Raw genomic sequence first — 230686 nt, forward strand, 5'->3', positions numbered from 1 at the left:
ATAGTGATTGATGAATTCTCCATGGTCGATACATGGCTTGCATACCAGCTCTTCCGTGCCATTCCAAGTCATATGCAAGTATTAATAGTCGGGGATGAAGATCAGCTCCCATCTGTTGGTCCAGGTCAAGTATTGTCTGATTTGCTCACAAGTGGTGCTATCCCTTCAATACAGTTAAAAGAAGTTTACCGTCAAAAAGAAGGATCAAAAATTATTCAGCTTGCCCATGAAATAAAAAACAGCCAAGTTAAAGAGGATACACTGATCAAAGCAAATGATTTTAATTTTTTCCAATGCAAAGAGTATCAAGTTGTTGATATCGTAAAACAGATTGTTAAGAAGGCATATGAAAAAGGTGTTGATCCTAAACAAGTCCAAGTATTGGCACCAATGTACCGGTCGAAGGCAGGGATTCACAAATTAAATGAAGAACTGCAAGCCATTCTTAATCCGAACTCAAATGGTGTCAGAGAAATGCGCTTTGGTGAAACAATTTACCGTAAAGGAGATAAAGTTATTCAGCTGGTGAACCAGGCGGAAGATGGAGTTTATAATGGAGATATCGGAGAAGTTGTTGCCATTTTTGAAAAAGATGAAAATGAAGATCAGGAAGAACAGCTTGTTGTCACATTTGACGAGCGGGAAGTTGCTTACAACAAACCAGACCTGATTAATCTCATGCATGCATATTGTACGTCGATCCATAAATCACAGGGCAGTGAGTTCCAAATTGTGATTATGCCAGTAATACAAGGCTATAATCGGATGTTAAGAAAGAATTTAATCTATACAGGAATCACACGAGCCAAACAATCGTTAATTATTTGCGGTGATAAAGAGGCATTTTTGCGTGGGGTGATGACAGAGGATACGAACAAGCGTTATACGTCCTTGGTAAGTTATTTACATGAACTTTTTGGCTTGGATGAAAAGGAAGCAAGTGAAATGACAGCAGATGAGAAGCTGCTTGCAGTAGAAGTAGGACAAGAAGAATTCTCTCCTTATGATTTTATGGAAAAAGCACATCTATCGTAATAGGTGTGTTTTTTGTTTGCAGTGAAACCAGTCTGTAAAAAATCCGAACAAAAACAGTATAATTCTCAGCCGTTTGGTAATACTGACGGAAAAACGCTAAAGTGAGGGAAGTTCTTGTGATTTGTCCAAACTGTCGGAGTAAAGATATTGGTATCATTGGGTCGAACCAATATTATTGCTGGAATTGTTATATTGAACTATCCATCCATAATAACATCTTGCATTTACATGAAGTAGAGTTAGATGGTTCACTCAGTTCATTGAATGATTTGTTCCCAGAAGAAGAACGAAAGTTGGAAAGATCTTAACATGGCAGATCAAACAAAAAAAATCAGAATCGTTCTACAGCTCATTATCCTCTGTTTGACTGTCTTATTTTTATATTTAGTGATTATATTATTTCCATTCTATAAAAATATATTAATCATTATCTTTCAAATCCTTTTGCCATTTCTAATCGCAGGATTAATTGCTTATTTGCTGCATCCGGTTGTTGAGTGGATACATGAAAAGAAAATTCCAAGGCCAGTTGCCATTTTATCGATTTATTTACTATTTTTTTTGCTTGCAGGATTAGGTATATATTATTCTTTTCCGATGATGATCAAGCAAATTCAGGAGTTCCAAACAAATATACCCAACCTTGTTGATGCCTATCGTTTATTTATCTTTGACTTATATGATCAGACCTCTTTTTTGCCAGAAGGGTTTCATGATCGGATGGATGCTTTTCTGAATGAAATGGAAACAGACTTAGCTGATCGAATTACAGCCTTAATGAAAAATATTACAGTATTGTTCGATATGTTTGTTATGCTTGCTGTTATTCCTATCTTGACTTTTTATTTTTTAAAAGATTATGAAAAATTACAACAAAGCATCCTGAGAATCATCCCGGCAAAATACCAAGCTTTTACTAAAAATCTAGCAGATAAGATGGAGGACAGCTTCGGTCAATATATACGGGGGCAGATCCTTGTCTGCTTTCTGGTTGGTCTGTTAAGTTTTTTCCTGTTAAAATGGATTGGGATGAAATATGCTTTGTTATTGGCGGTTATTATTGGGCTCACGAATTTCATCCCATATTTCGGCCCGATTATTGGGGCCGTTCCAGCACTTTTAATTGCTTTTACAGTTTCCCCGAATATGGTCTGGTATGTACTTCTCATCGTTATGGTGGTGCAATTAGCGGAAGGAAATTTATTATCCCCGTTTATTGTCGGAAAAAGTATGCACATTCACCCAGTCTATTTGATTTTGACATTGTTTATTGCAGCCAAAATTGCCGGAGTTGTTGGGATGATATTAGCAATTCCTTTGCTGGCAGTAGGTCGTGTGGCAGTCCCGTTAATTATCAAACAGGTAAAAGAAATTGACAGATAGGCAAAAGTTTTCTATAATATGCTAGCGAAGGCCTATGTGAATGTTGCAGGCCGATTGTTATGCTTATAATGAATAAACATAAATAGTGTATAAAACGCTGAAGAACATGAGTAGATGGCTACCGTTTGAAGAGAGGAATTTCCTGAGGCTGAAAGAAATTCTAAATGCAATGGTCATTGAAGCTAGTTCGAAGTGCAGCTAATACCTGCCGTCACACGTCCACGTTACGGACATTAAGTTGATAGCATTGATTGCTATAATTAGGGTGGTACCGCGGAAATGATACTCTCGTCCCTGCATATTGCAGGGATGGGAGTTTTTTATTAATTAAAAATAATGGAGGCTTTTAACATGAAAAATCTTACATCAGCACAAGTGCGTCAGATGTTTCTCGATTTCTTTAAAGAAAAAGGTCATGCAGTGGAGCCAAGTGCTTCCTTAGTGCCGAATGAGGATCCGACCCTTTTATGGATTAACAGTGGTGTTGCTACATTAAAGAAATATTTTGATGGACGAGTGGTTCCAGCTAATCCGCGCATAACCAATGCGCAAAAATCGATTCGGACAAATGATATTACAAATGTCGGGTATACAGCCCGTCACCATACTTTTTTCGAAATGCTGGGAAATTTCTCGATTGGTGATTATTTTAAAGAAGAAGCGATCGATTTCGCCTGGGAGTTCCTGACAGGGGAGAAATGGATTGGATTTGATCCAGAGAAATTATCTGTAACGGTTCACCCTGAAGATGAAGAAGCATACAAATTATGGAGTGAAAAAATCGGTTTGCCCGAAGAACGCATTATCCGTATCGAAGAAAACTTCTGGGATATTGGCGAGGGACCTAGTGGACCGAATACAGAGATTTTCTATGATCGCGGCGAAAGTTATGGTAATGATCCGGAAGATCCAGAACTATATCCTGGCGGGGAAAATGAACGCTATTTAGAAATTTGGAATTTAGTATTCTCTCAATTTAATCATAATCCCGACGATACCTATACACCACTGCCAAAGAAAAACATTGATACAGGTATGGGATTGGAACGACTGGTAAGTGTGATCCAGGGGACAAAAACAAACTTTGAAACAGACTTATTTTTACCGATTATTCAAGCAACAGAAAAATTCGCCAATACGACATACCATACATCCGTGTCAGCAGACGTATCTTTTAAAGTAATTGCTGACCATATTCGAACAGTAACATTTGCTGTAAGTGATGGAGCATTGCCATCAAATGAGGGGCGCGGCTATGTATTACGTCGCCTGTTGCGCCGAGCGGTAAGATATGCGAAACAAATTGGTATCGAGAAACCATTTATGTACGAGCTTGTACCGACAGTTGCAGCAATCATGGAAGCATTTTATCCTGAAGTAAAGCAAAAACAGGAATTTATTCAAAATGTAATCAAAACAGAAGAAGAAAGATTTCATGAAACATTGCAAGAAGGTTTACAGATTTTAAATTCTGTGGTGGAAAAAGAAAAAGCAAATGGAAGCACCATCTTCCCGGGGGAGGAAGTGTTCCGTTTATATGACACGTATGGCTTCCCAAAAGAATTAACCGAAGAATATGTGGCAGAAGCTGGCTTTACAATTGATGAAGCAGGTTTTGAAACGGAAATGGAAAAACAGCGGGACCGTGCCCGTAATGCGAGACAAAAAGTTGATTCCATGCAGATCCAGGATGGAGTTTTAGCAAGTATTACAGAGGAAAGCCAATTCGTTGGATATGACCAATTAGCTGTGACAACGACAATCAGCACGATTGTTATTGATAAAACAACGGCAGATACGGTTACAGAAGGCCAAGAGGCATACGTGATATTAAAAGAAACACCTTTTTATGCCGAAAGTGGCGGGCAAATTGCTGATAGAGGTTTGATTCAATCAGATAATGGACAAGCTGAAGTAATAGATGTCCAGAAAGCACCAAATGGGCAGAACTTGCACAAAATCGTTGTTAAACAAGGATCATTGGCAAAAGGTGAACAAATTACCGCAAATGTTGATCAAGCATCCCGCCAGTATATTGTGAAGAACCATACGGCAACACACTTATTGCATCAGGCATTAAAAGATGTGTTGGGAACACATGTCAACCAGGCTGGTTCATTGGTTGCTGCAGAGAGACTGCGATTTGACTTTTCTCATTTTGGTGCAGTGACAGAAGAGGAAATAGCCCAAATCGAACAGAGAGTAAATGAAAAAATCTGGGCATCAATCCCTGTGGACATAGCGAATAAAAAATTGGCGGAAGCAAAAGAAATGGGTGCAATGGCACTGTTTGGCGAGAAATATGGCGATGTTGTACGTGTTGTGCAAATTGGTGATTACAGTTTAGAACTTTGCGGCGGCTGCCATGTTCGTAATTCAGCAGAGATTGGTTTGTTTAAGATTGTCTCAGAATCAGGTATTGGAGCTGGTACAAGACGGATCGAAGCAGTGACAGCAAAAGGTGCCTACCAGTATGTTAAGGATAAGCATCATCAGCTTAAACTAGCTGCACAATCTTTAAAAACAAAAGAAGATTCAGTAAATGACCGTATTGATGCAATATTTGGCGAGATGAAAGATCAACAACGAGAAATTGATTCTCTCAGAAGCAAGATTTCTCAATTAGAGGCATCTTCCATTTTAGATGATGTGAAAGAGATCAATGGGATCAATGTGTTAGCAAAACAAGTGGATGTTTCTGATATGAATCAATTACGTCAAATGGTAGATGATATGAAACAAAAGCTCGGATCTGCCATTATTTTATTAGCTGCCGTTCAAAATGGTAAGGTACAACTCGCATCAGGTGTAACAAAAGACTTAGTCAAAGAATATCATGCTGGAAATCTAATTAAAGAGACGGCTAAAATCTGCGGAGGCGGCGGAGGCGGTCGTCCAGATATGGCCCAAGCAGGTGGAAAAGATCCAAGCAAATTACAGGAAGCATTGGACTATGTAGAAAAATATGCGCAAAAACAAGGTTAATCTTGGAATTTTCGAAGGATAAGCTGTATAATGGGTAGATAAAGTAAGTCTCCCATCAGTGGGTGCTTACAGACGGTTACGATTAGCCGTGATAAAATGATGTTTGTGAAAAGCAGTTGTTTGCTGTAAATTTTCATAATCGCGTTATAGCAATTTAATGGGGGTGCTTCCATGGATGGAATGGATAAAACAATGAAGTTTAATTTAGCTGATGAGCCTGTTGAAAAGGATGTAAGTGAAGTTTTATTACTCGTACACGAAGCACTGGAAGAGAAAGGTTATCATCCGATTAATCAGATTGTTGGCTATTTATTATCAGGTGATCCAGCATATATTCCCCGTCATAAGGATGCACGAAATTTAATAAGGAGAATTGAGCGTGATGAGATTATTGAGGAGTTAGTTCAATATTACATCCGCATGAATAAACATAATGAATAAAGTATTAGGACTCGATGTTGGCTCAAAAACGATCGGAATTGCCGTGAGTGATGGTCTTGGCTGGACAGCACAAGGGCTCACCACACTATACTGGGAAGAGCCGAATTACGATTCAGTTAAGAGAGATTTCCAACAATTAATTGATGAGTATGATGTGAACAAGGTTGTGATCGGATTACCGAAGAATATGAATGGAACGATTGGTCCACGAGGAGAAGCCTCACAGCAATTTGCTGAATTCATAAAAGGAACATTTTCTATTGATGTTGTGTTATGGGATGAAAGATTAACGACAATGGCAGCAGAGAAAGTGTTACTCGAAGCGGATATGAGCCGTAAAAAACGAAAAAAAGTAATCGACAAAATGGCTGCTGTGATGATATTACAAGGATATTTGGATAGTATATAATCAAGGGAGGTTTTTACCGTGGCATTAGAAGAAAAAGAACGAATTATTATCCCTGATGAAAACGGGGAAGAACATTTATTTGAAGTATTATTTACATTTGATGTGGATGAAACAGAACAATCTTATGTAGCTGTAGTACCTGCAGAACAAAAAGATGATGAAGAAGTAGAAGTGTTTGCATTCCGCTATGAAGAAAAAGACAATGATGACGACCTTGCCCTTTTCCAAATTGAGTCAGAAGAAGAGTGGGAAATGGTTGAAGAGGTCTTAAATACCATTGCTGATAACGAAGACTTAGCTGAATAAATAACACCAACAACCCGCTTTCCTAATGAAAGCGGGTTGTTATTTTTTTGAACATGACACTAATACTGTTGGATTTTCAGCGTATGCTGGCCCTTTAGGAGTCTCGTGATTTTTCGTGGATTGCTAAGGGAACCATAGTATGAAAATAAGTCGACACCAACTGACCCATTAGTACTTCCTAAAATATACCGAGGAAATATTACAATTAAAAGACAATTTATGGCTAATCTTCCTTCCTGTGTTTCCCTCTGACGAAAATTGTAGTATAATATATCGGGTGAAAGGGGGATACCTGATGAGTAAGGGTACCGACGATTCAAACAATAAAGAGAAAAAGAAACCAACATATAAAGAGATCGCTCAAGAGCGAGGGAGAGAGGCAAGTATTGCGAGAAAAATATTTTTCTTTATTTTTATTGTATTAATTGCTTTTATCATAATAGGAGGATATTCCGCCTATAAATATGTTGCTAATGGTGTCGCACCAGTTGACCCGGATAGTGAGGAAGAGATTGAGATCAATATCCCGCTAGGTTCCAGTACATCAGATATTGCCGCAATTCTTGAGGAAGAAGGATTAATACATAACAGCCTCATTTACCGGTTTTATGTCAAATTCAATAATGCAGCAGATTTCCAAGCGGGTGATTATACACTTTCTCCTTCAATGACATTGGCTGAAATAACAGCAGAATTAGAAACAGGTGCTGTCTATCAAGAAGCTGTATTAAGAGTCACTGTACCAGAAGGCCGTAATATAGAAGAAATTGCCACCATTTTTGAAGAGAATGCCGGAGTCAATCGTGAAGAATTTTTAGAAAAAATGAATGATCAGGAATATATAAAAGAGTTAATGGAAAAATATCCTGACATTTTAACAGAAGAAATCTTAGCGGAAGATATCCGATACCCGCTAGAGGGCTATTTATTCCCGGCAACCTATGAATTCTATGAAGAAGATCCTAGCATTGATAAGATTGTTACAAACATGCTGAACAAGTCACAGGACATTCTGTTTATATACATTGATCAGATGGAGGCAATGGAACAATTTACTGTACATGATATTGTAACATTTGCATCATTAGTGGAAGAAGAAGCACCTTCTGTTGAAGATCGGAAACGTATTGCCGGAGTGTTCTATAACCGAATGGCACAAGATATGATGCTCCAAACAGATCCGACGGTTATTTATGCACATGGTGAGCATATATCACGACTTACATATGCTGATTATGAGATTGAATCACCATATAATACGTATCACGTAATGGGTCTGCCGATTGGACCAATTGCTAATTTCGGGGAAAGTTCCCTGCAAGCAGTGTTAGAACCAGAACAATCCAATTATTTATATTTCTTAGCAGATGCTGAGGGAAATGTGCATTATTCTGAAACATATGAACAACACCAAGCTTATGAGCAGCAATATATCCACACACAAGAATAATAAATGGACAAGCAGGGGTTAAAAAGACGCCCTGCTTTTCCCATGTAAAGCAGCAGTACTCTTAATTGGTTTCATATCTTCACAGTGAAAAGAGGGGCAATAATTGATAGATCCGAATATAATATCATATTTAGAGAAACTTAATCAAAATAAGGAAACATGGGTAAAAGAATTAGAGGAAGAGGCGGAGCAACACGCTGTTCCTGTAATGGATAAGGTCGGAATCGCCTTTTTATTACAAATGATCCGAATCAAGCGACCGAGCAAAATTCTTGAAATAGGTACAGCTATCGGGTATTCTTCCTTAAGAATGGCTGATACATATAAGGAAACGAGTATCGTAACAATCGAACGGGATCCGGAAATGTATGAACGTGCATCCCGTAATATAGTAAAAAACCAAAAGGAAGCTCAAATCGATGTTTTATTTGGTGATGCATTACAATTAGAAGAACAAGTCAGCCAGAAAGCGCCTTATGATATGATCTTCATCGATGCAGCAAAAGGCCAGTATCAGAAATTCTTTATGATGTATGAGAAAATGTTAAGTCAGAACGGGATCATTATAACAGACAATGTGTTATTCCGCGGACTTGTAGCAAACCATACAGAAACAACGAAGCGAATGCAAAAATTAGCTCAAAAAATTGATCGATACAATCAATGGTTAGTAAGCCATAACCGTTATCATACTACCATTATTCCAGTGGGCGACGGGGTAGCAATAAGTGTACCGATTGAGCATGAAGAGGTGTCAAGCAAAAATGAATAAGCAGAAGCCAGTCATCATTGGAGTTGCAGGAGGATCCGGTTCGGGAAAAACTTCTGTAACAAGACAGATACAAAACCGTTTTACAGACCAGTCTGTTTTAGTAATCGAGCAGGATTATTACTATAAAGATCAGTCAGAAATGCCGATGGAGGAAAGGTTAAAAACAAATTATGACCATCCCCTGGCTTTTGATAATGATTTATTAATTGAACATATTGAAGCATTGTTGGACCATAACCCTGTAAATAAACCAGTATATGATTATACATTGCATACAAGATCGCAGGATGTTATTCCGATCGAGCCAAAGGATGTTATTATCATTGAAGGGATATTAATATTGGATGACCCGAGGTTAACAGAGTTAATGGACATTAAGGTGTTTGTAGATACAGATGCTGACCTTCGAATTATCCGGAGATTGCTCCGCGACATTAAAGAACGAGGCAGATCGATTGATTCCGTTATCAATCAATACATTCAAACAGTTAGACCGGCACATTTGCAATTCATTGAACCTTCCAAACGTTATGCAGATGTTATAATTCCCGAAGGTGGTCAGAATACTGTTGCGATAGACTTATTAGCAACAAAGATAGAAAAAATCCTTCATGAAGGCAATGGGAATGTTTAAAGCGTAAATTAGGTAATAGAAACAGATAGAAAACTATTGAAAAAAACGATAAAATCTGCCATAGTAATGGTTAGTAAAATATTTTATAGCAAGTTTCAATGATTCCATTATTCAATAAACCAAGCTATAAATATTAGGGATATTTAACAGATTGATTCATAAAATGAAACAACAAACATGAACAATCAATCGGCACAATGTATATAGAAGGAGTGTAGGACATGCCAGAAGAAAAAAGTTATTATATGACGGATGAAGGTAAAGAAAAATTAGAACAAGAATTACAATATTTAAAAACAGAAAGACGACAGGAAGTCGTAGAACGCATTAAGATCGCGAGAGGTTTTGGTGATTTATCTGAGAACTCAGAATATGATGCTGCTAAGGATGAGCAGGCATTTGTTGAATCACGAATTGCTCAGATTGAAAATATGATTCGTAATGCGGTTATTATTGAAAACGATACAGATAATCCTGACATCGTAGCATTAGGTAAAACAATCACATTTCAGGAACTGCCTGAAGGTGAAGAAGAAAGCTATACAATTGTCGGCAGTGCGGAAGCTGACCCTTTTGAAGGGAAGATATCAAACGACTCTCCAATCGCAAAAAGCCTGCTAGGGCACTCTGTCGGCGAAGAGTTAACAGTTCCAACACCAGCTGGGGATATGGCAGTAAAAATATTAAAAGTAGAATAGATGGAAAAAAGGATGTCTATATCAATAGGCATCCTTTTTAAACAGATTATGTACATCTAACATTATGCATTTAATTTTTCACATAAATGATCGGGTTTTAATTTCTCTTCTATAAATTTTTCTTTTTGTTTTTCTAAAATTAGTGCAAAGAGAATATCTTCTGTAATGGAGTGAAATTGTAATGTACCATCAAAACAATGAATATAAAGTGTTAATTTCTCTTTGTCATAGCTAATTGATTCAAAGGAGTTCAATTGCCACAATTCACGATTAAAAGTAGCGGTTCTCAACAATATTCACACTCCTAACTATTTATAGAAAAATCTATTGGTTATATTCCATATATATGTTCAAAATCCTGCAAATATGACAAAAAAAGAAAAAAAGCGTAATAGAAATTTAACATTTTTCTATAGATTGTTTTTTGCTATGGCGATATATAATTTAGTATAATAGAGTTCCGGGAGGGTGAAGAACATGACTGATGATTATGGAAAAGGAACAAGACAAAATCGTTTTAGTAAAAAAAGAAAAAACACAAAAGCTCTGACGATACTATACATATTAGGCGTTGTGCTCTTAGTTTTGCTTGTTGCGATGATATTCTTTGGCGGAAATGATGAGGCAACACCAGATGATCAAACAATGAATAACGAAGAAGGAAATGTGAATGAAGAGGAAAATCAAGTGATATTTGAAAGAGATCTCTCCGAGGATGCGGAAAAGGATAATGAAGCCAGCAATGAAGAGGGTATAAGGGTAGAAGAAACGGAAGAGGAAGAAAGCCAGTCGTCAGAAAACAACGAAGAAACAGATACAAATGGTGCAGAAACGTATGAAGTAGAAGCAACTGATGAGAATGTAAAAAGAGCCTATGAAGGGAATTGGCAACCCGTTGGTACAGAACAGGAAGGGCCTCATACAACCAATTATGATAATGGCTCTATCGATAGACAAGAAATGAGTCGAGCTGTAGAAGCAGCTACAGGTATACCTGTTAAAGAACAAACAACATGGTGGGCTGGCAGGGCAGGAGACCAAGCAGTGGAAATTACCGTATCTCCGAAATCAAATGAAGGAGAAATTTATCGGGTCCATCTAGCATGGGTAGACCAGCAAGGGTGGCAGCCTACATTAGTGGAAGAGCTGATCGAGAAAGATATAGAATAAGGAGGAACAGCAATGATCGGTATAATCGGAGCAATGGATGAAGAAGTAGAATTACTGAAAAACAAGATGGATATTAAGGAACATACAATTATCGCAAAAAGTGATTTTTTTGTTGGTGAATTAGAAGGAAAAGAAGTGGTTCTTCTTAAATCCGGAATCGGGAAAGTTAATGCGGCTATTGCTGCAACGATTCTTTTTGAGAAATTCGAGCCGGAATATGTAATTAACACAGGTTCAGCAGGTGGGTTCCACAGTGATTTAGAAGTGGGTGATCTGGTTATTTCTTCTGAAGTTGTCCACCATGATGTGGATGTGACAGCTTTCAATTATGAATATGGACAAGTGCCAGGTTTGCCGGCAACCTTTTCAGCAGATCCGGTATTGGCAGAAAAAGCGATGGATGCTGCAAAGCAATTAACTGACGTTAAAGCAATGAAAGGGCTCATTTCCACTGGGGATTCTTTTATGCAAGATGAGGGGAAGATTGCATTCGTTCGCGAGAAATTCCCGGATTTAATAGCAGCAGAGATGGAAGCAGCAGCAATTGCTCAAGTTTGTCATCAGTTTGAAACACCCTTTGTAGTGATTCGTGCCCTTTCAGATATCGCTGGGAAAGAGTCCTCCGTATCATTTGATGCATTTTTAACAAAAGCTGCTGAGAATGCCGCTAATTTGATTATGAATGTTATTAAAAGTGCTAACTAAGTATCTCTTAAAAACAAGCAGCTGGCATGCAACCAGCTGCTTTTCAGTTTATTTCTTTAACTCATTTCGATAGTATTCATGAAAGACTTTCATTAATGCCCGTTTTTCTATCCGTGATACATAACTTCTTGAGATATTTAGTTTTTTAGCAATTTCTCTTTGCGTCAATTCATCTTTATTTCCAAGCCCAAATCTGGCGATAAGTACCTCCTTTTCGCGATTGTCTAATACACGTAAGTATTTTTGAATCTTTTCTAATTCCATATGGAGTTGGATGGCTTCTGTAATATCATCATTTTCAGCTTCTAATATGTCGATTAAACTAATTTCGTTCCCTTCTTTATCCTGGCCAATTGGGTCTTGAAGTGAGACATCTTTTTTTGTTTTTTTAATTGCACGTAAATGCATCAGAATTTCGTTCTCAATGCATCTTGCTGCATATGTGGCTAGTTTGGTCCCTTTATCACTGGAATAGCTCTCAATCCCTTTAATTAAGCCTATTGTTCCGATCGAAATAAGATCTTCCACATCTTCCCCAGTGTTTTCGAATTTTTTCACAATATGTGCGACCAGACGCAGGTTATGTTCAATTAATTTGTTTCTGGCATATTCATCACCATCTGCCATTTTTTCGATCATTCTGGCTTCTTCATCTGGTGGAAGTGGTTGAGGGAAGGTATTGTTTTTTACATACGCAACAAAAAATAAAGCTTCTTTAACCAATGTCATTAAACTAAGCAGGATTGACAATCTCACACCTCCTAACTAGAGTAGGTATTCGCCCATATTTCATCATATGTAGATAATTTGTCCATTGTGTCAGAAATATCGAAAAAGAGATTGTCCAGTGAAAAGAAGTTATATAAGTATAAATTATAAAATGTATGCGTTATCAGTATAATGTCCATTATTATTATAGAGAGTGCTATACTGCCGCTAGGGAAAGCGAAGGTTATTTACTGACTCTACTAAGGAAAAGTACATTCTCTGTCTTATTTTCGCTAAATTATATGTAAGCACAAAAAAACCCTCACTATTATTAGTGAAGGTAGCTTTGTTTATGAGCCTTTATTTTTAAAATCAGCATATTCATCTCGTGTTTCGCCAGTTTTCGACCATGGCTCGACTCCGGAAGTATGGGCGGCTCGGCCGATCATATGTGCCGAAACTGGTGCTGTTAATAATACGAAAATGATCCCCAGGATAAGCTTACCACTGACAATTCCGTGTTCTGCATATAAAAAGATAAACGCACCAATCAGTATGCCTGAAATACCAAGTGTCGCAGCTTTGGTAGATGCGTGTAACCTTGTGTAGACATCAGGAAACCGGATAACACCGATTGTTGCTGAAATGATAAAAAATGTTCCGAAGATAAGTAACAATATGACGATAATATCAGATATTACTTCAATCACGTTTCCTGTCAATGATAACACCCTTTTCTAAATATTTTGCCAATGCAATGGTCCCGATAAATAATAGAATACCGATTAGTAAAATGACATCATTTAAACGAGTTGTCGTAATCCATATTGCTACAAGTCCAGCCATTGCCATAAGGTTAATGCCAATCGCATCAAGAGCAATTGCACGATCAGGATTAGTAGGTCCTTTTACAACACGATAGAGCAGTATAGTTATTGATATGGTAATAACAACCATACAAATAACTGTAAGAACCTCGATCACTTCTTTCAAGAATGGGGAAAGTTCGCTCATCTCGTCACCTCCATAATCGCCTTCTCGAATGAATCTTTAATTGCATGGATTGCTTCCTCTTTATCATCGATATCCATTGCATGAATGTAAATCACTTCATTATCATCCGATATCGCGACAGATAACGTTCCAGGTGTTAAGGAAATGAGCGATGTTAACATGGTAATTTCCCAATTGCTCCGTAAATCTGTTGGCATTGCGAAAATTCCGGGATTATAATCACGACCAGGTTTATATACCCATTTCACAATTTCGATATTCGACAAAAGAAGTTCCTTGGTGAAAAGGAAAACGAGTATCAGGACTTTCCATACCCGGTACAAGTAAAAGGCATCTGGTATAAACCGGCCTAAAAGAAACAGCAGTAAAGCACCGATAATAAACCCTGTCAGAAACGAAGGGAAGTGGTAGCTTTCGCTCAAAAACATCCACATTATTGCAATAATAAAGTTTAAAATAATCTGAAGAGGCATAGTGGTTTACTCCTTTAATACAGATTGAATATATATTTCCGGATCTAATAAGTAGCTTCCGATTGATTCAATGGCTGGATAGAACCATTCAGCTCCAACCCCAAGTAAAACATTGAAGAAAAGCAAGAAGGCAATTGGAACAATAAAACCTCTGGCTTTCTTCCGGTCAGGTACAATCGACTCATCTTTCTCGCCCCAGAATCCTCTGATAAAGATTCGCATAACAGAGTATAGGATAAGCAAACTTGCGCCTAAACCAATGATGGCAATCGCGATTTCTCCTTGTTCAAACGCACCCTCAATCAGAAGTAATTTACCAATAAAACCACTAAATGGAGGTATACCTGCTAAAACAAAGGCAGACAGGAAGAAAAGCCATCCTAACAGTGGATAATGATGGATCAGCCCTCTGATTTTCCTGAGGTCGCTTGTGCCTGTTAAATAGACAACAGCGCCTACTAACAGAAATAAGGCAGATTTGATGATCATATCCTGGATTAAGTAGTAAATTGAGCCACTTAGACCATTTTCGTTCAATAGCGCAATTCCCATAAGCATAAAGCCAATGGCAGGAATAATATTATAAGCAATAATCATTTTGATATTGTTTGTTGATAAGGCACCGATCGCTCCAAAAATTATCGTGAATCCAGCAATCCATAGAAAGAAATCAAACACCATTTGGTCATGGAAAAAGATTAAAGAAAACACACGCAAAATGGAGTAGATACCTACTTTTGTTAATAATGCACCAAACAGTGCTGACACTACCGGGTTTGGTACAACATAAGGTTTAGGCAGCCAATAGTACAGCGGAAATAGGGCAGCTTTTGTACCAAAAACAAAAAACAGCAAAATTCCAATACCAGTAAGAATGCCAGTTTGGCCTTCTTCTGCAACTCTTTGTGAAATCTGCGCCATATTCACTGTCCCAACGACAGAGTAAAGAAAAGCAATGGTTGTTACAAAAAGCATGGAAGAAAACAAATTAATTAAAACATATTTAATGGACTCACGGAGCTGAACTCTGTTCCCGCCGAGCACAATTAATCCATATGATGCCATTAACAATACTTCGAAAAATACGAACAGGTTAAACAAGTCACCTGTTGTAAAGGCGCCTGAAACACCTGTGATTAAAAGTAAGAAAAACGTATAGAAATAAAATTCTTCTTGTTTTTCACTTAACGACTTTGGTGCATAGAGCGCACATGCAAATGCCACAATATTCGTTGTTAAAACAAGTGAGGTGGACAACATATCAGCAACCAGAACGATTCCGAAAGGGGCTGACCAATCACCGGATTCAAGAACTACTGTACCATTTTGATTGACATACCAAAGTAAAAACGACACGACGATAAGATTGATTGCCAAGACCACCTGGGTGAATATTCTTACAATCGGTAACTTTTTATGAAAGAATATTGCAAGTATACCAGCCACAAGTGGTATAACAATCGGTAATACTGCTAAATTACTAATCATTTTCGCTTCCCCTCAATTTTTCCATATTATCTGTCCCATTCTCTTTTGATGCACGGTAAGCTAGTACCAATAGTAGACTAGTTACACCGAAACTAATAACTATTGATGTTAAAATTAATGCCTGTGGCAATGGGTCGGTATAGTCTTCAATCGAATAATCTAAGATTGGTGGAGCTCCTCGTTTTAATTCTCCCATTGTTAAGATAAATAAGTGAGCACCATGGGAAATCAGTGCGGTACCAATGATGATTCGTAACAATTGCTTTTGCAGCAAGTTATAAACACCTGTTGTAAAAAGAACGCCTGCAAGAATAGACATAATGATTTCCATTTATTTTGCCCCCTTCTTGTCGCGTAATTTAATCATTCCGACGATAGCTAATGCTGCAATTCCCAGTACAACAATTTCAAACAATGTATCAAGCCCTCGCATATCGACCAGAATTACGTTAACGACATTATCACCGCCACCAATATCGTGTGATGTTTCAATAAAATAACCGGAAATGGTATCGAATAATTTGGTACTGTGTGCAGAGATTGCTACAACTGTCATCAATAATCCGAAACCAACAGAGATAATAAGATTTGTCGTTTTCTCAAAAACCGTATCTGTCCGTTCGCGCAAATTTGGTAAATGATAAAAACATAGTAAGAACAATCCAACAGTGATTGTCTCCACAACTAATTGTGTTAACGCTAAGTCTGGTGCACGGTATACGATGAAGAGCAAGGATAATCCGTAACCAACCACACCCAGAATGATAATAGATCCGATCTTGTTTCTCGTAAATATCGTCGCAATTGCCGCCACAGCCATCACAACAGCAATTAATACTTCGTGGACAGTAATCTCCGCTAAGTTACTTGTATCCCACGCAAAACCGCCCGTAAGGCCGATAAATGTGAAGGTACAAATAAGAATTGCCCCTAAGATAAGGATCATATATCTCCTTAATGAGCCATTCATATAGCTGTTGGTAATTCGCGCAGACGTTTTTTCCAATTGATCAACAATAAAATTATAGACTTTATTGAAGCTTAACTTACCTGGCAGGAAGTGATATATCCCACTCCACGATTTCCGTACCACTGCTAAAAGAGCCCCAATTACCACAACTGCAAGTGACATAAACAGCGGCGTTATCCAGCCATGCCAATAGTGAATATGTTTTTCGATTGGCGCACCGTAAATCGATTCAGCAGCATGGGCAATAAGTGAACCATTAAACGTCTCTGGCGTAATTCCAATAATGATCACACCTAATACTAAAATGATCGGTGGGACAAGCATGCCAATTGGCGCTTCATGCGGTTTCTTCGGCAATTGCTCCAATTTCTTTTTCCCCATAAATGTTCCAAAAACTAAATACATCGAATAAACAAATGTAAATATACTACCGAAAACAGCTAAATAAGGAATAGCTGTACGTAACAGTTCAGCAATCAACAAGGAGGATTCTTCTAAGTGAATACTTGCATCAAAGAACATTTCCTTACTGTAAAAGCCGTTTAAGAATGGAAATGGAACACCTGCCATGGAGAAGGTGCCAAAAAATGCGAGTGTGGCAGAGACCGGCATTAATGTAGCTAATCCGCCTAATTTACGAATATCTCTTGTACCTGATTCATGATCCACAATCCCTGCAACCATGAAAAGACTTCCTTTAAATGTCGCATGGTTCAAAATATGAAAAACAGCAGCAAATATCGCTGTACTTGTACCAAACCCAAGCATTGCCATAATCATACCTAACTGGCTTATCGTAGAGAAAGCAAGAATCCCTTTTAAATCTGTCTGGCGAACAGCCATGTATGATCCCCATACAAGTGTTAAAATTCCAATTCCGCTGACTAAAATGAAGAACCATTCACTTTGAGAGAAGATTGGTGTAAAGCGTGCCACAAGAAAGATCCCTGCTTTAACCATTGTCGCAGAGTGTAAGTATGCACTGACAGGTGTTGGTGCTTCCATTGCGTCAGGCAGCCAAATATGGAATGGGAACTGGGCAGATTTAGTAAATGCACCTAAAAGAATAAAACCTAGAATCAATCCAAAATAGTCATGTGATAAAATCACATCTGCTTGTGCAATCATTGCTTGAATACTGGTTGTTTCCGTAATGATTGATAACAGAATAAACCCGCCAAGCATGCTTAACCCACCGAATACAGTGATAAGCATCGACTTCATTGCACCATATCGTGAACGTTCCTTATAATTCCAATAACCGATTAACAGGAATGAAGAAATGGAGGTTAATTCCCAGAAAGAATAGAGAACAAAAACGTTGTCTGATAGTACAACCCCGAACATCGCTGTCATAAAAAGGAGCAAATATACGTAAAACTGGTCCAGTCGTTCTGTTGTGTGCAGATAAAAAATCGAATAGAAAGCAACTAAAGACCCTATCCCACTGATTAACAGGACAAATAATAAGCTTAAACCATCAAGGTAAAAATCAAATCCAATATTCAGTGACGGGATCCAATTATAATTTTGTGTGACTGGTTCAAAATCCTTTCCAACAAAGGAAACAAAGTAAATAAAAATGGCTAGTGGTGCTAGTAAAACAAAATAGCCTGTATGTATTTTTTCCTTCCATTTGCTAAAGTATGGAATAAAGATCGCCAGTATCGCTGGCAAAAACACGGCAAATAACATCTAGTGATGATCCCCCTTATGTATCTTTTTATTAGTAAAAACGTGCTTTCTTTTATTTTAATCTATAAATATGCAGAAACACAAGAGCAGAGCACCCTTCAAATAGCTTGTCCCGCATTCTTAGCCGAGAAATATCCTATTTAAAATAAACGGAAAAAAAATTTTTCGCTGATTGGGTTCCCAGTTGGATGCTAAATGACAGAATCTACTAGATCTAAGTACAATCACAATCAAAACGAAGGAGTGGAGCCAGGGTTCACGGAATATGAGGAGGGAGTGTTCGGGTTTTCGATTAGTATGACCCAGGAATTAGTAGAAAATACTGAAAAGTACAGAATTCGCGCAAAGAGTAGTTAACGAACAGCAGGCAAGTGCCGACATTCAAAAAGAAAGATATATCATGAAAAAAAACAGATAGAAAGGGGCACTTTCTATCTGCGCTATTATTATTAATTCGTATAATGTAAATAGTCCAGTAATGATCTTCTTTTCATTTCTTCTTCCATTAATCGAATAAATTCATAACTTAATTGAAGTTCATTCGCCTTTCTATACGACTCAATAAGTAACTCATCCGATAAATTTTCCAATGCTTGTCCCTCCGATTAATAGGGTATTTGAATCCAAAATAGTTCTCTCTATATATCGTTTACGGCAATAACCTTTGCCAAGTTCCATCCAATTATTTCTTTACCGTTACTTTAGCATGAAATAGTTGAGCGAACAAGTGTTAAGTTATCTACAGTTACTTGTTCATAAGTTGTGGACAATATGGTGATAAACAGGGGTATATCCTGCTTTTTGTCTGTGGAAGATGTGCATAAAGTTATCCACAAGAAAGAGGGTGTTAAATATTGTCGAACGATTTTACAATATGGCATGATATATTTCTCAATTAACTGCATATTTTGGTATGTTTTCATTCTTTTATATGGAGCAAATTAGTATATTGGAGGGGCATTATCTTTTTATAAAGGAAGATTTCTCTTTTTTTTAGTGGAAGAATTACTGAAAATTGTTTATCATAGGTAAAGGCTTAAGTTTCTAACGGAAAATAACTAATAGAGGTGGACAACCATTGCTGAAAAAATTTTTACCGAACGAACATGTTAAGTCTGTATTGGATATTACGCCAGCGAAGTTGAAAGAGATGGGAATAAAAGGTGTGATTACAGATCTTGACAATACATTAGTTGCATGGAACGTGAAGGATGCAACACCAGAAATTATTAATTGGTTTAAAGAAATGAAAAAATATGAGATAAAAGTGACGATTATTTCAAATAATGATCAAGAGCGTGTTAGTGTTTTTTCAGAGCCATTAGAGGCACCATATGTTTATAGTGCACGGAAACCATTAATTCATGCATTTAAGCGTGCTGCCAAGGAAATGAATTTAGCTAAAGAAGATATAGTCGTGATTGGCGACCAGTTAATGACAGACGTGCTTGGCGGCAATTTTGCAGGTTTTCATACAATACTTGTTGTACCAATAGTGAAAACGGACGGAAAAATAACCAGGCTAAACCGGATGATGGAGCGGCGAATTTTGAATTGGATGCGGAAAAAAGGCATGATAACATGGGAGGATTAAATATGGAGATCGTTCATTGTGAAGGCTGTGGTGTACCATTACAGTCAGAAGATAAAACAAAAGCAGGGTTTTTACCAAAAAGTGCATGGGATAATGAGCAAGTAATCTGCCAACGCTGTTTTCGGTTAAAACATTATAATGAAGTACAAGATGTAGAATATACGGATGATGACTATTTACGAATGATCCATCAGATTAGTGATACAAACAGTCTTGTTATTAAAATCGTTGATATCTTCGATTTTAATGGCAGTTTTATTAGCGGATTACAAAGACTAACAGGGAATAACCCGATTATTTTAATTGGAAACAAAGTTGACTTATTACCGAAATCGACCAATCGCAATAAATTAATTCATTGGATGAAGAAAACAGCAAGTGATTATGGATTGAAAGTACAGGATGTTTTCCTCATCTCCGCCGCTAAAGGACAGGGTTTTGAAGAGGTCGAACAAGCGATGGAAGAGATGCGGGGAGAAAAAGATGTATATGTTGTTGGTTGTACGAATGTAGGAAAATCAACCTTCATTAACCAGCTGATCAACCGTTCCAGCGGGATAAATGATGCAATCACGACATCTTATTTCCCTGGTACAACACTAGGGTTTATCCAAATTCCATTAGATGATAAGACATCATTATTTGACACGCCAGGTGTTGTTAATCGATCACAAATCGTTCACTATGTGACAGATAAAGATTTAAAGGAAATTACACCAAAAAAAGAAATCAAGCCAAAGATTTATCAACTTCAGGATAAACAAACGTTATTTCTCGGCGGATTTGCCAGATTTGATTTTGAAAAAGGGATGAAACAATCATTCGTTTGTTATTTCTCTAACCAATTAATGATTCACCGGACGAAGCTGGAGCAAGCCGATGAGTTTTATGAGAAACATGTTGGTGAATTATTGCAGCCGCCAAGCAAAGAAACGTTAGAAAAACTGCCGGCATTAACAAAACAAACATTTAAAATAGGTCATGAGAAAACAGACATTGTCATTCCAGGTTTAGGATGGATCACTGTACCAGAAGGTGGAATAACGGTAACAATGCATGCACCAAAGGGTATTCACCTATCGATCCGTCAAGCTTTAATTTAGTAGAAAAAATAGCGGGGGAGAAGTATATGACGTTAAAGCTAGGATTAATCGGCCACCCAATCGGCCATTCATTATCTCCATGGATTCATGCAAAATTTATTGATTTAGCTGGCCTAACTGGGGAATATAAGTTATATGAAGGGGACCATACCAAACTGCCTGAAGTAATTCAGAATTTGAAACAATCCGGTGTGGATGGTTTTAACATTACTGTACCTTATAAACAAGTAATTGTTGATTATTTAGATAATTTAGATAGGGATGCAGAGATTTTAGGTGCCGTAAATACGGTGGTGAATGAAAATGGAAAATGGAAAGGATACAGTACCGATGGGGAAGGGTATGTTCGTTCATTAATGGACCCATATCCTGATCTTTTAAACAACGGTACATCTGTGTTATTATTAGGTGCTGGTGGTGCAGCGAGAGGTATCTACCGGGCGATCGTACAAAAAGGTGTAAAAAACATTGATATAGCCAATCGCTCTTTAGATAAAGCAGAAGCACTTTTACCTTTAAGAACAGGATCAGCCAAATCGAAAGTAATGTCCTTTCAAGAGGCAGAACAATACCTTCATGAATATGATTTAATTATCCAGACAACATCTGTCGGCATGAAGCCAAATGTGGAAGACCAGATTATTCAATTAGATAATATTCGACAAAACGCTGTAGTTAGTGATATTGTATATCAGCCAATAACAACAAAATTATTACAAAATGCAAAAGAGCATGGTGCATTGATTCATCATGGACATGCCATGCTTTTATATCAAGCTCAATTAGCATTTGAAAAATGGACAGGAAAGCATCTGGACATTGCCCATATGGTAGACGAGCTGGAAGAGAAACTAAGAGGTGAATAAATTGCAATTAACAGGAAAACAGAAACGTTTTTTACGTTCAAAAGCACATCATTTGAACCCGATTTTTCAAGTAGGGAAAGATGGTGTGAATGATAATATGATCAAACAAGTAGCAGAAGCACTAGAACGACGAGAACTGATTAAAGTATCCATCCTGCAAAACTGTTTAGAAGAAAAAGATGAAGTAGCAGAGGAGTTATCAGAAGGAACTGGTGCAACAGTTGTTCAAATCATCGGAAATACGATTGTATTATATAAAGAATCAGAGGAACATAAAGAGATTAAATTGCCATAAAGAAGGTGGAAACAGTGCGTAAGATTGGTTTATTTGGTGGAACGTTCGATCCGCCTCATTATGGGCACTTAATCATGGCAGAACAGGTATATGAATCATTACAATTAGACGAGGTCTGGTTTATCCCGACAAATCATCCGCCACACAAAGAGGATGCAAAGTCTAATGGTATTCTGAGAAAAGAGATGATAGAAGCAGCGATTCAAGGGCATCCTGCCTTTCGAGTGAATGGGATTGAATTAAATCGCACAGGTAAATCCTATACAATCGATACGATTCGGGATTTGCAAAGGGAATATCCTGACACTGCTTTTTATTTTATTATTGGTGGTGATATGGTCGAATATTTGCCAAAATGGCACCAGATTGACGAGTTAAATGAAATAGTACAATTTGTTGGTGTGAACAGGCCAGGCCATTCCATGGAAACGGCATATAATATAGAAGAAGTAGAAATGCCATTAATCAATATATCCTCAACAATGATTCGAGATCGGGTAGCGAATGACCGGTCGATTCGATATTTAACAACACCAGAAGTGAAAGTAATTATTGAAAAATCGAAGTTATATCAAAGGTGATTCCAATCATAAATATAGAATAACCTGTCTGTTAAAGATAATGTCAGTGAGGGAATAAAATTGGAACGAGAAAAAGCTTTAGCCATTGTAGAAAAACAGTTGAAGAAAAAGCGCTATGAGCATACTGTCAGAGTGATGGAAACTGCGATTGCATTAGCGGAACATTATTCAGCTAATGTGAAAAAAGCAGAGCAAGCAGCCATTTTTCATGATTATGCAAAATATCGAGACATCAAAGAAATGCGACGCTGGGTAATCGAAGAGAAATTACCGCAGGATTTACTGGAATATGGAGATGAATTGCTGCATGGGCCTGTTGGCTCCGTGATGGTGGAACGGGAAGTCGGGATAAAAGATCCGGAAGTCCAAAGCGCAATTTATTACCATACAACAGGGAAAAGCTATATGTCTTTATTAGATAAAATAATTTTTATTGCCGATTATATTGAGCCAGGACGTTCTTTTTTAGGAGTTGACGAAGTACGGGCGATCGTTTATGAAGATATTGACCAGGCTTGCTGGATGGCAGCACGTAACACGGTCCAATTTCTGATGGAGCATGAACAACCAGTTTATCCAGATACCTTTCATTTATATAATGAAGGTTTAATGATTAAAAAATAGGGAGGAAACTTAATGGATAGTAAGCAATTAGTGGATATAGTAGCAAAAGCGTGTGATGACAAGCGAGCAGATGGGATTGTCGTTCTGGATATGAAGGATGTATCCTTAATGGCCGATTATTTTCTTATCTGTGATGCATCCAACGAAAGACAGGTACAAGCCATCGCTCGTGAAGTAAAAGATGTGGCGGAAGAACAAGAAATCCATGTGAAGCGGATGGAAGGTTTTGACCAGGCGAGATGGGTCTTAGTTGATCTTGGTTATGTTGTGTGCCATGTCTTTCACCGTGATGAACGTGTTTATTATAATTTAGAGAAATTATGGGGAGATGCTCCTCAGCTTGAAGTGAAATTATAAGATGGCCTATTCGAAACTGGCTTATGTATATGATGTACTCATGGATGATGCCCCATATGATCAATGGCAGGAATTTGTCACTAAAAAGATCGAGAGGTATCATCCGCATGCACAGCGGTTGCTTGATCTTGGCTGTGGAACAGGTGAGATGAGCATTCGCTTTGCAAAAAGCGGCATGGATGTCACAGGTGTCGATTATTCTGAGGATATGTTAGCATATGCCCAAGCAGAAACAATCGAACAAAAGCAGAAAGTCACCTATTTACAACAAGACATTCGTGCATTGGAAGGTCTAACGGATTTTGATGTGATTATCAGTCTTTGTGATGTGATTAACTATGTGACAGAAGAAAATGATCTGGAAAAAGTGTTCCAACACGTTGCTGATGGACTTGCCAGTGGTGGGATCTTTATTTTCGATATTCATAGTATCAAACATTTTCGGGAAAATATGGCGGATCAAACATTTGCAGAAATTTATGAAGATGTATCCTATGTCTGGTTTTGTGAAAAAGGCGAGCAGAACGGTGAACTTTTACATGATTTGACCTTTTTTATTCAGCAGGAGGAAGGAAATCTTTATGAACGGTTTGATGAAACCCATCACCAGCGTACATTTCCTGTTGATTTTTATCGAGGCCTGATCGAGAAAACTGGTATGAGTGTACTCGATGTGTGCAGTGACTTTTCTTTGAAGACTAGTAAGGATCCAGAACAAGCGAACCGTATATTTTTTGTTTGTCAGAAGTAATGCGCCCTTGTTCAAAGAAGCATAAAATAAAATAGTTTCTCTATTCAAAAGCACCCTTTTTTATATGAAGGATGCTTTTGTTTTTGTCTCATACTAACAAATATTTACAATAAAGATTTAACTTATTTTAATAAAAATTTATTGTAAAACGATAAAATTTATGATAAATTCTAATAGATATAATATTTGTGAGGTGTAAATAAATGAAACCTGAGACATTGTTTCTCAAAATAGCTGTATTTCTTATGGCAGTTCCGGTACTTGCATTATGTATTTTTGTCATACCAGGATTAACGGTAGGGGTAGGAGAATTTATACCTGAATTTTCTTTTTGGGTTCAAGTTGCTTCCATCGGCATCTATCTATCAGCAATATTATATTTCCTAGTATTGTACCAATCTTTAAAACTTCTCCGCTATATTGATAAGAACAAAGCCTTCTCGAAGTTGTCTGTAACAGCATTGAAATATATCAAATACTATGCCGCAACGATCAGTATGTTATTTTTGCTGGCAATGCCGCTCGTATATATTGTTGCAGAAAAAGACGATGCACCTGGTCTGATCATCATCGGAATGGTGATAGCATTAGCTCCAATGGTTGTTGCAGTTTTTGCTGCGGTGCTTCAGAAGCTATTGAAAAATGCAATGGAAATCAAAACAGAAAATGACTTAACGGTATAAGGCAGTAATGACCATCATCATCCATATTGACGTTATGCTGGCGAAGAGAAAAATGAGTGTTACGGAATTATCGCAAAAGATTGGAATCACCATATCGTAACTTTCGATATTGAAAAATGGGAAGGCGAAAGCTATCAGGATTTCCACATTAGAGGGAATTTGTGAAGCATTAGAATGCCAGCCTGGAGAGGTTTTAGAATATATGAAAGAGGAGTAATTCACCTCTTAAAGATACGAAGGCTAAAAAGGAATTGGGTCAGCCCAATTCCTTTTTATATTATTCAAATAACCACTTGAATATATCGGGAAGCATAGTATACTATAATCAAATATATGTTTGAATGTTATGCTGAAGAGGTTATAATTGTTTAAACAATGGGGGAGTAAACCATGTATGATTCCATTATAATTGGATGTGGCCAAGCTGGACTTGCTATTGCCTATTACTTAAAAAAGGCGAATCAAAACTTTTTACTAATAGATAAAAGAAGCGAAATAGGGGAAACATGGAAAGAGAGATACGATTCTTTAACGTTATTTACCCCTCGACTATACAACTCATTGCCTGGATTACCTTTTAGTGGGGAAAAACATGGTTTTCCTGATAAAATTGAGGTGGCGGATTATCTTAAAAAATATGCAGAGATGTTTGAATTTCCCATCCATTTAAAAGAAGAAGTGATACATGTCAAAAAAACAAATGATAGTTACCTAATAATGACGAGGAAGGGAGAATACAAGGCCAAGCATGTGATTGTTGCAACAGGACCTTTCCAAACACCGAATATTCCCTCCATTGCAAACGAGTTATCAAACAGTATTTATCAAATCCATTCCTCACAATATAAAAATCCGAGCCAGTTAGTAAATGGCGGTGTATTAGTTGTAGGCGGAGGAAACAGCGGGGCACAGATAGCCGTTGAATTGTCCAAAAAAAAGGATACTTATTTAGCTGTCAGCAGGAAACTTAGTTCCTTCCCGCTAATAATAGGGAAGAAAAGTACTTTCTGGTGGTTTAAAAAGCTGGGAATTTTAAGTACAGACAGTCATTCCTTCCTTGGCAAGATCATTCAAAAAAAGGGAGACTTTATATTTGGTTCGGAATTAAAGAATGCAGTGAGGAGAAATGAAGTAAAAGTGAAGAAAAGGGTTATCGCTGCAAAGGAGAACGAGTTAATATTTGCGGATGATACAACCCTCCAAGTGAACAATATCATATGGGCAACAGGTTTTAAGACAGAACTTCCCTGGCTAAAAATAGATGGGGTTTTCGATCATAATGGGAATATACGGCATGATAGAGGGGTAGCAAATATGGAGGGGTTATATTTTATAGGTTTGCCTTGGCAATCCCGACGTGGTTCAGCGTTATTGCAAGGAGTTGGCTATGATGCAAAATATATTGCTGAAATCATTAACGGAAAGTTCAGCAGATCGGCAGACTGACTCGATAAGCCTCTCTTTATTTTTTTCATCGGACAAGCTACACTTATATAGAGAGAGCAGGTGATAGGTATGAAATTAAGTGTATTAGATCAAGCACCAATATCAAGAGAAGATAATCCGGTCGAAACCTTACAAAACACATTAAAACTCGCCCAAATTACAGAAAAACTAGGATACCAAAGATACTGGGTTGCTGAACATCACAATACTTCTGGATTGGCAAGTACTTCTCCTGAGATTTTAATGACGAGAATTGCATCCGTCACAGAAAAAATTCGTGTAGGTTCTGGTGGGGTGTTGTTGCCGCAATATAGTCCTTATAAAATAGCCGAAAATTTCAAAACAATGGAAGCATTATTTCCTGATCGAATTGATTTAGGTATTGGAAGATCCCCGGGTGGTGCAGAAATTACACGGCAAGCATTATTAGATGGACAAACGAAATCATTAAGTGAGTTTCCTCGTCAGGTGAGAGACTTGCAGGGATTTTTACATAATTCTTTGGAAAGAGACCATCCTTTTCGATTAGTAAAAGCTGGGCCGAGAATAGAAGCAGCACCGCCCCTCTGGATCCTGGGTTTATCGGAAAGAGGTGCGAGAAATGCGGCAGAGATGGGAGCAGGTTTTGTTTTTGGACATTTTATCAATCCAAAAAATGGAAAGAAAGCACTAGAGGCCTACCATCAGGCGTTTCAACCATCCCCTTCCCTACCACAACCAAGAACGATTGTTTGTATATTCATTATATGTGCAGAAACAGAAGAAGAAGCAGAAGAGCTTGCCATAAGTCAGGATAAATGGCTATTGAATGTTGGGAAAGGCCGGGACACAAAGGTCCCTTCCATTGAGGAGGTAAAAGAAAAAGGCTTTACAGAAGACGAGCGAAAAGAAATAAGCAATAACCGCAAGCGATGCATTGTTGGCACACCGGCTAAGGTCAAGCAGGAATTAGAGCGACTACGTGATAATTATCAGACAGATGAATTTATGGTCATAACGAACATTTACGACTTTCATGCAAAAGTGAGGTCCTACGAGTTAATTAAAGAAGCAGTTTTAGATGGCTGATATAGAATTTTCCATTGGGCTGGCTAACGTATTCACTTATACGTTAGTTTTTTATGTATTAACTGACTGATTTTTATAAAAATGAAAGATAAGAATAGAAAATTTAAGAGAATATAGTTGAAGAAGTTTTGGACGAGTGTGCAAAGGAGACTATTGATCGAGTTAGGTATAAAGGATCAGAATAAGAATTAATTTTGTTTAGGAAGTAGTCGATGCGGGAATGAAAAAATTAACTGGAGTTTACATAAGGAGATGAGGAGGAAAGAAATGAAAGTTTTTGCAAAAGATGCATTAGAAAACAAGCACATTCTCGTAACTGGTGCTACAGGCGGAATAGGCAATGAGACGGCAAAAGTGCTTGCAGGAATGGGTGCTAAATTAACCATCACTGGCCGTAATATGGAGAAACTGAACCAGCTCAAAGTCGAGTTGTATGAAATCACGGATGAAAACAATATATGTGCTGAAAAAGCAGATTTAAACAAAGAGGAAGATCGCGGCAAATTGATTAAGACTGCTGAAGAAAAGTTAGGTTTTATCTCAGGACTTGTGAATATTGCCGGTATTTCCGGCGGATCAACCGTCGAGAAATTAAAGGAAGAAGATATGAAAAAAATAATGGAAGTGAACTATTTTGCAACATTCAGTCTGACACAAGCGATCTATCAAAAAATGATCAAGCGGGAACAGGGCAGCATTGTGAATGTGTCTTCCTTATCTGGATTAAGAGGGACCCACGGAAACAGTGCCTATGCTGCAAGTAAATTTGCGATGACTGGCTGGACGCAATCAATGGCTGTTGAAGCCATTCAACATAATATCCGAGTAAATGCCGTTTGCCCAGGATATGTGAATACCGAAATGGCAAGAAACGGATTTGAAAAGAAGGCGGAAAATAAAAATATTTCATATGAAGAAGCAAAGAAAGAATCTCTAGGCACAATTCCGTCCGGCCGATTAACAGAACCTGTAGAAGTTGCAAACAGCATTGCATTCTTATTAACAGATGCAGCTAAGAATATTGTCGGAGAGTCTTTAAAGATCTCTGGCGGGAACGTGATGAGATAATAAAAATCCTATGGCATCAATTGCTCGTTAGTGCAATTGATGTTTTTTTCTGAAATTGCAGGAGATTTGAAGGGGCAGATTCAAAATATACCAATACTTTTCTTAGGATGTATATATTCTTAGGAGGGATTTTATGGACGTCTTACTCTGGACACTTGTGACATTGATCATAATCTTTATGAACGTGTTTGCAATTAAGTTGCATAAGGATAATTATTCTTTCTCAGGAAAAACCCAACATAATATAAGAGGATTATCTATTTCACAAAAATATTCAACTACCAAAACAAAGATCTTCTCCGCATTTTTTAACATATGTGAAATTTGTAAACAATCGTTAATTTAAAAAATATGTTTACAAACAATGCCACAAGGTTAAAGAGTAAAGTAGATAAATATAAAAGGAGATGAGGAAATGGATAATCTAGGACATAGTTTTAGAGAGATGCTGAATCAGCTTGTTCAAGCAATCCCCAATGTAATCGAAGCACTATTACTATTGATTCTTGCATGGATTGTTGCGGTAGTTGCGAAAAATATTATTGAAAAATTATTGGTTAAGCTTGGTGTCCATCGGGCAATGAGCAGAACGAAATTAATAGAAGATGAAGTGAAAGCAAAGAGTTTTCTGGAATCAATTGCAAAATTTGTCTATTTATTAGTGTTTATTCTATTCCTGCCGGCAATCCTTGATGCATTAAATATGAATTCTGTATCAGGGCCAATTTCCAACATGATGAATAAACTTCTTGGATTTATTCCAAACCTGATCGCAGCTGCTGTTATCTTAATTATCGGCTATGTGATCGCTAAACTGATCAGAGAATTAACCGAACGTTTTCTTGTTACAGTAAATGTAGACAGATGGTATAACAAAGTAAAACCAGCTTCTTCTGCACCTGATTCAACGACAAGGTTATCTTCCATTCTTGCTAATGTATTGTTTATCGTTATTTTAATTCCGGTTATTACAATGGCACTGGAAGCATTAGCAATTCAATCAATTTCAAATCCAATCACACAGGTATTAAACAATGTGCTGCAAATGATTCCAAATGTGTTTATTGCAATTGTTTTAGTAATTGCCGGTTATTATATTGGTAAGATCGTTGGTAATTTATTGTCAGGACTGCTGGAAGGTACTGGCGTAAACTCTATTTTCCAAACATTAGGGCTTGAAAATGCCCGAGCAAAACTGCCATTTAATCTGTCAAAATCAATTGGCATGATTGTTCAAGTGTTGATCATTTTATTCTTCGTTGTGGAAGCATTAAATGTTCTGCAGTTAGATGTATTGAATATGATCGGCGGAGCAATTATCAAATATCTTCCATACCTTGTAAGTGGCCTGCTTATCTTAGGTGGTGGCTTGCTGCTAGCCAATTTCCTTGAAAGCTTTATTAGAAAGTATACAAACAGTGGGATTTCCGCTGCTATTATCAAATATGTGGTTATCGTGTTTGCTGTATTTATGACACTGGATCAACTGCAATTTGCTACATCGATTGTTAACATTGCGTTTATTTTAATCCTTGGCGGGTTGATGGTAGCATTTGCGATTGCATTCGGTATCGGTGGCCGTGATTTTGCACGAGGTCAACTTGCTAAAGCAGAAACAAAAATGAGGAAAGATCACCAGAAGCCAACCATTGATAAACCGGAAGATTTCCAATAATATAATTAGTAGAACAGCATCTTTCTTAAGGTGCTGTTTTCTATTGCTGTGATGAAGAGAATCGATCAACAGCTTTATCATAAAAAAGAAGGGGATATTGAATGAATATTGCCAACATAATTTTTTTAAGTCCAATCAATCAAGAATTAGAAGTTTTACTGGAAAATTACCACATCAATAAGAAGATTCGCTTTTTAACAGAAGAAAATCTTAATGGGGAGGATCTCGAATGGGCAGATGCCCTGGTAACTTTTAAAACAACATCCAATTATGACTACAGCAAGGTAAAGTGGGTTCATTCATTAGGAGCGGGAGTAGACAATTTCACGTTTCATAATGAATGGAAGGATGACGTGATTTTAACAAGAACCATCACTTCCTTTGGTCAAAGAATAAGTGAATATTGCCTTAGCTACATATTAAAAGACATACAGTTTCATGAACAGTTTCAGTACCAGAAGTCTATAAAGCTGTGGAAACCAATAACCCCAAAGATGTTGAATGAGGTATGTGTGCTAATTTATGGAACAGGAGAGATAGGGCAAAAAATAGCGGAAGTGTTAACTGGTTTTGGGGTAAAAGTTTATGGCGTATCAAGGAGCGGTAAACAAAAAGATCATTTTGCAGATATCTTAACAATAGATTCGCATTATTCATTATTAAGCCAAGTGGATTATGTAATCAATACATTGCCATTAACAGAGAAAACAGAAAACTTGTTTCATGCAGGCATCTTCGATCATTATTCTTCTATTGGTTTTATCAATGTTGGCAGGGGAGAATCTGTTAAGGAAAAAGACTTACTGCAAGCAATCACACGTAATCAAGTGAGATTTGCAGTAATTGATGTTTTTGCAAATGAACCACTGCCAGAGGATCATGTTTTTTGGGAGCATCCGAAAATTTTCCTTACTCCACATATCTCTGCAGTAACCACAGCAAAAGAAGCAGCAGAATGCTTTGTCGAAACACTTGAAAATATTGAGAAAAACAAACCGTTACCGAATAGGGTGGATGTTAAGCAAGGTTATTAGTTTTTTATATACGTCATTTCCCTTTTTTGTCTGCTAAAATGTGGGAGAGAAAATAAAAATATATCCTAGAAAAAAATCAGCCTTATTTTAACATAGTAAAGGAAAGCTAGATTAGACTAAAACATTCAGACTAGACAGGAGAGTTTTTATGCCTTATTTGAAAGATCATGTCATCCTTATAACAGGAGCCAACCGGGGACAAGGAAAAGCAATTGCAGAGTATCTGGCAGAACTAGGTGGTGTAGTGATTGTGGGTGCTCGTCACTACAAAAATGCTTTAGAGGCAGCAGAAGAAATCGGGAATAACCGTGCTTATCCAGTTCAGTTGGATGTGACGAAAGAAGCAGAATGGAAAACCGCGGTAGAAGAGATTGTCACTAAATTTGGCAAAATTGATGTTCTAGTAAATAATGCTGGAATTCTGCAACGTAAACCATTCACTGAAATAACGACCGCTGAGTACCTTGAGTTAATTCATGTCAATCAAATCGGGGTGTTTCTAGGAATGCAATCTGTCATCCCGCATATGGAGAAGCAGGGGAAAGGGGCAATTATTAACAATGTATCCATCTCAGCTTTTTCCCCGATTGCACATTCCTCGATATATGCCGCAACAAAAGCGTCTGTCGTGGCGATGTCTAAAGCAGCAGCGGTTGAGCTAGGTCCAAAAGGGATTCGGGTGAATATGATCCATCCGGGAGGGATAGATACGGAAATGGCCACGAATGGTGAGGGTGTTCCGGAATATTATGAGACAGTGCCCTTAAGACGGATTGGAAGACCAATTGAAATTGCTAAGGCTGTTGCATTTCTAGCTTCCGACGACAGTTCGTATTGTACGGGTACAGAATTGGTCGTGGATGGCGGGATGACTCTTGGAAATTCAGAGGAATGAGTGTCTATAGAGAAAGGCATGTTAATGAACAGAACAGTTAAATGAAGCGGTTGTTTAAAAGACAAAAAGTAAGCCTTGAATCAATTGTGTTGATACAAGGCTTACTCTAATTAAAGAGGTTTAACCAACTTTTCTCGCATCCTCATTGGTTTGTTTATCAACTTTTTTCTTTTTCATATTGGTACTAATTTGTCCAATTCCCAGTTCTTTGGCTTCCTGTTGCAAAGATTTGAGTAAACAAAATACCATTACCCCCATTACAATTGAAAAAGGAAGTGCTGCAATGATCATGGTGTTTTGAAGAGCTTGTAACCCCCCGGAATAAAGCAGAACAAGAGCGGTAATAGCAAGAAAAACTCCCCATGTTACCTTGATTTGCTTACTTGGATTTTGGGATCCATTAGTTGTCATCATACCTAAAACAAAGGTACCAGAATCAGCAGATGTAACAAAGAACGTCACAATGATAAGAATGGCTAAGACTGATAACACCATACTAAACGGATAAGTTTCTAAAACACCGAAAAGAGATTCTTCGGCTGATAGTGAAGATATGGACAGCAGTCCGGAAATTTCCGTTGTAATAGCAGCACCACCAAATGTAGTAAACCACAGGAAACCAATCAGTGATGGAACGAGCAGAACGTACACAACAAATTCTCGGATTGTCCTGCCCTTGGATACTCTGGCGATAAAAATACCGACAAATGGAGACCAGGCAATCCACCAGGCCCAATAGAAAATTGTCCATCCATTAATCCAGCTTCGGGATTCTTCATTAAGTGGGGCAATTCGAAAACTCATATTAATGAAATTTTGCATGTAAGATCCAATGGTATCAACATAAAGGTTCAAGGTAAAAAGAGTTGACCCAAAAACAAATACGGCTAAGAAAAGGATGGCTGCAAGCCCCATATTTAGATTACTTAGAATTTTAATACCTTTGCCTAAACCAGTTAACGCAGACACAATAAATAAGACTGTCACAATAAGAACGATAACTGTCTGTGTTGTAATATTGCTTGGCAGGCCAAATAAGTAAGATAGGCCACCATTAATTTGCATGGCACCAAAACCTAGTGTTGTTGCAACCCCGATAACAGTCGAAATAACAGCTATAATGTCAACAATCTTACCAACTGCGCCATCTGCATGCTTCCCAATCAATGGTCTTAAAGTCTTACTAATTAAGGCGCGTTCACCTTTTCTAAAGGTAAAGTAAGCAAGAGTTAATGCGACAGACCCATAGATTGCCCATGCATGGATCCCCCAGTGAAAGAAAGTAAACCTCATTGCATCTTTAACCCCTTGATTGGTACCAAGTTCCCCTGTAGGTGAACTAACCGCATAGTGACTAATCGGTTCGGCTGTACCGTAAAAGATTAAACCAATACCAACACCTGCACTAAAAAGCATAGCGAGCCAGGTTGGTCGAGAAAATTCAGGCTCGTCCTCCTGTTTCCCAAGTTTAATTCGCCCAACAGGGCTTACTAATAAATAAATACAGACGAATACAAACACCGATACTATTCCTAAGTAATACCAACCAAATGTATCAGTAATAAAACCTTGTGTACTGTCTGTAATACTCTCTAAGGATGCAGGCATCGTTATTCCCATAAGAACAAGACTTGCCACGATCACTAATGATGTGTAAAAAACTATTGAAGTATTTTTCATATAAAATAGATAACTCCCCTCTTTGATGTATTCACAGTGGGTTTTCGTTTCACTGGAGAACAGATAGAAAAATGCATAACCAATATAAGAAAGAACTGCTTCTAAAGAGCAATAGTAACTAACCCATAAAATTGCAATAAAATAACACTTTCGCGAAAAAAGTATTAGGAAAACTACCAAATTCTTGTTCATGGATGTAACTAGAGCAACCTGCTAGCTTTGGAACAAGTCTGGTAAATAGCAGGAATAAATACCTTACTGTCGTAATCCGTAACTGAAGTAGACTAAATTTAACCGGGATTTTTGATGTACTTATACAGTTTACCGAACAAAGTCCTATTAAGCACATAGGAAATTCAAGCTTTATTTGAGTTATAGAGCCACTATTCATTCTAAGAGGTATTTCTTCTTATTTATTCTTAATAATACTCAGGATTATGTCGTATATGGCAGGTGTCTGATAATTCAACCGGATAAAAATGGAAAAATAGGGTAATGGCTGGGCGTATTATTAGCGAATGGAATGATATGGAATCAGTGGGGACGAACGATACGTACTCTTGAAAAGCAGGTCAAATTGGTGGTTTACTTGGTGTGTAATTTCTTAGGAGAACATTTTCAATCAGAAATTAAAGAAGATTATATAGTAAAAAAGCAAGCCTTTTATTGTCTTGTTAAACTTTCCTGTTTTTTCTATTATAAGGAAAATTAGGTTAATTGGTCGAATATTATCGAAATATGGATAATTATCTGTTGTTTTGTAAAAGATCATGTTATCATTTTATTAGTACTAATTGCCTAAAACCCCTTCTTCTAAGAGGTGAGGATCCTGCATTACTCTGAATCCTTAGCCATAAGACTAAGGCTTATTTGGCAGGTCCTAAAATTTTTGGTATACATTCTATCAATATGAGGTGTATTAATTGAAATTAAGACTAAAATTAGCAACAAAAATAAATTTAATTGTATTAGGTATTATTCTTATCTTATCTACTGCTATTGGAATTATGGTGAATCGAGAAATTACCAAGGGTGTAGAAGAGTTTGCTGTTGTAAAAGCGAAAGGGGATTTGAGTTTAGCTTACCGGTATGTTGATAACAAATATCCTGGGGATTGGGAGATCAAGGACAACCAGTTGTACAAGGGGACAACAATGATGAATGAGAATTTCGAGGTTGTTGATAAAATCGGTGAAGATACAGGGGATACAGTTACACTCTTTCAAGGCGATACACGCATCACAACAAATGTAATGTTAGATGGAGAACGTGCTATAGGTACTCAAGCTTCACCAGAGGTTATTGAAACAGTTATAAAGAATGGGGAAAGCTTTTATGGTGAGGCTGACGTAGCAGGAAATACCTATCAAACAGCCTATATGCCAATTGAAAATGGCGCTGGAGAAGTAATAGGGATTTTTTATGTTGGCGCATCACAAAAGATTATTAATAGTATTTTATCTTCATTCTTAGTTAAATTTTTAACAGTATTGGCTATTATGGCAGGTGTTTCGGTACTCTTGGTATATTTGTTTACAAGAAGGTTAAGAAAAAGACTGTCAACAATAACAGGGGCAGTTGAATTAGCAGGCGAAGGTGATTTTACAACTGAAATTCTTGATCAAGCAGGAGATGAATTAAGCACCTTGGCTACAAGCTTTAATAAAATGACTATCAATCTTAAATCAATGATGCATGAAGTCATTTCCACTTCTGAATTAGTAGCCTCATCAGCTGAGCAATTAACTGCAAGTGCTGAACAAACCAGTAAAGCTACTGAAACTATTACAGAGTCTATTCAACAAGTTGCAAATGGTGCAGAACATGCAACTAACAACGTTCAAGAGAGTGCGACATCTTTAGAAGAAGTGAATAGTGGTGTACAATCTATTGCAGAAAATGCCACAGCAGTTTCAGATGTTAGTTCACAAGCGACTGAGAAAGCAAAAGAAGGCGGAGTGTTTGTAGACAATACGGTGAAACAAATGAATGAAATTAGTCGTTCTGTTACAGAAAGTGGTAAGGTAATGATCACATTAGAAAAACGATCCCAAGAAATAGGGGAGATTACGAAAGTCATTTCTGATATATCAGAACAAACGAATCTGTTAGCATTAAATGCAGCAATTGAAGCAGCTAGAGCTGGTGAGCATGGGAAGGGATTTGCAGTTGTAGCAGATGAAGTTCGAAAATTAGCTGAGCAGTCCCAATTATCTTCCACACAAATTTCAAATCTTATCAAAGGTATACAAGAGGATATGGTACTTTCCAATCAATCGATGGCAAAGGTGTCAGCAGATGTAAAAGAGGGCTTAAATATTGTAAAACAGACGGAAGGTAACTTTAAAGAAATTTACATCGATATGGAACAGTTATCGGAACAGATAAATGAAATGGCTGCAACAGCTCAGGAAATTTCCGCCAGTACACAGGAGGTTTCTGTAACAGTTACAGATATCACAGAAATTTCTAATGAAACTTCCATGCACTCTCAAAATGTAGCAGCCTCAGCAGAAGAACAGCTTGCTTCAATGGAAGAGATTACAGCTTCAGCAAATTCCTTATCAGATTTAGCTGAGGATTTCCAAAAATTAATTAAAAGATTTAGAGTTTAAAGAACAAATAAATTTTACCAAATAAAAGGCTGATTCTTAGGAAAGAGAACAGGCTTTATACGTAAGAAGAATAACGATAGGAGTGCAGTTTCGATATAAATTAAAATTATTTAAAACTTATACTCATAGATGTAGTCATAAGCCTTATTATATATGGTTTATGGCTATTTATTTTCTGTAAAGATCATAGTAGAACGAACGTAAGATAGCAGGAATATATGGACATGTAACTTAACTTTAAACACAATATTTTTGTGGGAATTAATCCCTTTTATGTGGGTGAGTATGTTAAAGTTAACTAAGATATAAAGGAAGTAACGTGCAGATCGAAATGGGAAAAAGGGAGGGAGAATGTTTGAAATCAAAAAGTCAAAATTTAATCTATCTTCTTTTTATGGATGAAGGGAAGGGGGAAGACTGGAATAGAGGGTCTTCATGGATGAAATTTATCTTTACATTTTTATATGCGCTAATGATTGCTTGTTTTAGTTATTTATTAGATAACGATATAACAACCCCTGTAATTAATTTCGCTGTATCCTTCATTCTTGGATTGCTACTACCATACCGGAGAGGCGCACGTGTATCAAATAATAGTAAAGTTTTCAGCTATATAGTTAATTTCGTTGTATTATTTTTGCTCGGATATTTAATCGTAAAATTCTCAACTGCTAGTATTATTAGTAAAGTTGGAGCCGGATTGATTTTGCTAACATTGGTTTTCCTTGAAAAAATTGAACGGAAGTATTGGATCTCGGTTAACTCGAGCAGTAACGATTTTTAAGCTTATTGCGGTAACTGGGGATTACTATACATTAGGTACCATTGGTGGGTTTTCTTACATATTTATCCATCCCTCACGACACTATTCCCCTTGAAAAGAATGTTGCTAAGTTACTGCGTACCTTAGTAGATAGAGTTTTTCCTCACGCACATATGTTATCTTTTCATTTAAAAGCAACCGAACATAGCAAGCGAAAAGAAATCTTTTTCACAAGGACTATTTATAATAGAGTTAGTTATTATGTTTCATAGTAAATACAAAGCTATTTGTTGGATTTGGAGAAAGGAAGGAAAGAATTTTTAAAAAGGGAGCTGATAATATGGGGAAAGTAATTCTTGATATTTCAATGTCTGTAGATGGTTTTGTTGCAGGACCGAACGATACACCGGAGCAACCACTTGGGAATGGAGGTGGAGCAATCCAGAACTGGTTGTTTAGTGGAGAACAACCAAGTCGATACAATACATTTTTTAAATTATCCGAGACAAATAAGCAAGTTTTTGAGGGCTCTATCCCTTCAACAGGTGCTATGATTGTTGGCAGAAGGACATATGACATTGTGAATGGATGGGGAGGGAGCCACCCAATTGAAGGGGTACCTGTTTTTGTTGTAACCAACAAAGCACCTGAACATTACTTAGAAGAAAAAACGCCTTTTATTTTTGTTAAAGAAGGTGTTATAAGTGCAGTAAATCAAGCGAAAGGCATAGCAGGCGATAAGAATGTAAGTATCGGAACGGCATCTATTGCGAGTCAATGTATTCGAGCAGGACTAATTGATGAAATGCATCTTCATGTTGCACCGGTCTTATTAGGAAAAGGAACCCGCTTGTTTGATCAAATTGGGCCAGAACAATTAAAACTGGAATCAAAACAAGTGATTGATGGGTCGGATGTTGTCCATTTAACATATAAGATATTGTATTAATTTTTTATCCCTGCTTCATTCTTTTGATAAATTGTTCCATTAAAAGCGGCAATGAAACTAATATTGGCGGATCATCTAAGCGAGGCTTATATAATGTTATTTCCAGATGAGGAACAGTTACATGTATGTCGACAATGAATGGTGTATTACTTTTATAACGAAAGGTTTCTTCGGGAAGTAATATATCTGCTGATTTCATCTGCCATGGAACCGATGTTGCTAGAAGATAATAGACACCTGGTTCGACCATGTTAAAAGCAAAATGATCGGAATTGACAAGTAATGTGCCATACAGTGGCAAACTATCCGGTATTGGTTTTGAAAATAATCCAACAAAAATAATTCCTTCAAATGGTTCGGTTGTTTGAATTGTTCCACTTATTTGGTTATATTTTCCATATGGTTTTGTTATTAGATGATGTGTTTGTAATTCTTTTAGCATATTCAAATTATCCTTAACAGATTGAACGGATTTACGAAATCGAGCTGGTGTAACCCCTACCTTTTGGGTGAATTTAGTAGTAAAAGTTCCAAGACTTTGTTGACCAATTTCTAAACCAATATCACGGATCGGTAATTCTGTTTTTAACAGTAAATCCTTTGCGCGTTGGAGACGCAGTGACGAGATAAAGTACTGTGGCGGTAAACCGGTCTGTTCCTTAAATATACGTGAAAAGTGGAAAGGGCTGTAACCGACATAATCAGCTAATTTATTTAAGGAAATTTCATCATATAGGTGTGTTTGAATATAGGATATCGCTTTATATACTTCTGGAAAAACGGCCATATGCTTATCCTCACTTTCTATTCATCAGGCATCTAAAGGAAATATCTAAATACAGATTTACAGTTATTCTAGAAACACGAGTTGTACTAGATTAACCATATCATAGCATTTATTCATAATTTATCCAATATATCTTTCTATCAACTGGATTTTTCTATGAGACCTGGTGCCTTATCGAAAGATGGAGTTGTCCTATTAACAAATCGCCTATTATACGAAAGCACAGAATTCTTTAAAAAGAATTGAAGGAAAAGGAGTTACGCTAATACGAAATAGAGCTTCAGTAGTAATAATAGAAAATAAAAGAGTCGGGCTTATTAAAAGAATGAAAGAGAGTAATATTTATTATGTTTTTCCTGGAGGTGGAATAGAGGATGGTGAGACACCAGAGGACGGTGCGAAAAGAGAAGCATTAGAAGAATTGGGTGTAGAAGTGAAGGTGAATGATTGTATGACAGAGGTTAACTTCAATGGAACTCAATACTTTTTCTTAGCTGATATAATTGATGGGGTATTCGGAACCGGGCAAGGAGAAGAATACATAGACGAAAATAGAGATAGAGGAATATATTTGCCTGTTTGGGTTGATTTAGATAAATTATCATCTATTGATGTAAAACCTAAAGAAGTTGCTATGAAGATACAAGCCTTATTCATCTAAAGCATAGGTTTGTTCAACAGGTTAATTATTTTCAGTTGAAAAATACTGGTTAAGAATACATGGTAATAGAGAAATGATTGTGAATAAAGTACTTGAATTCTTTTAAAAATATGTTGTTAGATTATATGTAGTTATGTTTATAAAATCTCATATTTTAGTCATAGAAAATCAAATCAAATCTAAACAAACATAAAATACAACAAATCAGATTGTTAAATTGCTAATAATTTTCATCAGCTTAGTAGATATTTATGTTAAAATTTTTAGTGAACTGTGGAAAAATTCAATAAAGTTTGTTAATTCTATATATTTAAAGGGGGAGTTTTCTATGACTTTTTGGACTTGGATAGCAATAGCTTTTGCTTTAGTTGGTGGTGTAGTCGCTGCTAATTCTGGAAAGAAGAAAACTGAAAGAAAATATGTTACTGCACTTATTTGGTTTATCTTAGCAGTGATTTTGTTTTTTGTTTGGTGGTTTACACGATAACTTTTGAATGAATGGAGGACCTAGTTTAATAAGAGTCTTTTATTATGCACTATAAACAATTCTCTCTTGCATAATTTGATATCTGACAAGCTGAAATAAGCATTTGCTACTATTTATCAAATGCTACGTATTTCCCTAAGTAGAGTTCACCGGAACAATTGAGGTAGTTGTCCAAATATTGTAGATATAAATATGATTTGGTTGGTCAATCAAGTAATGTGAGGTGATAAAATGGATAAGCAAGATAAACGTCAATTGTTAATTAATGCAGCATACAAGGTTTTTGCGAGAAATGGTTATAAAGATGCTTCGATAAAAGATATCGCAGAATTTGCGAACATTACACCAGGACTCGTTCATTATTATTTTAAGAGTAAAGAAGAGTTGTTTTTCGCAGTGCAAGAAAAAGCACAAAAGGAATATCATTTGCAATATGCTGATAAAGACAAGGATTCGGCATCTCTATTAGATGTTTTAGAAGAGATAAAGACTCGTGCCACAGAGAATCCCGATTGGTACCGCTTACGGTATGAGAGTTATGCACATGGGATAAAGGATGAAGCTTTTCAGGAGAATGTATCAGCTTTTTTGAAAAAGGGGAGAGAAAGCATCGTATGGCCGTTGAATGAAGTTAATTCAAACAAAACGGGAAACAGGGAGTTGGCAGGAATTTTATTAGCTTGTTTTGATGGATTAGCTTTACAAAAGATTGTGGACGATGAATTTGACATGGACAAAGCATATAAAATACTGTGGGAGCTAATTAGTAATTATATAAAGGAATAATTTTTTAAACTAATTTGGTTGGTTGACCAACTTAAAAGAGAGGGGAGTTAAAATGAGAAAGTTTGTGATGGTGGTATTTTTTGGAATAGTCCTTAGCATGCCAATATCTGCCTCTGCTGCAGATACAAAAGTAGATCAAATTGCTGTGTATATGAAAGATGCTTTAGAGAAATATAACATACCTGGGGCGTCATTGGCTGTAGTGAAGAACGATAAAGTTATTTTTCAAGAAAGCTGGGGGGTTCAAAGTAATGGCACTGAAGTGACGGATCATTCCATATTTTTGTTAGGCTCATTAAGTAAACCAATGACAAGTCTAGGGATTATGCGTTTGGCTGAAGAAGGAAAAATGGAATTAGATGCCCAGATTAAAGTGTATGTTCCAGATTTGGTATCAAGACATACAGACTTAGAAGGTGTAACCGTTCGCCAGTTGCTCTCCCATACAAGTGGATTTTCTGGGTATGCTGGCTTAGCGTTAGCGGATCAAAATGTGAGAGGGGAAGATGCCATTCAGAAGGTAGTGGAAGGTGCTGATAATATATCGCTTGCTTATACTCCGGGTGAAAATTATGAATATAGTGCAATGAACTACTTGTTGCTCGGGTACATAATAGAATCAGTATCAAATCAATCTTTTCCAGATTATATGCAAGCAGAAGTTTTTAAAGAGTTAAATATGAAACATACGGTGACTACTTATGAAAAGGCAGTCGAATTAGGCTATCAAAATGGGTTTCAATCTTGGTTTGGAAAGCCAGTAAAGAGTGATGTTATATATGATAATAGTGGTGCTCCTTATGGCTATATGGCGTCCAGTTTGAATGATATGGTCCATTTTGTTGAATTTTTACTAAATAAAGGGGGCGGACTTCTTACGGAAGAAACGTTTGATGAATACACCTCCCCACAGGTGGAGCGTGGAGAGCATTCCTACTATGGGCTGGGCTGGTTTATTTCTACTATAAAAAATGATCCATATTATTTTCATAGCGGATCAACTCCGACCTCTTTATCGCAGTTGTTGGTAGATGAACAGGATGATTTTGGTTTTGTATTGTTGACAAATAAGCATAATATTTCCGAAGTTTTGCACACAACCTACCTCCGCGATGGAATTAAGCAAATCATGGAGGGGGGCGGAATCCCAACGCTTCCAGAACCGAATTACACGATGCAGTGGACCGTTTTGGGAATAAGTGTTGTTATTACATTATTTGCCTTATGGAGCCTATATCAATTAATAAGGAAAAAAGTTGTGCGCCCGAAGTTTTGGGTAGGCTCCGGAATAATTACACTTATAATAGCTGTTACCATTATTCCGGTTTTAACAAATGTATTTCACTCACCTTGGTATACTATTAAAGTGACAGCACCTGATACTTCATTCTTCATTCAATGGGTAGTCGGTGTGCTTATATTGTATGGGATCAGCACATTTTTTATAATTTATCGGAAACAAAGTTCTATAAAGGATCACCGTTTTAAGAATTATTATTTTTACAAACAAAGCGATTGAGTATGTAACTCTTGCTCGCTATAGGTTTGTTACCCGCATTGATTGACACCAGAACAATAGGTATAACGTGCAGGGCATCTAAAAGAGGTGCCTTTTTTGTGTTGGTAGAATATCCCTTTCCTATGCTGGACAAATTACAGCAAGATTTGGAAAGTTTTTTTCCCGCTATGATGTTATTTTTTTAGTATAAACGAAAAACTTATACTTCATAATGTATCTCCTTTCCATTCTAATTTATTGGAAATTCACTGATAATCGCTTAACCCAGATAAGTGAGAAAGTAAAGATTATTTTAAGGAGGTTTATGGATGACCAACAAACACCAAACAGAAGATAATAGATGGAAAGTTACTGGAACGGACCTCATACGATGGTTAGGATTGTTTGCAATAATGGCAGGGATTCTATACATTGGCATTCAGTTTATTCACCCATCAGATAATATTACCTCAGTCAACTCAAGCAAATGGGTTTTGGTTGCGTGTTTGACCATTGCTATGTCCCTTTTCAGCTTGATAGGAATGACAGGGATCTATACAAAACAAGTGAATAAGACCGGTTGGCTTGGTCTAATCGGATATGTAATCTTTAGTCTGTTTTGGTTAGTTTCAATGATTTTCAGTTTCAATGAAGCATTTGTTTTACCATTACTCACAAATGATGCTCCTGAATTTGTGGAGGGGATGTTAGGAATCTTTGGTGGTACTAGAAGTGAGGTTAATCTGGGGATTTTCACAGTATTAGCACCAATAGCAGGATTGTTTTACACGCTTGGCGGTCTCCTGCTTGGTATCGCGACTTTTCGTGCTAGAGTCTTACCACGTTGGGCGGGTTCCCTGCTTTCTTTCGCTGCGGTGATAACCCTCGCTGCTGCAATCATTCCTCACCCGTTTGACCGGTTAATGGCGATACCTATGGGATTAGCTTTCATTTGGTTGGGATATACTGTATGGTCAGACCCAAGGAAAGCACCAAAACGTACCATATCATCACATTAATGAGTTAAGGTGAAAATCAATACGAGGATAGGTGGTGAATTATAGCCGGACAGTCTGAGAACATTGGATAAAGAATGCAGCGTTGGTCTATGTATCGTATTATCCGTTTCATATGAATGAATAAAAAAAATTAGAGGTGGTCAAATGAAAGCAATTGTATACACAAAGTACGGTTCCCCCGAAGTGCTTCAACTGAATGAGGTAGAAAAACCTGTTCCTAAAGAAAAAGAAATACTGGTTAAAGTAAAAGCAACAACTGTAACAGTGGCAGATATTCGTGCTCGGAGTCTTGCAGTTCCTTTCCCTGTTTGGCTGCCTGCCCGAATTGCGTTGGGCTTTAGAAAACCAAAAAAAGATATATTGGGGATGGAGTTAGCTGGAGTAGTAGAATCAGTAGGAAAAGATGTCAAGCGATTTAAGGAAGGTGACCAAATTTTTGCAGCTTCCCTACTCGGTTTTGGGGCATATGCCGAGTATAAGTGCCTGCCTGAAGACGGACCAGTATCTATTAAACCCAGCAATTTATCTTTTGGGGAAGCTGCAGCTATTCCAATAGGTGCGCGTACAGCCTTATTCCATCTTAAAAAAGCTAATATTCAGAGTGGTCAAAAGGTTCTAGTCTATGGCGCTTCGGGAAGTGTAGGGAGCTATGCCGTACAAATTGCCAAGTATCTTGGAGCGATAGTAACAGGAGTATGCAGTACCGCGAATGTAGAATTGGTAAAATCTCTAGGAGCCGATAAGGTAATTGATTACACGTCCGAAGATTTTTCTAGTAAAGGTGAAACTTATGATGTTATCTTCGAAGCAGTAGGCAAGAGTTCGTTTACAGCTTGTATGAAATCACTAAAGCAGGAAGGAACCTATATAAATGTCCCTGTACCGTTACCTGGTGTTAGAATGCTATGGACTAAATTGACAAGCAGCAGGAAATTAATTTTGGGTCAAAACTCACCTGAAAATTCCGAAGCCCTATATTTCCTCAAAGAACTTGTTGAGGCAGGGGAGTTAAAAGTGGCCATTGACAGAACCTATGATTTAGAAGAGATAGTGGAGGCACATAGATATGTCGAGAAAGGACACAAGAAGGGTAATGTCGTCATAAATGTTGAACATACCAACCAATCCTAATAAAAGAACGCCAACTAGGTGAATAACATTGTGAGTTTAGTAGTTTGTGAAGCAATGTACTTAAAGTAATGGGTGTTCCAGCTGAACATGATAATTAGATGATGTTTTTCACAAGAAAACGGACACGACTGTGGAAGAGTGGATTTCTATGATTAGGTTAAAAAGCCATGTTGGGCACCCTTTTATCATCAAAAAGCTGTGGATTCTGATCATCACTGCATTTATCTCACCCTTGTAACCCTTATCCGGCTCTATCCGGTATCTTAGGAACAAGCTATAAAACGCATACCAAACTGCGTAAATTCATTCAAGGAGCTGAATTATGAAAACGAATGTCTACGATGAAGATCAAGCCCCCGAGGTACCTCCGCAAAATGAGATAGGGAAACCAAAGCATCATAAAACAAAAGCGCAGACTAAAGCAGCTTCTTCTATGCGGATCATTGCCACACTGCTCGTGCTGAGTGCCGTTCCGATCGCCGCAGGGGCCTTCCGTATAACCGAGCTTGTGGGCGGTGCGGAAATCACTCCAGCTAACGCCCGGTTCTTTGCTTCACCAGTGCCAGTGGTGTTGCATATTCTAAGTTCCAGCGTTTATGCCATCCTGGGTGCGTTCCAGTTCGCAACAGGTTTCCGGCAGCGCAAGCCCGGCTGGCATCGTGCGGCTGGAAGGCTCCTGATACCATGCGGACTGCTGGTTGGGCTTTCAGCGCTGTGGATGACTCTGTTCTATCCCCAACCAGATGGCACCGGTGAACTGCTTTATGTATTCCGGCTCCTGTTTGGGTTTGCGATGATTGTGTCCATCCTCCTCGGCTTAGCTACGATCCTGCGAGGGGACGTGACCCGGCACCGCGCATGGATGATTAGAGGATATGCGATCGGGCTTGGTGCTAGCACCCAAGTTCTTACCCAATTGGCCGGGGAATTGATCATTGGACCACCGAGTGAGCTCAGTGGTGCGTTATTAATGGGAGCTGGCTGGGTGATCAACCTCACCGTGGCCGAATGGGCTATCCGCAAGCGACCATAATGATGTATCCATTACAAGTGCTTTTTATAGACTAGAGCAGTATCATTTAAGAGCAGTTTTACTATTGGTCTAATTACAACATGATTCAGTCGAACAACAAGGATTTAACAGACTTTTATATTGATTACGAAGGCTTAATAGATATACTTATGAAATTTCATATGATGTGACTAATTTCATTCTTAGTTCCCAAGCTTATACCCCATTCTTTCAGTTGCGATAAAAATAACGATTTTGAAAAATAGGAAAAAACACAACCTGATGTTCCTTTCCATGAAAATGAAGGGAGTGCCGGTTGTGTTAAATATGATATTAGAAGATCCACTCTTTGCAATTAAGTTAAATAATGATGATCCTGTTTAAACCAAAGTGCTTATGGATAGGAAAAAGCTGAGCAGATTCTCACTTAGCTTATTAAACGTAATAATGGCCCTGAAGTATGTTGATTCCTCTCGATCACAAAAGGCAAAGTATTCTTAATAAGCTATTAAGTAAAGACTACTTCAACATCAACTAGAATTTCTATTAATAAATTCTCCTTTATATACCTTTTTGATAGGAGGTTGTTTTACACCATTAATCTTATTAACTATGTGATTCACTAAGTCATTAGACATATCCGGAATATGGTTACTGATAGTGGAAATTTGTGGATTAGTAACTAGTGATATGGGATGATTATCAAAACCAACTATTGAGCAATGTTGAGGTATTTGAATGTTATTACTAACAGCTGATCTTATTAATCCTGCAGCAACGAAGTCACTTCCAGCGATAATACCTTCTATCTTTAAGTTATCTTTAAAAAGACTATTACCTAACATGATTCCATCTTCTATACTTGATATTTCATTAAAAAGTAAGCTTTTGTTGTGCTTTAATCCCTTTTTCGCGTGAGCTAAAATAAATCCCTTCAATCTTGCTTTTTGTAAAGGGGAGGATATATTGTCTGAACAGAAACCTAATTTTGTAATTCCTTTACTTATGAGATGTGATGTTGCTTTCATTGTTACCTCTTCTTCATTTAAACAAAAAACGTCAAAATAGTCCCCACGATAATCTTCATTACAAGCAACGATTATCTTATTTCTTGTATTTTCAGCAATTTCTTCCTCTGATAATGTAGAGGAAGTCAGGATAAGAGCATCGTATTCATATTCACGAAGTTGAGTGTATACCTCTCTCTCTATTTCTTTGTTTAAAAAAGTTTGATGTACGACGGTTTTATATCCACTTTTATAACAATCCGCAGATATGTATTTAACCAATTGACTAAAATAAGGATGATTCAGGTCAGGGATAAGAATAGCTATACACTTAGATTTCTTTTGCCGGAATTGTTTAGCGAGAGAATTTGGAACATAATTATACTCTTGCATAACTTTTATTACTTTGCTTTTTGTTTCAGTCGATACATAAGGATGATTTGAAATCACCCGTGAAACTGTTGATTTTGAAACGCCACTTAGTCGAGCAATATCATATATTGTTACCATTATTCCACCTCTAAAAAAATATTGACATGGGACCAATCCCAACAATTATATTATAACAAAGTAAATTAATGGGGTGGTTACAGTGAATTATAGGATTAATAAATCTTTTTCAACTTATCATAAGGTAAACTATCTAATCTTTTTTGATTTTGATGAAACTTATTTTCCTCATGATTGTACAGATGAATTGTTGAATAAATTATATGAATTGGAAGAGTACCTTAATAATCTAGCTCATAAACGATCTGTAAAAATCGGTTGGGTAACTGGTAGCGACATAAATCAAATTGTTCATAAAATGGAGAGGGCAAATATTTCTTATAGTCCGCATTTTATAGCAAGTAACTTAGGCACGGAAGTATATAATGTAAGAGAAAATGGAGAATTACTAATTAATAAAGTATGGGAAAAGAGATTAAAGAAAGCTAATTTCTCAAACGACAAGGTAAATGAACTTATTAGTGAATTGTTCAATGTATATAAAATAAAACTTGTAGAGCAAACTCAGTTTGGACAAAAACGTTATAAGTTTAACTACTACTATTTTGAAAAGTCCAAGACGCAAAGCCAATACGATTTAAAGATAATCAGCCATTTAGCTAAAATAAATGGTATTGGAATAAATATAAACCGATGCAATCCAAAAGCAGGAGACCCTGAAGATGCATTTGATGTTGATTTTATTCCTCTCAATACAGGAAAAAAAGAAATAGTAAAGTTTATGATTAAATACTATCAAGTTCCTTTTGCTAACACAATTGCTTTTGGCGATAGTGGTAATGATGTAGAGATGCTAAAAACAGTGAAACATGGTTATTTATTAGGGAATGCTACCGAAGAAGCCAAAGGATTATATGATAAAGTAACAATGTATCATTATTCTAGCGGGATACTAGAAGTTCTTAAAAAACTTTTCTAAAGCTTAGTTTGGATAAAACGATGAGTATTTAGCAAACCTCAGCTGAAATCGGACAGGAAATTTTATGGAGTGGTAGGAGTATTACCATTTGCAATGGAAAGTAAAGATGAACAAACAAAAACTTCCAATTTAGTTATCCTGTCTATTATAGTTTATTCTCATTAATTTTTTGAATAAAAGTAGATAGAACCTTGTTTGTTGCTAGATCCCTACGTCTAACAAGATGAGTTTCCATATAACGGTATTCTTCTGACAAATGGATTGAATTATATTCTTGTGTGTCGGATAATACGGAAACCGGGAGAACCGCTGACGCCAACTCAGACTTCACACAATTCAACAGGGTGTCTAAGGTAGTAACTTCAATAAAGTTAGCAGGTTCTTCCCCTTTACTGTCTAACCAATCAACTAACACCTTTCTAAACGGGCATCCCTCTGGAAATACAGCCCATGTCTTGGGGATTTTTTCAGATTTTACGCCTCTTTTGGTAATTAGACTAACAATGTCTTGAATAGTATATTCAACTTCGATTAAATTAGATTTTGTTTGACCAGTTACAAATGCAGCATCAAGCTTGTATTTCTGGACCATCTCTAATAATTTTGTGATGTTCCTGTTATTAACGACAGTGATACATTAGGATGCTGCTTTTGGAATTCAGAAAGTATATTCATAAATTTATTAGAGGCAAGTGTCTCAACAACACCTATAGATAAGGTACCTCCAAAGTTATTTGTTTCCCGAACGACATTGATTGCTTCTTCCGCCCGCTTACTTATCGAAGCTGCATGATCATAAAAAACCATACCTCTTTCAGTTAAGCTAACTCCTTTTGGGTGTCTATTAAATAAAACAACCCCTAGTTCTGCTTCCAGTTTTTTTATTCGATTGGTGACATTCGATTGCACATAGCCTAGCTTGTCTGCTCCCTTGGAAAAGTTACCCTCATCAGCTACAGTGAGAAAAACTTTCAAATCAGTTAACTCCATAATCTTCTCCTTATCATTTTTATTGATGGGTGTATCATTTTTAATCATTTTACTAAATACCTAATCAGATGTAAACTTTTTACTGCAAGGGAATAAAAAAACAGGAGTGAATAATTATGTCTAAATATCCTCATTTATTTTCCAATTTTAAGATTGGGTCTTTGGAGTTATCAAACAGATCGGCAGTATCTCCAATGACTAGAACTAGCGCTCAGCATAACGGATTAGCTAATGAAAGAATGGCCAGATATTATTCCCGTTTTGCAAGAGGTGGATTTTCTCTAATCATAACAGAAGGGACTTATCCAGATTTGACACATGGGCAAGCGTATAAGAATCAGCCTGGAATAGCTACGGATGAACAAGCTGCTGCTTGGAAACGTGTGGTAGATGCTGTTCACAAAGAAGGTGGGAAAATATTATTACAGCTTCAACATGCTGGAGCACTTGTTCAATACAATCACTATACAGACTATTCCATAGCCCCATCTGCTGTAAAGCCAAAAGGAGAAAAACTTAAAGACCATGGGGGCAGTGGCGAATATCCACTGCCGAAAGAAATAAATGAAAAAGAAATAGAAACAGTTATTGAGAGTTTTGCTAATGCTGCATTAAGAGCTAAAAATGTCGGATTTGATGGTATTGAAGTGCATGGAGCCAATGGATATTTATTAGATCAATTCCATACGGACTATACCAACCTTCGTGAAGACGAGTTTGGTGGAACGCCAGAAAATCGTGTCCGGCTTAGTGTTTTAGTGTTAAAAGCTATTCGAAATAAGGTAGGCAACAATTTTGTTGTCGGTATCCGTGTCTCTCAAGGAAAAGTTAATGACTTTCACCATAAATGGAAAGGTGGAGCCGAAGAAGCGAAAGTCATTTTTGAAAACCTAGCTTCAGCTAATCCAGATTATATACACACAACAGAATATCGAGCGAATAAACCAGCGTTTGGAGGAGACCAAAATCATACCCTAGCATATCTTGCAAAAAGTTATGGGAATCTTCCAGTAATAGCTAATGGGCAGTTAGGCAACCCTGAAATAGCTGAACAAATGATCTGTAAAGGAGAGACTGACTTGGTTGCAATAGGGACTAGTGCTCTTGCCAATCATGACTGGCCAAACAAAGTATCAAAAGGCCAACCATTAAATAAGTTCGATCATCGTGTGTTTGATCCAATTGCTGTAATAAGGGATGAAGAGAATTATTAGAAGTTATTAAATGGCACAATCATAAAGTTATTCCCGTTAGTTAGCCGTAATCCTTGAGATAAAGCGATTAGGGCTATTTTTTTTTACTACTTAACAGGAGTAAATATTTCATTACTCTATACAATCAACAATATGACTTCAGACTTGAGGAGAATCACACCTGGAATCTATCCATATTGATGGTCTTCAACAATGTCTTCATTTCAAGTGATGGTAAGTTGAATTAATAGTTACAGAATTGTACGGTCTAATCGAGCATCTAACAGCATTTAAGAAAAACGAATCAATCTGCATATAACAGGTCAGATTGTTGAATGGTTAGTAATTTCTATCTTATTTATTGGATATATATGTTAAAATATGAATTAGATTGTAAAAATATATAATTAAACTGAAGAGTTGAAGGTGAAGTTGGAAGATGAATGGAATAAGGAGGGGGAGGATATGTATCGAAAGATATCGGTATTATTGCTATTTTTATTATTATGTTTAGCAGCTTGCAGCTTAAGGGACTCCAAAACATTTACTTTTTCTGAAGTGTCAGAAAATTGGGCAGCGAATTTAGAAGTTACTCAAACTAATGATAATTATGAAACTCAGAATTTTGTACTTGAGTATAAGGGCGTGATGTGAACTCTGTTGGAGAGATTACTTATAGTGTCGATAGTATTGGAAGCTTTGGCGAAAGTGGTGCCACATTAAATGATAATGGTGTTCTCAAAGAAAGTAATGAATCGAATCCAAAGAATGCAAAAGTTACTAAAAATACGGAAGTTGTAGTAACAGTAAATTGGAATGAAAATTGCGAGACATTTAAACTGGATATGGATATGCTAGTAGAGATTGAACAGGTTATGTAGGATATCTATCTATTTTCGCTCCATAATATTGAACTAACGGGTGGCTTTATCTGAACAAGAAAAGCGAATAATCGTCCAAAAACTCGGTATCAGCAATGTGCGGCGTCCTGCAAATTGCCTGGAGCTAGATTTATATAATAGTGAAATTATTGGTCACAGTGCAAGATCTCAAAAAAAGTGATGCCTTGGTTCAACGTGCCTTTGCATCTGGTCCTTACAGTCTCATCTTATATTGTTTAACATCGATAGCGGCAGTGAGTTTAAAAACCAATCGATTGAACAGGCATTAGAAACGTTGGTATTGAACGAAAAAGGAACACCGTACGACAATGCCATTGCAGAAGCTACATTTAAAAAGTCGTTCGATTTAGTGGTAACACACAAAGTGAGGAGCATTAGCTCCCCACCTAAAATCGACTTATTCTGCTAACAGCTTAGTTTCTAAGTCATCTAGCATAATATTTGCTGCTAATACACCCCCTGCAGTATTCCAAATTGTATCACTAACCTCAAACACATTACCTTTCTTTACGGCTTCTAAGTTTTTCCAAAGGGGATCATTAATCCATTCGTTTTCCACTTGTTGACCTTCACCTTTTTCATTTTCATAAGTAAAGTAAAAAATAACATCTCCGTCCATTTCATTTATTCTCTCTTTAGTAACTCCTTTAGCAGCAAAATCATCAACATTCTGTGCATCAGGTCTTGCAAGCCCGATTTCCTGTAGGATTACCCCTGAGAAAGAATCTTTGTGGTAAATTCGGACATCATCTGGCATGAAACGAACCATAGATATTTCTGTGTTAATTTTATCTCCTAAATTTTCCGTTAAATTTGTTATACGTTTATTATATTCGTCTAGAACTTTCTGCCCTTTTTTTTCTTTACCTACTGCTTTAGCAATTAGTTCAAAGTTTACTTTCCAGTCACCACGCAGAGTTTCTTCGAAAACAGTTGGAGCAATATCACTTAACGCTTGATAATATTCTTCTTGTCTCATTTTATTACCTAGTATTAAATCAGGTTGCAATGCAGCAATTGCTTCAAGATTTATGTCACTTTCTAGACCAACAACCTGTACATCTTCCATTTGTTCAGAAATATGTTCATACCACGGATCACCAGTCCAAGATTGAACTGCACCTACAGGTGTTATACCTAAGGATAATAATGCTTCTGTACCGTGGTTTGTTAAAACAACAATTTTGTCAGGTGTTCCCTTGATTGTTGTACTTCCCATTGAATGCTCTATAGTATAGCTATCAGTAGTATTTTCTTTTACAGTGGCCTGATCATCTGTAGTTCCACATGCGCCAAGTGCTAGAATAACAGCTAATAAAAACATATTAAATATTGACTTTTTTACCATGAAGTAGTTCCCCCTTATGTATGATTGAGAATTGTTATCACGAACAACGATAATGATAATCGTTATCGATTAATGTGTCAATCATTTTTTGAATATTATATTAATGTAATTGAAAATGATTCTCGCACTTATTGACAATGATTCTCAATTATCATAGACTAATAATAGTTTAGTTAATTGAGAGATATGAAAAAAGTACTACTAGAAAGGTTACCTACCATGATAAAAAGTAATATAGGTAAGTTAATAGGATTGATAGTTGGCTTTTTGATTCTTTGCCTGTTAATTTGGGCTAGTGTCGTATTAGGGCTAACCAAAGTTACTACACAAATGGTCATTGATTCTTTTAATCAATTTGATGGATCGAATGAACATATTATTATTCATGATACAAGAATCCCGCGTGCTTTGATAGCTGCAGCGGTAGGAGCTAGTTTGGCAATCGCAGGAACCATTATGCAAGGGTTAACTAATAATCCACTGGCTTCACCAAGTTTGTTTGGGATTAATGCAGGTGCTAGTTTTTTTGTTGTTTTGGGCATAAGTTTCTTTGGTGTTACCTCACTATATAGTTTCACTTGGCTTGCTTTTCTAGGTGCTTTCGCTTCTTCCATCATTGTATATATACTAGGTTCGATGGGGCGAGAAGGTTTAACGCCAATAAAAATAACGCTATCCGGTGCTGCAATGGCTGCCCTTTTTTCATCTTTAACACAAGGAATGCTAACATTAAATGAGCGAGCATTAGATCAGGTGTTATTCTGGTTAGCCGGGTCAGTTCAAGGAAGAAGCATGGATATATTAATTGCTGTTCTACCTTATATTCTAATTGGATGGTTATCTGCTTTAATTATAGGTAAGCAAATGAATGTGTTAACAATGGGGGAAGATGTGGCCAAAGGACTTGGACAAAAAACAATAGTAGTCAAATTATTGGGAGCTATCATTGTTGTATTTCTAGCTGGTAGCTCAGTAGCGGTTGCTGGTCCAATAGGTTTCATTGGGATTGTAATACCCCATATCTCAAGGTGGATAGTTGGCAAAGATTATCGCTGGGTTATTCCTTACAGTGGTTTACTAGGAGCAACTCTTTTATTAATGGCAGATATCGGAGCTAGGTATTTAATCATGCCGGCCGAAGTCCCTGTTGGTGTGATGACAGCATTCATAGGTGTACCCTTCTTTATTTATATAGCAAGGAGGGGAATAAACGAATGAATAAAAATATTCCTATTCGTATCGGAAAGATCTCATTTTTAATAAATAAAAAATCTTTTTTTACTTTAATAACATTAACTTTACTAATTCTTTTATTTATCATCCTAAGTTTGGGTATAGGACAAATGAGGATTTCTCCTATAAATGTTATAAAGGCTATTTTTAGAGCAAGTACTGATATGGAGAACCTTGTCGTTATGTCTTTCCGTATGCCACGTATTCTATTAGCTGTTCTAGCTGGAGCAGGTTTAGCCATGTCAGGTGCTATTTTACAAGGAATTATTCGTAACCCTTTAGCTTCACCGGATATTACTGGTATCACTGGGGGAGCAGCATTTACAACCGTAGCCTTTCTAACTATTTTCAGTGACAGAAGTAATATGTTAACTATTAGTATTCAGTGGTTACCATTAGCCTCTTTTGTCGGTGCAGTTGTAATTGTATTTCTGGTATATATACTGGCTTGGAGAGATGGTGGAATTGCTCCTATAAGATTAGTGTTGATAGGTGTTGGTATTTCTGCAGCTGTTCAGGCATTTACCACAATGATGATGTTATTAGGTCCGATATATACAGCATCAAGAGCAAATATATGGATAACAGGCAGTGTAAACGGAACAAATTGGAATGAAATCATAACAATAGCCCCATGGATAATACTTATTACTGTTATTTTATTTGTTTACTCAAGAAGATTAAATATCCAAGAGTTAGGAGAAGAATTAGCTACTAATGCAGGAGGACTTGTACAAAAAGATCGGTTCATTTTGTTGCTATTGAGTGCAGCACTTGCAGGTGGTGCTGTTGCTTTCGCAGGTGGCATTGGTTTTGTAGGTTTAATGGCACCGCACATTGCTAGGAGACTTGTAGGTTCATTATTTGGTGCGCTCCTGCCAGTATCTGCATTAATTGGTGGGATAATTGTTTTAATTGCTGATATAATTGCCCGAACTGCATTTGCTCCATTAGAAGTGCCAGCAGGTGTATTTACTTCTGCGATAGGTGCACCTTACTTTATCTTTCTTTTATTTAGAAATAGGAATAAGTAGTAGGAGTTTGTTAGTTATCTAGAAAGGGGAATTAGGATGGAAGCAATATCTGCAGAATCTTTAACTTTAGGCTATGGAGAAGATGAAATTATTAAAGAACTAGATTTAACAATTCCAAAAGGGAAAATAACTGTTTTTATAGGAAGTAATGGCTGTGGGAAATCTACTTTACTTCGTTCTTTAGCACGCTTAATGAAACCAAAAAATGGATCGATCATACTTGATGGTAATGATATTGCAAACACCCCAACTAAAAAAATTGCCAGAAACTTAGCCATTCTACCACAATCTCCAGTTTCACCTGAAGGGCTTACTGTACTTCAATTGGTTAAACAAGGGAGATATCCTTATCAATCTTGGTTGCAACAATGGTCTGAAAAAGACGAAGAGGCTGTTACATATGCATTAAGGGTTACAGGAATGGATGAATTCTCTGATCGAAAAGTTGATTCCTTATCTGGTGGTCAAAGGCAACGGGCATGGATTGCTATGACCCTTGCCCAAGACACAAATATCATTTTACTTGATGAACCAACTACTTATTTAGATATGACTCATCAAATAGATATTTTGGATTTGTTATATGATTTAAACCAAACAGAACAGAGAACAATTGTCATGGTTCTTCATGATTTAAACTTGGCTTGTAGATATGCTGATCATATAGTAGCTATTAATAATAAAAAAATTTATAAACAAGGGGATCCGGATTCTATTATAACACCAGACTTAATACATTCTGTATTTGGACTACAGTGCCAAGTAACATGTGATCCGATTTGCGGGTCCCCTTTATGTATACCTTTTAGTAAAGGTCGTCACTTAAATGATGTTAAGCAACAAAGCCTTACAGAACTTACAAACAAACTTTAGGATGGTTGATCACCACCATTAAGAGGGAATTTTACATTTTATACTTTCTTGGGGTGAAATATTTATTAAGCGCTTTTTAGAATTATGCATTCATATACGAGGATTGTTTATAATAAACATTATAGATTGCCCACATTTGATGTACTAGCACAATCCATGTGATCATTAAACTAATTGTAATGGAAAGAAATCTTCAGATAACCTATATATAGGCGGAGTTAAAAATTTGGAGAGGAGATGGTCCATTGGGGAAATTGATAAATATTCGAGAAAATAAACTTTACATTGAGGAACTTGGTAAAGGGAATGGAGAGACACTGTTATACTTGCACGGAGGACCTGGAGCAAGTTGTATAGATTTTTGTTATTATCAAGCAAAGGTCTAATCTCGAAAACTTAGAGTCATTGCCATTGACCAACGCGGAGTGCTTCGTTCAGATGCAATAGATAAAAATAAGGATGTTGGTTTAAAAGATATTATTGCGGACTGCGAAGCGATAAGAATAGAACTAGGTATACAAGAATGGGTGGTTTTAGGTCATTCATTTGGAGGGTATTTAGCAATGAAGTACGCATACGAATATCCCAACTTCGTAAAAAAAGTAATTTATGAAGCTCCTTCATTTGATTTAGGATTATCAGCTAAATCTTTAATTAAGAATGCTATTAGTCTATTGGAAAAAGAAAGCAAGATGAATTATCTAACGGAGTACACCAGATACATGGATGGTTCATCTTCTTCAAAAGAAATATGGAAAGCATTAGGTAATATTTACAAAGAACTTTCAGGAGAAAAAAAGGATAAATTATATTTAAAATCACTGGAACCTTGCGAATTAAATCACATTAGCAAGTTCAGACGTAATGGCTAATTAGAAAGTTAGTAGGTTTCCAGCTTCAATTACTGAGGGCTTTAACTGACCAGAATATCAAATAAAAATCTTAAGGAATTCGATGTGATTGAGAAAAACTGAATTTTATGAGCAGTTGTAGGCAAACTCTTTTCATCAAAAAAGATTCAAAAGAGCTTTTCTCTATGTCTATACCCACTATTTCAAAAAGTACAGCGGGTTAGGATATAGGAATTAATACTAAAGAATAAAAGCAAATTAATATTTATTTTGTTTTTATGGTTTTTCGATAACCTCTTCGTGGTAAATAAATAATAATTGGGCATAAATGGAATTGGGGAGGGACTTAAAATATTACAGATAGTAATTGTAGTTATAGTGACCGTGGCCGGAATTTGGGGATTGGTAGCTAGAGGGAAATGGCTAGAAGACCAATCTAAGAAAGATAAGAAGAAGTGATTATTATCATCTACTATTAATTTGAGAACAGAGGAAATAACAAATTTGAGTTTGACAACGTTCTAACCAAATTTCAGAACGAACAATAAAATAAACTTCTCCCTTTATCCCCCTTACCTAAAATTATCGCAGAACTAAAACAGCTTTGCTTACAGTTTATAGGCTTAAGTGTTTGAGAATAAATCCTTCTATTTTTTTATCTGCATCCTTAGAATTCATGGCATCTGATAACAATAAATAATTCCCCAATAAATTAGCTTTCTGTTGGATTCATTATTCTCATTGCAATGTCATTTCTGTTATACATCCAACCCATTTCCATACAATTAAACTTGGTTATTCGTATGGGTTTTCATTCCAATTTTTAGCCGGATATAATGAAGCTGGAGTACATTTCGTTATTCTCAATATACTGTCTGGCGGAATTGTAAACATAAGCACGGAATTTATACTGAATTTCATCATTTTCTATTTCGCTTTGTATTTTCTATATAAAAAAAGAAATTATGAAGAAATGTTGAAGTAGCCGAAGAAAGAACAATGGGGAAATCTCTTGTTCTTTCTTTTTTTATAGAATCAATTCATTTTTTCTATATGTAAAATTAGACCGATTAAGAATACATATTTACAGGATTTTTAGTACAAACTACTTCCAAATAAAAAAATTCTATATAAATGTATGCGCTTGTATATACAATGATTTATTAAAGGAGGTGTACAAATAATGACACAAAAACCGGTGCACTATGATGGAAGTGGACAAGTAGCAGAAAACGTGGAACCAGCTGTTGGAGAACCATTCGTAGTCACGGATGAAATGAGAGAAAATATTAGCGGTAACCCTTATGAAATAAAATAAACGGAGAAAATAAAAAGGATTTGTATTTTTATGACAAATTCTTTTTGAGTTTTTGATTTGATATTAATTATCTGATTTTTTAACCTATCTCATGTTGAAATTTACAGAAGATATATTTCAAGTATTTTTTTAGTTTTAATTGTAAAACTATACTATTAAATATATATTGAAAGGTGATTAATGATGGCACAAGTATTGTATATAACAGCACACCCGAATGATGACAAGCTTTCGTACAGCATGGCTGCAGCTAAAGCTTTCATCGATACGTATAAAGAAGTAAATCCGAATGATGAAATAGTTCATATCGATCTTTACAAGGAGAACATCCCATACATCGATGCAGATGTTTTTCAAGGGTGGGGGAAACTCCAATCAGGTAAAGGTTTTGAAGAACTAAGTCAAGCTGAACAAGAAAAAGTAGGGCGCTTAAATGAGCTAAGTGATCAATTCATCGAGGCTGACAAATATGTATTTGTAACACCTTTGTGGAACTTCTCATTTCCTCCATTAATGAAGGCATATATAGACTCTGTTGCTGTAGCAGGCAAAGCATTCAAATATACAAAGGAAGGTCCTGTTGGTCTTCTAACTGACAAGAAAGCATTGCATATTCAAGCACGAGGAGGTGTCTACTCCGAAGGCCCAGCTGCTGCAATGGAAATGGGTCATCGATACTTAAATACAGTAATGAGCTTCTTCGGTGTTCCTGCTTTTGACGGATTGTTTATTGAAGGACACGCAGCAATGCCTGATAAAGCAGAAGAAATTAAAGAAAATGGAATCGCACGAGCGAAAGATCTGGCACATACATTCTAAGGATTAAAAGGGGAGTCAACATCCGTTGACTCTTTTTTATTCTTTGATTATCCACTAACCGGTGATTACGAAAGTCGTCATAACAAAAATACACTACTACCCAATACATTTGTAGCGTTTGACGGATTTTAATATAGGCAAAGGTAATAGTAAGACTGGGAAATAGGGATATAGCGTTCTGACAAAGTTAGCTTAAGGTGGTAGGACTTAATAAACGGAATTCCGAAACCCAATAGAAATAAGGAAGTAAGGGAAGAGACACCGAGGCACAAAAAAGATAAAAACTTCGAAGATATAAATAGTCAAAGTCCTGATAGAAAACTAATAATAGAGAAATTGAAATTAGGAGAGTGTATGATGAAGGCAAATTTTGATTTAAGTGGAAAGGTTGCAATAGTTACAGGAGCAGGAAGAGGAATAGGTCGAGCACTTGCGGAAGGATTGGCACATGCCGGGTCAGATGTAGTCCTAATTGCTAGAACGGAAGAACAAGTTAAAAATACTGCAAATGAAATATCCGAGAACACGGGTAGCAAAACGTTAGCATTAGTTTGTGATGTGACTGATGCCGAATCAGTAAGTAAATCCGTAAAGCAAGCGTATGACTACTTTGGACACCTTGATATTTTAGTTAATAATGCCGGAACGAGCGTACGAGAAACAACTTTTGAACTCTCAGAGGAGAATTGGGATAAAGTGATGGATGTGAATTTCAAATCGGTCTTTTTGATGTCAAAAGCTGTTGGAAAACATATGGTAGAACAGAAAGCAGGGAGAATCATAAACGTGGCTTCCGTTGCTTCTTCTTTGTCATTGTCATCAGGAACTCCATATGGTCCTAGTAAAGCAGGGGTTGTTCAATTGACTCGTCAAATGGCAAATGAGTGGGCAACTGAAGGAGTTACGGTCAATGCGATTAGTCCTTGGTTCTTTAAAACGTCATTAAACGCTGCAGCGTTAGAAAACGAAGAATTTCGCACGTTGCTAGAGAATAGAACACCTATGAAACGACTAGGACAATTAGAAGAGTTAATAGCCCCTGTCATTATGTTTAGTTCAGAAAGTGCAAGTTATATAACAGGTCAGAATTTATTTATTGATGGAGGAGTTACCAATTATGCTTTTTAGGAAATTTTGTCCTGAATGAAGCAGGAATTCTTCCCCTTATTTAACTTACAGATTATTCTCATGATTATGCCATTATCCTTGCCATGTATAGGGTAATGGCATGTTTTCATTTGTTTTTGATCTTCTAGAAGGTATTAGTTGTTAAAATAGGATTCCATATAAAAATACAAATCGTAACAATTACTATTTACAAATCGTAATCATTACGATATAATCGTTTTGTATAAAAGGAGGAGAGAAAATGTATAAAAAAGTATTACGAGTTCTATTTTTATTGACATTAATCCTTGTAGTTGCTGCGTGTGATGCGGAAGGAGGGATGAAAAGCGGAGAAGCCAGTGACAATTCTCAGGGATCAACTGAAGATTTAACATTATATACGACAGTATATCCACTTAAGTATTTTGCTGAACAAATTGCTGGGGAGGCAGCTACCGTTGAGTCAGTCTTACCACCCGGTACAGATGCTCATAACTTTGAACCAACATCAAAAGAAATAGTAAGAATTGCTGAAGCAGATGCTTTTATCTATAACGGAGCAGGTTTAGAACCTTACGCAAAACAAATCTCAGATGCTATCCAAACTGAGGATGTAAAAATAGTGGAAGCTTCAGCAGAGATTGATTTTATAGAGCACGTCCACGACCATAGCCATGGAGAAGAGGACAATCACGACCATGAAGAAGGCAGTCATGCCGGACATAATCATGGAGACAAAGATCCGCACGTTTGGTTAGACCCCATTCGCTCGATTCAGCTAGCTGAGAGTATTAAGGATACACTTGTAGAGCTTCAGCCAGATTCAGAAGAGGTATTTAACAAGAACTTTGAAGCGCTTAAAGAAAATCTGGAAGATTTAGATAAAGAGTTTCATGATCAACTTGGGAGTTTACCAGGAAATGAGATTATTGTCTCTCATGCTGCATATGGGTATTGGGAGCAATCCTATGGTATTAAGCAAATCCCTGTTTCAGGTTTAAGTCCAACAAATGAACCCTCACAAAAAGAGTTGCAGAATATCATAGAAATTGCTAAAAACCATGGGTTGAAATATGTTTTGTTTGAACAGAATGTAACACCTAAAGTCGCAGAAGTCGTTAGGAAAGAAATTGATGCAGAAGCATTGCGTATTCACAACTTATCTGTTTTAACCGAAGAAGATATGGAGAACGGTGAGAATTACATAACACTCATGCAATCCAATTTAGATGTATTAACAAAGGCTTTATCTGAATCTCCAGAAGGTTCAGGTGACTCCACAGAGATATCAGAGAGTGAACACGAGCATAATCATCACCATAACCATGCCCATGATGAAGAATCCGAGAAAATTTACCAAGGGTGTTTTGAAGATAGCCAAGTGAAGGATCGCTCACTTTCTGATTGGGAAGGGGACTGGCAATCTGTTTACCCACTGCTTCAAGATGGTACGCTGGATGAGGTTTTTGTTCATAAGGCAGAACATAAAGGAGACAAAACAGCAGAAGAATATAAGAAATATTATGAGAAAGGGTATCAAACAGAGGTGGATCGTATCTTGATCGAAGGGGACACAGTAACATTCTTTAAAAATGGGGAAGAAAATTCCGGGGAATACTCCTATGATGGGTATGAAATTCTTACGTATGACGCGGGGAATAGAGGAGTTAGGTACATTTTCCAGCTGGCAGAAGAAGCAGATGGACTTCCTACGTATATTCAATTTAGTGATCATAGTATCTACCCGACAAAAGCAAGTCATTATCACTTATATTGGGGAGATGATCGGGAGGCTTTACTGGATGAAGTCACTAACTGGCCAACCTACTATCCCGCAGATATGAGTGGGCATGATATAGCTCATGAAATGATGGCGCATTAACAGAAGAAAATGTCAGGATAAAAGTTATAAACTGGTAGTGTTGTTAACGAATAGTTTGTTATATTAAGTGTACAAAGCAGAAGGTCGGTGTGACGATCTTCTGTTTTTATCATTATTTTTGACTAAGCATCTAACTGTTTAGGGGGAATTGCTGAATAACTTATTCCTGTAATGGATATTTATGTTAAAATATAAGTAGTCACTAAACACCAAATTGTTTTAAATGGTGGTCAAGATGCTTGTAGATTCATTTTCACATTGTTCGGAAGTAAGTTTTCCGAAAAAAGGATGTGGATGATCTGTCCAAGCCTCTGGTCCATTTTTTTGAAATGTTATAATTTTTTGTTTCAGTCTCTTTCTATTTCAAAATCTTTTTTACATATAATTAAACTGGTTGGTATAGTAGACATATTGTGGGCTAAAGGTTTGTCATTATAAAAAATTGGTTTTGCACAATTACCTACTAAAAACCATAACCAACCTCTGGGGGGGAAGCTTATCCCATGGCGATATCTTGGAAAGAAGAGCAATGAGCTAACATTTGAGGGACATCCATTTTTCCCCACTTCGATTTTGAATTTATGTGCAAGTCTTCAATACGTCGTAATATTTCCTCAGTAACCGTGGTCTCAAAATTATTATTCATGAGAATGCTCCTTTAGCTTTTGATTTTATCCAACTAAATGTCCTTGATTATTAAATATATAATTCAACGATCAGGTTATTTTATCCTTCTTTAATTAACGATTCGTATAACGAAAGAAGAAGCTTTCGATTTGGCAGTTCCATGCTTATGCATGGAAAGGGAAGTTATTGGAAGAAATGGGGTGGTTTAATGAAAGTAAAAGTGGTTATTATTACTCTTTTTTTTGCGACTATGTTTTTTCTTTTAAAGTTTTATCATGAGAAAATTATTCCCCATACACACTATTTCGAGGTTAGTATTGCTTATTTTACAGTAGTAATTATTGTACTCTTGTTTATTATCACCTTATTCATAAGTAAAGAACATAAGGTTTTATTGAGCATATTTATATCTCTGTTTCTAATTGTACTAATATCTGGAGTGAGCTTTTGGGGAGTCCGTCCTTATAATATTATTTATGAAGAAGTTCCTGAAAGAATTGAATTATTAGAGTCTTATTTAATGAATACTTATCCAGACAGGACATGGGAAATCAAAAGAAGCGAGTCAACTTTCGAAAGTCACTATTTGTTGTTAGTAACATTCGATGATGAACCAGAAACAACATATCGTTACTTAATGAGTGACGATGTAGTAAAAGGAGAAAATGAATTGAAAGATAGTGGTAAAATTCATCCTAACTAATAACATCTAAAAATGTAATCAAAGTTTATTTTTCAAGTAAGGGTCGATTGAATAAGCAGCAGTCACTATTTGGTTGGAAGAGTTGTAGAAGTAGTATGCTAATTTACAGGGGGACATAAATAAAAATTTCGAATTTCTTGGTTTCATGTAGTAAAAAGAGTATATAACTTTAACCGATTTCAGAAGATGAATTAATATAATAAGACCATAATGCGAAAATTGTGGATTGCCTTTGATACCTTAACTGAAACCTATGTTACATTGAATCAAAAAAACAAATTACTTTGTGACAGGAGATAGATGGAGACATTCCCAAAAGTCATAAAGAATATCTACTAGAAAATGGTTGGCATATAAGAACCAAATGTAACACAAGTACCGTGATATTGAATTACTCTCCTGAGCTTAAAAGAACTTTGCAAAGTGGTGGATTAAATTTAGAACGATATAACAAATAGGAAAAGAAATAAAATTAACTACTTATACTTTTAAGGAGAAATAATAAAACGTAGATAAATTATCCGCGACTATTTATGAGATGGATGAAAAATTTGGGTGGTTATGGAGTATTAGAAAACTGGGAACCTGGTATATTTTCTTTTAGTGACAAGCATCATATTTTTTGTTGCAAATGCATCATAAATAGGTTAGGTTAGGTATAGGGTGATTTTGTTGTAAATACAATAAAATTATAAGGAGGTAATTATGAAGGGAATTCTTCGTGAAATTGGAATGATTGCAAGGGCATTAGATTCGATCAGTAATATAGAATTTAAAGAACATGACCTTACAAAAGGGCAGTATCTGTACCTTGTGCGAATATGTGAAAACAAGGGAATCATTCAGGAAAAGTTAGCTGAGATAATAAAAGTAGATCGAACAACCACAGCACGTGCTGTGAAAAAATTAGAGATGAACGGCTTTATTAAAAAAAGAGAAGACCAGCATAATAAAAAAATAAAAAAGCTTTTTCCAACTGAGAAAGGAAAAAAAGTTTATCCTTTTATCATAAGAGAAAATGACCATTCCAATAAAGTGGCATTAGGGGGATTTACTGAAGAAGAAGCCGAGACCATTTTTCACCTTCTCCAAAGAGTGAGGAGAAACATAGAAGTTGATTGGGAATTCGTTAAAAAAGGAAACAAAAGAAATTACTGATGATACAAGGAGCGACAGTACAAATGACCATAAGTATAGAAAAGTGTACCCTTGAAGATTCACGCAAACTTCAAGAAATCGGAAAGGAAACATTTAATGAAACATTTAAGCATCAAAATTTGCAGGAGAATATGAATGCCTATCTAGAAAAGGCATTTAACTTAAGACAATTAGAAAAAGAATTGTCCAATATTTCCTCGCAATTCTTTTTTGTTTATTATAATGATGAAATCGCGGGATATTTGAAAATCAATACCAATGATGCGCAGTCAGAAGAGATGGGGAATGAATCACTAGAAATCGAGAGAATTTATGTTAGGAAAAGGTTTCAAAAACATGGGCTTGGTAAATGTCTATTAAACAAAGCCATAGAAATTGCTGTGGAGCATAATAAAAAGACAATCTGGCTAGGCGTATGGGAAAAAAATGAACATGCTATATCTTTTTACAAAAAAACGGGGTTTGTTCAAACAGGAGCCCACTCTTTTTATATGGGCAATGAAGAACAAACGGACCTTATTATGACCAAATCACTTATATAATAGTTTATAGAGGATAACTGAGTATTTCATACGGCTACCAAATCGGGTTTACTGAGGTCATAAACAATGGTAAGTGAAGATCAATATTTGAAACAATGAGGCAAAGTTTTTCAACTGGTAAATGGAAAGGGAAACGTATGAAAGTTTCGTTTTTATTAAGGACATAAGAAGTTCAAAAATGCGGGATTTGGTACCGAATATATAATACTTCAAGTGATGTAATTCAGTTTGATAATATGGATAACCGTTCAATTCGAGGTACAACAGACTTGAATTTTTATTCAATAGTATTAGAGGTCCCCGAAGAAATTGTTTCTATTCACTTTGGTATCCTATTAACTGGTACAGGTAAAGTGTGGGCAGGTGGGTTTAAGTTTTATGAAGTAGATTTATCTGTTTCATTAACCAATATGCTTGAAGGGAATAGGTTATTAGAGCCGCTGAATTTAAGATTTGATGAAGGCTGAGTATTAATGATATAGTAATTGATTTATAATATAGAATCCATTTTGACAAATCTTTTTTCAAAATGGATTCTTTTATTTACCGTAAATACACGAATTTACAAGGGGGTTCTATCAAACTATTTTCAAGCTAGATCTGTATTCGTTTTATACTCTGTTAGAAGGCACCAGATCCTCCACCACCACCACCACCACCAACTCCGCTTCCACCGCCAGAAACACCACCGTTGCTGGTAGAGGCAGAGACAGTTGAATCGGCTTTGTCAAATCGATTGTTCAGAGTGCTTGCGATCAGCATTAACATGACGAGGTCATTTGTTTGCATGCTTGTATCACTAGTAAAAGAAGGTGGCAACCTCTTGCTTAAGTATTCGCTTTTTTTCTGCATCGACTTGTTGCCAGTACCGATCGCATAGATAAATGCCTGCATTTGTTTATCACTCATCCACTCATTCCACTCTTTTTCACTGATCTGGTCATAATTGGAACTGAATTGTTTCCACTGCTGTCTAATTCTTAGCCCTTCCACCGTTCTAGGTTGATAGATAATCGCAAACAGCATAAGGGCTAAACTTAAAACAATGGAGAAAGACATCCACATGAAAAGAGAATGAACACCAAGAATTATACTAAAGGGAATTAGAAAAAGGGCAGCTGCAGCTGTTGTCCAGCGTAAGCCTTTTTGTTTATCGACCAAGTCGTGGTCCACCGTTTCATCTTTTACAGCTTGGACCCATTTGAGAAAATCACTTTGGTAGGTCGAATGATTCTTATCGACTTTAAAATAAGCATCCAGATCTGTTAAGGAGAACACACCATTGTCACCAATTTTATAAAACAGCCAATTGATTAGTATCCTTTCATGTTGATAGTCTGTCTTAGAATCTACGATAATAAAATTACTTTCACCATCTCGTCTCGCATACCCTTTTCTAACAAGGTCCAATAAAGCGGCAGATAGTAATTCACCATTCGGAGACATATTTTTCATATAAAGGATGGTAGCGGGCAAACTCATCTCTTGATTTGGTATTGATAAGAGTGAGGAAGCGCTATGTTCTGCTTCTAACAGTCTGCTGTGCTTTTTCCTCCATGCCACAATAAATAATGCGACTAAATAAATGGTAAAGCCACCTGCAATATAAGGAGAAATTTGGCTTAATAGCTCCTGCTTATTCTCATAAGCAGCTGCTTCTGCTTCCAATCTGGCCTTATCTGCTGCAATATCCTCACGAATCGTTTTATCTTTTAACAAGCTTGCGGCAGGAAATAGAGAAGCATCATAAGCAACCCGTATATCTCCCTTTGACCCACTTTCGATTTCACCCATGGCAAAATGAACGATGCCACCAGAAGTGATTTCCGATGTATTATAAGCTTTATCATAACCTAAGGCTAGTGCTTCTTCCGTTGGTTGAGGCGGATGTACGTAAATTACCATGTTTTGATATGTGGACTCATTTCTGTTGTCAACAAAAGGCCAGTAAAATTGCGCAAGGTCCGTGTATACTTCCACTCCATTTATAATGGTATAAGAAAGGTCGACCTTGACCTCCTCATCTGAACCAGATCGATAGACTTTGTAAAGATTCTCTTCCTGTTCGACAACTAAATTCTTGTTGTTTTCAGATGCATGGAAGTTCATTATTTGTGTCTGCTCTTTTGGAATAAGTGTGCGAGTGATACCGTTAAATTCGCCATCAAATTGATAAGTGTGTTCCTCTGTAACCTGCACATCACCATTCTCTTGTAAGTAAGCATGAATTTCTGTATCTTCAATAGAAAAGTCAACGGCTAAGACATATTGGGGTAATAAAAAAATAGCAAAAACAAAAGCAATCAGTGTCATTGTTTTTTTCATGTATATTAGCTCCTTTCTTAATTACATACAACAAAAGAGCCTAAAAGGTTTCATTTGCTGAACCAGATTTAGCTTTGTTAATGATTTTTGTTAACGTCTATTATTATACTATACAACGGCAGTAAAGATATGGAATAGAAATATTTTTTCTATCTGTTCTACTGTTATTCTTTATCTCTCATTTATTGCTGCTGAATTAGTTCAGCATTATTTCTAAAAAAACTGTATCCAGTCTATCATTAGTTTTCGATGTTCTTAACATTGGAGAGATATTAGTTACTCCACGGTATATCAACTCCTTAGTGTTTTGTTATGGAGAAACCTGCTAAATGCAAAGATGTACAATAAACGAATGTGTCAAGGTATTGAAACGCCAGCCGAATGCCAAGAGAATCAATAATCGGATGCGTGAAGGTATTGAAACGCCAGCTGAATGCCAAGAGGGTCAATAATCGGATGCGTGAAGGTATTGAAACGCTAGCCTAATGCCAAGAGGGTCAATAATCGGATGCGTGAAGGTATTGAAACGCCAGCTGAATGCCAAGAGGGTCAATAATCGGATGCGTGAAGGTATTGAAACGCCAGCTGAATGCCAAGAGGGTCAATAATCGGATGTGTGAAGGTATTGAAACGCTAGCCTAATGCCAAGAGGGTCAATAATCGGATGCGTGAAGGTATTGAAACGCTAGCTGAATGCCAAGAGGTACAATAAACGAATGTGTCAAGGATTGAATAGCCGGCTAAATGTCAAGAGGTACAATAAATGAATGCGTGGAGCTTTCATCCGAATGTTAGCAATTTCAGGTAAATTTTCTGTACTAACAAAATTAACGAATTGATATAATTTTATCCTTACAATAAAGGATATTAAAGCAGATAAGTAGAAGATAATATATAACTCTCAATAGCAGATCGAAGTGAAGGTGCTGCCATGTTATGCTTCACACTCGTCATCTACTGGTTGGTGATCAATTATTATAAGTTATCTAAAATAGGAGTGCGATCACCATATCATTAAATGTTCGCTTTTAAGCTATACGAGAGCTGTTTAATATCTGGTTTAGTTAACTATGTGTGAAATACAGGAGGGATACAAATGGATATTATCAAAGAACTGACAACACTTGAACAATGGCATGCAGTATGGAAACGTTCCATGGATTCACCGATATTACTCTATAAACATAGTACAACATGTATGATTTGCGCCAGAGCCTTTAAGCACCTGAAGGCTTTTCATAAGACAGAAGAAGATAAAATAGACAGTTATATGGTGAATGTTATTGCAAGCAGACCGGTATCTGATGAGATTGCAAAAGATACAAACATTCCTCATAAATCACCCCAGATATTCCTCATCGATAAACAGCAAATTGTCTGGGTCACATCACATTGGAAGATTACTAAACATCAAATAAGGAAAGCAATCCATCAATTATCATACTCAAGCTAGAAAGACTGCTGGTATCGTAATAGAAGTAAGTAGATGTAATGAGTGAACTAGCTGGTACTTATTTAAAATAGGGGATTGTCCCATTCAGGTTACTTGTCCTATATTTGGGACGGGTAGCCCTTTTTTGTATGATAGTTTTTAAAAATCGAAAACTAACGATTTAGCCAAAGGGAGGACGCTTGCTTCTATCTTTGCTGATTTCTATTCACTATTATTTGGTATGACGAAAGAATATAAATGATCAGAATTTTCAATAGTTTGATAAAAAGTGCATAGGCATGGTATAAATATAAAACAAGCAAAGTTATTTTTGCTTTTTATTTTGGGGGCAAATCAGGGTTCTTTCTGATGCCCCGAGTAGTGAGGGATTTAAATGACAGATAATTTTTGGCGTGAATTGCCACGACCGTTTTTTATACTTGCACCAATGGAAGATGTGACAGATGTTGTATTCCGCCATGTAGTGAGTGAAGCAGGTAGACCAGATGTATTCTTTACAGAGTTTACAAACACAGAAAGCTATTGTCATCCAAACGGGCGCCAGAGTGTGCGTGGGCGTCTGACTTTTACAGAAGATGAACAACCGATGGTGGCCCATATATGGGGGGACAAACCCGAATATTTTCGTCAAATGAGTATTGGAATGGCAAAAGAAGGTTTTCGCGGTGTGGACATCAATATGGGCTGTCCTGTTCAGAATGTAGCAGCAAATGGAAAAGGATGCGGTCTTATTCGTCGTCCAGAAGTTGCAGCAGAACTGATACAAGCAGCAAAAGCAGGCGGATTGCCTGTTAGTGTGAAGACAAGACTTGGTTATACAGAAGTAGACGAATGGCATGATTGGCTAACCCACATATTGAAACAAGACATTGTTAATCTTTCCATTCATCTGCGTACAAAAAAGGAAATGAGCAAAGTAGATGCTCATTGGGAACTAATCCCAGAGATTAAGAAACTTCGTGATGAGGTGGCACCAAATACACTTTTGACGATCAATGGAGACATTCCTGACCGCCAGACTGGCTTGGAGCTAGCTGACAAGTACGGTGTTGATGGGATTATGATCGGGCGTGGTATTTTTACTAATCCATTTGCCTTTGAAAAAGAGCCGAAAGAGCACAGCAGTAAGGAATTGCTTGATCTGTTAAGGCTACACTTGGATCTATTTGATAAATATTCAAGATTAGAACCACGTCCTTTCAAACCTCTTCGTCGTTTCTTCAAAATCTATATCCGTGGGTTTCGAGGGGCAAGTGAATTAAGAAACCAATTGATGGAAACAGAATCAACTGATGAAGTACGTTCATTACTTGATAATTTTGAATGAGGAAAGTTGATACGCGTAAAATTAGTGATTTTTCAAATGTTATTAAGGCTATGAATTAGAAAAATTAGCCCTTTGTGTTCTATCATAGAATTAGCCATAATCCTTTAAATTTATAGGATTATGGCTAATTTTTTTAATAGTTATGAAAACCCCTGGCTTTGCCAGGGGTCCCAGTAGCTTTTTAGCGTAGGATAAGAAATTGCCTCATTTCATGGTATAATTAAATTGGTTTCCTGACGACAAAATCTAGTTGGGTATGAATGATTTTCAATTTATTTGTCTTAGAATGAAGCCCTGCAGAACTTTAAAAAATGATAAAATTAAGTGTTCTGTGATATATTTGTTAATATCTAGGTGGAAACTAACAGTGAAAATTTAAATTGTCTTATCATAGAAAGGAGTGGAAAGCAATTAAATATAATGATAAAAAAATAGTCGTGTTTATTGTTCTTATAATATTAAGTTACCTTCCTTTTATTGTTAATTCAATTATTGGTTTTATTCTTGCTGGAACGCTATTTTTTTATAGTACTTTGAAATTATTAAAATTCGCCAATATTAACGGTTTAAAAGATTTGGGACTATATCTTCATAAAAAATGGGGCTATATGCTAGTTAGCGGGATTCTTATAGGATGTTGTTTTAATTATCTAGTATACTTAATAATGTCTAATTTAAATATGATTTCAGTAGAGTCTATTTCTCTTCAAAAAATAGTTCTAATTTTTTTATTTGCTTTTTTTACTGCTGGTTTTACTGCATTTGCGGAAGAGATAATCTTTCGGGGTTATTTAGTAAGTATTCTTAAAGTGCACCTATCATGGAAATGGATAATATTAATTATATGCGTTTTATTTACCATGTACCATATACCACAATGGGGTTTACCACTACCATACTGGATTAGATATTTTATAATGGCAATCGTGTTTACATTACCAGTTATAATTACTAAATCTTTATGGTTCAGTATTGGTGTTCATTTTGGAGGAAACTTTACATATTACATTCTATTAACTGAGTTAGGGTTAGTAGTAACAGAGAAGAATGAGTATATAATAGAAACAATGGGTTGGGTATCAGCAATTGCTGCATTATTATTACTCGGGTTTATATATGTTTTCTTTAAGAAGTTCAAAAGATTTATATAAAGAATCTTATTTATATCTAGAAGATTGGGAATAGCCGATCTTCATTTAACTGGACATCCCGCAAACGGTCTGGGATGAGTAACTGCAGAAAGGGAATGGCTAAACTCGGTCTGGAAACACTATTTCCTAAAGGGCATAAATGGATGCAATATTTTGAAATTACCCTGTTTGAAGTGAATAGAGAATTCTAGATCAGTATTTTGGTACAGAGGAGAAGAAAATGAAGAAGCGAAAGGTCAGAATTTTACTGTTTGATTATGCTGACATTATAGATTTTGCTGAACCTGCTGAGGTTCTATATTAACTGCAAATAATAAAGCTAAACAAGTATTTACCCTTTATAAAAAGCATCTGTTACCAACGAGGCCATTTGAAGTTTTTACTCTATCGGAGACAGGAAAGGAAATAAAAACTCATTGACTTTTGTATTAATGAGGAGTCTGGATTAGATATTTTAATAATTCCGGTTGGTCCATTAAGAGATGAGCAATTTATAGGTAAAAATGAAGATATTGGATTATTAAGCATAAAAGTATTGAATATATATGTTCAGTTTGTACTAAAGCATACATATTGGGTGGAAGTGGCTTGCTGGATGCAAAGAAGTCAGTGAAAATAACGCTGCAGTAATTATGGTCAACATTTATTTTATACATCACACGAGAGAGAATAGATACTATATCTATTCTCTCTCGTTTTTTTATAAATCTTATCATTTCTTTTGTGCCTTTTGACGTTGATGTCGAGTTACTTTACTTCTATTACCGCATATTTTCATGGAACACCATTTGCGTCTTCCGTGTGTGTCAATAAATAATAGGACACAATCCGGATTAGCACATCGGTGTATATAATTTAATTGACCTGATGATACCAATTTTAAGGCATCATATGCAATGAGTGATGTGAGGGCATTTTCCAGTGTCCCCATCGGAACAGCAAGTAACTTATCGTTTATAAATTGATAAGTAAAGGGAGCTTTTTTCATTTGTGATTCCAAATGATTGATCCAATGAGTAGAAAGTTCTGTTCCATCAGCCACTTTTTCATATCCTTCCCGAAGAAATGACCGCAGTTCGATTAAATGAGCTAATACCTTATCCGCCCGTCTTTCTATATTTTCACTAAACTGATCCTGATATAGAGTGTTTTCCCTGAATAAAGTGTCAAACCATGCTAAAACATAGTCAGAGTCTGTTAATAAATCATGTCTTGTGCCATGTCGAACAACTTCTGTGTTAACCAGATCTATAGATATATTTCCTGATATGAGTGGGAATTTAATGTCAGTTGTCATGTAAACCACCTTTATTTTCTTTTAACCCATTATAACATAGTTGACAGGTTAACTAAAATGAGATATATTATTAACCATTAAACAACTAAATAAGAGGTTAGTTTAGGAGGTATATTTATGTTAAAAGCTTTTTTAGGTCCAAAAATAGTGATGGTAACTTTTTTAACGTTGATGGGCGCATTTGGATTGAATTTAACAGCAGGACAGTTCTTCGCTCCGCTAAATGATACGTATGGATGGGATTTAACTATTCTGAGTTTAGCCGTATCACTGAATATGATTACTTGGGGAATTTTCCAGCCAGTCATGGGGAAGATGATTGACCGGTTTGGGCCAAAGCCGGTCATTGCATGGAGTGCAGCTTTAATGGGGAGCGCATTTATCCTTTCTGCAACGATAACGAATCTTTGGCAATTTTTTCTATATTATGGTGTTCTAACTGCTATTGGCTTTGCTGGTTGTGGCTCCATGGCGAATTCTGTACTCGTATCAAGATGGTATGTGAAGAACAGGGCTAAAATGCTTTCTAGAAGTTCAATGGGGATGAACATTGGCCAGCTAATATTGCTTCCATTAACCGGTGCTTTAATTGCTGGTTCAACTTTTCGATTGGCATTTATCTTTTTGGGTGTAATGATGCTCGTTATTGTGGTTCCACTTGTCTTAATTGTAGTAAAGAATAATCCGACAGATGTCGGTCAAATGCCAGATGGAGATCCTTTATCTTCATTTTCTGCAGTGAAAAGTGTTTCATTATCCGAAGCATTAAGGAGTCGTGAGTTTTGGATTGCAACACTAGGATTTGCTACATGCGGGTTTACGTTATATTTAGTAACAATGCACCTTCCCAATTTTGCAGTAGATTTAGGAGGAGGGAAATCCCTTGGTGGCCAATTGTTAGGTATTGCTGCATTGGGAAGTGCTGCTTCAATGTGGATTACAGGGCAATTAACACATGTGACGGGTAAAAAGAATTTACTGATTATTTTGTATCTGGTCAGGTTGCTAGCTTTTATATGGCTTGCTATATTACCAGGGATTTGGCAGCTATTTGTTTTTGCTGCAGTTTATGGGATCGCTTCGATGCCAATTATTCCGCTTGTAACAGGAATCATTAGTGATAAGTTTGGAAGAAATGCCATGGGAAGTATTCTTGGATTAAGTTGGTTCATCCATCAACTATTTGCGGCATTAGGTGTATTTCTGGGTGGCTATCTTCGCACGGTGACAGGTTTCTACGCATCGGCATTTTGGTTAGGTGCAGCATTATTAGTATTTGGTGTCATTCTTACTTTATTAATGAAAGAGCACACGATAACCGCCAATAACAAGAAAGTATTGCAATAAAAACTTATTTGGTTTTATAAATTTAAGTATAGAGAAGGGATGAGTGATGAAATGAGTCATTATCTATTTCAACAATTCACGTTTGCACGTAAGGCAACGATGGAATATGTAAAAGGGTTGAAGGAAAATCAATTAGAAGTTGTACCTGCAGGATCGAATAATCATATCAAATGGAATTTAGGACATGTATACATGGTAACCGAAAATTTTGCTTTCCAACTTACCGGAGAAAAAGCCGATATACCCGATCATTATCCAGAGCTTTTTAACACAGGTACATCTCCGAAAGATTGGTCTAAAAAAACTCCAAGGATAGAAGAATTAATCGTGTTATTAAATAAGCAAATGGTAAGAGTGGAAACGATTTTAGCTGATAAAATAGAGCAACCGATAAAAGAAATATATAACACTTCTACTGGACTGCAAATTAGCAGTGTTGCTGAATGTCTGAGCTTTTGTTTATATCATGAAGGAATGCATTTTGGTGCAATAAAAGGGATTAATCAACGACTACAGATTAAAGATTAAGAAAAAATGAATAATCAAGCTCATTTTTGTATCATTTAAGTTTAAAATGAGCTTTTTTTTCAAGACTATTTATAATATAGATGGATTTAATAAGAATTGTTCCAGTATCTGAGCAAGAAATGGAAAAGACTTAAGATAAATATCATAACAAAAGCTCTTATCAAAGCGAGAATTGTTAATTAAAAGAAACTTTTTTAATACGTAGCCGTAAATAAAGTATGGATAATAATTTTGACTTTAGGGAGGTGTAATGATGGACTACGGCTTACTGATTATTGGTATAGCTCTTTTACTCGTATCCTATTTAGTAGCAGTAAAAAAACAAACATGGTTATTAGCAGGATTCAATGAAAAAAATATTAAAAATAAGGAGTTATTAAGTAAAGTGGCCGGTGGGTTTTTTTTCCTTCCGTTTGGCTTGTTAGTAGTTATAAGCAGCATCATTGAATATCCGTATGAAAACACCGTTCTTATACTTGCGATGCTAGTTTTATTAACAGGTGTGTACTTGTATATCAACCGAAAATTACTTGATTGAAGGGTAATTCAAGTCACGCTATTATAAAGCAGCAATGACTCCTGGTTTATGCTGGGAGTCATTGTTGCTTGAACACAGGACAGAACGTATTATTCGTCTTGAAGGTCTTCTATCAATTTCTTCATTTCATCTATTTCTTTTCGTTGAGCCTTTATAATTTCATCCGCAAGTTCCCGAACTCTCGGATCTTTTATTACTGCACGTTCACTAGTCAATATTGCAATAGAATGATGGGGGATCATTGCTTCCATATAATCGGTATCATCAACAAGAGTTTGGCTGCGTAACAGGAACAGTGAAAGGAAAAACACAACTAAGCTGCTAACCAAAATCCCGATATTAAGTTTACGGTTTTTTAACATATTGCGCATAAAAATTAACATAATTACAGCCATAGTAGCACCCATCATAGTGGCCATATATGCTCTTGTTTCACTGAAAAATACATGATTAAACTGAAAAGTACTTAGATACTTGAAAAGGAACATTATAATGGTAGATGTTAAAACCATTCCTGTAAATTTGAGATACGGCTTCATGTCACACACTCCTTTAGTAGGTTTTTATCACTGGTTGTAATTTTTAACTTATTTGACCCGATACTTATTTTTGCGTTTTTGCTTCATTAAATCCCTCCCATTCTCATAGGCATACTATTTCTATAACCATTAATAGCAAGTTGTAAACAGCCAATGCTGAAAAGTCTCTTCGAAATCGACAGCATCTCCCGTGTTACTGGCAATGCTAGAAATTTTCCGGTCGTTGTGTCGAGTAATTCGGCCGTGAGTTGGTTTAATTCGGTCGTTAGCTAGCGTTTTTCGGTCGTCATTTCACTTATTCCGGTCGTTACGGATAATAATCCGGCCGTTCTAATACTTGTACATTTTAATTGTTGTAATCCAATAAAAATTTAGGCGAAGATTTTATGCAGAAGTTCGCTTTTCAGAAACGGCATTTATCAAGTGAATAGACAAAAATATAAATACTAAAATAAAGCTTTTTACCCCGACTTCACCGGTTGAACTTTGCGAATTGGGATAGCCATGCTATTGAAAATCCCAATACATACTTTGGACTGGACATTATCTGTCTGTTGAGATCAATCAATTATAATGATGGACTGTACGGAATTGATGAGGAGCCGCAATAGGTACCTCAAATGGATTCTTAGCCAATTATTTCATTTGTAAATTTATCCATTAAATAGTGCAAAAGTATGATAAAATGGTACAAAAAGGAGTCTTTGAAAATAGAATTATAGGTAATAATCCTTACCATTATATCTTATAAATCTTTAACCACTTAAACGGACGAAAAAACAGTACCATTTTATCTTAATACATAAAAGAAGGAAGATCACTTATGAGCAAATTGAGCAATTGTCTGCAGATGATTCAGCTTTTAATGGCACGGCCTAAAATGAAAATTAACGATTTAGCTAAGGAACTTGAAGTAAAACCACGTATGATACGAGTCTACCGTGATGAACTGGAAAAAGCAGGGGTTTATATCGAAAGTGAAAGAGGGACTAATGGAGGTTATTCACTTGACAGAAGATCAATTTTGCCAATTAGAAACTTTAATTCAACAGAAGTGCAAGAACTGCAAATCGCGATACAATCCTATTTATCCAGGCAGACAGACAATGAGAGCACGTTGAGTAACGCATTAGAAAAAATAAAAGCGGCCCAGAGGGATCAATCATTAAGCAGTAAACATTTTTATTTTGCCAATGATTATTTAATTAACTCAGAAGTTGGCGATGAATCTGTGTATTATAAAACACTTTATCAAGCCTTTACCAAAAGAAAAAAAGTTGTGATTACATATGAAGCAGCATCTACAAACAAAGTAACGACCAGAACAATTCATCCATATGCATTCGTTGTATATGATGAAAATATTTATTGCGTTAGCTATTGTGAAGACAAAAGAGCATTGCGTACATTCAAGCTTATTCGAATACGTGAAGTCCAAATTATTCAAGAAAACTATTATTTGCCAGATGATTTCGATATCACGGAAGAATTCCCACACTTAGGTTTTATTCGAGAACCTCAAGAAGTAGAGTTAATTATTGAAACACCAATTTCTAATCAAGTAAAAGAATCAATTTATAGTGATGATCAGATTATTGAAGAATTACCTAATAATGCGATTCGTTTCAAAGCGACATTAAATGGAGAACAATCTATTAAAAAGTGGATATTAGGTATGGGAACTAAAGCTAAAGTAATCGGGCCTGAAAGATTAAAGCGTGAAATAAATAAAGAAGTAGAGCAAATGCTGGAATATTATAGACAAACTAATGGGAAAAGCTAACTTATTATAGTGATGCATTTTTTAGTTTTTATTTGAAAATTAAGAAGGAGAAGAAAATAATGAATATCTTCAAAGTACTATCCTCCAATGATGGCTCGATTAATGAGCCTAATGTTAGTTCATTTTTAGCCTATTTACTTGATCCAAGTGAAAATCATGGGTTAGGATCACGATTTTTAGAAAGTTTTTTAACACCAATTGTTCTGGAAAACCCAACAATTTTTGCTGATTTAATTTATCAGAACAGATTGCGGGATTTGTCTAGAAATTCGAGTTATGAAGTAAGAGTGCAAGCAGAATTAAGAGTAATGATAGAAAGACGGAATAAGACAAGAGATATCGATATCGTGATCGAATTATTTGAACAGAGCTTTTCATCTAGTGTGCCGAAATATTCCTTTTGCATTGAAAATAAAATTAAAAATAGCTCTATAGCAAAGGGTGATAAACAGCTATATGAAGAAATTACTGGGTTACATACATACTATGATCGGTTTGATACAAAAGAGAAACCTGCACTATCGTTTATCTTTCTGACAAGTAATTGCAGCAAACTTGCTTCACTGGAGTATGAGGAATTATTAGCTACTTTAGAAGTATCAACCACTATATTTCCTTGTGTTCATATGGTATGGGGGACGGATCAAGATGAGCAGAATACTTACAAAGTGGTTGATCTTTTAACTGCAATTTTAAAGGAAGAATCAGAGGGTAGAATCGAACCGATATATGATTATACAAAACATACCATTAAATCATTTATATCATTTATTTTTTCAGATTTTAGTTCATATAAAGAAGAAAAAGTTATGCACTTGGAGAAAACGAATTACGGGAAACCAGTCATTCAATATATTAAAGACTTTTATGATAGGTCAAAGAATGATGAGGATATATCCCATAAGGAACTAATCAATTGGGTGACAGCCCGCATTAAAGAAATTACAGGAAAAACAATTAAAACAGCTAATTTTGATCGAGCATATATCGTGAATAACCCTAATCGTAAGCACTATGGGATTAATAGTCCATATAAACATGATAAAAACTTATTCTACTATCCAGATGTAACGAATACAACAGTGATACGAAAATTAGATTACAACAATCTTCCAGAAGAGGTGTTTATCTATTGGAAAGATAGGAATAGCCCTGGTGATTTAAGTAGTGCATATCTTACGGACTTGTTTTTTAAAGAGGGTTAAAGTTAGTTTATATAAAGTGTCAGCGCATAGCCTATCCTTCGGGGTGACCACTTATTCATAACCCGTATACAGCTACGGGTTATTTAGTATATGCTTTCTTTCATTTAATACTAAATCTCCCCCTGAAGAGGATATGATCAAAAGAAAAACAATCTGTGAATATTTTTCAGCAAGATTTACTAATTATCGGCAGAAAAGGATATGATAAAATTATAATGAAATCGTTTACACTGTTTCAAATATTCCTTACACAGGGAGGTGACATTTATCATCCATTTTTTCTGAGATTCTAACTGCTGTCCTTGTCACTAAAGCTTATACACTGTATAAGAGGAGGGAACCTTAATGAAATGTAAAAAAGTAATCCACATGTTATTTATGCTCACATTTTTTCCTTGCGCCATATTATTGACTGGAATGGAAATAGGCAATGCTGCAGAGATTGATTCTATACCGAATACCACAAGAACGATTAAGGAATATGACAATAGTTTTCTGTCTGTAACAGGGTATGCTTCTTTAGGGGTTAATGATCGAAGCCAATATATAGGAACCTCGTATTATCGTAAAGTGAAAGCGGAAAGAGAGTTTTTGCAGGCGATCCTGGATGCTGGCAAGGGAGATGTAAAAGTAATTGAAGTAGCGGAAGACTTAGACTTGGGATGGAAAGAGTTGAATTTGGACGATGAAGAGAGAAAGAAGTATCGTTTTATAAGAGAGTACCGGGATCCAGTGAACGGTTTTACTAATCCCAACTTAGCATTATCCGGTGTTTCCCAATTAGACATAAATAATGTAGATGGTTTAACTGTTTTTTCGAAAAAAGGGAAAACAATTAAGCATACAGAAATTAATTTACAAAGATCAACGAACGATATTGTCATAAGGAATCTAAATTTCGATGGAATGTGGCAATGGGATGATACGGGAAGACATAAGGAAGTAGGATGGACTTTTATTAAAATCAATGGGGCTAATAATGTCTGGATTGATCATAGTAAGTTTTCCATTGCCGCGGATGGGTTAATTGATACAGAGAATGGCGGTTCAAACATTACGATTTCCTGGTCCGAATTCGGATTACCAGCTGATAAGAATCCGCCAAAGAACAGTGATATTTATCAATCAATTCAGTTTATGGAAGAAAAATTTGCGGCAAATGAATTGGATTCGAATAGCGTATATTATAATATGCGCAAAGGCGGTGCGACCAAAGAGCAGATCATGGCATATGCGGCATACCATAGTAAAGTTCATTTAACTGGTTCTGGGGATAAGGACTATGTGAATTATGTAAGCAGCAGTGGAACGGATTATAAAGATGGCAATCAGAGAATACGTTTAACTTTAGCCTATAACCGCTATACCAATATAGGGCAAAGAGTTCCGATGATACGACAAGGTACAGGCCATGTATACAACCTTTTCCTTGATAACTCCACACATGAAGATGTTTTAGAAAATGTAAGTGCGATTGCTGAATATGGCCGAGATACATTTTCAAGAGCGCTAAATGCAAGGAATGGTGCATCAATTGCAGCAGATACCTCTGTATTCCATGACATTAATGAACCGATCATCGGTGCGGAAATCCAAGGGTTAGATACAAAAAACATGGACCAGCAATGGGCAGAGCTTTTCCAAAATGCTTATAATAGAAATCTAATTGTGAACTCCTATATTACTAATAAATATGGGACATACACAGGGAGCAGTTGGGATAATAATGGAGAGAATCTTTTTACTAAAGGATTTATTTGGCATGATAAATCTACGATAGGAAATTGGGCATGGTCTTCCCATATAGTGGGAAGTGAAACTATGGATAAAATGAATCCACCATCTGATCCATTTACTTTCGAATATAATTTCGAAGAGAAGCTGCCTTACACGTATAATGTGCTTCCGTTAGACAGTGTTGTGTCAGCAGTTACTGCATATGCTGGGGTAAATAAAGTAAATATGAGCCCAGTACAATGGTTAAAAACAGAAAGTGGTACCAAGAAAGAGAATTGACTTACACTAATACAATAGCGGTCCCGGCATTAGGGAATCGTTAGACATAACCCGCAGTTACTGCGGGTTTTTTAGTAGACGTTTCTAAAAATGATTAAAATTCCCTAAAATAAATTCCGTATTGACCGATAATGTATGTATAGATAATGACAAATATTTATAATAATCTAGTCTTATAGTACCGATAATACAGTCAGGTGGGATCTTTGTGAGTATAGTTTTATTGGCCAAGCAGCCGATTCTGGATTGCAATCAAACAGTATATGGATATGAGTTATTGTATCGCAGTGAAACAGCAACTGAAAAGTGGAATGGTGACTTAGCAACAGTGGAAGTCATGATTAATGCATTTTTAAATATTGGCATTGACCAGCTAGCTGGATCAAATCCGGTTTTTATTAATTTTACTGAAAATTTAATTATCAATGATTTAGCATCACATTTCTCTTCAAGTGATATTGTTATTGAATTATTGGAAGATATTCCGTTGACAACGGAGCTGAAAACTAAGATCAAGTCACTGTCAGATCGTGGATACCGACTGGCATTAGATGACGTTACTCCTCAGTTATTTTGGGAATGGCATGAGGCTGATATGATCAAATATTTAAGGTACATAAAAATAGACTTTCTATCAATACCAGATATCAGGGATCGGAAAAAAATAGCCAGTGTTATTCGATCCATCTATCCACAAATTGTATTATTAGCTGAAAAGGTAGAAACAATAGAGGAATTTAATGAAGCGAGGTATTTGGGGTTCCATCTGTTTCAAGGTTATTTCTATATGAAACCACAGGTTATGAAAGCGTTTGAGGTCCCTTCCTATTATTTAACATATGTGCAATTGATTCAACAAATCGATCAAAAAGACTGTGATTTAACTAACATTGCTAAGACCATTCAAAATGATTTATCTCTATCTTATCAGTTATTAAAATTAATTAATTCACCAACATACCAGCGGAGTGAGCGAATTAATTCTATTGAGCGTGCCGTTGTTTTATTAGGTCAAGAAGAAATTAAAAGATGGTTATATTTACTTGCATTAAGAGAAACCCTGCAGCATGAAAGAACAGAAGGAGTTGATATGCTTGTTAAAAGTTCCTATTATCGGGCAAAAATGTGTGAGTATCTTGCTCAGCAAAAAGTACCGCAACTGGAACAAGAAGCTTTCTTATTAGGCTACTTTTCACAACTTTCTGCTATTTTACGTCAGCCATTGGATCGATTAATGGGTTCTTTATCATTGGATGTACAAATCGAATCGGCTTTAAAAGGAGAGCCAAGTCTTTTAACAGATATTTATCAGCTCGCTGTTTCCTATGAGCAGGTTAATTGGATCAAAATCGATCAGTTAACGGAAAAATTAGACTTGAAGAGAGCAGAGGTTTATCAAGCCTATCGCCAAGCAAATGCTTGGACTTTTGAGCTGCTAGGATAATTTATTTTGAGAGATTGATTGATACCAGGATTCCTATCATCCGTATATTAGACCTCCTTATACGAATATAGGAGGTCTTCGTTTAAAGAGCGTGTACGATCTCCACATATTCAAAAGTCAGTTCATTTTCTATCGCATCTTGATCTGTACCCTCTTTCCTCTATATTGAACTCCCTCAAGAAATACTCCCTGTTATTTACCACTATATCGAATATTTAAGTAAAATTAATATTTGCTTAACAATTTATTGATAAAATTATGTCGAATGATATTTTTCGTTTTATTAGGAGGAAATAAATTGAGCAAATTAAAAAATATGACCTCATCCTTATTTTATAAGTTCTTTTTTTCTTATTTGCTCGTTTTTCTCATTCCCTTTATTATCATTAGTGCAATCTTTTATAATAATTCTGTTAATAGGTTGAAAGAGGAAGTCATTCATTCTAATGTTAGCAAACTGGAAATGGTTAGAGATCTAACTGATTCGCATATAAACCAACTTTCTGAGTTAGCTGCAAAGATATCATTTGATGCCCGCTTAACACCATATATGGTCTCGAATCCATATTCAGATAAGGTAGCCATTGAAGAACTGCAAAGGTATCATATTAGCAGCTCCATTGCAGAAAGTTTGCTTATTCATTATCGTACGGGTGATCAGGTATATACAACCAGCGGGATAGGTACTGTTGACAACTACATAAATAATGTCTATCCGTTTAAGGAAGAGGAGAAACAAACTTTTACCAACACATTGTATCACGGGGGTGAACCTGTGATTCAGCCAATTACATTATCTACTAACAAAGAAAAACAGAATAAATTAATTGCATATACCTTCCCGATACCAGTCGACAATCCATATCCTTTAGGAACAGTGACATTCATGGTCAAGGAAAAAACAATAAAAAGCTTAATCAATCATTTGTTAGGTGAATTTGACGGGAGTGTTTATATCTTCGCAGATGATAATACTTTGCTCACTTCGATTAACAATGGAGAAAATATCAACGCTGACACTATCATTGGTATGTCAGATTCTTCAGAAGTAATCAGCAAGAATATAAACGGAAGTGATTATTCGCTTATCTCTATGCAATCGGAAGTAAATGGCTGGAAGTATATTACGGCAATGCCTACTGCCCAGTTTTATGGAAGTATAGCAGACCTTCGCACATCTATTATTCTGATCGTGACACTGATTGCTGTTGTTGGGCTAAGCTTTGCTATTTATTTGTCGATTAAGCAGTATAGACCAATTCATAGTCTATTCCAATATTTAAAGACCAAGCATCCTGTACAGAATAACCATTTTAATAGAGAAGATGAGCTGGGCCGGATACGATTCACTTTTGATTCTTTAATGGAGAACAGTGAGAAATTACAGGAAAAAGTAAACATTCAACAGCCATTTGTCAGAGATCAGTTATTAATGAATATTCTGAAAGGGGAAGCAGATAGCAAAGATAAGTTATTTCATGATCTAGATATTATCTTAGACGATAACGCTTTCTATGTCTTAATTGTCTCATTTGGTAAAAAGCAAAGTAAGGAAAAAAATGCTGTTCATAAGGATCAGTTGATTCCATTGTTGCAAAAGGTGAGTACTCCTTATGGGACAGGTTACGGTGTTGAATTGATTCATGATAATGGTATTGGAATGATTGTGAATCTCGGCAGCTCCGAAGAAACGCTAGAGAAAATGCAACAACATTTTTTAAAGCGGTTAAAGGAGCATATTTGTGAACATACCCAGCTTTCACCAACAATAGGTGTTGGCAAGATATATAATGATTTAAGTCTTGTCAATCGTTCCTTTATTGAAGCATCGGCTGCAGTAGATTTTCCTGTCGGTATAAAGCATAAAGTTATTTATTTTGATGACATAAGTGAAATGGGGGAAAGCAAAGCTTGGTATCCAATTAATGAACAAGCCAAGTTTATCCAGAGTCTGAAGCAAGGTGACGAGAAGGTTGCTCATGAGACACTGGATAAAATGGTTCTAAGCATAAGTGAGAAGAAGATGTCGATCTATTTATTGAAATGTATGTGTTATGACATTATTAATCTTATTATTAAAACAGTTTATGAAATGAAATTGGACTTATCAATCAAGGCTGTCAACGAACTGGCAGATTTTCATTCTATCCAGCAGTTAGAAGAGAATGTCAAGTTCCTAATCAAAGGGATCTGCCAAGAAGTTAATGCGAGAAAAGATAATCAAAATATGATTCTTCGGGAGAAATTATTAGAGTATATTCATCTACAGTATACTTCTCATAACTTAAGTTTAGAAAATGCTGCAGAGAAATTACACGTATCCGTATCCTTTTTAAGCCGGTTCATGAAAGAAGAGACAGGGTTTACTTTTACCCAATATGTTTGGAACCTTAGAATGGGAGAGGTAAAACGTCAGTTAACAGAAACAAACCTTTCGATAAAGGAAATTGTTCTGAACATTGGTTATTTAGATGTAGCGAATTTTATTCGGAAGTTTAAGAATACAGAAGGCGTAACACCTGGCCAGTATCGTAAGCAAATTGCCGGAAAAAATTAAGTGAACAAGTCAAATGGAAAACCACATGTCATTTTAGAACATGTGGTTTTTTATCATGATACCGCTAATTGAATATGTCGATTTTATTATATTATCCCAGTTAGTAATAAACGGAATAGCCGTCATTCCCGTATGTGAAAGTGGTACCGATATGTCGATCTTCTACGAGCCTGTTAACTATGCTGGTAATACAGTGAAAATACGCCATTTCACTCGAAAAAAATGACATATATACTCCTATTTCAGCTATGTGTTACATTTTGTTTGTGGCAAAGACCACGACAACATTATAAGCGAAGGGAGGGAAAACAATTTGACTACCATATTACTAATTGGTGCTGGTGTAATGGGAACAACTCATATAAATGCCTATCAAAAGATGGATCATGCAGAAGTTGTAGGAGTTGTAGATATAAATCGTAACAAGGCGGAAGCTATTGCAACAAATGGAGAACCAATCTTTACGTCAATAGAAGATGCAATAGAGGAAATCTTCCAAATTGATCTTATCGATATTTGTTTGCCGACAGATTTACATCTTACATATGTAAAAAAAGCCTCTAATTACACCAAACATATTATTTGTGAAAAACCGTTAGGCAGAAATGTAGAAGAGGCAAAAGAAATTATTCAGTTTTGTGAACAGGAAAAGATTAACCTCTTTGTTGGACACGTTGTTCGCTTCTTTCCAGAATACCAGCTTGCCAAAAAATTATTGGATACATCAAAAATTGGTAAACCTGGTGTTGTCCGAATGTCTCGAACTAGTGCTTTTCCGGCATGGGAGAATTGGTATGGAGATGCCGGGAAAAGTGGTGGATTAATTTTAGATTTAATTATCCATGATTTTGATTACTTACGATGGTGCTTCGGTGAGGTAGTGCGGGTGTATGCCAAAGGATTTGCCAACCAAAAACTTCCCGATAAGGCCTATGCGTTAATAACATTACGATTTAAGAATGGAGTCATTGCCCATGTGGAAGGCAGCTGGACACATCATCATTTTGCAACTAAATTTGAAATGGCCGGCAGTAATGGAATTATATCTTATAATAGTGATCAAACAAAATCGTTAAGTATTTTTGCAAATGATGAATCTTCATCCGGGCGTAGCGTGATTCATAAAAGTCGATTAAATAGAAACCCGCATCATAAAGAACTCGAACACTTTATTGATTGTGTGGAAACAAATAAGCAACCATTAATAACACCTGAGGATGCAATGAAAGCTATTGAAATTTCGATGGCAGCCATCCGTTCGATGGAAACAGGACAACCTGTTACGCTTAATGAATGAAGGAGAGATAAATGTGAAAATTGGTGTAATCAGCTTTGCCCATATGCATGCGTACAGCTATGCTAAGGTCTTCCGGCAAATGAAGGATGTGGAAATCACAGCAGTTACCGATGAGGATGAAGCAAGAGGTAAACATGCTGCCGGCAACTTTGATGCAGTATTTTATACATCTTATGAAGAATTGCTTGAACAGAATATCGATGCTGTAATTGTTACATCAGAAAACATTAACCATTGTAAACATGTCATTGCAGCGGCTAAGGCGAAGAAACATGTACTTGTGGAAAAGCCAATGGCCACAACCATAGAGGATGCAGAGAAAATGATTCGAGCTTGTAAGGAAAACGGTGTCCTGTTACAAGTAGCATATCCAGTCAGATTTAACACATCGATTATGCAAGCAAAAGAGCAAATCGATAATGGCATGATTGGTGATATTCTTGCAATAAATGCTACCAATCGCGGCAAAAACCCTGGCGGCTGGTTTGTTGTTCCAGAGAAATCAGGTGGTGGTGCTGTGATGGACCATACTGTACATGTAGTAGATGTTATCCGTTGGTTTATGAATAGTGAGGTTCAAGAAGTTTATGCTGAAATTGATCAGCTTTTCCATGATCAACCAATCGATGATGCAGGTCTGCTCACGCTATCCTTTACGAATGGAGTTTTTGCAACTCTTGACTGCAGTTGGTCAAAGAATAAAAACTTCCCGTCAGGTGCTGATGTCACGCTTGAAATAATAGGAACAAAGGGTATCCTTTCCGTTGATGCATTTAAACAAGTTCTGCAAGTATCTACAGTTCAGGACGGAGAGCAGCAATTCGGTTGGGGAGACAGTATGAATGAGAGCTTGATCAGAGATTTTATTCGAAATATTTCAGAAGAGAAAGAGCCAGTAACTTCAGGTTATGACGGTTTAAAGACAGTAGAAGTAATATTAGCCGCATATGAATCTGCTAAAAAGGTCCAACCAATGTCTATCGGATAAATTTTAAAATATTAGAGGATATAGAGGAGGAAATATTTTGAAGTTCAAAAAAGGTCTAATAGCTGCAACCAGTGCTGTGTTGTTATTATCTGCCTGCAATAATGCAGAAGGTTCACAAGGGGAAAACGATGCTGAAACAGCTTCAGAGAATGTCAATGAAACCGGAATGCCAATCGTAAATGAACAAATTAAGCTGAAAATTTTTGCAGATCGAGCGTCCTCTACGAATGAAGACTGGAATGATGTTATGGTCTTTAATGAATATGAAAAGATGACCAACATTGATGTGGAATGGGAAATGGTACCAACTGATGCATTAGAAGAAAAAAGAAACCTGGCACTAGCCAGTGGAACATTACCTGATGTCTTTCATTCTGCTGATCTTTCCAACCTGGATCTCTTAAAATATGGACAGCAAGGTGTTTTTCTGGAATTAAATGATTTAATTGATCAGTATGCACCTAATTTAAAGAAACTAATGGAGGAAAATCCTGATATTAAAAAAGGTCTTACATTTCCTAATGGGAAAATTTATTCGATGCCTACAATCTATTCACCGGACTTCACATCTGTACTGATCGGTTCACGACCATGGATTAATCAGGAGTGGTTAGATCAGTTGGGAATGGAAATGCCAGAAACAACAGAAGATTTTTATCAATATTTAAAAGCAGTAAAGGAAACAGACCTTAATGGAAATGGCGAGTTAGATGAAATTCCATATGGCGGCACAGTGATTGGTGGCTTAGTCGGCTGGTTAAAAGGAGCCTATGGATTAGGAAACATAGGAACACGACACAAATATGTCGATATAGACCCAGAAAATAATGATCAACTCCGCTTCTTTGCAGCAGAAGAAGGCTACAGGCAGATGCTTGAATTTATTCACAAATTATATAGTGAAGGCTTAATTCAGCAAAATATTTATACGATTGACTATAACCAGTTCTTAGCAAACGGTTCAGAAAATATTTACGGAAGTACGGTGCTTACAAATCCGAGAACGTCTTTCGGTGATGTTGGTGAACAATTTATTGGTGCAAATGCACTTGAAGGAGAAAATGGTGACAAAATGTTTGTTGATATTGGATCTTCTTTAGTAAGACTTGGAGGATTTGCTATCACAAAAGAAAATCCGGATCCTGCTGCCACTGTCCGATGGATGGATCATTTCTATAGTGATGAGGGAGCCAAATTATTCTTTATGGGGATTGAAGGGGAAACTTACCAGGAAACAGAAGATGGAGAAGTCGAATATCTAGACAAGATCACCAACAGTCCTGATGGTTTAACAATGGAACAGGAGTTAGCAAAATATATGACATGGCTTGGGGGCGGTTACCCAGGGATTGTGAAAAAAGACTATTTTAAAGGTGCAGAAAGTCTTCCTTCCGCAATAGAAGCTGCTGAAAGATTGGATCCATATTTACCAGAACAACTGATACCGGCATTTACTTTTACAGAAGAAGAAAGCAGCAGATTTTCCGCACTTGCTGCAGATATTGAAAAATATGTAGAAGAAACACAAGACAAACTGATTACTGGCGAGATCTCCTTTGCTGAATGGGATAACTATATCCAAACATTACATGATATGGGCTTAGAAGAGTACATGGAAATTCAAAATGCTGCATATGAGCGTTATAAAAACAGTTAAGGCTAACTAAACATTTTAAGTACAATAGGGCAACCTATTGTACTTAAAAATTATGCTGAAGGAGGTTGGATGGATGACAACTGCTAAGTTGGTAATGGATAAAAAGCAAAAAGAAAAAAGTAAATTACATAAGCAAATACGAAGATTTAAGAATAGTTGGCAGCTATATATATTTCTCCTTCCAGCTTTAACGTTCTTTATCATTTTTCATTATCTACCAATGTACGGTGTGCAAATTGCTTTTAAAGATTTTTATGCGACAGAAGGAATATGGGGCAGCCCATGGATAGGGTTTGATCATTTTACAAGGTTCTTTAATTCTTATTATTTTTGGCGCTTGCTGAAAAATACGCTGTTATTAAACTTGTATCAATTAGCTCTTTTCCCGCTGCCTATCATTCTGGCTCTTGCGGTCAATGAATTAAGAAATGGGACATTAAAAAAATGGGTCCAAACTATCACTTATGCGCCACACTTTATTTCGGTAGTAGTAGTTGTTGGGATTATTGTTGCCTTTTTAGATCCAGTTACAGGCATAGCGAATCATTTGATAAGCAGCTTTGGCGGTGAACCGGTAGATTTCTTAACAAGTTCGGAATGGTTCCGTCATATTTTCGTCTGGTCTGATGTATGGCAGACGCTTGGCTGGGGTTCAATCATTTACTTGGCAGCATTAGCAGGAATTAATCCGGAATTACATGAAGCAGCGAAGATAGATGGAGCAACAAGGCTGCAACGGATCCGTTATATTAATATACCTGGGATCTTGCCAACCGTTGTCGTCCTATTTATTTTGAGTCTTGGTAACTTTATGGCAGTTGGATTTGAGAAAGTGTTATTGTTACAGAACAATTTGAACTCTTCCACTTCTGATGTAATCCAAACATTTGTTTATCAAAGTGGTTTACTGGAAGGTCAATACAGTTTTGCCTCTGCAATAGGGTTATTTGATTCTATGATTAATATTATTTTGCTGATTACCGTCAATCAGATAGCGAAGAAGACGAGTGATAACAGCTTATGGTAGGTGATAATGTTGAGATTTAGTTTATCTGATAAAGGATTTGACATTGTTAATAAGATTTTTCTTTTGATTGTAACAGGTGTCATTCTCTATCCATTAATATTTGTAGTCAGTGCCTCTATCAGTGACCCAGGTGCAGTCAGTTCAGGGCAAATGTGGCTATGGCCTGTTGATATCACATTAGAAGGGTATCGAAAAGTATTTGAAAACAGTAATATTTGGGTGGGGTACCGTAACACCATTTTTTACACATTGCTAGGGACTTTGATCCACCTGCTTGTATTGATTCCTTCTGCGTATGCACTATCAAGACGGGAAGTGATCGGTAAAAAATTCATTTTATGGTTAATTATCTTTACAATGTTTTTTAATGGCGGATTAATTCCTACTTATTTAGTTGTGAAATCATTAGGAATGGTTGATACCGTTTGGTCAGTTATTGTCCCTAATGCAGTAGGGGCATGGAGCATTCTCGTTGCTCGAACATTTTTCCAGCAAAACATTCCTGAACAGCTGGTAGAGGCAGCAAAAATGGATGGCGGATCGGATTTCTATATATTCTGGAAAGTCGCTTTGCCATTATCTGCTCCAATCATTGCAGTTATGGCATTATTTCATGGGGTAAGTCTCTGGAATCAATATTTTAATGCCCTTATTTATATTTCTGATCAGAATCTCTTTCCATTGCAGCTTTTTCTTCGGGAAATTCTGGTCATTAATGAAATAGATATGAATACACAAGAGGCTGGTCAGATGGAATCCTTTGTAGAACAGGTAAAAACTGCTGGATTAATCAAATATGCTGTCATCATTGTTTCCGCACTTCCATTATTAATCATTTATCCATTTCTCCAACGCTTTTTCGTCAAAGGTGTGTTAATTGGATCAGTGAAAGAGTAAATAGTGAAAAAAGCAGAGAGACCTCCCCCTTTAATACGGGAGTGGTCTTTCTCGTATCAGAACAGCCAATGACTGGCAATCAAATATAATCATATTCAATCACTGAATTATTCGAATTCCAGCACTTTTGGGTCCTGCCCTTTTTTATTCATTAATTTAATTTCGAATGGCTGGATTTCCAAAATGATATAATTTGGATCATTCGGACCGTCAAACCAATTTTCCATATAAGGGTTCCATAATTTTTTCTTTAAATCTTCTGAATCACTTATTTTTACCTTCCCTTGATACTCCACATATTCGTCACCAAAGCCATCCCCTTCATAGCCTAATAAAATGTGTGTATATGGATTGCTTTCGATTTCTTCAACCTTGTGTGTTTCACTGCTTGTTGCTGTAAATAAAGTCAGCCCCTCATGTGTGTATGTCATATATCTGGAATAGGGACGATCTTGCTGAATAGTTGCTAAAGTCCCTACAGAGCTGTTTTCCAAAATGTTTTCCACTGCTTTACGAATATCTTGATTATTCATGTTATATCAACTCCTTCTCTGTGAACATTATTCCACCTTAGAGAAAAAATAAACTACACCACTCAACAACGTTGAAATATAATTCTTAAACAAATAAAATGATTGGAGCAGCTCTACTAAACAGCTGCATTGCTCCCTGAAAACTTTTATCCGCAATGAATGGATGGAACATGGATTTCCCTTTATGAAAATAGAAGAATAAATATACATAAAACCATCAGGAAATAGGGAATTATTTAAAAATAAGAGGATTTATTTGATCGAATCGGTTAGCCTAATACTGTGCTCTCAGCACATCAAAAGTGTATTAGGGGGGAATAAAAATGGTCAAAGACTCATACGCACCGAAAGAAAAATTACACGGTAAACCAAAAAAGCCTGATGAACAAAGAAGAGGAAAAGCCTCCTCCAACAAACGACATGTAGATAATTGAAAAATAATTTAGTATAGAATACCATCGAATCCATCCCTGCCATACATGGTAAAAGAAGGAGTCGATGGTTTTCCTTACCGCTTTCGTTCACTGGGGGTTATTTAGTATTGCTTTTCATAAAATTACGTGCTATTCTGTAACTATTTTGAAAAAAGAGTGAAAAGGAAACATATCCTGTAGCCATATGTTTCCTTTTACTATCTATGTAGTTAATAACGGAGGTTTAGTATGTCATCACGTAATACAACAAGTATCATTACAGTTGGGTTTATGTTATTTGCTTTATTTTTTGGGGCAGGTAATTTAATTTTCCCCCCGCAATTAGGACAAGCAGCCGGTGAGAATCTGCTTTCAGCGAACTTAGGTTTTATTTTTACAGGGGTAGGGTTACCTGTCCTTGCAGTCTCAACATTTGCTTTTTCTGGCAAAACAAATTTACAATCACTTGCTGGTCAGGTTCATCCATTGTATGGAATAATTTTTACTACTGTACTTTATTTAACAATTGGCCCATTATTCGCATTACCAAGGACAAACACGGTAGCGTTTGAAATAGGCATTGCACCATTTCTTGAAAATACATCAAGTAGTTTCGCATTGTTCATTTATACAGTTATTTTTTTTGGAGTATCTTTATATTTCTCATTACAATCAAATAAACTAATTGATATAATTGGAAAAATATTGACACCACTTCTTTTAATCGTAATAGCGGTGTTAATTGTTGCTGCCATTTTTCATCCAATGGGAGCTATTCAGGCTCCAACTGATGCTTATACTGTGAACAGCTTTTTCAAAGGTTTCCAAGAAGGCTATCTAACAATGGATTTATTGGCTGGATTCGTATTTGGAATTATTGTGATCAATGTAATTAAAGATAGTGGCACTGTGTCGAATAACCATTTACTAAAGTCCACGATAAAGGCTGTATTAATAGCTGCAATCCTGTTAGCTGTCGTTTATTCTTCCCTTGCATATCTTGGAGCAATCAGTGTGGAGGGCATTGGACAAATGAAAAATGGGGGATTGATTTTAGCAGCAGCATCCCAATATTATTTCGGCTCATATGGGAAAATAATACTCGGTTTAATTGTTGTAGCAGCATGCTTAACAACTAGTATTGGTCTAATCACATCATGTGCTTCTTACTTCCATCAGATTGTTCCCAAAATAGCATATCATAAATGGGCGATAATCTTTACGTTATTAGGTGCTGTTATCTCAAACTTTGGATTGGATACGATCATTGCTTTTTCTGTTCCAGTATTGTCCATGCTGTATCCAATGGCAATATGCTTAATGGTCTTAACCTTCCTTCACCCGCTTTTTAAAGGGAAGAAAGAAGTTTACCAAATAAGTATTTTATTTACATTTATTGTCGCGCTTTTTGATGGCTTAAATGCAGCAGGGGTAAAAATAACTGCAGTCAATGATTTTTTTACTGCTGTCCTTCCTTTATATAATGTTGGTCTTGGATGGGTTGTACCAGCATTACTAGGAGGAATTTCAGGTATTCTTATAGGTTCTTTCAAACACAGCAAAAATAATTAGCCGTGTTTGAAAATTTTTTCACTGGCTAATTTCTACAAATGAGATGGATAGAATAACCTGCGTTTACAGTCGCAGGTTATTTTTACTACCATAAAAGGGCATCAAAAAATTTTATGATTGTGTACGATTTTACACAAAATTAATAAAAACGAAATATTTCTTACAATCTTATTTATAAATTTTCGGAATAATGGTAATATTAATTCAGCCTTTCAGATTAATAGTTTGAAAGAATTAGAAACGTAGAAAGAAAGGCGTATACATAATTCACTAAAACAGGAGGGGATATGATGAAAAACCGTAAGTTTTTGTTATTTATTCTGGTTTTATCATTAGGACTATTTTTGGCAGCATGTGGGACAGAAACAGGTGATGAAGGCTCTGAAGAAAATACAGATACAGAGTCAACAGACAATGGAACAGAAGAGGAAACTGCTTCAGATGACTATAAAGTAGCTATGGTAACAGATATTGGCGGGGTTGATGATAAATCATTTAACCAGTCAGCTTGGGAAGGTATCAAAGGATGGGGCGAAGAAAATGGTTTAGCAAGAGGCGAGGGATTTGATTATGCTCAATCCAATGAAAAAGCAGACTATATGCCAAATATTACTCGCTTCGTTCGTGATGACTATAACTTAATTTTTGGTATTGGCTTTGAATTAAAAGAAGATATTCAAACAGCTGCAGAACAGTATCCAGATACTAATTTTGCGATTGTTGATGATGAAGTAGATGCTTCCAATGCTGTTAGTATTAAATTTAAAGAGCACCAAGGCAGCTTTTTGGTTGGTGTTGCTGCAGCAATGAAAACAAAGTCAAATAAAATAGGTTTTGTTGGCGGTGTAGATTCTCCATTAATTAAGAAATTCGAATCTGGTTTTATCGCTGGTGCTAAATCAGTCAACCCGGAAATTGAAGTGGATGTACAATATGCGGAATCATTTGCAGATGCTGCAAAAGGAAAGTTGATTGCAACCAATATGTATGACAGTGGGGTGGATGTTATTTATCACGCTTCTGGTGCAACAGGAAATGGTGTGTTCAATCAAGCAAAAGATATCAAACAAAATGACCCTGAAAGAGAACTCTGGGTAATCGGTGTCGACCGTGATCAACATGAAGAAGGTGCTATCAACGACCATAATGTTACCTTAACATCAATGATTAAACGTGTAGATGTAGCAGTTCAAGACGTTATTGAACAAAGTAAGAATGGTGAATTCCCTGGCGGAGAAATGCTGGAATACGGAATTGAAGAAGACGGGATTACTTTCTCTACAGTCAACGAAGAAGCAATGACAGAGGATATCATTTCAACTGTGGAAGAATGGCAGGAGAAAATATTGAATGGTGAAGTGGAAGTGCCACAGACTATTGAAGAATTAGAAACATATCAAGAGTCACTATAAGAATGGAGAAGAGAAGGCAGGAACCTGGCCTTCTCTACTATTATGTTATGAAGAAAAATCTTTCATGAAAGGCTGTTTCATTTTATGTTTTCACTATTCTATAAAAGATAATTGGGAAGTGAAAGTTTAATATATAGGGGTGAACGATATGGATTATGCGATTGAAATGCTGAATATCAGGAAGGAATTCCCAGGCATTGTAGCAAACGACAATATTACTATTCAATTAAGGAAAGGTGAAATTCACGCATTATTAGGTGAAAATGGTGCAGGGAAATCGACATTAATGAATGTATTGTTTGGTTTATATCAGCCTGAAAAAGGTGAAATCCGGGTAAAAGGGAAAGCAGTTAATATTAACAATCCTAATATTGCGAATGATTTAGGCATTGGAATGGTTCACCAGCATTTTATGTTAGTGGAACCATTCACAGTGACTCAAAATATTATTCTGGGGAGTGAACCAAAGAATAGGTTCGGGAAAATCGACCTTGCTACAGCTAGAAAAGAAATACAAGAACTGTCCGATCGATATGGCTTAAAGGTAAACCCTGATGCGAAAATTAGTGAGATATCTGTTGGTATGCAGCAAAGAGTGGAAATTCTAAAAACTCTTTATCGTGGGGCAGAAGTGTTGATTTTTGATGAACCGACAGCGGTTTTAACACCCCAAGAAATAGGTGAACTAATTGAAATTATGCGTTCATTAATCAATGAAGGTAAATCGATCATATTAATTACACATAAGCTGAAAGAAATTATGGAAGTGTGTGATAGATGTACAGTTATTCGGAAAGGGAAAGGGATTGGAACAGTTAATGTATCCGAAACAAATTCATCAGAACTCGCTTCTTTAATGGTGGGCCGTGAAGTGAACTTTAAAACAGTGAAAAAAGCTGCTCAACCGAAAGATGCGATTCTTGAAGTGAAAGACTTATATGTTAAGGATGCACGTAAAGTGGACTTAGTAAAAGGGTTAGATTTGAATGTGCGTTCAGGTGAGATCGTAGGGATAGCCGGTGTAGACGGAAATGGTCAAACTGAATTAGTCGAAGCTATAACTGGTTTAGCTAAAGCGCGTTCAGGAACTATCAAGTTAGCTAATAAAGACATTACAAATCTATCGCCACGTAAAATTACTGAAAGTGGGTTAGGTCATATTCCACAAGACCGGCACAAATATGGATTAGTATTAGATTATTCCATTGGTGAGAATATTGTTTTGCAAACATATTATCAAAGACCTTATTCCAAAGCAAAAGTACTTAGTTATAAAGAGATTTTTGGTAAAGCGAAAAAGATCATCGAAGAATACGATGTCAGAACACCTAGTGTATATACAAAAGCGCGCGCACTATCTGGCGGAAACCAGCAAAAAGCCATTATCGGCCGTGAAGTCGATCGATCACCAAAATTATTGATTGCAACACAGCCAACAAGAGGATTGGATGTTGGGGCGATCGAATTTATTCATAAGAAATTGATTGAAGAACGTGATAAAGGTAGTGCTATTCTTCTTGTCTCATTTGAATTGGATGAAATTTTAAATGTGAGTGATCGGGTAGCTGTAATGTTTGATGGGAGAATTGTTGCAAATGTAAAGCCAGAAGAAACAACTGAGCAAGAACTTGGCCTGCTGATGGCAGGAAGCCAAGTGATAAAGGCAGGTGAAACAAGTCAATGACATCGAACAATAAACTTTTTGGCCTATTAGTTCCTATTATTTCTGTTATTATCGGTCTGCTTGCAGGTGCTGTTATTATGTTGCTGTCGGGGCACAATCCTATCAAGGGATATGCCGCATTGTGGGCAGGCGCTTTTGGCGATTCATATACAATTGGTGAGACAATTCGCAGAACTACTCCATTAATCTTGACAGGGCTGGCTGTTGCATTTGCCTTTAAAACAGGACTGTTTAATATTGGTGCAGAAGGACAAGTAATTGTTGGCTGGCTTGCTGCTGTTTGGGTTGGTCTGGCGATTGACGCTCCTATGATTATTCATCTTCCGCTTGCTATATTAGCTGGAGCAATGGCAGGTGGACTCTGGGGGTTCTTACCTGGTTTATTGAAAGCAAAACTAGGTGTACATGAGGTAATTATTACAATCATGATGAATTACATAGCGTTGCATGTGACTAATGCTGTCATACGCAGTGTGTTAACAGATCAGGCAACAACAACAGAGGCAATAGCCAGTACAGCATCATTAGCTTCCCCATGGCTGCAAAGTATCACGTTTTACTCAAGAATTCATTATGGTATCTTGATTGCTTTATTTGCAGCATTTGTGATGTGGTTTATTATCGAACGAACAACCTATGGTTATGAACTAAAATCCGTTGGTTTTAATCAACATGCATCGAATTATGCAGGAATGAATGTAAGTAAAAATATTATTTTATCAATGGTTATCGGCGGGGCATTTGCAGGTTTAGCAGGAGCCATGGAAGGACTTGGTACATATGGCACGATTTCGGTTATGTCTGGATTTACCAATCTGGGCTTTGATGGAATAGCGGTTGCATTGCTTGGAGCTAATAATGCGCTTGGTGTAGTATTGGCAGGATTGCTTTTTGGTGTTCTAAAAGAAGGTGCTGGTGAAATGCCAACAGCTGCAGGTGTACCGACAGAACTAGTTGATATTATCATTGCATTGATTATTTTCTTCGTAGCTTCCAGTTATATTATCCGCTGGGTTTTACTTCGTTTTAAAAAGGGGGAAAGATAGATGTTTGAAGCATTGCAGTCGATTATTCCAACCGTATTATTCTATTCGGCGCCTCTTATTTTAACAGCACTAGGCGGAGTATATAGCGAAAAATCTGGGGTTGTTAATATTGGTTTAGAAGGTCTTATGGTAATGGGAGCATTTGTTGGAATTGTTTTTAACTTAACTTTTGTAGATATATTTGGTAGTTGGACGCCTTGGATTTCGATATTAGCTGCCATGGCGGTTGGGGCTGTGTTTTCACTAATTCACGCTGTTGCTTCTATTTCGTTCTATGCCAATCAGGTTGTCAGCGGGGTAGCGATTAATATGCTGGCGCTAGGGATTGGTGTTTACTTAACAAAAGTATGGTATGGAAAAGGGCAAACAGATATGGTAGATCAGCCATTTTACACAACTGATATTCCTGTATTGGAACATATCCCACTTATAGGGCCGATTTTCTTTCAAGGTATTTATGTTACTTCCTATATTGCTATTATTCTGGCTTTTGTTGCATGGTATGTACTTTATAAGACGCCATTTGGTCTAAGGTTACGTGCGGTCGGTGAACATCCAATGGCTGCTGATACAAATGGTATTAAGGTGGAGAGAATGCGGTATATTGCGGTCATATTGTCTGGTACATTAGGAGGGTTAGGTGGTGCAGTATTCGCCTTAACTATTGCATCAAACTTTTCTCATTCCACGATTGTAGGGCAAGGGTTCATGGCATTAGCTGCTGTTATCTTTGGTAAGTGGCATCCGCTTGGTGCAATGGGAGCAGCATTGTTCTTTGGGTTAGCTCAGAGTTTAAGTGTAGTAAGTTCCGGAATTCCATTATTAGCAGATATTCCACAAGTAATCTTATTAATTGCACCATATTTGCTGACTATATTAGCGCTGGCAGGTTTTATTGGACGTGCCGAAGCTCCTCGTGCAAATGGTATCCCTTATATCAAGGGCAGCAGGTAGAGTAGAAGGAAAAAGGTAACATTAATAATAGATAGGCAAGCATTTGCGTAATGCTTGCCTTCTTTGTATACACTTTTTAATATATCAGTGAATAAGAAATTTGAAACTTTTTCGCCATTTAACCGTATGGTATACCAGACGTGATCCCAATGAATTTTATTGGAATGCAAATGTTATTAAAAGGAGGAGTTAGTTATGAATACAAAACGATGGATCGCACTAGTAGTAGCTGTTGGTCTGTTTTTGTTTTCAATCGGTTTTCAGTTTATGTCAAACATTCTATCAACAGATAGGGATGAAGCCTTTAACTTTGCTAATTTAGACCAGCAGTTTAGTGAAAAAGTGGTAGAAGAAGGCTCACCTGGGAGTAAAATTGCTGTACTTCATTTGAATGGAGTCATTCAAGACACAACTCCAAGTACCCTATTGAATACAGGTTCTTACAATCACAAAAGATTTCTTGAAATGCTTGACCATGCAGGGGATGATGATAGTGTCAAGGGGATAGTATTACATGTAAACACACCAGGCGGCGGTGTTGTGGAGAGTGCTGAAATCCATGACAAAATCTTAGAAATTAAAGAAGAGACAGAGAAACCAATTTACGTATCGATGGGTAATACTGCTGCCTCTGGCGGATACTATATCGCTGCACCAAGTGATAAGATTGTTGCACATAAAGCGACACTAACAGGATCAATAGGTGTTATTATGCAAAGTATTAATTTTGCTGAATTAGCTGACGAACTAGGTATTGATTTTAATACAATTAAAAGTGGAGAACACAAGGATATTCTTTCTTCATATCGGGAAATGACAGATGAAGAACGACAAATATTACAATCAATGATTGACGACATGTATGATGATTTTGTTGATGTTATTGTTCAGGGACGGGAGATGACAGAAGAGCGTGTCCGAGAACTGGGTGATGGCAGGGTGTATACAGGTTCACAGGCATTAGAAGTAGATCTGGTAGACGAAATTGGTTCACTTGATGATACGATTTCTATGATGAAGGAAGAACATGACATAACAGAAGCAAGAGTTATTGAGTATGAGAACGGTTTTCCTTTTGGCCAATTGCTAGGCGGAAGTGTACAAAGTATGTTCGGTCAGGAAGCAGACTTGATTGGCATTAAGGAAATGTTACAACAAAGTAACGCACCACGTGCCATGTATTTATATTCACGATAAGGGAGTGTCGGGATTATGGAAGAACCATTAGAATATACTTCTAAGCAGGTTAGGCCAACAAGGTATGCAGGATTTTGGATGCGTTTCTGGGCATACTTGGTTGATATTATCATTATATTCAGTATTAACGGCATTCTGCTTTTACCATTTCAATTTATCAATGATGGGAAAGCAGTGGACATTGGCTATTGGACATTAACAGGTATTCTGAGTTCCATTGTTTTTTATGTTTACTTTTTGTTAATGACAAAATATTTCCGTCAGACATTGGGTAAAATGATCTTCGGACTTAAAGTAATACGAGAAGATAACAAGCCGTTAAACTGGAGTGACCTTATTTTTCGAGAAGTTGTCGGCAGGTTTTTGCATCGCGTATTTTTCATTACCGTGTTTCTGTATTTGTTTGTCGCATTTACTGGTCAGAAACAAGGAATTCATGACATGATCGGCAACACCCGAGTAGTATTTGAAGATTAAAGGAAAATGCAGGTTAACATAGCCTGCATTTTTCAACTTTATCAGAGAAAAATCCAATCAACTATATCAAAAATTGCACCATATAAACGGTTACCAGTAGATGTAGGAAGAGTTTGCATATTAGAATTAATTCCGTCTACTTTATCTCACACACCATCAAATGATTCCCATCAGGGTCTTTAAAATTAAAAAAATGACCGAACTGTATTTCAGAAGTCAATTCCACACCATCTTTTTGCATTTCGTGATAAGCCTCACCAATATTATCCGTATTAAAATGAAACGGTGGTGTTTGGTAAATAGTGTCTTTACGATAAGTTTTACTGTCAAGGACAACATTTATTCCATCAAGTTCCAGTACATATAGATGGCCGCCAGGGAAATCATCCGTTGGCTCTAATTTTAATAGGTTGCAATACCAATCTCGTGCTTTCTTAAGATCTTTAACTGGGATAAATATACCGGAAATTTTTTTGTTCAATGGATTCACTCAAACCCTCTCCTTAAAATGTGATAAAAAGCATAATTTAACCATATGATGAACAAAGGAGTACGTCAATTGGAATTTTGAAAAAAGTGTAAAAATTATAGCAAATTCATCAATAAATTCTCATGGAAGAGTATAATAGAATAGGAATTATAATAAATAGTATTTTCTGCATAAAGTGGCAATCATTTTTTGTAGGGAAAATAACAGAGTAGGAGATTGTATGATAGGTGTAGGCTTAATTTTAGAAGGCGGTGGAAGCAGGGGAGTTTATACAGCGGGTGTGCTGCAGTATTTAATGGAAGAAAGCATCTACATACCATATGTAATCGGTGTATCCTCCGGTGCCTGTATGGGGTCTTCCTATATTTCACGTCAACTCAATCGGAATATGAGAGTAAATATTGATTATGTTCAACATCCAGATTACTTATCCGTAAAAAATTGGATTTTGAAACGCCAGTTGTTTGGCATGGATTTTTTATTTGAAAAAATCATGAACGAATTAGATCCATTTGATTATGAAACATTTAACAATGCAAGGGAAGAATTTGTTGTCGGGGTGACGGACTGTATAACAGGTGAACCTGTGTTTTATCATAAGTCAAAGCATGCTGCTGATATGATTACAGTACTGCGAGCCTCCAGTTCCCTGCCATTAATCGCACCGGCTGTCCAATTAGACAATCGGCTGCTCCTAGATGGCGGCATTACTTCACCACTGCCAATCGAACAATCAATCAAGGACGGCAACAGGAAAAATGTAGTGATTTTAACGAAAAACAGAGGATATGTTAGAAAATCTGAACCATTTCATTGGTTAATTCGAAGAAAATATCAAGATTATCCCGGGTTACTGAAAGCTATAGAAAAACGGCATCATGTTTATAACGAAAAACTGCAATATTTGTATGAGGAAGAGAAAAAAGGAAATGTATTTATCATTTGTCCAACAGAAAAAGTAGCAGTTGGAAGGATAGAAAAAAACAAAAAGAAGCTCATATCATTATATCAGCATGGATATAATGATATGAAAAGACTTGCCCCACATTTAAAAGATTTCTGCTTAGAAGGAGAACACATCCAACGTGTGGAATAGTGAGTAAATTTCGTCTGATTGTAAAAGATAGTTGAGAAATGTAATCGAAAGGATGGTCTCAATGCCAATACAAAATGGTCATGAAATCGAGCAGCTTTCCATACTCTCTCAACAATTAGAAGTTGCCAGTCAAGAAGCAAGAAATCATGCAGATATAGAAGAGATCCAATCATTACAGAAGCAACTGCAAGATGTCCAGGAACAAATTCAAGATGCACGCGGAAAGGCGATTAATGGCAGTGGTACATCTACTGAGCCATTATTTCAAGCACAGCAACGAGTAGAAGAATGCCAGCATGAATTAAAGAGAGCTTTCATCAATTTGAAAGCACAGCAAGACAATACATTTCAACAAGAGTAATGCCGATTTTGGTATTACTTCTTTTTTTTGCTTAATTATTATCAACCTCTACAAGCCGCTGCATCCGGAATTAAAAGAAGTATTGTCAGCATGGTTAAATAAAACAGAAGACATGTAGTTTGATTACTGGCAATGTCTTCACTGCTTGTTGTATCATTTAATTAGTAAAAGAACTGTTATAAAAAGTTAGGAGACATAACAATGAAAGGTTTAGGATTAGTATTAGAAGGTGGAGGAAGCAGAGGTGTTTATACAGCTGGTGTCCTGCAATTTCTTATGGAAAAGAATATATATCTGCCATATGTCATCGGTGTATCAGCAGGAGCCTGTAACGGGTCCTCCTATATTTCCCGGCAGTTAGAGCGCAATAAACGGGTAACCATTGATTATGTTAGTCATCCGGAATATTTATCTTTTCGTAATTATCTTAAGAAACGTCAATTGTTTGGTATGGACTTTATATTCGATACATTGCCAAATGAACTTGTCCCATTTGACTTTGAAACATTTAACAAAGCTGTGGAGGAATTTGTTGTTGGTGTGACTGATTGCAAGACAGGGGAGCCGTTATTTTACCGCAAATCCACTTACGCTGATGATATGTTAACACTTCTTCGTGCTTCCAGTTCTTTGCCATTGGTCGCACCTGTGGTGAATTTCGATAATCGTGTCTTAATGGATGGCGGTATTTCGGCACCAATCCCAATTAAGCAATCTATAGAAGATGGAAACCCAAAAAACATTGTAGTCCTAACAAGAAATAGAGGGTATTACAAAAAACCAGCCACAGCTCATTGGTATATCCGACGAAAATACCGGCATTATCCTGGATTATTAGAAGCGATAGACAGACGGCATCAAGTATATAATCAAACATTAAATGAACTGTTTGAAGAAGAAAAGAAAGGAAATGTGTTTATTATTTGTCCAACAGAAAAGTTAATGGTTGGCCGAATTGAGAAGAATAAAAATAAATTATTGCATCTATACAACAGAGGGTATGAAGATGTAAAAAGCATCTCCGATTCTTTGAATGAATTCATATCATAAATAGCCAGAAGAGGTGGATAAGGTTGAGGACGATAATTTTCGATGTTGATGATACATTATATGACCAGGCACTATCATTTCATCACACCTTTCGGAAACTGATTGACAGTGATTTTACCTACGACAAGTTAGATCAAATCTATCGAACAAGCAGAAAGTATAGTGAACTCCTATTTGATAAAAGTGAAAAAGGTGAAATATCAGTAACTGAATGGCAAATTGGCAGAATTACGAAAGCATGTGAAGATTTCGGTATTCCTATTGATGAGGAAAAAGCACTAAAGTTTGATCAATTATATAAAAAGGAACAGCAAAAAATTTCCCTGTTTCCAGAGATTTCCGCATTATTAACTAAATTAAAGAACGAGAATAAGCAACTAGCAATCCTTACAAATGGTGAGGAAAACCATCAATCAATGAAAATTACGCAATTAGAGTTAGACAAATGGATACCATCAGATAATATCTTCATTTCAGGCACTCATGGTATTGCAAAACCAAAAAAAGAAATATTTGATATTGTAGAATCAGAACTTGCTAGTGATCCAAAGGAAACCGTGTATATTGGCGATTCTTATGAAAAAGATGTCATCGGTGCCAAACAAGCTGGCTGGAAGGCAATTTGGATGAACCACCGAAAAAGGTCCATCCCTAGTATAAGTCCATATCAGCCAGATGAAGAAGTACATAATGCTGAAGAACTGTTGAAGTACTTTTATCCGGATATTCGATTTTAAAAGCTCACATGTACATTATGTGAGCTTTTATTAATAAAAAAACTACTTATTAAACGCATTCTTAGCTAGAACCGCTAATTCTAACTTTTTCAACCCTTCACAATACTCGTTATAAATATCCACAGTTGTATCTTTCGGCACAACAGGTTTAAGATAGTTAATAACTTTCCAGTCTTTATACCAATCCCCTTTTTCAGCAGGTTTTTGCTGGACGTTTTGCCAAGCATCTTTTAGCCTTGGACTGTATATTTTTTTACTCCCTGCTATTAGTTGGCAGTTTTCCAGCCTTGCTTGAAATCTTTCATATGCAGACTCCTCTATGATGTGATTAAATAATTGGGGGTTAAAGTCTTTCCGTGAACCCGTGTGTGGTTGGTTTGTCGCAAAGTCAAGTATTTTCCCAAAATATTGAGGATCGAATAATAAATAATATAATTGTTTTCCTAATAAGATCCGTTCCTCCAATGATGCAAAATGGTGAACAGGGAGTCCGGTAACATTTATTTCATCCTTTAGATAATATGGAAATAGGATTTGGTTAAGCTCTAACAGTTCCTGTAGTTTGAATTCAATTGATTCCATTAATGTCGCATAATATTCCGGATGATGAACAACCCTGTTTTCAATATAATTTTGTTCATTAATAATAAGTGCAACTGTAATAATCGGATTACTTTTGTTTTGTAAGTAATCATTCCATAATACATCCATAAAATACGAAACACCAAAATGGGATAAAAGGTGGAAATAGTTCTCTTCTCTTTTTTTACATTCTTTATATAAAAGAAGTTGAGGATATGCATCTTGGAATATCAGCCAATTACTTCTTTCAAGAAATGAGAAAAAATACCTTTGTTGTTCTAACGATAACAGTCTTGATAAGAAACTCCCTTTCAAATCAGTCATATTCCAACCGGCATTTCTTGATACCATATGTGCAAGAAATGTCCACTCAATCTCAGGATATTCGTGGAAAAATTGCAAATAGGCATTGGTTCTTGTGATATTATTTAAATTGTTTTTTTCTGTCTCTTTTTCAATATGTGAAATGATTTTTTTTTCAGTGTAAGTGAAATCAAGTGGGTTATATGTTTGCGGTTTCTTTTTTAATGCCTTTTTAAGTGATTTTAATTCAGGTGTAAGCTTTTTTTGATAAAAAATGAGGCCCCCCTCCCTTATTCATTTTTGTTGTATTTTATGTAAAAATGACCGCTTATGGTTCCACATATTTTTTAGGATTACCAGAAAAACCCTAGATATGTACGTATAGTAAATACAATTTTTTGAATTCAGCTGTAAGAAGAATTATAATGAATCAAAAAGTTTATAGGGTAAGCAACAAGACAAAAATTCAGAGGTGTATCGAAATGAAAAGAATTAGAGCAAATATTATACCATTTAAAGGTACTCATTATGATTTCGGTTATTTTCAAGGACAAGAAATAAAGGATTCTTATATTGTTAAGAACAGGGAAAGACAATGGAAGGTTCGCAGGCCTTTATTTAGTATAAATATCAAAGAGACGAAACAAATGTATCAGCAGTTTGCTCCTCAACTTTGGGATGAATTGACCGGATTACAAGAAGCACTTCAGTGGCCAATGGAAAAAGTATTGTTAGAGTTCGGCGGATACCGGCTGAGAGTCCAAAAATCTGGTTGTTCGATTATGATTGGGAACGATTATATGATCAGAAACTATGATTACCATCCGAAAACATATGACGGGAGGTTTATCTTATATCACCCTTCAGATGGTGGACTTGCGACAATTGGTGTAAGTCAGAGAGTGACAGGAAGATGTGATGGAATGAATGAGAAGGGACTTATACTGGGTTATACGTTTACAAATCGAAAACGGCCTGGCGATGGATTTGTTTGTAATATGATTGGAAGAATCATATTGGAACAATGTAAAAATACTAGTGAAGCAATAGACTTATTAAAGGAAATACCTCACAGAGGATCTTTCAGTTATATCCTTTATGATGGAAATGATGAACCAACAATAGTAGAAGCATCACCAAGAGGAGTAAAAAGCAGGGTAGGGTATGCATGTACCAATCATTTTGAACTTCAAGTAAAAGAAAATAAGCACTTTTTGAATGATTCCAAGGAAAGACTTGATAAAATGGAAGAGAAACACGGATTAGATGCTGAAGAAGCATATTATTTACTAAATGATTCAGATAAAGGGTTATTTTCAAATCAATATAAGAATTGGGCAGGAACGATCCATACTGCCGCTTATTTTCCGGAAGAGTTAGAAGCATGGTTCGCTCTTGGCAGTAACAAAACCCCTGCCATATTTCCTTTCGGTAAATGGCTCAAGGGATTAGACCTTTCGATTGATGATATAGAAGGGGAGGTGGATACAGATATACCGTTTCTACATATGGAAAAAGCTGACTGGTTCCATAGTCGCTAACAGGAGAATGGATATTTTCAGTAAGAAAAGCATGCAAAATTTGCATGCTTTTTTCTATTAAACAGACCGAATGTAATTACCGTTTGTTTGTGCTGTGTTTCAATTTTATAATTCTCTTTCTCCAAAGGAAAAGCCCAATAAAGACACAAAGGATTATGGATATAAGGATTGTTAGAATCCAAGAGTAAGACTTATCAGCACTTAATGGCAGAACAACATTCATTCCGAAGAAACTGAAAACAAGTGTAGGCATTGTTAAGAAAATTGTAAAAAGGGTCAAAGTTTTCATAACACTATTCATTTCATTGGAAATTAAAGAAGAATACGAACTTGTCACCCTGTCCGTTATTCTGGAATATAATTCAGTTGTCTCCATACCTTGCGTGTTCTCAATAAGAACCTCATCAAGTAAATCTCTATCTTCCTCAAATATTTTTACTGAATTTGTCCGGACTATTTTTTTTAACACATCATCATTTGCCCTTAATGATGTTAAAAAGTAAACTAAGCTTTTCTCGATCTCCATTAACCCGTAAAGCTGCTTATTGGTTAATGATTTGATTAAATTCTTCTCAATAGCAATACGCTGCTTGTTTAACTGTTGTAAACATTCTAAATATAATGTGGAAATTGAAAGTAAAATTTGCAATGCCAGACGACTTTTTTTCCTAGTAAAAACGTTTGGACGCATTTGTTTTAAAAAGGATACTTCCTTATGGCAAATTGTAATAATATGTGAGTTTGTTAAGATAATACCAATTGGTATCGTAGTATATGAAGTGAAATGCTCTTGATTTTCATATTCAATTGGGAAATCATTAATAATTAGTGTACTGCCAGTGTTTTCATCATGCTCAATTCTTGCTGCTTCTTCTTCATCCAGCGGATTTTCCAAAAATTCGACTGGTACATGACAATATTTCGATATGGTCTTTATCTCCTTCATACTTGGTGCGGTACATTGGATCCAGCTGTTTTCAACAAAATTCTCTTCTCTATTTAATTTCCCCTCGGGTGTCGATAGATATATAGAAATCATAAGTATTCTTCCTTTCTAATAGAAGACTATACCACGGAGAACATACGAGTAAACAAAAATTAAAAGAGCTCATAGTAAAAATTCCATGTGTCGTATATATAACCGCATTATATAGTAAGTTAGCAATAAATAGAGAATTACCGAAATATACTATTCTAAGTAAATCGTAGGATAAAATGTAAAAAAACAATATTATAGAAGATATTAGGTGATAAGGCCTAATGGATTGTGTATAATTAATAAAAGGGTAATGCACGGAAGATAAAAGGATGGGAAACAAATGATAAATGAAAGTCACCAACTTGTTAACAATAAATTGTGGACTGTGAAAGTGCTAAATATCTATTGGATAATGGTATTCATGTCATTTGCAGGGCAAGTGATTGGTTTAATTATCACGATATACTACTTCCCATATTATGTAAAGGAGTATACAATAAGTAAATTACTAATTCCTGCAACTATACAATTAGCTGCAATGGGATTAACTAGTTACTTTATTAAGGTAAAAGGGGTAAAAGGTGCTAGAATTTTGACATTTACGGGCACGATATCTGCACTGGCTATCATTATCAGTCACCCTTCTGTACCAGGACTCCAGGTTCTGATGTTGCTGCCAATGGCTGCCATATTAATTTATTTGGATCAGAAAAAACTTAAATTTAGTTTGATTGTAAATCTTATTGGTTTGTCTTCCATTTATTTATTGCCATCAATTCGAGCTGCTGTATCTGTATATGAATATTTTGCTTATATCTTTGTTTTATTATGCAGCTACTTCGTTTTTCTGTTCATTCTATCCAGGGTAAATGAAGTTCTAGAGATGCTGCATAAGACTACAGAGAAGGAGCGGGAATTAATGGTGAAGAGTACAATGATGGAAAGGCTGACGAAGATTGATGCACTAACAGGGCTTTATAATCATAAAACATTCCATGAATATCTGGACTTTCTATATGAACAAAGTATAGTTTATGATATGCCGTTGCAATTAGCTGTTATTGATATTGACAATTTTAAAAGGGTAAATGATAAATATGGACATAGTAATGGGGATATTGTATTAAAGCGTGTGGCAATTGCCATTTCCGAAAAAGTAACAGAGGATGATATTGTTGCCAGGTATGGGGGGGAAGAATTTGCTGTATTACTGACAAACAAACAGTTAGAAACAACCTATAGTTTGTTAGAAGAAATTCGTTGTCATATTTCTGAACAGTTTCATGAGGAATTAAATGGAAATGTAACGGTTAGTATTGGCTTGAAACACCTCGAGAAACACTTATCTAAGGTGGATTTCTTTGATGAAGCAGATGATCTTCTATATCGGGCAAAACATAAAGGGAAAAATCAAATTGTCTGTGACCAATTAAATCTAGCATCCTTTAATGAAAAGGCACTAAATGGCCAGCATTAGTAATATATCATTGTTTATGGTTTTTAATATTCTGAATTCTTTGAAAAAAAGTATTGCATTTTATTGAACGATATATTAAACTTACAATCAGTTACTCATAAGTACTAGCTACTGGTTGAGTTACACCATCCATTAATCCGGGATATAAATAATTCCTGGAAATGAAAGTATCATTTTATAAAATTAAATAATTTCTTATCAAGAGAGGCGGAGGGATTTGGCCCTGCGATGTCTCAGCAACCAGTCTATATCGATAGACCCGGTGCTAATTCCAATAGACTGTCAAACAGTCTAAAAGATAAGAAGAATGACTTTTGCTAATGAAAGGCCTTCTTCTTAGAAGGTCTTTTTTGATGCTAATTAAGAAAAGTTAAATGCCAAAAAAAGGAGAATGAACAATGACAACAAAACTAATTACAGCACCATTTAAAGCCGACCATGTAGGAAGTCTGTTAAGACCAGAGAGTCTGCTGAAAGCGAGAAAAGATTTTCAAGAAGGGAAAATCTCCTCAGAACAGTTGCGTGAAGTGGAGAATAAAGAAATTGCACACATTGTTGATAAACAAATTGAAGTAGGTTTAGAGCTTGTTACTGACGGAGAGTTTCGCCGTCGCTTCTGGCATACCGACTTTTTGGAGCATTTAAACGGGATTGAAGGATATGTTCCGGAAGTTGGCTATATCTTTAATGGAGAAGAAGAAACAGAGAGATATAATATCCGCAATAATGGCAAGGTTTCTTTTAATCCAAAACATCCATTTATTCAGGATTTTAAAGAATTTAACGAAATTGTTGACGGAAGAGCGGTTGCTAAACAGACAATCCCTAGTCCGAATCAATTATTTAATGAAGGAATTCGCAATGCTTCTATTTATCCAGATATTGAAGAATTTGCAAAAGATGTGATTCAGGCATATCGTGATGCAATCAAAGCATTTTATGATGCGGGTGTTCGTTACCTTCAATTTGATGATGTGTATATTGCAGGACTATCTTCACCAGATATCCCGTTTAATGACGGAGAATTTTCAAGAGATTACTTAATTGATTTGGCATTACGTGTTGTAAATGGCGTACTTGAAGACAAACCTGGTGACCTTATTGTAACAACACACCTTTGCCGTGGAAACTATCGTTCTAACTGGGCATTTGAAGGCAGTTATGACTTAATTGCACCGACATTATTCGCAAAAGAAAAAGTGAACGGCTTTTTCCTGGAGTATGATGATGAACGCTCAGGCGGTTTTAAACCATTAGATCATATTCCGAACGGCGGAGCTCACGTTGTACTTGGACTGATTACTTCAAAGAATGGAGAATTAGAGGATAAAGAATTGATTAAAGCTCGTGTAGAAGAAGCATCCAAATATGTTCCATTAAATCAGCTGTGTTTAAGTCCTCAATGCGGCTTTGCCTCTACACACCATGGGAATAAATTAACAGAAGAAGACCAATGGAATAAATTGAAGTACATTGTAGATTTAGCAAAAGAGATCTGGGGATAAAATGGTTTACACGCCTTTGTTGCATTAGAAGCGACAAAGGCTTTTTTATTGGTAAGAGCAAAAGAGATTTTGGACGAGACTATTTTAACTAGGTATAATTTATGGTATGATCGAAGACATCAATAAAAAAAAGGAGTCTGGAGATACTATGGAGATTCCGATTCTGCATGAGGATAACCATCTGCTTGCTGTCGAGAAACCTGTTAACGTTCCAGTTCAAGCAGATCGCTCACAAGATGAGGATCTGTTAAACATATTAAAAAAAGATATCAAACAACGTTATCAGAAACCGGGGAATGTATATTTAGCTTTAGTGCATCGATTAGATCGGCCTGTTGGCGGTGCCATGGTATTTGCTAAAACATCCAAAGCGGCATCCCGATTATCTGATGCGATTCGAAGAAACTCTGTCACTAAGCAATATTTAGCGGTGATTCATGGCTTGCCCTATAAGAAGTCTGGCAGATTAGAGGATTATTTAGTAAAAGATCGACAAAAAAATATAGTCAGGACAGCTTCGGAAAGGGAGACAAAAGCGAAAAAGGCGGTATTGGACTATCAAGTTCTCGAAACATCCAATAATTTTAGTCTAGTGAAAGTTGATCTGCATACAGGTCGTCCTCACCAGATAAGAGTTCAATTTGCCTCACGTGGTTTCCCTCTCTTCGGTGATCAGAAATATGGAGCAAAAGTCAATAAACCAGGACAACAAATTGCATTATGGTCCCATTGTATTGGATTTGACCACCCAGTAAAAAAAGAAGAAACCTATTGTGACTCCATCCCGCCAAATGATTATCCCTGGAATTTATGGGAAGCAATATAGTATTGGAGAGTAACTATCTTTTGATAGTTGCTTTTATTTGTCTTATAAACTATTAAAAGATTGATCGAGAGGTTAGGTATTATGAAACAGAAAAAGTATTTTTATTATTTTCTTCAGGAGATATCCTTTGAGTTAGCTCAAATTGCCAGAGAACTAGAATACAGTGTATTTACTAGTCCCAGAACAATGCTCACACATGCCCGAGTATTTGTTGAGGGAGTTATCCAGCATGTTTTTCATTTAGAAAAGATATCAGAATATGAAAAGACAGGCTTAAATGATCGAATTCATTGTTTAGTGGATCAAGGTCTTATCCTGAAAGAACAAAGTGATGCAATGCATAATATCCGCTTGCTAGGTAATGATGCAGCACATCAAACAAGAAATTTCCGGTTTTCAGAAGCATTATCTGCGTGGGAATCACTCTACATTGTGATTAAATGGTATGTAGAAACATATGGCTCTGCAACAGTGGAAGTCCCTGAATATAAAGATCCATCAATAGAACAAGCGCACACTTACGATATTCAGGAAATTCATTTACGGTTGAAAGAATTAGAGGACAATTTGACGATTCAAATTAATCAAGTAACAAATCCTGATAAGGAATTAGAAAAACACCAGAATGTACCTATAGCGGAAACTGTACTTCTTCCAGGTGATACAACGATTCGAGTCATCCAGTATAATAATGAGCAAATAGAGATTCCTTACTTTCTTCGAGATGCATTTTTATTGCCTCAAAGGTTCCCAAGTGCAGAACGATTTATGATTGCATTAGGTGGTGTCCAACAGGGACGGGTTATGAGTGAGTTACCTGCCAGGATTAATGGAATGTCGAAACTTGTGAAACGGTATAAAGAAGAAAATGAAGCATACTTCTTTTCAGATCTGAAACAATTCGTTGAGGAGGAGAGGATTCGGCGAAATGTTTTTCAGCAGCACCCTGGCGAGTTGTTTTTATTCTTTCGTTCAGAATATATAATTATGACCGATGGTTTAGCCACTACACTCTTAACGGAAGACAATTTCAGCGGCTTCCCTAATTTCCTCAGACAAATGCATGAAGATAATATTAACAAAGTAGGACAGCTGCCACAAGAACTTTTAGTCCTTGCCAAATACGATAGAGTAGGGGTAGGAACGGTAGAAAAATTATTCCGCCAGTTAAAAAATTTTCAATAATTGGATGCGTATTTTCAGTCAATTACAGTGATATGTAGTATGACAAAACGGATAATTAATTATTTCCCCATGTTTTTTAGTACTATACTTTTTTCTTAAATGAAGTATAATATTTTCATGACAACATAGGAGTGATGGAAATGGATGGACATCTTGTGAAGAGTGTGATTATGCTTACAGGATCTGAACTGAAAATGCTTTATATCTTATTAATTAATTCACCATTGAGTAGTGTTCTGTCAATGAATCAAGTGAATTTTGCTTCATATCTTGAGGAACAAATGGAAAAATTGAGAAGTCATAATAAAGAGAAAATGCAGGTCGATATTTTCTTGAAAATGACCGAATTGTTTAAGTTAAAGGGGCTAAATTACTCGAATGAAAAAGTCTTGTTTGAACAATCGTCCTACATCTTCAACCAAGCTTTTCATCAATTATCTAAAGATAATAAAAATCTGAAACAAGCTATTTCAGATAATGAGAGAAAAAGCATTTTTATCCAAACTCATTTCGATAAATTATTTAGTAAAGAACCCTTAGCAACTCCTTCCATTCTTCTCTTTAAAGATGTGAAGGTAGTAAAGAATGTTCTTTCAAATAATCGATTTTTATCAAGAAGTCATCCAGGGAACAGGCTTTTAGAAGTGATTATAGCTATCCTTCTGTCCAAACAAGTTCAGGATTTTAATGACAGTGATTTGCAATTATTTCTGAACGAATGGCAAAATCGATTTAACAATTATAATACTTTACATAAGCAAATGGCCGAATTAGAAGTGGAACGGGATGGTGTTCAAAACGATTTTGATGAAAACCAAAAGATTATTAACGAAATTCAAAAACAAATCCGCCATGCCAAACAGCAAATCTCTTTAGAGAAAAAGACTTTGCAAAGTCTATTGAAATATGCTGATTTGGAAAAATTGCAAGTGAATCAATCGTTTGAAACAAACCGTCAGGCATATGAAGAAATTCAGCAAAAAATTGGGAGAATATATCGATCACATCCGGCTCAGCGAAATTCTGACAGTTTTTTTTCACAAATAAGTAAAACTTTCTCAAGCATTGGTACATCGATCCAAATCAAAAATGAAGAAAGAAAAGCGAGTTATTATTTAAGCGAGATGGTTGAGGATATATTAAGTTCCAATGTCTCATTTAAGGAAGCGGAACAGAAGCGGATTAAAGACTGGGAGAAAAAAATAACCGATTTTAAAAAATGGGAAAAGCAGCATAAAAAGTACCAGGAAATGTTAAAAAAAGAATTAATCCAATGGAAATATCAAGTTGCAACTATTAAGAAGAATATTAAAGAATTAGAAAAAGAAAATTACGGATTAGCTGACATCCCACTGGAACTAAATCAACAATTGCTATTAGAAGAATAATGATTAGAAGAAAATCCTGTAAGGCTTTAACCTAACAGGATTTTCTAATTAACCGAAAAACAAATCTAATATGTTAGAAGTTTTTGATGCATGCTTGTTATAAAATTCGGAATAGCCGCATTCTTCACAATATATTACGATGAATTGATTGTGCTGAATATCAAACATTTTCGATAAACCTGTTCCTGTCATTGCAACTTCTTTTTGCGCTGCATTTCGACTTCCACATTTGATACAACCATTATTCGCCATATGGACACCTCTTTTCTTCAAATTTAAAAAATTGGTATCTTCTAGATTTATCATATCATAAATATTGGTAGTGCGAAATAAGCCTTGCACTTTACTTATAACAGCCTAAATGTGCCAAAAGTTTCACGTTTTCATCCACCCGTCAGCAAGCAAAGGGCACCCTTTATCCATTAATCTCTCAGGCACTGTATCAATTGTAAATATTCTTGGGTCCAAATTTTCATCAAGTTCCTCCCAGAATAATGGTGTAGCAACAGTTGCTTCCTTCGTCGCCCGAGTCGAATATGGTGCAATGATTGTTTTCTTTGGTGCGTGTTGAACATAATCAAGATACAATCTCTTTCCCCTGTTTTTAATCAATCGTTCTGTTGTGAAAGAATCGGGATATTTTTCAACAAGCACATTGGCAATCGCCTCCATTAATTCCCTTGTCTGGTTAAAACTCAACGGTTCATTATGAATAGGTGCATGTACTTGAAGTCCTGTCCTGCCTGATGTTTTAACAAAAGAAGGAAATCCTTTGTATGTTAGTAAGTCTTTAATAAGTTTTGCTGCTAACACAGCTAATGGAAATTCATCTAATGATGGTGGGTCTAAATCGAACACTATTTCATCAGGGTAATTCCTATCCATTCTGTGAAACGGAACATGAAACTCGATCGCAGCATGATTAGCAAACCACAATAAACTTTCTAAATTATTACATAATAGATGGTTATTATTAGATTCAATATATTCAGGTGCATGATTTGGCAAGTGTTTCTGATAAAAGGATTCCTCTTCAATTCCATCAGGATATCTGATTGTAGTTAAATGTTTATCCTGCAATCTCGGTAAAATAAATGCAGCAACTTGACGATAATAGATAATAATATCTCGTTTTGATTTGTCAGGGAAAAGCAATTTGTCTGGTTTTGTGATTTCAAATGCTTCCGGCAATTGGACTAATTGTAACTCTAACTGTTTATATGTACACTCTTCCGGTTCTAAATCAAACCGAAATCCGCCAAAATTAGGTTCTCTTAATTCCTGATTCTCTGCATCCAGGCAATTTATATTTACACAGATACTTGGGTTAATGTGCCAAGTGTTTTTGCCAATCTTTGTGCCATTTTGATGAATAAAAGACGTCAGCGTTTTTCGTTCCTCTGACTTGATCCCATTTTTTATTTTTCCAAGTTTTATCCATTTGCCATTATGATATATTGCCGTATCGAAATAGTCATTCTCGGAATTATACCCTGTAATAACCCCTTGTATTATTCGGTAATTTTTTACTTTCTGCCAATTTTCTGTTCGTTTTCCATATACATAACGAGAATGTTTCTGCTTAGAAACCATGCCTTCACACTGATGAAGAAATATAATTTGCTGTATTTCTTCTAATGACTGATAGAAGGTAATAAGCGAAAGACGATTGGATAATGTATCAGCATCTTCGGAAAAGTTTTTGAAAACTTCTCTTAACAGCTGTTTACGTTCCTCTAATGTTTTTTTGATTATCGATTTTCCTCTGGAATAAAGCAGGTCAAAGCAGATAAAATTGGCAGGCCTTTCAGCACTTGCTGTGGTGATCTTTTTCTTGTCTTTCATTCTGCTTCTTTGCTGGACTTGTGAGAAAATTGCCTGGTATGGTGTCCGTAAAATAACAAGTTCGCCATCAAGAAATAATGGCAAAAAGTCTTTCACATAAGGTTCATTTTCTTTGCACCATGTTACTATTTCAGGAAATTGGCTGGTTAGGTCATGATTATTCCTGCTCCATAATTTCACCCCAGATTGTTTCCATTCCAGTCCACATCGAAAACCATCATATTTAACTTCATATATCCAGTCGCGATGCTCAACCGCCTTATTTACAAGTACAGGTAACATTGGTTGCCACATTGTATTCAACTCCTTCCTTTCTATTTTTGCTATTTAATGAATGATTATAACAACTAACGATAAAACTAAGAAAAAAAGAGGTGTGAACAATGCATACAATGTGGAAAGGCACAATCAGTTTTGGATTAGTAAATATCCCTGTGAAGCTTCATTCAGCAACAGAGAATAAAGATATCCCATTAAGGAATTTGCATAAAGAGTGTCACTCACCAGTGAAATATGAGAAAGTATGTCCTGTTTGTGATAAAGAAGTAGCGAATGATGACATTGTAAAAGGATTTGAGTATACCAAAAATAAATTCGTTATTTTAGAAGATGATGATTTAGAGGCTATTAGAGATGAGAATGAGGAAAAGGCTGTAGAAATTGTTGATTTTGTTAAATTAGAAGAAATTGACCCCATTTATTTTGATAAAAGTTATTACCTTTCACCAAACGATGGCGGTACGAAAGGCTATGTATTACTTCGGGAAGCCTTACACGAAACAGGAAAAATCGGTCTTGCTAAAATAACGATCAGATCAAAAGAACATTTAGCAGTTGTAAGAATGTATCAAAACACGTTAGTAATGGAGACCATTCATTTTCCTGATGAAGTACGTAATTTCCAAGAGGTACCTAACGTACCCGAGGAGACGAAAATTGTAGAGAAAGAATTAGACACAGCAAAATTGTTAATAGATCAGTTAACAACAGAGTTTGACCCGGAAAAATATACGGACGATTACCGTACAGCTTTATTAGATTTAATTGAACAAAAACGTAAAGGGGAAGAAGTGTCAACAGCAAAAGAACCGAAGAAGCATGATAATGTGACAGACTTAATGGAAGCACTTGAAAAATCGTTACAAAAAACGAAAACAAAGAAAAAGAAACCTGCAGCCAAGAGAAAAACAACAACAAGAAAGACAGCGAAGGCAAATTAAAACATTAGTGTATAGAAAGCAGAAATTGAGCAGAAAATAAGGAAAAAGGAGTGTGAAAAATATGGATGCACAAAGAGCACAGGAAATTCTAAATTCACCCGAGATGTATCATGTCACATATAATGGAGAGAAAATTTATATCGAGCATGTTGATCAAAGTAATGGACAAGCAACAGTTCATCCCCTGCACAATCCTGAACAGAAACAAAGTGTCCGTATCGATCAATTAATTGAGCAATAGATATTATAAGAAAAATCTTTGGGATTATCCATTCCAAAGATTTTTTAGTTCAGGTCTAATTATTTATTGGGAAGCAATCATTGCAAAATGGTCTCCAATGATTCAGAATTCCGAAAGAAAGGTATGCTCATCATTCGTTCTTCTATTAAATTTAACAGAACGTTTGTTCTTGTAATCTATTACATATATGGTATAATCGAATAAGATAATGTTCTTTTAAGGTGAGGTCGGCTAGCCCCAGTGAAAGGGGGAATGCCTATGAGTATGTATGAAACATTTATGGTCCTCTTTGGATTTGGCAGTTTTATCATTACATTACTCGCATTGATCATATCATTGATCAATAAAAAATAGACCTCCCTATTTACCCTGCAAGTGACTAGGTGAGGTCTATGCAACCATTGCAGCCGAACCCTCTGGGGGAACCGCTTATCTGTACCCACAGTGCCAGCTGTGGGTTAATTATTATATGCTTTTCCTATCTTATTATAGCATAGATGAAACATCCTGGGAAGTTTGAACCTCTTTATGAAAAGAAATGCTGCTGGTAAAATCCATATTATTGTAATAGGCTCTTGCCATTCTGTTAGTCTTATTGCGTTCTACTATTTGAACAATTATTAAAATTCTGGTTGCCATTAATATCTCCATAATAATACGCCGGATTCCTTAAACTTCCTATGTATTCCTCTCCTAATAAAACAACCTTTTATTCCTTTTCTGCCATATATATTTATGTTAATGCTTTAAATTAATGATTTTCATATTGCTATATTTGTTATTGAGGTTGAGTTCGTTATATTTTTAAAAGTTTTCATATATTCGCTGTACTTTTTTACGAAATGAATCAATAGGTACGTACCTAGCTTCTCTTAAATATTCTTTTCCATCAACAAACAATATAAGAACAGGTGCAGTATAGATACTCCATTGACCTGCTAACATTAGGTAATTATCAATAACAATGGATCCAAGTTTAATTTCCGGAAATTCTTGCATTACTGAATGAACTTGCGGGTATAAGCTGTGACATACACTGCAATTATTTTTAGAAATATAGATAAATGTAAGCCGTCTGCTTTGAATAAAGTGATTGATTTCAGTTTCTGTTCTTAATTCTGTAAAGAAATTCATCATCCATACCTCCTTCTGTCTATACTATAGCTAATACATTGATGAAAAGAAAGGCAGAGGATGGGAAGTTGAAATTTTGGGAAAATTAATTTTATCTATTTATTGAAAGGTAAGATATATTCATTGACAAAAAATACGGTAGGGGGGTATAGTATAACTATAAAAATAAGGAAGTGATTTGATATGGATGAATTTCTGCATAGTCACCCCAGTAAGCCAAGATCAAGTGATGAGAAACAGGCGGTGATAAACCGCTTAAAACGGATAGAAGGTCAAGTGAGAGGGATTCAAAAAATGGTCGAAGAGGACCGCTACTGTATGGATATTTTAGTTCAGATTAGTGCAATCCAGGCTGCCTTAAAGAAAGTTGGTTATTCGGTTACAGAACGCCATATGAAACATTGTGTTAGTGATGCAATATTATCCGGGGATGGCGATGATGCAATCAGGGAACTTTTGCAAGTAATGAAACAATTTACTAAATAGGGGGTGCTTCTCAGATGAGTGAAAGGAAACAGGCAACACTAAGAATAACTGGTATGACTTGTGCTGCGTGTTCCAGCAGGATAGAGAAGGTTCTAAATAAAATGGAAGGCGTTGATGCACAAGTTAACTTAGCAACAGAAAAAGCGAATATTGCTTTTAATCCTTCCCAAAGTAATTTATCAGAAATCAATCAAAAAATCGAGAAACTTGGTTATGGTGTCCAACCGGAAACTATCGACCTGAATATAACAGGTATGACATGTGCCGCATGTTCGACCAGGATCGAAAAGGTTTTAAATAAACTATCTGGTGTGAATAAAGCAAGTGTTAATTTAGCGACAGAAAGTGCATCAATTGAGTTTCAGCCAGCTGTCGTTACAGTAGATGACTTTATTGCTAGAATAAAAAAACTCGGGTATTCTGCCGAAAGGAAAAATATTGAAAAGGAAGACAACACTCAAAAGGAAAGGCAATTAAATCGGATGAGAAATAAACTGGTTATTTCAGCCATCCTTACAGCACCATTAGTATTAATGATGATCTTTCCGTTAATGGGAGTTCAAGCACCTGCTATTTTCATGAATCCTATGTTCCAGTTTGTCCTTGCGACACCTGTTCAATTTATAATCGGCTGGCAATTTTACGTTGGTGCATATAAGAATATTCGCAATGGTGGGGCGAATATGGATGTACTAGTTGTATTAGGTACGAGTGCTGCTTATTTTTACAGTTTGTATGAAACAGTACGAACGATAGGGTTGGTTGAAGTCATGCCACACCTTTACTTTGAAACAAGTGCTGTTATTATCACTCTTATCCTTTTTGGGAAATATCTTGAAGTATCTGCCAAAAGTAAAACAACAAAAGCCATTTCGAAATTATTGCATTTACAAGCAAAAAAAGCCAGAATTATTCAAGGTGGCCAGGAAGTGATGGTGCCGATCGAAGAAGTGAAGGTTGGAGATAAAATAATCGTAAAACCAGGTGAAAAGATACCTGTTGATGGTATGGTGGTCAAAGGAACAACAGCTGTCGATGAATCGATGCTGACTGGAGAATCCATTCCGATTGAGAAAACGAGTGATTCTACTGTAATAGGTGCGACAATGAATAAAAACGGAACAATTGAAGTCGAAGCAACCAAAGTAGGGAAAGATACAGCTCTTGCCTCCATAATTAAAGTAGTAGAAGATGCACAAGGATCCAAAGCACCGATCCAGCGATTAGCTGATGTGATATCAGGGCATTTTGTTCAAGTTGTTGTAGGTATTGCTTTACTAACGTTTATTGTGTGGATTGCATTTGCAGCACCAGGTGATATCGAATCAGCACTTGTGGCAACTATCGCTGTACTTGTTATTGCCTGTCCATGTGCCTTGGGTCTTGCTACACCAACATCTATTATGGTTGGTACAGGAAAAGCTGCTGAATCTGGTATTCTTTTTAAAGGCGGGGAACATTTAGAACGGACTCACCAGCTTGAAGCAATTATTCTAGACAAAACAGGAACAATCACAAAAGGGAAACCCGAGGTAACTGATTTCACGGGTGATAATGAAACATTACAGTTACTTGCAAGTGCTGAAAAAAACTCAGAACACCCGCTAGCTGAAGCGATTGTTGCGTATGCAACAGAAAATCAGATTGAACTCCAGGAAGTTAACTATTTTGAAGCAATACCCGGGCATGGTATTAAAGCGACTATTTTAGGAAAAGAGATAATAGTAGGGAATCGCAAATGGATGCTTGATAATGGAATTGATATTGGCGAAGCGAAAGAGCGAATGCAAGTCTGCGAAGAAAGTGGGAAAACCGCAATGCTTATTGCCATTAACCAGGAATTTAGGGGCATAGTCGCAGTTGCTGATACTGTTAAGGAGACGGCGAAAGAAGCGATTCAGCAACTAAGAGATCAAAGACTTGATGTGATCATGCTGACTGGGGATAATGAAAGAACGGCTAAGGCAATTGCTGGCAAAGTGGGGATTGACAAAATTATTGCAGAAGTTTTACCGGAAGAAAAAGCGGATAAAGTAAAAGAGGTACAATTACAAGGAAAGAAAGTTGCTATGGTTGGTGATGGAATTAATGACGCGCCAGCCCTCGCCGTTGCGGATATTGGTATTGCAATAGGTACAGGTACGGAAATTGCGATTGAAGCAGCAGATGTCACCATTTTAGGTGGAGAATTACTTTTAATACCGAAAGCAATTAAGTTAAGTCATGCAACAATAAGAAACATTCGTCAAAACTTATTTTGGGCATTCGCATATAACAGTGCCGGTATTCCGATTGCAGCGGTCGGCCTGCTTGCACCATGGATTGCAGGCGCAGCAATGGCATTTAGTTCAGTAAGTGTTGTATCAAACTCACTTCGCCTGAAGCGAGTGAAAATATAAAATGTTAGGAGCAGATGATATGCAAACAATATTAGATGTAAAAGGAATGACATGCGGGCATTGTAAAGCCTCAGTAGAAGGAGCACTAACAGAATTAACCGGTGTAAACAGTGCCAAAGTTGATCTTAATACAGGAAAAGTTGAAGTGAATTATCAAGAAGAGAAAGTATCTGTAGATGAATTAAAAGAAGCAGTGGAAGAACAGGGTTATGATGTAATGTAACGTTTGATTACTAATTTAACGGAATGATTGGAACAGGTTAGCATAATTAGTTAAACATATGCTAACCTGTTTTCCTGTGTTAAACATATGCAGGTATAACCACATTATCTGCCAATGAACCATCCCATCTTCCCGATATTTTACTACATAGTATTAAGATAACTTTTTAAAGGGAGAAATAGTATTGATAAAAAAATCTATATTTCTGATAATTTCTTTTCTGCTGGGAAAACGGTAATTAATAATGATAAAAATGAAGAAATAGGCTTATTAGATTTAAAAAGTCCATTTGAATCAAGTGTTTCTATATAGGATAATGAAGAAAATATCCTATGTTCAGGAAAGTTTCGCCCCTTATTAAGAAAGTGGGTTGTATCCAGTCCTGAACAAGAATTAGGGGTATTAAAACAGATGATGTTCAGCTTTTCAAAAACTAATTATTATACAACAAATGATCAAATAAATTATAAAATTCACTTATTCACTCACTAGCATTCTAGAAGAACTGATTGTAGTAGTCATGGGAGTAAATGCCATGGTGAAAAGTAGTCAATCTGCGGCATCAAGCGGGGCGAGCACCTCATAACACCAATTGCTATTCTTTCAATGAACCAACTTCTCCGAATTTAAGGGAATGTTGTCCTTCACCAAATGTTTGCACCTCGTTTTGTCCAGATTCATTGATATGGTCGATTGTTAACAGTAAATTCGCTTGTTCTTTATTTTTCAGGCGGGCAATATCTGTTCCATCAATGTACCAGTTTGCTTGAAGGTCAGCTAATTCCAGGTTTACTTGGTTTGTAAATCCTGTAATTTCTACATCAACATTGCTAGGTAACGAGATGGTTGGATAATAGTTTGTATAGTGATAATCCCAGCCGTTATGGTTAGGTGGTGAGAAAAGACTAACATATAGTGTATTGTCAACTTGATGGATAGATGCCACATCATCTTCCGTTAATCGTTGATTCTCCGCATTCGTTTGATAGGTACCAAAAATAGATACTGCCATTGCTTCATTAGCTGTTACCTTTGCTAAACCATTTTTTGAATCAATGACAATCCTTTCAATGCTATTATCGATCTTTTCTTCAATAACCGGGAGAGCACCTGATATTTGCTCATCATTGATATAATTATTTACAGCAGCTAATACTCCGGAACTTGCCCCAACGTAAAAAACAATCGACATACAACCGATAAAAGTAATAAAAAGGATGGAGAACACATCATATTTGATGATAGGTTGTTCTTTCTTAGCTAAAAATAAATAGATTAAAATTTCAGCACCTAAGACAATTAATAATATGGGGACCCAAATGAGGGCAATTTTGCTTATCTCCCAATTAGTGAATTGAGAGATAAACAATACCACACCTAGTCCTATTAATGATAACCCCATAGAGATCGAACCTACACGCCATTGTCTCATTTTACGTTCACCTTCTTTCTTTTTTTCGTACCGATCATTAGTTTAATTCCAATTCCGATCAATAGGAGACATACAATTGTTACTTGAAAATACTGGTGATAATATTGCCAGACATTAATGTCATAGAGCTCCCTGAATTGTTCCGCAACCACCGGCATTAAAATCGTATCAAACAAATAGAAACAGCCGAGTACAATTAACCCTAGTCCTAACCATTTTTGATGATTAGCTAATTGTTTGAAGATAGGAATGTCTTCAAGCAATTCTTCCTCATATTTATTTGCTAACTGTAATGCATCGAAAAAGCTGTAGAACCAAATGATTGGGATGATAAAAAGGAAAAAAGTTAAATGCAATACATCAAGTATATAGATCGATAACAGGAATGCTGCCATTAACTGTAATCCTCGTTTTTGTAAACCTAAATACATATGACCAGCACCAGGGAAAATAGATAACGTTGTTGCAAGTATTTTACTTTTCCTGTTTTCTTGTCGCAGTTGATCAAAATCATCCATAATTGTTCGGTCATGCAGTATCTCACCTGCTTGTTTTTTATTCAATAACTGAATAATGTCAAACAAGCTGTATACCCATATAATCGGGAGTGCTAGTAAAAAGATCAGGAAAACACCGCTCGTTAAAAATGAAATAAACAAAACCATTGAGATTATCCCTAAAAAAGCTGCTAACAGTGTCAAGCCGCGATGTGTAAGTCCTAAGTAAAAATGACCGACACCTGGCATGAATGATAATAGAATGGTAATGAAGCGTTCATTTTGAATTAAATTAGCAGGATGTACCTCCCCTGTACTAGTATTATCTACTGCTTTACGACTAATGATTGTGATAATAATATCCAACATATTGATAAACCATAAAGCTCCTGCTAAAGCAAAGAATAGAAGAAAAATTGCATCACTATAGATTAAAATACCTGTAATGATACCTAAGCCAAGAGCGCCTAAAAAGAAAATCGGATACAGTGCTCCACGAATTTTATAGCCTAAATAAATATGACCAAAGCCGGGAAACAATGCGAGAAATAAAGCTAATATCGGTGATTTGTTCATTTGTTGTTTTCCTCCTTCATCTGATCGAGTATATCAGTCGTTTTATTCATTAATTGCTCTGAAATAGATACTCTGGTACCGACATCTTTCTGGTCGGATATTTGGATAACCTCTTCAAATAATCCGCTAAATGTGAAAAACAGGGTAAGACCAGCAGCAAGGAAATAGTGGACCATGATGTGACTCTGCTTTTTTGTTTGATGATTTTCCTGATTGAATGATTTAGATCTTTCTATTTCCTCAATTGTCTTCTCTGTAAATGTTTCAGAAACGGAACGTTCGACAGGAAAGGTTTCAATAACATCAAGGTAAAGGGAGAAGCATGATTCACATTCTGTTAAATGGCGATCAATTATTGACTGGTCCTCTTTTGCCAATTGATTCCCGCAATATTTCAATAGCTTTTCTTTATGAATATGTACCATCAAAAATCTTCCTCCTTCCAATTTTCCTTCATCCACACCCTTGCCCGGTAAAGCCTCATTTTTACAGTAGTTTCTTTTAAGTCAAGCTTATCTGCTATAGTTTTGTATTGCAGGCCGTCAAAATGGTAAAGTCTAACTACTTGCTGAAACTTTACTGGCATTTGATTGATTGCTTTTTGGACAAGTTCCTCTTTTTCTTTTGCTAACAACATCTGATCTACACGACTTTCATCTGCATATAAGTAATCTTCTTCAAATCTGGTAAGATCCTCTTGCTGCCTTTGCTTTTTCCTTTTAAGATCAATTGCTTTATGTAAGGCAATTCTACTTATCCATGTTTTAAATCCTTGATTTTGATAGGATGGGAGAGCATAAATCATTTTAATAAACGTTTCCTGTGCGACATCTTCAGCTTCTTTTTCATCATGTATCACACTATAAGCTACTTTAAATACATGATGTTTATATTTCTCAATCAACAGCCTTAATGCCTGCTTGTTGCCTGTTTTTACTTTTCCTATTAATACATCATCTTGAATAGCTCTCTCCCCCCTTCCAACTGTCTCTGTACAATAGACGAAAAAAATATTAAGATTACTACATAATTTTTTATTTTTTTTAAAAGAAAGTAATGGCAATGGGTAAATATACCGTATAACTTGATATGCAGAGGAAGATTCTTATGATAAGAAGGATGGAACATACAAATGTGGAGGAAGTGATGAAGATATGGCTCAAAGAAAACATATCGGCACATTACTTTATTGATAAAAAATATTGGATCACTAAATTTGATTTAGTGAAAAATATGCTTGATCTTGCTGATATTTATATTTTCCAAGAGAGTGTGGAAAATGAAGTAACAGGTTTCATCGGATTAATGGATAGAAGTTATATTGCTGGTTTATTTGTCCAATCCTTTGCACAATCCAACGGGATAGGAAGCCAATTGCTCAATAAAGCTAAATCACTTGGGTCACACCTGCAACTTGAAGTATACAGAAAAAATACACATGCCATACAGTTTTATTCTCGACACGGATTCGTTATAAGTGAAGAAAGAGTTAATGTGGTGACAAATGAACAAGAACTTGTAATGAAGTGGAATCGTATATAGAGAGAGGGGTTTTCACCTTGTTAAAAAAAATCTTATATGTATCAGGAGCCTTATCTATATTAGGTCTGTTAGGTAAGGTGTATCATGACACGAATGTAGTTAAAGTAACTCCAGTAACATTCATGACTAACAGATTAAGGAAAGATAACAATATCTCGATATTGCAAATCAGTGATCTCCACAATAAGACATTTGGTAACCATCACCAATCACTAATAAAACAAATAAAACGGGTGAATGCAGATATAATCGTTATCACAGGTGATTTAATTGACAGAAAAACAATGGATTTTCGTGCAGTTATAAGGTTTGTAAATGAGCTTAAAAAAATGAACCAGCACATTTTTTATGTTACAGGCAATCATGAGAGGGATAATCTGTATCTTAATAAATTTCTTCTACAACTTGAGACCAGTGGTGTGCGAATTTTAGACAATAAGACGACATATTTACAACATAATGAGGAACAAATTCAACTAATGGGCATATCTGGTGACTCTTTAAAAAACGGCAACATAAAAGAACTGCTTCAAAAAGTTGATGATCGGAATTTCACGCTTTTTTTATCACATGTTCCCAATGCTGTGAAATATTTAACTGGAACTTCAATTGATTTGGTTTTGAGCGGTCATACACATGGCGGGCAAATCAGGCTACCAGTTATCGGTTCAGTTATGGTGCCAGACCAAGGTCTATTCCCTTATTTCGATAAAGGGGTATATGAGTGGGAAAAAGGAAAATTATTATATATAGATAGTGGGGCAGGTACGACAAGATTGCCTGTACGGTTTTTAAATCAAAGTCAAATCAGCATTATTCATATTAGGGGAAATAAAAGTTAAAAACTGCAGCTGCAGATATCATTTCGATCTTTGCTGGCGTTGAATAAAACAATTACGATAAGGAAATTTGCTGGGGATGTACCTAACTTGTCATTATTATGGTAAAGTTATGGTAAAACAACAATAGTTTGATTCTTTCTTCCATACCAATTGAAATTGAACTGGGATGTCTACTACTGACCGATTTTTTTAGGGTGACGAAAGATCAATATGCTGTAAGGAGGGCTCTTATATAGGGGAAAATGATGAAAAAATTTTGTGAAATAAATATATTACTATACTGGAAATTCTATATTGATCATTTGAAAATTAGTTTAAGTAAGGGAAAAACAAGTGAGTGTACAGGAAAGAATAAATTTAGCCAACAAAAGTGGAATGTTTACCGTGATGCTATCTCTTCAGCTACCCAAGGTAAATTCCGGTTAATTTCTTATGACCAAATTGAAACCTATTGCCAAGGGAAACATTTATGTGACATGCGGATTAACAGTAAAGAGGATATTCCATTGGCTAGATATGCTGCAAATCAAGCTTTCGAAAAAACAGGTATAAGAACACCGATACTTATGAACTATCAGTTAATCATCTCTGAAGCTGTTACCAATGTAATCAAACATGCAAACAAGGGAAAAATGAGCATCTATTATAAGCCAAATGAGTTTCGTATAGTTATCCAAGATAAAGGACCTGGTTTTCCATTAGAAATATTGTCACAAATAACAACGCAAACTGGTTTTTCAACAAAAGAGTCACTTGGCCATGGATTCACAGTAATGATGAAAATGTCAAAACAGCTTCTTCTTAAAACCTCTTCCAACGGTTCGACCTTAATTATAATTTTAGATGGTTTAAACTAATCATCTAACATTATGAATGGTTTGTCAGTGTAAACAATTGGAGCTGAGGAGAGTGAGTTCAGTATAGTTTCTTCCCAGAAATCGTGAGAGATACGGCAAATATAATATTTTAATTATTCTGGAGGCGTGTATTTTGGAGTGGATGGAGCCATATACATATTATTTATCTATTATGGGGTTATTATTGTTTTTTGTTGGTGTCTTATTATTAAAAAGACCTAGAACACTAAGCCGCATTTATTTATCTATTTCATTATTATTAATAAGCTTGTTTATTATATTAACTGCTATAGAGTTACTTGTTGATGAATATGTCTTGATGATATGGCTGCGGAATTTGCAGCAGATTTCATTATATCTGATTCCTATTATCTTGTTTGGTTATGCAATGGAGTTAAATAAACATAATAGTCAAAAAACGATAATATATACGTGTTTACTAGCTATTCCACCAATTATAACATTGCTGTTAATATATACTGATCATTTGCATGGCTGGATGCGTACAAGCATTACTGTTGATGAAATATGGAGTCTCTCTGAACTGTCCATTCTGCCAACAAGATTAAGCATGGTACTATCTGCCTACCCAACCTTCTTGGCATTGTTTACCATTCTTTTATTGATGCGAAATATGAATGACATACCTGTTTACAACCGCTGGAACCACATTTTCTCTGCTATTGCTATATTTATACCTGTCTTTTTTATTATGTTTTTTTCGTTTATTCCCTACTCCATCCCTGGAGAAATGGCATTATCTTTTACTATGATGGCTATTCTGTTAATTATTGTCAACAAGAGATATGATTTAAATTCTGTTTGGCCGTTTTCAAGCAAACAAATATTGGAGTCACTTGATGAAGGGATTCTATTATTTGATTCAAATAATAGATTGATTGAAATAAATCAGTCAGGCAGCTGCTTTGTTCAACATATATTTGGCCGGAATATTGCAAAAGAGCAATTGATGGGGAAGAATGTTTCAGAAATTTTCCGAAATGAAGAGGAAGTTATCTTACCAGTTTGTCAAAGGGAGCATAAACGTTTTGAATGGCATTATCATTCTTCCTATTTCAAAATTAATATTGTTCCAACAGGTAATGAAAATAACGGGATGCAGCTCGTTGTTGTTACCGATTTAACGGAGATGAAGCTGATCGAAAAAAAGTTATATCACCTGGCACATTATGATGAATTAACGAATATTTCGAACAGAAGATCTTTTATGGAAAGGTATAAAAATATAGTGAGTGCGGATAATTTTTTTACATTCTTGCTTCTTGATGTTGATTATTTCAAACAGTTTAATGACAATTATGGTCATTTGACAGGTGACCATGTATTACGGAAACTAGCTCTTTTGTTAAATGAATATTTCGCGAATCAAAGTGCTCATGCTATTGTCGGGAGGATTGGCGGGGAAGAATTTGCTGTACTAATCGATAAGTGCAGAGATGATTCAATTCAAATTGCCAAAGGTTTCCAGAAATTGTTAGCAGAGCAACCGATCCAATTAAGTAATTGTAAAGAAGAACGAATAACGGTTAGCATTGGAATTACTTCAAGTAAGATCGGAGAAATCTTACCTTTTGAAAAAGCTTATCATGAAGCGGACATAGCTTTATATCAAGCAAAAGCTGGCGGAAGAGATCATATAGAGGTATATCAAATCAAAGAGCCAATATCTTAACTGATATTAACACGGGAAACATAAAGAAGGAGTTGTGATCAGTCAACTCCTTCATATTTACAGATATCCACTTTAAAAAAATCAACTAATGACTAGTAATCTTGCAACACTTACTATATAATGTCATTAGGAAAATTTATTTACCTCTGCACTGATCTTCTTCTTTTCTTCGTTAAATTTGTTATGTGTTTCGCTAATCAAATGATAAAACAAGTCTTTTCCATTTTCCTCTAAACTAGCAATGCCCACACCTGTTATGCCTCCAGTCACACACACCTTATCTATTAGTTCTTCCAGTGTAAAATGATTGTCTGCAAGTAATGTTCCAAAACCTTCAAACATCTTTTCCATTAATACCGTTGCCTTTTCGTTTGTTATTTCTGTTGAGTTACTTGCAGCCTTGATAAATTTTTGGGCCAGATATGCGAAAAAAGCGGGTCCGCAAGAAACAATATCGGATGCTACTCGAACAATATCTTCTTCAATTTCCACTGGTTCTGAAAAGCCTTTACATCTTTTCAAGAATAATTCCTTTCTGGAAATATCCATCTTATCACTAAAGGTAACTAGTGTTACACCTGCTAATGATTGATTTGTAATACTAGGGATCATTCTTGCTACTTGGCAATTAACGATCGATTCAATTTCCGGGACAGATAAAGCACTTGTAATGGAAACGAGAAGTTGCTGTTCTGTTAATACATCTTTTATTTCATTTAATAATGGAATCATCTGATTTGGTTTTACACAAATAAATAATGTATCAACGGCATTGATTAAGCTTGATACATCCTCTTCTACATGTATATTTTGGTATGTTTCTTTAAGAAGATATGCCTTTTTAATTGATCGATTAGTGATGTACAAATCATTCTGGTTAACAACATGGGATTGAACAAATGCGTGTACTAACACTTGCCCCATATTTCCAGTACCTATTATTCCCCATTTCATTTTATTCGCCTCCTTTGTTTTTCCATTGGGTTAAGCTAATAAATAAATTTGGATAAATAACTATATAATTCTATGCGAAAGGGATGATTTTATGACACTCTTAAGAAAATATTGGTATATAGCCATTTTTGGAATGGTGATATTAATATGGGTCCTGATTAATCCTTCTGTTACAAAAAATAGTTCTACTGAACAAAAGAATATTGCATTTGATCAGTCGCAGGAAACTGAAGCTTTCCGGAAATTGGAGGAGGAAGAGAGTATCACTGCAATGGTAGATATAAAAGGAGAAGTAGTGTATCCAGGTGTTTATGAGGTTGACAATGATGATCGGGTAAAAGATGTTATCAAGAAAGCGGGAGGAGTAACAGATAATGCAGTAATGGAATCTGTTAACATGGCAGAACGTGTTTATGATGAAATGGTCATTATTGTGACAGCGGATAGTAATGATCCTTTAAATAGTAATGAAACGAAGACATCAGATGGAAGAGTAAAAATTAATCATGCTGACAAAGGTGACTTGATGACAATTTCAGGGATCGGTGAAGTAAAGGCAAATGCTATTATAGAGCACCGGGATTTATATGGAAAATTTAAATCGCTAGAAGATCTTTCTGAAGTGAGTGGGATTGGTGAAAAAACGATTGAAAAGATAGAAGAATACATACAAGTTCCATAAGTCTATTGACTCATTGATAATGTATCGCTAAACTTTTAGAAAGATAGTTGAATATAAAAATGGTAAGGAGCGTTTTTTATGGAGAGAATTTCTTGGCATCAATATTTTATGGCACAAAGTCATTTATTGGCATTAAGAAGCACGTGCGAGCGTTTAATGGTTGGTGCTACCATTGTTAGGGATAAAAGAATTATTGCAGGGGGATATAACGGTAGTGTGTCTGGCAGTGTTCACTGTATCGATGATGGTTGTTATGTAATTGATGGTCATTGTGTCAGAACCGTTCATGCAGAGATGAATGCAATCTTACAATGTGCTAAATTCGGGGCATCAACAGAGGGGGCTGAAATTTATGTCACACATTTTCCTTGTTTAAATTGTTGTAAAGCAATTATTCAGAGCGGGATTAAGACAGTTTACTATGCTGCAGATTACAAAAATCACCGATATGCAATCGAGTTATTTAAAGAAGCAAATATTAAAGTAGAAAAAGTAGTGTTAGATAAAGCAACAATTAACTTAATACCGAATCAGTGATGATGATATTTTGTTGGTGGAAATGGAGAAAAACATTACGGCATGGGGGAGATGCGAGGATTCCCTCTAAGCTTTCTATCTTTATCATAAGTAGATAAGTGCTATATTCAGTCTATCACATCCAATTATGATATAAATACAAACAAGTAAGCGGTTGGAAGGTGGTGCTTGTAATAGGTCATTTATGGCATTGGTATGTAATTGTTTATGTTATTGCCATATTCATTAAGGGAAATGGCGATTATTGGCTTTGTTTACTAACAGGTAGTACAGTCATCTATTTTATTGCTGCGAAAAGATGGTCAATTAGCTTCAGTTTCAGCATCTTAATTGTATTTTTGATAGGCTGGTTCCACAATGCAGCTCCTAATAATTTGCCTCCGGATCAGTTAACTTCTTTAACTAACCTTCAAGGAACAATCACTTCAGACCTCACCCTAACTGATAATTCCTATTCATTCGATTTTAAGGTAAGGGAAACTGTTATCAAAGTCTATTATTTTTTCGATGAAGAGGAAAATACATATGAGCATATAAAATCATTCCAGCATGGAAGTTTTTGTACACTGCATGGTACCTTTCAATCTGATACCAATGCAACTAATCCTGGTCAATTTAATTATCAGGAATTTTTAAAAAAGCAAGGTTTTTCAGGCCAATTTGTGATTGCAGATACAAATCAAGCTAATTGTGAAGGTTCATCATTTGTTCAGCAATTGTACAATTTCCGAAATACACTTTTAGAAAAACTGAACAACAATACAGATCATTTCACAATGTCTTGGATGAAAGCTTTACTGTTCGGTGACCGCAACCTGCTTCCAGATGAGACAGTCAAGCTTTTTCAAAATTGGGGATTGTCACACTTATTAGCGATATCTGGTCTGCATGTAGGGTTATTGTTAACATGTCTTTATTTTTTCGGTTTATATATGGTAAGAATGACAAAGGAACAGATACAGGGAATTATTGTCACCATTCTGCCAATCTATCCAGTCATCGCTGGATCAGCTCCATCCGTTTGGCGGGCAAGTATTCTTGCATTATTTTTAATTGTTTTAAGAAAATGGAGAATTCCATTGCAAACATCAAGTGTGCTTAGTTTAGTTTTTTTGGCTATGACCTTGGCAGACCCATATATTGTTCATTCTCTTGCATTTCAATTCAGTTTTCTTGTGACTTATTCTATCCTGTTCTCAAAAAAAATAGCAGCAGATAATATAGGAAATGGCTGGATTATCCTTCGAATAAGTATGATAAGTATGTTGGTTATTTTACCCCTTCAAATTAATGCATTTTACCAGTTTCAGCCACTTTCTATACTTTTAAATGTCATCGTTATTCCCTATTTTTCGCTTTTTGTACTCCCATTCCTCCTTCTGATTTGCTGCAGTTTGATGGTGCCGCAGTTTCTCCCGATATTAAATTATATATTCCATTCTATTCATCACCATTTCCTTGTTCTCCTTAGCACAATGGATCAGTTGATTTCAAATACATGGACAGTTGGCTCACTTCCGGCACCATATATTATGATTTATTATCTCATTTTATTATGCTTTTTTATTTTATTGGAAAAGGAACGGGAGCTGGAGGCTTTTCTTATGGGAACATTGCTTGTGGGAAGTTTAATGATCATTAGTATATTTCCATATTTAGACTCAAACGGACGAATTACTATTTTGGACATTGGTCAAGGTGATGCCATTATCGTTGAGTTGCCGCATCGTAGCAACGTATTCCTTATTGATGCTGGCGGGAGGATGAATAAAGATTATTCTTCCGCAACCAGTTCAGTCTATGAACAAATTATTCGTCCATATCTTCATTCGCGCGGGATTTCAAAATTGGATGCTATTATTGCGTCGCATGGAGATAATGACCACATCGGCAGTTTCCCTTTTATAGTAAAAGATTTTCAAGTAAATTATCTCATTACATCAGCTTTTTTTAATGAACAATATGTTAAGGATTATAATCAGTTAAACAGACGTATGATCCATCAGCCAACAAAAGCGGGTTCAGAAATTATTATGGGGAACCATAAACTTAAGGTATTGCATCCATATAAAGATATGGAAGATACAAATGAAAATTCTTTAGTATTGTATGCAAAATTTGGTGGTTTATCATGGTTATTTACAGGAGACATAGGTGAGGAAAGTGAAGTTGAATTATTAAATAACTATCCAAAATTACAAGTAGATGTATTAAAAGTAGCTCATCACGGCAGTGACACATCAACATCCGAGGAATTTTTACTGGAGACACAACCGCTCATTAGTATAATTTCTGTAGGGAGAAGGAACAGATATGGCCACCCGAGTGCCGATGTAGTAGACCGATTAGAATCTTCAAGTAATATTGTTCTTCGTACAGACGAACATGGGGCAGTAACCTATATTTTTAATAATAAAAGTGGAACGTTTTCAACTTATTTTCCATATGATGCAGTAAATAATACAAAAGGTAACGTGCAATAAGAAAAACGAGACCTGCAGATAAGCCTCGTTTTTATGTAAACAATTATGAACCTATAGCATCAAAAATAACGGCAATAAAGAAAATGATCATAAAAAATGCAAATGAGAAAATAAAACCAGCACCCGCGTCAAATATGTCATGACTCTTGGATTGCACTTCTTTTTCAAATTCATTCATAATTATACCTCCTTGTGTAAATTTCTTTTCCTACAGTATTCCCTCACTTAGCAAGAGTTAACACCTATATATTTAAGTGTTTCGGTCAATCTATATGTAAGGAAAATGCCGCAGCTTAATTAGATACCTAGGGCTAATTAAGTTGCGTTAATATAGATTGTGGAGGGAAGGTGTAAACAACTTTCCCTTCTTTAATTATTCCATTTAATATAGCAAATACTAGAAGGATGGAATAAACTTTTCTTAATACTAATCTTATTATACAATAAAACATATTAAAGAAATTTTCAAGATTTTCCGTAACAGTGGACAAACGTATGACATATTGGGGATGAAATAAATGAACTATTTAGAGACAATTGAACAAATAAAAAAAGGGACTATTGCTCCTATTTATTACATATATGGAACAGAAACCTATATGATAGAAGAAATTAAGCAATCATTGTATAAATACAGTATGAGTGAGGAGGACCGTGACACGAATGTATCCATATTTGACCTCGAGGAAATAGCTATTCAGGAAGTGGTGAATGATGCGAATACCTATCCTTTTTTTGGTGAGAAGAAATTAATTATTGCCACAAATGCAAGTTTCTTAAAAGCAAAGCCGCCTGTCACAGACATTGATCATCAAAATGACGTATTAATTGATTATCTGATAAATCCAGCCCCTTACTCTGTATTAGTAATTATTGCACCATTTGAAAAATTAGATGAAAGAAAGAAAGTTGTCAAACAGCTTAAAAAAAATGCTGTTGCCATTTCTTGTGAGCCATTAAAAGAATGGAACATGAATGAAGCATTAGAACGAATTGCAAAAAACCACCATGTTCAAATGGCGCCTGATGTTGTGACATATATGATTAATGAAATCGGCACAGACTTAATGATCCTTCAATCTGAAATGGAGAAAATGGCTCTTTATATTGGGGAAGGGAATACTATCAGGCTGGAGGACGCCGAATTATTACTATCCCATCATGAAAGTAATTCTGCATTAAAATTGGTTGATGCTATTATTGCAAATGATTTAGTCAAAGCAATCAACATAACGAAAGATCTGGAAAAACTGGGTGAAGAACCAATTAAGTTAATTGCACTATTAGCATCACAGTTTCGGACATTGCTACATGTAAAGATATTAAACCAAAAAGGATATAACCAGAAACAGATGGCCTCACAATTAAAGATCCATCCATATGTTGCTAAACTATCTGTCACCAGGCAGGCACAATTTACAAATGAAGAATTATCGGAAGCAATTAAGCTGCTTGCAGAAACTGATGAGAATATGAAGACAGGAAGAGTTGAGAAAGAACTGGGTTTTGAATTATTATTATACCAGCTGATCATGTTAAGAAGGCAAAAAGTTAAGGTTTAGTAAAAAAAGCCGCAACCATAGGAGGTTGCGGCTTTTTTAATTATGCGCTAATTTCGTTCACTTTTTTAGATAATCTTGCTTTTTGGCGATTACCTTTGTTTTTATGGATTAAACCTTTTTGTACCGCTTTATCGATTTTCTTTACAGCTGTTTGAAGAGCTGATTTAGCAGTCTCAGCATCCTTAGATGCTACTAATGTTTCCACTTTTTTAATATGTGAACGCATATCCGTTTTAATCGATTGGTTGTGTAAACGATGGTCTTCGTTCGTACGTACACGTTTAATTGCTGATTTAATATTTGCCATTCTATTCACCTCCACTATACATCGTACCATTACTTTAATTGGGTCAAAAGACATTTTACCAAAGCTTCGCGAACTTTTCAATAAAAATTATTCGTTCTCTTTATGTATCAAACAAATTGTAACGGAAAAAACTATGTGAAATTGAATGATGGGAGTTGTGTTTGATGAATAACCAAGATTTTGGGGTTCGAACAGATTTAGCAGTGGAAGCAAAGGAAATGTATGTGGAAAAAGAGAAACAAAAAAAAGATCAGATAAAAGGTGTGGAAATTACGGAGAAAAAGGAAGGGAACATTCGGATAACATATGTGAATGTAGACAAAGAAGGGGGAGAGCAAATAGGTAAAAGTCCTGGTTCTTATCGTACCATCTATTCTGATGCGATCAAGCGACAAGATACTACATTGCAGCATGAAACGGCTAAGGCTGTATGTTCTCAACTCACAGAAATATTAGTGAAAAATCATATAGCAAAAGATGCGACAGGCTTAATTGTAGGGCTGGGAAATCGTTATGTAACTCCGGATGCGCTTGGTCCGCTGGCGATTGAGAAAGTGTTGGTAACAAACCACCTTTTTGTCCATCAACCGGAATATGTAGCAGAAGGCTATCGAAGGGTTGCAACAATTAACCCTGGTGTAATGGGTGTAACAGGAATAGAAACCAGTGATATCATAAAAGGGGTAATCGACACATTAAAACCAGGTTTCGTTATTGCTATTGATGCATTAGCTTCACGATCAATCGAACGCGTTAATGCAACGATTCAATTATCGGATGCAGGCATTCATCCAGGTTCAGGTGTTGGAAATAAAAGAAAAGAGCTTAGTAAGGAAACTTTGGGAATACCAGTAATTGCCATTGGCGTGCCTACAGTTGTTGATGCTGTAACAATTACAAGTGATGCGATCGACTATGTGCTGAAACATATAGGTAAGGAAATGAAGGAAATAGATCAACCGTCGAAATCACTCACACCTGCAGGGATGAATTTTGGCTCAAGAAAATTATCCAATGAAGATTTGCCATCACCAGAAAAACGAGAAAAAATATTAGGAATGATTGGTTCATTGGATGAACAGGAAAAAAGAGCATTGATGCAAGAAGTGTTAACACCGTTAGGTCACAATTTGATGGTGACGCCAAAGGAAATAGATGGATATATTGAAGACATGGCACACTTGCTCGCAAAAGCAATTAATGCGGCATTGCATGATAGTGTTGATATACGGTCAGCTTCTTCTTACTCAAGATAAATTTATTTTACAGTTCTACTCTCATATCATCTGACATACATTTCTAGTAAATGTAATAGAGTTAATAGAGAGGGGAACGAAATGAATCGATCTTTTTCAAGAAAAAAAAGAGTGCTGCTGTTTTCCAAACATAAAATACTTGTTGTTATATCTGCTTTTATTATCTCATTTTTTACTATGTGCATCATTGTTGGTGTAATGACAAGTTTAGAGCCGAATTATCGAGTTTCTTCCACAACATTAAAAAAATGGACTAGTAATGTGGATGAGGCCCATTTTTTATCATTATTTATATTGGAAAACAGAATATTTAAAGAGGCCTTACCTAAAGATGAACCTGAATTAGAGTTATGGAAGATTATATTTGAAGTTGGCGCGAATATTCGATTACATGAAGTAAGAAGCTTAGTCAGCAGGGAAATACCTGGATTTAATATTTATGATAATCAGATACTGATTGCAGGTGAAGGTACAGATTATACAAATTTGACTGTTGAATCCAATCCGCCATTAGATGTTGTTTTGGAGGAAAGAGAAGCAACAATGCCAGAAGATCAACCGAACCCGGCACCGCCAAAAGAACAGCCAGTCGAACAAACAACAGGCGATAAGGAAGTTGTCTTTATTTATAACACACATAACAGGGAATCTTTCTTGCCGCACCTTCCAGATGTAACAGATCCGAATGGTGCATTTCACCATGAAGTCAATATTACGAAGGTTAGTGATCAGTTAGCAAAAGACCTTGAATCACAGGGGATTGGTACCACCGTTGATCATACTGACATTGGATCCATCCTTGTGGAAAAGGGATGGGATTATTCTGCACATTCCTATAAGGCATCTAAAGATGTAGTTGAGGCAGCGTTAACGACCAACAAGGATTTAAGTTTTGTATTTGATTTACACAGAGACAGCATGAGAGCGGATGTGACGACAAAAGAAATTAATGGCAAAAAATATGCGAAACTGATGTTTGTTATTGGTGGAAATAACCCTAATTATGAGAAGAATTTTGCATTAGCTTCCGAACTTCATGAGTTGCTTGAGCAGAAATATCCTGGTATAAGCCGTGGTGTTCAAATGTATGATGGTGCAGGTCGAAATGGTGTTTATAACCAAGATGTTTCTGGCAATGCACTAACAATCGAATTCGGCGGGGTAGATAATACGATGGAAGAGCTTTATAACACCTCAGATGTTTTTGCAGAAGTATTCAGTGAATATTATTGGGATGCAGAGAAAGTGTCTGCACAATAAGGGGTGTATCAATGATGAAGTACGTTTTTTATCTGCTTATATTATCTGTTATTTTTTCTATCGGTTTATATATAGGGATGGACCGTACATCCCCTGTTACGAATTCAGTTGTTCAACAACCCATAACGGATGACCAGTCTGCAGGAGACAATCAGATTGTTAATGAGTTAATGGTGGACAGGCAAGACATTATAAAAGAAATGGACAATCCAAACGATCTGGTGACAACATTACCAGAGGAACGTCCATTCCTTTCCCGTGTAGCAAATGGGGGAGAACAAGTCGTAAAAATTGTCTGTGACAATCTCGTTACCATAACACATACTTTTGTTGATGGAATATTCTGATGGGAGAACAATGATGCTGGGTTATAGATAAATAATTGGTCCAGTGTTAGTCTAGGGCATATTAACAAGCTGAGGAATAACAGGAGACTACTATTGAAATACCAGTTGTTCTTCAGCGACTGATTAGCACTACCTGCATTTAGGACTTTAGAAAGTCATTTTGTCTGTTTTATTATGTTTTGGTTTGGAAGTTTAGACCATTTGCGGATAGTGGAAGTTCATTTCTCATGGATTTCTATTGAACATCCTTCTTTTCACTGCTATAATCAATCCTAGTATATTGTGCTCGCACATAGGAGTTGAATGACATTGACGAACGTTAGAAATCAAAGTAAGGTACGAAATTTTTCAATTATAGCACATATCGATCATGGTAAATCTACATTAGCTGATCGTATTCTAGAGAAAACAAAAGCATTAACAGCTCGGGAGATGAAAGAGCAATTTCTGGATGCAATGGATTTGGAACGAGAAAGAGGAATTACGATAAAATTAAACGCTGTTCAATTAAAATATCAGCGTGAAGATGATGACGAATATTTATTCCACTTAATCGATACACCAGGTCACGTTGATTTTACATATGAGGTGTCGAGAAGTCTGGCAGCATGTGAAGGTGCCATACTAGTTGTAGATGCAGCCCAAGGAATTGAAGCCCAGACACTTGCCAATGTATATTTAGCATTAGATAACGATTTGGAGATAATCCCAGTTATCAATAAAATTGACCTTCCAAGTGCTGATCCTGAACGAGTGAAGCAGGAAATTACTGATGTGATCGGGATTGACGGAGATGAGGCAATATTAGCAAGTGCAAAATCAGGAATTGGAATCGAAGAAATACTGGAACAAATCGTTGAGCGAATTCCAGCACCTGTTGGTAATCCTGATGATCCGTTAAAAGCACTGATTTTCGATTCATTATATGATCCTTACCGAGGGGTTGTAGCATATGTTTGTATCAAAGAAGGTTCCGTTAAAGTCGGCGATAAGATTCGTATGATGGCAACAGGAAAAGAATTTGAAGTAAATGAAGTCGGCGTATTTAACCCGAAACCAATTAAACAGGACATGTTAACTGTCGGAGATGTTGGATATTTAACAGCATCAATCAAAAATGTTGGTGATACACGTGTTGGTGATACGATTACACTAGCTAACCGGCCGGCAGAAGAAGCATTACCTGGCTATCGTAAACTAAACCCGATGGTGTTCTGTGGTTTATATCCAGTTGATGCTGATAAATACAATGATCTGCGTGAAGCTTTAGAACGTCTGGAGCTTAATGACTCATCACTTCAGTATGAAGCGGAAACATCCCAAGCTTTAGGTTTCGGCTTTCGATGCGGTTTCTTAGGACTTCTTCATATGGAGATCATTCAGGAACGAATTGAACGTGAGTTTGGCATTGATTTAATTACTACTGCGCCTAGTGTTATTTACAAAGTAATTAAAACAGACGAAGAAGAGCTGACAATTGATAATCCATCATTTATGCCTGATAACCAATCAATCAAAGAAGTACAAGAGCCTTATGTGAAAGCATCAGTGATGGTACCAAATGATTTTGTCGGTCCTGTTATGGAAATATGCCAGAAAAAACGCGGTGAGTTTATTAACATGGACTATTTGGATGAGAATCGAGTCAGTGTTGTATACGAGATCCCATTGTCTGAGATTGTCTATGATTTCTTTGATCAATTAAAATCCCAAACAAAAGGCTATGCGTCATTTGATTATGAGATGATTGGATATAAAGCATCCAATCTTGTGAAAATGGACATCTTATTAAATGGTGACACGATTGATGCACTGTCATTTATTGTTCATAAGGATTTCGCTTTTGAACGCGGCAAGCAGATTGCGGATAAATTAAAGACTCTAATTCCTCGACAACAATTTGAAGTGCCAATTCAGGCAGCAATTGGAAATAAAATTGTGGCAAGAACTAACATCAAAGCAATGCGTAAAAATGTATTGAGTAAATGTTATGGCGGGGATATTTCACGGAAACGGAAGCTTCTTGAGAAACAAAAAGAAGGAAAGAAACGAATGAAAATGGTCGGTTCTGTTGAAGTGCCACAAGAAGCGTTTATGGCAGTACTTAAAATGGATGAAGATTAAACTTTGAACCCTTGCCATTTGGCAAGGGTTTTGCCATAGAATGAAGGGGGAAGAACATGATAACATCTGCATACATTCATATACCTTTTTGTGAGAAAATCTGTCACTATTGTGATTTCACTAAATTTTTCTACGAAGAGAAGATGGCAGACGATTATTTAGCAGCATTAGAAAATGAATTAAATACAACTATCCTGAATCCAAAGCAAAAAATGAAAACTATATTTGTAGGCGGGGGGACACCTACAGCTTTAAATGAACGCCAATTATTGCAGCTTGTAACAATGATTGATAAATATTTTGATGTCGAAAAGGCAGATGAATATACATTCGAAGCTAATCCTGGTGACTTATCAAAAGAAAAGATTAAGCTCTTAAAAGATCATGGTGTGAATAGAATTTCTATGGGTGTACAAGATTTTAATGATGTGAGGCTAGAACAATTGGGCAGATTACATCGTGTGAAAGATGTTTATCAAAACATTAACGACCTTACTCAAATAGGCCTAACCAATATCAGCATTGATTTAATGTACAGTTTACCAAACCAGTCATTCGAAGACTTTGTGAAATCATTAGAGGAAGCACTGCAGTTTGATTTACCTCATTACTCTGCCTATTCGCTGCAGATTGAACCAAAAACAATTTTTTATCAAAGGTATAAAAAAGGGAAATTAACAAAGCCGCCAGAAGAAATCGAAGCAGATATGTATGAGCACTTACGTAAAGAGATGAATCAAAAAGGGGTATACCAATATGAAATAAGTAATTTTGCTAAGCCTGGTTATGAGAGTAAGCATAATCTAACTTATTGGAATAATGATTATTACTATGGTTTTGGTGCAGGTTCGCATGCATATTTACCGGGAAAACGTGTAATTAATGTTCGCCCGCATCCTGCTTATGTGGAAAAAGCAATGAAAACAGGAAAGCCAGTATTGCATGTAGAGGAAATCGGGAAAAAAGAACGTATCGAGGAAGAGTTATTTCTTGGATTAAGAAAAAGTGAAGGTGTTTCCTTGGCAAACTTTGAACAAAAATATAACCTTTCTATTGAAGCACTATATCAGGATGATCTGAATCTGCTTAAGCAAAGGGGCTGGATTAAAATTGCCGATGGATTTATCCGTCTGACAGAAGCAGGAAAGCCATTTGGCAATGAAGTATTTCAAGCATTTTTATTAGAAGAACAACAATTGAAGTTTCTCGATTGACATTTTTAAAAGGATTTGATAGTTTATTATTAGATTTAGCACTCGGGTGTTAAGAGTGCTAACAGAGGTGATCATCGATGCTTACAGATAGGCAAATTCAAGTTTTACAGGTCATAATTGATGAATTCATCCAAACTGCACAACCGATTGGATCAAGGGCGATTGCTAAAAAGGATCAAATTAACATTAGTCCTGCAACAATTCGGAATGAGATGGCAGACTTGGAAGATTTAGGTTTTATCGAGAAAACTCACACTTCTTCAGGTCGGGTTCCTTCCGAAAGAGGTTACCGGTTTTATGTGGACCATTTGTTGTCCCCATTTCATCTTTCTAATAAAGAGATGTCGGTAATTGCCCATGCCTTTGAGAAAGAGCTTATTGAATTTGAAAAAGTTGTCCAGAAGTCAGCTAGAATATTGTCAGACATGACAAATTATACTTCTATTATCCTTGGTCCAGAAGTATTTAAAACAACATTAAAACAAATTCAAATTATTAGCCTTTCCGATCAGGCCGCTGTTGCTATACTTGTCACAAATACGGGACATGTAGAACATCGTTATTTTAATATCCCAAACACAATGAAAGCAACTGATCTTGAGAAGTTAGTTAATATCTTAAATGCCCGCCTTGTCGGTGTGCCGATTATTCAATTGCAGGAGAAGTTATATGGGGAAGTGGCAGAACTACTTCACCAGCACAGTAATGATTTTGAAAAAACTTACGCATATTTAAAGGCAGCATTGTTGGAGAATAAACCTGTAAAACTGTATATGGATGGAAAAACCAATATATTATTGCAACCAGAGTTTAATGATATTGAAAAAATTCAATCACTTTATTCTGTTATGGAAAAAGAGGATGAAATGGCAAATATTTTACGAACTTCTGGCAAGGGAATCAAAGTTTCGATAGGTCAAGAAAATGAATTAAATGAAATGCAAGATTGCAGCCTTATTACGGCCACCTATACTTTAGGCGGGGAACAAATGGGGACAATAGCATTGTTAGGACCGACGAGAATGGAGTATTCCAGAGTTATCTCATTATTAAACGTTTTGTCTAAACGGTTATCAAAGACATTTAACTCCTGGTATTAAAACAAAGAAAGAGTATGGTTTAACTGTACTCTTCTCTCGTTTTGTTTTAAGAAGTTTATGGTTGCTATTTTTTAATGATTGTGTTTAGCTATACAATGGTTATAATTAGGAGGTGACAGGAATGGAAGAGAAAGATGTAAAAAAAGATGAAATGGAAATTGCAGAAGAGGAAGTAATTGAAGGTGCAGAGCAAGAGCTAGTTACAGAGGAAGAAAAAGAAGAACAAGAAAGCAGTATAGATAATGATGCTTTTAACAAACTTCAGGAAGAAAAGGATCAGCTTCAGGATCGCCTTCTAAGAGTTCAAGCAGAATATGATAACTTTATAAAACGTACAAAGAAAGAAAAAGAGGCTGACTTAAAATATAAATCTCAATCTATCGTTACAGAATTACTTCCAGTGCTAGATAACTTTGAACGTGCATTGCAAGTAGAAATTGAGGATAATCAGGCAAAAAGCGTTGTAGAAGGGCTTGAAATGGTGTATCGTCAATTTAAAATCGTCATGGAAAATGAAGGTGTAAAAGAAATTGAAACAGATAACCAAATGTTTGATCCACTGTTACACCAAGCAGTTATGTCAGTGGAAGAAGAAGGATTTGAATCAAATCAAATTGTTGAAACATTACAAAAAGGTTATCAGCTTAAAGACAAAGTAATTAGACCAGCAATGGTTAAAGTGAATCAATAATTACATATAGTATGTGAAGGAGGATGTTCAAATGGGAAAAATTATCGGAATCGATTTAGGTACAACAAATTCATGTGTAGCTGTAATGGAAGGTGGCGAAGCGAAAGTCATTCCTAATCCGGAAGGCAATCGTACAACACCATCTGTAGTTTCATTTAAAAATGGGGAACGTCAAATTGGGGAAGTAGCAAAACGTCAAGCTATTACAAACCCAAACACTATTCAATCAATTAAACGTCATATGGGTACAGATTACAAAGTGGAAATTGAAGGGAAAGAATATACACCTCAAGAGATTTCTGCGATTATCTTACAACATCTAAAATCATATGCGGAAGATTACTTAGGTGACACTGTAGACAAAGCGGTTATTACAGTTCCGGCATATTTCAATGATGCAGAACGTCAAGCAACAAAAGACGCAGGAAAAATTGCTGGTCTTGAAGTGGAACGTATTATCAATGAACCAACTGCGGCAGCACTTGCATATGGTATTGATAAGGCTGACCAAGATCAAACAGTGCTTGTATATGACCTTGGCGGGGGTACATTTGACGTTTCTATCCTTGATATTGGCGAAGGGACATTCGAAGTTGTTTCAACAGCAGGGGATAACCGTTTAGGTGGAGATGACTTTGATCAGGTATTAATTGATCACATGGTAGAAGAATTCAAGAAAGAAAACGGAATTGACTTAGGTCAAGATAAAATGGCTTTGCAACGCCTAAAAGATGCAGCTGAAAAAGCGAAAAAAGATCTTTCAGGTGTTACACAAACTCAAGTTTCACTGCCGTTTATTACAGCGGGAGATGCTGGTCCGCTACACTTAGAAATGAACATTACGCGAGCTAAATTTGATGAGCTGTCGTCAGACCTTGTAGAGCGTACAATGGGTCCAACTCGCCAGGCGTTAAAAGATGCAGATCTTTCTGCAAGTGAGATTGACAAAGTTATCTTAGTTGGTGGTTCAACACGTATTCCTGCAGTACAGGAAGCAATCAAAAAAGAAATTGGAAAAGATCCATCTAAAGGAGTTAACCCTGATGAGGTAGTAGCGCTAGGTGCAGCAATTCAAGGCGGAGTACTTCAGGGTGATGTGAAAGATGTTGTCTTATTAGATGTTACTCCATTGTCACTAGGTATTGAAACAATGGGTGGTGTAACAACGAAATTAATCGAACGTAATACAACAATCCCAACAAGTCACTCACAAGTATTTTCAACAGCTGCAGATAACCAAACAGCAGTTGATATTCATGTGCTTCAAGGTGAACGTGAAATGGCTGCAGACAATAAGACATTGGGACGTTTCCAATTGACAGATATTCCACCAGCACCTCGTGGTGTGCCGCAAATCGAAGTATCTTTTGATATTGATGCAAATGGTATTGTTAATGTACGTGCGAAAGATTTAGGTACAAACAAAGAACAATCCATCACAATAAAATCATCTTCTGGTCTTTCTGATGAAGAAGTAGAAAAAATGGTGAAAGACGCGGAAGAAAATGCAGAAGCAGATAAAAAACGACGCGAGGAAATCGAATTACGAAATGAAGCAGATCAACTAGTTTTCCAAACAGATAAAACGCTAAAAGATCTTGGTGACAAAGTTTCAGATGAGGAAAAACAAAAAGCTGAAGCAGCTAAAGACGAGTTGAAAAAAGCGTTAGAAGGAAATGATCAAGACGACATTAAAGCGAAGAAAGAAGCTTTGGAAGAACAAGTTCAGGCACTAACTGTAAAACTGTACGAACAAGCGCAACAGGAAGCACAGCAACAACAAGGCGAGCAAGCAGATAATGCTTCTGATGATGTGGTAGATGCAGATTATGAAGAAGTAGATGACGAAGATAAAAAATAAAAGACATTTACTTCCTGTTTTATCAAAAGAGTCAAAGTCGATCAACTGACTTTGACTCTTTCCATGTATGATAAAAATGGTTTATTCAAGTTACATTTTGTCTTGAAAGATTAGATTTGCTGAAAGTGCTAAAAGCACAATTTATTAAATAAATTTGCTATCCTTTCTTATTATTTTCTCAGACAAAATAGATTAGATTTGTTTGTAAGTGTTATAAATGAATGTTATTATTAGTTTTATGCAATAAATGACCGGGAGCGTGATTTGTCAGTGAGTAAACGAGATTATTATGAAGTGCTTGGAGTGTCAAAAGGTGCCTCTAAAGACGAGATCAAAAAAGCGTATCGTAAGCTAGCAAGAAAATATCATCCCGATGTGAATAAAGAAGAAGGTACTGACCAAAAATTTAAAGAAGTAAAAGAAGCTTATGAAGTATTAAGCAATGATCAAAAAAGACAACAATACGATCAATTCGGTCATGCTGGTCCGCAAAGTCAAGGTTTTGGCGGTGCTGGAGCTCAAGACTTTGGTGGATTTGGCGACATCTTTGATATGTTCTTTGGTGGAGGAGGACGTCGTGATCCAAATGCACCAAGACAAGGAAATGATTTACAGTACACAATGACACTGGATTTTGAAGAAGCCATTTTCGGTAAAGAAACAGATATTCATATTCCTAAAGAGGAAAATTGCTCAACATGTAATGGAAGTGGGGCAAAACCTGGCACCACACCAAAAACTTGTAGTCATTGTAATGGGTCAGGTCAGCTGAATGTAGAGCAAAACACACCATTTGGCCGTGTTGTCAACAGAAGAGTTTGTCATCATTGCCATGGTAGTGGTAAAATCATCACAGATAAATGTACTACATGTGGCGGTGATGGTAAGGTAACCAAAAGAAAGAAAATACATGTGAGTATTCCAGCCGGAATTGATGATGGTCAGCAAATACGAGTATCCGGTCAAGGGGAACCAGGCGTAAACGGCGGACCTGCTGGTGATTTATATGTTGTTATCCAAGTGAGAGAACACGAATTTTATCAAAGAGATGGCGACCATATCTTCTGTGAAATGCCAATAACATTTGCACAAGCAGCGCTTGGTGACGAAATTGAAGTACCAACATTGCATGGAAAAGTAAAACTAAAGATTCCTGCAGGTACTCAAACAGGTAAAACTTTCCGACTCAAGGGGAAAGGTGCTCCAAATGTAAGAGGATATGGCCAAGGGGACCAACATATTAAGATCCGTGTGATAACACCCCAAAACCTCACAGATCGGCAAAAAGAGTTATTACGTGAATTTAATGAAATTACCGGGAACCAACCAACAGACGAACATGAAGATTCATTTTTCCAACGTGTTAAGCGTGCATTCAAAGGTGAATAAGTTCAGTCAAAAAATTTCGAAAAAGTGAGTTGATCTGTTTGAAGTGGACAGAGCTTTGTATTTATACTACCAATGAAGCTATTGAACCAATCTCGAATATCATCCATGAGGCTGGCGCAAGTGGTGTAGTGATCGAAGACCAGCAAGATTTGTTTATCGAACGGGAAGCACCATTTGGGGAAATCTATGAATTAAATCCAGAAGACTATCCGGAGGAAGGTGTGCGATTAAAAGCTTACCTTCCTGTTAATAGTTTTCTAGGAGAGACAGTGTCTGAGATTAAGCAAGCTATTAATAATTTGTTGTTATATGATATTGACCTTGGAATGAATAAGATTACATTAAGTGAAGTAAATGAAGAAGAGTGGGCTACCGCTTGGAAAAAGTATTATAAACCTGTGAAAATTTCTGAAAAAATCACCATTACGCCAACATGGGAAGATTACCAACCCGTATCAACAGATGAACTCATCATTGAACTAGATCCTGGTATGGCTTTTGGTACAGGAACACACCCTACAACTGTCCTGAGTATGCAGGCATTAGAAAGATTTTTAGACAAAGATGACCTTGTGATTGATGTAGGCTGTGGTTCCGGTGTCCTTAGCATTGCTTCTGTTCTGCTCGGTGCACGGAACGTTTATGCTTATGACTTGGATGAGGTAGCGGTTCAAAGTGCGAAGTTGAATACAAAAGTAAATAAAGTTGACAAACAGGTAGTCGTAAAGCAGAATAATTTATTGAATAATGTCGATATACACCCAGATATTATTGTTGCGAATATTTTAGCAGAGATAATTTTGCGATTTGAAAGAGATGCATACCATTTATTAAAACCAGACGGACTTTTTATTACATCAGGTATCATTCAAGCAAAAAAACAACTTGTAAAAGACCGTTTAATGGAAGCTGGTTTTGACATTGTGGAAGTGAATCAGATGGAAGATTGGATATCGATAATTGCGAAAAAGCCAAAAGAAAGTAGGTAAGCAATGCAGCGGTATTTTATAGATGAAGATAATTGGCAGGATGGCTATATTGCAATAACTGGGGACGATTATCACCACATTACCAATGTGATGAGAATGGATATTGACTCAGAAATATTGTGTAATCATCCGAATGGCAAAGTCGCCCACTGTAAAATCGAAAAAATAGATACTACAACGGTAGTTGTGAAAATAATAGAATGGCTGGAAAGTAATACAGATTCACCTATTTCCATTACAATTGCCCAAGGATTGCCCAAAGGTGATAAATGGGAGTTCATATTGCAAAAGTCGACAGAGTTAGGCGTTTCTCGAATGATTGCATTTCAAGCAGAGCGGTCCGTTGTAAAATGGGATGACAAAAAAGTGAATAAGAAATTTGCCAGATGGGAAAAGATTGTAAAAGAAGCGAGCGAACAATCCCATCGGAATAAAATTCCATCAGTAGATGGAGTGCTTTCTTTCTCTGCTTTACTAGAAGAAAGTAAAAACTATGAATGGAAGTTTTTCGCCTTCGAAGATGAAGCGAGAAATCGTCAAAGTAAAAAATTACATGATTATTTTGCAAAAATAAATGAAGGCGACAGTGTATTCGTCTGTATTGGACCTGAGGGAGGATTTTCCTTAAATGAAGTTGAGCAGCTACTGGCTGCTTCTTTTCAAGCGATCAGACTTGGTCCAAGAATTCTGCGTACAGAAACAGCACCGCTTTACGTCTTATCTAGCTTATCTTACTACTTTGAAGAAATGAGGTGATCAAATGCCTACAGTTGCATTTCATACATTAGGTTGTAAAGTAAATCACTATGAAACAGAAGGTATTTGGCAAAAATTTAAAAATAAAGGTTATGAACGTGTAGAGTTCGATCACCATGCAGATGTTTATGTTATTAACACATGTACAGTAACAAATACTGGTGATAAAAAGAGCAGGCAAGTTATCCGAAGGGCGATCAGAAGTAATCCAGAGGGGATCGTATGTGTAACTGGATGTTATGCGCAAACATCTCCAGGTGAAATTATGGAGATACCAGGTGTTGATATCGTTGTCGGCACACAAGATCGCGGCAAAATGATTCAATATATTGAAGAGCATCAAGAACACCGTCAGCCGATTAATGGCGTTTCTAACATTATGAAAAACCGTGTGTTTGAAGAAATGGATGTACCGGCATTTACTGACAGAACACGTGCATCACTAAAAATTCAAGAAGGATGTAATAATTTCTGTACTTTCTGTATAATTCCATGGTCAAGAGGTTTATTACGTTCAAGAGAACCCGAAAATGTGTTGAAGCAAGCACAACAGCTTGTCGATGCAGGCTATAAAGAAGTTGTCCTTACAGGTATCCATACAGCTGGTTACGGCGAAGATATGAAGGACTATAATTTTGCTCAACTATTAAGAGACTTAGAGTCAAAAGTAGATGGACTAAAACGAATTCGTATTTCTTCAATTGAAGCTAGTCAAATTACTGATGAAGTTATTGAAGTCTTGGATCAATCGGAAAAAGTTGTTCCACATCTTCATATTCCATTACAGGCAGGTTCTGATACAGTGTTAGAACGAATGCGCCGGAAGTATTCGACGGATTTTTACCGCAAACGTGTGGAGAAGATTCAGCAAGCACTGCCAAAATTAGCAATCACCTCAGACGTTATTGTTGGTTTCCCTGGTGAAACTGATGAGGAATTCAAGGAAACCGTAGACTTTATCAAAGAAATTGGCTATTCAGAATTGCACGTATTCCCATTCTCCAGACGAACAGGAACACCTGCTGCCAGAATGGATAACCAAGTAGATGAAGATGTCAAAAATGAGCGTGTTCAACAATTAATTAATCTATCTAATGAACAAGCGTTAGCTTATGCTAAACAATTTGAAGATCAAGTGATTGAAGTGATTCCTGAGGAAACAGCTGATGAAGAGAATCCTCACATGTTAGTGGGTTACTCTGATAACTATTTAAAAGTGAAGTTTGAAGGAACGCAAGATATGATTGGCGAGATTGTTCGAGTGAAAATTACCAATGCAGGTTATCCGTACAATGAAGGGAAATTTGTCCGTGTAATGGATGATCTAGCATTACAAGTCTGATTTTAAGGGCCACAGTCTACACTGTGGTTTTTCTTTGCTACTCGTGCTATTCTTGCAGTAGAAATTTATTAAAAGGAGTGAAAAGAATGAATAAAAAATATCTAGCAAAAGCTATTGACCATACGTTATTAAAGCCAGACGCGAATAAAGAGCAAATTGACCGTATTTTAAATGAAGCTAAAGAGTACGGATTTGCTTCCGTATGCATCAATCCGCAATGGGTAAAACACGCTTATGGTGTCTTAAAAGATACTGATGTAAAAGTTTGTACAGTAATTGGTTTTCCGCTTGGAGCTACTTCATCGGAAACAAAAGCTTTTGAAACAAAACAAGCAATACAAGATGGGGCGAAGGAAATAGATATGGTCATCGCAATAGGTTCCTTAAAATCTGGTGATGATGATTATGTTGAAAAAGACATTAGATCGGTAGTCAAAGCTGCTGGAGATAACGCAATCGTGAAAGTAATTATCGAAACAACATTATTAACAGATGATGAAAAGATTCGCGCATGTCGTCTAGCTCAAAATGCCGGGGCTGATTTTGTGAAAACATCGACAGGTTTTGCTGGTGGTGGAGCAACTGTAGCTGATGTTAAATTAATGTTTGAGACAGTTGGTCCGGACCTAGAAGTTAAAGCATCTGGCGGTGTGAAAGACTTAGACACAATGCAGCAAATGCTAGAAGCAGGTGCCACAAGAATTGGTGCAAGTGCAGGTATTTCTATTATAAATGGACTGGAAACTGACACAGATTATTAAAGAATGCATAAAACTGTTGACCTAGAATAATTCGTATATTATAATTGCATGGAGACATATGTATGGTTACATATGTCAGATTAATTTTGTTGTATGCTTCGGAGGGAGGGAAATTAGCATGTCTAACACAACTCGCGTTCGTAAAAACGAGTCACTTGAAGATGCTCTTCGTCGCTTTAAACGTAGTGTATCAAAGTCTGGTACACTATCTGAATATCGTAAGCGTGAATTTTATGAAAAACCTAGTGTTCGCCGTAAGAAGAAATCTGAGGCAGCTAGAAAGCGTAAATTTTAAAGAGGGTGTAGTGAATAATGGCAATCATTGAACTTTTGAACCAGGATATGAAACAGGCGATGAAGGACAAAGATAAAGTAAAACTTGGTGTAATTAGAATGGTCAAAGCATCGATACAAAATGAAGCCATTAAATTGAAGAAAGATGCATTGTCAGAAGAAGAAGAATTAACTGTTTTAGCCCGAGAGCTGAAACAAAGAAAAGATTCCCTCCACGAATTTAAAGAAGCTGGACGCGAAGATCTTGTAAGCAAGTTAGAAGAAGAAATTAAAGTCATACAAGCTTATATGCCGGAACAATTATCTGATGAAGAATTAGAGCAAATAGTTGTTCAAACGATCGAAGAAGTTCAAGCAGAATCAAAAAAAGATATGGGAAAAGTGATGAGTGCTCTTATGCCAAAGGTAAAAGGAAAGGCAGAAGGTGCAAGAGTGAACCAATTCGTTCAAAAACATTTACAGTAAATGAAAAGAATAGATTGATTCCTTTACTATCACAATATAATATAAAAACCCTTAGCACTCGCTAAGGGTTTTTATTATCCGTTAAACTGCCAATATTTATTCGGGGAAGTTAGGCAAGGATGAATTTGGTGTAGATTAAAAATCACTTCAAACATTTCCTTTATTACCTTCATTATGATAAACTATTCTCAGCAGAAAAAAATGAAACCTAATTCTTTTTTATCCGTATACCTTATTGTACATAAAATTAATATAGAAAGGAGGGGAATAAGTGCAAATTGTGATCAAAAATTCACTTATTTTGTTAGGTCTTCTCCTTATGACAGCCCTTCTATTTCTCCCGACAAGTACCACTGTTCATGCAGAGCAAGGGGATGGAAAGCTTGTATATGTTATTCCAATTGAAAATACTGTGGAGCGCGGTTTAGAGGCATTTATTCGCAGAACAACAAAGGAAGCAATGGAAGCAAATGCTAACCACATCATTTTTGAAATCAATACACCAGGCGGCCGTGTTGATGCTGCTGAGAATATTGGGGAGATATTACAAGACTTGGAGATTGAAACATCTTCTTTTATTACTGTTAAAGCATTGTCGGCAGGGTCATATATTGCGTTAAATACGGATAATATCTATATGAAGCCACAAGCAAGTATGGGAGCAAGCGGTGTTATTACATCTGATGGGAATGCTGCCGAAAAAAAGGCTCAATCTGCTTGGATTACGAGTATGAAGAGTGCAGCAAGCTCCAAAGGACGAGATCCATTATACGCAGAAGCAATGGCTAATCCTGATGTCGATTTGCCGGAATATGGGGCACCTGAAGGTGATTTCCTAACATTAGGACCTGACTCTGCAGTAGAAGTAGGTTATGCTGAGGCTATTGCTGACCATCGAACAGAACTCTTAACTATGTTATCACTGTCTGAAGCAGAAGTAGTCGAATTAGAACCGACTGCTGCTGAAGGAATCGCACGGTTATTAACAGATCCAGTAGTAGTTCCAATTCTACTTTCTCTTGCAAGTATAGGATTAGTTGTCGAGTTATATTCACCTGGATTTGGTATACCTGGTTCGATTGGTATTGTCTCATTAATCTTATATTTTTACGGGCATATTGTTGCTGGTTTAGCAGGATATGAGGCAATTGTGCTTTTGGTATTAGGGTTTGTTTTGATCATTGTTGAAATATTTGCCCCTGGAGGAATTATCGGCTTCATTGGTGTAGGAGCAATAGTAGCTGCTTTATTTATGTCAACGAATGATGCTGGTCATATGACAATGAGTATTGCTATTGCTCTTATTTCAGCCATAATTGTTTCTATTATCCTATTCAAAACAATAGGGTTAGAGAAAGGGTTTTTACGCCATATTATTTTAAACGATGCTACATCCACTGAGAAGGGGTATGTATCGACAATTAATCGAACTGATCTCCTTGAGCAAAAAGGAGTGACTGTTACCCCATTAAGACCATCAGGAACTGCTGAATTTGGATCTGAGCGGTTAGATGTCGTGTCTGAGGGTGGTTATATTAACGTGAACCAGGCTGTAGAAATTATTAAGGTGGAAGGATCACGTATAGTAGTTAGAGAAATTTAAATAATTAGGAGGAAGAATTATGCCAACAGATTTTGAAGGATTGTTTCCGATTATATTAATTGGGCTAATTGTTATCGTAGTTGCAGTACTATTTACATTTATCCCAGTAATGCTATGGATTAGTGCCTTAGCAGCAGGAGTTAGAGTAAGTATCTTCACATTAATTGGGATGCGACTAAGAAGGGTAGTGCCGTCACGAGTAATTAATCCATTAATTAAGGCACATAAAGCTGGTATTGATGTAACTACAAATCAATTGGAGAGCCACTTTTTAGCAGGTGGTAATGTTGACCGTGTAGTAAATGCACTTATAGCTGCACAAAGAGCGAATATTGAGTTAAGCTTCGAACGTTGTGCCGCGATTGATTTAGCAGGACGTGACGTTTTAGAGGCAGTTCAAATGAGTGTTAACCCGAAAGTAATCGAAACACCATTTATTGCAGGTATCTCAATGGATGGTATTGAGGTGAAAGCAAAAGCGAGAATTACTGTTCGAGCAAATATCGACAGATTAGTCGGTGGTGCTGGTGAGGATACAATCATTGCCCGTGTTGGGGAAGGAGTAGTAAGTACAATTGGTAGTGCAAAAGCCCATACAGAGGTACTTGAAAACCCTGATTCAATCTCTCATAATGTTTTAGACCGTGGTCTAGATGCTGGTACTGCCTTTGAAATTCTTTCAATTGATATTGCTGATGTAGATATCGGTAAAAACATTGGTGCCATTCTGCAAACAGATCAAGCAGAAGCAGATAAAAATATCGCTCAGGCGAAAGCCGAAGAGCGACGTGCAATGGCGGTTGCCCAAGAGCAGGAAATGGTTGCCAAAGTTCAGGAAATGCGTGCGAAGGTGGTTGAGGCAGAGGCAGAAGTTCCACAAGCACTTGCTGAAGCATTACGGTCAGGCAAAATGGGTGTAATGGATTATATGAATTATAAAAACATTGATGCTGATACGGATATGCGTGATGCCATCGGTAAACTTAGTGAATCTGATGAAGATGAAGAGAAGTAATGCTAAAATGAACGAACAAAAATCCTGGCAGCAAATCTCTTTTATTTGCTAGAAAGGAAGAGTACTATGGAAGATTTATTAGGTTTTCTTATACCAATCATTGGTGTTATTCTTTGGATAACGGGAATGTTTAATTCTAAAAATGAAGAAGATCAATCTAAGCCAAAACCTGTTAGAAAGTTTCCTCAGACAAATACTAATGACACTGGACAGGTAAACCATGAACCTGATCCAACCAAAGAGATGCAGCCTGCTTATGCTGAAGATATAGATCAAACAAGTTTCCAGGATCAGAAAAAGCAGCAAATGGAGCGTTTGAAACAAAGCATTCAAAGGTCAGAATCTATTACAAAGAAGCAACAGGAAATGTTAGATAATTCACCGATTCTCAAAGGGAAAAAGCAAGTGAATAAGAAACAGCCAGAATTATCGATCAAAAACAATTTAACCAGAAAAGGCGTAGCCCAGGGAATTATCATGGCAGAAGTCCTTGGAAAACCCCGTGCATACAAAAAAAGATCTTATTAATAATTTGACCGCAGATCAAAATCTGCGGTCTTTTGTATTTCAAATTCTCTGCTCAATGGTTTCTACATATACAGTAATGTGTTTCCTTCAATTGCACTCACTAATGTTCTAATATAGCAAGTTCAAGATTATCGCTGAGTCAAAAGAATTTTTTATATTTGTAAGTTAATGAAAACAGAATCAGTAAACGTATACCCATATGCTACAATTATCATTTATTGAATATCTTGGCTTTGTTTTTCTGGCATATACCCCTTGTCTTGGTCATACAATGTTGGAGAAGGGGGCGAAGTCTGTTGGCACAATGGAAAGAAAAACTAACCAGAATGATAACAAAAACATTTGATCTTCCTTCTGAAGTTATGCTGGAGCTCCCCCGAATTACAATGATTGGCTCCATTCATTTTTATATAGAAAACCATCAAGGCTTAGTCATTTTTCAGACAGATGAATTACTACTGAAAGTACACCAAGGCTATGTGCGAATCAATGGTTCTGATTTTGTTTTAAAAATGATGGTAGGTCAGGAAATCTTATTAGAAGGAAAAATAAAGGATATAACCTTTCATGATGAAAGTGTTAAAACCGAAATCGGAGGGAAAGGTTAAATGTTTTATAAAAAGAAAAATTGGTTCTCGGGAACAATAACAATTAAAGTAATTGGAGACTATCCAGAGTTATTTTTTGATTTATGTACAAGGAATGGAATTCATGTATGGGATATAAAAAAAATGGACCGTACTACCTGTGTAGGGGATATTGATCTTAAGGACTTATCAAAATTAAGAAAGATAAAAAGAAAAACAATTCATAAAATCTACTTTGAAGCAAAACAAGGATTTCCTTTTTTATTAAAACATACGTTATATCAAAAACCACTTCTGATTGGATTTATGATAGCAGTGTGTTTTATTTTTTTATTATCGAATATGGTTTGGAGGGTAAATGTTGTCGGTCTGGATGAAGAATTAGAAAATAAAGTTTTTGAACAATTAGACAGTTATGGTGTATCACCAGGGAATTTTCAATGGAATATTGAATCACCAGGCGATATCCAGAACCAGCTAATCAAAGATATTCCGGAATTATTGTGGATTGGTGTAACGAAAAATGGGACAGCCTATCATCTAGAAGGGGTAGAGAAAACGCGAGTTGATATAGAGGAAGAGGGGGTTCCAGGCCATCTTGTTGCAACAAAAGAAGGGGTAATTGTTGATATATACGCAGAAAAAGGACAACCACTAGTCAAAGTAAACGATGTGGTAGAAAAAGGGGATATACTAATATCTGCCTACTTGAATGATAAGGAGGTCGAAGGGGATGAAGAAAAAGAAGAAAAGAAAGAAACCGATAAGCAATCGCCCCTTATCGCTAAAGGGGAAGTGATTGCAAAGGTGTGGTATCGAAGTACCATTACAATCCCTGTAAAAGATAGTTATGATGTCCTGACAGGTGAAAGTTCTGTTAAACATTACTTTAATGTATTTGATTTCTTGATACCGGTTTGGAATTTCCGAAACCCTAGCTATAAAGAGGTACAAATGGAAACGGAAGAAAAGGAGTTTTATTTTCTTAACTGGAAGCTGCCTGTCAGTTATGTAAAACAAACAATTTTAGAAAAAGAAGAAATTCTAGAAGAAAGAACTATTGAAGCAGCTAAATCGTTGGCTAAAGAACAAGCAGTTCGAAGGCTAAAACAAATGATTCCATTAAATGCAAAAATAGAAGATGAAAAAGTTTTGCACGAAAGGGAAGAGAATGGTAAAGTAAAATTAACCATATATTATACTGTATTAGAAGATATAACGAAGCGACAACCATTAACTCAAGGAGACTGATTATGCCAGAAGATTTAAAAGTTATTGATCTACAATTAGAAAATGCAAATGAAGGACTAGATTTATTCGGTACAGAGGATAGACATTTAAAACAATTAGAAGAACAGTTAGCTGTATCCATTGTTTCCAGAGGGGAACAGATTAGTGTTTCAGGTAGCGATTCAGATATAATTATCGTTGATGAAGTATTAAATGGTTTACTTACCATTATTCGTAAAGGAATTCCTATCTCTGAGCGTGATGTTATTTATGCGGTTGAGTTGGCGAAAAGAGGAAAGATTGACCAGCTAGCAACATTATTTGAAGACGAAATTACAAAAACAGCAAAAGGGAAATCCATTCGTGTAAAGACTTTAGGTCAACGTAATTACTTACAGGCTTTAAAACAGAATGATCTTGTTTTTGGTATTGGACCGGCCGGAACCGGAAAAACCTATTTAGCTGTTGTTATGGCTATACAAGCATTAAAAAGCGGGAAAGTAAAACGCATAATTTTAACAAGACCTGCAGTGGAAGCTGGTGAAAGTTTAGGTTTTCTGCCAGGTGATCTGAAAGAAAAAGTTGATCCGTATTTGCGCCCATTGTACGATGCATTACATGATGTGCTGGGAACTGAACATACAATGCGATTAATTGAGCGCGGGACAATTGAAATCGCGCCATTAGCATATATGAGGGGCCGAACACTAGATGATGCGTTTGTTATATTGGATGAAGCACAAAATACAACAGCCGCACAAATGAAGATGTTTCTAACACGGCTAGGTTTCGGATCAAAAATGGTTATTACAGGTGATGTAACACAAATCGATTTACCGAAAGGTGTTTATTCTGGGTTAGTTGAAGCAAAAGATAAGTTAGGTAATATGAAGGGGATTAGCTTCGTTCATTTATCACAAGCAGATGTTGTGAGACATCCAATAGTTCAAAAAATCATTGAAGCATATGAATAATTATATAAATTGAGATAAGGACACTGGTTCATACTATAAAAGGCACTGCACTATGTAACTTGGTGATAAAGCCGGTTTTTGTAAAATTGAACCTTGTCTTTAAAAAATGAGGGATTGTAATGAACAAAGATCGTATCATCCAAAAATTAACACACTACTTCCGCCATGATTGGTTGCGTTACCTGATGACAGCCGTATTATGTACTGTCATTTTTTTCTCATTGACATATACAAATGTATATATGGAAACATATGATATTGAGAAATTTTCGACAGCTAAGGAAGCGATACGATCCCCTATTACAATCGAAAATACAAAGGAAACGGAAAGAAGAATCAGAGAGGCTGTTCAGTCTGTAGAAGACCATTATGAAATCTCATCAAATGTAACAGAGGAACAAGTAATGGCAGTTAACGAGATTTTTGAAGTAATAGAGAAGATTGAATCAGAAGATTTAAAGGAAGTATTGTCCAAGACGACAGTAACCGTGAACGATAAGGTAGCCTATTTGAAACAATTAGTCGAAGAAGATTCGGTGAGAGAAATGAATTCTGCTGTTTTTATTGCATTGTTTGAAGCAGAAGCAAGTGACCGTTTACTGGCAAAAGAATTACTAACATCTTCCTTATATGACGCTTTTCACACAGGGATAAAAGTGGAAGAGGAACAGCAGGTTATTAGCAGCATTGAGCAAAAATTAAGCTATTCAACACTGGATTATTCATTTGTTCAATCGCTAAAACCACTGATAGAATATGGAGTTGAACCAAATTCCTTTTTCTCGGCTGATCAAACAAATGAAGCACAAAAACAAGCCAGAGAAGGGGTTGAACCTGTGCTCATCAGAGCCGGTGAACTAATCGTAGAAGAAGGACAAGTAATCACTAATGAGTTATATGAAGAATTAGAGATTACTGGGTTGTTGAATGAGAAAAGAAACATCTTTCCGCTAATTGGTCTATTAATTCTAATGTTACTGTTAGGAATGGTGGTTTTTTTAGAACTCAATCATACAAGCAATTCTTCCTATACAACCAGAAAATTAGTGGCGATAATTGTGATGAGTGGAGTAATTGTCGGTGTAATGAAAGTAATCAGTTTTTACGTCACAACAGTTAACCCTTTATATTTTATTACACCAATTGCCACTGTATCCATGTTATTAAAGATACTAATTAAAGAAAGAATGGCCATTGTGTTTTCGATTATTTATGCAGTTGTGGGCAGTGTAGTATTTAATGCGAATATTCCAGGACTGCTTAATATGGAAGTTGGAATCTATTTTCTGATTACACAGTTAGTTAGTATTTATTTCTTGGCAATAGTGAAAGATAAAGCTGCTATTGTTAAAACAGGAGTGGGCGTTGCCTTGATGAACGCCATTACTGTATACCTATTTTTATTATTATCATTCGAGAAATATGACTGGTCTGACTATTTATTGTTTGGCAGTTATGGATTTTTATCAGCAATTATTGCAACAGTATTAACTGTCGGCATGCTTCCCTTCTTTGAATCAGGGCTGGGTATATTATCTGATTCCAAATTATTAACATTATCCAGTCCAAATCAGCCTTTATTGCGAAAGTTATTAATTGAAGCACCTGGAACCTACCATCATAGTATTATGGTAGCCAATTTGAGTGAAGCTTCATGTGAGGCGATTGGCGCTAACGGATTATTAGCACGAGTTGCTGCATATTATCATGACCTTGGTAAAACAGTCAGACCACACTATTTCATTGAAAACCAAATGGGAATGAAGAATCCTCATGACTATTTGGATCCATATCAAAGTGCTGACATTATTTTGCAACATCCGATAGATGGAGCAAACTTATTAAAAAAAGAAAAGCTCCCTCAGGAAATTATAGACATTGCATTACAGCACCATGGTACAACATTGCTTAAGTATTTTTATTACAAAGCAAAAGATAAGAATGACAATGTAAAAGAAGAGGATTTTAGATATGCCGGTCCTAAGCCTGCTACAAAAGAGGCAGCTGTTGTTTCTATTTGTGATTCGATTGAAGCTGCAGTCAGATCTTTGTCTAATCCTGACCAGAAAGAGATTGAGAAAATCGTCTCTTCTATTTTCCAGGACCGTATGTTAGATGGTCAGTTAAATGATAGCACACTAACTTTCATGGAGTTAGAACAAATGAAAAATGTGATATGTGAAACATTAAAAGGAATATACCATTCAAGAATTCAATACCCTAAAACAGAAAACATGAAGGAGGCTAAGTAGTATGGAAATTGATTTTATTGATGAAACGAATAAAATTTCTAGTGATCAGATCGAGCAGATAGAGGATTTATTATTATATGCGGCCAAGGCGGAATCTGTGTCAGGTTTAGCAGAGCTTTCCGTCACATTTGTTGATAATACAGAAATTCAGCACTTGAACAAACAATATAGAGATTTAGATAAACCGACAGATGTCTTATCATTCGCATTAGAAGAAGAGAGTGAAGGTGAAATGGCGATAGCAGGAGAGGAAATACCTGTTATTCTTGGAGATATTATTATCTCTATCGATAAAGCGGAAGAACAAGCTAAAGATTACAATCACTCATTGTCAAGAGAACTTGGCTTTTTGGCATTGCATGGCTTTTTACATTTGCTAGGTTACGACCATATGGAAGAAGCAGATGAAAAAAAGATGTTTGGCAGACAAGAGGAGATCTTAAATGGCTTCGGATTATCGAGATAAAGGACGCTTTTATTTCGGGTTTAAATATGCATGGAACGGGTTATTATATGCAATAAAAAGCGAAAGAAATGTGAAAATACATTTGATTGCAATGATCATTGTTTTTATTCTTGGTATATTAACAAAGCTATCTTCGATTGAGTGGGCGGTTCTTTGTTTAACATGCAGTGCCGTAATAAGTATGGAAGTACTGAACACAGCGGTAGAAACTGCTTTAAATTACCTGGAACCAAACAAAAAAGCAGCAATCGGCCTTGCAAAGGATCTTGCAGCGGGAGCAGTTTTAGTTACAGCCATATTTGCTGTTATTATTGGCTGTTTTATCTTTCTTCCTCACTGGATAGATTAATTTTAGCAAATTATCATATATGTAAAAACATTACCACTAGTTTTGTCGAAAGTATGAAATGGAGTAAATTTTATTGTATGATATACATATACAAAGCAACATGAAAAACGGAGGAACATCAATGGAAAAAACATTTAAATCAGGATTTGTAGCAATTATTGGCAGACCAAATGTAGGAAAGTCTACTTTTATGAATCGAGTAATCGGACAAAAAATAGCAATCATGAGTGATAAAGCACAAACAACGAGAAATAAAATACAGGGTGTCTATACGGATAATGATAAGCAAATTGTGTTTATCGATACACCTGGTATTCATAAACCGAAACATAAACTTGGGGATTTTATGGTAAAAATCGCTGAGAATACGTTAAATGAAGTTGATGCCATAATGTTTATGATTAATGCAGATGAAGGTTACGGACGTGGTGATCAGTATATTATTGATCGGCTTCAATCAAATAAGACACCAGTTTTCTTAGTTATCAATAAAATTGATCTTGTAACACCTGATGAATTATTGCCGCTTATACAGCAATATAAGGACAAGTATCCGTTTCAGGAAATTCTCCCAATTTCTGCACTAGAAGGAAATAATGTGGAACATCTGATGGATGTTTTTACAGATTTCTTACCAGAAGGTCCTCAATTCTATCCGGATGATCAAATTACAGACCATCCTGAACGTTTTATTATCTCAGAATTAATAAGAGAAAAAGTTCTTCACTTAACAAGGGAAGAGATACCCCATTCAGTTGCTGTAGTTATTGACCAGATAAGTAATAGAGGCGAGAATGATAAATTGCTTGTACAGGCAAGTATCATTGTTGAGCGAAAGTCTCAAAAAGGAATCATTATTGGCAAACAGGGACAAATGCTAAAGGAAATTGGCAAAAGAGCACGCCAGGATATTGAAGGATTACTCGGTTCCAAAGTATTTCTTGAATTGTGGGTAAAAGTACAAGAAAATTGGCGAAATAAACCCCATCATTTATATGAACTTGGCTTTAAGCAAGACGAATACTAGGTTGTTTCTGTGTCAGCATTCGCCAAACACCATACATGGTAAATATTATTACTAATTGAATGACTGTTTTGGGTTATTCTATTAATGAGCACAATGAAAGACAACCAAAAGGAAAGGTGAGGTTTGTTGTGATCGATGTACCATGGAAAATTTTCAGTCAAACGGGTAATATAGAAGCGTATTTGTGGATGAAACAAATTGAACTAGATGAAACCACGGAAACAGACCAGGAATCCTTAGATGATTCATTATTAGAAGACACACATTTTTAAACTAGAAAGGGAATGGTGAAACTTGTGTTTGAAAAAGTGGAAGGCTTTATCTTAAGAACACAAGATTATGGGGAAACACATAAAATTGTCACATTACTAACACCAACAATGGGGAAAGTTGGAGCAATAGCACGAGGAGCAAAAAAAACCAAAAGTAGAATGGCTGCTGTTACGCAGCCTTTTATTCATGGCTCTTTTTTAATTCAACCGGGAACGAACCTAGCAACAATTCAACAAGGGGAAGTTATTCATTCTTTTCGAAAAATTCGTGAGGATATTTTTCTAACGGCATATGCTAGTTACTTAGCAGAATTAACTGATAAAGTCCTGGACCCGAAAAAATATGATCCTGTCCATTATAAGCAATTATTGCAAACATTAGAATGGCTGGAACAAAATAAAGATCCGGAAATCCTTACAATGATTTATGAATGGAAAATGTATCAAGCAGCAGGTATCGCACCAGTTGTGGACCATTGTGTTAACTGTGGCAGAAAAGAGAATTTGGCATACTTCTCTATACAAGAAGGCGGTGTCCTTTGCCAACCATGTCATAACAAAGATACTTATGCTTTTTTTCTGAATGAAAATTTGTATAAGCTGCTTTGGCTACTTTCGTGGGTTGATTTAGAGCGGATTGGTAATATTTCAGTTAGAGAGGAAAATAAACGTCTATTAAAGCAACTCATGGATCAATACTATGAAAGGTATGGCGGATATTTCTTAAAGTCCAAGCGCTTCTTAAAGCAAATGGATATGCTGCGAGATAGTTAAAGGTTGACAATAAAATAGATATCTCGTATTATTTAGTAATAAATTAAACATTGTCTGTATTGATAGAGAGTAGTACTAAAATGGCATCCATTTGAAGCGAATCTAGGACGGTGCAAGCTAGATATTGGAACTTTTAGGAAGGAACTCTGGAGCAGTTATTTTTAAAGTGGTTATCTCTTTATAAGAGATAACAAATAGGGTGGAACCGCGGGCAACCCGTCCCTATGCTTTATCATCAAATATGATAAGCATAGGGACGGGTTTTCATGTGGGGAAAACTAATCTAACTTACATTGGAGGGAATTAGTAATGAATATACAAGAAATGATTTTAACATTACAGAAACATTGGTCAGACCAAAATTGTATCTTAATGCAAGCATACGATGTGGAAAAAGGTGCAGGTACCATGTCACCAATGACCTTACTTCGCAGCTTAGGTCCAGAACCCTGGAATGTTGCATATGTGGAACCATCAAGAAGACCGGCAGATGGACGTTACGGGCAAAATCCTAATCGTCTCTATCAGCACCATCAATTTCAGGTAATCATGAAGCCATCACCTAGTAACATCCAGGAATTATATTTACAATCATTAGAGAAATTAGGAATTAACCCGAACGAACATGATATTCGTTTTGTCGAAGATAACTGGGAAAATCCGACACTAGGTGCAGCTGGATTAGGTTGGGAAGTATGGCTTGACGGAATGGAAATTACTCAATTCACTTATTTTCAGCAAATCGGCGGTTTAGAAGCCAAACCAGTTGCTGTTGAAATCACTTATGGTATTGAGCGTCTCGCTTCTTATATCCAAGATAAAGAAAATGTATTTGAGTTAGAGTGGACAAATGGAGTTACAGTTGGAGATATTTTTTATCAACCGGAATTTGAACATTCTACATATACATTTGAGGAATCAGATACGGACATGCTTTTTAACCTGTTCACAACATATGAAGAAGAAGCAAAACGAATCATGAATAAAGGCCTTGTTTTTCCAGCATATGATTATGTATTGAAGTGTTCTCATACTTTTAATTTGCTTGATGCCAAAGGTGTTATTTCTGTAACTGAACGTACTGGATATATTGGAAGAGTTAGAAATTTAGCAAGAGAAATCGCCAAATTATATGTAGCAGAACGAGAAAGACTGGGATTTCCAATGTTGAAAGGAGAGAATAACGTAAATGACAACAACTAATGTTTTATTTGAAGTTGGGCTAGAGGAAATGCCTGCACGTTTTATGAATCATACAGAAACACAATTAAAAGAAAAAACAAAAGCATGGTTAAATGATTTGCACTTAAATTATGACCAGATTACAACATATATTACACCAAGAAGATTTGCAGTAGTTATAAAGAATCTGGAATCTAAACAAGCAGACCAAGAAGAGGAAGTTAAAGGACCTGCAGAGAAAATCGCAAAAGACGAAGATGGCAATTGGTCTAAAGCTGCGATAGGCTTTTCAAAAGGGCAAGGTAAAGATGTAAATGATATTTATTTCAAGGATATAAATGGAACGAGTTATATCTTTGTAAAGAAATTTACCGAAGGAAAGAGGGTAGAAGAACTGTTACCAGAATTTAAGGAGATTATCTTAAACCTTCACTTTCCAAAGAATATGCGTTGGGCTGATCAAAACTTAAGATTTATTAGGCCAATTAAATGGATTGTTGCAATAAATAATGACAATGTAATACCATTTGAAATTACAGGTGTTAAGACAGGACAGGTAACATATGGACACCGATTCTTAGGTGGTGAGGTTGTTATAAACGACCCATTGCAATATGAAAAGCTCTTAGAAAGAGAGTATGTGATTGCAGATGCGAATAAACGTGAACAAATAATTGTGAATGGCATCAAGGAATTAGAAAAAGATAAAGGATGGGTAATACCGATTGACAAAGATTTATTAAATGAGGTAAAACATCTCGTCGAATTTCCAACAGTATTCTGCGGAACATATAATAAAACCTTCTTAGAGATACCGAAAGAGGTTTTGATTACCTCAATGAAGGAACATCAGAGATATTTTCCTGTTCAAAATAAACATGGCGATCTGCATCCATTTTTCGTTGCGGTCCGTAACGGTACATCTGAACATATTGATACAGTATCCCGAGGTAACGAGAAAGTTTTACGAGCAAGATTACAGGATGCTCAGTTCTTTTATGATGAAGATCAAAAACTTCCAATTGAAAGGAATCTAGAGCAACTGTCCCGTATGGTTTTTCAGGAAAAGTTGGGAACTATTGCCGATAAAGTAGAACGAGTAACAAAGATTGCTTCGATTGTTTCAACCTATTTAGGGCTCAATAATCAAGATAAGGACAAAGTGATAAGGGCGGCAGAAATATGCAAATTTGATCTTGTAACAAATATGGTGACAGAATTTACCGAACTCCAAGGTGTTATGGGGCGTAAATATGCTGAAATATTTGGAGAAGATAAAGAAGTTGCTAGAGCAATTGAAGAGCATTATATGCCCAAAAATGCAAATGCTGAATTACCTGAATCCATTGTAGGAGCAGTAGTAAGTATTGCTGACAAACTTGATACAATTGTGGGATGTTTTACTGTTGGATTAATTCCAAGCGGTTCTCAGGATCCTTATGCTCTTAGAAGACAAGCCTTGGGAGTAGTGCAAATTGTTCGCGATAAAGGCTGGAAGATTAATATTAGTGAATTATTAAAACAAGTACAAACACTGTTTGAAACCCATGTGAGTACCGCTGACGAAAAAGAAGCCGTTCATTCACAATTAGAAACATTTTTTAAGCAAAGGGTAGCATATATTATGAAAGAGGAAAAAATTGAAACAGATATTATTGACGCGGTTCTGGTTAACGAATTGCAGGATATTTCATTCATTTTAGCTAAAGCGCAAGTATTAAGTACAAAACGTACAGATATGAGCTTCAAGGATAAGCAGGAAGCTTTTGTTAGGGTGCTTAACCTAGCGAAAAAAGCAGAGGATTATTATACTGTAAATCCAGAATTATTTGTCAATGATGAAGAGAAGAAATTATACCAAACTTATCAATCAATAATAGAAGACTTAGATAAAGAACTTCAATCGAATGCAGCAGAAGAGTCGCTAGAGGTATTGTCACGTATCGTAAACCCTGTACACCAGTTTTTTGATAATACAATGGTTATGGATGAGGATAAGAAGATACGAGAAAACCGCCTTGCACTATTATTAGTGATAGCAAACGAGATCATAAAATTTGCTGACCTTGCTGAAATCAATTGGAAACAAATGCAAGCCTAAGTAGAATGCAGGAGGAAGCATGAACATATGGAAAAAACAATCATTTATGTTGTATCAGATTCAGTAGGTGAAACAGCTGAGTTTGTTACAAAAGCAGCATTAAGCCAATTTATGGATGAGAATGCATATGATCTTTATCGCATTCCATATGTAGAGAATATAGAAGTTTTGCGTGGTGCAGTTTACCACGCAAAACAATTAGGGGCATTGATAGGTTTTACATTAGTTAACCCAACATTACGTGAATTTTTAATCCAGGAAGCAACAAATAAACAAGTTGAATGTGTTGATATCATGGGACCAATGGTAGAAGCAATGGAGAGAAAGTTTAATAAAAAGGCCAAAGAAGAACCTGGATTGATACACCGGCTGGATGATGATTATTTCAGAAGAGTGGAAGCAATTGAATTTGCCGTTAGATATGATGATGGCCGGGATCCGAGAGGTGTAATGCAAGCAGATATTGTCTTAATTGGTGTATCTAGAACTTCGAAAACTCCTTTATCTCAATATTTAGCTCATAAAAGACTGAAAGTAGCGAATATACCAATTGTGCCAGAGGTAGATCCTCCAGAATCCTTATTCAAAATTCCAACACATAAATGCATTGGTTTAAGGATAAGCCCTGAAAAATTAAACGGTATCCGTAAAGAGAGACTGAAAAGCCTTGGGTTAAATGATAATGCGAGTTATGCGAATTTGGAACGAATACACGAAGAACTGAGTTATTTTGATAAATTAATTCAAAGAATTGGTTGTCCGGTTATCGATGTTTCTAATAAAGCAGTAGAAGAGACAGCTAATATTGTCCTTAATATGATAAATCAACCATATTGGAATATAGAAAATAAAGAGTAAATAAAGAAAATTCCCATTATGGAACCTTTTGGTTTGGAAAAAATAATAATTTGTTTTATAATTATAATTTGTGAAATGAATAAATATACGATTATTTTCTCGAATAATTAAACTATTTAAAGCTTATGTCCTAATTTTTATATAAATTATTCAGTAAAAGAAGGAATTTATTTATTTTTGTAGAATTGTTAATCATAAGTTATTTATTTTTTTCGACAAAATAAATTATCGATGTTATGTTTTTTAGAAGCATACTTGTTTAATTTCCGTAACATAAGGTAATAGGAGTATAGAGTACTACAACAATTTTTTAGATTAATTCAGCATGAAACGAGAAAAATGTCGAATGAAAAGAATGATACAGACCTGATTGAAAATGGTGATTACTATGGCAAATCAATATCACTTGGATGATGAAACGATTGCTGCGATTCAATCATCAAACGATATTGTAGATGTCGTTGGTGAGTATGTACAATTAAAGAAGCAAGGAAGAAACTATTTCGGTTTATGCCCATTCCATTCGGAGAATACACCTTCTTTTTCGGTCAATCAAGAAAAGCAAATCTTTCATTGTTTTGGTTGTGGAAAAGGAGGAAATGTCTACACATTTTTGATGGAAATTGAGGGCTTTACTTTTCCTCAATCTGTTCAGCACTTAGCTGAAAAATCGGGCTTTCAATTAGATATATCAAAAAATGCTGGTCAAAATGATGATCGATCTGCATCTGAAGAACAATCTATTCTTGAAGCTTATCAATGGTTAGCTAAGTTGTATCATCATTTGTTATACCATACAAAGGATGGAAAAAAAGGATTGGAATATTTGCATCAAAGAGGTTTTACTGATGAAACAATCGAAAGATTTCAAATAGGATTCTCGCTTCCATCAAAGGATTTTATCGTGAAATTTCTGGAAAAGAAAGGTTACCACCGTCAATTAATGGTGAAAGCTGGTTTTTTAATTACAAATGACCAAACTAATTATTTTGACCGGTTTAGTGGGAGAATAATTTTTCCTATACGAAATGCGATTGGTAAAACAGTCGGCTTTGGTGGCCGCTCTATTGGCGATCAGGAACCTAAATATCTGAATAGTCCGGAATCGGAACTCTTCCAAAAAAGTAAGCTTCTTTATAATTTTGATAATGCAAGAAGCGAAATCAGAAAAAGGAACGAAGTAATACTGTTAGAGGGTTATGCTGATGTCCTTGCATTACACCAAGCGGGAGTGCCGAATGTTGTAGCGTCTTTAGGCACTTCATTTACTGACTCACAAGCAAATATAATAAGAAGGTATGTAGAAACCGTTGTTATTTGTTTTGATGGAGATAAGGCAGGTCAGAATGCAACATACAAGACATTAAAGCTTCTGAAGAAAGTTGGCTGTCATGTAAAAATTGCAATGCTTCCAAATGGATATGATCCGGATCAATATATTCAGGAATACGGTGCTGACGATTTTCATCAAACTATTCTGGAAGCAAGTGCTTCTGAAATGACTTTTTTGATTAGTCATCTAAGAAATGAATATAATCTTAATCAAGAAGGAGATCGACTAAGATATGTCGAACGTATAATTAGTGAGATAGCCCTACTTGATAGTTCTATCGAAAGAGATCACTATTTGCGGGAGTTATCCGATCAATTTTCCTTATCATTTGAAGCATTACAGCAAGATTTAGTAACGAAATTGAAAAATAGCGAAAAAAATGATGATAACCGTAAAAACTTTGGTAATACTAATGAAAGAATTCATAACAATTACCAAAATAAGCAAAAAGTATTACCAGCTTATCATAACGCTGAAAGACGTTTAATTGCATTTATGCTTCAAAATGCTCACATTGCAGATCGGGTGAAAGAAGCATTAGGTTCTAAATTCAATATCGAACAACACCAAATTATTGTAACCTATCTATATGGATTTTATGAGGCTGGAAATCAACCGAATCCTAGCCACTTTCTTACATTAATAGAGGATAAAATGATACAGAAGTTGGTCGTAGAGTTATCTATGCTCGACTGTAATTGGGATATTTCAGATAGAGAGTTAGAAGATTACATTAATACAATTTCAGCTGAACAAAACGGCCATAGCAGAATCAAGGAACTGGAAAGAGAACAAAAAATTATGGAAAAAACAGATCCAGTGAAAGCAGCGCAAATTGCTATGGAAATCATCAAGATAAGGCAACAATCAAAAAGAGGAAGTTAGCTTTTGGAAGGAGGGGCACTCATGGCAAATAATAAACCATCACGTTCTAAAGAACCTGAATTAACGTTAGAACAGGCCAAGGAACAACTGCTAGAAGTCGGTAAGAAACGTGGTGTATTAGCATATGAGGAAGTTGCAGAAAGATTGTCAAATTTTGAATTAGAATCAGATCAAATGGACGAATTTTATGAACATTTAAACGAACAAGGTGTAGAAGTAATCGGTGATTCCGAAGAGGATCCTACTTTACAGCAGTTATCAAAAGAAGAAGAATTCGATTTAAATGACTTAAGTGTTCCACTCGGGATTAAAATAAATGATCCTGTTCGAATGTACTTAAAGGAAATCGGTCGAGTAGACTTATTATCTGCATCGGAAGAAATTGAATTGGCAAAGAAAATTGAAGAGGGCGATGAATACGCTAAAAAAAGGCTGGCAGAAGCTAACTTACGTCTTGTTGTTAGTATCGCTAAGCGTTATGTAGGAAGAGGTATGCTATTCTTAGACCTTATTCAAGAAGGTAATATGGGTCTCATTAAAGCCGTCGAAAAATTTGATTTTAGAAAAGGATTCAAGTTTAGTACCTATGCGACATGGTGGATTCGCCAGGCAATTACGAGAGCTATTGCCGATCAAGCACGTACAATTCGTATACCAGTTCATATGGTTGAAACGATTAATAAATTGATTCGTGTCCAAAGACAGTTATTACAGGACCTTGGCAGAGAACCTACTCCTGAGGAAATTGCGAAAGAGATGGAATTAACACCAGATAAGGTTAGAGAAATTCTGAAAATTGCACAGGAGCCGGTATCATTAGAAACACCAATAGGTGAAGAGGATGATTCCCATTTAGGCGATTTTATCGAAGATCAGGAAGCAACTTCCCCTTCTGACCATGCAGCATATGAACTGTTAAAAGAGCAATTAGAAGATGTTTTGGATACATTAACTGACAGAGAAGAAAATGTCCTGAGATTACGATTCGGATTAGATGATGGCAGGACAAGGACGTTAGAAGAAGTTGGCAAGGTCTTTGGTGTGACAAGAGAGCGTATCCGTCAAATTGAAGCAAAGGCATTAAGAAAATTGCGCCACCCTAGCCGGAGTAAACGACTAAAAGACTTTTTGGAATAAAAACATTCTACCTTCTGAGTATTACCCAGAAGGTAGTTTTCATATATTGTCTTTCTGCCGTTAAATAATCTGTAATATATACCGATATATAAATAAGTATGAAAATATTCGATTAGGGATGGTATTATGGATGCAGAAAGAAAAGAAGTTATTTTGAAAGAAATAAACTACTGGAAATCCCATCATCTTTTGCCTGTTCACTATTGTGATTTCTTAATTGCTTTATATACAGAAGGTGAAGGAGAAAGTCGACCAGAGAAAAAAAGGACACCATATTATGTTTTGTTTTATTTTTTCAATACTTTATTACTAATATTCCCAATGATAATATTTATAGTTGTGGACAATGTAATCTGGCAAGTCATTAGTATTGTTATCATACTCATCATGAATATATTGATGATAGATATATTTAAAAAAAATGACAGGTTAAATGAAGGTTATGCCGTAATGACATTATTCGTTAATTTTTTGATAGCCTCATCATTATTTTTAAATGATTTTGTCAAGAATGTTCCGATCACGTATTTATGGATTTTTCTCAATAGTCTCTCATGGATTATATTTGGAAAATGGAAAAAACAGTTCTTTTTACAAGCAGCTGGTGTTTTTGTCTTTATAATTGCTTGTATTTTAACTGGTTTTTATTATTTTTAGACAATTTATTGAAAATTTTTCGGATTTGCTTTTCTATTTACTTAATTTAAAGTAAAATAGAAATGGTTTTGTATTATGTTTCCCTATACATAATGGAAGGAAAGAGATATTTGATGAACTGAAGGAGGAATGATCATGAAAAGAAATCCCGTCATACCATTTGCATTAATTGCAGTATTAGGTATATTAGCAATGATTGTTTTATCTGTAGTTGGATTAAATGAACAAGATAAGATTGCTAATGGAGACCAAGAAGGTGATACGGTTAATACTGATCCGGAAGCAATCGCCCAAAGTTGTATAGGTTGTCATGGTGGAGATTTAGAAGGTGCATCAGCCCCTAGCTTACAAGATCTCGGAAGTAAGTATTCTGTTGAAGAGGTAGAAGATATTATTAACAACGGAATCGAAGGAACTGCAATGCAAGGTGGTATCGTACCATCTGAAGAAGCTGCAATTCTAGCTGAATGGCTGGTAACCGGTGAAACCGGTGATGCTGCTGAGGCTGAGGAATCTACAGAGGAAGAAGCGCACTAATTTATTATATGTAAAGTAAAAAGCTTTCTGTTAATCTGACAGAAAGCTTTTTCTTACAAGCTGACAAACTAAAATTTATTGGAAAGGATAAGTAGTATGTTATCCAAACGTTTGAAGAAAGTTGCGAATAATTTAAGGAAACCGATATATTTTGCTGATATTGGTTCTGATCATGCCTATTTGCCTTGCTATATTTGTGCAGAGGATCCTGAAGCCAAAGCGATCGCTGGGGAAGTAAACGAGGGGCCATTTAAAAGAGCTCAAAAGACCGTTAGAGAAAATGATTTAACTGACAGAATTCAAGTCAGAAAGGGAAATGGATTGGAAATCATTAAGATGGATGATCCTATTAATCAAATAACAATTGCAGGAATGGGTGGAAAGTTAATCAAGAGCATTCTTGAGCAAGGAAAAGATAAACTGGGAAATGTTGAGAGGTTGATTTTACAGCCAAATATTGATGCAAATATTGTCAGAGAATGGTTAATGGAAAACTCTTATCAAATAACCGAAGAAGAAATTATTGAAGAAGATGGGTATATTTATGAAATCATTGTTGCGGATAAAGTCACTTCCATAACATTTTTAAAAAGGGATGAAGTATTGTTCGGGCCTAAGTTACTGCAAGAGAAAAATCCAGTATTTATAAAAAAATGGACGTTAGAGCGAGAAAAGAGGTTAAAATTATTATATTCAATGAAAAAAGCAAAACAGTTACCAGATGAAAAGATTGCACAATGGGAAAATGATATAAGACTGATAGAGGAGGTTACATATACCAATGACAAAAGTTAAAGACATTATCCAACTTTTTGAGCAGTGGGTCCCAGTCACTTATGCAGAATCATGGGATAATGTAGGCTTACAAATCGGTAATTTAGACAGTAATGTAGAGAAAGTAATGACAACATTAGATGTTACAGATCAGATCGTCGATGAAGCAATAGAGAAAGACGTCGATTTTATTCTGGCGCATCATCCATTATTATTTGAAGGCTTAAAACAAATTGATGAAAAGAAATTGAAAGGAAAGGTTGTCCATAAATTAATAAAGCATAATATTTCAGTCTATTCTGCACACACAAATCTGGATATAGTTACGGGTGGTGTCAATGATATGCTTGCAGATCGACTCTTTTTACAAAATCAGAAAGTGCTTGTTCCATCAATCACAGAGAAATTATTTAAATTTGTAGCATATGTACCGCAAACACACACAGGCAGTTTTATTGAAGCAATTGGAGAAGCAGGCGCGGGGCATATAGGCAACTACAGCCATTGTACTTTTAAAAGTGCCGGAGTGGGTTCTTTTAAGCCGCAGAAAGGGACCAACCCTTTTATAGGACAAGAAGGGGTAACAGAGCAAGTAGAAGAGGATCGAATCGAGACTATTGTAAAGGAAAATCTGCTTCATACGGTTATTGAGGTAGCTAAGAAGGCACATCCATATGAAGAAATGGCTTACGATATATTCCCAACGGTAAATAATGATCAAACTCTCGGATTAGGGAGAATTGGTGAAATTACAACTGAAATGAATTTACAGGATTATGCAGAAACTGTGAAAAAAGCATTCAATGTTCCATTCGTAAGATTTGTTGGTGATGCGGATAAAATTATTAAAAAAGTTGCCATTTTAGGTGGCAGTGGCAAAGGATATATAAATGCCGCAATCAAGCATGGTGCAGATGTCTATATTACTGGTGACTTATCTTATCATGAGGCTTTAGATGCTAAAGAAGAGGGGATTGGTTTAATTGATCCAGGACATCATATTGAGCAAATAATGAAACAAGGTGTAAGAGAATACTTTGTTCAGAATATAGAGAAGCTTCCGAATAAGGTGGAAGTCATTTGTTCTGAACATTCTACCGAACCTTTTCAATGGAAATAAAAAAAACCGGAGACCCGGTTTTTTTTATTTTGCTTTCACTTTTGGTAATATCTTATCTTTTTTCACTTTTGATGTTAAGTCCCATGTATCAGGGTTTGTTGGATCATAATTATCAATAAAAGATATGACTTCTTTCGTTATAGGTGTCGGTGTAGAGGCACCTGCTGTTATCGCAACTGTTTCCACGCCATCCAGCCAATTAAGGTCGATCTCTGTTACATCAGCAATTCGATAAGCTTGTGTGCCGGCATGCTCGATGGAGACCTGGGCAAGCCGATTGGAATTATTACTGCGTGGATCACCTACAACGAGTGTCAAATCAGCATCTTTTGCTTGCTCAGCTACCGCTTCCTGTCTTACTTGTGTTGCCATACAAATTTCTTGTTCCATTTCAGTTTGGGGATATTTCTGCTTTACTTTTTGCATTACATCATAAACATCCCATTGGCTCATTGTTGTTTGGTTCGTGACAAGAATTTTTGCATCTGGATTGATCGCTAACTCGTCAACCTCTTCTTCTGTCTGAATAAGATGGACGTGATTTGGTGCAACACCAATTGCACCTTCAGGCTCAGGATGCCCCTTTTTGCCAATATAAACGATTTGATAATTATCTTTCACTTTTTCTCTAATTAAGTCATGTGTTCTCGTTACATCCGGACAGGTGGCATCAAGTACTGTCAATCCTTTTTCCTCAGCTTTACGCTTCACTTCTGGTGAAACTCCATGAGCCGTGAAAATAACTGTACCATTATCGATCTCTGCTAATAAGTCAGAGCGATTTTTTCCATCGAGTGTAAAAACTCCCTGTTCTTCAAAAGCTTTCGTAACATGTGAATTATGAACAATCATACCAAGTATATAAATAGGGCGAGGTAGATTGGGATCCTTAACAGCATTCTGTGCAATAACCATTGCATCGACAACTCCATAACAATAACCTCTTGGAGCGATTTTGATTACTTCCATTCAGTTTCCCCCTCTGTACTTTCTATCACAGATCAAGTAGAATAATAAATAATGGACAAGGTTTTGTCCAATACTTTTATTATAAAGGTATTTTCACCAATTGACAAAGATAATTGTTACGTAGAAGGAGATCATAATGAAAAAACATTTATTCAAACAGTATGCATTGGAAGAATGGATGAATGACGTAGTAGGCGAATTAGGGTTTCATGAACCAACACCCATTCAATCAAAGGTAATTCCAGAGGCGTTACAAGGTAGCAATATAATTGGCCAATCTGAGACAGGGTCTGGGAAAACGCACGCCTTCCTCATACCATTATTAAATAACCTAGATGAAACTTTGCAGCAAACACAAGTTATTTTGACTGCACCAACAAGGGAGTTAGCTATACAAATTTATGATGAAGTGAAAAAAATAATGCAATTCGCTAATAAAGAACAAGTTTGGCGGGCAAAATTGATTATTGGCGGGACAGATAAAAAACGTATGGTTGAAAAAATGAAAGAAGCACCGCACATTATTGTAGCAACACCAGGCCGGCTGCTTGATTTATTAAATGATAATGTACTGGATATCCATTCAGCAAAATCCTTCGTTATGGATGAGACAGACTTAATGCTTGAATTAGGATTAATAGAAGAAATTGACCGCATTTTGGCAAAAGCAGATCCAGACATTCAAGTAATGGTGTTTTCTGCAACAATTCCGGAAAAATTACAGCCATTCCTGAAAAAATATTTGCATGCACCGAAGTATATTAAGATTGATGACCGTTTAGCACCAGAGAAAATGGAGCATCGAATGATTCCATTAAAACATCGAGAACCAGCAAGTGTGATTACCCAAATTTCACAAGTAATACAACCATATCTTGCCATCATCTTTACGAATGGAAAAGAGAAGGCGAATGAACTGGCTGCGCAACTTCAAGAAAAAGGGCTGAATGTTGGACTAATTCACGGAGGGCTTTCTCAAAGAGAGCGAAAGAGAGTATTAAAAGAAATCCAGCAATTGAAATACCAGTATATTGTTGCAACAGATCTTGCGGCGAGGGGTATCGACATAAAAGGTGTCAGCCATGTGATTAATGCAGAACTACCAAAAGAAGAAAGCTTTTATATTCACAGAGTTGGCAGAACAGCTAGAGCAGGTATGGAAGGTACTGCTATTAATTTATATACAGACCAAGATATAGAGCTTGTTAAAAAGCTTGAAAAAAAAGGGATTAAATATACGTTCTATGATATTGTAAAAGGGGAATGGCAAGAAACAAAAGCTTGGAATGCAAGACAAACGAGAGTAAAACATGAGAATGAAACAGAGAAGCAGGCTTGGAATCAAGTCAGAAGACCAAAGAAAGTAAAACCAGGTTATAAAAAGAAGATGAAACAAGAACAACAGAAAGCGAAGAAGAAAATACAAAGAAATACTTTTAAAAAGAAGTAATGTTAGGGAGAGGTTTATTCATGTTAAAAATAGGGTCTCACGTTTCGATGAGCGGGAAGAAAATGTTACTCGGCTCAAGTGAGGAAGCAATTTCTTATGGTTCGAATACTTTTATGATTTATACAGGCGCTCCACAGAATACTAGAAGGAAGCCGATTGAAGAATTGAATATTGAAGCTGGAACAGCATTTATGGAGGAGAATGGTATTGTTGATATCGTTGTTCATGCTCCATATATTATAAATATAGGGAATGCAGTAAAAAAGGAAACATTTGAGCTTGGTGTCAACTTTTTAAAAAGTGAAATTGATCGAACGGAAGCCATCGGGGCAAAACAGATTGTCCTTCATCCAGGAGCACATGTTGGACAAGGAACAGAGGCAGGTATTAAAAAGATTATTGAAGGCCTCAATGAAGTACTGGATCCAGCTCAGGATGTCCAAATAGCATTAGAAACAATGGCAGGAAAAGGTTCAGAAATTGGACGGACATTTGAAGAATTAGCCCAGATTATTGACGGTGTTACACATAATAATAAATTATCTGTTTGTATGGATACTTGCCATATTCATGATGCTGGTTACAATGTTGTGGATGATTTTGATGGAGTATTAAATCAATTTGACAAAATTGTTGGAGTTGACCGAATTAAAGTTGTTCATGTTAATGATAGTAAGAATGTTCAAGGAGCCGGGAAAGATCGTCATGAGAACATAGGATTTGGTCACATCGGTTTTGATGCTTTGCATAAAGTAATTCATCATCCACAGCTAGAAAGCTTACCGAAGATTCTAGAGACACCTTATGTTGGGGAAGATAAGAAAAATAAAAAAGCTCCATACAGATTCGAGATAGAAATGATTAAAAGTGGGACTTTTGATAGTGATTTAAAAGAAAAAATTATGGCGCAATAAATAAAGGCTTGACATCTGTCAAGCCTTTTTATTAGGTAAATTACTCGAACATGTCTTCTAATCCGTACTCTTTGATTAATTTTTGAAAAAGTTGCTGGCATTTTTGGGCGGTTTTTAGATCGGTTATTTCTGCTAACTTTTTCAACATTTTCATTCGGTCATTTGTCTTTGTTGGATCATAGTTATTGTTCTTTAAGTGGTCACTAATTTTTTCTGCCTGATCCGTCGAGATGGTTATACCATATTGCTTGGCGTAATGGTATAGAGTGTCGGCATCAATTGATTGCAGTTTCCGTAATAAAATCATTTTTTTAAATCCATTCATTTGTTTTTCTCCTTTTACACCATAATGACGATCAAAACTAAATTCATTATTCATTTTATTTATATTGTATGAAAAATATGTTTAGATGTTTGCATATTCGGGCATATAATATGGGGGTATTAAGTCACCAATCGACAAATTCCGATAACTTGGGTGATGAAAGCATTATGTTCCCGGAATAAAAACATCTGTGATTAGAAAAGGAGTGTTATCATTTTGGCTAAAAAGTTACAATTATTAGGGGTTTTTTGTGTTTTTGTAGTAGCGGGACTCAGTTTTTATAAAGCATCGCAATACAAAGCACAAATGGATCATCTAAAAGTAGACAAAATTGAATTAGCAAATAAAATTGAACAATTAGAAACACAAACGGAATATTTACTAAATAATAATACGATTAAATTGGACTCATCTAATTATGAAAATTGGTCAAAATATTTTGAACTAGCAGAGGTGATGGTTAAAGACAGTGGCGGAAATTTCTTAAGGCCATGGGCGACATTTTTAGTGAAAGAAGCAGAGAAATACGAAATTGATCCTTTTTTAGTTTATGAATTATTAAAGGTAGAAACAGGAGCAACATTCAATCCTACATTAGTTGGTCCAGAAACAAGGTATGGACATGCATATGGACTAGCTCAATTTATGAAAAATACTGCACCATGGGTCGCAGACATGGCTAAATTGCCTTATGATGATGAATTGCTTTATGATCCATACTATTCGATAAAACTTTCTTTAGTATACTTAGACTACTTGCATGATCAATATGGAAACTGGGATGAAACTTTAACAGCATATCACCGGGGAATGACCGGAATGAAACAGTATAAATTAATAAACGGTCATGCTAAAAGTGAATATGCGTTGAAGATTCAAACAAATGCAAAGAAGTTTGATTTGTTGGCATTCGCACAATAAGTGAAGAGAAAAATTGCCATGTAATTATTAGAAATGATTAGGCATACTACAATTGTACCTCTAAATAAAAAAGGAGGGTTGTAGCATGTCGAATAAAAATGATCCAAATAATGTGGAGGATGCTCCAATATATGATCATAATGATCATGATACAAAACAGTTTGAAACAACGGACGAGCTTTATGCAGTTGATGAGGCTTATAAAAGGGAAGCAGAGACTTCACAGGAATTAACTGCTAACGAATTTAACCGACCGATTAATAATGGAGAACAAGGCACCCAAATGCAATCCAATGTAAATTCAATGTTTGGATGGGTCGGTTTAATATTAGCTATTGCTTCATTCTTTGTATGGCCATTGTTAATGGCGGTAGGTGGTTTGATTTTTGGATTTATTTCCAAAAAGCAGGGTGCAGACACATTAGGGAATGCAGCAATTGTGATTTCCGTTATATCATTAATTGTTTCATTAATTTTAATACCATTATTTTAACTTAGATCGATTAAGTTTTAACTTAAAAAGTCAGCATACTATGAAGTATGCTGACTTATTTGTTTAGCTGATTAAATTTCCTGCGCTTCAGCTTTTTGCTTTTCAAGATATTCTTCCGCAATTTTATCTACTTCTTTTTTCAATTCTTCGACCATTGTCTCTTCAGGAACTTTTCGGATAATCTCACCATGTCGGAATAATAAACCTTCTCCACGTGCACCGGCAATACCGATATCAGCTTCACGTGCTTCACCAGGCCCATTAACAGCGCATCCCAATACGGCTACTTTTATCGGTGCTTTAATTGTGGAAATATATTCTTCCACTTCATTTGCAATTTTGATCAAATCAATTTCAATCCGTCCACAAGTAGGACAAGATATTAATGTTGCTGCATTGGATGCAAGACCGAATGTTTTAAGCAATTCCCTAGCAACTTTTATTTCTTCTACTGGATCGGCACTTAATGAAATCCGCATTGTACTACCGATTCCTTTGCTGAGAATAGCCCCCATTCCGGCAGCACTCTTTATACTTCCGGCAAATAATGTACCTGACTCTGTGATTCCAAGATGTAATGGATATGGAATAACTTCTGCCGCTTTTTCATATGCCTCAATGGCCAACCTGACATCTGAGGCCTTTAATGATACTACAATATCGTGGAAGTCCAAATCTTCCAATATTTTGATATGGTGTAATGCACTTTCAACCATACCATCTGCTGTAGGGTACCCATATTTTTCGAGAATATGGCGTTCAAGAGAACCGGCATTTACTCCAATTCGAATAGGAATTCCTTTTTCTTTTGCTGCATTTACTACAGCTTCTACTTTATCTCTTTTGCCTATATTACCTGGATTTATTCTTATTTTGTCAGCTCCGCCTTCAATTGCTTTAAGGGCTAACTTATAATTAAAATGTATGTCAACAACTAATGGTATATTAATCCTTTTTTTTATCTCTGGAATAGCATTCGCTGCACGCTCATCAGGACATGCTACACGAACGATTTGACAACCTGCCTCTTCTAGCCGGTTAATCTCTTTTACAGTTGCTTCCACATCATGGGTTTTTGTTGTTGTCATGGATTGAATAACTACCTCATCTTTTCCGCCAACCATAACATTCCCCACTTTAACAGGTCGTGTATCCTTTCGATGTATTAAAGCCATAAATAAAATCGCTCCTCTTTATATATTAACCTTGAAAGGCTATGTTCTTCATCTCTGTCCATTATAAAGCCTAAATGCTAAAATGAGAAGTAACAACACTTTTTTTCACATTTTTTTAATATAATGAAACCCATTCGTTCACAATTTCGTATGTTATAATAGTGAGTAAAAAGCCTTAAGAGGTGATTTCAATGTTGAATATAGAAGCTGAATGGATAAGTTTTGTTATAGTTGGTTTTGCCACATTATTCTTAGTAGGAGAAATATTAGTAAATGCAAAAGGTATTTTTAGTCTACTCGGATTAGGATTCATTACCGTCTATTTTTCGAGTTTTTTAGATACTGGAATGTTCTTTATTATGCTTATCATTTACTTTGTCGGAATTTTACTAATAGTTATTGATGGTAAAGTACTTAATGATGGGACATTAGCCGTAATAGGAACTGTCTTAATGGTTGTTTCCGTTGGTTTTGCTTCACCAAACTGGTTGGCAGGTACTTATGCAGTATTGGGTGTGTTCATCGGCGGACTTTCGTCATTATTATTCCTTAAAGTGTTTAAGAAGAGAAATATGTGGACCAAAATCACTCTATTTGACCAGTTAACAGAAGAAGAAGGATACTCCAGCATTAATACGACATATAAATCATTAATAGGTAAAACAGGTATCACGCGAACAGATATGAGACCTATTGGAACGGTAAAGGTTGAAGAGAAAGAATATAGTGCGATTACGCAAGGGAAATGGCTGAAAAAAGATACCGAGATTGTTATTGAATCAGTTGATGGAACAAGAATATTAGTAAAAGAGAAACAATAAAAACATGGAGAAAAATCTCTATGTTTTTTTTTTATAAATGAGGTAAAACTATTGCAAAGGTCTTGCTTTTTTGTTATGAAGATATATACTTTCTACACTTTATGTTAAGTTAATGATAATTTTTCATTAATACCTTTACAAAATGTTAATAAATAATTAATATTAAAATCGTGTGTGTTTGCAAATTATGTTCTCTATTGTCATATGCACTAATTTTAAAAATACACCACTTATGATAATACATAGAAGCTATATATGAAGGGATGAAAACTTTTGGATGTAAATGTACAAGTAATGTTGTTCGAATTTATAGGTGGGATCGGTATTTTCCTTCTGGGTATAAAGTATATGGGAGAAGGTCTGCAAAAGTCAGCGGGTGACAGGCTTAGAGATATTCTTGATAAGACGACTAGTAATCCTTTTATGGGTGTATTAGCTGGTATCATTGTTACTATTCTTATTCAATCTAGTTCAGGAACTACAGTATTGACAGTTGGTCTTGTTAATGCCGGTTTTATGACTTTAAGACAATCGATCGGTGTTATAATGGGAGCAAATATTGGTACAACTGTAACGGCATTTATTATTGGATTTGATTTAGGTGCATATTCTTTACCGATTATTGGTGTCGGTGCATTCTTATTGTTCTTCTTCAAAAATACCAAATTAACGAATATAGGCTTAACTGTATTTGGATTTGGTTCATTGTTTTATGGATTAGAACTGATGAGTTCTGGACTTAAGCCTTTAAGAGATGTTCAAATGTTCCATGATTTAACTGTAAGTATGTCGCAAAATCCTATTTTAGGTGTAGTGATCGGTACTGTATTTACAATTCTGGTACAGAGTTCAAGTGCAACCATTGGAATCTTACAAAGTTTAATGATAGAGGGGGCAATCGAACTTAAAGCGGCATTGCCAGTATTATTTGGTGACAATATTGGTACAACCATTACAGCTGTTTTAGCAGCAATTGGTACTAGTGTTGCTGCAAAGAGAGCAGCATTAACTCATGTTATTTTCAATGTGATGGGTGCAGTGATTGTCATTATTTTTATCGGTTTTTATACAACATTAATGCAGAATATTCAGGCGGCCTTAGAACTGAACCCTGCAATGACTATTGCGTTTTCCCACGGGATATTTAACGTAATAAATACATTGATTCAATTACCATTTATCGGCCTTTTAGCACTACTAGTAACAAAAATAATTCCAGGAAAAGACACGGTAGTAGAGTTTAAACCACAACATCTAGACCCAATCTTTATTCAACAATCGCCTTCTGTCGCGCTGGACCAAGCAAAGGCAGAAATTGTCCGGATGGGGGAGTATGCGACGAAAGGATTGGAAGAGACAAGTTCGTTCCTCAATACGAATAGTACAAAACATGAAGAAATGGCATTACAGCTAGAAGGGGCTCTAAACAATTTAGATAGGGAAATTACTTCCTATTTAGTCGAACTATCGGGGACCAACTTTAGTGAAACAGAAAGACTAAAGCACTCCACCTTAATTAACTCAGTGAGAGATATTGAAAGAATAGGGGATCATTTTGAGAATATTGCCGAGTTGATTAATTATAAAATTTCTAATAAAGTAGATATCACAGAACAAGGTATGATAGATCTTAACGAAATGTTTGATTTAACAATAATTACGGTGAGAGAGGCAATCAAAGCATTAGATCAGATGGATAGAGAAGCAGCCTTATCCGTCGTACAAAAAGAAAATGAAATAGATAATATGGAAAGAACCTACCGTAAAAAGCATATTATCCGTCTAAATGAAGGAGTATGTACTGGTGCTGCAGGTATTGTCTTTGCAGATATTATTAGTAATTTGGAACGTATTGGGGACCATGCAGTGAATATTGCAGATGAAGTTCTTGGTGAAAAAAATTAAATGAAAAGAGGAGATGACTAGTTTTTTTGCTAGTCACTCCTACTTTTTATCTTGTATTGTGCCATAAAGAATTGGATAATTTATTTCATTAATAGTGAACTAAACTGCTTTTTCCACCTTTTTTTATAGAAAAATCAAATTAATAAAAAAAAATATTAAAAAAGTGTTGACGATGTATATTTTATATGATAAATTATTAAATGTCGCTTCGGTGATTACATAATAAACATTCCACAGTAGCTCAGTGGTAGAGCTATCGGCTGTTAACCGATCGGTCGTAGGTTCGAATCCTACCTGTGGAGCCATATGGCGGTGTAGCTCAGCTGGCTAGAGCGTACGGTTCATACCCGTGAGGTCGGGGGTTCGATCCCCTCCGCCGCTACCAAAAATACAACTTATAATGGCGGTCGTGGTGAAGTGGTTAACACATCGGATTGTGGTTCCGACATGCGTGGGTTCGATCCCCACCGGTCGCCCCATTAATAATAGTGATAAGGACCCTTAGCTCAGTTGGTTAGAGCTATCGGCTCATAACCGATCGGTCGCAGGTTCGAGTCCTGCAGGGTCCACCATCACATATACGGAGGAATACCCAAGTCTGGCTGAAGGGATCGGTCTTGAAAACCGACAGGGGTGTCAAAGCCCGCGGGGGTTCGAATCCCTCTTCCTCCTCCATACATATTTCTTAAGAAAAGAATAATTCAATGGCTCGGTAGCTCAGTTGGTAGAGCAACGGACTGAAAATCCGTGTGTCGGCGGTTCGATTCCGTCCCGAGCCACCATTTTTAACAAGCGGTGAATAAGCTTGTTTTTTTATTTTGCATTTAATTATAATAATCGTATTGTTTGCAATTTATTCAGAATATTTGATAATATTTGAAATGGAAAGAACATACTTTCATTTTATATTAAATAGGAGGAATAAACATGGCAAATTTTACTTTACCAGATTTACCTTATGCATATGATGCACTTGAGCCGCATATCGATAAGGAAACAATGAACATTCATCACACTAAACATCACAACACATATGTAACGAAGCTAAATGCAGCATTAGAAGGTCATGATGATCTTGCAAACAAATCTATTGAAGACATCCTAGCAAACCTTGATGCTGTACCTGAGAATATCCGTACTGCTGTCCGTAACAATGGTGGCGGTCACGCTAACCACAGTTTATTCTGGACTCTATTATCACCAAATGGTGGTGGAGAACCTACTGGAGAATTAGCAGATGCGATTAACAGCAAGTTTGGCAGCTTCGAATCATTCAAAGAAGAATTTGCTAACGCAGGAGCAAACCGCTTTGGATCTGGTTGGGCTTGGCTAGTTGTTGAAAATGGAAACCTAGCAATTACCAGCACACCAAATCAAGACACTCCTATTTCTGAAGGAAAGACACCTATTTTAGGGCTTGATGTATGGGAACATGCTTATTACCTGAAATATCAAAACAAGCGTCCTGATTATATTGCAGCATTCTGGAATGTTGTAGATTGGGACAAAGTAGCTAAACTATATAATGAAGCAAAATAATGAACTTATCAGGATACCTCTTTGGGGGTATCCTTTTTATATACTGAAAATATCTATTCGTTTTTTGAAATATTATTTTACCGTATATCTCATTACATGTAGAGAACAATAATACTCAGATGGAATTGAGGTGTATGGAGATGATGTTCATAAATAAGCAAAAAAGCAGCATACCTGTAAGCAGGGATTTAAAACTGCTTTTATTAATCGGGGGATTGTACGCATTAGCTACGTTTTTGTCCAATACTTTTGTTAATGTATTCTTGTGGAAGAAATCAGGAGAATATCTTGATATTGCTACATATAATTTATTCATTTATATTATACAGCCAATTGCCTTCTTTATTGCTGGAAAATTTGCTAAAAAAGTAGACAGGGCCTTGATTCTGCGAGTTGGTGTAATAGTTCTGTCACTATTTTACATAGTAGTATTACTATTTGGTGATAAAGCAACAACTTATCCTTATCTGTTAGGAGGGCTTCTGGGCTTAGGCTATGGTTTTTACTGGCTTTCATTCAATGTGTTGACATTCGAAATTACAGAACCGGAAACAAGAGATTTATTTAATGGTTCGCTCGGAACATTCCAATCTTTTGGCGGGATGATTGGTCCATTATTCGCAGGTTATATTATTTCAAACTTGAATAATTTTACAGGATATACTGTTATCTTCTTATTATCATTTCTTTTATTTGGTATTGCTGTAGTTTGTTCCTTTTATTTGCAGAAACGAAAAGCAACAGGCAAGTTTATATTTCGAGAAGTATTAGAAGAAAGAAAAAGGAATAAAAACTGGAACTACATTCTCCTTGCTCACATTGCACAGGGAATGAGAGAAGGTTTGTTTATTTTTATCATTGCGATATGGGTGTACATTGAAACAGGGAGCGAATTTGCGCTCGGTGTTTTTAATTTGCTATTCTCATTCTGTTCCCTAATATGTTATATGCTTATATCTAAATTAATTAAGAGTAATTATAGAAAAAGAATGATGCTTTTTGGAGGACTTAGCCTGTATTTTGCTATTGCAATATTTGTTTTCCAAACCAATTATGTAATGCTCCTTATTTATGGCGTAATCGTAGGTTTAAGTTATCCTGTATTTAATGTGCCTTTTATTTCACTCACGTATGATATTATTGGCAAAGCAAATAAAGCTCGTAAATTGAGGATTGAATATATAATTGTGCGGGAGATTTATGTAAATGCAGGCAGAATTGCAGCGATAACTATATTTATAATAGGTGTTTCTTATCTAAAACCATCGTTTATTATTCCCATATTAATTTTAAGTTTAGGAAGCGGAAATCTTATTGCCTCATTATTAATAAGAAAAACTGTAAATTAGACGGCTCTTCGTGATATAATAGCAATTGGATTGTATGATCGGGGAGGAGAAAAATGTTAACAGAAAATAAATTATTAAAAAGAACAAAGAAAAAAAAGAAAAAAGCACAACTGCCATTTCGGTTAAACATCCTGTTTGTTGCAGTGTTTTTTGTTTTCTCCTTATTAATTGTACAACTGGGTGTAGTTCAAATTCTTAATGGGGAAGAGGCACAGCGGAAAATTGACCAAACTGAAAATACACCATCAGAAAAACCGGTTCCTAGAGGGAAAATGTATGATCGTAATTACGAATTGGTCCTTGACAACATTGCTGTGAAATCAATTACTTATACACCTCCCAAAAACGGAGAATCGGCAATGAGTCGTCTGGAGCTAGCCGAAAAATTAGCAGAGTATATAACTATAATTAAAGACTCTGATGAATTAGAGAAAAAAATAACAGAAAGAGATAAACAGGAATATTTTTATCTGCTAAATTCAGAAGATGTCGCTGACAGATTATCTGATGAAGAAAAAGAATTAGATGCAGGAGAAAAGTACCAATTAGAATTAGAAAGTATAACAGAGGAAGATTTAAATACGATTGAGTGGACTAGTGAATTACTCAATATTCTTGCAATTAAAAAAGAATTAGATTCGGCTTATGAATTATCGCCGCATGTTATTGTAAATGAAGGGATTACTGATGAAGAATATGCCCAAGTTGCTGAACACCTCCATGACTTGCCAGGAATTGATGCGACCATTGATTGGGAGAGAGACAAAGTATATGGCAAAACACTCTCATCCTTTATTGGAAATATTACAAGCGCTGAAGAGGGTATCCCACGTGAGAAAAGCGACTTCTACCTTGCTAATGGCTATACATGGAATGACCGTGTTGGGACCAGCGGATTAGAACAGCAATATGAACATATCCTACGCGGGAGAAAAGAACAAGTCCAGTATACAACTGACTCAAATGGTAATGTGATTAACTCAGAAGTGGTAGTGGAAGGGCAGCGTGGCAAAGACTTAGTATTAACAGTTGATATGGAACTTCAGAAAGCTATGGATCAAATTGTGGAAGAGGAATTAAGAAATGCACTTGCTTCTTCTAATAACAACGGTTATTTAGAAGATGCGATGGCCGTTATGATGAATCCCCAGACTGGTGAGATATTAGGAATGTCAGCAATTCGATATGATCGTGAGAAAAACGAATTCTTAAATAACTCTTATCGAGTGATTTATGACGCACATGCCCCAGGTTCTTCTATTAAAGGTGCTACTGTATTGGCAGGTTATCAGACAGGTGTAATTGATCTTAATAATAATGTATTAAGTGAAAGTTCAATCAAAATAAAAGGTTCTGATGAGAAAAAATCACATAGAAATTTAGGTTCAGCTTTAAATGATTTGCAAGCACTTCAGGAATCTTCCAATATCTATATGATGCGGATTGCAATTATGATGAGTGGGGCAACTTACCGATACAATGAGCCGCTTTATAACTTTGACTTTAGTTCTTTTGACAAACTGCGTTATTATTACAATCAATTTGGATTAGGTGTAGAAACAGGGATTGATATGCCATTTGAATCCATTGGTGTTGTAGGTGTACCGGCGGATGCTGGTAATTTCCTGGATTTCTCTTTTGGACAGTTTGATACGTATACGACTTTGCAATTAGCACAATATGTTTCAACTATTGCTAATGATGGCTACCGTGTAAAACCACACTTATTGAAAGAAATCCGTGAACCAGGTTCAGATGGGGAGTCGATCGGTCCAGTATTAGAGGTAGAAGACCCCGAAGTACTGAATCGGATTGAAATGGATACTAAATATATTGAAAGAGTTCAGGAAGGATTTAAGCGCGTTTTTACTCAAGGAACAGCCAGTGGAAGATGGGCAGGCTTCCCATATGAAGTGGCAGGAAAAACAGGTACGGCGGAAAACCCGAAATATAAAGACGGAGAACAAGTTGCTTATACCGAAAATCTTACACTTGTCGGATACAGTCCTGCAGAAAATCCGGAAATTGCATTTGCTGTATTAGTACCTAATAATGGTGGTACTAGTGCTTCTCAGCACCCTATTCATCATGAAATTGGAAAAAGAATTGTTAAAAAATACTATGAATTGAAAGAAAAAAATGGGTCTGAGGAAGAGGAAAGCAGTGAAACTACTGGAACTGAAACAGAATAATAGAATAATAGAGTAAAAATAAAGCCTAAAAGAGGAAAAATCTCTCATTCCTCTTTTGGGCTTTTAGTAATAGCGGCAGCAATTGCTTCTACTGCCATTTGATTATGAATAAGATACTCGCCTGGCTGGATGAGGCGAGTAAGCTGGTTTTCTTCCAGGTATGTTATAAACTCATTACGATTCGTAACAAATCCGTACCGCTCTAATCTGTCAACTATTTCTGCTAACTGCATCCCATGTTCAATAGTAAAGATCAGTTGAATTGTTTCAGCTGGTTTGTTATTGGACTTACTGTCACCTTCTGCCTGCTCAGCAGCAAGACTAGTTACCTCATTTTCCAATTCCGTAATTTTCTTTTCCATATCCGCTTCATATACGAAATAGCCTTGTTGCTTAACTTCTGTAACATAATCTACTTCTTCCTCAGAATGCTTCGGATTCTTAACATCTATGAAGTAATAAACAGCACCAACAATTAATGATGATGTTATTAATCCTAAAGAAAATGCTCTAATAATATGTTTCATTGATATATCCCTCATTCATTAACTAACTTGGAAATTATTTTTGCTTTGATTGTTTGAATGGATCCTCGTCGATAAAATTGTCATTTACTAATAATTCTTCTTCCAAAATATTTACTTTTTTCTTTAGCTGATACGTCTCTTGTAATGTTGAGATAGAAAACTGCTCAAACTGTTCTTCTATCTGTTTGAACTTATCTTGCATAAAAAAGGATAAAATCCATAGAATAATAGCTATTATTATAATGGAACCAACCGCAACTAATGTCATTAATATTCTCCTTCCTGGATGATGTAATAATTAAGTGCTGTAAGTATAGTTATACCATAACTGGACAAACAGTGAAAACAGGTACTTGAAATTATTATTAGTTTTTGCTATTATATTGTAGGTAAAGCTTCGATTTTTGAAATTATGATGATTGTGATAGTTTGGAGGGATAAACATGCGCGTTAACATTACATTAGCTTGTACTGAGACAGGTGACCGTAATTATATTACGACTAAAAATAAACGTAAACACCCAGAGCGTTTGGAGCTTAAAAAATATAGCCCGCGTTTGAAAAAACATACGTTACACCGTGAAACAAAATAATTTAGTGAAAAAACTCTTACTTTATAAAAAGTAAGAGTTTTTTCATGAACTTTAAAATGCAAAGGAGAGAGCTATGAAAGAGAAACAATTGCTGCGAAATGAGATAATAGAGTTACTGAAAAGTATGGACAATAAAGGAGAAATTGAACAGCAGCTTCGAACAAATTTGATGAAATTTGAAAAATGGATAAATGCAAAATCTGTTGGGCTCACACTCTCTAGAAAGCTAGAGTGGGATACATCTCGCATAATTAAAGCATCATGGGGAATGGAAAAGATAGTGGCATTACCAAAGTGTTATCCACAATCAGCTGAAATGTCATTTTATCAATGTACTGCCTTTGCCCAATTAGAAAATGCATACCTTGATTTATTGGAACCAAATCCCCGGCTATGCCGTAAAATCGATAAATATAACATTGACCTAATTATTGTGCCGGGATTAGTTTTTGACCAGTATGGCAATAGGATCGGATACGGCGGCGGTTATTATGATCGTTATCTATCTGATTATAATGGGACGAAAATTGCCCTAGCGGCAAACTTTCAACTAGTCGATAAAATTCATAAGGAACCACATGATATCAGGGTTGATTATATTGTAACAGAATCAACGATTATTGATTGTTCAGTACATAAAAATAATTAATTTGGGAAAGATAAGTATATTCAATTAGCGAAAAGGAGTGTTGGATATGCGAGTAGTGAGAATGCTTGTAACAATTATTTCTTTGATTAGTATTGTCTATCGGTATAAGGCCAAAATTATTAATGTGATGGCATCTATTCCATTTTTACGAAGAAATTCCATTAGGATAGCGATGCAAGTTCCTTTTCTCAGAAATAAATTTATGCAATCAATTTTTCCAAAAAAATAAATATTTGTGATTAGCCAACCTAAACATATTGATACGATAAAAAAAGTGATCATGATATGATGAAGTGGAGAAGGTTGGTGTTTTATTTGTATATTAAAAAACAATATCAGCAAAATAAATTCGTACTTCAGTTAATGGAGAAAGATTTCGAAATCATTTCCACAAATAGATCACAAGATCAATATTTGTTAGAGCGGCGGAAAAACTCAAAAATAGAGGTGGTTCATGTTTCATTAACGCAACATGATTGGAAAAGAGCATTAGAACAACATATTCATAAGGTTGAAAAGAAATACAGTGAATTACAAAGAAACCTGTTATCTAGAAAAAAATATCATTTTTATCATATTTTTGTGGTGGATTATCCACCGGTAGATGAATGGATAGAGCTTCAGAAAAATCGTGATAAGATTTCTATATTTATCGTCGATGAACCGAATGAGTGGTTGAAAATAAAGAGTCAGTTTCAATTGGAAGAGCTGGATAATATTACTGAACCAAACAGTCCTTTAGAACTAGAGCAATCAGTATACAATCTAAAACGGCTCGTATTAATGAAATTTCAAGAAGAGCAGGAAAATAGAAAGAAATTATTTGAACAAGGAAAACCTTTCTGGACCAATCTGCTTCTGGCAGTCAATGTAATTATGTACGTACTTTTGGAGTTCTATGGGGGTTCTACTTCGGTTGACACATTAATTTCATTCGGAGCAAAATATAATCTGGCAATTGTTAATGGGGAATGGTGGAGAATTATCACCTCAATGTTTCTTCATATTGGATTGCCGCACATTCTATTAAATATGATGGCATTATATTTTATAGGTTCACTAGTGGAAAGAATTTTTGGTAATATACGTTTTCTAACAATCTATTTCCTTGCAGGTATTGTCGGTGGATTTGCTAGCTTTGCTTTTAATAATAGTATTGCGGCTGGAGCTTCTGGTGCTATATTCGGATTGTTTGGAGCATTGCTCTTTTTCGGAAGTCAGTTTCCAAAAGATTTCTTTCGGACAATTGGATGGAATGTGATTTTTGTTATTTCTCTTAATATTATCTTTGGTTTTAGTGTTGGCCAAATTGATAATGCAGCACATCTTGGTGGGTTAGTTGGCGGATTTATTGCTTCAGGTGCTGTAATGTTTCGGCACAACAAAAGGAGAAAAGTTCGTATAATCTCGACATTCGTCTTACTGATCCTTATAATAAGTTTAGGGGTGTTCGGCTACAATAATGAAGCAAATCATTATAATGAGGCCGTACAATTACAAGAAGTACAGCAACTACTTAACCGTGAAAATTACCAAGAAATTATTTACGTAACATCGGACATCATTCCATATGCTGATAAATGGAAACCAGAATTGTATTTCTATCGATCATTTGCTCATATTCAATTGGATCACTACCAAGAGGCAATTAGCGACCTGGAAATGTGTTTAAAATTAGACCCCAACCTTGAAAAAGCATTATATAACTTGGCCATTTTATATCAAAACGATAACCGTCCTAGTGATGCTTTGCTTTTAATTGAAAAAGCATTGGAAATAGATCCTGACAATTCCAGTTATCAGACATTATATGAACAATTAGAACAAAAAAATCGGCTGTAAGAAGATGGAAAACTACTAGAGTATTGCTTATATATTCTGTCTTAACAATTTTAATTCATTATTTTCATCATTAAACAAAACAATCAGGTGGTCTCTCGTTTTATCAATAAGAATGATAGGAATTATTTGGTGGGAAGTTTTTTTAATATTAGAGACAGGTAAAATATATTCACGGTACAAACCTTCCCATAATTGCCCAATCACCCGATCTGTCTCTTCTTGGCTAAGCCCATCGATTGGTTGCTTGGTATATATATATAAGGATGTTAATGGTATTAAATCATAGCCATTAGTATCAATCTGTTGAGCGTCTATCCACTCTTTCCAACGAAATTGCAACTGTTGGTTTGTAGCATGGTCCAATGTCTCTTGCCAGTTTTTTTGAAGATCTGTTGTACCCTCTTGAAATGCTTCAAGTGGAGAATAGGGGGAATCAATAACATATAAATTATCATGAGACATTGATTGGACACTCTTAATGATGTCATTTGGGTAATGAACTTCACCGTGATGGTAGCTGATTGCTTGAAAATGGCTACTGTCACTCTCTTCAAAATCTAACTGTAAATGAATATCCCTTTCCTCTTCCTTCCATAAACCTTTTATACCTTTTAAGTTACCATCCATATATAGTAAAGAAATATCTTGTCTTAAATAAACAGGTTCAGGCATCTTACTCGATATTATCCATCTAATTTGATACTCGTCATTGCTTACTTGTTGTAAAAGAGATAAATCAGTTGAAGCCTCAGTAAACTGGATTTCTTCATCAATCGGGAAATACTTCATTATCTCACTGCTGTTATTCTCATTGATGATGAAAAGTAAGACAATCACTGTAACCAGTGCAGTAATTATATGTAATAGACGCATGATAATTCTCCTTAGTATAAAATTTCACTGCATGTCCAACTAACAGGCATGAATAAACCATTAATGTGTAAACTAATCAAAAAGAAATAAAGCAGGTGTGATTAAAATGGTTGGACAAAAGTATTTATCAAATAGTTATGAGAAGAATGTCCAATATATACGTGATTATTTAGATATTGATAAAAGTTTTGACTTGGTACACTTAGATTTAGAATATGCGAAAAGAAAAATGTCCTTATTTCTCGTTGACGGGTTTGTTAAAGATGATATCCTTCATTATTTAATGAGGTTTCTGGCAGAGTTGAAGGAAGAGGATTTGGCTGACGATACATTAAAATTACTTTTGAAAAGGTATATTCCATATGTAGAAATTGATGTAGAGAAAGATTTAGAGAAAGCCGCCAATTCTGTTTTAGCAGGACCAACAGCCTTAGTTGTAGAAGGTATTGATCGGATTATTATGATTGATGCAAGAACTTACCCTGTACGAAGTCCAGCAGAGCCCGACTTGGAAAAAGTAGTTCGCGGCTCCCGAGATGGTTATGTGGAAACGATTGTATTTAATACGGCATTAACCAGACGAAAAATTCGTGACAGGTCGCTAAGAATGGAGTATAAGTCGATTGGCAGGAGATCAAAAACAGATGTTTGTATATGTTATTTAGAAGACATTGCTGACCAAAAGAAAGTGGAACAGCTAAAAGACCACCTTGATCAAGTTGATACCGATGGGTTGCCAATGGCTGAGAAAACTATTGAGGAATTTCTGAGCGGGAAAACGTGGAATCCATATCCAACCATCCGTTATACGGAAAGACCAGATACGGCAGCATCCCATTTATATGAAGGACATATTTTAATAATCATTGATGGATCACCGAGTGTAATGATTACACCGGCGACATTTTGGCATCATATGCAGCATGCAGAAGAATATCGTCAGAAACCATTTATTGGAGTTTATTTAAGACTTGTGCGTTTTCTTGCGATTTTTGCTTCCATTTTTCTATTGCCACTTTATTATTTATTATCAACTGAAATGGGACTGTTACCAGAATCATTACATTTTATTGGTCCAAAAGAGGTAGGGCTAATACCATTAATCTTTCAGTTTTTAATTGCAGAAGTGGGTGTGGATGTATTACGGATGGCTGCAATCCATACACCTTCCGCTTTGACTACAGCGTTAGGTCTTGTTTCTGCAATATTAATCGGACAAATCGCTGTAGAAGTGGGGCTCTTTTCCAATGAAGTAATCCTTTATTTAGCGGCTGTAGTGATGGGAACATTTGCTACACCTAGTTATGAATTAAGCTTAGCCAATCGTTTAATTCGAATGATACTGCTGATCATTACTGCAATATTTGGTGTAAAAGGATTCATGATCGCAACAACTTTATACCTGTTATACTTAATCCAACTCAAAACATTTTATATTGGATATTTCTGGCCATTTATCCCATTTGATTTTAAAGCTATGTTAAATGTAGTGATAAGGCAGCCGGTACCATATGCTAACTCGAGACCATCTTTTTTAAATCCGCAAGATCCCGATCGTTAAGTATTGGTAAAGTTTTTTATTCCCTTTTAAAAATTGTTTTGTTATAATATGTTAGGTGATTAACATTGAACAGTATTTATGATATCAGAAAATTATTATTAAAATTCGGGACGATCATCTACATAGGTGATCGTCTTGCAGATTTGGAATTAATGGAAGAAGAAATCAATGAACTTTATCAAGTGAAGATGATCACAAAAGATCAGTATATTCAGTCTAAAATACTATTAAAAAAAGAAACGGAAAAAACGAAAAGAGAGTTAGGTGAAATGGATGGCTAAAGATATACTTATTGGCATTGATATTGGTGGTACGACGGTAAAAAATGCAATTATTGATGTAAAAGGAACAATGATTGCAAAATGGGAAATTGAAACAAAAATACAGAACCAAGGTGCTAGTGTACCAACAGATATTTGGGAATCAATAAAAATAAGGTTAAATGAATTAAAAATAGGGAAGGACAGAATCATAGGTATGGGTGTAGGTGCTCCAGGTTTTATTGAACCGGATACAGGTATTGTAGCAATCGCTGTAAATATTGGATGGGAGAACTTCCACCTAAAAGCCGTTCTGGAGGATCTGTCCGGTATTCCGGTATATGTAGATAATGATGCAAATATTGCTGCACTTGGTGAGAACTGGAAGGGTTCCGGTAACCAAGTGGATAATATGCTGGCAGTTACTCTCGGAACCGGTGTCGGAGGTGGCATCATCTCGAATGGTCAGATTGTTAGCGGGGCCAATGGTACTGGTGCGGAAATTGGACATATGACTGTTGTAACGGAGAATGGAGCACCATGTAATTGTGGAAGAAAAGGTTGTCTGGAAACTGTCGCCTCTGCGACGGGCATTGTCCGACAAGCAATGGAAAGGATCGAAAAAGGGGATTCACCAAGTTTGCAGCAAAGAATGAACCAACAGGGAATGATTACTACAAAAGATATATTCGAACTAGCTAATGAAGGAGACCAGGCTGCGATTGAAATCATTCACAATGTTATGGACTGTCTAGGCTTAGCATTAGCTAACATTGCTGTTACAATCAATCCGGCTAAGATTGTTATTGGTGGCGGTGTCTCAAAAGCAGGTGAACAACTGTTAGGGCCATTAAAGAAAGCTTTCGTTAAATATGCCCTTCCAAGAATAAATGAAGCATGTGATATTGTTATTGCAAAACTAGCTAATGATGCAGGTGTTTATGGGGGAGCATATTTAGTTTTACAGCATACTAATAGTAACTAACTATTAATTTTGTAAAAAGTTTGTAACTTTTTTTAATTTTTATGAAACTTTATTGTGATATTCAACGTCTATAATAGAGAGAAAACTAAATATATGAAAATGGGGCAATTTTTGAGGAGGAAATCAAATGTTTAATAAAAAGCTGCACATGCCGCTCTTTATTATTGCAGCACTATTATTTGGACTAAAGACATACATCGTCTATCGATTCGTATTCAATATTTCACTAGAAAATCCGATGCAGGAACTTATCCTGTTAATCAATGCATTTGTTGTGTCATTCTTTTTATTTGCTATAAGTGTATGGTTTAAAGAGAGAAGACAAAAGAAGTATATCAAATATATGATTTTAATAGGATCGTTAATCGTATACTTTAATATTGTATTTTATCGTAATTTTTCGGATTTTATTACCATTCCATTACTTTTCCAGGGAAGTAATGCGGCAGATTTAGGGTCAAGTGTTTTAAGCCTGCTTAAACCATGGGATATCCTGTTGTTTTTAGATGTAGCAATGGTATGGTTAGTTACAATTAAATATGGTGATAAATTAATGATTGCATTTAGACATAGATATAAAACTGCTGTTTTAACATTGTCTATTGCTTTACTTGTTGGGAATTATGTTTTAGCTGAGGTGGAACGTCCACAATTATTACAAAGAACATTCGACCGGGAGTATCTAGTGAAAAACTTAGGTTTATTCAGTTATCATATCTATGATGCTGTAATGCATTCAAAATCAAAAGCTCAAAGAGTTTTTGCTGACGGTAATGAGCTTGCAGAAGTAGAAGACTATATGAAAGACGAGACGTCTATTCAAGAGAAAACAGATTTATACGGAATCGCAAAAAATAAAAACGTGATATTTATTTCACTAGAGTCATTACAGACATTTGTGATTAATAACACAATGAATGGTGAGGAAGTAACACCATTTCTTAATGACTTAATTGAAGATAGTTATTATTTTGATAATTTCTATCATCAAACAGAACAAGGAAAAACATCCGACTCAGAGTTTATCATTGAAAATTCACTCTACCCATCTCCAAGGGGAGCAGTTTACTTCACACATGCGCAAAATGATTATCATTCTTTGCCTGAAATTATTGGAAATGAAGGTTATTTTAGTTCAGTTTTTCATGCTAATAACAAAAGTTTCTGGAATCGTGACGTAATGTACGAAAATATTGGCTATGATAAATTTTTTGATGTGAATGCATATGAAGTTACAGAGGAAAACTCTGTTGGTTGGGGCTTGAAAGATAAAGATTTTTTCCGTCAATCCATGAAATATTTACAATCAATGGAGCAGCCTTTTTATGCAAAGTTTATTACATTAACGAACCATTATCCATTTGAACTGGATGAAGAAGATGCAACAATTGAAAAGTATGATTCTAACTCCAATACTTTAAACAGTTACTTTCAAACCGTTAGATATATGGATGAATCTGTGGAAGAATTCTTCGATTACTTGAAAGAATCAGGATTATATGAGGATTCAATTATAGTATTAATGGGTGACCATTATGGTATAAGTGATTTCCATAAAAAAGCAATGAGCACATATTTAGAAAAGGAGTACACTGACTATTTACATGTTCAATTGCAAAGGGTGCCTTTCTATATTCACATTCCTGGCCAAGAGGGAGAAGTAATCTCTAAAATTGCAGGGCAAGTTGATGTAAAGCCAACATTACTGCATTTACTTGGTATTGATGATTCCAATGATCTATCATTTGGCACTAATTTATTCGCCGATGAGAGAAAGGATTATATTGCCTTACGTGACGGTAGCTTTATAACGAATGATTATATTTATACAAAAGATCAATGTTTCAATAGAGCAACAGGTGAATTAATTGATACTACTGCTGGACTAGATGAAGAAAAATCTGCTTGTGAACCATACATTGAGCAAGTCCAAACAGAACTTTTATACTCTGATCAAATCATATTTGGAGATCTATTCCGTTTCTATGATTTCAAAGATAATGCGATAGAAGAGGCGAAAGAAGAAGAATGAAGGAAAAAGAAGCTGTTCAAAAGTCAGTTATTATTGACTAAAGACAGCTTCTTTTTTATTTGTTAATTGTGTCATAAATAGGTTGAGGTTCATAAAAGCAAGAGAATTAATGTTCGAAAATTGGTGCTAGTACTATAGCTTCTGCTGCGATACCAGTGAAGGGAAATTTTATCTACAGTTTGCCCATATAAGGATAATAAAAAACATTGGTTCCTTCATCCAATGTTTTTTATTTTATCATTATTCACCTGTAAATAATGGTCGAATGAGCTCCCAGTAGAGTGTTGCGATAGAGAAAAAACCAAAAACTAATGCAGATACCGCAGAGAAAGCAGCGCCAAACATGTTTTGCTTCTTGAACTCACGAAAAATCGCTATCAAACAAATAATGGTCACAGCTAATAAAATTAGACCTAATACCATAATTTATTCCTCCTTACTTTACTTTTCAATACAACTACTTCACGCTATAATATGTATTATTACAATTATTCACTTTTACATTCTAAAACAAAAGTGAAGTTTTGTCTATTAAAATTCGATATTTCATCGACTATAGCACTTTATAGTTAAATGAAAGAAAAAGAGAGGGATTGAACAGATGGAAATAGAGGTACTAACATTGGGTCCATTGCAAACAAATTGTTATATTATACATAACCAATCTGAAGGATTAATCATTGATCCTTCGTTTGACGCCAAAAAGATAATCTCAACGATTGATAAACTGGGGATATCTGTAAAGGCAATATTATTAACCCATGCCCACTTTGATCATATTGGAGCCCTTGAGCCTGTAAGGAACCATTACGATATTCCGGTATATATCCATAAGGAAGAGAGTAAGTGGCTTGCTGACCCGAACTTAAATGGATCTCAACTTTTTGGGATGGACCCAGTTATTTGCAAACAAGCTGATTATGAATTAAGTGAAGAGGAAATAGGAATTGAAGATTTTTCGATCAATGTTTTACATGTTCCAGGACATTCACCAGGCAGCATAGCGTTTGTTTTCCAGCAATCTTCTATGGTGATAGGTGGAGATTGTTTGTTTAGAGAAGGAATAGGAAGAACAGATTTAGTTGGTGGAAGCTTTGATCAACTTCAAGACAGTATTCAATTAAAGTTACTTTCCTTACCTGACACATTTACCGTTTACCCGGGTCATGGGCCTTCAACAACTATAGGTTACGAAAAGAGTAATAATCCTTTCATTTAATTTAAAAAACGCTCTGATTTACTAATCAGAGCGTTTTCACTGTCACTAATGCCCAAATCCAGGAACAAGAATGAAGTTGGAGTAGAATGTAAATCCTACAAAAAATACTGTACAATATGCAGCGAACAAATAAATATACATTCTTTCAGACAATTTTAAAAAGCCAATACCTAAGAAAAAGATCGTTTGTGCTAAAAATAAATATGCCATTGCTTCCATGTGACCGACATAGAACATTACTGCGAAGATCCCTGTCCAAAAGGAAAGCATACGAAATACACGATCCATTGATCCCCCTCCTTCTTTCCACTATGTATCAAAACTATTATAAACGACAATATAAAAAAAGTAAATTATTGTTGGGCATCTTTCACTATTCCTTTTCCATCATTTATCCTGTCCAATTTATTATTCAATTATTTCTTCATTTCTCTCTATTGGTTTTTGAATAATTTTTTGTTGGTAGGAGCCTTCCAAAGTTGTTATCCCAACAATATAATTAGCTTCATTGTCAGTACTGTTTTGATAAGTTATTTCTACTTCACCGTCAGGGAACGAATATAGTGTTCTATCAGGTCTTTTTTCTTCTAATTCAAACTGGTTGGAAGCCAAACGGTAAAGGGATTTGAGACGGTATTGTTCTGCGTGCGAGAGAACAGTTTGCTGGTTCACCTCATACAACCTTATTTCATTCATTAAAAACAGCATTAGGAGCGTTATAATAAGAAGTAAATAAGGAAATATATAACCCTCTTCCTTTTTGTTATACTGCCGATAAGATTTTCTCAAATAACTCCCCACCTTTTGTCTCTACTTTTAGATGAATTTGATTATTCGATTCATTTGACATTTCGACTTTATTTACATCGCGAAGCATTATTTCATGTCCTCTTCCATTCACCTGTCTCCTAATTAAGTTATTGTATTGTGAATAAGATATTTTATCATTATTTTCATTAATGAAGACAATTTTGTTATTACTCAAGTAAAAATACTGTGTACGAAATATTTCATCTTCTAAATAATGAAAAAATTGAAGGGTACCATAATCAGCAGAGTAATTTTTATTTTGGGTTATTTGTATAAGTTGTGTTGTAAACGAAAGAATTGAAATTGTTATAACAATAGCAACTAGTAAAGTTAGCAGTGTAAAACCTGCTTCATTATTTTTGATAACTGTAGAGACAGACTTGTTCGCTGTCTGATTTAACATTATCCCAATTCGCACATCCTTTCCAATATGGTGGAACAGGACGAATAGTTACAACAACATTTGTGTTTATCCAATCAGTATAAGTAATGTCTGCTGGTGATGATTCATTCAGCAATAATAATGAATCATATAATTTATGTGTTACAATTGTCCGTTCCAATAATTTATGATTTTCAATTTTTAATTGTTGGACTAGGGGAAGAATGGATAGCAAAACACTTAACAAGATAAATGTACCAATCATCACTTCAAACAGAAAATATCCAGCTTCATTATTATTCTTCAGAGTAACACCTCCCCTTACCAAATGGACATGTAATAAAATGAGTTGAGCTATTTGTTTTGACTTTTAACGTGCCTGGCTGTTTTAATGTACCATTCTTTGAAAATAGTATCGGTAGTTTTAATGTATTGGGATCAATTACCCAATTATCAGGATATTCCCTTGTCAATAAAACATTTCCTCTGCCTGTTGATTTGACATGATATTTATTCTTTTCTAATTCAAAATTCAGTATATAACCTGCTTTTGAGGTGGTATTAAGCTGTTGCAGGTATAGCAGATCATGATTAAATTGTTCTAAAAATTGCTGATAACGTCTATTTTCTAACGTATTCATAGATACACTTTGTCCTATTATAAACAGTAACCCAACAGCAGATAATACAACAAGTAACTCGATCAAAGTAAAACCATTTTCAGAATTCATTAGTCACTGTATCTCTTCCGTTGTAAATGGTTTATCCCCATTTGGTTGGTAAACCAGTTTGTTAGTACCATTCGCGCATTCTGCAGATTTCAAATAACCAGCTTCTACTAAGTCACTTGCTGATTGTATTGTTGACTTTTCGTCCAATTCGTATGCTAATAATTGGTTCTCGGCTAATGCAATAAGTGCTTCACATCCTTTTTCCTGAATGGAGTTATTTTTATTTGCAAGGTTTGGGATAAACAATATTAGCAACAAACTTATTACAGCTAAAACGATTAGCATTTCAATTAACGTAAATCCGGATTCATTCTTATACATATATCATTCCTCTTTTCTTAAATCGTTTGAATATAATCGAACATTGGTAACATCATGGTTAAATAGACGAAAACAATTAAACATGCCAAGATGGATAACAGAATTGGTTGAAGGATTTTCAGCCACTTTTGGAGTAATTCCTCCATCATATTTAAAAGGTGCTCTGAATACAGATTTAGTTCTTCGGTTAGTTGTCGTGCATTACGATCCTTTTGCATAATACTTTGTAAATCTTTTTCAAACAGTTGAAATACAGGAAGTATCGAATTTGCTTCATATCCTTTATTTAGATGAAGGTCAAACAATTCTACATAGTAGGTGATGATTGGATGGATATTGCTTTCATGCAAAACTTTCAGACACTCTTTTATATTTAGCCCTGATTGCATAAGAGAAGCTAAGTGTGTTGTAAACAGAAATGTGAGTTGCATTCTTTTATACCTTTTCCAATAGGGAAGGCTGATTGTAATTTTAATCCTCTGCTTAATCGAGATGTTATTATTAAAATGGGGATAGGTAAGCAAAAGGAGTATGGCAATAACAACCACGCCTAATATGCTGTAATATATTCCATCAATTATGAAAGAAGTTGTATAGAAAATTGAGTTTGTTGAAGCTTCAGACACTAATAAGGATTGGAACGAAGGGAATATAAATTCGCGCAGAAGATAGATGATGAAGATGAAGAAGAGAAACAACAAAAGGGGATAGGTGGAAAGTTGCTTGAACCGTCTTACTAAGCCGATTTGCTGATTAAGGATATAGCAGCAATGCTTCACACCATATGGCAGATTTCCATATTGAGCGGCAATTTCCAGGAACTTAGTTACATTTCGTTGGAAACCAGCTTCATGTAAAGCTGTTGCCAGCATATTTCCTTTTAGTAAGGATATACTGACTATTCTGGCAAGTTCAGCTAATTCTTTGTCCCAACCTATTACTTCCAACGCGTCATTTAAATTATAACTTCTTTCCAGTAATTGTTTAAGCCGGAACATAAATTTATATTGCTTCCGAATGGAAAGGTGCTGCTTTCTTAGCGTTATTTTAGTAGCAGCTATCTTCATTAATGTACCCATATGCAAAAGCTTTCCTCCTTAATTTCCGGAAGTTGTCTGTCTGAAAGGACACTTCTTTGTGATTAATGGCATTAAATAAATTTTTACCTTCTAATAATTCAAGGATAGCAGCACGTTGCTTGGTATATTTTTGCATTTGTAATGGCAGAAGTTCGATGGAAGCTATTGCAATAAGGTTTTGCTCTAATTCCAATTTCTTTATTCCCATCTCTAATAACCTAAGAATAGTTCCTAATGTATCCTTTGCATGAAGGGTAGTCAGAACTAAATGACCGGTATATGCGGCTCGAAATACGAACTCTGCTGTTGATCTATCTCGTATTTCACCAACCATAATGATATCCGGGTCATGGCGTAATGCAGCTTTTAATCCAGCATCATAAGAAAGCCCTGATCCTGGATTAATTTGTACTTGCAGAGCATGTTCTAATTTCTTCTCAATTGGATCTTCCAATGTGATCGTTTGATAATTATAATCCTTGATGTAATTTTTGAGCATAGCATAAAGAGTAGTTGTTTTACCAGACCCAGTAGGTCCGGTGAACAGTATGATTCCAGATTTGTTGTTTAACCAACTGTTTACATGGGAAAATTGGTTCGGGAATAGAAACAATTCCTTAAGAGATTGGATATTTTCCTGTGGAAGGATTCGAATTGCGAGACTTTCTGTAGAATGGATGGGTAATGTTGATATTCGTAAAGAGTAATGACTGCTATCTTGTTTGTAATTCATTACTCCTTGTTGAGGAAGCCGCGATTCGCCAATGTCTAACTTTCCATTATATTTACAATAAGAAAGAATAAGTTTATATTTCGCGAGAAGAATGGTCTTATAAAAAACCCGCTGACCAGTTATTCTAAAATGGATCTTCACCTCATTAAGTTCAGGGTGAAAGTGGATATCTGTTGCAGATTGATCAATAGCATCTTTCAAGATAATATTCGTTGGGTCGATCAATTTAATATTCACCTCCTTTTTCAAACGTGCTACAATTATTATTATTCGACTTAATGTTATAATTTCCTGCAATAAAAAGAAAAAATATCGGAGGCTTTTATTTATGCAAAGTATTTACTTAGTAGGTTTTATGGGGAGCGGAAAATCTAATGTAGCAGTTGCACTTCATCAGAAATTGAATAAGCAATTACTGGATACTGACCAAATGATCGTTGATACATATGGCTTAACCATTCCTGAGATTTTTCAACAAAAAGGGGAGGAAATATTCAGAGAGTATGAGACAAGTGTACTTAAACAAACACCAATAAAAGAGGCAATTATCGCTACGGGTGGCGGAATCATTGAAAAAGCAGAAAATCGAGAATGGCTTAAAGAAAACGGCAAAGTAATTTTTCTTAAAACATCATGGGAAGAAATTAATCGTCGTTTAGTTGACGATCAATCCAGACCGATCTGGAATAACCAGGATCGGGATAAACAGCAACTTCTGGTAGAACGGACACCAAAATATTTAGAGGTAGCTGACTTAATTGTAGAAACAGATGGGAAAGACGTTCATTCCATCATTGAGGAAATAGCTGATAAATTAGGATGACTTATATTGAATATATAAATTAGTATAAAAAATTGCTAAGATGTCCAATCTATACATAAAAGGACGTGAACAGTATGGCAAATGATGATTACGTAAAATATGTAACACAGAAAATTGTTAAGTATATGGATACACCGAAAAATGAACGTAAAAAGGGTCGTAATGAAGCAAAGAAAGAAGAGCAATTTTATTCTAACCGCTGGTTTGGCGTATTGCCATTTGCTTTTAGACTGTTTTTACAGAAAAGAAAAGGTTAAAACCTATTTAATAACAAGGTTTTAGCCTTTTTTTGATTCAATACTGATACTGCTTTACACAGATTAATAAAGAATTTTACTCATTGTCTGTTCACTTAAATAAAAAATACCTGCGTTAATAATATTCATCTTAATTCTTGGTTCTAGCCTTTCTTTTAAACGAACCACTTCATTATCATATAGCTCCCTGTCATTTTCCTGATCTGAAAAAAAATGTTCAAGCAAGTTTAATTCCTCTTCCAATGCTTTCATTGCCTGGCTTGCCCATGAGTAGTCTTTCTTAGCCAGTTCCTGTTCTAAATAGTTGAATATTCGTTGAAAGCCGCTGGATGGTGTGATTATTGGTGTAATCGTATAACTATAATCAGAAACTATCTCTTTCAAATCTACGTTTTCTAAAATAGTCATCATATGATTTATCATTGTCCCGTTTATTAAATGAAGACCGATAGAATGGATTTCTTCTTTTTTTTGCTTGCCGATATATTCAATCTTCAAGTTAGCGACTAACCAGGGAAATAAGGCTGTTTTTTCTTTTATATTTAATGCTTCATAAAGAAGGGTAATTTCAGCTTGTGATTGAATATATTGAAATATTTGATGAAGCCTGGGACTGCCATAATGAATCCATTCTTTTTTAGGATCGATCTGACTTCCGCCTGTACTGAGCTGAAGGGACATTGGAGTTCCTTGTTGTCCGATTTTGTCCATATAATGCCAATAAAAAGGGCGATTCATTAAGGTAATATCTAATTCCTTTGTCAATTGTACAACCAATTCATTGGCTTCAGGTTCTGAAACCTTGCAACCACTAATAGAAAAAAACTGATGCAAAAAGCTGTGCAGATTATCTATTTTCATAGAGATTCACCAACTTGTTCTCCAGCTACAGAATTAATGACAGATGTTAAATTATCTAGTTTAATTTTTGTTTCCCCAAATGTTTTAGACTCATTAAAAATTTGACTTATTTCACTTTCTAGATTTTTCATTTCAAGCTTGGATAAAATTTGGTCAAGCTGTCCAATTACGTTTTCGAATAAATTGATTTTGTTATAGAGTAAGTTCATAACATGTTCTTCCATCGTTTCACGAATAGCGAAATTATATATCTGTACATCACTTTCCTGACCAAAACGGTGAATTCTACCAATCCTTTGTTCTAATCGCATCGGATTCCAAGGTAAATCATAATTAACCAGGTTATGGCAAAATTGCAGGTTAATCCCTTCGCCAGCAGCTTCTGTTGCAATCATTACTTGCGCATGATCATGAAATAATTGTCTCATCCAATCTCTTTTCCCTTTTTTAAAACCACCTCGAAAAATTACTGCAGGAATTCCTTCTTGTTGTAACAACCACTGAAGATAAATTTGTGTTGCCCTAAATTCAGTAAACACGATAAATTTTTCGCCATTTTGATGTTTAATTAAATCCACAAGTTTTAATGCTTTTGCATGGTGTGGTAATTGCTCTATATTTTGAAGTACTGTATGGATCTTGGTTGTTTGATTACTTAACTCCTTTAATTCCATCCATTTCTTTAATGATAAGTAACATGCTTCACGTGAACTGCAAAATTCCCGTTTATAGGTGATGGAAGATACTACTTGCAGGTCGTTGCAACATTCTTCAATTTCCTTGTAAGTTTGCAGTTCCTCTTTTGTAAAATCAACCCAAATCGTTGACACATGGCGATCAGTCCAGCTAACACCAGTTTCTTCTCTTCTGTTTCTGATCATCACATTTTTAATTAACTGTTTCAAATAAGGATCTGTGCCACGATGCTTTTTACTGAAATTCTCGTAAGTTCCTAAATAACCAGGTTTTAATAAACTGATCAGATTAAATATATCAGTGATCTTATTTTGTACAGGGGTGGCTGTTAGCAACAAAAAATATTTCTTCCGAAGTGCTTGAACAAATTGATAATTTTTAGTTTGGTGGTTCTTTAATTTGTGTGCTTCATCTATAATAACCATGTCATATACTTGTTCCAAAATAACGGATCTGTGCGGTTCTCTTTTTGCTAAATCTAATGTTGCTATAATAATGTTAGAATGGTTCCAATCAACTCGTTTACCTGCAGTTACAGCAGGTATGTAAAATTTCTGATTTAATTCTAATGCCCATTGGTTTACGAGTGATGCAGGTGCTAGAATAAGTACTTTTTTTACTACACCTCGAATTAAATATTCTTTTAATATTAATCCTGCTTCAATAGTCTTTCCTAGTCCAACTTCATCCGCAAGTAATGCTCGTCCACTCATATCCTGAATTACCTTTTCAGCACATTCCACTTGATGTGGAAGGAAATTCATGTGTGGTAAAAATTTTATGGAAACAAGGGAGTGAAATGATTCAATTTTAAATGTCTCTGCGATTTGATAGGATTGTTGAAACATTTCCCAAGAGGTTAACTTACTAGGGTTGTTTACTTTATCAGAGAAATCCGTAACAAAATCTATATCTTTTTCGATTGGAATCATATTTTATCAACCACCTTGAGTGCAATTTTGTCAATTTTTTTATAGTTTACACGAAAACAAAAAAAATAATCAGGATTCACCTGATTATTTTATATAGACATTTAATAGTCTAACTTTTTTGATTTCTTTATTTTACCAGACCATTTTTTAAAACCGCCCTGTAGATGGTACAGCTGATTATACCCTTTTTTATTCAATAATAAAGCGGCACGCGCTGCCCGCGATCCACTTTGGCAATAAAGATAGACTGGTTGGTCTTTTCTAAGTTCGGTTAATCGCTGATTTAATTGTGTTAAAGGGATATTTCTAGCACCTAGGATATGACCACCATCATATTCCTTTGGTTCCCTTACATCGATTAATTGTGCTTTTCTATAACCATTTCGAAATTCTTCTTCGCTTAATGGTTTTAATATTTTCTTTTGTTTGAAATAGCGATAAAGTGTAAAAAGGATAAAAACAACGACTATCCCTATTAAAATATACAATTCTGTCATGCATTTTCCCCCATCTGTATTTAAAGTTCTACTAAAAAGGATTATACCATTTCTTCGTTTGAAATAAAGAGATAAATATTTCTTTTTATAAGAAAAGGTGATATTTTGCATCAAATATATTTAAATTACAATTAAAAAGCAAAGTGATGAAGCACTTGTCTGAACTTATATTCTATTGTATGATTTTATTTACAAAGAAGACAGATTGGCTAGAAGCAATGGCAGGATGGAGGGTAATTATGCCAACACCAACAATGGAAGATTATATTGAACAAATCTATTTATTAATTGAAACTAAAGGATATGCTAGAGTATCTGCCATAGCCGATGCTTTGCAAGTTCAACCATCATCTGTGACAAAAATGGTACAAAAACTGGACAAAGATGAGTATCTAAATTACGAGAAATATCAAGGGCTTGTTCTAACTTCAAAAGGCCAAAAAATGGGGAAACGTCTTGTTTACCGTCATGAACTATTAGAACAATTTCTTCGCTTAATTGGCGTGAATGAGGAAAATATTTATAAAGATGTGGAAGGTATTGAACATCATTTAAGCTGGAATTCAATTGATCGAATCGGGGATTTAGTTCAATTCCTTAAAGAAGATGATCTTAGATTAGAACAGCTAAGGCAAATCCAGCGTAACGAAGAAGAACCTGAATAAAGTAATCATTCTACCCTTGGCATTCCATTATATTTAAATATAGATATCAAACATTTTCAAGCATTCAAAAATGAGTAAATTCTGCCCGTTAATAAAATGGTTAACTATATATAAACAATGGGGCTTTACCGAGGGTTTCAATTGGCTACGATGAAAAAACAGAGCTTAAAGGGAAGCTCTGTTTTTTCGTTTTTTATTATTATTGCCTTCAATTACACGTAAATGAGGGACGTCTTTTCTTTGTTTATTGTTTGGTTTTATTTTATGAATGGATTGATTTAACTTTGTTGATTTTGAGGTAATGTTATTGCTATGAGTTGTTGTTTTGTACTTTTGCTTTGACTGTTTGACAGCTTTACGATATTTTTTTAATTCATTTGAAGTGCGCTTTCTTAAAAAGAAAAAGTATACTAAACCAAATATTACTGCACCTGTTAAAACAGCGATCAATAGGTTCATAATCAAACCAATTGTATCAGTGAATAGAGAACCGATGAATCCGATGACTGCCAAGCCGATTAAACCATAAACTAGCCAAGTCATAATATTTCTTGACATTAGTTTTCCTCCTTTCAATGATGCAACGAACGTTGACCTTGTACTTAGTTATACCCGAAAATGGAAGGTAATTATACAGGAAAAAGTAAAATTGTCGAAAATTTAGTAAATCCCTAAAATATAATCGCTTTAAAAGTGTTCATTTTACCAATAACTTAACACTATTTTAATAAATTTTATTGTAATTGGCTAGATTTGTTTCCAAATTAGCATGATTTTTATTTATTTTGGTTAATCTACAGAAAGAGGTGATAATGATGAGATATCGAAAAAAAAATAAGGAACCAATTGGTCAAGTAATGATACCGAAAGTTATAAGTATAGGCTTCTTTGGGGGTTTTATCTGGAGTCTTATTGCCAGTATTACTGCATTCTTTAACTTTACTTCCGTCTCCCCTAAAACATTTATCTTGAGATCATGGTTACAGACGGAATGGACAGATCATTGGTTAGGGCAACTTATTTCAATTATAATACTTAGTCTGCTGTCTATTTTATTAGCACTTCTTTATTATGTAACCTTTAAGAAAATACAGGGGATATGGGCAGGAATTATGATTGGCTTTGTATTATGGTTTATCGCTTTCTGGTTATTAGAGCCAATTTTTCCTAATATACCAGCATTTTATATGTTAGATAGTGATACGGTTGTAACAACACTTTGCTTGTTCATCCTGTACAGTGTTTTTATCAGTTATTCGATTTCATTTGCTTACAGCCAGCAATTGAAAGATGAAAATACTGGGTAGTTTATGTTATGATGTATATTATTGATTATGTGTGTGCTAGGATGGTGTTCAACTATGGGGAAAATTTTGTTACTGAATGGACCTAATTTAAATCGGTTGGGTAAAAGAGAACCTGATATTTATGGCCATGAAACAGTGGAAGATATTGTCCGGATGGTAGAAAAAACATTAAGTGGAAACAATTATTCTCTGATTGCTAAACAATCTAATCATGAAGGTCAATTAATTGATTGGATTCACGAAGCGGATGATGTTGTTGATGGTATTATCTTTAACCCGGGGGCTTATACACATACGAGTATAGCATTAAGAGATGCGATCAGCTCAATTAATGTACCCGTAATTGAAGTACATATATCTAATGTTCACGCTAGAGAAGAATTTCGCCATCATTCATTATTAGCTCCTGTTTGTTTGGGACAAATCGTCGGTTTGGGGATTCATGGTTACCAATTAGCTGCAAATTACTTTTTGGAATTTATTGAAGCAGGGAGAGAGGAAGTTGAATAGAGTCGAACGGTTACGTGATTTGTTAAGAGAAGAGAAAGTTGAAGCTATGTTAATTACCAGTGCTATTAACAGACGTTATATTACCGGGTTTACTGGTACAGCAGGAGCTGCCTTAATTACTTTGGACAAAGCATTCTTTATTACAGACTTCCGTTATACAGAGCAGGCAAAAGAGCAAGTCAAAGGGTTTACGATAATAGAACACAAAGAACCAATCCCGAATGTTGTTGGCAGTATTTTGAAAGAGAATCATATCAACTCTGTCGGATTTGAGAAATCAACATTATCATATGAAGGATATGAACAATTTAAATCAATGATCGATACTGACTTTGTACCTGTTGGGCCAATTATTGAAAAAATCCGCTTGATAAAAACAGAAGATGAGATTAATATATTAAAGGAAGCTTGTAAAATTGTTGATCAAACATTTGAACATATACTAAATTATATCAAACCAGGTGTAAAAGAAATCGATGTGGCAAATGAATTAGAATTTTACATGCGGAAGCAAGGTGCACAATCGTCAAGTTTTGACATAATTGTCGCATCAGGTTACCGATCAGCATTGCCTCATGGTATCGCATCATCGAAAGAAATAAAAGCTGGGGAACTCGTAACAATGGACTTCGGTGCACTTTATCAAGGATATTGTTCGGATATTACCAGAACAGTAGCTGTAGGTGAGATATCTGACGAATTACATACGATTTATGAGACTGTTTTAGAGGCTCAAAAAAGAGGTGTAGCTGGAATAAAACCAGGTATAACTGCTAAAGATGCGGATGCTTTGACAAGAGATTATATTAAGAGTAAAGGGTATGGCGATTACTTTGGACATTCAACTGGTCATGGTTTGGGACTTGAAGTCCACGAAACACCAGGGCTGTCCTTCCGATCAGACGAGATACTTAAATCTGGGATGGTTGTAACAGTAGAGCCGGGCATTTATATACCAGAAGTAGGCGGATGTCGGATAGAAGATGATATTTTCATTACAGAATACGGAAACGAAAGATTAACACACGCACCGAAGGAATTAATTACGATTCCTGTTTCTTAGTTTTTAATACATACAGAGGAGGAAAAACATGATTTCAGTAAACGAATTTAAAACAGGTTTAACAATTGAAGTAGATGGCGGAATATGGCAAGTAATGGAGTTTCAACATGTAAAGCCAGGAAAAGGTGCTGCTTTTGTTCGTTCAAAATTGCGTAACTTGCGAAATGGTAATATTCAAGAGAAAACATTCCGTGGCGGGGAAAAAGTAAACCGTGCCCATATCGAAAATCGCAAAATGCAGTATTTATATGCATCAGGTGATACACACACGTTTATGGATACAAATTCTTATGAACAAACTGAATTGCCAGCTAGTCAAATCGAACGAGAATTGCAATTTATTAAAGAAAATATGGAAGTAAACATATTAACATATCAGGGTGAAACTATCGGTGTAGATTTGCCTAATAATGTCGAGTTAACAGTAACAGATACAGAACCCGGGATTAAAGGAGATACAGCGAGTGGGGGAACAAAACCTGCAACATTAGAAACAGGTTTAGTCGTACAAGTTCCCTTCTTTGTCAATATTGGGGATGTATTAGTAATCAGTACAAATGATGGGAAATATGTTTCTAGAGCGTAATTTAAATATCTTTTTAAAAAGTGGTTATCAGGTGAAAACGTGATAACCACTTTTTTTGTAGCCAGACAAACTAGCATTCCTTATGTGAGAAGTATATAAGTTAGCAAGTCTAGTTTATGATCTTTCTATTCATGTAATAACTAGCATCTTAATGCATAGAATGAGTAAAGAAAAAGGTTTTTATGGAAATGAGGCATTGAATAATGGAAGGAATCTACTCCTTATTACCAGAACATATCGCTAAAGAAATTCGTGCATTTATTATCGCAGAAGCTTTTTCGCCACAAGAAATTCGACTTAGATTGAATAGACCCATTGAATTAAATGATGGGAAAGATTTTCGATGGATATCACATCTAAGACTAACTGACCAGGAAGCAAACTATCTCTTAAATAGAATTAGTGATCATTCCATCTATCGTTTAGAAGAAGAATTGCGCCAAGGATATATAACTGTGAAAGGTGGGCACCGTATTGGTATTTCAGGTGCAGTTATTATAGAAAACGGGTCTGTAAAAGCAATTAAACACATTACATCATTTAATATCAGGATATCGAATGATGTAATGGGGATATCCAAACCTTATCTGCCACTCCTATATGATCACAGCTATCTAAGTACATTAATCATAGGGCCGCCACAGTCCGGAAAAACCACATTATTGCGAGACATAGCAAGATATATTTCCAGCGGTTTTAAAGAAATACCAGCCAAGAAAACTGCAGTGGTTGATGAACGTTCCGAAATATGTGCATCACTAGATGGTGTTCCGCAAGAAAACAGCGGTCTGAGAATTGATGTTTTAGATCACTGCCCAAAATCAGAAGGAATGATGATGTTTATAAGATCCATGTCACCAGAAGTTATTATTGTTGATGAAATTGGGAGCGAAAAAGATGTACAAGCAATTTTAGAAGTAATTAATGCTGGTGTAACCCTAATGTGTTCAGTCCATGGCAGAGACTTTGAAGAAATCCGCAGAAGGCCTGCATTAGCCCCTTTATTTGATTCAGGCTTATTCAAACGTATTCTTGTTCTTTCGAATTCGAATAAAGTTGGAGAAATCATTCAAGTTCTTGATTGGAGGGGGAGGAATTTAAAAGATCAAGGTGTGAGGATATTATGAGATGGATAGGCGCTATTTTAATTATCATAACTTGTTTCTTTGTTGGATTAGAGTATGCCAGAAAATTAGAGCAACGTCCAAAAGTAATTCGGTTATGGAAGAATTCTTTATTAATACTGGAAGCAGAAATGGTCTACAGTCATGCTACAGTTCAAAATGCATGCTCCAATATTGCGAAACAAATCGGAAGTCCGCTTTCCGGTTTTTACCATAATATAAGCAGTAGATTAAAGAATGAGTCTATCGACTTATACCAGATTTGGGAGGAAGAAGTAGAGCAATTTTGGACAAGAGTGGCTTTAAATAAAGAGGAAAAAGAGATTATTAAGCAGTTTGGCAGGACATTGGGTCAGCATGATATTATCCAACAAAAAAAATATATACAATTAGCGATTACTCACCTGGAGAATAAACATCAAGAATCCATTGAAATGAATCAACGCTATGGGAAAGTATCGAGCAGTTTAGGATTGCTTTTCGGAATATTTATCGCGTTACTCTTGCTATAGAAAGGTGATTGGTGATGGTTGGTGATACAAGTATTTTATTTCAAATCGCAGGAATTGGGATAGTTGTAGCAATGATTCATACTGTTTTAAAACAAATGGGCAAGGAAGAATTTGCCCAATTTGTTAGCCTGGTTGGTTTTATCATCGTCTTACTATTTGTAATTAACAGTATCTCTGACCTTTTTGAACAGATTCGGGCCGTGTTCTTTTTTAGAGGGTAATTAGTATGGGGATATTCGAAGTTGTCAGTATTGGGATTGTAGCAGCAGTTTTAGTCCTACTGTTGAAGGAAAAGCAGCCAGCTATTGCTTACTTAATTATTGTACTCACAGTGCTTTATTTTTTTATATTTTTAATCCAATACGTTAAAGAAATTCTTCAGTTAGTAACATATCTTGGTGAAGAGGCAAACATACAAAACTTTTATATAAAAACAATTTTGCAAATCATAGGTATATCTTATGTTGCAGAAATAGGATCAAATATTGTAAAAGATGCGGGTTTAGAGTCTGTAGCGTATAAAATTGAACTTGTTGGTAAAATTTTCATTTTGATTTTAGCTATTCCAATTTTTCAATCATTGATTGAAACAATTATTAACCTATTTCCAATTTCGTAAATATGGGAAGGATATATTATGAAGCTACGGAATAAATCAATTTGCTTTTTCATTGTATTGTTTTTGTTTGGACAACCAATTTCCCTTTTGGCGGAACAGGAATCAATTAATGTACTAAACAACTATCAGGAAGTTCTTTCTGGCAGTGAGCTGGAGAGTTATTGGGAACATGTTTCTGAGCAATATAGTTCTGTTTTCCCTGAATTAAGGAAAAGTGATTTCTGGTCAATGGTACGTGATCAAAATCAAATTAGTTTAGAATCGTGGTTTAAAGGATTTTTGCGGTTTTTCTTGTATGAAATTATTGAAAATGGGAAACTTCTTGCCACATTAATGTTGCTAACATTATTTTGTCTTTTATTACAAACAATTCAGAATGCATTTGAAAGACAAGTTGTTAGTAAAGTAGCATACGCTGTCGTTTATATTATGTTAATTATTATTGCAATGAAAAGTTTCCAGCTTGCTGCAACATATGTCACTGATACAATTAATATGGCTCAGAGCTTTTTAATTGCACTCATTCCACTACTTCTCGGTTTATTAGCATCACTTGGACACTTACTATCCATTTCTTTCTTTCATCCTATCATTATTTTTCTTATCCATTCGAGTGTTTTTGTTGTTTCTAAAGTAGTCCTGCCATTGATTTTGCTATCAGCATTACTGCAAATTGTTAGCACACTAAACTCAGAATATAAAGCGACGAAACTTGCTAACTTAATTAAAAATATTGCGATAAGTATAATGGGAATTTTATTAACTGTATTCTTAGGAGTTATATCTGTTCAAGGAGCAGCCAGTGCCATTCAAGATGGAATAGCTATGAAGACGGCTAAATTTGTTACAGGTAACTTTATACCTGTAATTGGCAGAATCTTTACAGATGCGACGGATACTGTTTTAAGTGCAACAATCTTAATAAAAAACGGAATTGGTATTATTGGAATAATAATACTTATCATCCTTGTCATGTTTCCTGCAATAAAAATCTTAATCATTTCATTAATGTACAAAGTAACAACAGCAATACTGCAACCAATTGGAGATGGGCCAGTGATCGAGTGTTTAGATATTATCGGTAAACATATTCTCTACTTATTCGCTGCGCTGTTGCTCGTATCATTTATGTTCTTCTTCACTGTAGTTATATTAATCGTATCAAGCAATATAACAATGATGGTGAGGTAGGGGGTACGGATATGGAATATATAACTAGCTGGATTCTGCAAATAATTATTTATATGATTTTAGCATTAATTGTTGATTTAATCCTTCCTAGTTCGAAAATGAAGCAATACGCCAAATTAGTCATTGGCATATTGTTAATTTTAATTATCCTTCAACCAATATTGTCAGTTTTCAAGGTTAACCTTGATCAACTTGTTTCCCCGATCGTTGAATCAAATCAAATGGATTCGTTAGATCAAATGATTAAAAATGAGACAAATACGAATAAAAGTGAAATAGAATCAATTAATCAAGCATATGTATTAGAAGAGGTGGTTGTCCAAATGGAAAATCTAGTGAAGGAGGAATTGGAAAAGACGTTTCAATTAGCCATTTTTGATCTAGAGGTAGTACTGGATAATGAATCAAATGAAGAACAAGCCCAAATAGATAAAGTATATGTACAAGTTATCCCATACGAAGATGAAGCAATGCAAGCTGTTGAAACAGTCGAAATCGAAGTGAGTGAATCGAAAGCCAAACAAAAAGAAAAACAACCAGACAATAGCGGACTAATAAAATTTCTCGCAGATGAATGGCAAGTGAGTGAAGAAAATATCATCATAGAATGGGAGGAGGAAGAAAGTGATTGATAAACTGAAGCAGCTAATTTCTTCTTTGAAAGCAAATGAGAAAAAACCAACAAAACTTCACTATATTGCCCTGATCGGACTTGTTGGCACCTTTCTTCTTTTAGTAAGTAATATGTTCCAATCTGATTCTAGTAATGAGGAACCTAATCAATCACCATTAGATGGGGAATTATTGAGTAAATCAACCGAAGAAGAAGCATGGAAACAAAAAGAAGTTACTGATGCTACTTCAAAAATTGAAGGGTTAGAGGAGGCTTATGAGAATGATTTAAATATCTTACTCGAAAAGATAAATGGTGTTTCTAATGTGGAAGTTATGGTGAACCTTGATGCAACCAATGAACAAGTGTACCAGAAAAATTTAATCATTGGATCTCAAGTCACAAACGAAACTGATCAAAATGGCGGGGAAAGAAAAATCGACGACGAAACAAGAGAACAATCTGTGGTGATCTTAAGGCAAGGAGATCAGGAAGTGCCCTTACTTGTCCAGACCAAAAAACCGGATGTAAGAGGTGTTTTGGTTGTTGCAAATGGTGTAGACAATTTAGAAGTGAAAAAATGGGTGATAGATGCTGTGTCAAAAGTGTTGGACGTACCAGCACACCGCATATCTGTCATGCCTAAAAATAAATAAATTTTTGAGGAGGAATAATTATGTTAAAAAAACAAACCGTATGGTTATTGACGATGTTAAGCTTAATGATTGTCCTGAGTGTCTACTATTTAAATGCACCGAACGAAGGAGATCTAGCATACTTTGATACTGATTTAGAAAATCAGGATCAGGTAACTTCCCAATCATTAAACAATCCAGATGAAGAGGAAGAAGCGGGACTTGATGGAGAACTTGCAACAGAGTTAGATACTTCTTCAGTTTCTTCCGAAGAGTATTTTGCTGCAGTCAGAATGGAAATAACAAATCAACGAAGTATGGAGAAAGAACGACTTGAAGCAATTGTCGCTTCGGCTGAAGCAACTTCAGAGGAGAAAAAAAATGCATATGATACAATGAAAGAAATTGAAATGCTGGAATCAAAAGAAACAATTGTGGAAGATACGATTAAATCATTAAATGATTATGAACAAGTATTAGTTCGTAATGTAGCTGACAATAATATTGTTGTCACAGTAAAAACAGATGCCTTGTCCAAATCAGAAGCGAACCAAATTATCCAGCAGACGAAAGAAGAATTTGGGGAAGCAGATATTGAAGTTGTATATCAAACAAATTAAGTAAAATATGGAGCTTTTTGACAGTAATCCTTCGTTACTGTCGTTTTTCTTTTTAAAATGGTTGCAGTTTTAATTTTGTTTGCGTAAAATGTTAGAAGGAGTTATTAGTACCTGTTGTTAAATGTAACTAAGAATGAAGGGGTGCAATGTGATGTTATCAATCAACGAATTAGAAGCACTAATTGAAAAATTAGATAAATCATCAATCGATGAATTTACGTACGAAGCGAATGGAGCAAAAATTAAATTAAAAAAGAACAATAAAATTGCAGAAATCGTTAGTAAGGAAGAGGTACATAAACCGGTAGAAATTCAACAGAATCATGTGGAAGTAAAAGACACAAATGTTGAGCAAGCTAAAGAAGAGGTACCTGTACAGCAAAAAGCAAGTACTGACTATGATCATGAAATTGTTTCACCAATGGTGGGAACTTTCTATAGTTCTCCTTCACCAGATCAACCAGCTTTTGTTCAAGTTGGTGATAAAGTAAATGAAGATACGAATGTATGTATTGTTGAAGCAATGAAATTATTTAATGAAATTGAAGCAGATGTAAAAGGTACAATAACTGAAATATTAGTGGAAAATGGTGAACTGGTGGAATACGGCCAACCATTATTTCGGATTAAGACAGTATAAGGGGATGAAACTGTGATTAAGAAACTCTTAATTGCGAATCGAGGAGAAATTGCTGTTAGAATCATTCGCACATGTAAAGAAATGGGAATTGAAACAGTCGCTGTATATTCTGAAGCAGATCGTGATGCTTTACATGTAAAATTGGCAGATGAAGCTTACTGTATCGGTCCCAAATTAAGCAGTGAAAGCTATTTGAATTTTACGAATATAATGAGTGTAGCTACACTAACAGAGTCTGATGCCATCCATCCTGGGTATGGTTTCTTGTCTGAGAATGCTGATTTCGCTGATATTTGTCAAGCTTGTAATGTAACGTTTGTTGGTCCGAGTTCTTTTGCTATTCAAAAGATGGGAACGAAAGATGTTGCTAGAGAGACGATGAAAGAAGCAGGTGTTCCAGTGGTTCCAGGATCGAATGGGATCATTAAAAATGAAGAACAGGCATTAGAAGTCGCAAATGAAATTGGTTTTCCAGTTATTATTAAAGCAACTGCTGGCGGTGGTGGAAAAGGTATCCGTGTTGCTCGTGATAAAGAGGAATTACTTAAAGGTATTCGCGTAACTCAAAATGAAGCAGAAAAAGCATTTGGTAATCCAGGCGTATATTTAGAAAAATTTATTGAAGATTTCCGCCATGTGGAAATTCAAGTATTAGCAGATAACCATGGGAATGCAGTCCACCTTGGAGAGCGGGATTGTACCATTCAAAGACGTCTGCAGAAACTTATAGAAGAAACTCCGTCACCTGCTATTGATGATACGATGCGCCAAACAATGGGAGAAGCCGCAGTAAAGGCAGCGAAAGCTGTTAACTATTCAGGAGCTGGTACCATTGAATTTATCTTTGATAAAAAAGAAAATAAATTTTATTTTATGGAAATGAATACTCGGATTCAAGTTGAGCATCCAGTTACAGAGATGGTTACTGGAGTTGATTTAATCAGAGAGCAAATTAACATTGCAAACAATGAACCATTATCCTTTACCCAAGAGGACATTTCTTTTGAAGGATGGGCAATTGAATGTCGTATCAATGCAGAAAATCCTGAAAAAGATTTTATGCCTTCACCTGGAGAGATTTCCATGTATTTGGCACCAGGCGGGCTAGGTGTACGTGTTGATTCCGCTGCTTATCCTGGATATATGATTCCACCATATTACGATTCAATGATTGCGAAGTTAATTACTTATGGTAAGACTAGAGAAGAAGCGGTTAATAAGATGAAACGGGCTTTAGATGAATTTGTTATTGAAGGTGTTCATACAACCATACCATTTCATCGGAAAATGATGGTACACCAAGTATTTGTTGATGGTGATTTCAATACAAAATTTTTAGAAAAGTATAGTATAATGAAGGATGAGGAGTAAGAACTTTAGCAAAATAAGATAGGAGGGAAATTATGACAGATGCTAATTTGTTGCATGTAGGAGAACCTTCCCAACTTGGTAAAGTAGAAATTGCACCAGATGTCCTTGAAGTTATCGCTGGAATTGCAACAACAGAAGTAAAAGGTGTATCAAGTATGCGTGGCAACTTTGCATCAGGTGTTGCAGAGAAATTAGGAAAGAAAACACATGGAAAAGGGATAAAAGTAGATTTAACCGATGATGGTGTAATAATAGACGTATACACTGTTATTGACTATGGGTTTTCGATTCCTAAAGTAGCTGAAAATATTCAGGTAAACATTAGACAAACAATTGAAAATATGACAGCAATTACAGTTAAAGAAATTAACATTCATATTGTTGGTGTTCATATGGAACAAAATCCAGAAATACAGGATTATGAAGAATAAATCAGCAAAGCCCACAAAAAATAATTTTGTGGGCTTTACCTGTCTAACTGGGAATACAATTTTCGATCTGCTTAATTAACAGCTTTTAGACAGTTTAGCCATCAAAATTTTAAAAATATTTATGATTTATTGGTAATCAAATTAAGAACATGATATCATTTGTTAATGAAATAAAATCATGAATTTGATCGTGATAAGGAGTATAGAACAGATGAAACGACGAACCGCACGAGAGAAAGCTTTGCAAATACTTTTCCCATTAGATCGAGAAGAATACAATGTAGATGAAGCAATGAATTATCTTATTGGAGAAGAGGAACAGGACTCTTTCTTAATAAACATAGTTAACGGAGTTGTTAAAAACAAAGCGGAGATTGATGAAAAAATAACAAAACATTTGGAAAAGTGGTCTTTAGGTCGATTAGCAACTGTCGAACGCACTTTACTAAGAATAGCAACATACGAACTTTTTTATGAGAAAGATGCACCGTCAAGTGTTGTAATTAATGAAGCAATTGAAATTGCACATATATTTGGTGATGATAAATCAGGTAAATTTATAAATGGCGTTTTATCAAAAATGTTATAGAAATGGGGGAATGGATAATGGCTGCAGAAGTTATCTATGGAAGTGAGTTAGCACAATCAATGAGAGATGAGATGAAGGAAGAGGTACAGGGGTTAAGAGCCAATGGTATTATACCTGGTTTAACAGTTGTTTTAATTGGAGAAGATCCTGCATCTAAATCATATGTACTTGGAAAACAACGGGCATCAGAATACGTTGGTGTAGAATCCGACCTTATTACACTTCCAGAGTCGACAACGGAAGAAGAATTATTAACGTTAATTAGCGAGTTGAACAGCAAAGAATCTGTTCATGGCATTTTAGTGCAATTACCGCTTCCAAGCCATATAAACGAACAGAAAGTAATTGAGACAATTTCTCCGGACAAAGATGTAGACGGGTTTCATCCTATTAATATTGGAAGAATGATGACAGGTAAAGATACATTTTTCCCGTGTACTCCGTATGGAATTATTCAAATGCTGAAATCAAAAGACATAGAAATTGAAGGAAAACATGCGGTGATAATTGGCCGAAGTAATATTGTTGGTAAACCTGTAGGACAATTATTACTGAATGAGAATGCGACAGTTACCTATTGTCACTCAAGAACAAATGGAATGGAACAATTTATCGCACAAGCAGATATTTTAATCGTTGCTGTTGGCATTGAGCATTTTATCAACGGTGACAACATTAAAGATGGTGCGGTAGTCATCGATGTTGGTGTTAACCGTACAAAAGAAGGGAAATTAACAGGAGATGTCGAGTTTGAAAGTGCAAAGGAAAAGGCAAGCTATATAACACCAGTACCAAAGGGTGTCGGGCCAATGACAATTACGATGTTATTACATAATACAATTAAGTCAGCAAAAATTCACAACGGAGTTTACAACAGTTAATTTCAGTTGAATGGAATATTCAACCTAAGGTCATTGCAATTATTGCTAATGGCCTTTTCTCATAAAAACTGATAAATTCGCTGGTTGAAAGAAATGAGTGTTATTAATGGAAGATAAGTACCTTTCAGTAACTGCTTTAACCAAATATATTAAGAAGAAATTCGATGTGGACAACCATTTGAATCATGTATGGTTAAGAGGAGAAATATCTAATTTCAAACATCACAGCAGAGGTCATATGTATATGACAATCAAAGATGACAATGCTAGCATCCGTGCAGTCATGTTTCACAGTCAGAATATGAAATTAGAATTCTTGCCAGAGGATGGTATGAAAGTATTGTTGCAAGGGAATGTCAGTGTTTTTGAGTCAAGTGGTCAATACCAATTATATATTCAGGAAATGCAGCCTGATGGCATAGGAGCATTGCATCTTGCTTTTGAACAATTAAAAGAAAAACTTACAAAAGAGGGATTATTTGAACAAAAATATAAAAAGCAAATTCCTGCCTATCCAGAAAAAATTGCTGTTTTGACATCTCCCACCGGTGCTGCGGTTAGAGATATTCTGACAACACTTGAAAGAAGATACCCTCTGGTAAACGTAGTAGTTGTTCCGATTCCAGTCCAAGGGAAATATGCAAAAGAATCCATTGTGACTGCCATTAATAAGACTAACTCTTTAGAAGATATCGATCTTATTATTATTGGTCGAGGTGGAGGCTCAATCGAAGAATTATGGGCATTCAATGAAGAAATTGTTGCAAGGGCCATATTTGATTCTCAAATTCCTGTCATTTCAGCTGTTGGACATGAAACCGACTTTACTATCAGTGATTTTACAGCAGATGTTCGTGCTGCAACACCGACAGCTGCTGCTGAAATTGCAGTACCATCAAAGAAAGACATTCTTGAGTATGTAAACCAATTAAATCGGATGCTGTTAAATTCTTACTCTAAACATGTTCTACATAAGAAACAAAGCTTACAGAACATACAAGAATCCTATGCATTTAAATTTCCAAAACGTTTTATTGCAGAGAAGGAACAATTACTGGACCGATTGATTGAGAGAAAGCAACAGTCAATTAAACAATATACAAAAGTAAAACTGGATCAATGGAGGTACGCGGATAAACAATTAAATTATATCAATCCAGAACGAATCATAAAATTAAAAGCAGAAAAGTTGAGAAGTCTGCGGAATCAATTAGATCACCAGGGAAAACAAATTTTAGAGAGGAATAAAGCAAAATTTAGCCATCAATTATCACAATTAGAGCTTTTGAACCCTATGAATATTATGTTAAGGGGTTATTCAATTGCCTACGATGAGGAGAACAACCTGATAACCAAAGTAGCTCAAATAGAAGTTGGAAGTAAATTTAATATTCAATTACCTGATGGGAAAATAATCGGGAAAGTAATGGAAGTGGAGGAGAAAGATGATGCCTAATGACGATTCATTATCATTTGAGGGAGCACTTAAACAGTTAGAGGAAATTGTCAGTAAAATGGAGGCAGGTGATATTCCTTTAGAGAAAGCGATGGAATATTATGCTGAGGGATCCAAACTATCTAAGATCTGTCATGAAAAACTTGTGAAAGCGGACAAACAATTAAAAGAAATAATGGATGAGAATGGCGAATTATCGTTATTTTCCATACAGGAGGAGAAATAGGTGGATCCAAATTTAGTAACCTATATAAAGGGAGAACAGGGGCGGTTTAATCAACTACTAATAGATTATCTCAATGGTCTCACCATGCCGCCATTGTTGAAAAAGTCCACTATTTATTCAATTAAAGCAGGCGGGAAGAGATTACGTCCGATTCTAATGAAATTAACTTGTGAAGGCTTAAATGGTAATGTAGACAAAGTTTACCCTGCCGCGATAGCATTAGAGATGGTTCATACCTACTCTCTTATCCATGATGATCTCCCTGCAATGGATAATGATACATATCGACGCGGCATGTTAACTAACCATAAAAAATTCGATGAAGCGACAGCTATACTAGCTGGTGACGGTTTATTAACAAACAGTTTTCATTCAATTGCCAATGCAACGTGCTATTCTGATAAGGAGAAAGTTTTTATTGTTTCAAAATTGGCTCAAGCAAGTGGTCTGGAAGGAATGGTTGCCGGACAATCGATGGATATGCAAGCAGAACAAGGGCTCACGGAAGTTGATGAGTTAGAGCATATCCATCAATTAAAGACAGGGAAACTATTAACATTTGCAGTAGTAGTGGGAGCATATCTTGCTGGTGCTAGCAATGAAATAATGGATAAAATAGAACAATTCGGACAAACAATTGGTTTAGTATTTCAAATCCAGGATGATATTTTAGATATTATCGGTGATCAAGAAATAATGGGAAAAGCGTCAGGAAGTGATGAAGGTAATCAAAAATCAACCTATCCTTCCTTACTGGGATTCGATGGCGCTATGGAGCATAAAAACCGTTATGTTCAGCAAGCAAAACAGTTATTGCATGAGATGAAACTGGAAGGAACCTATTTAGAACAGTTGGTTGACTATTTGAGCAATCGTAATCAATAAAGATTGAGAAAATGTATAAAGAATGTTATAATATATTTATAATAGTGGAATGGTGCAGTATTCTAGTCAATCCTCCATTTCTGAAGGCGGGCCTAAAAATCCGCCAAAGGGCACATCGATGAAGTTCCTTGTGTTGGCTTGAGGCGCCCAGCCTTGGGTCGATGCTGGGAGTTAAGGTTGAAGGGCGATCCACAAAGGCATGTGGGCGAAGACCCTTCTTCCGCGGAGGCCCATCTCTGTTTTTGTCACTTAGCCAAGGGGCGAAAATGGAATGGGGTATGAACCTACTTCAATAAGGATAGGGTATTCTTGTTAGTAGCGTAGCCTGCCTTGAGTGGTACGAAGGGGATTACAGGCAATAAAGTGTTCTTTTTGGATGGCCACCAATCAGGACATGTTTTTCTGTATGAAATTCGTACTGCAAAAGAGGCTAGGAAATGGTTAAAGGTTGTTGAGGAAATCTCCTAGGCTGTTCTATTCGGACATTTATGAGGGATTATAGTACGGACTAAGTGGTAATCCAGTCTAGCTGTTGGCGACAACGCTAAGGTAGATTTAAAGGGGAACCGCCAGAATGGCAACATTCGGTATCTATCTGGGAAAACCTACTGGACCTAAGCCGTAGTTTTTACTTCATAAATGACCATTCCACCATACATACGTAATGTTGAATTATAAAAAATGACAATTATTAATTTAAATGAGGTAAGTTAATGAATAAGAAACAATTACAGAAGTCGATAAAATTTAGCTTTAGTATTGCCGTTATCACATTTGTGCTAGCGGCTATTTTTTCAGTTGTTTCTCAGTCTGTTTTAAGTGGTGTCATGTCAATTGTAGGCTTAATGATCGTATTTGTTATCGTGTTAATTGGTGTCTTCTTTGATATGCTAGGTATTGCAGCAACTGCAGCTAATGAAGTACCATTTCATGCAATGGCAGCAGAGAGGGTAAGCGGTGCTAAACAGGCGATTGTTATTGTAAGAAATGCAGACCGTTTCGCTAGTTTCTGTAATGATGTAATTGGAGATATTTCGGGAATAATTAGTGGGACTGCGTCAGCGATTGTTATCTTGCAAATTGCGAATAATTTCGGTTATAGTGAGGGTACGACTTTACATTTAACTTTATCTGTCATCTTAACAAGTTTAGTTGCAGCATTGACTGTTGGTGGAAAAGCGCTAGGAAAATACTTGGCAATACATGCATCGACAAAAATTATATTTACTGTTGGCAAAATTATTGCATTTTTAGAAGATAGGCTTAAAATAAAAGTATTGTCGAAATAAAATAATGATAATCATCTTGTTACCCGCAAATCAAAATAGGGTAGAGGTAAAAGCAACATAATAAATATAAAACAATCTAATGAATAAGCAGGGAGGACACCGCTTGTGGACCTTACCAAAATGAAAGATCCCAAATTTTTAAAGCAATTGTCGGTGGAAGAACTAGAAGAACTAGCGATGCATATTCGCCAGTTTTTAATTGAAAAATTATCTGTAACAGGTGGCCATTTAGGGGCAAACTTAGGTGTTGTGGAATTAACTTTAGCATTGCACAAACATTTTAACAGTCCAAAAGATAAATTAATTTTTGATGTCGGTCATCAATCTTATATCCATAAAATGTTAACAGGCAGGACAGATCAATTTGATACCTTGCGCCAATATAAGGGGCTTTGTGGTTTTCCGAAAATGTCTGAAAGTGAACATGATGTTTGGGAAACAGGGCATAGTTCCACTTCGTTATCTGCTGCAATGGGAATGGCAGTCGCCAGAGATTTAAAAAATGAAAATCATGCCGTTGTTCCTATTATAGGTGACGGCGCATTAACTGGCGGAATGGCTTTAGAGGCTTTAAATAATATTGGTCATGAAAAAAAGAAGTTAACTGTTATTTTAAATGACAATGAAATGTCTATCGCAGGAAATGTAGGTGCACTGCATAAAGCACTTGGCCGAATGCGCAGTGCTGGTAAATACAATCGGGTAAAAGATGAAATTGAGTACTTGATGAAGAGAATTCCTGCAGTTGGGGGTAAAATTGCACAAACTGCTGAGAGAGTAAAGGATAGCATGAAATATTTCATGGTACCTGGCATGCTTTTCGAAGAATTCGGTTTTACCTACTTTGGACCTGTTGACGGGCATGACTTTAAAGACCTTGAGGAGAATCTGCAATATGCCGCTAAAACGGAAGGGCCTGTGTTAATACATGTTATCACAAAAAAAGGTAAAGGATACCAACCAGCCGAATCTGATAAAAAAGATAAATGGCATGGTGTCGGACCATATAAAATAGACTCTGGTGAAAAAATTAAACCAGTGGATAATAAACCAGCATGGAGTCAGGTGGTTAGTGATGCAGTTGAAAAAGTAGCAACAACAGATGAGCGAGTTGCAGTGATAACACCTGCAATGATTCTCGGTTCTAAGTTAGAAAAGTTTCAAAAACATTTTCCTGATCGGTTGTTTGATGTAGGAATTGCCGAACAACATGCTGTAACGATGGCTGCCGGGATGGCAACTCAAGGTATAAAGCCATTTGTGGCGATTTACTCCACATTCCTCCAACGGGCTTATGATCAGATGGTTCATGATGTATGCCGCCAAAATTTAAATGTAGCGTTCGGTATAGACCGTTCTGGTTTAGTTGGAGCAGATGGTGAAACACACCAAGGGGTATTTGATATTGCATTTCTAAGACATTTGCCAAATATTGTATTAATGATGCCGAAAAACGAAAATGAATGCCAACATATGGTCTACACATCTCTCCAATATAATGATGGACCAATAGCAATCCGCTTTCCAAGAGGTAATGGATTAGGTGTACCAATGGATGATGAGTTTCAAAACATCCCTATAGGCAAATGGGAAGTACTTGAGAAAGGCAAAGATGCCGTAATATTAACTTTTGGTACAACCATAGAAATGGCACTTTCAGCTAGTAAGAAATTAAAGAAAAATGGGATAAATATTGAAGTAGTGAATGCACGTTTTATTAAACCCCTCGATGTAGACATGCTCCATGAGATCATGAAGCGAGAGATACCGATATTAACAATTGAGGAAGCTGTTCTGCAAGGTGGATTCGGCAGCTCTGTATTAGAGTTCGCAGAAGAAAATAGTTATTATCCTAAGCTTAAACGATTGGGGATCCCTGATAGGTATATTGAGCATGGTAGTGTGAAAAATTTATTAGAAGAGATAGGCTTAACAGAAGAGAATATTGTAAAAGAAGCAAACAAATTATTGCAACCCCAAAAGAATAATAAAAAAAGGGCATGATAAGTGAATGAGTAAAAAAATTCGTCTAGACCAATTAATCGTTGATCGTGGTCTAATTGATTCAAGAGAAAAAGCAAAAAGAACAATTATGGCTGGATTGGTCTTTTCAAATGGACAAAGGCTAGAGAAACCTGGGACTAAGGTCAATGATGATATTCAACTCGAGGTAAAAGGAAAGTTAATACCATACGTTGGCAGAGGTGGATTAAAATTAGAAAAAGCTCTTGAATTTTTTCAAATCCCGCTCGAAAACCGAGTGATGGTTGATGTAGGGTCCTCAACAGGCGGGTTTACTGATTGTGGACTGCAAAACGGTGTTAAACTTAGTTATGCAATAGATGTTGGTTACAATCAATTAGATTGGAAACTAAGAAATGATCCTCGGGTGGTCGTTATGGAACGTACGAATTTCAGACACGTTACCCCTGATATGATAAAGAATGGTATGCCTGATTTTGCAACAGTGGATGTTTCCTTTATTTCTCTTAAGTTAATCCTTCAACCATTATTTAACATATTGACTGATCAGAGCGATTGCGTCATTTTAATAAAGCCGCAATTTGAAGCAGGAAGAGAACAGGTTGGTAGAAAAGGAATTGTTAGAGACCCAGATATTCACAGACAAGTTATCAATAATATACTTGATTTTGCTTATGAGATTGGGTATTCCGTTTCAGGATTAACTTTCTCGCCAATCACTGGTGGTGATGGGAATATAGAATTCCTTGCATGGCTTAAAAAAGAAAAGGACAGGCATGTTCCAAACAATTATTCAGAAATGATTGATAATGTGGTACATGAAGCTCATCAGGAACTAGCGAACAAATAATTGGACTACGATCATGTAGTCCATTTTCGTATGAAAAATTTTATTGGAGGCTAAATGGATGAATAAAGCACAGCGACATATTAAAATTAGAGAAATTATTACGGAAAACGAAGTGGAAACACAGGATGAGCTGGTAAACCATTTAAGAAACCTAGGCTATGCGATTACTCAAGCTACAATTTCTCGTGATATTAAAGAATTACATTTAGTTAAAGTACCTACATCTGACGGGACTTATAAATATAGTTTGCCAGCTGATCAGAAATTTAATCCATTAAACAAACTGAGAAGATTTATAATGGATGCATTTGTTAGCATTGATACTGCAACACACTTTATTGTAATGAAAACACTTCCGGGTAATGCTCAAGCCATGGGGGCATTAATTGATAATCTGAGTTGGGAAGAAATCATTGGTACTATTTGCGGGGATGATACGATACTAATCATTTGCAAAACTGCTGAAGATGCCGAAACATTAAAGAATAAATTTTTAGATATGCTTTAATCATAGGAGTGTTAATATGTTAACAGAACTTTCGATTAAAAATTTTGCGATTATTGATCAGTTGTCCATTACTTTTCAAAAAGGTCTTACAGTATTAACAGGGGAAACAGGTGCGGGTAAGTCGATCATCATTGATGCATTGAGTTTACTGACAGGCGGAAGAGGATCAGTTGAATACATCCGTCACGGAGAAAAGAAGGCAGAATTAGAAGGCTTATTTATTATAGATGAATTTGACCATCCCATTTTTGGGAAGGCAGAGGAATTAGGGATTGAAATTAGTGAAGATAAAATGGTAGTTCTTCACCGTACAATATCACAATCTGGAAAGAGTATTTGTCGGATTAATGGAAAATTAACAACACTTAGTATCTTAAAGGAAATCGGTCAATTGATGCTGGATATACATAGTCAACATGAAACACAAGCACTCTTAGATCCTGAAAAACACATTGAGTTGCTGGATTATTTTTATCTAACAACAAATCCGACTTTTATTGATGAATACAGAGCAATCTATAAAAAATGGATAGCGTTAAAAAAGCGGTATGAAAGTCAAAATCGAAATGAGAAAGAACTAGCTCAGCGCCTGGACTTATTACAATTTCAATTAAACGAAATTCAATCAGCAAATTTAATACCTAATGAAGATGAAGAATTATTAGAAGAGAGAAATACATTACAAAATTTCGAGAAAATTTATCAGAATCTTACGGATGCTTATAACGGATTGCATGGGGATCAGCGGGCTTTAGATTGGTTGTCATTTGCTTCGAATCATCTTGAAATATCTGGTGAAAATAATTATGAAATCAAACAAATTTATGATGAATTTATTGATTATTACTATAATATAGAAGAATTATCATACAAAATGAGACAGCAAATTGATAGCATGGAATTCGACCCCGAACGGTTGCAAATAATTGAGTCAAGATTAAATGAAATTGTGCAATTGAAGAGAAAATATGGTTCAACAGTTGAAGAGATACTTGAATATAGTGCAAAAGTTGAAGAAGAACTTGATGAAATAGAAAATAATGATCAGCATATACAAAAGCTTGAGAAACAATTAGAAGAGCTAACACAAGATTTACTTTTGGAAGCAAAGAATTTACATGACCTTCGTAATAGAGCTGCTCGTAAATTAGAAAAGGCAGTCTTAAGTGAATTAAAAGAACTGTATTTGGAAAAGTCACAATTTAAAGTAGATGTTAACTTATTAAAAAGTTCAATGACGGACTTAGTCGTTGATGGTGTTTCTGTAAAAGCAGCAGAGAAAGGAATTGATCACGTTCAGTTCTTTATATCGACAAATCCAGGTGAACCACCGAAACCTTTAAATCGGATCGCATCAGGGGGAGAAATGTCTCGGATAATGCTGGCATTAAAAAATATTTTTGCTAAACACCAGGGAATAACAAGTGTTATTTTTGATGAAGTTGATACAGGTGTTAGCGGGAGAGTTGCTCAAGCAATGGCTGAGAAGATGTATAATATCTCAATAGGATCACAAGTATTATGTATTTCTCATTTACCACAAGTTGCATCAATAGCGGATACCCATTTGAGAATTGAGAAAAGAGTGAAAAATGAGCGAACACATACTATAGTTAAAGAGCTACAATTTGATGAACGAATTGCAGAAATTGGGAAAATGATAACAGGAACTGAATTAACCGAAGCATCTAAATTGCATGCAAAAGAATTAATTGAGGGGAATAATCAATTGAAAAACAGATAAGCAAGTTCATCCATCCTTTTTGTTTTTTAGAAACACATCACCTTCTTTGGTATGACTTTGAATAGTCAAGTTTTGCAAATAAAAGTGGAAAACATCACAAGAAATTGCTATGATTAACGGGTTTAAAAAACCTCTGCAAAGGCCAAATTAGTTATACAGATACAAATGATCTGTAAAACAAGGAGGGTGATGTAATGAAAAATGATTGGATTAGAAAAAGTATAGGATTAATACTCCTTGTCTCTTTATTGGTACTACCCTGGATAACACCATTTCAAATATATCTCTCGATCCCCAACCAAATGAAAGTATTTAACAATATTGATCAAATTGAGTTACCTGATTTAGGTGAAGCAGTTTCTGTAACAACAACTGATCAATCGCATGCAGAATTTGCTGCAGATTTAATGCCATACGCTGAAGAAAGTGGCAATACAGAAGTCATTTACACCTTTTCAAATATCCCTTTAAAAAAAGTAGATATTTCAGTATATGATGACTATCAAGTGGTTCCAGGTGGTCAATCAATTGGAATCAACCTGCACACAGAAGGCGTGTTAGTTGTAGGACATCATTTAGTTTCCACAAAGGATGGAGAAAAATCACCAGGTGAAGATGCGAATATTAAAGTCGGGGACAGCATCATTCAGATTAATGGACAACCAATTAAAAATATGGAAGAAGTTGCCCCACTTGTTAAACAAGCCGGTGAATCAAATAAAGCCTTGGAAGTAAAATTAAGACGTGGTAAGCAAACAATTGAAACAAGTTTAACGCCACATCTGGATAAAAACGATAATAATTATCGTATTGGTCTTTATATCCGTGACTCGGCTGCAGGGATCGGCACAATGACGTTTTATGATCCAAAATCGAATAAATACGGGGCTTTAGGACATATAATTTCCGATATGGATACACGAAAACCTGTAGAGATTAATAATGGTTCCATAGTAAAATCAAATGTAAAAGAAATTAAAAAAGGTCAAAATGGTATACCAGGAGAGAAGCGAGCTGATTTTGATTTCAATGAATCACAACTAGGAAATATTACGAAAAATACACCATTTGGAATTTTTGGTTCATTGGACAAAAATCCTGATAAAAATAAATGGTCTGAACCGATGCCTATTGCCTTGCCAAATCAAGTGAAAGAGGGAAAAGCACAAATTCTAACCGTAATTGAGGGCGAGAAAGTAGAAGCATTTGACGTAGAAGTTGTTAATAATGTGGCACAAGAAGCTCCTGCAACAAAGGGTATGATTGTCAAGATTACTGACAAAAGGCTATTGGATGCGACTGGTGGTATTGTACAAGGAATGAGCGGAAGTCCGATTATTCAGGATGGACGGCTAATTGGTGCAGTTACTCACGTTTTCGTAAATGATCCAACAAGTGGCTATGGTGTCCATATTGAATGGATGCTGAATGAGGCAGGTATAGATATATATAAACAATCCGATAAAGCCAGTTAATCTTAAGGTTGCCATGTTATGGTAACCTTTTACTTGTTATAGAGACTTTCTACTGTTATAATTTAACTAAAGATTTTTCGACAAACCTGAAAACATTCATTTAAAAAAACGAAATTGGTCGAAAAACTAAGAAAATCCAAGCAATTCGAAAAAAATAAAAGTTTTTCTGAAGAAAAGAAGGAATTATTATCCTTCTGTCGAAAATGTTACTTATACAAAAATATGTGTGACCAATTGAAGGAGGAACTTTAGTGGAAAGATCAAGAGTGTTGATAGTGGATGATAATAGGGAACTTGTACAGCTGATGGAAGAATACTTAGAAGATCAGAATGACATGGAAATTGTAGGGAAAGCTTATAATGGGAAAGAATGCCTTGACATGGTTGAAGATGTGACACCTGATGTAATTATATTAGATATCATAATGCCTCATATTGATGGATTAGCTGTCCTTAGTAAAATAAAACAGTCTGATCGTACGAAAGGTATCCATGTGATTATGCTCACTGCTTTTGGCCAGGAAGATGTGACGAAAAAAGCTGTTAGTCTAGGTGCATCTTATTTTATATTAAAGCCGTTTGATTTGGAACATTTAGCTGAACAAATTAGACAAGTAAGAGGATTACAAACTGTTCAAAGTAATGAAAGAAAAGCTATAAATGGAAGTAGTAGAAAGTTTGATCTTGAAGCGAGTATTACTAATATTATCCATGAAATAGGTGTTCCTGCTCATATCAAAGGTTATATGTATTTAAGGGAAGCAATTACAATGGTTTACAACGACATTGAACTGTTAGGATCCATTACAAAAGTATTATACCCTGATATCGCATCTAAATTTAATACAACCGCCTCACGAGTTGAACGTGCCATACGCCACGCAATTGAGGTAGCATGGAGCAGAGGAAATATTGATTCTATATCATCATTATTTGGTTATACAGTAAGTGTCTCAAAAGCAAAACCAACCAATTCCGAATTTATCGCGATGGTTGCTGACAGGTTAAGATTGGAACACAGGGCGTCATAAATAATATATTTTAATTAACCCTTCTCGCACAATGTGTGGGAAGGATTTTTTATTTAGAAAACAGATAAATATGTATAACAATTAAATACTTGCAAATTATAAGTTGAAAAACTTTAACAGGAGGACAAACAGATGAAACAAAAAGCAACTGTAAGTATTGTAATGGGCATTCTTCTAACTCTAGCAATTCCGGCGATGGTTTCTGCTTCTAGCAGTTATTATGTCCAACCTGGTGACACAATGTGGATTATAGCCTCGAAATACAAAATTGGTCTATCAGAAATCATTGAAGCAAATGATCAGATAGTTAATCCTGATCTCATCTACCCCGGGCAAGAAATTACGATTCCAAAGATTGAAAGAATAAAACATATTGAACATCAAGTGATTCAGCTAACGAATGAAGAAAGAGCGAAAAATGGACTACCCCCTTTAAGACCAAATTGGCAATTATCACGAGTGGCACGGTATAAATCAGAAGACATGAATACTAATCATTACTTTAGTCACCAGAGCCCTACTTATGGATCTCCATTTAATATGATGCAAGATTTCGGTATTTCTTACCGTGCTGCAGCAGAGAATATAGCTAAGGGTCAACAAACACCATACCAAGTGGTACAAGCGTGGATGAATTCCAGTGGGCACAGAAAAAATATTTTAAATGGTAATTTTACACATATTGGTGTCGGTTATGACCCGGATGGGAATTATTGGACGCAAATGTTTATTAGTAAATAATTATATAGCAACCTATGCCATGGAATACCGTTGAATTTTACAATGTTGCCAATACTATCGACATAAACGTAAGTATCCTCCAATATTTTTAAAAATAAGGCTAACTTTTATTTAACAAAATGTTCAGAAATATGATAATATTTTTAGTGGTATAAAAATAATTATTGGAGAGGTTATAAGATGAAAGTAGCTAAATTTGGAGGAAGTTCAGTAGCAAATGCTGAACAATTACGTAAAGTAGCAAACATTATTAAAGATGATCGCGATAGAAAAGTGGTAATCGTATCAGCTCCTGGTAAGCGTTTTTCAGATGATACGAAAGTTACAGATCTATTAATCGAAATGGGGGAAGCGTTTTTAAATAACGATCCATACGAAAATAAATTAGAAGCAGTATTAAATCGTTTTAAAGACATTACTTCTGAATTAGACATTTCTA

The 230686-nt window shown here is 35.8% G+C and carries 240 protein-coding genes, 6 tRNA genes, 4 pseudogenes, 1 riboswitch and 1 other annotated feature (2 of these 252 cut by a window edge); of the genes and pseudogenes, 199 read left to right on the forward strand and 51 right to left on the reverse strand.

Translation table 11 applies throughout. The features are described from left to right. From recD2 to greA, 11 genes are all read left to right on the forward strand, one after another. A protein-coding gene (gene recD2, locus ACFOY7_RS13200) for an SF1B family DNA helicase RecD2 (protein WP_390252567.1) crosses the window boundary here: on the forward strand, positions 1-1035 show its 3' end. The gene continues 1335 nt to the left of window position 1, outside the view; only the last 1035 of its 2370 coding nucleotides appear in the window; its start codon lies off the left edge, out of view; the stop codon is at positions 1033-1035. A 116-nt stretch (positions 1036-1151) separates the two neighbouring features. After that, positions 1152-1343, forward strand: coding sequence for a hypothetical protein (locus ACFOY7_RS13205; protein ID WP_390252569.1), 192 nt, complete (start codon positions 1152-1154; stop codon positions 1341-1343). Position 1344: 1 nt separating this feature from the next. Continuing rightward, complete coding sequence (locus ACFOY7_RS13210) at positions 1345-2418, forward strand: AI-2E family transporter (RefSeq protein ID WP_390252570.1); 1074 nt, start codon at positions 1345-1347, stop codon at positions 2416-2418. A 351-nt stretch (positions 2419-2769) separates the two neighbouring features. Continuing rightward, positions 2770-5403: an alanine--tRNA ligase gene (alaS, locus tag ACFOY7_RS13215; RefSeq protein WP_390252571.1), complete on the forward strand. Its 2634-nt coding sequence runs from the start codon at positions 2770-2772 to the stop codon at positions 5401-5403. 171 nt (positions 5404-5574) lie between these two features. Next, positions 5575-5844, forward strand: coding sequence for an IreB family regulatory phosphoprotein (locus ACFOY7_RS13220; RefSeq protein ID WP_390252572.1), 270 nt, complete (start codon positions 5575-5577; stop codon positions 5842-5844). Further along, on the forward strand, positions 5837-6253 hold the full coding sequence (gene ruvX / locus ACFOY7_RS13225) for a Holliday junction resolvase RuvX (RefSeq protein ID WP_390252573.1): 417 nt from the start codon (positions 5837-5839) through the stop codon (positions 6251-6253). Before ACFOY7_RS13220 ends, ruvX begins: the two co-directional genes overlap by 8 nt. Before the next feature lie 18 nt (positions 6254-6271). Continuing rightward, entirely contained in the window at positions 6272-6559 is a 288-nt protein-coding gene (locus ACFOY7_RS13230; RefSeq protein ID WP_390252574.1) for a DUF1292 domain-containing protein, read from the forward strand. A 295-nt stretch (positions 6560-6854) separates the two neighbouring features. Next, entirely contained in the window at positions 6855-8009 is a 1155-nt protein-coding gene (mltG, locus tag ACFOY7_RS13235; protein ID WP_390252575.1) for an endolytic transglycosylase MltG, read from the forward strand. A 103-nt stretch (positions 8010-8112) separates the two neighbouring features. Beyond that, a complete protein-coding gene (locus ACFOY7_RS13240; protein ID WP_390252576.1) occupies positions 8113-8781 on the forward strand; it encodes an O-methyltransferase in 669 nt (222 codons plus the stop codon). Further along, a complete protein-coding gene (udk, locus tag ACFOY7_RS13245; protein ID WP_390252577.1) occupies positions 8774-9415 on the forward strand; it encodes a uridine kinase in 642 nt (213 codons plus the stop codon). Before ACFOY7_RS13240 ends, udk begins: the two co-directional genes overlap by 8 nt. A 221-nt stretch (positions 9416-9636) precedes the next feature. Next, complete coding sequence (gene greA, locus ACFOY7_RS13250; RefSeq protein ID WP_390252578.1) at positions 9637-10113, forward strand: transcription elongation factor GreA; 477 nt, start codon at positions 9637-9639, stop codon at positions 10111-10113. Positions 10114-10175: 62 nt separating this feature from the next. Here the strand turns inward: greA and ACFOY7_RS13255 are convergent, their stop codons facing one another. Continuing rightward, positions 10176-10406, reverse strand: a complete 231-nt coding sequence (locus ACFOY7_RS13255; protein ID WP_390252579.1) for a hypothetical protein — start codon at positions 10404-10406, stop codon at positions 10176-10178. A gap of 184 nt (positions 10407-10590) precedes the next feature. Here ACFOY7_RS13255 and ACFOY7_RS13260 point away from each other — a divergent pair, with 184 nt between their 5' ends. Continuing rightward, positions 10591-11283: a YrrS family protein gene (locus ACFOY7_RS13260; protein WP_390252580.1), complete on the forward strand. Its 693-nt coding sequence runs from the start codon at positions 10591-10593 to the stop codon at positions 11281-11283. A gap of 12 nt (positions 11284-11295) precedes the next feature. Next, positions 11296-11988 carry a 5'-methylthioadenosine/S-adenosylhomocysteine nucleosidase gene (mtnN, locus tag ACFOY7_RS13265; RefSeq protein WP_390252581.1) on the forward strand — a complete coding sequence of 231 codons (693 nt, stop codon included), beginning with the start codon at positions 11296-11298 and terminating at the stop codon, positions 11986-11988. Between the two features lie 48 nt (positions 11989-12036). On the opposite strand, the gene sigK is transcribed toward mtnN, so the two are convergent. From sigK to sda, 8 genes are all read right to left on the reverse strand, one after another. Then, positions 12037-12738: an RNA polymerase sporulation sigma factor SigK gene (gene sigK, locus ACFOY7_RS13270; RefSeq protein WP_390252582.1), complete on the reverse strand. Its 702-nt coding sequence runs from the start codon at positions 12736-12738 to the stop codon at positions 12037-12039. A 308-nt stretch (positions 12739-13046) separates the two neighbouring features. Then, complete coding sequence (gene mnhG, locus ACFOY7_RS13275; protein ID WP_390252583.1) at positions 13047-13418, reverse strand: monovalent cation/H(+) antiporter subunit G; 372 nt, start codon at positions 13416-13418, stop codon at positions 13047-13049. After that, positions 13399-13653 (reverse strand): Na(+)/H(+) antiporter subunit F1, encoded by a 255-nt coding sequence (locus ACFOY7_RS13280; RefSeq protein WP_390254093.1) that lies wholly within the window; start codon positions 13651-13653, stop codon positions 13399-13401. The genes mnhG and ACFOY7_RS13280 overlap by 20 nt, the downstream gene beginning before the upstream one ends. Before the next feature lie 53 nt (positions 13654-13706). Next, on the reverse strand, positions 13707-14183 hold the full coding sequence (locus tag ACFOY7_RS13285) for a Na+/H+ antiporter subunit E (RefSeq protein ID WP_390252584.1): 477 nt from the start codon (positions 14181-14183) through the stop codon (positions 13707-13709). A 6-nt stretch (positions 14184-14189) separates the two neighbouring features. Further along, entirely contained in the window at positions 14190-15668 is a 1479-nt protein-coding gene (locus ACFOY7_RS13290; protein WP_390254095.1) for a Na+/H+ antiporter subunit D, read from the reverse strand. Beyond that, positions 15664-16002, reverse strand: coding sequence for a Na(+)/H(+) antiporter subunit C (locus tag ACFOY7_RS13295; RefSeq protein ID WP_390252585.1), 339 nt, complete (start codon positions 16000-16002; stop codon positions 15664-15666). The genes ACFOY7_RS13290 and ACFOY7_RS13295 overlap by 5 nt, the downstream gene beginning before the upstream one ends. Then, entirely contained in the window at positions 16003-18336 is a 2334-nt protein-coding gene (locus tag ACFOY7_RS13300; RefSeq protein WP_390252586.1) for a Na+/H+ antiporter subunit A, read from the reverse strand. Between the two features lie 449 nt (positions 18337-18785). Then, positions 18786-18926 (reverse strand): sporulation histidine kinase inhibitor Sda, encoded by a 141-nt coding sequence (gene sda, locus ACFOY7_RS13305; RefSeq protein ID WP_390252587.1) that lies wholly within the window; start codon positions 18924-18926, stop codon positions 18786-18788. 488 nt (positions 18927-19414) lie between these two features. On the opposite strand from sda, the gene ACFOY7_RS13310 reads away from it, so the two are divergent. The 16 genes and pseudogenes from ACFOY7_RS13310 (at position 19415) to ACFOY7_RS13385 (ending at position 32376) form a co-directional block, all read left to right on the forward strand. Beyond that, on the forward strand, positions 19415-19930 hold the full coding sequence (locus ACFOY7_RS13310) for a YqeG family HAD IIIA-type phosphatase (protein ID WP_390252588.1): 516 nt from the start codon (positions 19415-19417) through the stop codon (positions 19928-19930). Between the two features lie 2 nt (positions 19931-19932). Further along, positions 19933-21033, forward strand: coding sequence for a ribosome biogenesis GTPase YqeH (yqeH, locus tag ACFOY7_RS13315; RefSeq protein WP_390252589.1), 1101 nt, complete (start codon positions 19933-19935; stop codon positions 21031-21033). 26 nt (positions 21034-21059) lie between these two features. Then, positions 21060-21899: a shikimate dehydrogenase gene (aroE, locus tag ACFOY7_RS13320; RefSeq protein ID WP_390252590.1), complete on the forward strand. Its 840-nt coding sequence runs from the start codon at positions 21060-21062 to the stop codon at positions 21897-21899. Between the two features lies 1 nt (position 21900). Continuing rightward, positions 21901-22194 (forward strand): ribosome assembly RNA-binding protein YhbY, encoded by a 294-nt coding sequence (gene yhbY, locus ACFOY7_RS13325; protein ID WP_390252591.1) that lies wholly within the window; start codon positions 21901-21903, stop codon positions 22192-22194. A gap of 14 nt (positions 22195-22208) precedes the next feature. Further along, positions 22209-22775: a nicotinate-nucleotide adenylyltransferase gene (locus ACFOY7_RS13330; protein ID WP_390252592.1), complete on the forward strand. Its 567-nt coding sequence runs from the start codon at positions 22209-22211 to the stop codon at positions 22773-22775. Between the two features lie 60 nt (positions 22776-22835). Continuing rightward, entirely contained in the window at positions 22836-23399 is a 564-nt protein-coding gene (gene yqeK, locus ACFOY7_RS13335; RefSeq protein ID WP_390252593.1) for a bis(5'-nucleosyl)-tetraphosphatase (symmetrical) YqeK, read from the forward strand. Between the two features lie 12 nt (positions 23400-23411). Beyond that, the gene (gene rsfS, locus ACFOY7_RS13340) at positions 23412-23756 is read left to right on the forward strand and encodes a ribosome silencing factor (protein WP_390252594.1); all 345 of its coding nucleotides are present in this window, start codon (positions 23412-23414) and stop codon (positions 23754-23756) included. A gap of 1 nt (position 23757) precedes the next feature. Beyond that, positions 23758-24507 carry a class I SAM-dependent DNA methyltransferase gene (locus ACFOY7_RS13345; protein ID WP_390252595.1) on the forward strand — a complete coding sequence of 250 codons (750 nt, stop codon included), beginning with the start codon at positions 23758-23760 and terminating at the stop codon, positions 24505-24507. A 203-nt stretch (positions 24508-24710) separates the two neighbouring features. Next, positions 24711-25190 carry a DUF2975 domain-containing protein gene (locus ACFOY7_RS13350; protein WP_390252596.1) on the forward strand — a complete coding sequence of 160 codons (480 nt, stop codon included), beginning with the start codon at positions 24711-24713 and terminating at the stop codon, positions 25188-25190. A gap of 7 nt (positions 25191-25197) precedes the next feature. After that, positions 25198-25407: pseudogene (locus ACFOY7_RS13355) on the forward strand (helix-turn-helix domain-containing protein). A gap of 173 nt (positions 25408-25580) precedes the next feature. Further along, positions 25581-26636, forward strand: a complete 1056-nt coding sequence (locus ACFOY7_RS13360) for a flavin-containing monooxygenase (RefSeq protein ID WP_390252597.1) — start codon at positions 25581-25583, stop codon at positions 26634-26636. Positions 26637-26705: 69 nt separating this feature from the next. Then, positions 26706-27704, forward strand: a complete 999-nt coding sequence (locus ACFOY7_RS13365) for an LLM class flavin-dependent oxidoreductase (RefSeq protein WP_390252598.1) — start codon at positions 26706-26708, stop codon at positions 27702-27704. Between the two features lie 267 nt (positions 27705-27971). Continuing rightward, entirely contained in the window at positions 27972-28772 is an 801-nt protein-coding gene (locus tag ACFOY7_RS13370; RefSeq protein ID WP_390252599.1) for an SDR family NAD(P)-dependent oxidoreductase, read from the forward strand. A gap of 415 nt (positions 28773-29187) precedes the next feature. Continuing rightward, positions 29188-30447 carry a mechanosensitive ion channel gene (locus ACFOY7_RS13375; RefSeq protein ID WP_390252600.1) on the forward strand — a complete coding sequence of 420 codons (1260 nt, stop codon included), beginning with the start codon at positions 29188-29190 and terminating at the stop codon, positions 30445-30447. 101 nt (positions 30448-30548) lie between these two features. Continuing rightward, a complete protein-coding gene (locus tag ACFOY7_RS13380; RefSeq protein ID WP_390252601.1) occupies positions 30549-31481 on the forward strand; it encodes a D-2-hydroxyacid dehydrogenase in 933 nt (310 codons plus the stop codon). A gap of 148 nt (positions 31482-31629) precedes the next feature. Then, the gene (locus ACFOY7_RS13385; RefSeq protein ID WP_390252602.1) at positions 31630-32376 is read left to right on the forward strand and encodes an SDR family NAD(P)-dependent oxidoreductase; all 747 of its coding nucleotides are present in this window, start codon (positions 31630-31632) and stop codon (positions 32374-32376) included. 120 nt (positions 32377-32496) lie between these two features. On the opposite strand, the gene ACFOY7_RS13390 is transcribed toward ACFOY7_RS13385, so the two are convergent. Beyond that, on the reverse strand, positions 32497-34056 hold the full coding sequence (locus ACFOY7_RS13390) for a glycine betaine uptake BCCT transporter (protein ID WP_390252603.1): 1560 nt from the start codon (positions 34054-34056) through the stop codon (positions 32497-32499). Between the two features lie 923 nt (positions 34057-34979). Between ACFOY7_RS13390 and ACFOY7_RS13395 the strand changes: the two genes are divergently transcribed. The 3 genes from ACFOY7_RS13395 (at position 34980) to ACFOY7_RS13405 (ending at position 38383) form a co-directional block, all read left to right on the forward strand. Further along, the gene (locus ACFOY7_RS13395; RefSeq protein ID WP_390252604.1) at positions 34980-36671 is read left to right on the forward strand and encodes a methyl-accepting chemotaxis protein; all 1692 of its coding nucleotides are present in this window, start codon (positions 34980-34982) and stop codon (positions 36669-36671) included. 355 nt (positions 36672-37026) lie between these two features. Next, positions 37027-37455, forward strand: coding sequence for a hypothetical protein (locus ACFOY7_RS13400; RefSeq protein ID WP_390252605.1), 429 nt, complete (start codon positions 37027-37029; stop codon positions 37453-37455). A gap of 319 nt (positions 37456-37774) precedes the next feature. Next, positions 37775-38383 carry a dihydrofolate reductase family protein gene (locus ACFOY7_RS13405; protein WP_390252606.1) on the forward strand — a complete coding sequence of 203 codons (609 nt, stop codon included), beginning with the start codon at positions 37775-37777 and terminating at the stop codon, positions 38381-38383. Positions 38384-38387: 4 nt separating this feature from the next. Here ACFOY7_RS13405 and ACFOY7_RS13410 read toward each other — a convergent pair whose 3' ends face one another. Beyond that, positions 38388-39170, reverse strand: a complete 783-nt coding sequence (locus ACFOY7_RS13410; protein WP_390252607.1) for a helix-turn-helix domain-containing protein — start codon at positions 39168-39170, stop codon at positions 38388-38390. A gap of 265 nt (positions 39171-39435) precedes the next feature. Between ACFOY7_RS13410 and ACFOY7_RS13415 the strand changes: the two genes are divergently transcribed. The 7 genes from ACFOY7_RS13415 (at position 39436) to ACFOY7_RS13445 (ending at position 45785) form a co-directional block, all read left to right on the forward strand. Next, complete coding sequence (locus tag ACFOY7_RS13415) at positions 39436-39831, forward strand: NUDIX hydrolase (RefSeq protein WP_390254097.1); 396 nt, start codon at positions 39436-39438, stop codon at positions 39829-39831. 328 nt (positions 39832-40159) lie between these two features. After that, entirely contained in the window at positions 40160-40318 is a 159-nt protein-coding gene (locus tag ACFOY7_RS13420) for a hypothetical protein (RefSeq protein ID WP_390252608.1), read from the forward strand. Between the two features lie 231 nt (positions 40319-40549). Then, complete coding sequence (locus ACFOY7_RS13425; protein ID WP_390252609.1) at positions 40550-41104, forward strand: TetR/AcrR family transcriptional regulator; 555 nt, start codon at positions 40550-40552, stop codon at positions 41102-41104. Between the two features lie 52 nt (positions 41105-41156). Continuing rightward, positions 41157-42623, forward strand: a complete 1467-nt coding sequence (locus tag ACFOY7_RS13430) for a serine hydrolase domain-containing protein (protein ID WP_390252610.1) — start codon at positions 41157-41159, stop codon at positions 42621-42623. A gap of 308 nt (positions 42624-42931) precedes the next feature. After that, positions 42932-43621, forward strand: coding sequence for a hypothetical protein (locus ACFOY7_RS13435; RefSeq protein WP_390252611.1), 690 nt, complete (start codon positions 42932-42934; stop codon positions 43619-43621). Positions 43622-43765: 144 nt separating this feature from the next. Continuing rightward, positions 43766-44752: an NAD(P)-dependent alcohol dehydrogenase gene (locus tag ACFOY7_RS13440; protein ID WP_390252612.1), complete on the forward strand. Its 987-nt coding sequence runs from the start codon at positions 43766-43768 to the stop codon at positions 44750-44752. A gap of 322 nt (positions 44753-45074) precedes the next feature. Further along, the gene (locus ACFOY7_RS13445; protein ID WP_390252613.1) at positions 45075-45785 is read left to right on the forward strand and encodes a DUF2306 domain-containing protein; all 711 of its coding nucleotides are present in this window, start codon (positions 45075-45077) and stop codon (positions 45783-45785) included. A 509-nt stretch (positions 45786-46294) separates the two neighbouring features. Here the strand turns inward: ACFOY7_RS13445 and ACFOY7_RS13450 are convergent. Then, complete coding sequence (locus ACFOY7_RS13450) at positions 46295-47281, reverse strand: LacI family DNA-binding transcriptional regulator (RefSeq protein WP_390252614.1); 987 nt, start codon at positions 47279-47281, stop codon at positions 46295-46297. Between the two features lie 82 nt (positions 47282-47363). Here ACFOY7_RS13450 and ACFOY7_RS13455 point away from each other — a divergent pair, with 82 nt between their 5' ends. Continuing rightward, positions 47364-48200: an HAD-IIB family hydrolase gene (locus ACFOY7_RS13455; protein ID WP_390252615.1), complete on the forward strand. Its 837-nt coding sequence runs from the start codon at positions 47364-47366 to the stop codon at positions 48198-48200. 145 nt (positions 48201-48345) lie between these two features. Here the strand turns inward: ACFOY7_RS13455 and ACFOY7_RS13460 are convergent. Next, positions 48346-49238: pseudogene (locus tag ACFOY7_RS13460) on the reverse strand (LysR family transcriptional regulator). A gap of 68 nt (positions 49239-49306) precedes the next feature. On the opposite strand from ACFOY7_RS13460, the gene ACFOY7_RS13465 reads away from it, so the two are divergent. The 4 genes from ACFOY7_RS13465 to ACFOY7_RS13480 all read left to right on the forward strand — a co-directional run bounded on the left by ACFOY7_RS13465 (position 49307) and on the right by ACFOY7_RS13480 (position 51694). After that, on the forward strand, positions 49307-50404 hold the full coding sequence (locus ACFOY7_RS13465; protein WP_390252616.1) for an oxidoreductase: 1098 nt from the start codon (positions 49307-49309) through the stop codon (positions 50402-50404). 444 nt (positions 50405-50848) lie between these two features. Continuing rightward, entirely contained in the window at positions 50849-51037 is a 189-nt protein-coding gene (locus ACFOY7_RS13470; protein ID WP_390252617.1) for a hypothetical protein, read from the forward strand. Next, positions 51034-51264: a hypothetical protein gene (locus ACFOY7_RS13475; protein WP_390252618.1), complete on the forward strand. Its 231-nt coding sequence runs from the start codon at positions 51034-51036 to the stop codon at positions 51262-51264. Before ACFOY7_RS13470 ends, ACFOY7_RS13475 begins: the two co-directional genes overlap by 4 nt. 232 nt (positions 51265-51496) lie before the next feature. Then, positions 51497-51694 carry a hypothetical protein gene (locus ACFOY7_RS13480; RefSeq protein WP_390252619.1) on the forward strand — a complete coding sequence of 66 codons (198 nt, stop codon included), beginning with the start codon at positions 51497-51499 and terminating at the stop codon, positions 51692-51694. Here the strand turns inward: ACFOY7_RS13480 and ACFOY7_RS13485 are convergent. Continuing rightward, positions 51683-52633: an ABC transporter substrate-binding protein gene (locus tag ACFOY7_RS13485; protein WP_390252620.1), complete on the reverse strand. Its 951-nt coding sequence runs from the start codon at positions 52631-52633 to the stop codon at positions 51683-51685. The genes ACFOY7_RS13480 and ACFOY7_RS13485 overlap by 12 nt on opposite strands. Before the next feature lie 219 nt (positions 52634-52852). On the opposite strand from ACFOY7_RS13485, the gene ACFOY7_RS13490 reads away from it, so the two are divergent. The 9 genes from ACFOY7_RS13490 to ACFOY7_RS13530 all read left to right on the forward strand — a co-directional run bounded on the left by ACFOY7_RS13490 (position 52853) and on the right by ACFOY7_RS13530 (position 61750). After that, entirely contained in the window at positions 52853-53851 is a 999-nt protein-coding gene (locus ACFOY7_RS13490) for a FecCD family ABC transporter permease (protein WP_390252621.1), read from the forward strand. Next, entirely contained in the window at positions 53848-54900 is a 1053-nt protein-coding gene (locus tag ACFOY7_RS13495; protein ID WP_390252622.1) for a FecCD family ABC transporter permease, read from the forward strand. Before ACFOY7_RS13490 ends, ACFOY7_RS13495 begins: the two co-directional genes overlap by 4 nt. Positions 54901-54936: 36 nt before the next feature. Then, positions 54937-55773, forward strand: coding sequence for an ABC transporter ATP-binding protein (locus ACFOY7_RS13500; protein ID WP_390252623.1), 837 nt, complete (start codon positions 54937-54939; stop codon positions 55771-55773). A 245-nt stretch (positions 55774-56018) separates the two neighbouring features. Next, entirely contained in the window at positions 56019-56159 is a 141-nt protein-coding gene (locus tag ACFOY7_RS13505; RefSeq protein WP_390252624.1) for a hypothetical protein, read from the forward strand. An 18-nt stretch (positions 56160-56177) separates the two neighbouring features. After that, positions 56178-56645, forward strand: coding sequence for an alpha/beta fold hydrolase (locus ACFOY7_RS13510; protein WP_390254099.1), 468 nt, complete (start codon positions 56178-56180; stop codon positions 56643-56645). A gap of 1162 nt (positions 56646-57807) precedes the next feature. Then, positions 57808-57942, forward strand: coding sequence for a hypothetical protein (locus ACFOY7_RS13515; protein WP_390252625.1), 135 nt, complete (start codon positions 57808-57810; stop codon positions 57940-57942). Positions 57943-58125: 183 nt separating this feature from the next. Next, positions 58126-58761: an FMN-dependent NADH-azoreductase gene (locus ACFOY7_RS13520; RefSeq protein ID WP_390252626.1), complete on the forward strand. Its 636-nt coding sequence runs from the start codon at positions 58126-58128 to the stop codon at positions 58759-58761. 357 nt (positions 58762-59118) lie between these two features. Beyond that, the gene (locus tag ACFOY7_RS13525; protein WP_390252627.1) at positions 59119-59889 is read left to right on the forward strand and encodes an SDR family NAD(P)-dependent oxidoreductase; all 771 of its coding nucleotides are present in this window, start codon (positions 59119-59121) and stop codon (positions 59887-59889) included. Between the two features lie 241 nt (positions 59890-60130). After that, entirely contained in the window at positions 60131-61750 is a 1620-nt protein-coding gene (locus ACFOY7_RS13530; protein ID WP_390252628.1) for a metal ABC transporter solute-binding protein, Zn/Mn family, read from the forward strand. A 202-nt stretch (positions 61751-61952) separates the two neighbouring features. On the opposite strand, the pseudogene ACFOY7_RS13535 reads toward ACFOY7_RS13530, so the two are convergent. Beyond that, a pseudogene (locus ACFOY7_RS13535) lies at positions 61953-62396 on the reverse strand (DUF1569 domain-containing protein). A gap of 189 nt (positions 62397-62585) precedes the next feature. On the opposite strand from ACFOY7_RS13535, the gene ACFOY7_RS13540 reads away from it, so the two are divergent. The 4 genes from ACFOY7_RS13540 to ACFOY7_RS13555 all read left to right on the forward strand — a co-directional run bounded on the left by ACFOY7_RS13540 (position 62586) and on the right by ACFOY7_RS13555 (position 65247). Next, a complete protein-coding gene (locus ACFOY7_RS13540) occupies positions 62586-63080 on the forward strand; it encodes a hypothetical protein (protein ID WP_390252629.1) in 495 nt (164 codons plus the stop codon). 705 nt (positions 63081-63785) lie between these two features. Further along, positions 63786-64238 (forward strand): MarR family winged helix-turn-helix transcriptional regulator, encoded by a 453-nt coding sequence (locus ACFOY7_RS13545; RefSeq protein WP_390252630.1) that lies wholly within the window; start codon positions 63786-63788, stop codon positions 64236-64238. A 23-nt stretch (positions 64239-64261) separates the two neighbouring features. After that, a complete protein-coding gene (gene paiA / locus ACFOY7_RS13550) occupies positions 64262-64780 on the forward strand; it encodes a spermidine/spermine N(1)-acetyltransferase (RefSeq protein WP_390252631.1) in 519 nt (172 codons plus the stop codon). Between the two features lie 236 nt (positions 64781-65016). Then, entirely contained in the window at positions 65017-65247 is a 231-nt protein-coding gene (locus ACFOY7_RS13555) for a hypothetical protein (RefSeq protein ID WP_390252632.1), read from the forward strand. Between the two features lie 154 nt (positions 65248-65401). Here the strand turns inward: ACFOY7_RS13555 and ACFOY7_RS13560 are convergent, their stop codons facing one another. Next, positions 65402-67105, reverse strand: a complete 1704-nt coding sequence (locus ACFOY7_RS13560) for a DUF2207 domain-containing protein (RefSeq protein ID WP_390252633.1) — start codon at positions 67103-67105, stop codon at positions 65402-65404. Positions 67106-67434: 329 nt separating this feature from the next. Between ACFOY7_RS13560 and ACFOY7_RS13565 the strand changes: the two genes are divergently transcribed. From ACFOY7_RS13565 to ACFOY7_RS13580, 4 genes are all read left to right on the forward strand, one after another. Then, complete coding sequence (locus tag ACFOY7_RS13565) at positions 67435-67557, forward strand: hypothetical protein (protein WP_390252634.1); 123 nt, start codon at positions 67435-67437, stop codon at positions 67555-67557. Positions 67558-68201: 644 nt separating this feature from the next. Next, positions 68202-68558, forward strand: coding sequence for a bacillithiol system redox-active protein YtxJ (ytxJ, locus tag ACFOY7_RS13570; RefSeq protein ID WP_390252635.1), 357 nt, complete (start codon positions 68202-68204; stop codon positions 68556-68558). A gap of 373 nt (positions 68559-68931) precedes the next feature. Next, the gene (locus tag ACFOY7_RS13575; protein WP_390252636.1) at positions 68932-69885 is read left to right on the forward strand and encodes a tRNA dihydrouridine synthase; all 954 of its coding nucleotides are present in this window, start codon (positions 68932-68934) and stop codon (positions 69883-69885) included. A gap of 665 nt (positions 69886-70550) precedes the next feature. Next, a complete protein-coding gene (locus tag ACFOY7_RS13580) occupies positions 70551-71036 on the forward strand; it encodes a CPBP family intramembrane glutamic endopeptidase (protein WP_390252637.1) in 486 nt (161 codons plus the stop codon). Positions 71037-71748: 712 nt separating this feature from the next. Here ACFOY7_RS13580 and ACFOY7_RS13585 read toward each other — a convergent pair. Further along, positions 71749-72333 carry a CGNR zinc finger domain-containing protein gene (locus ACFOY7_RS13585; protein ID WP_390252638.1) on the reverse strand — a complete coding sequence of 195 codons (585 nt, stop codon included), beginning with the start codon at positions 72331-72333 and terminating at the stop codon, positions 71749-71751. A 117-nt stretch (positions 72334-72450) separates the two neighbouring features. Here ACFOY7_RS13585 and ACFOY7_RS13590 point away from each other — a divergent pair, with 117 nt between their 5' ends. The 3 genes from ACFOY7_RS13590 to ACFOY7_RS13600 all read left to right on the forward strand — a co-directional run bounded on the left by ACFOY7_RS13590 (position 72451) and on the right by ACFOY7_RS13600 (position 74746). Beyond that, complete coding sequence (locus tag ACFOY7_RS13590) at positions 72451-73680, forward strand: MFS transporter (RefSeq protein WP_390252639.1); 1230 nt, start codon at positions 72451-72453, stop codon at positions 73678-73680. A 51-nt stretch (positions 73681-73731) separates the two neighbouring features. Then, positions 73732-74208 carry a DinB family protein gene (locus ACFOY7_RS13595; protein ID WP_390252640.1) on the forward strand — a complete coding sequence of 159 codons (477 nt, stop codon included), beginning with the start codon at positions 73732-73734 and terminating at the stop codon, positions 74206-74208. A 253-nt stretch (positions 74209-74461) separates the two neighbouring features. Next, positions 74462-74746 carry a DUF3784 domain-containing protein gene (locus ACFOY7_RS13600; protein ID WP_390252641.1) on the forward strand — a complete coding sequence of 95 codons (285 nt, stop codon included), beginning with the start codon at positions 74462-74464 and terminating at the stop codon, positions 74744-74746. 89 nt (positions 74747-74835) lie between these two features. On the opposite strand, the gene ACFOY7_RS13605 is transcribed toward ACFOY7_RS13600, so the two are convergent. Further along, on the reverse strand, positions 74836-75285 hold the full coding sequence (locus ACFOY7_RS13605; protein WP_390252642.1) for a DUF305 domain-containing protein: 450 nt from the start codon (positions 75283-75285) through the stop codon (positions 74836-74838). An 823-nt stretch (positions 75286-76108) separates the two neighbouring features. Here ACFOY7_RS13605 and ACFOY7_RS13610 point away from each other — a divergent pair. From ACFOY7_RS13610 to ACFOY7_RS13660, 11 genes are all read left to right on the forward strand, one after another. Further along, positions 76109-77068, forward strand: coding sequence for a helix-turn-helix transcriptional regulator (locus tag ACFOY7_RS13610; RefSeq protein ID WP_390252643.1), 960 nt, complete (start codon positions 76109-76111; stop codon positions 77066-77068). A gap of 59 nt (positions 77069-77127) precedes the next feature. Further along, positions 77128-78273 carry a PD-(D/E)XK nuclease family protein gene (locus ACFOY7_RS13615; protein WP_390252644.1) on the forward strand — a complete coding sequence of 382 codons (1146 nt, stop codon included), beginning with the start codon at positions 77128-77130 and terminating at the stop codon, positions 78271-78273. A gap of 345 nt (positions 78274-78618) precedes the next feature. Continuing rightward, the gene (locus ACFOY7_RS13620; protein ID WP_390252645.1) at positions 78619-80289 is read left to right on the forward strand and encodes a pectate lyase family protein; all 1671 of its coding nucleotides are present in this window, start codon (positions 78619-78621) and stop codon (positions 80287-80289) included. A 208-nt stretch (positions 80290-80497) separates the two neighbouring features. Further along, positions 80498-81733: an EAL and HDOD domain-containing protein gene (locus ACFOY7_RS13625; RefSeq protein WP_390252646.1), complete on the forward strand. Its 1236-nt coding sequence runs from the start codon at positions 80498-80500 to the stop codon at positions 81731-81733. A gap of 298 nt (positions 81734-82031) precedes the next feature. Then, complete coding sequence (locus ACFOY7_RS13630) at positions 82032-84290, forward strand: helix-turn-helix domain-containing protein (RefSeq protein ID WP_390252647.1); 2259 nt, start codon at positions 82032-82034, stop codon at positions 84288-84290. Positions 84291-84345: 55 nt separating this feature from the next. Further along, complete coding sequence (locus tag ACFOY7_RS13635; protein ID WP_390252648.1) at positions 84346-84516, forward strand: hypothetical protein; 171 nt, start codon at positions 84346-84348, stop codon at positions 84514-84516. 87 nt (positions 84517-84603) lie between these two features. Beyond that, complete coding sequence (locus ACFOY7_RS13640) at positions 84604-85587, forward strand: Gfo/Idh/MocA family protein (RefSeq protein WP_390252649.1); 984 nt, start codon at positions 84604-84606, stop codon at positions 85585-85587. A gap of 13 nt (positions 85588-85600) precedes the next feature. Continuing rightward, on the forward strand, positions 85601-86575 hold the full coding sequence (locus ACFOY7_RS13645; RefSeq protein WP_390254101.1) for a Gfo/Idh/MocA family protein: 975 nt from the start codon (positions 85601-85603) through the stop codon (positions 86573-86575). A 37-nt stretch (positions 86576-86612) separates the two neighbouring features. Beyond that, complete coding sequence (locus ACFOY7_RS13650) at positions 86613-88232, forward strand: extracellular solute-binding protein (RefSeq protein ID WP_390252650.1); 1620 nt, start codon at positions 86613-86615, stop codon at positions 88230-88232. 94 nt (positions 88233-88326) lie between these two features. Further along, the gene (locus ACFOY7_RS13655) at positions 88327-89259 is read left to right on the forward strand and encodes an ABC transporter permease (RefSeq protein ID WP_390254103.1); all 933 of its coding nucleotides are present in this window, start codon (positions 88327-88329) and stop codon (positions 89257-89259) included. A 6-nt stretch (positions 89260-89265) separates the two neighbouring features. Next, on the forward strand, positions 89266-90156 hold the full coding sequence (locus ACFOY7_RS13660; protein WP_390252651.1) for a carbohydrate ABC transporter permease: 891 nt from the start codon (positions 89266-89268) through the stop codon (positions 90154-90156). A 107-nt stretch (positions 90157-90263) separates the two neighbouring features. On the opposite strand, the gene ACFOY7_RS13665 is transcribed toward ACFOY7_RS13660, so the two are convergent. After that, the gene (locus ACFOY7_RS13665; protein WP_390252652.1) at positions 90264-90689 is read right to left on the reverse strand and encodes a pyridoxamine 5'-phosphate oxidase family protein; all 426 of its coding nucleotides are present in this window, start codon (positions 90687-90689) and stop codon (positions 90264-90266) included. 662 nt (positions 90690-91351) lie between these two features. On the opposite strand from ACFOY7_RS13665, the gene brnQ reads away from it, so the two are divergent. From brnQ to ACFOY7_RS13700, 7 genes are all read left to right on the forward strand, one after another. Next, positions 91352-92674, forward strand: coding sequence for a branched-chain amino acid transport system II carrier protein (gene brnQ / locus ACFOY7_RS13670; RefSeq protein WP_390252653.1), 1323 nt, complete (start codon positions 91352-91354; stop codon positions 92672-92674). Between the two features lie 290 nt (positions 92675-92964). Then, positions 92965-94086 carry a BMP family lipoprotein gene (locus ACFOY7_RS13675; RefSeq protein WP_390252654.1) on the forward strand — a complete coding sequence of 374 codons (1122 nt, stop codon included), beginning with the start codon at positions 92965-92967 and terminating at the stop codon, positions 94084-94086. A gap of 148 nt (positions 94087-94234) precedes the next feature. Further along, positions 94235-95770, forward strand: a complete 1536-nt coding sequence (locus tag ACFOY7_RS13680; RefSeq protein ID WP_390252655.1) for an ABC transporter ATP-binding protein — start codon at positions 94235-94237, stop codon at positions 95768-95770. Then, positions 95767-96816: an ABC transporter permease gene (locus ACFOY7_RS13685; protein WP_390252656.1), complete on the forward strand. Its 1050-nt coding sequence runs from the start codon at positions 95767-95769 to the stop codon at positions 96814-96816. Before ACFOY7_RS13680 ends, ACFOY7_RS13685 begins: the two co-directional genes overlap by 4 nt. Beyond that, positions 96817-97770, forward strand: coding sequence for an ABC transporter permease (locus ACFOY7_RS13690; protein WP_390252657.1), 954 nt, complete (start codon positions 96817-96819; stop codon positions 97768-97770). A 195-nt stretch (positions 97771-97965) separates the two neighbouring features. Further along, positions 97966-98967: a signal peptide peptidase SppA gene (gene sppA, locus ACFOY7_RS13695; protein ID WP_390252658.1), complete on the forward strand. Its 1002-nt coding sequence runs from the start codon at positions 97966-97968 to the stop codon at positions 98965-98967. A 15-nt stretch (positions 98968-98982) separates the two neighbouring features. Beyond that, positions 98983-99444 (forward strand): RDD family protein, encoded by a 462-nt coding sequence (locus ACFOY7_RS13700; protein WP_390252659.1) that lies wholly within the window; start codon positions 98983-98985, stop codon positions 99442-99444. Positions 99445-99580: 136 nt separating this feature from the next. Here ACFOY7_RS13700 and ACFOY7_RS13705 read toward each other — a convergent pair whose 3' ends face one another. After that, on the reverse strand, positions 99581-99934 hold the full coding sequence (locus ACFOY7_RS13705; RefSeq protein WP_390252660.1) for a VOC family protein: 354 nt from the start codon (positions 99932-99934) through the stop codon (positions 99581-99583). Between the two features lie 220 nt (positions 99935-100154). Here ACFOY7_RS13705 and ACFOY7_RS13710 point away from each other — a divergent pair, with 220 nt between their 5' ends. The 4 genes from ACFOY7_RS13710 to ACFOY7_RS13725 all read left to right on the forward strand — a co-directional run bounded on the left by ACFOY7_RS13710 (position 100155) and on the right by ACFOY7_RS13725 (position 103178). Then, positions 100155-101030: a patatin-like phospholipase family protein gene (locus tag ACFOY7_RS13710; protein ID WP_390252661.1), complete on the forward strand. Its 876-nt coding sequence runs from the start codon at positions 100155-100157 to the stop codon at positions 101028-101030. A 61-nt stretch (positions 101031-101091) separates the two neighbouring features. Further along, positions 101092-101391: a hypothetical protein gene (locus ACFOY7_RS13715; protein ID WP_390252662.1), complete on the forward strand. Its 300-nt coding sequence runs from the start codon at positions 101092-101094 to the stop codon at positions 101389-101391. A gap of 201 nt (positions 101392-101592) precedes the next feature. Continuing rightward, entirely contained in the window at positions 101593-102441 is an 849-nt protein-coding gene (locus ACFOY7_RS13720) for a patatin-like phospholipase family protein (protein ID WP_390252663.1), read from the forward strand. Positions 102442-102464: 23 nt separating this feature from the next. Then, complete coding sequence (locus ACFOY7_RS13725) at positions 102465-103178, forward strand: HAD family hydrolase (RefSeq protein ID WP_390252664.1); 714 nt, start codon at positions 102465-102467, stop codon at positions 103176-103178. Positions 103179-103220: 42 nt separating this feature from the next. Here the strand turns inward: ACFOY7_RS13725 and ACFOY7_RS13730 are convergent, their stop codons facing one another. Next, complete coding sequence (locus ACFOY7_RS13730; RefSeq protein WP_390254105.1) at positions 103221-104357, reverse strand: DUF2515 family protein; 1137 nt, start codon at positions 104355-104357, stop codon at positions 103221-103223. Between the two features lie 188 nt (positions 104358-104545). On the opposite strand from ACFOY7_RS13730, the gene ACFOY7_RS13735 reads away from it, so the two are divergent. After that, entirely contained in the window at positions 104546-105604 is a 1059-nt protein-coding gene (locus tag ACFOY7_RS13735; RefSeq protein WP_390252665.1) for a C45 family autoproteolytic acyltransferase/hydolase, read from the forward strand. Between the two features lie 76 nt (positions 105605-105680). On the opposite strand, the gene ACFOY7_RS13740 is transcribed toward ACFOY7_RS13735, so the two are convergent. Next, positions 105681-106643, reverse strand: a complete 963-nt coding sequence (locus tag ACFOY7_RS13740) for a magnesium transporter CorA family protein (protein ID WP_390252666.1) — start codon at positions 106641-106643, stop codon at positions 105681-105683. A gap of 280 nt (positions 106644-106923) precedes the next feature. Here ACFOY7_RS13740 and ACFOY7_RS13745 point away from each other — a divergent pair, with 280 nt between their 5' ends. The 5 genes from ACFOY7_RS13745 (at position 106924) to ACFOY7_RS13765 (ending at position 112964) form a co-directional block, all read left to right on the forward strand. Continuing rightward, entirely contained in the window at positions 106924-108060 is a 1137-nt protein-coding gene (locus ACFOY7_RS13745; RefSeq protein ID WP_390252667.1) for a GGDEF domain-containing protein, read from the forward strand. A 192-nt stretch (positions 108061-108252) separates the two neighbouring features. Beyond that, a riboswitch (SAM riboswitch) is annotated at positions 108253-108365 on the forward strand. A gap of 93 nt (positions 108366-108458) precedes the next feature. After that, positions 108459-109565 (forward strand): 5-methyltetrahydropteroyltriglutamate--homocysteine S-methyltransferase, encoded by a 1107-nt coding sequence (locus ACFOY7_RS13750; protein WP_390252668.1) that lies wholly within the window; start codon positions 108459-108461, stop codon positions 109563-109565. A 148-nt stretch (positions 109566-109713) separates the two neighbouring features. Then, entirely contained in the window at positions 109714-110391 is a 678-nt protein-coding gene (locus ACFOY7_RS13755) for an RluA family pseudouridine synthase (protein WP_390252669.1), read from the forward strand. 81 nt (positions 110392-110472) lie between these two features. Continuing rightward, positions 110473-111576: a DUF4145 domain-containing protein gene (locus tag ACFOY7_RS13760; RefSeq protein ID WP_390252670.1), complete on the forward strand. Its 1104-nt coding sequence runs from the start codon at positions 110473-110475 to the stop codon at positions 111574-111576. Between the two features lie 140 nt (positions 111577-111716). Further along, positions 111717-112964 (forward strand): hypothetical protein, encoded by a 1248-nt coding sequence (locus ACFOY7_RS13765; RefSeq protein ID WP_390252671.1) that lies wholly within the window; start codon positions 111717-111719, stop codon positions 112962-112964. 48 nt (positions 112965-113012) lie between these two features. Here the strand turns inward: ACFOY7_RS13765 and ACFOY7_RS13770 are convergent, their stop codons facing one another. Together ACFOY7_RS13770 and ligD are read right to left on the reverse strand one after the other, a co-directional pair. Continuing rightward, on the reverse strand, positions 113013-113216 hold the full coding sequence (locus ACFOY7_RS13770) for a zinc ribbon domain-containing protein (RefSeq protein WP_390252672.1): 204 nt from the start codon (positions 113214-113216) through the stop codon (positions 113013-113015). Positions 113217-113339: 123 nt separating this feature from the next. Then, positions 113340-115103: a DNA ligase D gene (gene ligD / locus ACFOY7_RS13775; RefSeq protein WP_390252673.1), complete on the reverse strand. Its 1764-nt coding sequence runs from the start codon at positions 115101-115103 to the stop codon at positions 113340-113342. Positions 115104-115192: 89 nt separating this feature from the next. Between ligD and ku the strand changes: the two genes are divergently transcribed. From ku to ACFOY7_RS13790, 3 genes are all read left to right on the forward strand, one after another. After that, entirely contained in the window at positions 115193-116029 is an 837-nt protein-coding gene (gene ku / locus ACFOY7_RS13780; RefSeq protein ID WP_390252674.1) for a non-homologous end joining protein Ku, read from the forward strand. Positions 116030-116090: 61 nt separating this feature from the next. Beyond that, a complete protein-coding gene (locus ACFOY7_RS13785; protein WP_390252676.1) occupies positions 116091-116270 on the forward strand; it encodes a small acid-soluble spore protein H in 180 nt (59 codons plus the stop codon). A gap of 258 nt (positions 116271-116528) precedes the next feature. After that, positions 116529-116624 (forward strand): putative holin-like toxin, encoded by a 96-nt coding sequence (locus tag ACFOY7_RS13790; RefSeq protein WP_390252678.1) that lies wholly within the window; start codon positions 116529-116531, stop codon positions 116622-116624. Positions 116625-117074: 450 nt separating this feature from the next. Here the strand turns inward: ACFOY7_RS13790 and ACFOY7_RS13795 are convergent, their stop codons facing one another. Next, positions 117075-117404 carry a thioredoxin family protein gene (locus tag ACFOY7_RS13795; RefSeq protein ID WP_390252679.1) on the reverse strand — a complete coding sequence of 110 codons (330 nt, stop codon included), beginning with the start codon at positions 117402-117404 and terminating at the stop codon, positions 117075-117077. Between the two features lie 183 nt (positions 117405-117587). Here ACFOY7_RS13795 and ACFOY7_RS13800 point away from each other — a divergent pair, with 183 nt between their 5' ends. The 3 genes from ACFOY7_RS13800 to copZ are packed head-to-tail and all read left to right on the forward strand — an operon-like array spanning position 117588 to position 120512. Then, positions 117588-117890, forward strand: a complete 303-nt coding sequence (locus tag ACFOY7_RS13800) for a metal-sensing transcriptional repressor (RefSeq protein ID WP_390252680.1) — start codon at positions 117588-117590, stop codon at positions 117888-117890. Positions 117891-117904: 14 nt separating this feature from the next. Continuing rightward, a complete protein-coding gene (locus ACFOY7_RS13805) occupies positions 117905-120289 on the forward strand; it encodes a heavy metal translocating P-type ATPase (protein WP_390252681.1) in 2385 nt (794 codons plus the stop codon). 19 nt (positions 120290-120308) lie between these two features. Further along, on the forward strand, positions 120309-120512 hold the full coding sequence (gene copZ / locus ACFOY7_RS13810) for a copper chaperone CopZ (RefSeq protein ID WP_390252682.1): 204 nt from the start codon (positions 120309-120311) through the stop codon (positions 120510-120512). 595 nt (positions 120513-121107) lie between these two features. Here the strand turns inward: copZ and ACFOY7_RS13815 are convergent. The 4 genes from ACFOY7_RS13815 to ACFOY7_RS13830 are packed head-to-tail and all read right to left on the reverse strand — an operon-like array spanning position 121108 to position 124080. Continuing rightward, positions 121108-121944: a hypothetical protein gene (locus tag ACFOY7_RS13815; RefSeq protein ID WP_390252683.1), complete on the reverse strand. Its 837-nt coding sequence runs from the start codon at positions 121942-121944 to the stop codon at positions 121108-121110. Next, positions 121941-123017 carry a hypothetical protein gene (locus tag ACFOY7_RS13820; RefSeq protein WP_390252685.1) on the reverse strand — a complete coding sequence of 359 codons (1077 nt, stop codon included), beginning with the start codon at positions 123015-123017 and terminating at the stop codon, positions 121941-121943. Before ACFOY7_RS13820 ends, ACFOY7_RS13815 begins: the two co-directional genes overlap by 4 nt. Beyond that, positions 123014-123445, reverse strand: coding sequence for a hypothetical protein (locus ACFOY7_RS13825; RefSeq protein WP_390252686.1), 432 nt, complete (start codon positions 123443-123445; stop codon positions 123014-123016). Before ACFOY7_RS13825 ends, ACFOY7_RS13820 begins: the two co-directional genes overlap by 4 nt. Then, the gene (locus tag ACFOY7_RS13830; protein WP_390252687.1) at positions 123442-124080 is read right to left on the reverse strand and encodes an RNA polymerase sigma factor; all 639 of its coding nucleotides are present in this window, start codon (positions 124078-124080) and stop codon (positions 123442-123444) included. The genes ACFOY7_RS13825 and ACFOY7_RS13830 overlap by 4 nt, the downstream gene beginning before the upstream one ends. 44 nt (positions 124081-124124) lie before the next feature. On the opposite strand from ACFOY7_RS13830, the gene ACFOY7_RS13835 reads away from it, so the two are divergent. From ACFOY7_RS13835 to ACFOY7_RS13850, 4 genes are all read left to right on the forward strand, one after another. Further along, positions 124125-124559, forward strand: coding sequence for a GNAT family N-acetyltransferase (locus tag ACFOY7_RS13835; protein WP_390252688.1), 435 nt, complete (start codon positions 124125-124127; stop codon positions 124557-124559). A gap of 17 nt (positions 124560-124576) precedes the next feature. After that, a complete protein-coding gene (locus ACFOY7_RS13840; protein WP_390252689.1) occupies positions 124577-125401 on the forward strand; it encodes a metallophosphoesterase in 825 nt (274 codons plus the stop codon). Positions 125402-125646: 245 nt separating this feature from the next. After that, positions 125647-126258, forward strand: coding sequence for an ATP-binding protein (locus tag ACFOY7_RS13845; RefSeq protein WP_390252690.1), 612 nt, complete (start codon positions 125647-125649; stop codon positions 126256-126258). A gap of 142 nt (positions 126259-126400) precedes the next feature. Continuing rightward, positions 126401-127951: a sensor domain-containing diguanylate cyclase gene (locus ACFOY7_RS13850; protein WP_390254107.1), complete on the forward strand. Its 1551-nt coding sequence runs from the start codon at positions 126401-126403 to the stop codon at positions 127949-127951. Between the two features lie 126 nt (positions 127952-128077). On the opposite strand, the pseudogene comER reads toward ACFOY7_RS13850, so the two are convergent. Then, positions 128078-128908 (reverse strand): annotated as a pseudogene (gene comER / locus ACFOY7_RS13855) (late competence protein ComER); the annotation flags it as partial. Positions 128909-128996: 88 nt separating this feature from the next. Between comER and ACFOY7_RS13860 the strand changes: the two are divergent. The 3 genes from ACFOY7_RS13860 (at position 128997) to ACFOY7_RS13870 (ending at position 132607) form a co-directional block, all read left to right on the forward strand. Next, positions 128997-129587, forward strand: a complete 591-nt coding sequence (locus ACFOY7_RS13860; RefSeq protein WP_390252691.1) for a helix-hairpin-helix domain-containing protein — start codon at positions 128997-128999, stop codon at positions 129585-129587. 78 nt (positions 129588-129665) lie between these two features. Then, positions 129666-130124 (forward strand): ComE operon protein 2, encoded by a 459-nt coding sequence (locus ACFOY7_RS13865; protein ID WP_390252692.1) that lies wholly within the window; start codon positions 129666-129668, stop codon positions 130122-130124. Between the two features lie 161 nt (positions 130125-130285). Next, positions 130286-132607, forward strand: coding sequence for a DNA internalization-related competence protein ComEC/Rec2 (locus ACFOY7_RS13870; protein WP_390252693.1), 2322 nt, complete (start codon positions 130286-130288; stop codon positions 132605-132607). 43 nt (positions 132608-132650) lie between these two features. Here ACFOY7_RS13870 and ACFOY7_RS13875 read toward each other — a convergent pair whose 3' ends face one another. Beyond that, entirely contained in the window at positions 132651-132785 is a 135-nt protein-coding gene (locus tag ACFOY7_RS13875) for a YqzM family protein (RefSeq protein ID WP_390252694.1), read from the reverse strand. Between the two features lie 340 nt (positions 132786-133125). Between ACFOY7_RS13875 and holA the strand changes: the two genes are divergently transcribed. Further along, complete coding sequence (gene holA / locus ACFOY7_RS13880) at positions 133126-134169, forward strand: DNA polymerase III subunit delta (RefSeq protein WP_390252695.1); 1044 nt, start codon at positions 133126-133128, stop codon at positions 134167-134169. Positions 134170-134209: 40 nt separating this feature from the next. Here holA and rpsT read toward each other — a convergent pair whose 3' ends face one another. Then, positions 134210-134476: a 30S ribosomal protein S20 gene (gene rpsT, locus ACFOY7_RS13885; protein WP_390252696.1), complete on the reverse strand. Its 267-nt coding sequence runs from the start codon at positions 134474-134476 to the stop codon at positions 134210-134212. Between the two features lie 164 nt (positions 134477-134640). Between rpsT and gpr the strand changes: the two genes are divergently transcribed. The 36 genes from gpr (at position 134641) to ACFOY7_RS14065 (ending at position 171986) form a co-directional block, all read left to right on the forward strand. Next, a complete protein-coding gene (gpr, locus tag ACFOY7_RS13890; protein ID WP_390252697.1) occupies positions 134641-135732 on the forward strand; it encodes a GPR endopeptidase in 1092 nt (363 codons plus the stop codon). Positions 135733-135813: 81 nt separating this feature from the next. Beyond that, on the forward strand, positions 135814-136992 hold the full coding sequence (spoIIP, locus tag ACFOY7_RS13895; RefSeq protein WP_390252698.1) for a stage II sporulation protein P: 1179 nt from the start codon (positions 135814-135816) through the stop codon (positions 136990-136992). 11 nt (positions 136993-137003) lie between these two features. Beyond that, positions 137004-137339: a hypothetical protein gene (locus ACFOY7_RS13900; RefSeq protein ID WP_390252699.1), complete on the forward strand. Its 336-nt coding sequence runs from the start codon at positions 137004-137006 to the stop codon at positions 137337-137339. Between the two features lie 303 nt (positions 137340-137642). After that, entirely contained in the window at positions 137643-139463 is a 1821-nt protein-coding gene (lepA, locus tag ACFOY7_RS13905; RefSeq protein WP_390252700.1) for a translation elongation factor 4, read from the forward strand. Positions 139464-139519: 56 nt separating this feature from the next. Further along, positions 139520-140677 carry a radical SAM family heme chaperone HemW gene (hemW, locus tag ACFOY7_RS13910; protein ID WP_390252701.1) on the forward strand — a complete coding sequence of 386 codons (1158 nt, stop codon included), beginning with the start codon at positions 139520-139522 and terminating at the stop codon, positions 140675-140677. Positions 140678-140754: 77 nt separating this feature from the next. Beyond that, entirely contained in the window at positions 140755-141777 is a 1023-nt protein-coding gene (gene hrcA / locus ACFOY7_RS13915) for a heat-inducible transcriptional repressor HrcA (RefSeq protein ID WP_390252702.1), read from the forward strand. Positions 141778-141898: 121 nt separating this feature from the next. Beyond that, positions 141899-142468 (forward strand): nucleotide exchange factor GrpE, encoded by a 570-nt coding sequence (gene grpE, locus ACFOY7_RS13920; RefSeq protein ID WP_390252703.1) that lies wholly within the window; start codon positions 141899-141901, stop codon positions 142466-142468. A gap of 31 nt (positions 142469-142499) precedes the next feature. Beyond that, positions 142500-144329: a molecular chaperone DnaK gene (gene dnaK, locus ACFOY7_RS13925; protein ID WP_390252704.1), complete on the forward strand. Its 1830-nt coding sequence runs from the start codon at positions 142500-142502 to the stop codon at positions 144327-144329. A 270-nt stretch (positions 144330-144599) separates the two neighbouring features. After that, the gene (gene dnaJ, locus ACFOY7_RS13930; protein WP_390252706.1) at positions 144600-145718 is read left to right on the forward strand and encodes a molecular chaperone DnaJ; all 1119 of its coding nucleotides are present in this window, start codon (positions 144600-144602) and stop codon (positions 145716-145718) included. Positions 145719-145756: 38 nt separating this feature from the next. Beyond that, positions 145757-146707: a 50S ribosomal protein L11 methyltransferase gene (gene prmA / locus ACFOY7_RS13935; RefSeq protein ID WP_390252707.1), complete on the forward strand. Its 951-nt coding sequence runs from the start codon at positions 145757-145759 to the stop codon at positions 146705-146707. 3 nt (positions 146708-146710) lie between these two features. After that, the gene (locus ACFOY7_RS13940; protein ID WP_390252708.1) at positions 146711-147463 is read left to right on the forward strand and encodes a 16S rRNA (uracil(1498)-N(3))-methyltransferase; all 753 of its coding nucleotides are present in this window, start codon (positions 146711-146713) and stop codon (positions 147461-147463) included. Positions 147464-147467: 4 nt separating this feature from the next. Further along, on the forward strand, positions 147468-148805 hold the full coding sequence (gene mtaB / locus ACFOY7_RS13945; protein WP_390252709.1) for a tRNA (N(6)-L-threonylcarbamoyladenosine(37)-C(2))-methylthiotransferase MtaB: 1338 nt from the start codon (positions 147468-147470) through the stop codon (positions 148803-148805). An 86-nt stretch (positions 148806-148891) separates the two neighbouring features. Then, complete coding sequence (gene deoC, locus ACFOY7_RS13950; protein WP_390252710.1) at positions 148892-149566, forward strand: deoxyribose-phosphate aldolase; 675 nt, start codon at positions 148892-148894, stop codon at positions 149564-149566. A 118-nt stretch (positions 149567-149684) separates the two neighbouring features. After that, complete coding sequence (gene rpsU, locus ACFOY7_RS13955) at positions 149685-149861, forward strand: 30S ribosomal protein S21 (protein ID WP_018931586.1); 177 nt, start codon at positions 149685-149687, stop codon at positions 149859-149861. 17 nt (positions 149862-149878) lie between these two features. After that, positions 149879-150325, forward strand: coding sequence for a GatB/YqeY domain-containing protein (locus tag ACFOY7_RS13960; protein WP_390252711.1), 447 nt, complete (start codon positions 149879-149881; stop codon positions 150323-150325). Between the two features lie 319 nt (positions 150326-150644). Beyond that, positions 150645-151928, forward strand: coding sequence for an NfeD family protein (locus ACFOY7_RS13965; RefSeq protein ID WP_390254108.1), 1284 nt, complete (start codon positions 150645-150647; stop codon positions 151926-151928). 19 nt (positions 151929-151947) lie between these two features. Beyond that, entirely contained in the window at positions 151948-152943 is a 996-nt protein-coding gene (floA, locus tag ACFOY7_RS13970) for a flotillin-like protein FloA (protein WP_390252712.1), read from the forward strand. Positions 152944-153009: 66 nt separating this feature from the next. Further along, entirely contained in the window at positions 153010-153471 is a 462-nt protein-coding gene (locus tag ACFOY7_RS13975) for a hypothetical protein (RefSeq protein ID WP_390252713.1), read from the forward strand. Between the two features lie 296 nt (positions 153472-153767). Continuing rightward, a complete protein-coding gene (yqfC, locus tag ACFOY7_RS13980) occupies positions 153768-154079 on the forward strand; it encodes a sporulation protein YqfC (RefSeq protein WP_390252714.1) in 312 nt (103 codons plus the stop codon). Further along, the gene (yqfD, locus tag ACFOY7_RS13985) at positions 154080-155309 is read left to right on the forward strand and encodes a sporulation protein YqfD (protein WP_390252715.1); all 1230 of its coding nucleotides are present in this window, start codon (positions 154080-154082) and stop codon (positions 155307-155309) included. It begins immediately after the preceding gene. Positions 155310-155311: 2 nt separating this feature from the next. Next, positions 155312-156262 carry a PhoH family protein gene (locus tag ACFOY7_RS13990; protein WP_390252716.1) on the forward strand — a complete coding sequence of 317 codons (951 nt, stop codon included), beginning with the start codon at positions 155312-155314 and terminating at the stop codon, positions 156260-156262. 119 nt (positions 156263-156381) lie between these two features. After that, on the forward strand, positions 156382-158514 hold the full coding sequence (locus ACFOY7_RS13995; protein WP_390252717.1) for an HD family phosphohydrolase: 2133 nt from the start codon (positions 156382-156384) through the stop codon (positions 158512-158514). A 1-nt stretch (position 158515) separates the two neighbouring features. Next, entirely contained in the window at positions 158516-158980 is a 465-nt protein-coding gene (gene ybeY / locus ACFOY7_RS14000; protein ID WP_390252718.1) for an rRNA maturation RNase YbeY, read from the forward strand. Further along, positions 158958-159329, forward strand: coding sequence for a diacylglycerol kinase family protein (locus ACFOY7_RS14005; protein WP_390252719.1), 372 nt, complete (start codon positions 158958-158960; stop codon positions 159327-159329). The genes ybeY and ACFOY7_RS14005 overlap by 23 nt, the downstream gene beginning before the upstream one ends. Before the next feature lie 121 nt (positions 159330-159450). Beyond that, on the forward strand, positions 159451-160356 hold the full coding sequence (gene era / locus ACFOY7_RS14010; protein ID WP_390252720.1) for a GTPase Era: 906 nt from the start codon (positions 159451-159453) through the stop codon (positions 160354-160356). A gap of 59 nt (positions 160357-160415) precedes the next feature. Then, a complete protein-coding gene (locus ACFOY7_RS14015; protein ID WP_390252721.1) occupies positions 160416-160628 on the forward strand; it encodes a YqzL family protein in 213 nt (70 codons plus the stop codon). A 12-nt stretch (positions 160629-160640) separates the two neighbouring features. Next, the gene (gene recO, locus ACFOY7_RS14020; RefSeq protein ID WP_390252722.1) at positions 160641-161402 is read left to right on the forward strand and encodes a DNA repair protein RecO; all 762 of its coding nucleotides are present in this window, start codon (positions 160641-160643) and stop codon (positions 161400-161402) included. 50 nt (positions 161403-161452) lie between these two features. Beyond that, positions 161453-161629, forward strand: a binding site (T-box leader). 82 nt (positions 161630-161711) lie between these two features. Then, a complete protein-coding gene (glyQ, locus tag ACFOY7_RS14025) occupies positions 161712-162605 on the forward strand; it encodes a glycine--tRNA ligase subunit alpha (protein WP_390252724.1) in 894 nt (297 codons plus the stop codon). Further along, on the forward strand, positions 162592-164685 hold the full coding sequence (gene glyS, locus ACFOY7_RS14030; protein ID WP_390252725.1) for a glycine--tRNA ligase subunit beta: 2094 nt from the start codon (positions 162592-162594) through the stop codon (positions 164683-164685). Before glyQ ends, glyS begins: the two co-directional genes overlap by 14 nt. 27 nt (positions 164686-164712) lie before the next feature. Next, positions 164713-165543, forward strand: coding sequence for a pyruvate, water dikinase regulatory protein (locus ACFOY7_RS14035; protein ID WP_390252726.1), 831 nt, complete (start codon positions 164713-164715; stop codon positions 165541-165543). A 388-nt stretch (positions 165544-165931) separates the two neighbouring features. After that, positions 165932-167761 carry a DNA primase gene (dnaG, locus tag ACFOY7_RS14040; protein WP_390252727.1) on the forward strand — a complete coding sequence of 610 codons (1830 nt, stop codon included), beginning with the start codon at positions 165932-165934 and terminating at the stop codon, positions 167759-167761. Positions 167762-167782: 21 nt separating this feature from the next. Then, positions 167783-168898: an RNA polymerase sigma factor RpoD gene (rpoD, locus tag ACFOY7_RS14045; RefSeq protein ID WP_390252728.1), complete on the forward strand. Its 1116-nt coding sequence runs from the start codon at positions 167783-167785 to the stop codon at positions 168896-168898. Between the two features lie 126 nt (positions 168899-169024). Next, complete coding sequence (locus ACFOY7_RS14050; RefSeq protein WP_390252729.1) at positions 169025-169555, forward strand: hypothetical protein; 531 nt, start codon at positions 169025-169027, stop codon at positions 169553-169555. Between the two features lie 135 nt (positions 169556-169690). Beyond that, positions 169691-170092, forward strand: coding sequence for a cytochrome c550 (gene cccA, locus ACFOY7_RS14055; RefSeq protein WP_390252730.1), 402 nt, complete (start codon positions 169691-169693; stop codon positions 170090-170092). A gap of 96 nt (positions 170093-170188) precedes the next feature. Beyond that, positions 170189-170887, forward strand: a complete 699-nt coding sequence (locus ACFOY7_RS14060; protein WP_390252731.1) for a tRNA (adenine(22)-N(1))-methyltransferase — start codon at positions 170189-170191, stop codon at positions 170885-170887. Next, positions 170874-171986: a Nif3-like dinuclear metal center hexameric protein gene (locus ACFOY7_RS14065; RefSeq protein WP_390252733.1), complete on the forward strand. Its 1113-nt coding sequence runs from the start codon at positions 170874-170876 to the stop codon at positions 171984-171986. Before ACFOY7_RS14060 ends, ACFOY7_RS14065 begins: the two co-directional genes overlap by 14 nt. A gap of 24 nt (positions 171987-172010) precedes the next feature. Here ACFOY7_RS14065 and ACFOY7_RS14070 read toward each other — a convergent pair whose 3' ends face one another. Further along, entirely contained in the window at positions 172011-172955 is a 945-nt protein-coding gene (locus ACFOY7_RS14070) for a 4-hydroxy-3-methylbut-2-enyl diphosphate reductase (RefSeq protein WP_390252734.1), read from the reverse strand. A gap of 136 nt (positions 172956-173091) precedes the next feature. Here ACFOY7_RS14070 and ACFOY7_RS14075 point away from each other — a divergent pair, with 136 nt between their 5' ends. After that, positions 173092-174405 (forward strand): DEAD/DEAH box helicase, encoded by a 1314-nt coding sequence (locus tag ACFOY7_RS14075; RefSeq protein ID WP_390252736.1) that lies wholly within the window; start codon positions 173092-173094, stop codon positions 174403-174405. A 20-nt stretch (positions 174406-174425) separates the two neighbouring features. Next, positions 174426-175319, forward strand: a complete 894-nt coding sequence (locus tag ACFOY7_RS14080; protein ID WP_390252737.1) for a deoxyribonuclease IV — start codon at positions 174426-174428, stop codon at positions 175317-175319. Positions 175320-175359: 40 nt separating this feature from the next. On the opposite strand, the gene ACFOY7_RS14085 is transcribed toward ACFOY7_RS14080, so the two are convergent. Next, positions 175360-175698, reverse strand: coding sequence for a DUF2624 family protein (locus tag ACFOY7_RS14085; RefSeq protein WP_390252738.1), 339 nt, complete (start codon positions 175696-175698; stop codon positions 175360-175362). Positions 175699-175860: 162 nt separating this feature from the next. Here ACFOY7_RS14085 and ACFOY7_RS14090 point away from each other — a divergent pair, with 162 nt between their 5' ends. After that, positions 175861-176565, forward strand: a complete 705-nt coding sequence (locus ACFOY7_RS14090; RefSeq protein ID WP_390252739.1) for a lytic transglycosylase domain-containing protein — start codon at positions 175861-175863, stop codon at positions 176563-176565. Positions 176566-176650: 85 nt separating this feature from the next. Next, positions 176651-177058 carry a DUF4190 domain-containing protein gene (locus ACFOY7_RS14095; protein WP_390252740.1) on the forward strand — a complete coding sequence of 136 codons (408 nt, stop codon included), beginning with the start codon at positions 176651-176653 and terminating at the stop codon, positions 177056-177058. Positions 177059-177129: 71 nt separating this feature from the next. Here ACFOY7_RS14095 and ispG read toward each other — a convergent pair whose 3' ends face one another. Beyond that, positions 177130-178233: a flavodoxin-dependent (E)-4-hydroxy-3-methylbut-2-enyl-diphosphate synthase gene (ispG, locus tag ACFOY7_RS14100; RefSeq protein WP_390252741.1), complete on the reverse strand. Its 1104-nt coding sequence runs from the start codon at positions 178231-178233 to the stop codon at positions 177130-177132. Positions 178234-178424: 191 nt separating this feature from the next. Here ispG and ACFOY7_RS14105 point away from each other — a divergent pair, with 191 nt between their 5' ends. The 11 genes from ACFOY7_RS14105 (at position 178425) to ACFOY7_RS14155 (ending at position 186039) form a co-directional block, all read left to right on the forward strand. Next, positions 178425-179054: an NfeD family protein gene (locus ACFOY7_RS14105; RefSeq protein WP_390252742.1), complete on the forward strand. Its 630-nt coding sequence runs from the start codon at positions 178425-178427 to the stop codon at positions 179052-179054. A gap of 273 nt (positions 179055-179327) precedes the next feature. After that, the gene (locus ACFOY7_RS14110) at positions 179328-180959 is read left to right on the forward strand and encodes a Na/Pi cotransporter family protein (RefSeq protein WP_390252743.1); all 1632 of its coding nucleotides are present in this window, start codon (positions 179328-179330) and stop codon (positions 180957-180959) included. Positions 180960-181189: 230 nt separating this feature from the next. Next, positions 181190-181264 (forward strand) — tRNA-Asn (locus ACFOY7_RS14115). Between the two features lie 3 nt (positions 181265-181267). After that, a tRNA-Met gene (locus ACFOY7_RS14120) sits at positions 181268-181344 on the forward strand. Between the two features lie 18 nt (positions 181345-181362). Then, a tRNA-His gene (locus tag ACFOY7_RS14125) sits at positions 181363-181438 on the forward strand. 16 nt (positions 181439-181454) lie between these two features. Next, positions 181455-181531 (forward strand) — tRNA-Ile (locus tag ACFOY7_RS14130). A 10-nt stretch (positions 181532-181541) separates the two neighbouring features. Continuing rightward, positions 181542-181634: transfer RNA gene (locus ACFOY7_RS14135), tRNA-Ser, on the forward strand. A gap of 31 nt (positions 181635-181665) precedes the next feature. Next, positions 181666-181741: transfer RNA gene (locus tag ACFOY7_RS14140), tRNA-Phe, on the forward strand. 145 nt (positions 181742-181886) lie between these two features. Then, on the forward strand, positions 181887-182498 hold the full coding sequence (sodA, locus tag ACFOY7_RS14145) for a superoxide dismutase SodA (protein WP_390252744.1): 612 nt from the start codon (positions 181887-181889) through the stop codon (positions 182496-182498). A gap of 140 nt (positions 182499-182638) precedes the next feature. Beyond that, positions 182639-183847 carry an MFS transporter gene (locus tag ACFOY7_RS14150; protein WP_390252745.1) on the forward strand — a complete coding sequence of 403 codons (1209 nt, stop codon included), beginning with the start codon at positions 182639-182641 and terminating at the stop codon, positions 183845-183847. 53 nt (positions 183848-183900) lie between these two features. Further along, the gene (locus tag ACFOY7_RS14155; protein WP_390252746.1) at positions 183901-186039 is read left to right on the forward strand and encodes a peptidoglycan D,D-transpeptidase FtsI family protein; all 2139 of its coding nucleotides are present in this window, start codon (positions 183901-183903) and stop codon (positions 186037-186039) included. A gap of 44 nt (positions 186040-186083) precedes the next feature. On the opposite strand, the gene ACFOY7_RS14160 is transcribed toward ACFOY7_RS14155, so the two are convergent. Further along, complete coding sequence (locus ACFOY7_RS14160; protein ID WP_390252747.1) at positions 186084-186566, reverse strand: hypothetical protein; 483 nt, start codon at positions 186564-186566, stop codon at positions 186084-186086. 34 nt (positions 186567-186600) lie between these two features. Beyond that, a complete protein-coding gene (locus tag ACFOY7_RS14165) occupies positions 186601-186834 on the reverse strand; it encodes a hypothetical protein (protein WP_390252748.1) in 234 nt (77 codons plus the stop codon). A 175-nt stretch (positions 186835-187009) separates the two neighbouring features. Here ACFOY7_RS14165 and rpmG point away from each other — a divergent pair, with 175 nt between their 5' ends. The 4 genes from rpmG (at position 187010) to ACFOY7_RS14185 (ending at position 189650) form a co-directional block, all read left to right on the forward strand. Next, on the forward strand, positions 187010-187159 hold the full coding sequence (rpmG, locus tag ACFOY7_RS14170) for a 50S ribosomal protein L33 (RefSeq protein ID WP_079708498.1): 150 nt from the start codon (positions 187010-187012) through the stop codon (positions 187157-187159). 73 nt (positions 187160-187232) lie between these two features. Then, positions 187233-187808 (forward strand): 5-formyltetrahydrofolate cyclo-ligase, encoded by a 576-nt coding sequence (locus ACFOY7_RS14175; RefSeq protein WP_390252749.1) that lies wholly within the window; start codon positions 187233-187235, stop codon positions 187806-187808. A 46-nt stretch (positions 187809-187854) separates the two neighbouring features. Further along, positions 187855-188037, forward strand: coding sequence for a hypothetical protein (locus tag ACFOY7_RS14180; RefSeq protein ID WP_390252750.1), 183 nt, complete (start codon positions 187855-187857; stop codon positions 188035-188037). Positions 188038-188093: 56 nt separating this feature from the next. Next, entirely contained in the window at positions 188094-189650 is a 1557-nt protein-coding gene (locus ACFOY7_RS14185) for a rhomboid family intramembrane serine protease (RefSeq protein WP_390252751.1), read from the forward strand. Positions 189651-189677: 27 nt separating this feature from the next. On the opposite strand, the gene ACFOY7_RS14190 is transcribed toward ACFOY7_RS14185, so the two are convergent. Beyond that, positions 189678-190523, reverse strand: a complete 846-nt coding sequence (locus ACFOY7_RS14190; protein WP_390252753.1) for a hypothetical protein — start codon at positions 190521-190523, stop codon at positions 189678-189680. 106 nt (positions 190524-190629) lie between these two features. Between ACFOY7_RS14190 and ACFOY7_RS14195 the strand changes: the two genes are divergently transcribed. The 4 genes from ACFOY7_RS14195 to ACFOY7_RS14210 all read left to right on the forward strand — a co-directional run bounded on the left by ACFOY7_RS14195 (position 190630) and on the right by ACFOY7_RS14210 (position 195361). After that, positions 190630-192084, forward strand: a complete 1455-nt coding sequence (locus ACFOY7_RS14195) for a spore germination protein (protein WP_390252754.1) — start codon at positions 190630-190632, stop codon at positions 192082-192084. 65 nt (positions 192085-192149) lie between these two features. After that, positions 192150-192365: a YqgQ family protein gene (locus ACFOY7_RS14200; protein ID WP_390252755.1), complete on the forward strand. Its 216-nt coding sequence runs from the start codon at positions 192150-192152 to the stop codon at positions 192363-192365. Then, a complete protein-coding gene (locus tag ACFOY7_RS14205; protein WP_390252756.1) occupies positions 192358-193329 on the forward strand; it encodes an ROK family glucokinase in 972 nt (323 codons plus the stop codon). Before ACFOY7_RS14200 ends, ACFOY7_RS14205 begins: the two co-directional genes overlap by 8 nt. 127 nt (positions 193330-193456) lie before the next feature. Next, positions 193457-195361, forward strand: coding sequence for an LTA synthase family protein (locus tag ACFOY7_RS14210; RefSeq protein ID WP_390252757.1), 1905 nt, complete (start codon positions 193457-193459; stop codon positions 195359-195361). 240 nt (positions 195362-195601) lie between these two features. Here the strand turns inward: ACFOY7_RS14210 and ACFOY7_RS14215 are convergent, their stop codons facing one another. Then, the gene (locus ACFOY7_RS14215) at positions 195602-195784 is read right to left on the reverse strand and encodes a DUF2759 family protein (protein ID WP_390252758.1); all 183 of its coding nucleotides are present in this window, start codon (positions 195782-195784) and stop codon (positions 195602-195604) included. Positions 195785-195962: 178 nt separating this feature from the next. Between ACFOY7_RS14215 and ACFOY7_RS14220 the strand changes: the two genes are divergently transcribed. Beyond that, positions 195963-196580: an MBL fold metallo-hydrolase gene (locus tag ACFOY7_RS14220; protein WP_390252759.1), complete on the forward strand. Its 618-nt coding sequence runs from the start codon at positions 195963-195965 to the stop codon at positions 196578-196580. A gap of 45 nt (positions 196581-196625) precedes the next feature. Here the strand turns inward: ACFOY7_RS14220 and ACFOY7_RS14225 are convergent, their stop codons facing one another. The 8 genes from ACFOY7_RS14225 to comGA form a co-directional block, all read right to left on the reverse strand. After that, positions 196626-196868 carry a DUF2626 domain-containing protein gene (locus ACFOY7_RS14225; protein WP_390252760.1) on the reverse strand — a complete coding sequence of 81 codons (243 nt, stop codon included), beginning with the start codon at positions 196866-196868 and terminating at the stop codon, positions 196626-196628. Between the two features lie 120 nt (positions 196869-196988). Then, positions 196989-197369 carry a hypothetical protein gene (locus tag ACFOY7_RS14230; protein ID WP_390252761.1) on the reverse strand — a complete coding sequence of 127 codons (381 nt, stop codon included), beginning with the start codon at positions 197367-197369 and terminating at the stop codon, positions 196989-196991. Beyond that, positions 197344-197793 carry a competence type IV pilus minor pilin ComGF gene (comGF, locus tag ACFOY7_RS14235; protein ID WP_390252762.1) on the reverse strand — a complete coding sequence of 150 codons (450 nt, stop codon included), beginning with the start codon at positions 197791-197793 and terminating at the stop codon, positions 197344-197346. Before comGF ends, ACFOY7_RS14230 begins: the two co-directional genes overlap by 26 nt. After that, positions 197744-198100: a hypothetical protein gene (locus ACFOY7_RS14240; RefSeq protein WP_390254165.1), complete on the reverse strand. Its 357-nt coding sequence runs from the start codon at positions 198098-198100 to the stop codon at positions 197744-197746. The genes comGF and ACFOY7_RS14240 overlap by 50 nt, the downstream gene beginning before the upstream one ends. After that, a complete protein-coding gene (comGD, locus tag ACFOY7_RS14245; protein ID WP_390252763.1) occupies positions 198069-198503 on the reverse strand; it encodes a competence type IV pilus minor pilin ComGD in 435 nt (144 codons plus the stop codon). The genes ACFOY7_RS14240 and comGD overlap by 32 nt, the downstream gene beginning before the upstream one ends. A 3-nt stretch (positions 198504-198506) precedes the next feature. After that, entirely contained in the window at positions 198507-198824 is a 318-nt protein-coding gene (comGC, locus tag ACFOY7_RS14250; RefSeq protein WP_390252764.1) for a competence type IV pilus major pilin ComGC, read from the reverse strand. A 17-nt stretch (positions 198825-198841) separates the two neighbouring features. Next, a complete protein-coding gene (locus tag ACFOY7_RS14255) occupies positions 198842-199903 on the reverse strand; it encodes a type II secretion system F family protein (protein WP_390254110.1) in 1062 nt (353 codons plus the stop codon). Continuing rightward, a complete protein-coding gene (gene comGA, locus ACFOY7_RS14260) occupies positions 199872-200861 on the reverse strand; it encodes a competence type IV pilus ATPase ComGA (protein WP_390252765.1) in 990 nt (329 codons plus the stop codon). The genes ACFOY7_RS14255 and comGA overlap by 32 nt, the downstream gene beginning before the upstream one ends. A gap of 103 nt (positions 200862-200964) precedes the next feature. On the opposite strand from comGA, the gene ACFOY7_RS14265 reads away from it, so the two are divergent. Next, the gene (locus ACFOY7_RS14265) at positions 200965-201459 is read left to right on the forward strand and encodes a shikimate kinase (protein WP_390252766.1); all 495 of its coding nucleotides are present in this window, start codon (positions 200965-200967) and stop codon (positions 201457-201459) included. A gap of 74 nt (positions 201460-201533) precedes the next feature. Next, positions 201534-201716: a YqzE family protein gene (locus ACFOY7_RS14270; RefSeq protein WP_390252767.1), complete on the forward strand. Its 183-nt coding sequence runs from the start codon at positions 201534-201536 to the stop codon at positions 201714-201716. Positions 201717-201779: 63 nt separating this feature from the next. Here ACFOY7_RS14270 and ACFOY7_RS14275 read toward each other — a convergent pair whose 3' ends face one another. From ACFOY7_RS14275 to ACFOY7_RS14285, 3 genes are all read right to left on the reverse strand, one after another. Beyond that, positions 201780-202577 carry a YqhG family protein gene (locus ACFOY7_RS14275; RefSeq protein ID WP_390252768.1) on the reverse strand — a complete coding sequence of 266 codons (798 nt, stop codon included), beginning with the start codon at positions 202575-202577 and terminating at the stop codon, positions 201780-201782. Beyond that, positions 202574-204205 (reverse strand): DEAD/DEAH box helicase, encoded by a 1632-nt coding sequence (locus ACFOY7_RS14280; protein WP_390252769.1) that lies wholly within the window; start codon positions 204203-204205, stop codon positions 202574-202576. The genes ACFOY7_RS14275 and ACFOY7_RS14280 overlap by 4 nt, the downstream gene beginning before the upstream one ends. 101 nt (positions 204206-204306) lie before the next feature. After that, positions 204307-204702, reverse strand: a complete 396-nt coding sequence (locus ACFOY7_RS14285; RefSeq protein WP_390252770.1) for a rhodanese-like domain-containing protein — start codon at positions 204700-204702, stop codon at positions 204307-204309. A gap of 239 nt (positions 204703-204941) precedes the next feature. Between ACFOY7_RS14285 and mntR the strand changes: the two genes are divergently transcribed. Beyond that, positions 204942-205367, forward strand: a complete 426-nt coding sequence (gene mntR, locus ACFOY7_RS14290; RefSeq protein WP_390254112.1) for a transcriptional regulator MntR — start codon at positions 204942-204944, stop codon at positions 205365-205367. A gap of 165 nt (positions 205368-205532) precedes the next feature. On the opposite strand, the gene ACFOY7_RS14295 is transcribed toward mntR, so the two are convergent. Beyond that, the gene (locus ACFOY7_RS14295) at positions 205533-205925 is read right to left on the reverse strand and encodes an SA1362 family protein (RefSeq protein WP_390252771.1); all 393 of its coding nucleotides are present in this window, start codon (positions 205923-205925) and stop codon (positions 205533-205535) included. 257 nt (positions 205926-206182) lie between these two features. Between ACFOY7_RS14295 and ACFOY7_RS14300 the strand changes: the two genes are divergently transcribed. From ACFOY7_RS14300 to ACFOY7_RS14445, 30 genes are all read left to right on the forward strand, one after another. Next, positions 206183-206674 carry a YqhR family membrane protein gene (locus ACFOY7_RS14300; protein WP_390252772.1) on the forward strand — a complete coding sequence of 164 codons (492 nt, stop codon included), beginning with the start codon at positions 206183-206185 and terminating at the stop codon, positions 206672-206674. A 54-nt stretch (positions 206675-206728) separates the two neighbouring features. Further along, a complete protein-coding gene (gene aroQ, locus ACFOY7_RS14305; protein WP_390252773.1) occupies positions 206729-207184 on the forward strand; it encodes a type II 3-dehydroquinate dehydratase in 456 nt (151 codons plus the stop codon). Beyond that, entirely contained in the window at positions 207177-208247 is a 1071-nt protein-coding gene (locus tag ACFOY7_RS14310) for a M24 family metallopeptidase (protein WP_390252774.1), read from the forward strand. The genes aroQ and ACFOY7_RS14310 overlap by 8 nt, the downstream gene beginning before the upstream one ends. A gap of 28 nt (positions 208248-208275) precedes the next feature. After that, positions 208276-208833 (forward strand): elongation factor P, encoded by a 558-nt coding sequence (efp, locus tag ACFOY7_RS14315; protein WP_390252775.1) that lies wholly within the window; start codon positions 208276-208278, stop codon positions 208831-208833. Between the two features lie 203 nt (positions 208834-209036). Then, positions 209037-209960 (forward strand): stage III sporulation protein AA, encoded by a 924-nt coding sequence (spoIIIAA, locus tag ACFOY7_RS14320; protein WP_390252776.1) that lies wholly within the window; start codon positions 209037-209039, stop codon positions 209958-209960. After that, the gene (gene spoIIIAB, locus ACFOY7_RS14325) at positions 209957-210469 is read left to right on the forward strand and encodes a stage III sporulation protein SpoIIIAB (RefSeq protein WP_390252777.1); all 513 of its coding nucleotides are present in this window, start codon (positions 209957-209959) and stop codon (positions 210467-210469) included. The genes spoIIIAA and spoIIIAB overlap by 4 nt, the downstream gene beginning before the upstream one ends. Before the next feature lie 14 nt (positions 210470-210483). Beyond that, positions 210484-210690, forward strand: a complete 207-nt coding sequence (gene spoIIIAC, locus ACFOY7_RS14330) for a stage III sporulation protein AC (RefSeq protein ID WP_089738534.1) — start codon at positions 210484-210486, stop codon at positions 210688-210690. A gap of 5 nt (positions 210691-210695) precedes the next feature. After that, positions 210696-211088: a stage III sporulation protein AD gene (gene spoIIIAD, locus ACFOY7_RS14335; RefSeq protein ID WP_390252778.1), complete on the forward strand. Its 393-nt coding sequence runs from the start codon at positions 210696-210698 to the stop codon at positions 211086-211088. 18 nt (positions 211089-211106) lie between these two features. Then, a complete protein-coding gene (spoIIIAE, locus tag ACFOY7_RS14340) occupies positions 211107-212279 on the forward strand; it encodes a stage III sporulation protein AE (protein WP_390252780.1) in 1173 nt (390 codons plus the stop codon). An 11-nt stretch (positions 212280-212290) separates the two neighbouring features. Further along, positions 212291-212911 carry a stage III sporulation protein AF gene (gene spoIIIAF, locus ACFOY7_RS14345; RefSeq protein WP_390252781.1) on the forward strand — a complete coding sequence of 207 codons (621 nt, stop codon included), beginning with the start codon at positions 212291-212293 and terminating at the stop codon, positions 212909-212911. Beyond that, positions 212904-213548, forward strand: a complete 645-nt coding sequence (spoIIIAG, locus tag ACFOY7_RS14350) for a stage III sporulation protein AG (protein ID WP_390252782.1) — start codon at positions 212904-212906, stop codon at positions 213546-213548. Before spoIIIAF ends, spoIIIAG begins: the two co-directional genes overlap by 8 nt. Positions 213549-213568: 20 nt before the next feature. Beyond that, positions 213569-214147, forward strand: coding sequence for a SpoIIIAH-like family protein (locus tag ACFOY7_RS14355; RefSeq protein WP_390252783.1), 579 nt, complete (start codon positions 213569-213571; stop codon positions 214145-214147). A gap of 151 nt (positions 214148-214298) precedes the next feature. After that, positions 214299-214787 (forward strand): acetyl-CoA carboxylase biotin carboxyl carrier protein, encoded by a 489-nt coding sequence (gene accB, locus ACFOY7_RS14360; protein ID WP_390252784.1) that lies wholly within the window; start codon positions 214299-214301, stop codon positions 214785-214787. A gap of 12 nt (positions 214788-214799) precedes the next feature. After that, on the forward strand, positions 214800-216158 hold the full coding sequence (accC, locus tag ACFOY7_RS14365; RefSeq protein ID WP_390252785.1) for an acetyl-CoA carboxylase biotin carboxylase subunit: 1359 nt from the start codon (positions 214800-214802) through the stop codon (positions 216156-216158). 32 nt (positions 216159-216190) lie between these two features. Then, entirely contained in the window at positions 216191-216589 is a 399-nt protein-coding gene (locus ACFOY7_RS14370) for an Asp23/Gls24 family envelope stress response protein (RefSeq protein WP_390252786.1), read from the forward strand. 211 nt (positions 216590-216800) lie between these two features. Then, a complete protein-coding gene (gene nusB / locus ACFOY7_RS14375; protein ID WP_390252787.1) occupies positions 216801-217178 on the forward strand; it encodes a transcription antitermination factor NusB in 378 nt (125 codons plus the stop codon). A 17-nt stretch (positions 217179-217195) separates the two neighbouring features. Continuing rightward, positions 217196-218059 (forward strand): bifunctional methylenetetrahydrofolate dehydrogenase/methenyltetrahydrofolate cyclohydrolase FolD, encoded by an 864-nt coding sequence (folD, locus tag ACFOY7_RS14380; protein ID WP_390252788.1) that lies wholly within the window; start codon positions 217196-217198, stop codon positions 218057-218059. Between the two features lie 106 nt (positions 218060-218165). Then, a complete protein-coding gene (gene xseA, locus ACFOY7_RS14385) occupies positions 218166-219515 on the forward strand; it encodes an exodeoxyribonuclease VII large subunit (protein ID WP_390252789.1) in 1350 nt (449 codons plus the stop codon). After that, entirely contained in the window at positions 219505-219741 is a 237-nt protein-coding gene (gene xseB, locus ACFOY7_RS14390) for an exodeoxyribonuclease VII small subunit (RefSeq protein WP_390252790.1), read from the forward strand. The genes xseA and xseB overlap by 11 nt, the downstream gene beginning before the upstream one ends. Next, positions 219742-220626 (forward strand): polyprenyl synthetase family protein, encoded by an 885-nt coding sequence (locus ACFOY7_RS14395; protein WP_390252791.1) that lies wholly within the window; start codon positions 219742-219744, stop codon positions 220624-220626. A 330-nt stretch (positions 220627-220956) separates the two neighbouring features. After that, on the forward strand, positions 220957-221094 hold the full coding sequence (locus tag ACFOY7_RS14400) for a hypothetical protein (protein ID WP_390252792.1): 138 nt from the start codon (positions 220957-220959) through the stop codon (positions 221092-221094). Positions 221095-221339: 245 nt separating this feature from the next. After that, positions 221340-221915 carry a hypothetical protein gene (locus tag ACFOY7_RS14405; RefSeq protein ID WP_390252793.1) on the forward strand — a complete coding sequence of 192 codons (576 nt, stop codon included), beginning with the start codon at positions 221340-221342 and terminating at the stop codon, positions 221913-221915. Between the two features lie 105 nt (positions 221916-222020). Further along, positions 222021-223919: a 1-deoxy-D-xylulose-5-phosphate synthase gene (gene dxs / locus ACFOY7_RS14410; protein WP_390252794.1), complete on the forward strand. Its 1899-nt coding sequence runs from the start codon at positions 222021-222023 to the stop codon at positions 223917-223919. A gap of 7 nt (positions 223920-223926) precedes the next feature. Beyond that, the gene (locus ACFOY7_RS14415) at positions 223927-224748 is read left to right on the forward strand and encodes a TlyA family RNA methyltransferase (protein ID WP_390252795.1); all 822 of its coding nucleotides are present in this window, start codon (positions 223927-223929) and stop codon (positions 224746-224748) included. Positions 224749-224806: 58 nt separating this feature from the next. Continuing rightward, a complete protein-coding gene (gene ahrC, locus ACFOY7_RS14420) occupies positions 224807-225256 on the forward strand; it encodes a transcriptional regulator AhrC/ArgR (protein WP_390252796.1) in 450 nt (149 codons plus the stop codon). 16 nt (positions 225257-225272) lie between these two features. Continuing rightward, positions 225273-227000 carry a DNA repair protein RecN gene (gene recN, locus ACFOY7_RS14425; RefSeq protein WP_390252798.1) on the forward strand — a complete coding sequence of 576 codons (1728 nt, stop codon included), beginning with the start codon at positions 225273-225275 and terminating at the stop codon, positions 226998-227000. Between the two features lie 194 nt (positions 227001-227194). Further along, positions 227195-228475: a SpoIVB peptidase gene (gene spoIVB, locus ACFOY7_RS14430; RefSeq protein WP_390252799.1), complete on the forward strand. Its 1281-nt coding sequence runs from the start codon at positions 227195-227197 to the stop codon at positions 228473-228475. A gap of 251 nt (positions 228476-228726) precedes the next feature. Continuing rightward, positions 228727-229506: a sporulation transcription factor Spo0A gene (gene spo0A / locus ACFOY7_RS14435; protein WP_390252800.1), complete on the forward strand. Its 780-nt coding sequence runs from the start codon at positions 228727-228729 to the stop codon at positions 229504-229506. 132 nt (positions 229507-229638) lie between these two features. After that, on the forward strand, positions 229639-230247 hold the full coding sequence (gene safA / locus ACFOY7_RS14440) for a SafA/ExsA family spore coat assembly protein (RefSeq protein ID WP_390252801.1): 609 nt from the start codon (positions 229639-229641) through the stop codon (positions 230245-230247). A gap of 180 nt (positions 230248-230427) precedes the next feature. After that, positions 230428-230686, forward strand: the 5' end (the start) of a protein-coding gene (locus ACFOY7_RS14445) for an aspartate kinase (RefSeq protein WP_390252802.1). It continues 1088 nt past the right edge of the window; only the first 259 of its 1347 coding nucleotides appear in the window; the start codon lies at positions 230428-230430; the stop codon falls past the right edge of the window.

The organism is Gracilibacillus xinjiangensis, assembly GCF_042651765.1.
In the GTDB taxonomy this organism is placed as follows: Bacteria; Bacillota; Bacilli; order Bacillales; family Amphibacillaceae; genus Gracilibacillus; species Gracilibacillus xinjiangensis.

Coding starts and splice junctions, on each gene's coding strand:
- ACFOY7_RS13210 (WP_390252570.1), top strand. CDS start 1,345: ATGGCAGATCAAACAAAAAAAATCAGAATCGTTCTACAGCTCATTATC.
- alaS (WP_390252571.1), top strand. CDS start 2,770: ATGAAAAATCTTACATCAGCACAAGTGCGTCAGATGTTTCTCGATTTC.
- ACFOY7_RS13220 (WP_390252572.1), top strand. CDS start 5,575: ATGGATGGAATGGATAAAACAATGAAGTTTAATTTAGCTGATGAGCCT.
- ruvX (WP_390252573.1), top strand. CDS start 5,837: ATGAATAAAGTATTAGGACTCGATGTTGGCTCAAAAACGATCGGAATT.
- mltG (WP_390252575.1), top strand. CDS start 6,855: ATGAGTAAGGGTACCGACGATTCAAACAATAAAGAGAAAAAGAAACCA.
- udk (WP_390252577.1), top strand. CDS start 8,774: ATGAATAAGCAGAAGCCAGTCATCATTGGAGTTGCAGGAGGATCCGGT.
- greA (WP_390252578.1), top strand. CDS start 9,637: ATGCCAGAAGAAAAAAGTTATTATATGACGGATGAAGGTAAAGAAAAA.
- ACFOY7_RS13260 (WP_390252580.1), top strand. CDS start 10,591: ATGACTGATGATTATGGAAAAGGAACAAGACAAAATCGTTTTAGTAAA.
- mtnN (WP_390252581.1), top strand. CDS start 11,296: ATGATCGGTATAATCGGAGCAATGGATGAAGAAGTAGAATTACTGAAA.
- ACFOY7_RS13280 (WP_390254093.1), bottom strand. CDS start 13,653: ATGGTTGTTATTACCATATCAATAACTATACTGCTCTATCGTGTTGTA.
- ACFOY7_RS13285 (WP_390252584.1), bottom strand. CDS start 14,183: ATGCCTCTTCAGATTATTTTAAACTTTATTATTGCAATAATGTGGATG.
- ACFOY7_RS13295 (WP_390252585.1), bottom strand. CDS start 16,002: ATGGAAATCATTATGTCTATTCTTGCAGGCGTTCTTTTTACAACAGGT.
- ACFOY7_RS13300 (WP_390252586.1), bottom strand. CDS start 18,336: ATGTTATTTGCCGTGTTTTTGCCAGCGATACTGGCGATCTTTATTCCA.
- yqeH (WP_390252589.1), top strand. CDS start 19,933: ATGGAGATCGTTCATTGTGAAGGCTGTGGTGTACCATTACAGTCAGAA.
- aroE (WP_390252590.1), top strand. CDS start 21,060: ATGACGTTAAAGCTAGGATTAATCGGCCACCCAATCGGCCATTCATTA.
- rsfS (WP_390252594.1), top strand. CDS start 23,412: ATGGATAGTAAGCAATTAGTGGATATAGTAGCAAAAGCGTGTGATGAC.
- ACFOY7_RS13345 (WP_390252595.1), top strand. CDS start 23,758: ATGGCCTATTCGAAACTGGCTTATGTATATGATGTACTCATGGATGAT.
- ACFOY7_RS13350 (WP_390252596.1), top strand. CDS start 24,711: ATGAAACCTGAGACATTGTTTCTCAAAATAGCTGTATTTCTTATGGCA.
- ACFOY7_RS13360 (WP_390252597.1), top strand. CDS start 25,581: ATGTATGATTCCATTATAATTGGATGTGGCCAAGCTGGACTTGCTATT.
- ACFOY7_RS13365 (WP_390252598.1), top strand. CDS start 26,706: ATGAAATTAAGTGTATTAGATCAAGCACCAATATCAAGAGAAGATAAT.
- ACFOY7_RS13370 (WP_390252599.1), top strand. CDS start 27,972: ATGAAAGTTTTTGCAAAAGATGCATTAGAAAACAAGCACATTCTCGTA.
- ACFOY7_RS13375 (WP_390252600.1), top strand. CDS start 29,188: ATGGATAATCTAGGACATAGTTTTAGAGAGATGCTGAATCAGCTTGTT.
- ACFOY7_RS13380 (WP_390252601.1), top strand. CDS start 30,549: ATGAATATTGCCAACATAATTTTTTTAAGTCCAATCAATCAAGAATTA.
- ACFOY7_RS13385 (WP_390252602.1), top strand. CDS start 31,630: ATGCCTTATTTGAAAGATCATGTCATCCTTATAACAGGAGCCAACCGG.
- ACFOY7_RS13390 (WP_390252603.1), bottom strand. CDS start 34,056: ATGAAAAATACTTCAATAGTTTTTTACACATCATTAGTGATCGTGGCA.
- ACFOY7_RS13405 (WP_390252606.1), top strand. CDS start 37,775: ATGGGGAAAGTAATTCTTGATATTTCAATGTCTGTAGATGGTTTTGTT.
- ACFOY7_RS13410 (WP_390252607.1), bottom strand. CDS start 39,170: ATGGCCGTTTTTCCAGAAGTATATAAAGCGATATCCTATATTCAAACA.
- ACFOY7_RS13420 (WP_390252608.1), top strand. CDS start 40,160: ATGACTTTTTGGACTTGGATAGCAATAGCTTTTGCTTTAGTTGGTGGT.
- ACFOY7_RS13425 (WP_390252609.1), top strand. CDS start 40,550: ATGGATAAGCAAGATAAACGTCAATTGTTAATTAATGCAGCATACAAG.
- ACFOY7_RS13430 (WP_390252610.1), top strand. CDS start 41,157: ATGAGAAAGTTTGTGATGGTGGTATTTTTTGGAATAGTCCTTAGCATG.
- ACFOY7_RS13435 (WP_390252611.1), top strand. CDS start 42,932: ATGACCAACAAACACCAAACAGAAGATAATAGATGGAAAGTTACTGGA.
- ACFOY7_RS13440 (WP_390252612.1), top strand. CDS start 43,766: ATGAAAGCAATTGTATACACAAAGTACGGTTCCCCCGAAGTGCTTCAA.
- ACFOY7_RS13445 (WP_390252613.1), top strand. CDS start 45,075: ATGAAAACGAATGTCTACGATGAAGATCAAGCCCCCGAGGTACCTCCG.
- ACFOY7_RS13450 (WP_390252614.1), bottom strand. CDS start 47,281: ATGGTAACAATATATGATATTGCTCGACTAAGTGGCGTTTCAAAATCA.
- ACFOY7_RS13465 (WP_390252616.1), top strand. CDS start 49,307: ATGTCTAAATATCCTCATTTATTTTCCAATTTTAAGATTGGGTCTTTG.
- ACFOY7_RS13470 (WP_390252617.1), top strand. CDS start 50,849: ATGTATCGAAAGATATCGGTATTATTGCTATTTTTATTATTATGTTTA.
- ACFOY7_RS13485 (WP_390252620.1), bottom strand. CDS start 52,633: ATGGTAAAAAAGTCAATATTTAATATGTTTTTATTAGCTGTTATTCTA.
- ACFOY7_RS13490 (WP_390252621.1), top strand. CDS start 52,853: ATGATAAAAAGTAATATAGGTAAGTTAATAGGATTGATAGTTGGCTTT.
- ACFOY7_RS13495 (WP_390252622.1), top strand. CDS start 53,848: ATGAATAAAAATATTCCTATTCGTATCGGAAAGATCTCATTTTTAATA.
- ACFOY7_RS13500 (WP_390252623.1), top strand. CDS start 54,937: ATGGAAGCAATATCTGCAGAATCTTTAACTTTAGGCTATGGAGAAGAT.
- ACFOY7_RS13515 (WP_390252625.1), top strand. CDS start 57,808: ATGACACAAAAACCGGTGCACTATGATGGAAGTGGACAAGTAGCAGAA.
- ACFOY7_RS13520 (WP_390252626.1), top strand. CDS start 58,126: ATGGCACAAGTATTGTATATAACAGCACACCCGAATGATGACAAGCTT.
- ACFOY7_RS13525 (WP_390252627.1), top strand. CDS start 59,119: ATGAAGGCAAATTTTGATTTAAGTGGAAAGGTTGCAATAGTTACAGGA.
- ACFOY7_RS13530 (WP_390252628.1), top strand. CDS start 60,131: ATGTATAAAAAAGTATTACGAGTTCTATTTTTATTGACATTAATCCTT.
- ACFOY7_RS13540 (WP_390252629.1), top strand. CDS start 62,586: ATGAAAGTAAAAGTGGTTATTATTACTCTTTTTTTTGCGACTATGTTT.
- ACFOY7_RS13545 (WP_390252630.1), top strand. CDS start 63,786: ATGAAGGGAATTCTTCGTGAAATTGGAATGATTGCAAGGGCATTAGAT.
- paiA (WP_390252631.1), top strand. CDS start 64,262: ATGACCATAAGTATAGAAAAGTGTACCCTTGAAGATTCACGCAAACTT.
- ACFOY7_RS13555 (WP_390252632.1), top strand. CDS start 65,017: ATGGATAACCGTTCAATTCGAGGTACAACAGACTTGAATTTTTATTCA.
- ACFOY7_RS13560 (WP_390252633.1), bottom strand. CDS start 67,105: ATGAAAAAAACAATGACACTGATTGCTTTTGTTTTTGCTATTTTTTTA.
- ACFOY7_RS13565 (WP_390252634.1), top strand. CDS start 67,435: ATGCAAAGATGTACAATAAACGAATGTGTCAAGGTATTGAAACGCCAG.
- ytxJ (WP_390252635.1), top strand. CDS start 68,202: ATGGATATTATCAAAGAACTGACAACACTTGAACAATGGCATGCAGTA.
- ACFOY7_RS13575 (WP_390252636.1), top strand. CDS start 68,932: ATGACAGATAATTTTTGGCGTGAATTGCCACGACCGTTTTTTATACTT.
- ACFOY7_RS13580 (WP_390252637.1), top strand. CDS start 70,551: ATGTCTAATTTAAATATGATTTCAGTAGAGTCTATTTCTCTTCAAAAA.
- ACFOY7_RS13585 (WP_390252638.1), bottom strand. CDS start 72,333: ATGACAACTGACATTAAATTCCCACTCATATCAGGAAATATATCTATA.
- ACFOY7_RS13590 (WP_390252639.1), top strand. CDS start 72,451: ATGTTAAAAGCTTTTTTAGGTCCAAAAATAGTGATGGTAACTTTTTTA.
- ACFOY7_RS13595 (WP_390252640.1), top strand. CDS start 73,732: ATGAGTCATTATCTATTTCAACAATTCACGTTTGCACGTAAGGCAACG.
- ACFOY7_RS13600 (WP_390252641.1), top strand. CDS start 74,462: ATGGACTACGGCTTACTGATTATTGGTATAGCTCTTTTACTCGTATCC.
- ACFOY7_RS13605 (WP_390252642.1), bottom strand. CDS start 75,285: ATGAAGCCGTATCTCAAATTTACAGGAATGGTTTTAACATCTACCATT.
- ACFOY7_RS13610 (WP_390252643.1), top strand. CDS start 76,109: ATGAGCAAATTGAGCAATTGTCTGCAGATGATTCAGCTTTTAATGGCA.
- ACFOY7_RS13615 (WP_390252644.1), top strand. CDS start 77,128: ATGAATATCTTCAAAGTACTATCCTCCAATGATGGCTCGATTAATGAG.
- ACFOY7_RS13620 (WP_390252645.1), top strand. CDS start 78,619: ATGAAATGTAAAAAAGTAATCCACATGTTATTTATGCTCACATTTTTT.
- ACFOY7_RS13635 (WP_390252648.1), top strand. CDS start 84,346: ATGATACCGCTAATTGAATATGTCGATTTTATTATATTATCCCAGTTA.
- ACFOY7_RS13655 (WP_390254103.1), top strand. CDS start 88,327: ATGGATAAAAAGCAAAAAGAAAAAAGTAAATTACATAAGCAAATACGA.
- ACFOY7_RS13660 (WP_390252651.1), top strand. CDS start 89,266: ATGTTGAGATTTAGTTTATCTGATAAAGGATTTGACATTGTTAATAAG.
- ACFOY7_RS13665 (WP_390252652.1), bottom strand. CDS start 90,689: ATGAATAATCAAGATATTCGTAAAGCAGTGGAAAACATTTTGGAAAAC.
- brnQ (WP_390252653.1), top strand. CDS start 91,352: ATGTCATCACGTAATACAACAAGTATCATTACAGTTGGGTTTATGTTA.
- ACFOY7_RS13675 (WP_390252654.1), top strand. CDS start 92,965: ATGAAAAACCGTAAGTTTTTGTTATTTATTCTGGTTTTATCATTAGGA.
- ACFOY7_RS13680 (WP_390252655.1), top strand. CDS start 94,235: ATGGATTATGCGATTGAAATGCTGAATATCAGGAAGGAATTCCCAGGC.
- ACFOY7_RS13685 (WP_390252656.1), top strand. CDS start 95,767: ATGACATCGAACAATAAACTTTTTGGCCTATTAGTTCCTATTATTTCT.
- ACFOY7_RS13690 (WP_390252657.1), top strand. CDS start 96,817: ATGTTTGAAGCATTGCAGTCGATTATTCCAACCGTATTATTCTATTCG.
- sppA (WP_390252658.1), top strand. CDS start 97,966: ATGAATACAAAACGATGGATCGCACTAGTAGTAGCTGTTGGTCTGTTT.
- ACFOY7_RS13700 (WP_390252659.1), top strand. CDS start 98,983: ATGGAAGAACCATTAGAATATACTTCTAAGCAGGTTAGGCCAACAAGG.
- ACFOY7_RS13710 (WP_390252661.1), top strand. CDS start 100,155: ATGATAGGTGTAGGCTTAATTTTAGAAGGCGGTGGAAGCAGGGGAGTT.
- ACFOY7_RS13715 (WP_390252662.1), top strand. CDS start 101,092: ATGCCAATACAAAATGGTCATGAAATCGAGCAGCTTTCCATACTCTCT.
- ACFOY7_RS13720 (WP_390252663.1), top strand. CDS start 101,593: ATGAAAGGTTTAGGATTAGTATTAGAAGGTGGAGGAAGCAGAGGTGTT.
- ACFOY7_RS13735 (WP_390252665.1), top strand. CDS start 104,546: ATGAAAAGAATTAGAGCAAATATTATACCATTTAAAGGTACTCATTAT.
- ACFOY7_RS13740 (WP_390252666.1), bottom strand. CDS start 106,643: ATGATTTCTATATATCTATCGACACCCGAGGGGAAATTAAATAGAGAA.
- ACFOY7_RS13745 (WP_390252667.1), top strand. CDS start 106,924: ATGATAAATGAAAGTCACCAACTTGTTAACAATAAATTGTGGACTGTG.
- ACFOY7_RS13750 (WP_390252668.1), top strand. CDS start 108,459: ATGACAACAAAACTAATTACAGCACCATTTAAAGCCGACCATGTAGGA.
- ACFOY7_RS13755 (WP_390252669.1), top strand. CDS start 109,714: ATGGAGATTCCGATTCTGCATGAGGATAACCATCTGCTTGCTGTCGAG.
- ACFOY7_RS13760 (WP_390252670.1), top strand. CDS start 110,473: ATGAAACAGAAAAAGTATTTTTATTATTTTCTTCAGGAGATATCCTTT.
- ACFOY7_RS13765 (WP_390252671.1), top strand. CDS start 111,717: ATGGATGGACATCTTGTGAAGAGTGTGATTATGCTTACAGGATCTGAA.
- ACFOY7_RS13770 (WP_390252672.1), bottom strand. CDS start 113,216: ATGGCGAATAATGGTTGTATCAAATGTGGAAGTCGAAATGCAGCGCAA.
- ligD (WP_390252673.1), bottom strand. CDS start 115,103: ATGTGGCAACCAATGTTACCTGTACTTGTAAATAAGGCGGTTGAGCAT.
- ku (WP_390252674.1), top strand. CDS start 115,193: ATGCATACAATGTGGAAAGGCACAATCAGTTTTGGATTAGTAAATATC.
- ACFOY7_RS13785 (WP_390252676.1), top strand. CDS start 116,091: ATGGATGCACAAAGAGCACAGGAAATTCTAAATTCACCCGAGATGTAT.
- ACFOY7_RS13790 (WP_390252678.1), top strand. CDS start 116,529: ATGAGTATGTATGAAACATTTATGGTCCTCTTTGGATTTGGCAGTTTT.
- ACFOY7_RS13795 (WP_390252679.1), bottom strand. CDS start 117,404: ATGAATTTCTTTACAGAATTAAGAACAGAAACTGAAATCAATCACTTT.
- ACFOY7_RS13800 (WP_390252680.1), top strand. CDS start 117,588: ATGGATGAATTTCTGCATAGTCACCCCAGTAAGCCAAGATCAAGTGAT.
- ACFOY7_RS13805 (WP_390252681.1), top strand. CDS start 117,905: ATGAGTGAAAGGAAACAGGCAACACTAAGAATAACTGGTATGACTTGT.
- copZ (WP_390252682.1), top strand. CDS start 120,309: ATGCAAACAATATTAGATGTAAAAGGAATGACATGCGGGCATTGTAAA.
- ACFOY7_RS13815 (WP_390252683.1), bottom strand. CDS start 121,944: ATGAGACAATGGCGTGTAGGTTCGATCTCTATGGGGTTATCATTAATA.
- ACFOY7_RS13820 (WP_390252685.1), bottom strand. CDS start 123,017: ATGAACAAATCACCGATATTAGCTTTATTTCTCGCATTGTTTCCCGGC.
- ACFOY7_RS13835 (WP_390252688.1), top strand. CDS start 124,125: ATGATAAGAAGGATGGAACATACAAATGTGGAGGAAGTGATGAAGATA.
- ACFOY7_RS13845 (WP_390252690.1), top strand. CDS start 125,647: ATGAAAAAATTTTGTGAAATAAATATATTACTATACTGGAAATTCTAT.
- ACFOY7_RS13850 (WP_390254107.1), top strand. CDS start 126,401: ATGGAGCCATATACATATTATTTATCTATTATGGGGTTATTATTGTTT.
- ACFOY7_RS13860 (WP_390252691.1), top strand. CDS start 128,997: ATGACACTCTTAAGAAAATATTGGTATATAGCCATTTTTGGAATGGTG.
- ACFOY7_RS13865 (WP_390252692.1), top strand. CDS start 129,666: ATGGAGAGAATTTCTTGGCATCAATATTTTATGGCACAAAGTCATTTA.
- ACFOY7_RS13875 (WP_390252694.1), bottom strand. CDS start 132,785: ATGAATGAATTTGAAAAAGAAGTGCAATCCAAGAGTCATGACATATTT.
- holA (WP_390252695.1), top strand. CDS start 133,126: ATGAACTATTTAGAGACAATTGAACAAATAAAAAAAGGGACTATTGCT.
- rpsT (WP_390252696.1), bottom strand. CDS start 134,476: ATGGCAAATATTAAATCAGCAATTAAACGTGTACGTACGAACGAAGAC.
- gpr (WP_390252697.1), top strand. CDS start 134,641: ATGAATAACCAAGATTTTGGGGTTCGAACAGATTTAGCAGTGGAAGCA.
- spoIIP (WP_390252698.1), top strand. CDS start 135,814: ATGAATCGATCTTTTTCAAGAAAAAAAAGAGTGCTGCTGTTTTCCAAA.
- ACFOY7_RS13900 (WP_390252699.1), top strand. CDS start 137,004: ATGATGAAGTACGTTTTTTATCTGCTTATATTATCTGTTATTTTTTCT.
- lepA (WP_390252700.1), top strand. CDS start 137,643: ATGACATTGACGAACGTTAGAAATCAAAGTAAGGTACGAAATTTTTCA.
- hemW (WP_390252701.1), top strand. CDS start 139,520: ATGATAACATCTGCATACATTCATATACCTTTTTGTGAGAAAATCTGT.
- hrcA (WP_390252702.1), top strand. CDS start 140,755: ATGCTTACAGATAGGCAAATTCAAGTTTTACAGGTCATAATTGATGAA.
- grpE (WP_390252703.1), top strand. CDS start 141,899: ATGGAAGAGAAAGATGTAAAAAAAGATGAAATGGAAATTGCAGAAGAG.
- dnaK (WP_390252704.1), top strand. CDS start 142,500: ATGGGAAAAATTATCGGAATCGATTTAGGTACAACAAATTCATGTGTA.
- ACFOY7_RS13940 (WP_390252708.1), top strand. CDS start 146,711: ATGCAGCGGTATTTTATAGATGAAGATAATTGGCAGGATGGCTATATT.
- mtaB (WP_390252709.1), top strand. CDS start 147,468: ATGCCTACAGTTGCATTTCATACATTAGGTTGTAAAGTAAATCACTAT.
- deoC (WP_390252710.1), top strand. CDS start 148,892: ATGAATAAAAAATATCTAGCAAAAGCTATTGACCATACGTTATTAAAG.
- rpsU (WP_018931586.1), top strand. CDS start 149,685: ATGTCTAACACAACTCGCGTTCGTAAAAACGAGTCACTTGAAGATGCT.
- ACFOY7_RS13960 (WP_390252711.1), top strand. CDS start 149,879: ATGGCAATCATTGAACTTTTGAACCAGGATATGAAACAGGCGATGAAG.
- ACFOY7_RS13965 (WP_390254108.1), top strand. CDS start 150,645: ATGACAGCCCTTCTATTTCTCCCGACAAGTACCACTGTTCATGCAGAG.
- floA (WP_390252712.1), top strand. CDS start 151,948: ATGCCAACAGATTTTGAAGGATTGTTTCCGATTATATTAATTGGGCTA.
- ACFOY7_RS13975 (WP_390252713.1), top strand. CDS start 153,010: ATGGAAGATTTATTAGGTTTTCTTATACCAATCATTGGTGTTATTCTT.
- yqfD (WP_390252715.1), top strand. CDS start 154,080: ATGTTTTATAAAAAGAAAAATTGGTTCTCGGGAACAATAACAATTAAA.
- ACFOY7_RS13990 (WP_390252716.1), top strand. CDS start 155,312: ATGCCAGAAGATTTAAAAGTTATTGATCTACAATTAGAAAATGCAAAT.
- ACFOY7_RS13995 (WP_390252717.1), top strand. CDS start 156,382: ATGAACAAAGATCGTATCATCCAAAAATTAACACACTACTTCCGCCAT.
- ybeY (WP_390252718.1), top strand. CDS start 158,516: ATGGAAATTGATTTTATTGATGAAACGAATAAAATTTCTAGTGATCAG.
- ACFOY7_RS14005 (WP_390252719.1), top strand. CDS start 158,958: ATGGCTTCGGATTATCGAGATAAAGGACGCTTTTATTTCGGGTTTAAA.
- era (WP_390252720.1), top strand. CDS start 159,451: ATGGAAAAAACATTTAAATCAGGATTTGTAGCAATTATTGGCAGACCA.
- ACFOY7_RS14015 (WP_390252721.1), top strand. CDS start 160,416: ATGACTGTTTTGGGTTATTCTATTAATGAGCACAATGAAAGACAACCA.
- recO (WP_390252722.1), top strand. CDS start 160,641: ATGGTGAAACTTGTGTTTGAAAAAGTGGAAGGCTTTATCTTAAGAACA.
- glyQ (WP_390252724.1), top strand. CDS start 161,712: ATGAATATACAAGAAATGATTTTAACATTACAGAAACATTGGTCAGAC.
- glyS (WP_390252725.1), top strand. CDS start 162,592: ATGACAACAACTAATGTTTTATTTGAAGTTGGGCTAGAGGAAATGCCT.
- ACFOY7_RS14035 (WP_390252726.1), top strand. CDS start 164,713: ATGGAAAAAACAATCATTTATGTTGTATCAGATTCAGTAGGTGAAACA.
- dnaG (WP_390252727.1), top strand. CDS start 165,932: ATGGCAAATCAATATCACTTGGATGATGAAACGATTGCTGCGATTCAA.
- rpoD (WP_390252728.1), top strand. CDS start 167,783: ATGGCAAATAATAAACCATCACGTTCTAAAGAACCTGAATTAACGTTA.
- ACFOY7_RS14050 (WP_390252729.1), top strand. CDS start 169,025: ATGGATGCAGAAAGAAAAGAAGTTATTTTGAAAGAAATAAACTACTGG.
- cccA (WP_390252730.1), top strand. CDS start 169,691: ATGAAAAGAAATCCCGTCATACCATTTGCATTAATTGCAGTATTAGGT.
- ACFOY7_RS14060 (WP_390252731.1), top strand. CDS start 170,189: ATGTTATCCAAACGTTTGAAGAAAGTTGCGAATAATTTAAGGAAACCG.
- ACFOY7_RS14065 (WP_390252733.1), top strand. CDS start 170,874: ATGACAAAAGTTAAAGACATTATCCAACTTTTTGAGCAGTGGGTCCCA.
- ACFOY7_RS14070 (WP_390252734.1), bottom strand. CDS start 172,955: ATGGAAGTAATCAAAATCGCTCCAAGAGGTTATTGTTATGGAGTTGTC.
- ACFOY7_RS14075 (WP_390252736.1), top strand. CDS start 173,092: ATGAAAAAACATTTATTCAAACAGTATGCATTGGAAGAATGGATGAAT.
- ACFOY7_RS14080 (WP_390252737.1), top strand. CDS start 174,426: ATGTTAAAAATAGGGTCTCACGTTTCGATGAGCGGGAAGAAAATGTTA.
- ACFOY7_RS14085 (WP_390252738.1), bottom strand. CDS start 175,698: ATGAATAATGAATTTAGTTTTGATCGTCATTATGGTGTAAAAGGAGAA.
- ACFOY7_RS14095 (WP_390252740.1), top strand. CDS start 176,651: ATGTCGAATAAAAATGATCCAAATAATGTGGAGGATGCTCCAATATAT.
- ispG (WP_390252741.1), bottom strand. CDS start 178,233: ATGGCTTTAATACATCGAAAGGATACACGACCTGTTAAAGTGGGGAAT.
- ACFOY7_RS14105 (WP_390252742.1), top strand. CDS start 178,425: ATGTTGAATATAGAAGCTGAATGGATAAGTTTTGTTATAGTTGGTTTT.
- sodA (WP_390252744.1), top strand. CDS start 181,887: ATGGCAAATTTTACTTTACCAGATTTACCTTATGCATATGATGCACTT.
- ACFOY7_RS14150 (WP_390252745.1), top strand. CDS start 182,639: ATGATGTTCATAAATAAGCAAAAAAGCAGCATACCTGTAAGCAGGGAT.
- ACFOY7_RS14155 (WP_390252746.1), top strand. CDS start 183,901: ATGTTAACAGAAAATAAATTATTAAAAAGAACAAAGAAAAAAAAGAAA.
- ACFOY7_RS14160 (WP_390252747.1), bottom strand. CDS start 186,566: ATGAAACATATTATTAGAGCATTTTCTTTAGGATTAATAACATCATCA.
- ACFOY7_RS14165 (WP_390252748.1), bottom strand. CDS start 186,834: ATGACATTAGTTGCGGTTGGTTCCATTATAATAATAGCTATTATTCTA.
- rpmG (WP_079708498.1), top strand. CDS start 187,010: ATGCGCGTTAACATTACATTAGCTTGTACTGAGACAGGTGACCGTAAT.
- ACFOY7_RS14175 (WP_390252749.1), top strand. CDS start 187,233: ATGAAAGAGAAACAATTGCTGCGAAATGAGATAATAGAGTTACTGAAA.
- ACFOY7_RS14180 (WP_390252750.1), top strand. CDS start 187,855: ATGCGAGTAGTGAGAATGCTTGTAACAATTATTTCTTTGATTAGTATT.
- ACFOY7_RS14185 (WP_390252751.1), top strand. CDS start 188,094: ATGATGAAGTGGAGAAGGTTGGTGTTTTATTTGTATATTAAAAAACAA.
- ACFOY7_RS14190 (WP_390252753.1), bottom strand. CDS start 190,523: ATGCGTCTATTACATATAATTACTGCACTGGTTACAGTGATTGTCTTA.
- ACFOY7_RS14195 (WP_390252754.1), top strand. CDS start 190,630: ATGGTTGGACAAAAGTATTTATCAAATAGTTATGAGAAGAATGTCCAA.
- ACFOY7_RS14205 (WP_390252756.1), top strand. CDS start 192,358: ATGGCTAAAGATATACTTATTGGCATTGATATTGGTGGTACGACGGTA.
- ACFOY7_RS14210 (WP_390252757.1), top strand. CDS start 193,457: ATGTTTAATAAAAAGCTGCACATGCCGCTCTTTATTATTGCAGCACTA.
- ACFOY7_RS14215 (WP_390252758.1), bottom strand. CDS start 195,784: ATGGTATTAGGTCTAATTTTATTAGCTGTGACCATTATTTGTTTGATA.
- ACFOY7_RS14220 (WP_390252759.1), top strand. CDS start 195,963: ATGGAAATAGAGGTACTAACATTGGGTCCATTGCAAACAAATTGTTAT.
- ACFOY7_RS14225 (WP_390252760.1), bottom strand. CDS start 196,868: ATGGATCGTGTATTTCGTATGCTTTCCTTTTGGACAGGGATCTTCGCA.
- comGF (WP_390252762.1), bottom strand. CDS start 197,793: ATGTTAAATCAGACAGCGAACAAGTCTGTCTCTACAGTTATCAAAAAT.
- comGD (WP_390252763.1), bottom strand. CDS start 198,503: ATGAATTCTGAAAATGGTTTTACTTTGATCGAGTTACTTGTTGTATTA.
- comGC (WP_390252764.1), bottom strand. CDS start 198,824: ATGTATAAGAATGAATCCGGATTTACGTTAATTGAAATGCTAATCGTT.
- ACFOY7_RS14255 (WP_390254110.1), bottom strand. CDS start 199,903: ATGGGTACATTAATGAAGATAGCTGCTACTAAAATAACGCTAAGAAAG.
- ACFOY7_RS14265 (WP_390252766.1), top strand. CDS start 200,965: ATGCAAAGTATTTACTTAGTAGGTTTTATGGGGAGCGGAAAATCTAAT.
- ACFOY7_RS14270 (WP_390252767.1), top strand. CDS start 201,534: ATGGCAAATGATGATTACGTAAAATATGTAACACAGAAAATTGTTAAG.
- ACFOY7_RS14275 (WP_390252768.1), bottom strand. CDS start 202,577: ATGAAAATAGATAATCTGCACAGCTTTTTGCATCAGTTTTTTTCTATT.
- ACFOY7_RS14280 (WP_390252769.1), bottom strand. CDS start 204,205: ATGATTCCAATCGAAAAAGATATAGATTTTGTTACGGATTTCTCTGAT.
- ACFOY7_RS14285 (WP_390252770.1), bottom strand. CDS start 204,702: ATGACAGAATTGTATATTTTAATAGGGATAGTCGTTGTTTTTATCCTT.
- mntR (WP_390254112.1), top strand. CDS start 204,942: ATGCCAACACCAACAATGGAAGATTATATTGAACAAATCTATTTATTA.
- ACFOY7_RS14295 (WP_390252771.1), bottom strand. CDS start 205,925: ATGTCAAGAAATATTATGACTTGGCTAGTTTATGGTTTAATCGGCTTG.
- ACFOY7_RS14300 (WP_390252772.1), top strand. CDS start 206,183: ATGAGATATCGAAAAAAAAATAAGGAACCAATTGGTCAAGTAATGATA.
- aroQ (WP_390252773.1), top strand. CDS start 206,729: ATGGGGAAAATTTTGTTACTGAATGGACCTAATTTAAATCGGTTGGGT.
- efp (WP_390252775.1), top strand. CDS start 208,276: ATGATTTCAGTAAACGAATTTAAAACAGGTTTAACAATTGAAGTAGAT.
- spoIIIAA (WP_390252776.1), top strand. CDS start 209,037: ATGGAAGGAATCTACTCCTTATTACCAGAACATATCGCTAAAGAAATT.
- spoIIIAB (WP_390252777.1), top strand. CDS start 209,957: ATGAGATGGATAGGCGCTATTTTAATTATCATAACTTGTTTCTTTGTT.
- spoIIIAC (WP_089738534.1), top strand. CDS start 210,484: ATGGTTGGTGATACAAGTATTTTATTTCAAATCGCAGGAATTGGGATA.
- spoIIIAD (WP_390252778.1), top strand. CDS start 210,696: ATGGGGATATTCGAAGTTGTCAGTATTGGGATTGTAGCAGCAGTTTTA.
- spoIIIAE (WP_390252780.1), top strand. CDS start 211,107: ATGAAGCTACGGAATAAATCAATTTGCTTTTTCATTGTATTGTTTTTG.
- spoIIIAF (WP_390252781.1), top strand. CDS start 212,291: ATGGAATATATAACTAGCTGGATTCTGCAAATAATTATTTATATGATT.
- ACFOY7_RS14355 (WP_390252783.1), top strand. CDS start 213,569: ATGTTAAAAAAACAAACCGTATGGTTATTGACGATGTTAAGCTTAATG.
- accB (WP_390252784.1), top strand. CDS start 214,299: ATGTTATCAATCAACGAATTAGAAGCACTAATTGAAAAATTAGATAAA.
- ACFOY7_RS14370 (WP_390252786.1), top strand. CDS start 216,191: ATGACAGATGCTAATTTGTTGCATGTAGGAGAACCTTCCCAACTTGGT.
- nusB (WP_390252787.1), top strand. CDS start 216,801: ATGAAACGACGAACCGCACGAGAGAAAGCTTTGCAAATACTTTTCCCA.
- folD (WP_390252788.1), top strand. CDS start 217,196: ATGGCTGCAGAAGTTATCTATGGAAGTGAGTTAGCACAATCAATGAGA.
- xseA (WP_390252789.1), top strand. CDS start 218,166: ATGGAAGATAAGTACCTTTCAGTAACTGCTTTAACCAAATATATTAAG.
- xseB (WP_390252790.1), top strand. CDS start 219,505: ATGATGCCTAATGACGATTCATTATCATTTGAGGGAGCACTTAAACAG.
- ACFOY7_RS14405 (WP_390252793.1), top strand. CDS start 221,340: ATGAATAAGAAACAATTACAGAAGTCGATAAAATTTAGCTTTAGTATT.
- ACFOY7_RS14415 (WP_390252795.1), top strand. CDS start 223,927: ATGAGTAAAAAAATTCGTCTAGACCAATTAATCGTTGATCGTGGTCTA.
- ahrC (WP_390252796.1), top strand. CDS start 224,807: ATGAATAAAGCACAGCGACATATTAAAATTAGAGAAATTATTACGGAA.
- recN (WP_390252798.1), top strand. CDS start 225,273: ATGTTAACAGAACTTTCGATTAAAAATTTTGCGATTATTGATCAGTTG.
- spoIVB (WP_390252799.1), top strand. CDS start 227,195: ATGAAAAATGATTGGATTAGAAAAAGTATAGGATTAATACTCCTTGTC.
- safA (WP_390252801.1), top strand. CDS start 229,639: ATGAAACAAAAAGCAACTGTAAGTATTGTAATGGGCATTCTTCTAACT.